186 protein-coding genes, 6 pseudogenes, 2 riboswitches and 4 other annotated features (2 of these 198 running past the window's edge) are annotated in these 230,686 nt (G+C 34.0%); of the genes and pseudogenes, 142 read left to right on the top strand and 50 right to left on the bottom strand.

Features of this window, described 5'->3' with window-relative positions; translation table 11 throughout:
* Together MKX31_RS06680 and MKX31_RS06685 are read left to right on the top strand one after the other, a co-directional pair.
* Window positions 1-1,164: the 3' portion of an MFS transporter gene (locus tag MKX31_RS06680; protein ID WP_340980378.1), read on the top strand. Its footprint begins 105 nt before the window's first position; the window shows 1,164 of its 1,269 coding nt (coding positions 106-1,269); its start codon lies off the left edge, out of view; it ends in the stop codon at window positions 1,162-1,164.
* A 126-nt stretch (window positions 1,165-1,290) separates the two neighbouring features.
* A complete protein-coding gene (locus MKX31_RS06685) occupies window positions 1,291-1,815 on the top strand; it encodes a DUF4398 domain-containing protein (RefSeq protein WP_000736432.1) in 525 nt (174 codons plus the stop codon).
* A 40-nt stretch (window positions 1,816-1,855) separates the two neighbouring features.
* Here the strand turns inward: MKX31_RS06685 and MKX31_RS06690 are convergent, their stop codons facing one another.
* On the bottom strand, window positions 1,856-2,749 hold the full coding sequence (locus MKX31_RS06690; protein WP_340980380.1) for a LysR family transcriptional regulator: 894 nt from the start codon (window positions 2,747-2,749) through the stop codon (window positions 1,856-1,858).
* 162 nt (window positions 2,750-2,911) lie between these two features.
* Here MKX31_RS06690 and MKX31_RS06695 point away from each other — a divergent pair, with 162 nt between their 5' ends.
* Genes MKX31_RS06695 through MKX31_RS06715 form a run of 5 tightly spaced genes read left to right on the top strand, consistent with a single transcriptional unit; the run spans window position 2,912 to window position 8,703 of the window.
* A complete protein-coding gene (locus MKX31_RS06695; protein WP_340980382.1) occupies window positions 2,912-3,904 on the top strand; it encodes an ABC transporter ATP-binding protein in 993 nt (330 codons plus the stop codon).
* Entirely contained in the window at window positions 3,882-4,907 is a 1,026-nt protein-coding gene (locus tag MKX31_RS06700; RefSeq protein WP_340980384.1) for an ABC transporter substrate-binding protein, read from the top strand. The genes MKX31_RS06695 and MKX31_RS06700 overlap by 23 nt, the downstream gene beginning before the upstream one ends.
* Before the next feature lie 12 nt (window positions 4,908-4,919).
* Entirely contained in the window at window positions 4,920-6,590 is a 1,671-nt protein-coding gene (locus MKX31_RS06705; RefSeq protein WP_340980385.1) for an ABC transporter permease, read from the top strand.
* Window positions 6,587-7,849: an MBL fold metallo-hydrolase gene (locus MKX31_RS06710; protein WP_142315092.1), complete on the top strand. Its 1,263-nt coding sequence runs from the start codon at window positions 6,587-6,589 to the stop codon at window positions 7,847-7,849. The genes MKX31_RS06705 and MKX31_RS06710 overlap by 4 nt, the downstream gene beginning before the upstream one ends.
* A 20-nt stretch (window positions 7,850-7,869) precedes the next feature.
* Complete coding sequence (locus MKX31_RS06715; RefSeq protein WP_064476514.1) at window positions 7,870-8,703, top strand: hypothetical protein; 834 nt, start codon at window positions 7,870-7,872, stop codon at window positions 8,701-8,703.
* 51 nt (window positions 8,704-8,754) lie between these two features.
* Here the strand turns inward: MKX31_RS06715 and MKX31_RS06720 are convergent, their stop codons facing one another.
* The gene (locus MKX31_RS06720) at window positions 8,755-9,177 is read right to left on the bottom strand and encodes a YfmQ family protein (protein ID WP_064476513.1); all 423 of its coding nucleotides are present in this window, start codon (window positions 9,175-9,177) and stop codon (window positions 8,755-8,757) included.
* A gap of 131 nt (window positions 9,178-9,308) precedes the next feature.
* Between MKX31_RS06720 and MKX31_RS06725 the strand changes: the two genes are divergently transcribed.
* From MKX31_RS06725 to MKX31_RS06750, 6 genes are all read left to right on the top strand, one after another.
* A complete protein-coding gene (locus MKX31_RS06725) occupies window positions 9,309-9,425 on the top strand; it encodes a hypothetical protein (RefSeq protein WP_002011946.1) in 117 nt (38 codons plus the stop codon).
* A 65-nt stretch (window positions 9,426-9,490) separates the two neighbouring features.
* A complete protein-coding gene (locus tag MKX31_RS06730; protein WP_061680580.1) occupies window positions 9,491-9,652 on the top strand; it encodes a hypothetical protein in 162 nt (53 codons plus the stop codon).
* A 161-nt stretch (window positions 9,653-9,813) separates the two neighbouring features.
* On the top strand, window positions 9,814-10,449 hold the full coding sequence (locus MKX31_RS06735) for a cupin domain-containing protein (protein ID WP_064476512.1): 636 nt from the start codon (window positions 9,814-9,816) through the stop codon (window positions 10,447-10,449).
* A 101-nt stretch (window positions 10,450-10,550) separates the two neighbouring features.
* Window positions 10,551-11,642, top strand: a complete 1,092-nt coding sequence (locus tag MKX31_RS06740; RefSeq protein ID WP_149174133.1) for a serine hydrolase — start codon at window positions 10,551-10,553, stop codon at window positions 11,640-11,642.
* A 121-nt stretch (window positions 11,643-11,763) separates the two neighbouring features.
* A complete protein-coding gene (locus tag MKX31_RS06745) occupies window positions 11,764-12,339 on the top strand; it encodes a histidine phosphatase family protein (RefSeq protein WP_064476510.1) in 576 nt (191 codons plus the stop codon).
* Window positions 12,340-12,428: 89 nt separating this feature from the next.
* Window positions 12,429-12,800: a hypothetical protein gene (locus tag MKX31_RS06750; protein WP_046959012.1), complete on the top strand. Its 372-nt coding sequence runs from the start codon at window positions 12,429-12,431 to the stop codon at window positions 12,798-12,800.
* An 18-nt stretch (window positions 12,801-12,818) separates the two neighbouring features.
* Here the strand turns inward: MKX31_RS06750 and MKX31_RS06755 are convergent, their stop codons facing one another.
* Genes MKX31_RS06755 through MKX31_RS06765 form a run of 3 tightly spaced genes read right to left on the bottom strand, consistent with a single transcriptional unit; the run spans window position 12,819 to window position 14,439 of the window.
* Window positions 12,819-13,679 carry an alpha/beta fold hydrolase gene (locus MKX31_RS06755; RefSeq protein ID WP_149174132.1) on the bottom strand — a complete coding sequence of 287 codons (861 nt, stop codon included), beginning with the start codon at window positions 13,677-13,679 and terminating at the stop codon, window positions 12,819-12,821.
* A 36-nt stretch (window positions 13,680-13,715) separates the two neighbouring features.
* The gene (locus MKX31_RS06760) at window positions 13,716-14,045 is read right to left on the bottom strand and encodes a DUF3147 family protein (protein WP_103655426.1); all 330 of its coding nucleotides are present in this window, start codon (window positions 14,043-14,045) and stop codon (window positions 13,716-13,718) included.
* On the bottom strand, window positions 14,029-14,439 hold the full coding sequence (locus tag MKX31_RS06765; protein WP_064476507.1) for a MarR family winged helix-turn-helix transcriptional regulator: 411 nt from the start codon (window positions 14,437-14,439) through the stop codon (window positions 14,029-14,031). Before MKX31_RS06765 ends, MKX31_RS06760 begins: the two co-directional genes overlap by 17 nt.
* Window positions 14,440-14,563: 124 nt before the next feature.
* On the opposite strand from MKX31_RS06765, the gene MKX31_RS06770 reads away from it, so the two are divergent.
* The gene (locus tag MKX31_RS06770; RefSeq protein ID WP_064476506.1) at window positions 14,564-15,391 is read left to right on the top strand and encodes a protein phosphatase 2C domain-containing protein; all 828 of its coding nucleotides are present in this window, start codon (window positions 14,564-14,566) and stop codon (window positions 15,389-15,391) included.
* 42 nt (window positions 15,392-15,433) lie between these two features.
* Here the strand turns inward: MKX31_RS06770 and asnB are convergent, their stop codons facing one another.
* Window positions 15,434-17,257, bottom strand: a complete 1,824-nt coding sequence (gene asnB / locus MKX31_RS06775; protein ID WP_064476505.1) for an asparagine synthase (glutamine-hydrolyzing) — start codon at window positions 17,255-17,257, stop codon at window positions 15,434-15,436.
* Between the two features lie 263 nt (window positions 17,258-17,520).
* On the opposite strand from asnB, the gene MKX31_RS06780 reads away from it, so the two are divergent.
* Together MKX31_RS06780 and MKX31_RS06785 are read left to right on the top strand one after the other, a co-directional pair.
* Window positions 17,521-18,087 (top strand): sigma-70 family RNA polymerase sigma factor, encoded by a 567-nt coding sequence (locus MKX31_RS06780; protein WP_098103325.1) that lies wholly within the window; start codon window positions 17,521-17,523, stop codon window positions 18,085-18,087.
* On the top strand, window positions 18,084-19,190 hold the full coding sequence (locus MKX31_RS06785; protein ID WP_222660949.1) for a DUF4179 domain-containing protein: 1,107 nt from the start codon (window positions 18,084-18,086) through the stop codon (window positions 19,188-19,190). The genes MKX31_RS06780 and MKX31_RS06785 overlap by 4 nt, the downstream gene beginning before the upstream one ends.
* A gap of 39 nt (window positions 19,191-19,229) precedes the next feature.
* Here the strand turns inward: MKX31_RS06785 and MKX31_RS06790 are convergent, their stop codons facing one another.
* Window positions 19,230-20,303 carry a WD40/YVTN/BNR-like repeat-containing protein gene (locus tag MKX31_RS06790; protein ID WP_064476502.1) on the bottom strand — a complete coding sequence of 358 codons (1,074 nt, stop codon included), beginning with the start codon at window positions 20,301-20,303 and terminating at the stop codon, window positions 19,230-19,232.
* A 212-nt stretch (window positions 20,304-20,515) separates the two neighbouring features.
* On the opposite strand from MKX31_RS06790, the gene MKX31_RS06795 reads away from it, so the two are divergent.
* Both MKX31_RS06795 and fbpA read left to right on the top strand, forming a co-directional pair.
* A complete protein-coding gene (locus MKX31_RS06795; protein ID WP_149174130.1) occupies window positions 20,516-21,415 on the top strand; it encodes a cation diffusion facilitator family transporter in 900 nt (299 codons plus the stop codon).
* Window positions 21,416-21,608: 193 nt separating this feature from the next.
* Window positions 21,609-21,779: a Fur-regulated basic protein FbpA gene (gene fbpA / locus MKX31_RS06800; RefSeq protein ID WP_000098301.1), complete on the top strand. Its 171-nt coding sequence runs from the start codon at window positions 21,609-21,611 to the stop codon at window positions 21,777-21,779.
* A gap of 56 nt (window positions 21,780-21,835) precedes the next feature.
* On the opposite strand, the gene MKX31_RS06805 is transcribed toward fbpA, so the two are convergent.
* From MKX31_RS06805 to MKX31_RS06815, 3 genes are all read right to left on the bottom strand, one after another.
* Window positions 21,836-22,507, bottom strand: coding sequence for a GntR family transcriptional regulator (locus tag MKX31_RS06805; protein WP_064476500.1), 672 nt, complete (start codon window positions 22,505-22,507; stop codon window positions 21,836-21,838).
* Between the two features lie 16 nt (window positions 22,508-22,523).
* Entirely contained in the window at window positions 22,524-23,489 is a 966-nt protein-coding gene (locus tag MKX31_RS06810) for a DMT family transporter (protein WP_340980399.1), read from the bottom strand.
* 186 nt (window positions 23,490-23,675) lie between these two features.
* The gene (locus MKX31_RS06815; protein ID WP_340980401.1) at window positions 23,676-24,863 is read right to left on the bottom strand and encodes a GTP-binding protein; all 1,188 of its coding nucleotides are present in this window, start codon (window positions 24,861-24,863) and stop codon (window positions 23,676-23,678) included.
* Between the two features lie 184 nt (window positions 24,864-25,047).
* On the opposite strand from MKX31_RS06815, the gene MKX31_RS06820 reads away from it, so the two are divergent.
* The 4 genes from MKX31_RS06820 (at window position 25,048) to nhaC (ending at window position 29,422) form a co-directional block, all read left to right on the top strand.
* Window positions 25,048-26,025 carry a permease gene (locus MKX31_RS06820; RefSeq protein ID WP_149174129.1) on the top strand — a complete coding sequence of 326 codons (978 nt, stop codon included), beginning with the start codon at window positions 25,048-25,050 and terminating at the stop codon, window positions 26,023-26,025.
* 13 nt (window positions 26,026-26,038) lie between these two features.
* Entirely contained in the window at window positions 26,039-26,923 is an 885-nt protein-coding gene (locus tag MKX31_RS06825; RefSeq protein WP_340980404.1) for a TIGR03943 family putative permease subunit, read from the top strand.
* 112 nt (window positions 26,924-27,035) lie between these two features.
* Entirely contained in the window at window positions 27,036-27,695 is a 660-nt protein-coding gene (locus MKX31_RS06830; protein WP_064476495.1) for a class I SAM-dependent methyltransferase, read from the top strand.
* Window positions 27,696-28,018: 323 nt separating this feature from the next.
* A complete protein-coding gene (gene nhaC / locus MKX31_RS06835) occupies window positions 28,019-29,422 on the top strand; it encodes a Na+/H+ antiporter NhaC (RefSeq protein WP_064476494.1) in 1,404 nt (467 codons plus the stop codon).
* Between the two features lie 41 nt (window positions 29,423-29,463).
* Here nhaC and MKX31_RS06840 read toward each other — a convergent pair whose 3' ends face one another.
* Window positions 29,464-29,844, bottom strand: coding sequence for a MerR family transcriptional regulator (locus MKX31_RS06840; RefSeq protein WP_088048489.1), 381 nt, complete (start codon window positions 29,842-29,844; stop codon window positions 29,464-29,466).
* 16 nt (window positions 29,845-29,860) lie between these two features.
* Window positions 29,861-30,571 (bottom strand): SDR family NAD(P)-dependent oxidoreductase, encoded by a 711-nt coding sequence (locus tag MKX31_RS06845; RefSeq protein ID WP_064476492.1) that lies wholly within the window; start codon window positions 30,569-30,571, stop codon window positions 29,861-29,863.
* A 189-nt stretch (window positions 30,572-30,760) separates the two neighbouring features.
* Between MKX31_RS06845 and fumC the strand changes: the two genes are divergently transcribed.
* Window positions 30,761-32,149 carry a class II fumarate hydratase gene (gene fumC / locus MKX31_RS06850; protein ID WP_340980407.1) on the top strand — a complete coding sequence of 463 codons (1,389 nt, stop codon included), beginning with the start codon at window positions 30,761-30,763 and terminating at the stop codon, window positions 32,147-32,149.
* Window positions 32,150-32,241: 92 nt separating this feature from the next.
* On the opposite strand, the gene MKX31_RS06855 is transcribed toward fumC, so the two are convergent.
* Complete coding sequence (locus tag MKX31_RS06855) at window positions 32,242-32,664, bottom strand: PH domain-containing protein (RefSeq protein ID WP_064476490.1); 423 nt, start codon at window positions 32,662-32,664, stop codon at window positions 32,242-32,244.
* A 361-nt stretch (window positions 32,665-33,025) separates the two neighbouring features.
* Window positions 33,026-33,811, bottom strand: coding sequence for an MBL fold metallo-hydrolase (locus MKX31_RS06860; protein WP_064476489.1), 786 nt, complete (start codon window positions 33,809-33,811; stop codon window positions 33,026-33,028).
* A 212-nt stretch (window positions 33,812-34,023) separates the two neighbouring features.
* Here MKX31_RS06860 and MKX31_RS06865 point away from each other — a divergent pair, with 212 nt between their 5' ends.
* Window positions 34,024-34,788 carry a DUF2087 domain-containing protein gene (locus MKX31_RS06865; protein ID WP_064476488.1) on the top strand — a complete coding sequence of 255 codons (765 nt, stop codon included), beginning with the start codon at window positions 34,024-34,026 and terminating at the stop codon, window positions 34,786-34,788.
* A gap of 99 nt (window positions 34,789-34,887) precedes the next feature.
* The gene (locus MKX31_RS06870; protein WP_000804150.1) at window positions 34,888-36,297 is read left to right on the top strand and encodes an MATE family efflux transporter; all 1,410 of its coding nucleotides are present in this window, start codon (window positions 34,888-34,890) and stop codon (window positions 36,295-36,297) included.
* A 56-nt stretch (window positions 36,298-36,353) separates the two neighbouring features.
* On the opposite strand, the gene MKX31_RS06875 is transcribed toward MKX31_RS06870, so the two are convergent.
* Window positions 36,354-37,052, bottom strand: coding sequence for a peptidase E (locus MKX31_RS06875; RefSeq protein ID WP_064476487.1), 699 nt, complete (start codon window positions 37,050-37,052; stop codon window positions 36,354-36,356).
* A gap of 489 nt (window positions 37,053-37,541) precedes the next feature.
* Between MKX31_RS06875 and MKX31_RS06880 the strand changes: the two genes are divergently transcribed.
* From MKX31_RS06880 to MKX31_RS06905, 6 genes are all read left to right on the top strand, one after another.
* Complete coding sequence (locus tag MKX31_RS06880) at window positions 37,542-37,940, top strand: DUF3942 family protein (protein WP_064476486.1); 399 nt, start codon at window positions 37,542-37,544, stop codon at window positions 37,938-37,940.
* 107 nt (window positions 37,941-38,047) lie between these two features.
* Window positions 38,048-38,464: a BlaI/MecI/CopY family transcriptional regulator gene (locus tag MKX31_RS06885; RefSeq protein ID WP_064476485.1), complete on the top strand. Its 417-nt coding sequence runs from the start codon at window positions 38,048-38,050 to the stop codon at window positions 38,462-38,464.
* A 1-nt stretch (window position 38,465) separates the two neighbouring features.
* Window positions 38,466-39,278, top strand: a complete 813-nt coding sequence (locus MKX31_RS06890) for a M56 family metallopeptidase (RefSeq protein WP_064476484.1) — start codon at window positions 38,466-38,468, stop codon at window positions 39,276-39,278.
* A 53-nt stretch (window positions 39,279-39,331) separates the two neighbouring features.
* Entirely contained in the window at window positions 39,332-40,045 is a 714-nt protein-coding gene (gene ccdA / locus MKX31_RS06895) for a cytochrome c-type biogenesis protein CcdA (RefSeq protein ID WP_064476483.1), read from the top strand.
* 18 nt (window positions 40,046-40,063) lie between these two features.
* Entirely contained in the window at window positions 40,064-40,618 is a 555-nt protein-coding gene (locus tag MKX31_RS06900; protein WP_064476482.1) for a TlpA family protein disulfide reductase, read from the top strand.
* 18 nt (window positions 40,619-40,636) lie between these two features.
* Window positions 40,637-41,317: a prolipoprotein diacylglyceryl transferase family protein gene (locus MKX31_RS06905; protein ID WP_064476481.1), complete on the top strand. Its 681-nt coding sequence runs from the start codon at window positions 40,637-40,639 to the stop codon at window positions 41,315-41,317.
* A 53-nt stretch (window positions 41,318-41,370) separates the two neighbouring features.
* Here the strand turns inward: MKX31_RS06905 and MKX31_RS06910 are convergent, their stop codons facing one another.
* Window positions 41,371-41,916: a helix-turn-helix domain-containing protein gene (locus MKX31_RS06910; protein ID WP_064476480.1), complete on the bottom strand. Its 546-nt coding sequence runs from the start codon at window positions 41,914-41,916 to the stop codon at window positions 41,371-41,373.
* A gap of 149 nt (window positions 41,917-42,065) precedes the next feature.
* On the opposite strand from MKX31_RS06910, the gene dsdA reads away from it, so the two are divergent.
* Window positions 42,066-43,406 carry a D-serine ammonia-lyase gene (gene dsdA, locus MKX31_RS06915; RefSeq protein WP_064476479.1) on the top strand — a complete coding sequence of 447 codons (1,341 nt, stop codon included), beginning with the start codon at window positions 42,066-42,068 and terminating at the stop codon, window positions 43,404-43,406.
* Window positions 43,407-43,564: 158 nt separating this feature from the next.
* Window positions 43,565-44,812 carry a DUF445 domain-containing protein gene (locus MKX31_RS06920; protein WP_064476478.1) on the top strand — a complete coding sequence of 416 codons (1,248 nt, stop codon included), beginning with the start codon at window positions 43,565-43,567 and terminating at the stop codon, window positions 44,810-44,812.
* A 30-nt stretch (window positions 44,813-44,842) separates the two neighbouring features.
* Here MKX31_RS06920 and exsE read toward each other — a convergent pair whose 3' ends face one another.
* From exsE to MKX31_RS06940, 4 genes are read right to left on the bottom strand one after another with little or no spacing between them, the layout of a single operon-like run.
* Complete coding sequence (gene exsE / locus MKX31_RS06925; protein WP_064476477.1) at window positions 44,843-45,799, bottom strand: exosporium protein ExsE; 957 nt, start codon at window positions 45,797-45,799, stop codon at window positions 44,843-44,845.
* Window positions 45,796-46,866, bottom strand: a complete 1,071-nt coding sequence (locus tag MKX31_RS06930) for a hypothetical protein (protein WP_064476476.1) — start codon at window positions 46,864-46,866, stop codon at window positions 45,796-45,798. The genes exsE and MKX31_RS06930 overlap by 4 nt, the downstream gene beginning before the upstream one ends.
* A complete protein-coding gene (locus tag MKX31_RS06935; RefSeq protein WP_048543328.1) occupies window positions 46,859-47,302 on the bottom strand; it encodes a hypothetical protein in 444 nt (147 codons plus the stop codon). Before MKX31_RS06935 ends, MKX31_RS06930 begins: the two co-directional genes overlap by 8 nt.
* The gene (locus MKX31_RS06940; protein ID WP_154131357.1) at window positions 47,299-47,781 is read right to left on the bottom strand and encodes an RNA polymerase sigma factor; all 483 of its coding nucleotides are present in this window, start codon (window positions 47,779-47,781) and stop codon (window positions 47,299-47,301) included. The genes MKX31_RS06935 and MKX31_RS06940 overlap by 4 nt, the downstream gene beginning before the upstream one ends.
* Before the next feature lie 282 nt (window positions 47,782-48,063).
* Here MKX31_RS06940 and MKX31_RS06945 point away from each other — a divergent pair, with 282 nt between their 5' ends.
* From MKX31_RS06945 to cls, 6 genes are all read left to right on the top strand, one after another.
* Window positions 48,064-48,702 (top strand): response regulator transcription factor, encoded by a 639-nt coding sequence (locus tag MKX31_RS06945; protein ID WP_000694104.1) that lies wholly within the window; start codon window positions 48,064-48,066, stop codon window positions 48,700-48,702.
* Between the two features lie 4 nt (window positions 48,703-48,706).
* Entirely contained in the window at window positions 48,707-49,807 is a 1,101-nt protein-coding gene (locus tag MKX31_RS06950; RefSeq protein ID WP_064476475.1) for a sensor histidine kinase, read from the top strand.
* A 136-nt stretch (window positions 49,808-49,943) separates the two neighbouring features.
* Window positions 49,944-50,882 carry an ABC transporter ATP-binding protein gene (locus MKX31_RS06955; protein ID WP_001093809.1) on the top strand — a complete coding sequence of 313 codons (939 nt, stop codon included), beginning with the start codon at window positions 49,944-49,946 and terminating at the stop codon, window positions 50,880-50,882.
* A 37-nt stretch (window positions 50,883-50,919) separates the two neighbouring features.
* A complete protein-coding gene (locus MKX31_RS06960) occupies window positions 50,920-52,029 on the top strand; it encodes an ABC transporter permease (RefSeq protein WP_064476474.1) in 1,110 nt (369 codons plus the stop codon).
* A 1-nt stretch (window position 52,030) separates the two neighbouring features.
* Window positions 52,031-53,176 (top strand): ABC transporter permease, encoded by a 1,146-nt coding sequence (locus tag MKX31_RS06965; protein WP_000651861.1) that lies wholly within the window; start codon window positions 52,031-52,033, stop codon window positions 53,174-53,176.
* 110 nt (window positions 53,177-53,286) lie between these two features.
* Window positions 53,287-54,498, top strand: a complete 1,212-nt coding sequence (gene cls / locus MKX31_RS06970; protein WP_064476473.1) for a cardiolipin synthase — start codon at window positions 53,287-53,289, stop codon at window positions 54,496-54,498.
* 52 nt (window positions 54,499-54,550) lie between these two features.
* On the opposite strand, the gene pyrH is transcribed toward cls, so the two are convergent.
* Complete coding sequence (gene pyrH, locus MKX31_RS06975; protein WP_064476472.1) at window positions 54,551-55,294, bottom strand: UMP kinase; 744 nt, start codon at window positions 55,292-55,294, stop codon at window positions 54,551-54,553.
* A gap of 377 nt (window positions 55,295-55,671) precedes the next feature.
* Between pyrH and MKX31_RS06980 the strand changes: the two genes are divergently transcribed.
* The 6 genes from MKX31_RS06980 (at window position 55,672) to MKX31_RS07005 (ending at window position 65,805) form a co-directional block, all read left to right on the top strand.
* Window positions 55,672-56,943, top strand: a complete 1,272-nt coding sequence (locus MKX31_RS06980) for a cation:dicarboxylate symporter family transporter (RefSeq protein WP_000713278.1) — start codon at window positions 55,672-55,674, stop codon at window positions 56,941-56,943.
* 24 nt (window positions 56,944-56,967) lie between these two features.
* Window positions 56,968-58,407, top strand: a complete 1,440-nt coding sequence (aspA, locus tag MKX31_RS06985; RefSeq protein WP_000224183.1) for an aspartate ammonia-lyase — start codon at window positions 56,968-56,970, stop codon at window positions 58,405-58,407.
* A 75-nt stretch (window positions 58,408-58,482) separates the two neighbouring features.
* Complete coding sequence (gene malS / locus MKX31_RS06990; RefSeq protein WP_142289438.1) at window positions 58,483-60,195, top strand: oxaloacetate-decarboxylating malate dehydrogenase; 1,713 nt, start codon at window positions 58,483-58,485, stop codon at window positions 60,193-60,195.
* Window positions 60,196-60,258: 63 nt separating this feature from the next.
* Window positions 60,259-61,557 carry a sensor histidine kinase gene (locus MKX31_RS06995; protein WP_081257374.1) on the top strand — a complete coding sequence of 433 codons (1,299 nt, stop codon included), beginning with the start codon at window positions 60,259-60,261 and terminating at the stop codon, window positions 61,555-61,557.
* A 2-nt stretch (window positions 61,558-61,559) separates the two neighbouring features.
* Window positions 61,560-62,492 carry a response regulator gene (locus tag MKX31_RS07000; RefSeq protein ID WP_064476470.1) on the top strand — a complete coding sequence of 311 codons (933 nt, stop codon included), beginning with the start codon at window positions 61,560-61,562 and terminating at the stop codon, window positions 62,490-62,492.
* Window positions 62,493-62,610: 118 nt separating this feature from the next.
* Window positions 62,611-65,805 carry a DEAD/DEAH box helicase gene (locus MKX31_RS07005; protein WP_222654992.1) on the top strand — a complete coding sequence of 1,065 codons (3,195 nt, stop codon included), beginning with the start codon at window positions 62,611-62,613 and terminating at the stop codon, window positions 65,803-65,805.
* Between the two features lie 100 nt (window positions 65,806-65,905).
* Here the strand turns inward: MKX31_RS07005 and MKX31_RS07010 are convergent, their stop codons facing one another.
* Entirely contained in the window at window positions 65,906-66,040 is a 135-nt protein-coding gene (locus MKX31_RS07010) for a DUF3934 domain-containing protein (protein WP_000047588.1), read from the bottom strand.
* A gap of 405 nt (window positions 66,041-66,445) precedes the next feature.
* Window positions 66,446-66,704: a binding site (T-box leader), on the top strand.
* A 70-nt stretch (window positions 66,705-66,774) separates the two neighbouring features.
* Here MKX31_RS07010 and asnA point away from each other — a divergent pair.
* Window positions 66,775-67,758: an aspartate--ammonia ligase gene (gene asnA, locus MKX31_RS07015; protein WP_061676615.1), complete on the top strand. Its 984-nt coding sequence runs from the start codon at window positions 66,775-66,777 to the stop codon at window positions 67,756-67,758.
* Between the two features lie 136 nt (window positions 67,759-67,894).
* A complete protein-coding gene (locus MKX31_RS07020) occupies window positions 67,895-68,332 on the top strand; it encodes a helix-turn-helix domain-containing protein (RefSeq protein ID WP_064476468.1) in 438 nt (145 codons plus the stop codon).
* 207 nt (window positions 68,333-68,539) lie between these two features.
* On the opposite strand, the gene MKX31_RS07025 is transcribed toward MKX31_RS07020, so the two are convergent.
* On the bottom strand, window positions 68,540-68,992 hold the full coding sequence (locus MKX31_RS07025; protein ID WP_064476467.1) for a VOC family protein: 453 nt from the start codon (window positions 68,990-68,992) through the stop codon (window positions 68,540-68,542).
* Window positions 68,993-69,349: 357 nt separating this feature from the next.
* Window positions 69,350-70,579, bottom strand: coding sequence for an aspartate kinase (locus tag MKX31_RS07030; RefSeq protein WP_064476466.1), 1,230 nt, complete (start codon window positions 70,577-70,579; stop codon window positions 69,350-69,352).
* Between the two features lie 199 nt (window positions 70,580-70,778).
* Window positions 70,779-70,965: riboswitch (Lysine riboswitch) on the bottom strand.
* A gap of 191 nt (window positions 70,966-71,156) precedes the next feature.
* Between MKX31_RS07030 and MKX31_RS07035 the strand changes: the two genes are divergently transcribed.
* Genes MKX31_RS07035 through MKX31_RS07045 form a run of 3 tightly spaced genes read left to right on the top strand, consistent with a single transcriptional unit; the run spans window position 71,157 to window position 74,311 of the window.
* Window positions 71,157-72,065 carry a DoxX-like family protein gene (locus MKX31_RS07035; protein ID WP_064476465.1) on the top strand — a complete coding sequence of 303 codons (909 nt, stop codon included), beginning with the start codon at window positions 71,157-71,159 and terminating at the stop codon, window positions 72,063-72,065.
* 3 nt (window positions 72,066-72,068) lie between these two features.
* Window positions 72,069-72,680, top strand: a complete 612-nt coding sequence (locus MKX31_RS07040) for a DUF4166 domain-containing protein (RefSeq protein ID WP_340980422.1) — start codon at window positions 72,069-72,071, stop codon at window positions 72,678-72,680.
* A gap of 5 nt (window positions 72,681-72,685) precedes the next feature.
* Entirely contained in the window at window positions 72,686-74,311 is a 1,626-nt protein-coding gene (locus MKX31_RS07045; RefSeq protein WP_103655435.1) for a YndJ family protein, read from the top strand.
* Between the two features lie 28 nt (window positions 74,312-74,339).
* Here the strand turns inward: MKX31_RS07045 and MKX31_RS07050 are convergent, their stop codons facing one another.
* A complete protein-coding gene (locus tag MKX31_RS07050; protein WP_098091023.1) occupies window positions 74,340-74,825 on the bottom strand; it encodes an 8-oxo-dGTP diphosphatase in 486 nt (161 codons plus the stop codon).
* Between the two features lie 175 nt (window positions 74,826-75,000).
* Here MKX31_RS07050 and MKX31_RS07055 point away from each other — a divergent pair, with 175 nt between their 5' ends.
* The 4 genes and pseudogenes from MKX31_RS07055 to MKX31_RS07070 all read left to right on the top strand — a co-directional run bounded on the left by MKX31_RS07055 (window position 75,001) and on the right by MKX31_RS07070 (window position 78,609).
* Window positions 75,001-76,245, top strand: a complete 1,245-nt coding sequence (locus MKX31_RS07055; RefSeq protein ID WP_098111224.1) for an N-acetylmuramoyl-L-alanine amidase — start codon at window positions 75,001-75,003, stop codon at window positions 76,243-76,245.
* 255 nt (window positions 76,246-76,500) lie between these two features.
* Window positions 76,501-77,913, top strand: coding sequence for an S-layer homology domain-containing protein (locus MKX31_RS07060; RefSeq protein WP_103655436.1), 1,413 nt, complete (start codon window positions 76,501-76,503; stop codon window positions 77,911-77,913).
* Between the two features lie 145 nt (window positions 77,914-78,058).
* Window positions 78,059-78,196 (top strand): annotated as a pseudogene (locus tag MKX31_RS07065) (MFS transporter); the annotation flags it as partial.
* A 134-nt stretch (window positions 78,197-78,330) separates the two neighbouring features.
* The gene (locus MKX31_RS07070; RefSeq protein ID WP_098111222.1) at window positions 78,331-78,609 is read left to right on the top strand and encodes a hypothetical protein; all 279 of its coding nucleotides are present in this window, start codon (window positions 78,331-78,333) and stop codon (window positions 78,607-78,609) included.
* Between the two features lie 19 nt (window positions 78,610-78,628).
* On the opposite strand, the gene MKX31_RS07075 is transcribed toward MKX31_RS07070, so the two are convergent.
* Window positions 78,629-79,093 (bottom strand): hypothetical protein, encoded by a 465-nt coding sequence (locus MKX31_RS07075; RefSeq protein WP_064476458.1) that lies wholly within the window; start codon window positions 79,091-79,093, stop codon window positions 78,629-78,631.
* A 111-nt stretch (window positions 79,094-79,204) separates the two neighbouring features.
* On the opposite strand from MKX31_RS07075, the pseudogene MKX31_RS07080 reads away from it, so the two are divergent.
* From MKX31_RS07080 to MKX31_RS07105, 6 genes and pseudogenes are all read left to right on the top strand, one after another.
* A pseudogene (locus MKX31_RS07080) lies at window positions 79,205-79,507 on the top strand (carbon starvation CstA family protein); the annotation flags it as partial.
* Window positions 79,508-79,596: 89 nt separating this feature from the next.
* Window positions 79,597-80,409 (top strand): polyphosphate kinase 2 family protein, encoded by an 813-nt coding sequence (locus MKX31_RS07085; protein WP_064476456.1) that lies wholly within the window; start codon window positions 79,597-79,599, stop codon window positions 80,407-80,409.
* 177 nt (window positions 80,410-80,586) lie between these two features.
* Window positions 80,587-81,126: a PadR family transcriptional regulator gene (locus tag MKX31_RS07090; RefSeq protein WP_098103673.1), complete on the top strand. Its 540-nt coding sequence runs from the start codon at window positions 80,587-80,589 to the stop codon at window positions 81,124-81,126.
* A 36-nt stretch (window positions 81,127-81,162) separates the two neighbouring features.
* Complete coding sequence (locus tag MKX31_RS07095) at window positions 81,163-82,911, top strand: MFS transporter (protein ID WP_340980426.1); 1,749 nt, start codon at window positions 81,163-81,165, stop codon at window positions 82,909-82,911.
* 299 nt (window positions 82,912-83,210) lie between these two features.
* Complete coding sequence (locus tag MKX31_RS07100) at window positions 83,211-83,546, top strand: YrdB family protein (RefSeq protein WP_064476453.1); 336 nt, start codon at window positions 83,211-83,213, stop codon at window positions 83,544-83,546.
* A gap of 218 nt (window positions 83,547-83,764) precedes the next feature.
* Window positions 83,765-85,033, top strand: coding sequence for an MFS transporter (locus MKX31_RS07105; RefSeq protein WP_340980428.1), 1,269 nt, complete (start codon window positions 83,765-83,767; stop codon window positions 85,031-85,033).
* Window positions 85,034-85,120: 87 nt separating this feature from the next.
* Here MKX31_RS07105 and MKX31_RS07110 read toward each other — a convergent pair whose 3' ends face one another.
* The gene (locus tag MKX31_RS07110) at window positions 85,121-86,104 is read right to left on the bottom strand and encodes a ketoacyl-ACP synthase III (RefSeq protein WP_064476451.1); all 984 of its coding nucleotides are present in this window, start codon (window positions 86,102-86,104) and stop codon (window positions 85,121-85,123) included.
* 182 nt (window positions 86,105-86,286) lie between these two features.
* Here MKX31_RS07110 and MKX31_RS07115 point away from each other — a divergent pair, with 182 nt between their 5' ends.
* Window positions 86,287-86,841, top strand: coding sequence for a hypothetical protein (locus MKX31_RS07115; RefSeq protein ID WP_064476450.1), 555 nt, complete (start codon window positions 86,287-86,289; stop codon window positions 86,839-86,841).
* 484 nt (window positions 86,842-87,325) lie between these two features.
* Entirely contained in the window at window positions 87,326-88,585 is a 1,260-nt protein-coding gene (gene hflX / locus MKX31_RS07120; protein ID WP_061673188.1) for a GTPase HflX, read from the top strand.
* Between the two features lie 41 nt (window positions 88,586-88,626).
* Here hflX and MKX31_RS07125 read toward each other — a convergent pair whose 3' ends face one another.
* On the bottom strand, window positions 88,627-90,267 hold the full coding sequence (locus MKX31_RS07125; RefSeq protein WP_064476449.1) for a peptide ABC transporter substrate-binding protein: 1,641 nt from the start codon (window positions 90,265-90,267) through the stop codon (window positions 88,627-88,629).
* A 245-nt stretch (window positions 90,268-90,512) separates the two neighbouring features.
* Between MKX31_RS07125 and MKX31_RS07130 the strand changes: the two genes are divergently transcribed.
* The 4 genes from MKX31_RS07130 (at window position 90,513) to MKX31_RS07145 (ending at window position 94,166) form a co-directional block, all read left to right on the top strand.
* Window positions 90,513-91,724 carry an MFS transporter gene (locus MKX31_RS07130; RefSeq protein ID WP_064476448.1) on the top strand — a complete coding sequence of 404 codons (1,212 nt, stop codon included), beginning with the start codon at window positions 90,513-90,515 and terminating at the stop codon, window positions 91,722-91,724.
* 10 nt (window positions 91,725-91,734) lie between these two features.
* Window positions 91,735-92,652, top strand: a complete 918-nt coding sequence (gene cysK, locus MKX31_RS07135; RefSeq protein ID WP_064476447.1) for a cysteine synthase A — start codon at window positions 91,735-91,737, stop codon at window positions 92,650-92,652.
* Window positions 92,653-92,729: 77 nt separating this feature from the next.
* Window positions 92,730-93,242 (top strand): GNAT family N-acetyltransferase, encoded by a 513-nt coding sequence (locus MKX31_RS07140; RefSeq protein ID WP_098103296.1) that lies wholly within the window; start codon window positions 92,730-92,732, stop codon window positions 93,240-93,242.
* A 99-nt stretch (window positions 93,243-93,341) separates the two neighbouring features.
* The gene (locus tag MKX31_RS07145) at window positions 93,342-94,166 is read left to right on the top strand and encodes a DUF4037 domain-containing protein (protein WP_064476446.1); all 825 of its coding nucleotides are present in this window, start codon (window positions 93,342-93,344) and stop codon (window positions 94,164-94,166) included.
* A 38-nt stretch (window positions 94,167-94,204) separates the two neighbouring features.
* Here MKX31_RS07145 and MKX31_RS07150 read toward each other — a convergent pair whose 3' ends face one another.
* On the bottom strand, window positions 94,205-95,839 hold the full coding sequence (locus MKX31_RS07150) for a putative polysaccharide biosynthesis protein (RefSeq protein WP_064476445.1): 1,635 nt from the start codon (window positions 95,837-95,839) through the stop codon (window positions 94,205-94,207).
* A 221-nt stretch (window positions 95,840-96,060) separates the two neighbouring features.
* Window positions 96,061-96,283 (top strand) — a binding site (T-box leader).
* Between the two features lie 302 nt (window positions 96,284-96,585).
* Here MKX31_RS07150 and MKX31_RS07155 point away from each other — a divergent pair.
* Window positions 96,586-97,923, top strand: a complete 1,338-nt coding sequence (locus MKX31_RS07155; RefSeq protein WP_064476444.1) for a sodium-dependent transporter — start codon at window positions 96,586-96,588, stop codon at window positions 97,921-97,923.
* Between the two features lie 150 nt (window positions 97,924-98,073).
* Here MKX31_RS07155 and MKX31_RS07160 read toward each other — a convergent pair whose 3' ends face one another.
* Complete coding sequence (locus MKX31_RS07160; RefSeq protein ID WP_098111633.1) at window positions 98,074-98,778, bottom strand: polysaccharide deacetylase family protein; 705 nt, start codon at window positions 98,776-98,778, stop codon at window positions 98,074-98,076.
* Between the two features lie 328 nt (window positions 98,779-99,106).
* On the opposite strand from MKX31_RS07160, the gene MKX31_RS07165 reads away from it, so the two are divergent.
* The 5 genes from MKX31_RS07165 to MKX31_RS07185 all read left to right on the top strand — a co-directional run bounded on the left by MKX31_RS07165 (window position 99,107) and on the right by MKX31_RS07185 (window position 102,434).
* Window positions 99,107-99,370: a CD3324 family protein gene (locus MKX31_RS07165; RefSeq protein WP_064476442.1), complete on the top strand. Its 264-nt coding sequence runs from the start codon at window positions 99,107-99,109 to the stop codon at window positions 99,368-99,370.
* 179 nt (window positions 99,371-99,549) lie between these two features.
* The gene (locus MKX31_RS07170) at window positions 99,550-100,236 is read left to right on the top strand and encodes a DUF421 domain-containing protein (protein WP_064476441.1); all 687 of its coding nucleotides are present in this window, start codon (window positions 99,550-99,552) and stop codon (window positions 100,234-100,236) included.
* A 110-nt stretch (window positions 100,237-100,346) separates the two neighbouring features.
* Window positions 100,347-100,988 carry a FusB/FusC family EF-G-binding protein gene (locus MKX31_RS07175; protein WP_000387068.1) on the top strand — a complete coding sequence of 214 codons (642 nt, stop codon included), beginning with the start codon at window positions 100,347-100,349 and terminating at the stop codon, window positions 100,986-100,988.
* A gap of 164 nt (window positions 100,989-101,152) precedes the next feature.
* On the top strand, window positions 101,153-102,037 hold the full coding sequence (locus MKX31_RS07180; RefSeq protein ID WP_064476440.1) for an RCC1 domain-containing protein: 885 nt from the start codon (window positions 101,153-101,155) through the stop codon (window positions 102,035-102,037).
* 196 nt (window positions 102,038-102,233) lie between these two features.
* Entirely contained in the window at window positions 102,234-102,434 is a 201-nt protein-coding gene (locus tag MKX31_RS07185; RefSeq protein ID WP_000913390.1) for a hypothetical protein, read from the top strand.
* Between the two features lie 163 nt (window positions 102,435-102,597).
* Here the strand turns inward: MKX31_RS07185 and msrA are convergent, their stop codons facing one another.
* On the bottom strand, window positions 102,598-103,134 hold the full coding sequence (msrA, locus tag MKX31_RS07190) for a peptide-methionine (S)-S-oxide reductase MsrA (protein WP_064476439.1): 537 nt from the start codon (window positions 103,132-103,134) through the stop codon (window positions 102,598-102,600).
* A gap of 247 nt (window positions 103,135-103,381) precedes the next feature.
* Here msrA and MKX31_RS07195 point away from each other — a divergent pair, with 247 nt between their 5' ends.
* The 4 genes from MKX31_RS07195 to MKX31_RS07210 are packed head-to-tail and all read left to right on the top strand — an operon-like array spanning window position 103,382 to window position 108,494.
* Window positions 103,382-105,010, top strand: a complete 1,629-nt coding sequence (locus MKX31_RS07195) for a multicopper oxidase family protein (RefSeq protein WP_340980439.1) — start codon at window positions 103,382-103,384, stop codon at window positions 105,008-105,010.
* A 16-nt stretch (window positions 105,011-105,026) separates the two neighbouring features.
* Entirely contained in the window at window positions 105,027-106,271 is a 1,245-nt protein-coding gene (locus MKX31_RS07200) for a copper resistance CopC/CopD family protein (RefSeq protein WP_222660984.1), read from the top strand.
* A gap of 27 nt (window positions 106,272-106,298) precedes the next feature.
* Window positions 106,299-107,789: a sensor histidine kinase gene (locus MKX31_RS07205; RefSeq protein ID WP_064476436.1), complete on the top strand. Its 1,491-nt coding sequence runs from the start codon at window positions 106,299-106,301 to the stop codon at window positions 107,787-107,789.
* Window positions 107,790-107,804: 15 nt separating this feature from the next.
* The gene (locus MKX31_RS07210) at window positions 107,805-108,494 is read left to right on the top strand and encodes a response regulator transcription factor (protein ID WP_064476435.1); all 690 of its coding nucleotides are present in this window, start codon (window positions 107,805-107,807) and stop codon (window positions 108,492-108,494) included.
* Between the two features lie 50 nt (window positions 108,495-108,544).
* On the opposite strand, the gene MKX31_RS07215 is transcribed toward MKX31_RS07210, so the two are convergent.
* Window positions 108,545-109,303: an SDR family oxidoreductase gene (locus MKX31_RS07215; protein ID WP_064476434.1), complete on the bottom strand. Its 759-nt coding sequence runs from the start codon at window positions 109,301-109,303 to the stop codon at window positions 108,545-108,547.
* 260 nt (window positions 109,304-109,563) lie between these two features.
* Window positions 109,564-109,809, top strand: a binding site (T-box leader).
* A gap of 67 nt (window positions 109,810-109,876) precedes the next feature.
* Window positions 109,877-110,115: a binding site (T-box leader), on the top strand.
* Window positions 110,116-110,267: 152 nt separating this feature from the next.
* On the opposite strand from MKX31_RS07215, the gene ilvE reads away from it, so the two are divergent.
* From ilvE to ilvA, 6 genes are read left to right on the top strand one after another with little or no spacing between them, the layout of a single operon-like run.
* A complete protein-coding gene (gene ilvE / locus MKX31_RS07220) occupies window positions 110,268-111,167 on the top strand; it encodes a branched-chain-amino-acid transaminase (protein ID WP_088048511.1) in 900 nt (299 codons plus the stop codon).
* Window positions 111,168-111,189: 22 nt separating this feature from the next.
* Window positions 111,190-112,902 carry an acetolactate synthase large subunit gene (gene ilvB / locus MKX31_RS07225; protein WP_064476432.1) on the top strand — a complete coding sequence of 571 codons (1,713 nt, stop codon included), beginning with the start codon at window positions 111,190-111,192 and terminating at the stop codon, window positions 112,900-112,902.
* Window positions 112,899-113,129: an ACT domain-containing protein gene (locus MKX31_RS07230; RefSeq protein WP_064476431.1), complete on the top strand. Its 231-nt coding sequence runs from the start codon at window positions 112,899-112,901 to the stop codon at window positions 113,127-113,129. The genes ilvB and MKX31_RS07230 overlap by 4 nt, the downstream gene beginning before the upstream one ends.
* A 14-nt stretch (window positions 113,130-113,143) precedes the next feature.
* A complete protein-coding gene (gene ilvC / locus MKX31_RS07235) occupies window positions 113,144-114,151 on the top strand; it encodes a ketol-acid reductoisomerase (RefSeq protein ID WP_064476430.1) in 1,008 nt (335 codons plus the stop codon).
* Between the two features lie 46 nt (window positions 114,152-114,197).
* Window positions 114,198-115,871 (top strand): dihydroxy-acid dehydratase, encoded by a 1,674-nt coding sequence (gene ilvD, locus MKX31_RS07240; protein ID WP_064476429.1) that lies wholly within the window; start codon window positions 114,198-114,200, stop codon window positions 115,869-115,871.
* Window positions 115,872-115,902: 31 nt separating this feature from the next.
* A complete protein-coding gene (gene ilvA / locus MKX31_RS07245) occupies window positions 115,903-117,165 on the top strand; it encodes a threonine ammonia-lyase IlvA (RefSeq protein WP_064476428.1) in 1,263 nt (420 codons plus the stop codon).
* A gap of 80 nt (window positions 117,166-117,245) precedes the next feature.
* Here the strand turns inward: ilvA and MKX31_RS07250 are convergent, their stop codons facing one another.
* Together MKX31_RS07250 and MKX31_RS07255 are read right to left on the bottom strand one after the other, a co-directional pair.
* Window positions 117,246-117,473: a hypothetical protein gene (locus tag MKX31_RS07250; protein ID WP_340981543.1), complete on the bottom strand. Its 228-nt coding sequence runs from the start codon at window positions 117,471-117,473 to the stop codon at window positions 117,246-117,248.
* Between the two features lie 52 nt (window positions 117,474-117,525).
* Window positions 117,526-118,629, bottom strand: coding sequence for a CapA family protein (locus MKX31_RS07255; protein WP_088048513.1), 1,104 nt, complete (start codon window positions 118,627-118,629; stop codon window positions 117,526-117,528).
* Between the two features lie 216 nt (window positions 118,630-118,845).
* On the opposite strand from MKX31_RS07255, the gene MKX31_RS07260 reads away from it, so the two are divergent.
* The 3 genes from MKX31_RS07260 to MKX31_RS07270 all read left to right on the top strand — a co-directional run bounded on the left by MKX31_RS07260 (window position 118,846) and on the right by MKX31_RS07270 (window position 121,814).
* A complete protein-coding gene (locus MKX31_RS07260) occupies window positions 118,846-119,562 on the top strand; it encodes a DUF554 domain-containing protein (RefSeq protein WP_064476426.1) in 717 nt (238 codons plus the stop codon).
* 18 nt (window positions 119,563-119,580) lie between these two features.
* The gene (locus tag MKX31_RS07265) at window positions 119,581-120,432 is read left to right on the top strand and encodes a GNAT family N-acetyltransferase (protein WP_142289440.1); all 852 of its coding nucleotides are present in this window, start codon (window positions 119,581-119,583) and stop codon (window positions 120,430-120,432) included.
* Window positions 120,433-120,599: 167 nt separating this feature from the next.
* Window positions 120,600-121,814 carry a multidrug efflux MFS transporter gene (locus MKX31_RS07270; protein ID WP_000179291.1) on the top strand — a complete coding sequence of 405 codons (1,215 nt, stop codon included), beginning with the start codon at window positions 120,600-120,602 and terminating at the stop codon, window positions 121,812-121,814.
* Between the two features lie 53 nt (window positions 121,815-121,867).
* Here MKX31_RS07270 and MKX31_RS07275 read toward each other — a convergent pair whose 3' ends face one another.
* Window positions 121,868-122,629, bottom strand: coding sequence for a DODA-type extradiol aromatic ring-opening family dioxygenase (locus tag MKX31_RS07275; RefSeq protein ID WP_000982936.1), 762 nt, complete (start codon window positions 122,627-122,629; stop codon window positions 121,868-121,870).
* 204 nt (window positions 122,630-122,833) lie between these two features.
* On the opposite strand from MKX31_RS07275, the gene MKX31_RS07280 reads away from it, so the two are divergent.
* The 12 genes and pseudogenes from MKX31_RS07280 to MKX31_RS07335 form a co-directional block, all read left to right on the top strand.
* The gene (locus MKX31_RS07280) at window positions 122,834-123,757 is read left to right on the top strand and encodes an alpha/beta hydrolase (RefSeq protein ID WP_001102603.1); all 924 of its coding nucleotides are present in this window, start codon (window positions 122,834-122,836) and stop codon (window positions 123,755-123,757) included.
* Window positions 123,758-123,812: 55 nt separating this feature from the next.
* On the top strand, window positions 123,813-124,418 hold the full coding sequence (locus MKX31_RS07285; protein WP_048561151.1) for a pentapeptide repeat-containing protein: 606 nt from the start codon (window positions 123,813-123,815) through the stop codon (window positions 124,416-124,418).
* A gap of 81 nt (window positions 124,419-124,499) precedes the next feature.
* Window positions 124,500-125,144 (top strand): LytTR family DNA-binding domain-containing protein, encoded by a 645-nt coding sequence (locus MKX31_RS07290; protein ID WP_000389704.1) that lies wholly within the window; start codon window positions 124,500-124,502, stop codon window positions 125,142-125,144.
* 127 nt (window positions 125,145-125,271) lie between these two features.
* Window positions 125,272-126,786, top strand: coding sequence for an acetyl-CoA hydrolase/transferase family protein (locus MKX31_RS07295; protein ID WP_064476424.1), 1,515 nt, complete (start codon window positions 125,272-125,274; stop codon window positions 126,784-126,786).
* A gap of 230 nt (window positions 126,787-127,016) precedes the next feature.
* Window positions 127,017-127,460 carry a GNAT family N-acetyltransferase gene (locus MKX31_RS07300; RefSeq protein ID WP_064476423.1) on the top strand — a complete coding sequence of 148 codons (444 nt, stop codon included), beginning with the start codon at window positions 127,017-127,019 and terminating at the stop codon, window positions 127,458-127,460.
* 27 nt (window positions 127,461-127,487) lie between these two features.
* The gene (locus MKX31_RS07305) at window positions 127,488-127,847 is read left to right on the top strand and encodes a YunG family protein (protein ID WP_340980449.1); all 360 of its coding nucleotides are present in this window, start codon (window positions 127,488-127,490) and stop codon (window positions 127,845-127,847) included.
* A gap of 53 nt (window positions 127,848-127,900) precedes the next feature.
* Window positions 127,901-129,226, top strand: a complete 1,326-nt coding sequence (locus MKX31_RS07310; RefSeq protein ID WP_142289441.1) for a bifunctional S-methyl-5'-thioadenosine deaminase/S-adenosylhomocysteine deaminase — start codon at window positions 127,901-127,903, stop codon at window positions 129,224-129,226.
* 154 nt (window positions 129,227-129,380) lie between these two features.
* Window positions 129,381-131,009 carry a peptide ABC transporter substrate-binding protein gene (locus tag MKX31_RS07315; protein ID WP_064476420.1) on the top strand — a complete coding sequence of 543 codons (1,629 nt, stop codon included), beginning with the start codon at window positions 129,381-129,383 and terminating at the stop codon, window positions 131,007-131,009.
* 441 nt (window positions 131,010-131,450) lie between these two features.
* Window positions 131,451-131,660 carry a hypothetical protein gene (locus MKX31_RS07320; RefSeq protein ID WP_000726954.1) on the top strand — a complete coding sequence of 70 codons (210 nt, stop codon included), beginning with the start codon at window positions 131,451-131,453 and terminating at the stop codon, window positions 131,658-131,660.
* A gap of 59 nt (window positions 131,661-131,719) precedes the next feature.
* On the top strand, window positions 131,720-132,100 hold the full coding sequence (locus MKX31_RS07325) for a BA_1872 family lipoprotein (protein ID WP_000771817.1): 381 nt from the start codon (window positions 131,720-131,722) through the stop codon (window positions 132,098-132,100).
* A gap of 327 nt (window positions 132,101-132,427) precedes the next feature.
* Window positions 132,428-134,473: a class I SAM-dependent methyltransferase gene (locus MKX31_RS07330; RefSeq protein ID WP_064476417.1), complete on the top strand. Its 2,046-nt coding sequence runs from the start codon at window positions 132,428-132,430 to the stop codon at window positions 134,471-134,473.
* Between the two features lie 27 nt (window positions 134,474-134,500).
* Window positions 134,501-134,644: pseudogene (locus MKX31_RS07335) on the top strand (radical SAM/SPASM domain-containing protein); the annotation flags it as partial.
* A 170-nt stretch (window positions 134,645-134,814) separates the two neighbouring features.
* On the opposite strand, the gene MKX31_RS07340 reads toward MKX31_RS07335, so the two are convergent.
* Window positions 134,815-135,339 (bottom strand): GNAT family N-acetyltransferase, encoded by a 525-nt coding sequence (locus MKX31_RS07340; protein ID WP_064476416.1) that lies wholly within the window; start codon window positions 135,337-135,339, stop codon window positions 134,815-134,817.
* Window positions 135,340-135,481: 142 nt separating this feature from the next.
* Between MKX31_RS07340 and MKX31_RS07345 the strand changes: the two genes are divergently transcribed.
* From MKX31_RS07345 to MKX31_RS07355, 3 genes and pseudogenes are all read left to right on the top strand, one after another.
* Entirely contained in the window at window positions 135,482-136,180 is a 699-nt protein-coding gene (locus MKX31_RS07345; protein WP_064476415.1) for a response regulator transcription factor, read from the top strand.
* A pseudogene (locus tag MKX31_RS07350) lies at window positions 136,170-137,236 on the top strand (sensor histidine kinase). The gene MKX31_RS07345 and the pseudogene MKX31_RS07350 overlap by 11 nt, the downstream one beginning before the upstream one ends.
* A gap of 82 nt (window positions 137,237-137,318) precedes the next feature.
* Window positions 137,319-138,227 carry a M23 family metallopeptidase gene (locus MKX31_RS07355; RefSeq protein WP_098111536.1) on the top strand — a complete coding sequence of 303 codons (909 nt, stop codon included), beginning with the start codon at window positions 137,319-137,321 and terminating at the stop codon, window positions 138,225-138,227.
* Here the strand turns inward: MKX31_RS07355 and MKX31_RS07360 are convergent.
* Window positions 138,217-139,512 (bottom strand): Nramp family divalent metal transporter, encoded by a 1,296-nt coding sequence (locus MKX31_RS07360; RefSeq protein WP_262787091.1) that lies wholly within the window; start codon window positions 139,510-139,512, stop codon window positions 138,217-138,219. The genes MKX31_RS07355 and MKX31_RS07360 overlap by 11 nt on opposite strands.
* A gap of 492 nt (window positions 139,513-140,004) precedes the next feature.
* Between MKX31_RS07360 and trhO the strand changes: the two genes are divergently transcribed.
* Window positions 140,005-140,964, top strand: coding sequence for an oxygen-dependent tRNA uridine(34) hydroxylase TrhO (trhO, locus tag MKX31_RS07365; RefSeq protein WP_000246220.1), 960 nt, complete (start codon window positions 140,005-140,007; stop codon window positions 140,962-140,964).
* 173 nt (window positions 140,965-141,137) lie between these two features.
* On the opposite strand, the gene MKX31_RS07370 is transcribed toward trhO, so the two are convergent.
* Complete coding sequence (locus MKX31_RS07370; RefSeq protein WP_064476412.1) at window positions 141,138-142,613, bottom strand: hypothetical protein; 1,476 nt, start codon at window positions 142,611-142,613, stop codon at window positions 141,138-141,140.
* Between the two features lie 174 nt (window positions 142,614-142,787).
* On the opposite strand from MKX31_RS07370, the gene panE reads away from it, so the two are divergent.
* Entirely contained in the window at window positions 142,788-143,732 is a 945-nt protein-coding gene (gene panE, locus MKX31_RS07375) for a 2-dehydropantoate 2-reductase (protein WP_262787090.1), read from the top strand.
* A 55-nt stretch (window positions 143,733-143,787) separates the two neighbouring features.
* Here panE and MKX31_RS07380 read toward each other — a convergent pair whose 3' ends face one another.
* Complete coding sequence (locus MKX31_RS07380) at window positions 143,788-143,916, bottom strand: hypothetical protein (protein WP_000031869.1); 129 nt, start codon at window positions 143,914-143,916, stop codon at window positions 143,788-143,790.
* 138 nt (window positions 143,917-144,054) lie between these two features.
* A riboswitch (cyclic di-AMP (ydaO/yuaA leader) is annotated at window positions 144,055-144,201 on the top strand.
* Window positions 144,202-144,344: 143 nt separating this feature from the next.
* Between MKX31_RS07380 and MKX31_RS07385 the strand changes: the two genes are divergently transcribed.
* The 12 genes from MKX31_RS07385 (at window position 144,345) to MKX31_RS07440 (ending at window position 157,599) form a co-directional block, all read left to right on the top strand.
* Entirely contained in the window at window positions 144,345-146,171 is a 1,827-nt protein-coding gene (locus tag MKX31_RS07385; RefSeq protein ID WP_000254869.1) for an APC family permease, read from the top strand.
* A gap of 593 nt (window positions 146,172-146,764) precedes the next feature.
* A complete protein-coding gene (nheA, locus tag MKX31_RS07390) occupies window positions 146,765-147,925 on the top strand; it encodes a non-hemolytic enterotoxin NHE subunit A (RefSeq protein ID WP_046959101.1) in 1,161 nt (386 codons plus the stop codon).
* A gap of 37 nt (window positions 147,926-147,962) precedes the next feature.
* Entirely contained in the window at window positions 147,963-149,171 is a 1,209-nt protein-coding gene (gene nheB, locus MKX31_RS07395; protein WP_064476410.1) for a non-hemolytic enterotoxin NHE subunit B, read from the top strand.
* A 107-nt stretch (window positions 149,172-149,278) separates the two neighbouring features.
* The gene (gene nheC, locus MKX31_RS07400) at window positions 149,279-150,358 is read left to right on the top strand and encodes a non-hemolytic enterotoxin NHE subunit C (protein WP_340980456.1); all 1,080 of its coding nucleotides are present in this window, start codon (window positions 149,279-149,281) and stop codon (window positions 150,356-150,358) included.
* Window positions 150,359-150,591: 233 nt separating this feature from the next.
* Complete coding sequence (locus tag MKX31_RS07405) at window positions 150,592-151,218, top strand: LysE family translocator (RefSeq protein ID WP_064476408.1); 627 nt, start codon at window positions 150,592-150,594, stop codon at window positions 151,216-151,218.
* A gap of 368 nt (window positions 151,219-151,586) precedes the next feature.
* Window positions 151,587-152,534 carry a sugar-binding transcriptional regulator gene (locus MKX31_RS07410; RefSeq protein WP_064476407.1) on the top strand — a complete coding sequence of 316 codons (948 nt, stop codon included), beginning with the start codon at window positions 151,587-151,589 and terminating at the stop codon, window positions 152,532-152,534.
* 305 nt (window positions 152,535-152,839) lie between these two features.
* Window positions 152,840-153,511: a deoxyribose-phosphate aldolase gene (gene deoC / locus MKX31_RS07415; RefSeq protein ID WP_064476406.1), complete on the top strand. Its 672-nt coding sequence runs from the start codon at window positions 152,840-152,842 to the stop codon at window positions 153,509-153,511.
* A gap of 102 nt (window positions 153,512-153,613) precedes the next feature.
* Complete coding sequence (locus MKX31_RS07420) at window positions 153,614-154,795, top strand: NupC/NupG family nucleoside CNT transporter (RefSeq protein ID WP_064476405.1); 1,182 nt, start codon at window positions 153,614-153,616, stop codon at window positions 154,793-154,795.
* Window positions 154,796-154,831: 36 nt separating this feature from the next.
* Complete coding sequence (locus tag MKX31_RS07425) at window positions 154,832-156,133, top strand: pyrimidine-nucleoside phosphorylase (RefSeq protein ID WP_064476404.1); 1,302 nt, start codon at window positions 154,832-154,834, stop codon at window positions 156,131-156,133.
* 33 nt (window positions 156,134-156,166) lie between these two features.
* Complete coding sequence (locus tag MKX31_RS07430; RefSeq protein WP_064476403.1) at window positions 156,167-156,562, top strand: cytidine deaminase; 396 nt, start codon at window positions 156,167-156,169, stop codon at window positions 156,560-156,562.
* A gap of 146 nt (window positions 156,563-156,708) precedes the next feature.
* Entirely contained in the window at window positions 156,709-157,104 is a 396-nt protein-coding gene (locus MKX31_RS07435) for a DUF2871 domain-containing protein (protein ID WP_064476402.1), read from the top strand.
* A 15-nt stretch (window positions 157,105-157,119) separates the two neighbouring features.
* Entirely contained in the window at window positions 157,120-157,599 is a 480-nt protein-coding gene (locus tag MKX31_RS07440) for a CcdC family protein (RefSeq protein WP_064476401.1), read from the top strand.
* Between the two features lie 50 nt (window positions 157,600-157,649).
* On the opposite strand, the gene MKX31_RS07445 is transcribed toward MKX31_RS07440, so the two are convergent.
* Together MKX31_RS07445 and MKX31_RS07450 are read right to left on the bottom strand one after the other, a co-directional pair.
* Entirely contained in the window at window positions 157,650-157,880 is a 231-nt protein-coding gene (locus tag MKX31_RS07445; RefSeq protein ID WP_064476400.1) for a DUF896 domain-containing protein, read from the bottom strand.
* Between the two features lie 146 nt (window positions 157,881-158,026).
* Window positions 158,027-158,734: an alpha/beta fold hydrolase gene (locus tag MKX31_RS07450; RefSeq protein ID WP_258125867.1), complete on the bottom strand. Its 708-nt coding sequence runs from the start codon at window positions 158,732-158,734 to the stop codon at window positions 158,027-158,029.
* 143 nt (window positions 158,735-158,877) lie between these two features.
* On the opposite strand from MKX31_RS07450, the gene MKX31_RS07455 reads away from it, so the two are divergent.
* Window positions 158,878-159,750, top strand: coding sequence for a LysR family transcriptional regulator (locus MKX31_RS07455; protein WP_064476398.1), 873 nt, complete (start codon window positions 158,878-158,880; stop codon window positions 159,748-159,750).
* A 45-nt stretch (window positions 159,751-159,795) separates the two neighbouring features.
* Here MKX31_RS07455 and MKX31_RS07460 read toward each other — a convergent pair whose 3' ends face one another.
* A complete protein-coding gene (locus MKX31_RS07460; RefSeq protein WP_222654983.1) occupies window positions 159,796-160,512 on the bottom strand; it encodes an urease accessory protein UreH domain-containing protein in 717 nt (238 codons plus the stop codon).
* Window positions 160,513-160,527: 15 nt separating this feature from the next.
* The gene (locus MKX31_RS07465) at window positions 160,528-161,511 is read right to left on the bottom strand and encodes a F510_1955 family glycosylhydrolase (protein ID WP_222661002.1); all 984 of its coding nucleotides are present in this window, start codon (window positions 161,509-161,511) and stop codon (window positions 160,528-160,530) included.
* A gap of 221 nt (window positions 161,512-161,732) precedes the next feature.
* Between MKX31_RS07465 and MKX31_RS07470 the strand changes: the two genes are divergently transcribed.
* On the top strand, window positions 161,733-163,016 hold the full coding sequence (locus MKX31_RS07470; protein WP_222661004.1) for an aminopeptidase P family protein: 1,284 nt from the start codon (window positions 161,733-161,735) through the stop codon (window positions 163,014-163,016).
* Window positions 163,017-163,113: 97 nt separating this feature from the next.
* Here the strand turns inward: MKX31_RS07470 and MKX31_RS07475 are convergent, their stop codons facing one another.
* On the bottom strand, window positions 163,114-163,662 hold the full coding sequence (locus MKX31_RS07475; RefSeq protein ID WP_340980462.1) for a hypothetical protein: 549 nt from the start codon (window positions 163,660-163,662) through the stop codon (window positions 163,114-163,116).
* Window positions 163,663-163,994: 332 nt separating this feature from the next.
* On the opposite strand from MKX31_RS07475, the gene topB reads away from it, so the two are divergent.
* From topB to MKX31_RS07530, 10 genes are all read left to right on the top strand, one after another.
* The gene (topB, locus tag MKX31_RS07480) at window positions 163,995-166,139 is read left to right on the top strand and encodes a DNA topoisomerase III (protein ID WP_064476394.1); all 2,145 of its coding nucleotides are present in this window, start codon (window positions 163,995-163,997) and stop codon (window positions 166,137-166,139) included.
* Between the two features lie 302 nt (window positions 166,140-166,441).
* On the top strand, window positions 166,442-168,535 hold the full coding sequence (locus MKX31_RS07485; RefSeq protein ID WP_340980463.1) for an ATP-dependent nuclease: 2,094 nt from the start codon (window positions 166,442-166,444) through the stop codon (window positions 168,533-168,535).
* Window positions 168,532-170,475, top strand: a complete 1,944-nt coding sequence (locus MKX31_RS07490; RefSeq protein ID WP_340980464.1) for a UvrD-helicase domain-containing protein — start codon at window positions 168,532-168,534, stop codon at window positions 170,473-170,475. The genes MKX31_RS07485 and MKX31_RS07490 overlap by 4 nt, the downstream gene beginning before the upstream one ends.
* 308 nt (window positions 170,476-170,783) lie before the next feature.
* Complete coding sequence (locus MKX31_RS07500) at window positions 170,784-171,620, top strand: TnsA endonuclease N-terminal domain-containing protein (protein ID WP_340980465.1); 837 nt, start codon at window positions 170,784-170,786, stop codon at window positions 171,618-171,620.
* 1 nt (window position 171,621) lies between these two features.
* Entirely contained in the window at window positions 171,622-173,787 is a 2,166-nt protein-coding gene (locus tag MKX31_RS07505) for a Mu transposase C-terminal domain-containing protein (protein ID WP_340980466.1), read from the top strand.
* Window positions 173,768-175,318, top strand: coding sequence for an ATP-binding protein (locus MKX31_RS07510; RefSeq protein WP_340980467.1), 1,551 nt, complete (start codon window positions 173,768-173,770; stop codon window positions 175,316-175,318). The genes MKX31_RS07505 and MKX31_RS07510 overlap by 20 nt, the downstream gene beginning before the upstream one ends.
* A gap of 73 nt (window positions 175,319-175,391) precedes the next feature.
* The gene (locus tag MKX31_RS07515; protein ID WP_340980470.1) at window positions 175,392-177,311 is read left to right on the top strand and encodes a TnsD family Tn7-like transposition protein; all 1,920 of its coding nucleotides are present in this window, start codon (window positions 175,392-175,394) and stop codon (window positions 177,309-177,311) included.
* Between the two features lie 447 nt (window positions 177,312-177,758).
* Complete coding sequence (locus MKX31_RS07520) at window positions 177,759-180,119, top strand: P-loop ATPase, Sll1717 family (RefSeq protein WP_340980471.1); 2,361 nt, start codon at window positions 177,759-177,761, stop codon at window positions 180,117-180,119.
* Window positions 180,120-180,286: 167 nt separating this feature from the next.
* Entirely contained in the window at window positions 180,287-180,475 is a 189-nt protein-coding gene (locus MKX31_RS07525; RefSeq protein ID WP_340980472.1) for a hypothetical protein, read from the top strand.
* A gap of 486 nt (window positions 180,476-180,961) precedes the next feature.
* On the top strand, window positions 180,962-181,828 hold the full coding sequence (locus MKX31_RS07530; RefSeq protein WP_340980473.1) for a hypothetical protein: 867 nt from the start codon (window positions 180,962-180,964) through the stop codon (window positions 181,826-181,828).
* 982 nt (window positions 181,829-182,810) lie between these two features.
* Here MKX31_RS07530 and alr read toward each other — a convergent pair.
* Entirely contained in the window at window positions 182,811-183,926 is a 1,116-nt protein-coding gene (gene alr, locus MKX31_RS07540) for an alanine racemase (protein WP_064476393.1), read from the bottom strand.
* A 1,321-nt stretch (window positions 183,927-185,247) separates the two neighbouring features.
* Here alr and MKX31_RS07545 point away from each other — a divergent pair.
* Window positions 185,248-186,495, top strand: a complete 1,248-nt coding sequence (locus MKX31_RS07545; RefSeq protein WP_064476392.1) for a DUF4153 domain-containing protein — start codon at window positions 185,248-185,250, stop codon at window positions 186,493-186,495.
* Window positions 186,496-186,622: 127 nt separating this feature from the next.
* Here MKX31_RS07545 and MKX31_RS07550 read toward each other — a convergent pair whose 3' ends face one another.
* Window positions 186,623-187,588 carry an arsenic resistance protein gene (locus MKX31_RS07550; RefSeq protein WP_064476391.1) on the bottom strand — a complete coding sequence of 322 codons (966 nt, stop codon included), beginning with the start codon at window positions 187,586-187,588 and terminating at the stop codon, window positions 186,623-186,625.
* A 294-nt stretch (window positions 187,589-187,882) separates the two neighbouring features.
* On the opposite strand from MKX31_RS07550, the gene MKX31_RS07555 reads away from it, so the two are divergent.
* The 5 genes and pseudogenes from MKX31_RS07555 to MKX31_RS07570 form a co-directional block, all read left to right on the top strand.
* Window positions 187,883-188,575 (top strand): FMN-dependent NADH-azoreductase, encoded by a 693-nt coding sequence (locus MKX31_RS07555; RefSeq protein ID WP_340980474.1) that lies wholly within the window; start codon window positions 187,883-187,885, stop codon window positions 188,573-188,575.
* A gap of 235 nt (window positions 188,576-188,810) precedes the next feature.
* Window positions 188,811-190,166 (top strand): branched-chain amino acid transport system II carrier protein, encoded by a 1,356-nt coding sequence (gene brnQ, locus MKX31_RS07560; RefSeq protein WP_064476390.1) that lies wholly within the window; start codon window positions 188,811-188,813, stop codon window positions 190,164-190,166.
* A gap of 85 nt (window positions 190,167-190,251) precedes the next feature.
* On the top strand, window positions 190,252-190,671 hold the full coding sequence (locus MKX31_RS07565; protein WP_064476389.1) for a VOC family protein: 420 nt from the start codon (window positions 190,252-190,254) through the stop codon (window positions 190,669-190,671).
* 215 nt (window positions 190,672-190,886) lie between these two features.
* Window positions 190,887-190,988 (top strand): annotated as a pseudogene (locus tag MKX31_RS29225) (copper resistance CopC family protein); the annotation flags it as partial.
* A gap of 35 nt (window positions 190,989-191,023) precedes the next feature.
* A pseudogene (locus MKX31_RS07570) lies at window positions 191,024-191,230 on the top strand (branched-chain amino acid transporter); the annotation flags it as partial.
* A gap of 171 nt (window positions 191,231-191,401) precedes the next feature.
* Here MKX31_RS07570 and MKX31_RS07575 read toward each other — a convergent pair.
* Window positions 191,402-192,241 carry a dimethylarginine dimethylaminohydrolase family protein gene (locus MKX31_RS07575; RefSeq protein ID WP_064476387.1) on the bottom strand — a complete coding sequence of 280 codons (840 nt, stop codon included), beginning with the start codon at window positions 192,239-192,241 and terminating at the stop codon, window positions 191,402-191,404.
* A 216-nt stretch (window positions 192,242-192,457) separates the two neighbouring features.
* A complete protein-coding gene (locus MKX31_RS07580; protein ID WP_064476386.1) occupies window positions 192,458-193,177 on the bottom strand; it encodes a 4'-phosphopantetheinyl transferase family protein in 720 nt (239 codons plus the stop codon).
* A 323-nt stretch (window positions 193,178-193,500) separates the two neighbouring features.
* Here MKX31_RS07580 and MKX31_RS07585 point away from each other — a divergent pair, with 323 nt between their 5' ends.
* The 10 genes from MKX31_RS07585 to MKX31_RS07630 all read left to right on the top strand — a co-directional run bounded on the left by MKX31_RS07585 (window position 193,501) and on the right by MKX31_RS07630 (window position 229,436).
* The gene (locus MKX31_RS07585; protein ID WP_064476385.1) at window positions 193,501-194,532 is read left to right on the top strand and encodes a serine hydrolase domain-containing protein; all 1,032 of its coding nucleotides are present in this window, start codon (window positions 193,501-193,503) and stop codon (window positions 194,530-194,532) included.
* A 220-nt stretch (window positions 194,533-194,752) separates the two neighbouring features.
* Window positions 194,753-195,763, top strand: coding sequence for a fatty acid desaturase family protein (locus MKX31_RS07590; RefSeq protein ID WP_002189230.1), 1,011 nt, complete (start codon window positions 194,753-194,755; stop codon window positions 195,761-195,763).
* A 194-nt stretch (window positions 195,764-195,957) separates the two neighbouring features.
* Window positions 195,958-196,677: a thioesterase II family protein gene (locus MKX31_RS07595; RefSeq protein WP_064476384.1), complete on the top strand. Its 720-nt coding sequence runs from the start codon at window positions 195,958-195,960 to the stop codon at window positions 196,675-196,677.
* Window positions 196,667-202,435, top strand: coding sequence for an amino acid adenylation domain-containing protein (locus MKX31_RS07600; protein WP_340980476.1), 5,769 nt, complete (start codon window positions 196,667-196,669; stop codon window positions 202,433-202,435). The genes MKX31_RS07595 and MKX31_RS07600 overlap by 11 nt, the downstream gene beginning before the upstream one ends.
* Window positions 202,428-206,654 carry a type I polyketide synthase gene (locus tag MKX31_RS07605; protein WP_064476382.1) on the top strand — a complete coding sequence of 1,409 codons (4,227 nt, stop codon included), beginning with the start codon at window positions 202,428-202,430 and terminating at the stop codon, window positions 206,652-206,654. Before MKX31_RS07600 ends, MKX31_RS07605 begins: the two co-directional genes overlap by 8 nt.
* A gap of 18 nt (window positions 206,655-206,672) precedes the next feature.
* Window positions 206,673-211,157 carry a non-ribosomal peptide synthetase gene (locus MKX31_RS07610; protein WP_081257370.1) on the top strand — a complete coding sequence of 1,495 codons (4,485 nt, stop codon included), beginning with the start codon at window positions 206,673-206,675 and terminating at the stop codon, window positions 211,155-211,157.
* 23 nt (window positions 211,158-211,180) lie between these two features.
* Entirely contained in the window at window positions 211,181-214,348 is a 3,168-nt protein-coding gene (locus tag MKX31_RS07615; RefSeq protein ID WP_340980477.1) for a cyclic peptide export ABC transporter, read from the top strand.
* Window positions 214,332-226,571 carry an amino acid adenylation domain-containing protein gene (locus MKX31_RS07620; RefSeq protein WP_340981544.1) on the top strand — a complete coding sequence of 4,080 codons (12,240 nt, stop codon included), beginning with the start codon at window positions 214,332-214,334 and terminating at the stop codon, window positions 226,569-226,571. The genes MKX31_RS07615 and MKX31_RS07620 overlap by 17 nt, the downstream gene beginning before the upstream one ends.
* A 560-nt stretch (window positions 226,572-227,131) precedes the next feature.
* Window positions 227,132-228,781 carry a copper resistance CopC/CopD family protein gene (locus MKX31_RS07625; protein WP_098102313.1) on the top strand — a complete coding sequence of 550 codons (1,650 nt, stop codon included), beginning with the start codon at window positions 227,132-227,134 and terminating at the stop codon, window positions 228,779-228,781.
* Between the two features lie 34 nt (window positions 228,782-228,815).
* Entirely contained in the window at window positions 228,816-229,436 is a 621-nt protein-coding gene (locus MKX31_RS07630) for a YcnI family copper-binding membrane protein (protein WP_064476378.1), read from the top strand.
* A 123-nt stretch (window positions 229,437-229,559) separates the two neighbouring features.
* On the opposite strand, the gene MKX31_RS07635 is transcribed toward MKX31_RS07630, so the two are convergent.
* Both MKX31_RS07635 and MKX31_RS07640 read right to left on the bottom strand, forming a co-directional pair.
* Complete coding sequence (locus MKX31_RS07635) at window positions 229,560-230,336, bottom strand: alpha/beta fold hydrolase (protein WP_222661015.1); 777 nt, start codon at window positions 230,334-230,336, stop codon at window positions 229,560-229,562.
* A gap of 122 nt (window positions 230,337-230,458) precedes the next feature.
* On the bottom strand, window positions 230,459-230,686 hold the final stretch of the coding sequence (locus tag MKX31_RS07640) for a DMT family transporter (protein ID WP_064476376.1). The gene runs 678 nt beyond the window's last position; 228 of the gene's 906 nt are visible here — the last part of the coding sequence; its start codon lies beyond the right edge, outside the window — the gene reads right to left on this strand; it ends in the stop codon at window positions 230,459-230,461.

Raw genomic sequence — 230,686 nt, forward strand, 5'->3', positions numbered from 1 at the left:
ATTTATACATTCGCAATGGGGTTATACGTATTAAAGACAACTGGTTCAGGGATGGGGTTTGCTATTACGCTCGTTTGCGGATCACTACCAAGGATGATCTGTGGTCCGATTGCAGGTGCTGTAGCTGATCGTGTGAATCGAAAATGGCTTGTCATTGGCACGGATTTATTAAGTAGTGTAACGATGCTTATTATGTTTATTCTTACTACTATATTTGGACCTTCACTTCTTTTTATCTATATTTCAGCAGCATTATTATCAATTTGTGCAAGTTTTTATTCTGTTGCATTAACTTCGTCTATTCCTAATTTAGTAGATGCGGGGCGTATTCAAAAAGCGAGTGCTTTAAATCAAACGGCAGCTTCTTTATCAAATATTTTAGGGCCAATTATTGGTGGAGTTGTATTTGGTTTCTTTTCAATTAAGTCGTTTTTTTTGTTAAATAGTGTTACGTTCTTTTTAGCAGTTATTTTGCAATTATTTATTGTATTTGATTTATATAAAAAAGAAGTGGCTGAGAGTAAAGAGGATTTCTTGACGAGTATAAAAGAAGGGTTTTCATATGTAAAACGACAGCATGAAATATATGGTTTAATGAAAATAGCATTGTGGGTAAACTTTTTTGCGTGTGGGCTAACCGTTGCACTTCCATACATTATCGTCCATACATTGCATTTATCTTCAAAGCAACTCGGTATCGTAGAGGGAATGTTAGCAGTCGGGATGCTAATGGGTGCGATTGCTTTATCGGTGCGTAAAGAAGTGAATAATCCGTTTCGTTCTATTTATACTGGGCTGTTTTTGTTTGCGGGTTTAAGTTTATGTACAGTCTTCCCATTGGTAGTGACCATTTCAAAAGGGGCAAGTTTTATTTACTATATTGCTTTTATGATGTTAACGGGTATAGCAATTATGATTGTAAATATTCCGATGCAAGTACATATGCAAAAAACGACAGATCCGAGCTACTTAGGGCGTGTGTTTGGCCTACTTGAAACAATTGCTACTGCAATCGCACCACTCGGTATGATTGTATATGGATTATTATTAGATATGTTGCCAACTAGCATTGTTATGATGACGATAGGCGGAGGTTTATTGTTAGTTGTATTAGTTGGAGTAAAGCAACATATAAGGAAAAAACAAGTAGGTGTGTCGGCTTAAAAATAAGAAAATAATAAAAATTCGACTTATCATTATAAAAATGACCAAATTAGTATTTTAGTTTTTGAAACTCTTTTTCATGTATGTTACAGTATAGTGAGCAGGCAAAGAAAAGGAGAAAACATCATGAAAAAATTAAGTTTTGTTATGCTTTTTCTGTTAGTCGTAATGGCTGGATGTAGTAATTATGACACATATATAGAAACAGGTATGCAATCGTTGAAAGATGAAAAATATAGTGATGCAACGATGTGGTTTGAAAAAGCGGAAAAAGAAAAGTCAGGAAATGAAGCAAAATCATATAAAGAAATGGCCGAGAAAATGGATCACGGAGCAACAGCATTAAAAGATGGTAAGTATTTAGAAGCAAAAGACATTGCAAATGAAGTGTTGCAAATGAAAAAAGACGATGCACTTGAAACAGCTGTAACATCAAATGCAGAGAATATGCTTCAAAAAGCAAAAGATGTGGAAAAGAAAGTAAATGAAAGAGTGGCAAAGCGGAGAAAGGTAGAAGAAGAGGGAATTGATAAACTGATTAAAGCGGTCGATAGTATAGATGACGTGAAAGAAAAAGAGAAGAAAGTTTCAGAAGCATTAGATAAGGCTGAAGAGGCGCAAGCAAAAATTGAAGCGAAGAAAAATAAATAGAGTTATAGTTTGAAAGGCTGTCGTGTATAACGACAGCCTTTTAATTTTTTGCGGCATAAGAAGTGATGCTATGTAGTAAAAAAGAAATAATTTTAGAATTCCATCTGTCCTCATGATGAATCGTATAAATGTTACGTTGAAATTCAAATCCAGGGATGGGTATGTAGCGTAGTTCATTTCGTTGTATTTCTTGTTCGATAGCGAGTTTAGAAATAAAAGCAATGCCATTACCATATTTTAAAATTTGTTTCATCGTTTCTAATGAATCTAATTCAATTTCAGATTGGAACGTAATGTTATGAGCTAACGTCCATTTTGTAAGTAAATCTCTCGTTGTAGATGGATTACGATGCAATAATATACGTTCCTTTTCGATATCTTGTAGTGATACATTATCTTTTTTTGAAAAATGATGTTCTTTGGAGAAAGCAAGAACAAGTGTATCAGGCATTACATTTGTCTGTTTTAAAAGGGATTCATCAAACGGTGCTGCAGAAATTACCCCGAGGTCAATTTCATGATTTTGTAGCATCGTTCGAATTTCAGGAGCTGTTTTTACCATGAGTGTTATTTTTATATTTGGAAATTCGCATTGAAATTGGTGAATAATTTCTGGTAAAAGATAAGTCGCTGGTACATAACTAGCGCCAATTGTTATAGCGCCTTTATGAAAATCTTTAAACTCTTGCGTGACCCGCCTAGCTTCTTTCATAAGTGCATCTATTTTACAAGCATAATGATGCAATGCCTCACCAGCCTCCGTTAAGAAATATCTCCCGGATCGTAATTCAAATAAAGGTACACCGAGTTCCTCTTCTAAGCTTTTTATATGGAATGTAATAGTAGGTTGTTTAACACCAAGTTTTTCTGCAACAAGTGTAAGTTTTTTATATTTCTTAATAAGCACTACAATTTCTAATTTTAAGAGATTCATTATGAGTTGCCGCCTTTTTTATTTTAACTATAGAAAAAATCTATAGAAATAAATAGTTTATTAGAAGTTTTTTAATTTAATCTTTACAGTACATTAACATTCAGTATAAATCTTCCAGATAGAATGAAAGCAGGTTAAGAGTGAGGGGAAAGAGGTGAAACGATGGATATTAAAATTCATGGATTAGAAAAGAAGTTTGGAAAAACGCAGGCGTTAAAACCGTTACAAATTGTCATGAAACAAGGTGAATTCACCACACTTTTAGGACCTTCGGGATGCGGGAAAACGACTTTACTTAGAATGATTGCAGGACTTGAAGAGCCAGATAAAGGTGAAATATATTTTGGAGATAAGTGCATGTATTCTGGTGCGAAAAAAATAAAAACATCTCCTCATGAACGTAATATCGGTATGGTATTTCAAGATTTTGCTTTATGGCCGCATATGACTGTATTTGAAAATGTTGCATTTGGATTAAGGGCTACAAAGCAAACGAATCACTTACGAGAAAAGGTAGAAGATGCGATAAAGCGAGTTCGTCTGCAAGGTATGGAGAAAAGATATCCACACGAACTTTCTGGTGGACAGCAGCAACGTGTTGCATTTGCTAGAGCGATTGTAACAAAACCTCATTTTATTTTGTTTGATGAACCGCTTAGTGCACTCGATGCAATTTTGCGTGAAGAAATGCGCTTAGAGCTTATGGATATCGTTCATTCTATTGGTTTAACGGCATTGTATGTCACTCACGATCAGACGGAAGCTATGTCAATGTCAGATCAAATTATTGTCATGAAACAAGGAGAAGTATTACAAAAAGGAACGCCAGAAGATATTTATGTGAAGCCGTCTCATGAATTTGTTGCAAAATTTGTTGGTAAAGCAAATTGGCTTGTAGAGGGTAAACAAATGATTCGTCCAGAGCATGTGAGCTGGACGAAAAATGAAGTGTGCGAAATGTATACAGGTGAAATTCAGCACGGTACATATGTAGGAGAACGGTATGAAATGAAAGTAAACATGGGTGCACTTGGAATATGGACAGTTTATCACAATAGTAAATTAAGCATCGGTAAACCAGTATCGTTATATGTGCCAAAAAAATGTATTCATCATATAGGGGGAGAATCGTATGAAGAAATTCAGTTCGCTTAAGTCTTTATTTGTATGTACTTTATTATTTTCGGCTGTAGTAACAGGGTGTAGTTCAAAGACAGGCAATGTAGATGCAAAAAGTAAAACTACGAATGAAAAGAAAATTGTTGTATATAGTGCAGGACCAAAAGGATTAGCAGAAAAGATTCAAAAGGATTTTGAAAAGAAAACAGGTATAAAAGTAGAAATGTTTCAAGGAACAACAGGTAAGATTTTAGCGAGAATGGAAGCTGAAAAGAAAAATCCAGTCGTTGATGTAGTCGTACTTGCATCATTACCAGCGATGGAAGGATTAAAAAAGGATGGACAAACGTTAGCTTATAAAGAAGCGAAACAAGCTGATAAGCTTCGTTCTGAATGGTCGGATGATAAAGGATATTATTTTGGATATAGCGCTTCAGCATTAGGAATTGTGTATAACACAAAAAATGTGAAGACAGCGCCTGAAGATTGGAGCGATATAACAAAAGGGGAATGGAAAGGAAAAGTGAATCTTCCGGATCCAGCACTATCAGGTTCAGCTTTAGACTTTGTAACAGGTTATGTGAAAAAGAATAGAAAAGATGGATGGAATTTATTTGAACAGCTTAAGAAAAATGAAGTTACAGTATCGGGGGCAAATCAAGAAGCGTTAGATCCAGTAGTAACAGGTGCGAAAGACATGGTCATTGCTGGTGTTGATTATATGACGTACAGTGCAAAAGCAAAGGGTGAACCGATTGATATTGTTTATCCAAAAAGCGGAACAGTTATTAGCCCACGTGCAGCAGGGATTATGAAGGATAGTAAAAATGTAGAAGGTGCAAAAGAGTTTATTGATTATTTATTATCAGATGATGTGCAAAAACAAGTTGCTAAAGCGTACTTATTACCAGGCAGAACAGATATAAAAGCTGAAAATAGACCGAATGTAGAAGAGATTCCGGTATTAAATATTGATTGGAAAACAGTTGAGAAAGAACAAGATGAAATCGGAAAACAATTTAAGAAAGTATTTCAATAAGATGGTGATTACATGGTAAATCGATTCGTATCAGTAAGACAAGTTGGAATGATGGTAGCGTTGTTGCTTGTGGCGATGTTAATCGTCATTCCGCTTTTCCTCATTTTATTTTCTAGTGTATACGAAAATAGTAGTTGGAATTTTTTAAAGCCTTTTGAAGTGATGCAGAGTGGTGGATTAGCGGGGATTTTTCTAAACTCGATGCTTTTAGGTGTACTCGTAGTAATAGGAGCAACCATATTTGCATTTCCATTAGCGTTTATTATGAGTAAAACAGATGTTGGAAAGTATAGTAAGTTGGATATTATTTTTATGATTCCATTTATGACACCGCCGTATATTGGATCGATGGGCTGGATTTTGTTCATGCAACCGAACGGCTATTTCGAACAGTTTTTTCCGATGCTAAAGACGATTTCATCTTCGTTTTTTAGTTTAGGCGGCATGGTTTTAATTATGAGTCTGCATTTATTCCCATTCCTTTACTTCATGTTGAAAAATACGTTACTTCAAATTGGGAGTAGTAAAGAAGAAGCTGCAGCAGTTCATGGTGGAGGCTTTTTCTACCGTTTAAGAAAAATAATATTGCCATTATTAGTTTCAAGTTATGTAATGGGTGCTTTACTCATTTTCGTAAAGACGATTGCTGAATTTGGAACACCGGCTACATTCGGACGAAGAATAGGATTTCATGTGTTAACATCAGAGATTCATAAATTTATCTCGAGTTGGCCGATTGATTTTAGTAGTGCAACAGCATTATCTTCTTTATTACTTAGTGCATGTATGCTCATTTGGTATATGCAAAATGTATTGAATCGAAAGTACTCATATGCAATGGTTAGTGGAAAAGGTGTGAAATCTAAAAGGTATACATTGTCTATATTTACGCGCATTGTAGCATGGGTTTATGTAATTAGTTTATTAATCGTATCAATTGGAATCCCGTATTTTTCTATACTGATTGCTTCATTATCGAAATTAAGAGGCGACGGCTTACAGGTAAATAACTTTACAACGAGCCATTATGAAGCATTATTTACAATTGGCTCTCCAGGATTAGAAGCTTTATGGAACAGTTTTCTTTTTTCACTTATAACAGCGATTATTGCTGCTATGATTGGAGTATTTTTGGCACTTATGATCCGAAAGGGCGAAAAGTCTTCTGAAAAATGGCTTGATATGTGCGGTATGTTACCGAATATGGTACCAGGAATCGTGATGGTTGTAGGGCTTATTTTATTCTGGAATTCACCCTATATGCCCCTGTCAATTTACAATACACCAGTCATGGTTATCGTAACGTACGTCGTTCTTTTTTTACCTTATACGGTGCAGTATGTAAAAGCATCGCTTGGGCAAATTGATGATTCTCTTGTACAGGCAGGAAGTATTTTTTCTGGAAATTATATTTATATTTTTAGAAAAATAATATTACCTCTTATTATCCCGGGAATTCTTGCTGGATGGGCGATGACATTTACAATCTCGATAAGAGAATTAGTAGCATCGCTTCTCGTATTACCTCCATCAGTAGAAACGTCAGCAACATTTATTTTTGCTCAGTTTGAACAAGGAGAAGTATCTATTGGCATGGCAATGGCTGTCGTTTCCGTTGGACTTACAACAATATGTTTATTACTTCTGCAACATATGGAGCAAAAACGAAAAGGGGTAGCATGATGAGGATAGAAGTATGGGGAGGAGCGGGAGAATACGGTCGTTCCTGCTACTTCGTAAAAAATAAAGAGACGAAAATAGTATTTGATTGTGGTATTAATCGATCATATGAGGATAGTTATCCAAAAATAGATAGGGAAGTTGTACCGTTTTTAGATGCAGTATTTTTATCACATATTCATGAAGATCATACGATGGGCTTACCTTTATTAGCGAAGTATGGATATAAGAAAAAAATTTGGACGACTCGTTATACGAAGGAGCAACTTCCCGCTTATTATGAAAAATGGAGAAACTATAATTTGACGCAAGGATGGAATGTACCTTATAACGACCAAAATGTTAAAGATTTAAATTATGTATATATTGATGAGATTAGTAATCCGAATGAATGGATACAGATTACACCTACATTGCGTTTTCAATGGGGGTATAGTGGGCATGTATTGGGGGCTGTTTGGTTTTTAGTGGACATGAGTCATACATATGTATTTTATTCTGGCGATTATTCAGCAGAGTCTAACATACTACGAGCTAATTTACCTGAGAAGTTGCGCGGCGATATAAAAGTCGCAATCGTAGATGCCGCTTATCATACTGATGATGTTTCGCAACATGAACGAATAAATGAACTGTGTACAGAAATTGAACGAGTTGCGCAAAAGAAAGGAATAGCATTATTGCCATTGCCACCGCTTGGTAGAGCGCAAGATATCGTATTGTATTTATATGAAAAGTATAAAGAACTTCCCATTATAGTAGATCAAGAAATTTTGGATGGATTCCAAGAAATGTTCGTATATAAAGATTGGCTCAAAAATAATGAAGAACTTGAACGGATCCTGGAGAGTTTAAAAAGAAACATAATCGTTATGGATCATGACATCGGTACGCAAAATAGTTATGGAATAGTTATAATGAGTGATGCGAATATGCAAACGAAACGAGCGCAGTTATATTATGAACAACTGCGATATGAAGAACGACATTCCATTATATTTACTGGACATATTGCTAAAGGGAGTTTTGCAGACAAAGTTTTGAAAGAACGTGTAGGTAAAGAATGTAGGGTGAAGCGAGTTCCATATAAAGTTCACCAAAGTATAAGAGATGTGAAAGAGATGTTAAATACATTATTACCAGAACATACGGTGTTAGTACATGCTTTAAAAGGGGATACGGATCGATTACAGAAAAAGCTTAGCACGGCAGGGTATGAAAATGTGTATTCACTTACTATGGAACGTATAGAAGTCATTTAAAATGCAAAGGAGATAGGTATATGAAAAAAGTATTTGTATTCGTAAGCATTTTATTTTGTTGTTTCCTTTATAACGTTAAGGAAGGGTTTGCTGCCAGTCCAATGACACCTAGTTTTGAAGTGAAGTTATTATTAAAGCCAGAACAAGTATTAGGTTACAACAAAGAAATGAACCAAGAGATATTAGAACATTTTCAGGCTGGTACAAATTATGAAAGAATACAAGTGCAATTTTTAGATACAGCAAATAAAAATTTAAATAATGAAGGGTGGTTTGCGAGAATTCGAAAGAAAGAATTTAGTAAAGATTTTGAGCTAACATATAAAAAAAGATATCCTATTCAAAATGGTGTAATTCAAGATGCACTAGAAGTGGCTAAAAAGGATGGATTTGATAGTAAAACCGATAACTATGAGGCGGAAATAGATTGGGGATTTGAGAAGAAAACGTTAAGTATTTCAAATAAGAAAACCTACAGTGCTAAAGGGTATGGAGTACTTGATTTACCGAACGAACGAGCCGCTCAAAACATGTTAATAGAAAAGTTGCCAGGGAAAATGAACAAATGGTCGTATACGAATTGGGGAGAAGAAATGCTCAAGAACTCTCGTATTTACGGTCCTGTATTAATGAAAAGGTATACAGGGGAGTTTGAAAATATAAAAACGAATATTGAAGTTTGGCCACTAAGTAATACAGGGAAAATAGAAGATGATTTCGTAATAGAAGTGTCGTTTAAAACAAATGAGGAAAGTATTGCAACAAAACAAAGAGAATTATTAATGAAGAGATTAGAACAAAAAGGATGGTTGTTACCGAAAGATAGTTTGAAGACAGAGCTTATTTTTCAGTGAATAGTAAAAAGGAATCCGTATATATGGATTCCTTTTTCTAATATATGAGTATTAAGCTAAATCAGCTGACACGAACATATCATTATTTTGAAGGTTTTTAGAGCGTAAACTATAAGCAACTACCTTCTTTTTATGTTGCTTTACAACATCAACATGCTCTTCATGACTATAAATGTAAAAGATAAAATCTTTTTTACCACGTTTTTCATTGATAATTAAAGGCGTGCCCTCATTGTGTGGTGGTGCGTAATAGCGATCTAAAAATAAACCTTCGTTAAAATCATGAATAATTTTGGATTTTTGTTCGCCTTCTAAGTTATTTCCATTAATTGTAACAGTCACATTCTCTTCTTCAAGTTGTGGATGTGTCTCGTACTTGCTAATAATGGATTCAATAACAGAGTTGGGAAGGCTAGAAACGATAATTTTAAATGCCCCAAATACAATTAACATTACAATAAACCAAGTCGTCATAGTATATCATCCCCTTTATCCCACAGTAACGGTCCGTAAAAGCCCGGTTGGTGCGGGCTAATAATCAGTGTGGGATAGATCCCCCATACTGACTAAAATTTCACTTTATCCTATTTAACAATATAACTCATATGGTAATAGTACATATGGTGAAGTTTTGTATAATTTGTGAAAAATATGCCATTTTTACGAACGAAATATTAGAAAAATCAATTTTGTTACAAAAAGTTGAAATCGAAGTATTTTAAAAGAAAAAGGTTTATAATAAAAATATAACTACTAACAACATTACTAATTATAAGGAAGTGTAACTATGAGTACTGTAACAATCGTATATGGTATTATTCTTTCTACAATTATTGGTTTATTTATTGTCGGGGTTTCACGTTATATTCATAAATGGAAAGAAGGCGTTGCGAAATTAAATCACATTGAAGAAGAACTTAGTGATTTAATGTTACATCATGGCAAGTAAAAAGTTTATTTTTTAACTAAACAATGTGAAGAATATCACAAAACATGCTCTCATCATGAAGGCATGTTTTTTTGTTATGTGAATGATAGGCACATTCATACATTTTTTCCATAGGATACAGTGTGAAAGTAGAAATGTTCGGAGTGGAAAAGAGGGATAAAATGAGTAGTTCAGGTTATGTTCCAGATAATAAAAATTTAAAGAAAAGTTCAGGAACTCCAAACCTTTTCTTTGATTCGAGAAAAAATGTCTTTTTTAAAAGGGATGATAAAAACGTTGCATATGAAGTTACGTCAACACAGTTACCAGCGATGATAGGAGGAGCGTTTGTTGATTTATTTATGACAAAAGGGCATATGCGGGAACCGCATTGGCATCCGAATGCGTGGGAATTAGATGTTGTTGTATCAGGAGAAGCAGTTACATCCATTTTAAATCCCGAAACGAATCAATTGCAAAATTATCATATAAAGGCGGGGCAAACTGTCTTTATTCCAATGGGATGGTGGCATTGGATTACAGCGATAACAGAAGAAGTACAATTACATTTGTTTTTCAATAACGATCAGTTTGAAACAGCAGAAGGATCAGACATACTTAGATTAACACCGCCAGAAGTATTTCAAGCTGCATATGGTGTAAGTGCAGAAAAATTAGGAAAGGATCTTTCGCCAATTAAGGAGTCAGTTGTAATTGGTCCTCCTAACTCAAATCGACTAAATAGCGTTAAAGAAAGTGACGACTCAAATATAGTTGTTACGTTAAATGGACAAATAACATCATGTGAAATAGAGTAACTCTTTCATTTTTTAGGAAGAGTTACTCTATTTTGTATAATTTTGTATTTTGATTCGCTATAATATATTATATAGAAGGGGATTTATAGAGGGGGCATATTGTGAACATATTAAAGATTATAGGAATTGTTGCAGGAGTCATTATAGTAGCGGTTATAGCTTTCTTTGTTATTATGAAGTACTATTTGTCAAAAGAAGATCCTGATTACGTATTAAAGTACATAAAAGAACATAAAGATGATAAAACATGTTCATTACTAATTAGAAAAAATGGGGAAATATTAACATCTATAAATGAAAATGTAAAATTGCCATTAGCGAGTACGGCAAAAATCGTAATAGCAGTTGAATTTGCTAAGCAAGTGTCAGAAGGAAAGATAAGCCGTGATGAACAAATTTCATTGCAGGAGTTAGAAAAATATTACGTTAAAAACACTGATGGTGGAGCGCATCCTGACTGGTTAGAAGATGCGAAAGCGAGAGAATTAGTGAAAAATGGACAGATTACTTTAGAAGAAGTCGCTAAAGGGATGATTCATTATAGTTCTAATGCGAATACAACATATTTGTTAGATAAGCTTGGAATAGAGAGAGTAAATGAAAGTATAAAAGAGTTAGAGCTTACTAGTCATGACAAGTTCTCTTCGTATACTGCCGCACTATATATGAGAGGGTATGTAGAAAAAGAGCTTCATAAGCCAGAAAATCAATCGTTAGAAATGATACGTAACATGTCAAGTGATGAGTATAATAAACATGTGTTACAAATTCATGAATGGATGAAAGATGAAGAAGAATGGAAAAAACGGGATATCCCATTAAAAGTAGATATGGAATTTCAGCGAATTTGGTCAGATCGATTAGTGGGTGCAAACGCTAAAGATTATATGAGTATAATGGAAAAGATAAATAGTAGAAAGTATTTTCCAAAATCAATGCAAGAAGAAATCGAGAATATTTTCAAAGGAACAGTTGATAATAGTAAGTTAGAATTTGCTGGTCAAAAAGGTGGATCTACCGCATTCGTATTGACAAAAAGTTTGTATAGTACAGATAAGAAGGGGAATAAGGTAGAAGTTGTAATTATGTTTAATGGTATAGAAGATCAAGTTGCATATCAAAAGCTAAGAAATAATATAGATTATTTTATTCAAGATGCTATAACAGATGAAGAGTTTAGAAGGAAATTATAATGGAATAATTTTATTATGTAAACAAGGACGCTTTTTAGAAAGTATCCTTTTCTTTTTATAATACAGGATTTCTTATTTGTTTCATTGAATATAGATTGAAAATAAGAAAGGAAGTTGAAAAATGACGACAATATATTTCGTTCGCCATGCCCACTCTACATATACAAAACAAGAACGGGAACGGCCGTTATCTGAAAAAGGGCATTGTGATGCAGAGAATGTAACACGCTTGTTAAAAGGTAAACATATCGATGTTGTGATCTCTAGCCCGTACAAAAGAGCAATTCAAACTGTGCAAGGAATCGCGAATACATATAATATATCGATACAAATAGAAGAAGATTTACGTGAAAGGTTATTAAGTACAGAGCCGGTACAGGATTTTGATGATGCTATGGAGAAAGTGTGGGGAGATTGGAATTATGCATACGAAGGCGGAGAATCAAATGATGTAGCACAAAGACGCGCTATAATATGTATGCAAAGTATATTAAAAAAATATAAAGGTAAGAATATTGTAATAGGTACTCATGGGAATATTATGGTATTACTAATGAATTATTTTGATTCGAAATATGATTTTCAGTTTTGGAAAATCCTTCATATGCCTGACGTGTATAAATTAACTTTTGATAATAATTGTTTCAGTTCTGCTGAAAGAATACAGTCTACAGATTATCAGATAAATAATTTGTAAAAGTTTATCAAAAAAAGAGGAAAGGGAGAAGTTATTGTAGAAGTATGACTTTGTAACATAAAAAATTTGTGTTAAAGGAGGCTGTTTACATGTTTGAGAAAGAGAAAGAAGGGCTTATTGAAGTTCAGAACGTATTTGAAATTGTACCAGCAGATGGAGCAATTATTGGTATGGCAACGGAAGAAGAAATGGAAATTGCTGCTGAACTAGAGCTGCAGTACTATGCCCATTCTCGTTTGTTAGAAGCAAATATTCAGTTAGACGGTTCCTCCTACAAAGAGTTACTTCAGGAGTTCCAGGAGTACGAAAGAAAATCAATGAGCTTTTGGCGAGCGATACATAAGCGTTTAGCTGTGCCGTGGGCATGGGTATTACGTATTGACGTTGCGAATGGCCCTATATATGTAAGTAATGGGAATTCGTATTATGAAGAAATCGATGATGAAGAAGATTATGAATAGATAAGTAAGGAAGCAGCGTTAGTTGCTTCCTTTTTTTATTTGCAAGGGGTGAATTGCTTCAATAATAATATCTGGTCGATCATTTTCTATTCCGTGACCAGCATGTTCGGCAAGTATATATTGACTATTTATTGAGAGTTGTAGTTGTTCATGAATCAGTTCTTGCCACATTGCTTCTAGTTGTGTGGCTTCCTCTTTTGGCATGCCATCCTCAGTCAACTGAGTAATAGAATATTGAGGGTCTCTACCGATAACGATTAAAGGTGTTTCTAATGTTTTATATAACTCTTTTATTAAGCGAGCACAATTTTTCCACGCACATAGTTCAGAAGCTGTCGCTTTATATAATAGAGGAGAGGTAGAAAATTCAATGTACTGTCTTGGTTGATCAACGAGTATAGGTTTTAGTTCATTATAAAGCATATCTATATCCATTTTGGAGTATGTAATATATTTTTGAAACCACATATTATCCGAATCCGTTTGGTCAGAAATTGGTAAATGAAGTTCATCTAATCGGTGTAAGTTCATAGAAGTAGAATCAACTAAAATAAGTGCTTGCAGCTTATCTTCATGTAACATCGCAAAATGTTGTGCACATAAGCCTCCATAGGAATGACCGATTAGAATGATAGGTTCCTGAATAGCAAGTTTATGTAGTAACATATGAAGTTCGTTTGTCGCTTGTCTTGTAGTACGCGAATAATCTCCTAGTTCACTTTTTCCGTAACCTGGGCGATGGTATGAAATGACTGTAAAATGTTGTGAAAGTTTTTCTATAATAGGGAGCCAATCATAAAATGAGCAACACATTCCGGTCTGAATAACTACCGTTTGTTTACTACTTCCTTTTATATATACTTCTATAGTTTGCCCCAGTACCTCTACAAATTTATAAATAGTAAACCCTCCTAACTAAGCTTGAAATAATTTTTGACAAGCAAAAACGATACACCAAACCCCAATTCCGAGTAGGACAGATGCACTAAGTGAAAACGAATTTTTCAACCCAATATAGACGATAAATAATAGTAGTGCGGATGCAGGAAATCCGTATAATACGCCTATAGCAAATTGACTTAATTCTTGTTTGTTCCCACCTTCGAAAGAAATCCAAAATAGGCTTAGTAAACTAACGAGTGGAAGGGCAGCAATAAAGCCGCCTACCGTACTATAATGTTTGGCGACTTCAGTAATCACACCGATAATAAGTGCCGAAACGATTACTTTAACGAGGAAATGCATATTGTGCCTCCTTCGCTAATAACGAAAAGGCTTTTTCAATTAATTGTTGTTCTTCTTTTGATAACTGTGATTCTAATATTTTTATCTTTTCTTTATCTAGTAAAGTATGCTTTTCTAATACTTCAATGCCGTCTTTCGTTAAAGTAAGGTTTACGACCCTTTCATCTTGTTTATTTCTTTCTTTCATGATAAATCCTTTTTGAATAAGGCGCTTTACGTGTTCAGACGCTGTGTTATGAGAGAGACTAAGCTCAGTAGCCACTTTTCCAATTGTTATATCTTTCTCACGAGAAACGATTTGTAAAATACGAATGGCTTGGTGGGAAAGGTTGTCTTCATATTCATATCGTAAGTGATAATAAATACTTTCCCAATGTTGATTGATGTCTTTCATAATGATAAATCCCCCTATTTTTATATCGCATAGTAAGATATATTCGTGAGAATAGAAATAAAATCCTTTTATTTGGATGGAAAATGTTGAAAAAGTTTATTTTTATTGAAATATAAGGTAATCTATGTGTAAAGGTATACATTTAGCAGGAGAGAGGATGATAGCTGTGAATACATTCAAATGGATGAGTCATGAACAGATGTATGTAGATGAAATACATGTTGAAAAATGTGGTCCTCTTTCAGTCGGCGTATATGGGGGAAATCAAGAAAGTGATGCATATGAAAGAGGAGATGCGGTGCTTGCTTGGTGGGATCCTGAATTACAATTTGAATTTGTTATGATTTTTGATACACACCACAAAACAAAAAATATAAATTATATAATAGAAGCGATTTCAGAAAGAAAAGAGAAACTAAAAGAGCTATTCTCATACCCAATACATTTAGCTTTTCATCATACACATATGTACTTATTAGCGTTATTTACAGATGAGCTGTTTATTGAAAAATGTGATCAAGATGATGAGGAACTTGCATGCTTAATTTGTTTACGAAAAGGTGAATTTTTATATTGGCTATCAGTTGGTGATTGCTTCGCATATTTATTCCATTCTGAGAAAACGAAGAATAGTAAAGGGCGGTTAAATAAACGGAAGAATTACGAATATATCGGTAGGAAAAATATTTTCGCAGCAAATACACCTTGTTTTACGTCAGGTGTAAGGGGATTAGAAAAAGGAATGAATCACATCGTCATGGCAACGGACGGTATTTTAGAGTGTGATAAACGAAAATTTGATGATGATCAATCTTTAGTAGAAATATTGCACGACGGAAGTTGCTTACAGATTGAGCCAGTATTAACAAATGTACTGCAGTGGAAAGGTAGAGATTGTGCCACAATTATTGGGTGGTCTATTGATACTGAAAATAAACAATGTGCTAATTAATATAAAAGGAGTTCAAGGTTTTTATCCTTGAACTCCTTTTTGTTAAGCAATATGAATATGATACGTTTTCAACCATTCATTTACTTGTAGCATATATTCCATAGCACTTCTTGCTTCAAAATTGTTAATTTCTTTATTACTTTCATCGGCAATGGCAAGTAATGTGGAATGATTAATAAGTGAGAAAATAGGATTGTTTTTATTACTGCACAAGTCGAGTGATAAATGACGGATTGTTTGTAAATAATGTGGATCTTGTGAAGTTGGATAAGCACTTTTTCTTCTATTGCGTACATCGTCAGGTAAAGCAGGTTGCAGTGCTCTACGTAAAATACCTTTTTCAATATTATCAATGCTTTTTATGTTGAAAGGAACGTTCCATAAATATTCAACTAATCTATAGTCGCAAAACGGTACACGAACTTCAAATCCTACAGCCATACTCATACGGTCTTTACGGTCAAGTAAAAACGGGAGAAATCTCGTTAAAAATAAATAAAACATTTGACGTTGTTTCGCGGATTTTTTATTTTCGCCTTCAAGAGTAGGTACTTCAAGTATCGCTTCTTGGAATCGTGTATCAATATAGTTTTCTAATTTGCATTGGTTACTTACTTCATTTAGTAGAAGAGGGGAAGTGTTTTTCCAATTTGTTAGCCAAGGAAATTTATCGACAAATAGTAAATCCTCTTGATGAAACCAAGGGTACCCACCAAATACTTCATCAGCAGATTCTCCGGATAAAGCTACAGTTGCATCTTTTTTCATTTCGCAAAATAGTAAATATAGTGAAGTTTCCATTTCGCCAGCACTCGGTAAATCTTTTGCACGGAGAGGAACGAATAAGTGATTTGCTAATTCTTCAGCATTCACAATAATGTCATGATGCGATGTCCCTACATGTTCAGAAACGCGTTTTACCCAAGGGGCGTCTAAACCAGTGCGAGCAAATGTCAGCTCGAAATCTTTGGCGCTATTTACAAAGTCAACGGAATACGTATGAAGTGTTTTATTTTCAGCGGCAAATTCTTTCCCCGCTAGTGCAGTAATACCGCTAGAATCTAACCCGCCCGATAACATGCAGACAAGAGGAACATCGGCAATTAATTGTCTTTTTACTGTATCTTGTAAAATAGATAAAATATGTGATGATGTATCTTCAGTACAGTCTGTATGAACTTTACTTTCTAAATTCCAATACTTCTTAACTACTTTTTTATCACGTGTAAACGTTATAGAATGTCCAGCACGCACTTCTTGAATATGTTTAAAGACGCCACATCCTGGAGTTCGAAATAAGCCTAATCCAAATATTTCGCTTATGCCATTTGCATCAATTTCAGCAGGAACAGATGGATGAGCTAATAATGCTTTAATTTCAGATCCGAAAATAATGCTGTCATTTCTTTCAGTGTAAAAGAGTGGCTTTACGCCTAAATGATCACGTGCTAAAAACAACTGTTGCTTCTGATCATCCCATAAGGCGAAAGCGAAAATTCCGTTTAAATGTTGTACGCAATCTTCTTTCCATTCTAAATAAGCATGTAGTAACACTTCTGTATCTGAATGCGTTTCAAATGCATGACCACATTTTCGAAGTTGCTCTCTCAGTTCACGGAAATTATAAATTTCTCCATTATAAGTAAGAGCATACGTATAATCACCAGCACGAAATGTCTTCGGCTGTGTCCCGCCTTCTGGATCAATAACAATTAAACGCCGGTGTGCAAAAGCCGCACGTGGTGAAAACCAAAATCCTTCAGCATCAGGACCACGATGCTGAATACTATTTGCCATCTCTTCTAAAATAACATGTTGTTTTGAAAGATCTTCCTTCCAATCGACCCAACCTGTAATTCCACACATACACATCTCATCTCCTAATTTAAAATAGTAGATTAATGAAATAAAATGTACATCAAGTTAAAAAGTCACTACATAAATAGTGTACTACATGAATTAAAGGGCAGACTTGAGAAAATTTTCTTGTAATACATAGTTATGTGAGACAATGGCTTAGGGAAAGTATTCCATAACATACAAAAAATAAAAAAAGATGAGAGAAAATATTTTGTAAGACGTTATATAGGGTGTAAAAGCTTTTACAAAAAAATAAGGGGAATCGCTACATGAAATCAAATGAGAAAAATTTTATAAAAAGATTACAACGGCAAAAAGAAGATGCACTAGAATTCGTTGTCGATACATACTTACCACTCATAAAAGGAATAACGCACAAAGTTCTTATTCCAGTTCAAAATGATGGACTCATAGAGGAATGTGTAAACGATATATTTCTTTCCATTTGGAATAACGCAAATAAATTTCATGGAGAGCCGAGTGACTTTAAAAAATGGATTGCGGCGATTGCGAAATTTAAGGCGATTGATTATTATCGGAAAGCGACTAGGAAAGTAGAAATTATTTCAGATGAGTTTCATATTAGTACGGAAAAGTCAGCGGAAGATGAATTAATCGTTATGGAAGATAGGGAAGAGTTATTGAAGCTTATTAATCAATTAGAACCGTTAGATCAAAAGGTGTTCATTATGAAATATCTTCTCGGTATGAAGACAGAAGAAATAGGAGATAAGTTAGGGTTAACTCGGGCAGCGATCGATAATCGTGTGTACCGTGGAAAAAAGAAACTACAACAAAATGCTACGAATATTAGTTTTGGAGGTAGTGCAATATGAAAGACATTTATGAACTATTAAATGACATTGATATAGATGAAAAAGAACTTGAGGAAATTGAGGCTTCTGAAATTGAAAAAGAAAAAGCGAAGCGCAATGTAAAACAATCGATACGTACGAAGAAAAAGATGAAAAGTTGGAAAAAAAGTGTCGCTGCTGCATCTATTTTAGTAGGGTTATCAGTTGCAACGCTTGGTATCGGGTTTCCTACATATGCCGGGGGATTGCCAATTGTAGGTGACATATTCCGATTTTTAGATAATGGTAGAACAGGGTTATATGAAAATTATAAAGAATTTTCGACTGAATTGAATATGATGAGAGAGAGTAATGGGGTTAAGGTTACAATTAATGATGCTGTGTTCGATGGTAGAACAATTACAATCACATATTCTATTGAAAGCGAAAAAGATTTAGGAGAGAAACCGTTCCCATTTGGAAGTCCGCAAGTGATGGGCTTTGATGGCGGAGGAGGTAGTTCGGACGTTACAAAAGTTGGAGAGGGAAAGTATGTAGGTATGACTACGATGAGTGGTCATGGTAGTGAAAGGTTAGATGTTGCAAATGTTTGGTGGGATATAGAGGCAATTGAGTTGGATTATGAAGGTAATGCAATAAAGGGGAACTGGAATTTCGCGCTTAGTTTAAAAGCAATGGATAGTAAAGAAGTAAAGGTTAATAGGGTTTCTGAAAATGAATTAATAAAAGTAAATATAGACAAAATGGAAGTAACCCCGATGTCCTTTATCGTTTTTTATAATCAAGAAGAAACTAAGGCATTACGAAGTATATGGGATAGTGCGGATGTTGAGTTAGAAATAAAAGATGATTTAGGAAATCATTATGCTGGTGAAGGAAATGGCGGAAGTAGTACAGTAGCAGAACCCCATAAAAGTAGTTGGAGTGCTACATTCCAAAAGTTAAACGAAAATGCCACAAAGCTTATCGTTACACCTCGTGTGCACTTGCGAGTTCATACACCTGAAAATCATGGTGGAGTGGAGTATGTGAATGGAAAAGAGAAGAAAATTGAAGTGCCGAAAAAAGAAGCGAAGAGTAAAGATATTGTTCTAGATGATATCGTAATTGATTTAAAGAAATAGAAGAGAGACTGCCTAAAACCGTTAGGCAGTCTTTTTTCGTTAAGAACTAGCTACAAGTAACGCATGCGGATGCTGCGTTTTATACTCATCTTTCCAAGGAATGTTTAGTTGTTCCCACGATTCGCCGCTATCATTGGATTGAAAGATGCCATTGTTATTTAAAGTGTAAAACGTATGTGGTTCTGCTGGATTTGTTGCAAACATTGAAATGACTGTACCAATTGCAGATGGTAGACCTTGCTGCACTTGCTGGAAAGGAGAATCTTTCGTTTTACGATAAATATAAGATTCATAAGGAATACGATGATGAGCGAGGTCAGCACTCGGTGCGGCAGAAACGAGGATTGTATCACAATCAGCCGGATCGATAGCCATGCTATATAGATAATGATGTTCAAGTCCTTCACTGCATGAAATCCAGCTGTTTCCACTGTTATAACTTTCAAGATATGCACGATCAGGTCCGCCCATAAATCCGTCACCACATGATGCATAAAGGCGATTTGGAGCGTCAGGGTGCATAAGCAATTGATGAGCATCGATAGGAGCACCAAATTTTTTATCAATCCAAGTATGCCCTCTATCATTACTTTGAATAACAGCACCAGCTTCAATTGAAACATGGATTGTATTTGGGGTGTTTGGATCAACTGTAATCCAGCGTACGTGATGGGTGAAAGGTCTAGGCGGAAAAGCCCACGTATAAGAAGATAATAATGATTTCATATTTTTAAGTTCAGTCCACGTTTCACCACCATTTTCAGAACGGAATAAAGCGCTCGGTTCTGTGCCGACATAAACGACGCCATAGCCGTTAACTTGCTCATTTGAGCTTATCGTTATAGAAGTAATCGAAGAATGTAAAATACCATCTTCTTTAGGGAAATCAAAGTAACGATATGAATCTCCAATCGGTCTCCATGAATCCCCACCATCGTCACTTAACCATAAACCTCGTCCAAATGTGCCGCAATATACACGGTTCTTTTGAAATGGATCAACAGCAATACAGGTAGGTTGCATATTTTGTAAGTGATACGCTGTTTCAAAGTGACCATATTGTTCTTTCACTACAACAAGTTCACGCTCCATACAGAGAAATAAACGTTTCATTTTAGTAACCTCCTTAGAAATTTTTTCATTAGTAAACAATATGAAGCTGAAAAGGAAGTAGTCTTATTTTTTGTTGAGAAAAAGGACTTGTTTGAAAAATAGCGAAATGTGTAGATAGAGGAAGCGGGCGTTTATGGGCAGTTAATGGGGGATAAAGATAGGGAATGTGTTTCATACTAACATACAGATATTGCACTTAAAGGAGTATTCGTATGGGACATTCACATGATCACGGTCATTCAAAAAATAAAAAAGCGTTATTAATTGCTTTCTTATTAACGACAAGCTTTATGATTGCTGAAGTTATTGGGGGATTTGTAACGAATAGCTTAGCACTATTATCTGACGCGGGGCATATGCTAAGTGATGCAGTATCCTTAGCGCTAAGTTTACTTGCATTCAAGCTTGGAGAAAAAACAGCAACAACTGCGAAAACATATGGGTATAAGCGAGTCGAAATGTTAGCGGCATTATGTAACGGTGTCGTTCTTATTGTCATTTCAGTATACATTTTTATTGAAGCAATTCGCCGTTTTAAAGAGCCAGTTGAGATTGCTAGTAATGGGATGCTCATTATTGCTGTACTTGGTCTGCTTATTAATATTTTATCAGCTTGGATATTAATGAGAGGCGGAGATGTGAAGGGGAATTTGAATTTAAGAAGCGCGTTCCTACACGTATTAGGCGATCTATTAGGATCAGTCGGAGCGATTATTGCTGCGCTATTTATTAAATTTTTCGGATGGACTGTTGCTGATGCGATTGCTAGTATTCTTGTGTCTATTTTAGTCATTATTAGCGGATGGCGTGTAACACGTGATACCGTTCATATATTAATGGAAGGTGCACCCCAACACATAAATGTTGAAGAGGTAAAAATTACATTATTAAATATTACGGTTGTAAAAGAAGTTCATGATTTGCACATATGGTCTGTCACATCTGATTTTCAAGTATTAACTTGCCATTTGATTATTAAAGGTGATGAAACGCAAAATGTATTAAAAGAGGCTACGGATGTATTAAAGGAGAAGTTTCATGTAGAACATGTCACCATTCAAGTAGAAATAGATGGTGAATTTAATCATAGTGAGACAACTTGCAAAGTATGAAAGAAAAAGGATAAGAAAATGTGTCATAACATTTTTCGCACGGCATACATATATATAATGTGGCCACAAATACTTTGTAAGGTAAATATTTCATGAAATTACTTTACTTATAAAGAGTCATCTTTTATAATCAAAAGTGGTAATTGATAAAGATTATCATTTTCAATGATTGTGGAAAGGAGTTTTTTAAAAGATGAGTAGTCAACTCCGTTTTGCTGTTGAAAATCGTAAGAGGCATTTAATTGATGAGTTAATTGGAGCAGGTGTGTTTAAAATTCGCGACCGACAATTATACGAGCTGTCTTTAGAAGAATTGGAAAAAGAGTACGAAGATATGGAAGATTATGCAGATATTCAGGCATAGCTATATAGATTAGTAAAAGGTGAGCTGGTTACGATTTTGTGTAACCAGCTTTATTATTATTTCGTAGAAATTATTTTTGATATTTCTTTCATTGGACGGAGCCAGTTTTGAGACATCATTTGTTCCATTTGTTTTTCGTCCTGCTTTTGCAATGCTTGAATGATAGAGTGATGTTCTTCAATAGATTGACTTGCTGGAACAAAGTTTTGGAAAAATAAATATTCAAGGCGTAGAACATGAAGTTGCATATTTTCTAGAAAGGGTTCAATATATTGGTTTTTAGCAATAGAAGAAATTGTATTGTGAAATTGTATATCTAGTTTTAAAGCTTGTTTTGCGTTTTTCTTCTCTATAGAGCGCTGAAAATCAGCATTTATTTCAGAAAGTAGTTTCAGATCAGCGTCTGTAATTTTTTGAAGTGCTTGCTTTCCTATAATAGAGTGAAGACCAGCCATCGTTTCATAAATGATAGGAATGTCGTCTAACTTAATAGGAGCAATTTTTGTTTTTTGCCCAGGTACCATTTCCACTAATCCAGAAAGCTCTAATATTTGAAGTGCTTCTCTTACAGGTGTTCTGCTTACTCCTAGTGCTTCAGCCAATTCCCCATCATTAATTTTTTCATCAGGCTGTAAAACACCTTCAATAATCCAATCTTGTAATTGATTTAAAACGAGTGATTTTGCCGAAACTCTTCCTTGTTTTTTATAATTTTGAGGGATGGGCATAGTGAATTCAATCCTTTCATTGTATATTTTCTTTTTTCTCATGAACAAACTTTAATTTCTGTTTCCCTTCATCCGGTTTTTGACTTAAGATGAGCACCATTACAATGACACAAAAAGCCCCTAATAACTGAAAAGATTGAAAGGGTACGTGCAATATAAGTACAGAAGAAATAATAGCCGCGAGTGGTTCAGTACAACCGAATAATGTTGTTTCTTTCGGAGTCAGGTATCGTATGCTGTCTAAGTATAAATAAAATGCAATCAGTGTCCCGAAAATGACGACAAATGTTATGAGCGGTAGGGTACTTAGTTTTACATATTTCATAGTCGATAATAAAATGAATTCGTTTGTAGAAATAAAGTGTAGAATCGTAACGCCAATACCCCCAATAATCATGCCCCATCCAACGATAACAGAGGAAGACCACCTTTCTAGTAATCCCTTTGAATATAAACTATAAAAAGCAAGAGATAATCCAGATAAAATACCCCAAATAATAGCTGGTGTAGAAACAGCCAAGTTATGAACAGACCCGTTTGTTAGTAAGAGAAAAGTGCCTACTAATGAAAGGGTAATGGAAATGAAATCAATTTTTGATGGTCGAACGTTCCATTTGAAAAGTAAGTATACAGTGATGAATATGGGAGCTAAATATTGCAATAATGTTGCGACAGCGGCATTTCCCTCTTTAATAGAAGCGAAGTACGTGTACTGTACAGCAAGCATACCGAATAGGCCAAACAATATCATTTTAGTAGCATCAGATCTTTGTTTCCATATGCCGAATATTTCTTTTTTTCTCGTTCCGAATGATGAAATAAGGAGCAAGATAAAGCCTGATATAAGCAAACGAATTGTAACTAACCATTCAGTAGAAACATTTTCATATTGAAAAAGTTGTTGTGCAGCTGTCCCGGACAAGCCCCATAAACAAGCACCAATTACAACCATAATGATTCCTTTTAAACGATTTGGATCCATACTGTATATAGTCCTCCTTTTAAAAATATATATCGGATACAATATGCAATATATCACAGAAAGAAACATTAATAAATTGAAATTTCTTTCTTAATGTAAAGTGTTATTCAAATTAAAGAAAATTTGTTAAATAAGAGAACGATAAAATAAAAAGGCTTCTGTTTACGGAAGCCTTTTTATTTTAGATTATGAAGTGTAAGTAAAAGCCGGAATAGGATCAACAAATGTATTCCACTTTTGTTCCATTTCCTTGTCTGTTAATAGACAATCATCTAATGATTGTTCAATCACAGAATGATTCATATCAATACCGATAAATACGAGCTCAGTTATTCGATCTCCATATCGCTCGTCCCAGTTTTTCAATACTTCGGGTTCTTCTTTAATAATTTGATTTCTTTCAGTTTCAGGTAATGCGGCTATCCATTCACCTGCTCCTTGAATTGTAATAGAGGAACCTGCTTGAGATAGAAGCCCTATCATATTATTACGAGATGCGAGCCAGAAAAAGCCTTTCGCTCTTACAACATCTACAGGCCATTTTTCTAGCCAATTCATAAGGCGTTCAGGATGAAAAGGGGATTTACGACGGTATACAAAGGAATTGATACCATATTCTTCAGTTTCGGGTGTATGATGTTCACTATTTAGTTCTTGCATCCAGCCCGCCGATTGACTCGCTTCCTCATAATTAAATAAATTTGTATTTAAAATTTCTTGCAATGGTACATTGCTAAATGAAGCTTCAATAATTTTTGCACCGGGATTTAATTTTTGTAGTAAATGATGAAGTTCTACCCTATCTTCTTTTTCTAGTAAATCAATTTTATTAAGAATAATGACATTCGCAAATTCAATTTGGTCTATTAGTAAATCAATAACTTCTCGAGTATCATTTTCATCGATAGCCTGTTTACGGTCTAATAAACTTTCACCATCTGCAAAATCATCCCAAAATTTATTTGCATCTACAACTGTAACCATCGTATCGAGGCGATAATTTCTCGTTAAATCGATATTAAGTACTTCGTCAGTATAAGTAAATGTTTGGGCAACTGGAATCGGCTCACTTATACCTGAAGCTTCAATAACTATATAGTCAATATCACCGTTTTCAACAAGCCGACTCACTTCTATCATTAAATCTTCTCGTAGTGTACAGCAGATACAACCATTTTGAATTTCTACTAATTTCTCTTCCGTACGTGAAAACCCACCTTTTTTTATAAGCGATGCATCAATGTTTATTTCACTCATATCGTTAACGATAACAGCCACTTTTAAGTTGCTCTTATTAGCCAAAATATGATGTAGTAGAGTAGTTTTTCCAGCTCCTAGAAACCCACTTAATACAGTGATAGGTACTTTTTTCATAAAATGATCTCTCCTTTAAATCGTAATGATTACGTTTTATATTAAGTGATAGAAAAGAAAAAATCAATAATAAATCATAATGATTACGATTTAAGAATAGGAATAGACTATAAAATTTGTGCTGTAGTAGTGTAGGGCATTTGGACAAGTATACAATTTAATATGAATAAAGTGGGGGATAATGTTGGTCTTTAATAGAGTTTCAAAAGAATTAATAGGAATAGCCCTTATTTCTATTTTTCTTTTTTTATTATTTTTTGTAGATTTTACAAGTCTAGCAAATTTGCACAAAAGTATGCCACAAGAATGGTTGAATGTGAATACCGTGTTTTTAAGTATTATATTCGAAGCAATACCTTTTATTTTATTAGGGGTAATTGTTTCTTCACTCATTCAAGTGTTTGTGACGGAAGATATGATTCAAAAAGTAATGCCGAAATCAAAGATTGTTGCAATGATTCCAGCGGTATTTGTCGGAATCATTTTTCCGATGTGTGAATGTGTCATTATACCAATTGTAAGAAGACTTATTCAAAAAGGACTCCCTCTTCATGTAGGAATTGTAATTTTATTGAGTGCACCTATTATGAATCCGATTGTTCTTTTATCTACCGTATATGCATTTCAAAAAAATGATGTAATTGTATATGCACGCTTTGGGTTAACGATTTGTGCGGCGCTATTAGTTGGGCTAATTGTGTATTATTTCTATCGCGGGAACAATATTTTAAAAGATATAGAGGATCCGATTCAGAAAAAAGAAAAAAAGGGCTGGGGGAATGTTGTGAATCACACTGTAGATGAGTTTTTTGATACGGGTAAATATTTATTGATTGGTGCTTTTTTTGCGAGCGTATTTCAAACGTTTTTTGATCGAAATGTACTTGATGCAGTGGCCCATAATGAAGTAATTTCCCCAATTATTATGATGGGATTTGGTTATGTTTTATCCATTTGCTCAGCAGCTGATGCATTTATAGCGGCATCTTTTGGACATGTCTTCTCTGTAAAAGCACTTCTCGCATTTCTTGTGTTTGGACCTATGCTTGATATGAAAAATACATTAATGCTATTTGCTTATTTTCAAAAGAGATTTGTATTCTTTTTGATTGGAATTATTATTTTATCGGTGTACACAATCGTGCAAATTACAACGTTATAGGAGGTGGGAAACAGTGGAGGAACAGGAACAGAAGGCCTATCATCGCTATATTCGTGGCATTATTTTAATTGGTTTAGCGATGCTCTTATTTAAACTACTTGTAACAGGCAATATTTATAATTTTATCGCTCCAAAAATGATTAAATTTACGTATATAGCTTTTGTAGTGATTTTACTTCTTGGTTCTTTACAAGTTTGGAGAGATGGGGGAGAAAAATGGGATGATTGTAATTGTTGTAAGCATCATACAGCATTAAAATCAGGGATGAAAAGTTTCTTTGTATATGTTTTATTTGTTGTTCCGATTATTAGTGCTTTTCTATTTGGAAGTGTAACAATTGACGGAAGTTTAGCGGGAAAAAGAGGTATGAATCAAAGTGTACAGGCGAGAAGTATGGAAAAGAACGAAAAAGGGGGAATACAGGCAAATTCTGTTTGGAAAGAAAGATTAGTTGATCAAGATGAAACCTCGAATTTAAAAGTGATTAATCAAGTGGAAGAACAATTAGAAAAAAGTATGTTAGGACAACGAAAAATACAAGTAGAGGATAAGGATTATGTTCAAACAATGAGTATAATTGGCCAAGATGTAAAAGGGTTTAAAGGGAAAGAAATTACATTCTCAGGGTTTATATATAATGATAAGGATGTGACGGGTGATAAAGCGGTAGTGGCGCGATACGGCATAACTTGTTGTATTGCGGATGCATCAGTCTGGGGGATGATTGTTGCAGGGGAAAACGTAAAAAAGCTCCCACAGGAAACATGGGTGAAAATAACAGGTTTGTTGGACGAAACGACATATAAAGGAACACTATTTCCACTTGTAAAAGTAAGTAAAGTAGAGAAAATTAATACGCCTGCAGATCCGTATGTATACGATGCTTTACCGCAATAAGAAAGGAATAATAATTCATATTTTTATGAAATAAAATCATAATTACAATGATAAAAAAATAAAGATAAGAGTAATTTGGTTTGTTAAAAATATGTGTAGAAGGAGAAATGTGATGAGCTGGGTTACTCATAAACCAACATTTGAATTTGATCAATATAGTCCATATATTCGAATGAACTCTGCGTGGGTGGGACATTTAAACTTCGCTTATGATTTAGTAAGATTTGAAAAACCAGAAATATTAGTTGAGTTAGGTACACATTTAGGAGCTTCTTTTTTTAGTTTTTGCCAAGGGGTAAAAGATGGAGGAGTATCTACAAAATGCTTTGCTGTAGATACTTGGGCAGGAGATGAGCACACAGGTCCATATGGAGAAGGTGTTTTTCAAATAGTGAGTAAATTCGTGAGCACGAGTTATCCTCAAATAGGGAATTTAATTCGGTCTACTTTTGATGAGGCTGTGGATCAGTTTCAAGATGGAACGATAAATTTGTTGCATATTGATGGCTATCATACGTATGAAGCAGTTTCTCATGATTATAAAACATGGTTACCGAAACTTGCGAATAACGGTATCGTGTTATTTCACGATATTGAGGTGAAAGATCGAAATTTCGGCGTGTATAAATTTTGGGATGAGGTCAAAGCGAAGTACCCTCATTTTCAGTTTGAGCATTCATATGGGCTCGGAGTGTTATTTCCGAAAGGTTGTAGTGATAAGTTTGTGGAAATACTTAAAAATAAAGAAGAAATACAAAATATGTATAAATAAAAGTTGAGCATGCATCATTTTAATGATGTGTGCTTTTTTGTGGGGAAAAATGGTAGTCCTTAAAAGGTGAGGATAATAGTAAAAAATTTGTTATGGCAAATATTAAAAAAGTTATTTATGGATTGTTCTATATAAAAATGTAACATTTTTTATATTTTCCATTGCGAAAAGTAACATCTACTTTTACAATAGAAAAGGTGTTATATTATACTGGAAAAATAAATCGAAATAATATGAAAATTTTGTTTTGTCTTCGCTAATTGTATATTACATACATGTAAGACGACACACGTCATGTTATCGACTTGTAAGGAGAGAAAAAAATGAAAAGTGTAAGATTACCATCGATGCTAGAAATCATAGTTCTTTTATTACTATTTCTTGCTGTTGTCTTTTCCTTCCAAACGATTTTTGATCTCCCAATTCAATTAGCGCTATTTATTTCATGGTTTTTAGTAATTGCGCTTGGATTAAGATTAGGATTTCGTTATCAAGAATTGCAAGATGCAATTACGAAAGGAATTTCTAACGGATTAGAAGCAATACTGATTTTAGTTGCAGTAGGTGCTTTAATTGGAACGTGGATTGCTGGTGGCGTAGTACCAACATTAATCTATTATGGATTAGAATTTATTCACCCTAGCATATTCCTATTAGCAACATTAATCATATGTTCGATTACTTCTATCGCAACAGGAACATCATGGGGAACAGTAGGAACAGCGGGTATTGCTATGATGGCGATTGGTGAGGGACTTGGATTACCACTTCCGCTTGTTGCGGGTGCAGTTCTTTCAGGAGCTTATTTCGGCGACAAATTATCACCACTTTCTGATAGTACAGTTCTTGCAGCTTCTATGGCGAAAGTAGACGTTATTGCTCACGTTCGAGCTATGCTCGTATTAGATGTTCCGGCTTATATTATTACTAGCATTATGTTTACTGTAGCTGGTTGGATGTATGGCGGCGATAATGTAGATTTGAATCGAGTAGAGTTTTTAAAAGAAGCTTTATTAAAGCAATTTGATATTAAAATATGGATGCTTGTTCCGGCGGTCATTGTTATTGTTCTATTAGCGATGAAGAAACCGTCTATGCCGACAATTGCAATGGGAGCTTTAATTGGTGCAATTTGGGCAGCTCTTTTCCAAGGAATGAACTTTGGAGAGGCGATTGGAACAGCGTATAACGGATTTTCAATTCAATCTGGTGTTGAGTTTGTTGACAAGTTATTAAACCGTGGTGGAATTAACGGTATGCTTGGATCAGTAGCCGTTATTATTTTCGGTTTAGGATTTGGTGGATTACTTGAAAAACTAGGTGTTTTAAAAGTAATCGTATCAAAATTTGAGAAGAAATTAAATTCTGCAGGCAATGTAACATTGTCTACATTAATCGTGGCATTCTTAGCAAATATATTTGGTTGTGCGATGTACGTATCACTAATTTTAACACCGAAAATTATGGAAGATAGCTATGATAAATTAAAAATAGACCGACGTGTATTAGCACGTAACTCAGAAGTAGGTGGAACGTTAACTTCAGGTATGGTTCCATGGTCTGATAATGGTATTTTTATGGCTGGTATTTTAGGTGTAGCAACATTCTCATACGTTCCATTTATGTGGTTAAGCTTCGTATCATTAATTTTAGCAGTTATTTACGGATATACAGGCAAATTTATTTGGTATGTAGATGATGCCGATAAAGGAAAGCAAGCATCATAAAATAAAAAATCACCTTCTACAATATGTAGAAGGTGATTTTTTTATTTTGTAATAGGAGTTGAAGAAGTTATCTCGACCTCATATTTAGCAATTTTTTGTTGTATCTTTTTTAAGTTTTTTTCAGTGTCTTGAATGAGTTGTAAGACATTGGTCTCCTGTTGTTGCATTAATTCCAACCGTCGAAGGATTGTAGATTCTCCCTCCATAGACCAGTCGATAAATTGTTTTATTTTTTGAATGGGCATACCGGTGTTTTTTAAGCATAAAATCATCTCTAAATATTTCAGTGCTTCTTCATCAAAAACTCGATCTCCTTTTTCATTTCTTTTAAGAAAAGGGAACAGTCCTTGTTTATCGTAATAACGTATTTGAGAAATAGTTAAGAGGTGCATTTTGGCGACTTGTCCAATTGTATAATACATATCGTTCATCCCTTTATTACCAAGGTATAATGCCATCTTTATTTAGTATTTTACCATTATAGTTTGTTTCACTTAATGCATATTTAATAATAATTTTAGCACTTTCATTAGTCGTATGGCCACCTGGGGAATTTCCATTTAGGTCAGTAGTTGTAAAACCAGGAGTTACTCCGAAAATTTCTGGACCGTTAGTGCCAAATTCTTTGCTAAAAGCTAATGTTAAAGCATTAATAGCTGTTTTTGAAGAATTATATCCTAATGTATTAATCGGGTGTGTTTCACCACTAGCAAACATTGTTAGTGAGGCCATGTCAGTTGTTACATTAATAATTTTACTGTTACTTGATTTCTTTAATAATGGTAAAAAGGCTTGCACCATTTGGAATGTTCCAAAAAAGTTAACCTCAAATCCTTGGCGTAAAGTTTCAATATTTAATTCACTAGGTATCGTATGGAAGTCGAGTGCTATGCCTGCATTATTGATTAATAAATCTAAGTGGTCAGTCGTTTCATGGATTTTTTTGATTGCTTCTTGAATGGATTGAGCACTAGAAATGTCTACTTGAATATAGGAAACGTTTGAAACATGTAAAGATTTTACCGCTTGTTGTCCAAGTTGTTTATTACGAGCACCTAAAAATACGTGATAGTCTTTTTCTGCTAATTGACGAACCAGTTCATATCCGATCCCTTTATTCGCACCTGTTATGAAAGCATATTTTTTCATTTTAAATTCCTCCAGTAGTGTTATAGTAGGTTACAATGGTAAGGATACAGCCTAAACTTAAGTTTAGGTCAAGAGGAATTTTAAAAAAAACATTGAATATTTGTATATATAAGTGAGAATTCTTATCATTTGATTGAAAGTCTGTTAATATAAGAAATGTAGGTATTATATTTTCAAGGGGATGAAAAAATGGAGTACAGAATTGAAAGAGATACAATAGGAGAAATAAAAGTTCCAGCTGATAAATTATGGGCAGCACAAACGCAACGTAGTAAAGAAAACTTCCCGATTGGAACAGAGCAAATGCCGCTTGAAATTGTAAAAGCATTTGCCACATTAAAGAAGAGTGCAGCACTTAGTAATCAAAAATTAGGAAAGCTATCAGAAGAAAAAGCAGAAGCAATTGTGGCAGCAGCTGACGAAGTGATTGCAGGGAAATGGAATGAACATTTTCCACTTGTCGTATGGCAAACGGGTAGTGGTACACAGTCAAACATGAATGTGAATGAAGTAATTGCAAATCGAGGGAATCAAATTTTGAAAGAGAAGGGATCTGACGTACATATTCATCCGAATGATGATGTGAACATGTCTCAAAGTTCAAATGATACATTTCCAACAGCACTTCATGTAGCATGTGTAATCGCAGTAGAAAATCACGTATTACCAGCAATTACGAAATTAAAAGAAACGCTAGCAGAAAAAGTAACTGCATTTGAACATATTATAAAAATTGGTCGTACACACTTACAAGATGCAACACCGTTAACATTAGGACAAGAAATTAGCGGATGGCACCGTATGCTTGAAAAAACAGAGCGTATGATTGCTGAGAGCAATACATATATGAAAGAGCTTGCGATTGGTGGTACTGCAGTTGGAACAGGTATTAATGCTCATCCAAAATTCGGTGAGATGGTGTCAGAGGAAATTAGCCAATTTACAGGTAAGCAATTTATTTCTGCACCAAATAAATTCCACGCATTAACGAGCCATGATGAAGCTGTATATACGCATGGTGCATTAAAAGCATTAGCAGCTGATTTAATGAAGATTGCTAACGATGTGCGTTGGTTGGCAAGTGGTCCACGTAGTGGTCTAGGAGAAATTATTATTCCGGCAAATGAGCCAGGAAGCTCTATTATGCCAGGTAAAGTAAATCCAACGCAAAGTGAAGCGTTAACGATGGTTGTAGCGCAAGTGATGGGAAATGACGCAACAATTGGATTTGCTGCGAGTCAAGGTAATTTTGAGTTAAACGTATTTAAACCTGTTATTGCATATAACTTCTTACAATCCGCTCACTTATTAGCAGATGCAATTGTTTCATTTAATGATAATTGTGCAGTTGGTATTGAAGCAGATGAAGAAGTAATTAAAGAGAATGTAAATCGTTCATTAATGCTTGTTACAGCATTAAACCCGCATATCGGATATGAAAATGCAGCGAAAATTGCGAAGCATGCTCATAAAGAGGGCTTAACGTTAAAAGAGGCAGCACTGCAATCTGGATTACTAACAGAAGAACAATTTGATGAAATTGTCGATCCGAAAAAAATGATTGCTCCGAAAGAGTAATAAAAAAGCCAAGATTCTATGTTTAGAATCTTGGCTTTTTTGATATTTATTTGTAGGTCTTCCATTTGTATTACTGCAAGTACCAAAATATATTATTTGTTAGCAGGCATATTCAATACTTTCATCTGTGGACAGTTTTCTTTTAAGAGTGAAAGGAAGTTTTCTTCTTCTTGAGGTACGAAAGTTGTCACAGAGTCAAATAAATTGTAATGGATTTCTAATTGCTGTCTAGTCCATTGTTTTGAATGAAGTTTTTTACCAGAGTATGTAACGTGACGAATTTCTTCAAATGGAATTTCAGTACGCAATATGAAACCATGTTTTACAACAAGAGAGGATTCCGTTACGTTGTAGTGAGAGAAATAGAATGAAGAAAGATTGACGATATTTAATAGCATCATGAGAGTGAAAAAAATAGAATTTTCATTTTGGAAGAATAGCGAAACGAAAAAAATAATGATAAATAATGTAATAAAAATGACGTGAAATGGATTCTTTTTCGCTTTGAATTTCAAGTTAGTCACCTCAGTTTACGTGTACTCTAACTAAATTAAATCACAACATCTTAATAAAACGTGTGAATATGCATAATTGCATATTCACACGTTTTATTATTCATGTAAAATTTTCTGATGGGATAAATTTAAATGGAATTTTGCAATAGTGGAGAGGTATAAAGTGACTTGCAAAAATAGAAAGTTAGCATTAGTCATAATTAGTTGTATGATGATTATGGGTAGTTGTGCTAATAAATTTGTTGAGGATGGAAACCGAAAGCATATATTCGTACAGGTAAGTAGAGCTTTAGTCGAGGTTGTAAATAGAATATATAATGGATAAAAGGTATTTCTGTATATGGAAATACCTTTTTTGTAGTTAAAATTGAATACTGAAGTTTTCGAATGAGTGAGTACCAGTTCCGTGTTGAATGAGGTTGTTATCACTCAAATATTGAATAGCGTATTTTACTTCTTTCAGTATAGTAGGCGGGAGACCAAGAGTATGATGTGAACCGTAAATTTGATTAATAGGTGAGAAATTTGTAATTTTGTGTAGAGACTGGACGAAGTCTACAGGATTAGTCGTTGGATAAAACGCAAAAATTGTGCCTTCATAAAGTAAATCTCCTGTGAATAAAAACGCAGTTTCATAATCGTATAGGCAAATATGTCCTGGTGAGTGACCTGGGGTATGTATAATTTGAATTTTCCTATTTCCAATATCAATCATATCTCCATCTTGTAGTAATTTTGTTGGTGTCCCTTGGAATGGCTCGAATGTTTCAGGTTGAAATGTTTTAGGTGTATGTAAAGTAATGTCACGAGCGATGTCGTGCCTAATTTGAGTAATAGGGAGTCCTTTTATGCCGTTAATGAGCCGATCTTCTTCTAAAGCATGTACATAGATTTCTTCATATTGTGCGTGGCTACCGATATGATCCCAATGGACGTGTGTTGTGACAACTGTAATGGGTAAGTTTGTTAGTTGGTCCGTTATACGTTTCATATTATCGATACCTAGTCCTGTATCGATAAGAATTGCAGCAGTATCGCCTATAAGTAAGAAGGAATGTACTTTCTCCCAATGTCCATATTCACTAATTGCATATGTATTTTGTGCAATCTGCATTACAGTAAACCAAGGGTCTTGAGGAATAGTCATGTTCTATTTCACATCCTATTGAATGAATTTATATAAATACATTCGCTTTTCGTTGTACCAAACCCTTTTAATAGATGTTTTTATAAAAGTTTACAAAATGGGTAAACGAAGCGTTGAAGTGTTTGTTTGTTTTATGTTAAGATGATGAAGAGATAGTAAACGTTATTGGAAAATGTCTGTTTTTAGATAAACATTTTAAAGGAGTGTTTAGTGTGAATGATATTTCAGAGAAGTTTTGGGATGCTTCGGTAGAAGAATTGAAGAAAGGGTATGTATTTGAAGCGGAAGCAGAGGAGTATATTTGTTTAGCTTGTGGAGAAGCGTTTATTAAGGGGGTTATTTATCAAGATAATCAAGTTTTGTATGAAGCAGAGAAGTTTGTACAATTGCATGTGCAAAATGAACATACGTCTATGTTTGATTATTTATTAAACCTTGATAAGAAGTATACTGGTTTAACTGATTTGCAAAAGAAAATGGTTCAGTTTTTCCATATGGGGCTGAATGATAAAGAGATTGTAAACGAGATGGATGGCGGAAGTACTTCGACCATTCGAAATCATCGATTTACACTTCGAGAGAAAATGAAGCAAGCGAAAGTGTTTTTAGCGTTAATGGAACTATCAGAAGAAAAATCAAAAGTACAAACGAAATTTGTACCCATTCATAGAACAGCAACGATGGTAGATGATCGCTACAATATTACGGAAGAAGAAAATGATGAAGTATTAAAAGCACACTTTACAGAAGGATTAGATGGACCACTTTCTAAATTTCCGAAAAAGCAAAAGCGTAAATTAATTATATTACGCCATTTAGTGACGAAGTTTGATAGTAATAAAAAGTACACTGAAAAAGAAGTAAATACTGTCATAGAAAGTGTATATCCGGATTTTGTAACTTTAAGAAGATATTTAATCGAATATGGGTTTTTAGATAGAACAGCAGATGGAAGTCAATATTGGGTGAAGTTATAATAATAGGGAAAAGAATATGCATAGAAGCACATTATTATAACAAATATACAAAGAGATAGAAGTTGAAAAACAGATTTTTAATAAAAGGAGAAATGAAATTTGAAACCACCTACAGATAACAATAAAGAAGGTGCGGAGTCACATAAGTTAGAAAGTGAGAGTAAACCGATTTGGAAGTCGATGTCCATGTTTTTAGTACCGTTACTATTAAGTAATGTACTACAATCGATTGGACAATTATTCGGTATGGTAGTAGTAGGAAGATGGCTTGGAGTGAATGATTTAGCAGCCATCTCAGCATTCTTCCCGCTATTTTTCTTACTCGTTTCATTTGTAATTGGTATTGGTTCAGGTAGTTCGATTTTAATTGGTCAGGCATTTGGTGCTAAAAACGAAGATCGTTTAAAAGCGATCGTTGGTACGACACTGACATTTACCTTTATTATTGGAGTTGTGTTGGCGATAATAGGTAGTATTTTTGCGATGGATATTATGCGCCTTATGGGAACGCCAGAAAATATTATTGATATAAGTGTTCATTATGCGCGTATTTTATTTATATCGATGCCAGTCTTATTTTTATACTTCGCATACACAACATTTATGAGGGGTACAGGAGATTCTAAAACGCCATTTTACTTTTTAATTGTAAGTACAGCGCTAAATATGATCTTATTACCGATTCTTATTTTCGGATGGTTAGGAGCTCCGAAATTAGATGTGTATGGAGCAGCCTATGCTTCTGTTATATCTACAGTTATTACGTTTATTGTCATGTTAGTGTATTTAAAGAAGAAAAATCACCCACTACAATTAGATAGTACGGTAAGGAAATATCTTCGCATGGATGGGGAGTTATTAAAGCTATTGCTACGACTCGGAATTCCAGCGAGTATTAATATGATATTAGTTTCATTATCTGAAATTGCGGTAATCGCGTTTGTAAATCGTTACGGTTCGGATGCAACAGCGGCATATGGCGTCGTGAATCAGGTTGCAAGTTATGTACAAATGCCAGCAGTTAGCCTTGGTATTACAGTTTCTATTTTTGCAGCGCAATCAATTGGTGCAAATCAATTCGATCGACTGCAGAAAGTTGTGAAGGCCGGGATTATTATGAACTACGTCATTGGTGGTGTGCTAATATCTCTTATTTATTTGTTCTCAAGAGACATTCTATCACTATTTTTAACGAGTCAAACTACAATTGAAATTGCTCATAGCCTCGTTATGATTACGTTATGGAGTTATTTAATTTTCGGGCATGCGCAAATTATTAGTGCGACAATGCGAGCGAGTGGTACAGTATTATGGCCAACTGTTATCGGTGTTGTATCAATTTGGCTTGTTGAAGTACCTGTAGCGTATTACCTTTCTTACCATACAAGTCTTGGCATAGAAGGGATATGGATTGGGTACCCAGCAGCATTTATTGTCAGCTTAATATTACAGTATGCATATTATAAGCTTTCATGGCAGAAGAAACGAATTACACGACTAGTGAGTTAAATCATGCAAATGTCCCTAAGCTATTATACTTAGGGACATTTTTTGTAAGTGTAGGTTTACAAATAGCTTTTTAAAGTGATATCAAAATGTTGTCTAATGAGCTTGTTATCACTCATATAAAACTCCCACGCTTTTTCAGGTTCACCGATAATTTCAAAAGATTCTTCTGTAATATATAAAGCGCAATTATCCTCTAGTGCAATTCCTTCTATATTACCTTGATGATTTTGTAAAAAGGAATGGAAGGCGTTCATTCTATTTAATTGATTATAATGTGGACAAAACCTTTTGTTAACAATCCCCCAACCGTTACACTCTATATAACCAGAACCTTCATAATCGGATCGGATACTAGATGTGAACCAGCACATAGCACCGGCGCTATACCCCGCAATGAGCGTTCCTTGTTGCAAAGCAAATAATAATTTTTCATCTAGTTTATGTTCTTTCCATTGTGTAAGCATGTGAATATAGTTCCCGCCACCGAGATAAATTAAATCAGCAGACTGAATCATTTCGTCTATTTCATATTTAGAAGGTGTATCAGCTATAGTACGTAAAATTTGTACTTCACAGTGTAATTGTGTTTCGAATGTGTCCAAAAATAGCTTTATATAGCTTTCATCATCATGACTAGCTGTAGGAATGAATAATACTTTTGGATACTGTTTATTTGTTAATTCTATAAGTCGCTCATTAATAGGCGAGTGATTTGAATCTTGTAAATCACCGCCACCAATGACAGCTAATTTCATAGTAAAGCACCACCTAATCATTTTTGTTATATAAAAATTCGATAGAAGAGAGTAACATTCCTTCTCTCATGTAATGAATAAGTAGAAAATATAGTTTAAGTATATCGGAATAGTAAAGGTAGTGAGAACTTTATAGAAAAATGAATTTGAAACAATTTACCCCGATATTTGTGGGCTGCCCGTAAAAACCTGATTGGTGAGGGCTGATAATCAGTGGGGATGAACAAAACCCTCATTGATTAAAGTTTCACTTTATCGATATATAATACTTCATACTATTGTTTCAAAATATGGAAACAATATGTTTAAATGGATATAACGAAGCATTAATTCAAATTGAATTAGTGTTTATACTTTAAAAAGGAGTCGGAAATAATAGAGATTTCACAAATCGTTTTTTACTTTTAATAGGAAGTTGTATTACAATATGGTAAAATTATTCCAATATATTTATTTAATATAAAAATACAAAAAGGGAGCGTGAAAAAGGTGGATTTTCGATTTGAGTTTGCAGCGAAGGTGAAAGAATACTTAGATGATGAGAAGGATGAAAAAATAATAAAAGATGGACATAGAGATATAATTTTTCACTATTTATATGCGTTAGAGGCTGAAATTGGCGTTGTTAAAAATCCTAATTTTACTTTTTTTACATCAGGAAGACGTTCACATATCTTATTAGAAAATATTGAATTTAAAACAGAGGTAAATGTAAAAAGTAACATCATAGAAATTACAAAAATAGTGGATAATGTCGTTATTCCTTTAGATACTATCGTAGCAAAGGATCGGGAATTATTTGCACTTGGGCGCAATGAGAAGTTTAATGTACAAATATTAGAGCAGTATCTCTTTGAGACATTTGGAGAGAAATTAGGTTTAAAATGAATGGAATGGCCTACGTATTTATAGGTAGTGAATTTTAGTGTATATCATTTTTGTTTGACCTTTCATTTAATTTATACTACAATTCGTAGTGTGAAAGGAGCCACATTATGTTTACTCAAAACTACAAGTTAAATGAGCAAGGATTAAATCACTTTTTTGGACCACTTGAAGCGAGAATTATGGAGATCGTTTGGTCCACCGAGGGTATTACGATTAAAGAAGTGCAGCAGAAATTAAGTGAAGAATCACCTGTGAATTTTAATACGGTCATGACAGTTATGAACAGGTTAGTAGAGAAATTCCACTTAGAAAAACAGACTGTGAAAAGAAGTGGCATATATCGTACTGTACAAACAAAAGAAGAATTCTTATCCAATCAAACGAAGAAGATGACACAGGAATTGATGGGGGAATTTGGAGATTTAGTTGTAAATCATATGCTAGATGAGTTAGAGCAGGCTAATCCGACTTTAATAAAAAAATTAGAAGACAAATTGAGTCAGTTAAAAAAAGAGGATCAATGAAATGAAATGGCAAATGCGTAAAATCGTATTGTTAGCAGTAATTGTTAGTACCCTCTTTTTCAGTATGTTAGTGTATTACGTTACATATCCATTTCTGTTTCAAAATAAGGCGTTCTTTCTTTCAAATTTTTGCTTGTTTCAATTAGAACAACATATGAAGGAATTATCGCTCATTCGTATTATAATTGCTGGATTACTATTACTTACAGTACTCATAGTATGCAAAAGAATTTGGCGACAATTTTTCTATAGTCAAAAATTACAAAAAGTACTTATCCCTTTCATTCGAAAAGGAAAACAAATATATATATTGCCGACCGCGGAAGTTGCGGCATTTACAATTGGGTTATTTCGTCCGAAAGTTGTCATGTCAGAAGGCATGCTTCAAACATTTTCAGATGAAGAAATGGATGCGATTATTTTCCATGAAGAATATCATCAAACTAATCGAGATCCATTAAAATTATTTTGTTTTACGTTATTAGCAGAAGGAATGGTGTACATCCCGATATTAAAAGGGTTATTGCAGCGCTATCATGTGTATCAGGAGCTAGCAGCAGATAAATATGCAATGCAAAAGATGAAATCTTCATTCGAATTAGGTAGTGCATTATTAAAATTAATTAAAATAAAGACAATGGAAAATCGATGTGTGACAGCTTCATTTGCAAAAACAGCAATAAATTTACGAATCGAGCAAGTGTTAAATGAAAAAGTTGTTAAGCTCAATATTCCGTTGCATACGAATTCGGTATATGTAACATTAGGTTTATTCTGTATGTCGATTGTACTTATTGTCGGAGAGTGCATATAGCCTCTTTTTTTAAGAATTAACACTACTCATTGTAGTGCTATAGGGGGAATAAAATGAATGCAGCAGATTTAACAATTTGGCTTGTAGCTGGGGCAGGGGTATTGTCATTTATATCACCATGTTCTTTACCGCTATATCCATCTTATTTATCATATATTACAGGTGTGTCTATTCAAGATTTAAAAGAGAATCGTGGAATTATGCAAAAATCAGCGATTATACATACCGTATTTTTTATGATCGGATTTTCGGTTATATTTTATGCGTTAGGTTTATCGGTAAGTTGGATTGGAATAACATTTTCATCTAACCAAAAATTGATTCAACAAATTGGTGGGATTTTTATTGTTTTGATGGGACTGTTTATGACAGGTTTGTTTCAACCTAAGTGGCTTATGGCAGAGAAAAAGGTACAATACAGAAGTAAATCGACTGGATATATTCGCTCGATTTTAGTCGGTATGACATATGCAGCGGGTTGGACGCCATGTGTTGGACCGATATTTTCAGCTGTACTCATGCTTGGTGCGACAAATCCTGAAGGGGCACTTCTTTATATTACTGCGTATACTCTTGGGTTTGCGGTTCCGTTTTTCGTGATGGCATTCTTTATTGGGAAGGTAAAATGGATTGTTACATATGCCAACGTCATGATGAAAATTGGCGGTGGAATGATGATTGTAACAGGGGTTTTATTGTATACAAATCAAATGACGAAAATTACCGCATTCTTTATTCGTCTATTCGGTGGATTTAAAGGCTTTTAAAAATGAGGAGGAAGAAAAGTGAAGAAGCTAATTGCGATTATAATGGCCGGGGCATTGATTTGGGCCGGAGTTAATTTTTATAATACAAAAAAAGAAGAAAAAGAAAGAAAAGCAAAACAAGCGGAGTTACAAGAAACAGAAGTATTACCACAAGTAGGATTTAAAGCGCCAAACATAACGTTAAAAGGGTTAGACGGGAAGTTGTATTCGTTAAATGATGCAAAAGGAAAGCCATATCTTATTAATTTTTGGGCATCATGGTGTGGCCCATGTGAAATGGAGGCACCTGACTTAGTTCGTATGTATGATAAATATAAAAAGGATGTTGAAATTTTTGCGGTAAATGCGACAATTGGAGATCCAGTACAAGAAGCGAGTGCATTTGCAGATCGTCACGGATTTAAGTTTCCTGTTTTACTAGATATGGACGGAGTAGCTGGATTAGATTATAAAGTATTTTCGTTACCAACAACATTTTTTGTTAATAAAGATGGAATTATCGTAGAGCAAGTACGAGGCGTATTACCTCCAGATCAATTAGAAGAGAAATTTAAGAAATTAATTGAGAGTTAAAGAGGGGATTTCATAGTGATGGAGTGGATCGTGAGGTTACAATCCGTATCTCTTATAATTGGAAGTCTATTTGGGTTTATGTTGATGAAACGAAAGATGAAGAACGAAAGTGTACCATATGAAAAAATGATGGATGCAGTAACAAATGCTTTTCTTATCATCGTATTTGTATGGAAATTTGCACCGGCAATTTTAAATCCAGTATGGGCTTTTAGGTCGCCAGTGCAGGCACTATTAGCTGTAGGAAGTATGCAGCATATTATAGCAGGATGTGTAATTGCGAGTGTATACATTGTTTGGAAAAGTAAAAAAGGACAATTTTCGCTTCGTATTTTACTTGATGCATTACCTATCGGACTATGTATGAGTATTATTTTTTATTTTCTATTCAACCACAAAATAGGTGTACAAACGACATTGCCTTGGGGTGTGAAAATATATGAATCTAAATTTTTATATCACCCTATTTTCGTATACGAGATCATTCTCGCCCTTTGTATAATCGGCTTGTTATGGATGAAAAATGAAAGGCTCGGAAATGGAAAGAATATAAGTGTTTTTCTAATTGTTGAGGGGTTTGCTCATATCATTATTTCACTTGTTAGTGAACAAAATTCGGTTCTATTTGGTTTATCAGCACAGCAAATAATGAGCTTTTTTGTTATTAGTTTAGGAATTTTGTTGATACCGAAAAAATAAAAAGGTAGCCACGTATGGAGTGTGTCCGTACGTGGCTACCTTTTTATTATATATTAAAAAATTGGAGGAGTAACAGAAAATAAAACAATGGCATTTTTCTCGAATTGATTTATCCATTTATGTTTTAAATAAGCGGGTATTTTTACGCTATCACCCGTTTCTAATATGTATTTTTCTTCATTTAAATGTAATGTGATTTTCCCGTCTAATACGTATGCTAACTCTTCACCTTTATGTTCTAGTACATTTTCTGATGAAGCTGTATTCGGTGGAACAGTCATAATTGCTGTTGCTAAATTTCCTGTGAAATCAGGTGATAGCATTTCATATGATAAATTATCGATAATCATTTTTTTTCGTTTATGAGAACGTACAATTAAATCGTCTGTATTTGTATCTTCCAGTAAAAAGCTAAATGTTGGAACATCTAACGCTTTAGCGAGTACTTTTAATGTTTGAATAGAAGGGTTAGCAGACCCACGCTCAATTTGACTTAACATAGATGGTGTTATACCTGCCATCGTTGCTAGTTCTTTACTCGTTAAACCTTTTTCTTTTCTTTGTTTTTCAATTTTTTTACCGATATCTATATTTTCCATGATAAAAGCTCCTTACTAATTATTAAATTATATTTAAAAAAATTAAATTAAAATTAACTTAAGCGAATAATTTATGTTAAACTATATTTAAATTAATTTAATTATAATTTATTGAATCGTAAGCTACAAGGTTATGAGGAGGAAGAGAAATGAAGGGAATAGAGAAATTAAACGAGGAATATCCACTATTAAATAAATTAATCGCAACAGAAGAAGTGTTTTGGGTAAATCCGAACATGGAAAAGTATGAAACGGCAATAAAAGATTCCCCATTGAATGAAGAGAATGTAAAAGATGCGGAAGAGAGGTTAAAGCGTTTTGCACCGTACATTGCGAAAGTTTTTCCGGAAACGAAAGAAACGGGCGGCATTATAGAATCACCTTTAGTGAAGATACCTACTATGAAACAGTCTTTAGAGAAAAATTACGGGAAACCTATATTAGGTGAATTACTATTAAAATGTGATAGCGGGCTTCCGATATCAGGATCCATTAAAGCTAGAGGTGGCATTTATGAAGTGCTGAAGCATGCGGAGAAATTAGCTTTGCAGCATGGAATGTTAACAGAAGAACATGATTATTCCATTTTAGACAGTGATACATGTAGAGAGTTTTTTGCGAAATACTCAATTGCGGTAGGTTCTACAGGTAATTTAGGACTAAGCATTGGGATTATGAGTGCAAAACTAGGTTTTAACGTAACTGTTCATATGTCAGCAGACGCAAAAGAATGGAAAAAAGATTTATTAAGAAGTAAAGGTGTAGAAGTTATTGAATATGAAGCTGATTATAGTAAAGCAGTAGAAGAGGGGCGTCAGCAAGCAGATGCAGATCCTAGCTGTTATTTTGTAGATGATGAAAACTCACATGATTTATTTTTAGGATACGCAGTAGCAGCATCGCGTTTACAAAAGCAATTAAAAGAGTTAGAGATTGTAGTAGATGAAGAGCACCCTTTATTTGTTTACCTTCCGTGCGGAGTAGGGGGCGGACCTGGCGGAGTCGCATTTGGTTTAAAGCTATTGTATAAAGACAACGTGCACTGTTTCTTTGCGGAGCCTACGCACTCTCCATGTATGTTACTCGGTTTAATGACAGGACTTCATGATAAAATTGCCGTTCAAGATATAGGGATTGATAATGTAACAGACGCGGACGGACTAGCGGTAGGAAGACCGTCTGGATTTGTCGGTAAAACGATGGAACCATTTTTGAGTGGAAATTACACAGTAAGTGATGAAGAGTTATATAGATTGCTAAAAGAACTAGCTGATACGGAAAATATTTATTTAGAGCCCTCTGCGCTAGCGGGAATGATAGGGCCAGTGAAAGTGTGTAAAGAAGATGAGTATTTACAAAAGAAACAGTTAATGGAGAAGATGAAGAAAGGTACTCATATTGTGTGGGGAACTGGCGGTAGTATGGTTCCAGAAGATGTGATGAATGGGTATTATAAAACAGGTGAGTCATTAACAATATTAGAAAAATGAGGCTAATTGTGGCCTCATTTTTTATTTATATGACATATGTATTATTATAAATTCTTTGTTATTTTCGCATTAGTTCATTATAGTATAGATATAAAGAACGAATAGCAAATAAATATAACAAAAAGCATTATTTTACATAATAAGAGGATGTGTATACGATGTCATTACAGACTAAATATATAGCGGGTATTTCGCTTGGGGTTATGGGAGTAGGTTTTGCGGCTTCTATCCCGTTTCAAGGAACGGTAGCAGGTGAGATTATACAAGGGGGATTTGAAGCTGGATTGGTTGGCGGACTTGCGGATTGGTTCGCAGTTACAGCATTATTCCGTCATCCGATGGGAATTCCAATTCCACATACAGCGTTATTACCTAAAAACCGTAAACGAGTAACGAAAGGGCTCATTCATACGTTAGAAAATGAATGGCTGACGAAAGAAAGTATTACGAATAAAGTAAAAGAAATGCAGTTAGCACAAATAGTATTGCAAATTGCTGAAAGAGAAATGCAGTCTGACGCTGTGAAAAAAGGAATTGTAACGATTGCGGAGAAAGCGATTGTTACGATAGATACGGAAAAATTAGCGGTTATTATTGAAAAAGAATTAAAAACATATTTGCATACCATTAATACAAGTAACATATTACAAGTGCTTGTTGATCAATTAGTTGTGCAAGAATATGATGAAAAGACACTTGATTACATTTTAGTAAAAGTGAAAGATTGGACAGCGCAAGATGAAGCGCGTTATCAGCTCGGAAGCTTAGGTATGAAGGCGATGGAAAACATAAAAGTAGATGGATTTTTACAGTTTACTTTGAAATCATTTATGAATATTGTAGATGAAGATAAAATTGGTGGCATTTTGCAGAAGTTTATTATTAGCAATATTAACAGCTTACAAGATGCAGATAATAGCACAAGACAACTTATATTAGCGAAAATTCGTCAAGAAATTATAAATGTAAAAGAAAATGAAGCGTTACTACAAGAATTAGAAAATTGGAAAGAAAAATGGATTGCCAATTGGGATGCTACTGACAAAATTAAAGAGATGCTGGAGCAAGTACAACAAAGGGCAATTACTTTTGTGAAAAATGAAGAATTTACGGATAAATATGTTATGCCATTTTTACAAAAACAAATGAATAAAATAAAAGAAGATGAACAGATTGTTCAAAAAATAGAAGAGTGGTTACAAAAACAAGTTGTCACACTGGTTGAAAAGAATCATTCGAAAATCGGAAAACTTGTACAAGAAAATCTTGATAAGTTAGATGATAAAATGTTAATTGAAATGATTGAAAATAACGTCGGTAAAGATTTGCAATGGATCCGAGTAAACGGAGCGGTTTGCGGATTTATGATTGGATTAGTATTAGAAGGAATTAAAGCGATTATATGAGAAAAACCTTCCACAATTGTGGAAGGTTTTTTATTTTTCAATAATACTCATATTTATATTATAAGCTTTCTCAATATTTAATTTGTACGTCCCATTTCCTGTTTTAATCGAATTTTTATACCAATGTTCTTGCTCGTTGAATTCTGGATTTTCTTCTGAAGAATTATTTTCTTTTTTCGTTAAATCTTCAACTTGTTCCCAAGGTGTGTTTCCATGTGCTTCTTTTTTGTTTGTTACGGCGATTAAAGATACATCGCTTTCTTTCGTTAAATGAACAGATACATTTGAACTTTCTTGTACAAACCAATTATTTTGTAATTGACCTGGATAAAGGGATAGCTCGTTATTTGAAGCACGAACTTCTACATTTTTATTTTGCGGAAGAACGAGTGTCGGTTTGACCTGTGGTGCTGAATTCCATAACGTATGTTGAACTGGTAATGATTTTAAAGTGATATACATCGTTTCCCCAGCTGTTTGAACTGAAAGAAAATCTTCTTGTTTTAAATTGAGTTTTTCATTAGCTTTCGTCGACATTTCATATGTTCCAAGAAGGTGAATTTGATTTGTATTATTTCCCTCTATTGTTAGAGGATAATGCCCTGCATCCACTACGATTTTTTTGATAGATTCAGGTATATCAAGTTGTTCACTTGGAATATTACTCGTTTGGCGAGTTGTATGAATAGAATGACGAACTTCATCTAGTAATCCAGTGGATAATAAACAGTAAAAAGCAATTCCGACGCTTCCTAAAACGCCGATAAAGAAAATACTAAAAATATCATATTTAATAAAGGATTGTTCCTTCTTAGAAAATAGAAGGTATAGTAAAATTTCCACGCCAAGTATGACAAGTAAAACAGGCCACCAAGCTGTTAAGGAATCTAATACCTCAGTACCTTTTATAACTGAAAATAGTAAGAAGCAACCTAATGAAATAATAGAAAGCCCCATTGAAAATGTTCCAACGCGCCATGTTCTCATTCTTGTGTACCACCTTTGTTTTCTTTATTTCCAACTAACAATTTAAAGCCGCCACCAATTAAGAGGAGTGCAACGATAGATGTTTGGAAATAGCGATAATACAGTTCGCTAAGATGAATGTTAAATATAGTTGCAAAGTAATCATTCAAAATAGGAAGGACTGTTTGATCTAATAAATAATAACCACCAAGTGTAATTAACCCAATACCGATCCATCTTTGATGATTGATAAAATAATCAATGATAGGTTCGTCATGTACACGTTCTTTTCCATACTTTGCAGTTTGTTGTAAAGCGTCAAAAAAGCTATAGAACCAAATGATTGGAACTAAAAATAAAAACGCTGAAAGTCTTAATAAGTCGAGTAAATATATAGAAAGTAAAAAGGCTGCCATAAGCTGAAGGCCCCGGCGTTGTAAGCCTAAATACATATGTCCTGCTCCGGGGAACATCGCTAAAATAGAAGCGAATGTTTTATTCTTCTTTCCTTGTTCACGATGCTCTTCAAACTCTTCGAAAATAGTACGATCATCTAGTTGCTCGCCACGTTCTTTTTTCTGGAGTTGCTGAACAACATCAAAGAAATTGTAAATCCATAAAACAGGTAATGTAATAAGGAAGATAAGGAAACTTTCTTGCGATGTTAAAAGTGCAACGAAAATAATCATACTTCCGATTCCTGTGCAAGCTACTAAAAATGTAAGTCCACGTTGCATAAGTCCTAATTGAAAATGTCCAAGTCCAGGGATGATGGATAGGAGAATGATATAAAATCGTTCGCTTTCTTTAGAGGACTCTGTAAATTCTCCTGCAGCTTGTTTTTTCGATTGGTTAATAATAGTGATAACTAAATCTAATAAATTGATCGCCCATAAGACAACTAGTAAAAATAGAGAAAGAAAAGCAATATCACGCGCACCTAATGCTATTGTACAAAATGCTGCAAAGATAAATAGAAATACAGCCCCTCCGCTATATAAAATAAACCGTCCAAATTTCTTTAAATATAAATGTCCAAGCCCGGGAATTAGCCCTAATACAAGTGCTAAAAAGGGATTTTTATTCATGCTTTGAACCTCCGTCCTTTTTTGATGTGTCTACCGATTTGTTTACAATTTGTTGTGAGATAGAAGACTCGTTATGTTTTGAAGATTTCTCGAAATTTGATGTCGCTGTGAAAATATATTGGAATAAACCACTTACCATAAAAATAATTGTAGCCGCAGTCGCAATTATGTAGTGAATAATGGTGCGCTTTAGTGAGTTTGTTTTTATATTTTCATTAGGTTGTAGCGTTTCAAAATTAATTTGCGTCATAACTTCGTTCGTAAATGAATCATCATTTATCATTGGAAGGTTTTCATGTTGTTCATCGATACTTTCCATATAAAGTGCTAAACAATGATCACATTCATAAAGGTGTTCTTCCATAGATTCACGTCCATTGCTTTCTATAAAATCTAAAGTATAATTGCGCCAATCCTCTTTTGAATAATGCATCATAGAAACTCTTCCTCCTTCCAATGTTTTTTAATCCATTTTCTTGCCCGGTACAGTTTCATTTCGACTGTTTTCACTTCGATGTTTTCCTGTAAAGAAATTTCTTGATAACTTTTTTCTTCTAAGTAATGTGCGAGAACGACGTCACGGTAATTTTCGGGAAGTTCTCTCAGTTTTTGAGCAATGAGTAATTTTTGCTCTTTCGTCAATAATAAAGCCTCAATATTATGAGAGGATTTTATATTTTCCCCAGTTTCTTTACATAAGGAGAGTTCTTCGTTTTCTCTAGCTTTCTTCCTTTTATAATCAATAGCGTGATTGGTGGCAATACGTGCCATCCACGTTTTTAATCCGCGAAATTGATAATTTGGGAGAGAGGCGTGAATTTTTAAGAATACTTCTTGTGTAACATCTTTCGCATCTTCTTCATGTCTTAAAATAGAAAAGATAACTTGAAAAATATAATGACGATATGTTTGCACAAGGATACGAAAAGCATGTTCGCTTCCTTGCTGTGCTTTTTCAATTAATTGTTTTTCCTCAATGGGTCTCTCCCTCCTTTTTGACGCATTCTATTATATAGACGTAAGAAACGATTGGACACCCTACACATGTTGTAAAAAAAGAATAATATATTTTTAGGAAGGAAGCTATATGAAAAAGGTGTGAAAAAATGGTAAAAAGAAGTATATAATGAGCAAGTGGGAAATGTTACGTGAAGAAAGGATGTGAATGTTAGTAGGGGAAGGTCCATACTAACAAACATGAAAATTAAAATATTAATAGCGGATGATAATTCTTTTATTAGAGAAGGCATGAAAATTATTTTAAATACATATGAAGAGTTCGAAGTAGTAGATACTGTGAATGATGGGAAGGAAGCGGTGGAATATTGCAAAAAGAACGACGTTGATATCGCTCTTTTAGATGTCCGTATGCCAAATATGAACGGGGTAGAGGCAACGAAATTTATTTGTGAAGAAACGGAAACGAAACCACTAATTTTAACGACGTTCGATGATGATGAATATATTTTGGACGCAGTGAAGAACGGGGCGAAAGGTTATTTATTAAAAAATAATGATCCAGAGCGTATTCGTGATGCAATAAAAGGAGTATATAACGGTCAAACTGTTATGCAAGATGTAGTGCTTGATAAAATTAAGAGCAATTTAATGGAGAGCAAAGAGGATGAATGTAAAATAGATACAAGTCTTTTTACAGAAAGAGAACTTAGTATTATCGCATTAATTGCGAAAGGTTTCTCGAATAAAGAAATTTCAAAGCAACTTTTCATATCAGAAGGAACGATTGCTAATTATATTACATCAGTTTTAGGGAAAACTGGACTTGAACATCGTACACAAATTGCGATTTATTATTTAACAGGGAAAGTAGATTAAAGATATGGAATTTTGGTTAATTGTAAGTAAATTAATTGTCTTTATATATATTGTGTTTAGTTACATTTATTTAAATGTTGCGAACTTACCATGGATTATACTTGCTTTGCTTTTATATCTTTCTGTAAACGTGCTAATCTCTATATTTAAAAAAGGTACGCACAAAAACATATTAACTTCTCTGTCAATTGGAATAGTTATATTATTCGCATGGAAGATTCATCCGTTTTTTATTTTGTTTTTACCATTGAACTTATATGAAATTATATTTCGTTATATAGAGAATAAATGGCTGATCTTTATCATTATGATGATTCCTATTATCTTTACCGATGAAAGTATTCGAATGACATATGGATTAATTGTTGCATTTTCTTTCATTGTACTAACTATGGCAGAACGGTATATATCGCGTGTATTAAAGCTTGAATCACAAAATGATAAGATGCGAAAAGATATGCAGCGGTTGACGAAAAGTTTACATGAAAATAAAGAGTACATAAAGCAATCAGAGTATACATTTAAGTTAGAAGAGAGAAATCGGTTGTCACAAGAAATTCATGATAAAATTGGCCACTCGATGACAGGGGCGCTAATTCAAATGGAAGCAGCAAAGAGATTAATGGGGATAGATAAAGAAAAATCTGCCGAGTTATTACAAAATGCAATTCATATTTCAAAAGATGGAATTGAAAGTATTCGAGTTACATTAAAAAATATGAAGCCACCAACTGAGCAAATTGGCATTCATCGTATGAAATTATTCATAGAGGAATTTGCCGGTAAGCATGAAATAAATATTCCTTTCGTATATAAAGGGAATTTAGATATGATTTCACCGATTCAGTGGAAGATTATCGGTGAAAATGTTACGGAGGCATTAACTAATGCGATGAAATATGCTGATGCGACAGTCATTTCAATCGATATTCATGTACTTAATAAGATGGTGAAAGTACAAGTGAAGGATAATGGAAAAGGTGCAGCTCTCGTTAAGAAAGGTCTCGGGATTATGGGGATGGAGGAGCGAACAGCATCAGTAAACGGAAAAATTATTGTAGACGGAAGAAGTGGTTTTTCAGTAACGATGTTGTTGCCCATATAGGAAATTATGACGAGGATGAATCATCTCATATGAAAAAAGTGAATAATCTCATGTGAAAAGAATGAACTTCTGCACTGAGCAGGTTCATTTTTTTTGTTTATACTAAAAGCAGAGAAACCGAAATAGGGGTGAAATGATGAATACATTAGAAATTAAAAATTTAACGAAAAAATTTGGTGATTTCATCGCGGTAGATAATATGTCTTTATCTATTAAAGAAGGAGAGATATTTGGCTTTTTAGGATCAAATGGTGCTGGTAAAAGTACAACGATAAATATGATTGCTGGGTTGTTAAGAAGTAATGAAGGTGAAATTAGCATATTAGGAAAAAATATAAAGAAACATAATCGATTTGCGAAGATGAATATCGGTATCGTTCCGCAAGATATTGCGATTTATGAAGAGTTAACTGCCTATGAAAATGTGAAATTCTTTGCTGGACTGTACGGGTTAAGAGGAGCTGAGCTAAAAGCGAGAGTAGAGGAAGCACTTCAATTTGTAGGGCTTAGTGATAAACATAAAAGTTACCCGAAAAACTTTTCTGGCGGGATGAAACGAAGACTGAATATCGCTTGTGCGATCGCTCATAGACCGAAGTTAATTATTATGGATGAGCCGACAGTTGGAATTGATCCACAGTCAAGAAACTATATCCTTCAGTCTGTTCGGAAATTAAATGAAATGGGAAGTACTATTATTTATACGAGTCACTACATGGAAGAAGTAGAAGAGATTTGTTCTAAAATAGCAATTGTAGATCACGGTAAAGTGATTGCAGAAGGAACGAAAGAACAGTTAAAAGCGATTATTACTGATACGAAAGACATTTGGGTTGAAGTGAAGTCAGTAGAAAATTTAGATGTAGAAAAGTTAAAAGAGATAAACGGTGTGAAAGCTGTTCAAGTTGAAGAGAACGTAATCAAGGTAAACTCGGATGCAGGAGTAAATAATTTAAATAAAATTATTCAGCATTTCATTAATCATGACATTGAAATTCGTTCGTTAGAGGAGCAGGCCCCGAACTTAGAAACAGTATTCCTTACGTTGACTGGAAGAAACTTACGAGATAAATAAAAGGTAAATGAAGAAAAGGTAAAGGGAGGTTCATCAATTGAACATCTTCAATATTGCAGTTATGCATATTAAAAGAGATTTCAGGGACGTAAGAACTTTAGTTTTTATGTTAGCATTTCCGATTGTACTAATGCTTGTGTTAGGAACAGCGTTAACGAATGCATTTGATAGCGATAGTCAAGCGATTAAAGATATACAAGTGCTCTACAAAGATGAAACGAGTAGCACATTTTCTCAAACGTTCGAAGCATTTACGAAAGAAGTCGATAAATCGGGTATTCATTTTAAAAAAGCTTCCGGCAGTATAGATGGGAAAGAAGAAGTGAAGCAAAATAAATATGCTGCTTATGTAGAATTAAATAAAGATGGTGCGAAATTTTACGGAAGTGACAAAAGTAGTATTGAGGGAAGTATTGTGGAAGGCATGCTTACAACATTTATTGATAAGTACAATGTAGCGGCCGAAGTTGCAAAAGTTGATCCTAGTAAGGTGGGCACGGTTATTTCAAGCGGAAATCATAATGATTATATAAAAGAAACATCTTTACAAGCTGCACAAAAGCCAGGTTCTATGGATTACTACGCGGTTGTAATGACAACGATGATTGCACTATATGCTGCGATGGGAGCGAGTTCTTTAATTCGAGGAGAACGAATACGTAAAACAGGAGATCGTCTCATTGCTGCACCTATAAGTAAGGCTGAAATATTCATTGGAAAAGTACTTGGTAGCCTAGTAGCAAATGCTCTGTGCATATTACTCGTCATGTTATTTAGTAAATTTGTTTTTCAAGCGAATTGGGGCGACCATCTTGGAATCATATTTCTTATTTTATTAACACAAATTTTTCTAGCAATTAGCTTCGGTTTAGGAATTGGATATATTACAAAAACACCGGAATCATCTAGAGCGATTATTATGGTTATTGTGCAATTAGCCTCTATTTTTGGTGGTGCATATTTCGTAATAGAAGAAAATTTCGTTACGAATTTATCACCATTAACGTGGGCAAACACAGCTGTTATGAAAATTATTTATGCAAATGATGTAGGAGCAGCACTACCGGTAATATGTTTAAACCTTGGCATTTCAGCACTCTTTTTATTAATTGCAATTATTGCATTACGTAGACGGGAGGGGCTATAGTATGAAAGATATTTTATGGCTCATACAAAAAACGTTATCTGTCCTTTTGAAAAATAAAAAAGGGTTATTCATTATTATTAGTTTGCCGATAATCGGAACACTAATCTCCTTCTCGATGTATGGGAATATGGGGCAAGGGACGTTAAATATCGGGGTTATTAATAAAGAAAATCAATCTATAGCAAATGATACGGTGAAATTTTTAGAAGGATTAAATCATGTAAAGGTAAGTAAAATTAAAGAATCTGAAGTAGAAGATAAACTCACTTCCAAAAAACTTGATGGAGTTATTACATTAGATTCTGGTTTTTCAAAAAGTGTTCGAGAAGGGAAACCAAATCATATTGAAATTTCATCGATTAAAGGTGATCAAGTAACAGGATTTATAAAATCATATTTATACAATTATATTGATAATGTAGCAGCTATTAGTAAAGTAGCAGGAACAGATCAAAGTGCATTTGATACTATGTACGCAGGATATCAAAAAGGTTCATTTAAAATGAAAACTGAGACGCTAGAAGATACTTCGAAAAATAAAGATATGACAAACCAAACGATGGGTTACCTTATTATGTTTATGCTATTTTCAGCAGCGAACTTATCAGGTTATATTTTAAAAGAAAAAGAAAATAGAACGTATTTTAGACTCTTATCAACGCCGATAGATGGGAAGAAATTCATATTATCTAATGTCGGGGTAAATATGCTGCTATTAACAGTACAAATTCTGATTACAATCTTATTCCTAACGAATATTTTTCATATAAATATCAATATGCCTTTCATAGTGATGATTGGTGTACTCATGCTATTTGCTTTAATAGCGATTGGAATATCGTTAGTCCTTGTCGCTTTTTCGAAAAACTCAGCATCAGCAAATGCACTGCAAAATATGATCATTGTACCGACATGTTTACTGGCTGGATGTTATTTTCCATATGACATTATGCCGAAAGCAGTGCAAAAAGTAGCTGATTTTCTTCCACAGAGATGGCTATTAGACACAGTATCAAAACTACAACAAGGAATTCCGATTTCAGATTTGTATTTAAATATTTTAATCTTATTTGCCTTTGCGGTAGCATTCTTCTTAATTGCTATTTATAAGTTTGGAAGAAATAATGATGCGAGAAACTTTGTTTAATATGAAAAGGGTGTGACGTTAAGTCGCATCCTTTTTTGTATGAAGCATGAAATCTAAATTTGAATGACAAAATAGAAAGGTGGAAAGAAAATGAGCGGAAGGAAATCAAAATGATTAAAAAAATATTGCGAGTTACTTCTATTGTAATTACTATTTTCGTTTTTGTTTTAATTTGGATGCATATTGACGTTACGCTCGGAAGAAAAATGGAAGTCGGGAAAAATATGCCGACAGAGTACGCTCCTCATTATAGTGATTTTCAATTATATGTAGAAGGAAAGTCATTTTATAAACAGTTATTTACTGATATAAGAGAGGCGAAGCAATCTATTTACACGTACTTTTTTATTTTGTCGGATGATAAAAGTAGCCATACTTTTTTAAACTTATTAAAAGAGAAGGCAAAAGAAGGAGTAAACGTCTATTTATCAGTTGATCGCATTAATGATTTATCATTTGAAAGAAAGATGAAAAATGAATTGCGGGAAAGTGGTGTGCATTTTACATATAGTAGAAAACCTGAATTGCCATTCGGATTTTATTCACTTCACCATCGTAATCATCGCCGTATTACGACCATTGATGGCGAGATTGGCTATACCGGTGGTTTTAATATGGGAGATGAGTACTTAGGAAAAGATAAACGATTTGGATATTGGCGTGATTATCATGTGCGGCTTAGAGGAGAAGGAGCGAAAGATTTAGAAGAGCAATTCGCTTTAGATTGGAAACGAGATACGAAAGAACATATAAAAAGAAGTACGAATAAAGCTAGTAAAGGGAACACATTACATACGATGACTAACTATAATGGACATTACGTCGCTGAAAAGTATATCGAATTAATAAAACAAGCGAAGCATTCAATTGTCATTACAACACCTTATTTTATAGCGAAAAATAAAGAATTTATGAATGCTTTAATGGAAGCGCAAAAACGTGGTGTCACAGTGAAAATACTTTGGTCATATAAACCAGATATTCCTCTCATTAAAGAGGCAGCGTATCCTTATATTCGTCAAGCTGTTAATAATGGGATTAAAGTATATGGTTATAAAAAAGGAATGTTTCATGGAAAGTTAATGCTGATTGATAATGAACTAACTGTTATCGGTACAACGAACATAACGGCACGTAGCTTTTATATTAATGATGAGATGAACTTGTATATTCACGGTGGGACTATCGTATCAGAAGTGAATGAGGCGTTAACAAAAGATTTTCGTGATTCAAAAGAGATGACGAAAGAGTTTTTTGAGACGTTATCGTTTTGGGAGCGGTGTAAGGAGAAATTAGCAGGATTGGTGGATTTTTATTTATAAAGGTTAATGGAAAAGGGTGTCTTTTATAGACACCCTTTTTAATGAGAAATCATTAGTTTTCATGCATAAGCAATGAAGCATCATCATTAATCAATGTCCCCACATGCTCACCTAAGCAAATTCTTTTCATAACTCCAGGCTCATCAAAGTTAAAGACGTGTGCTGGCAAATTATAATCACGGGCAAGTAATAAAGCGGCTTGATCCATTACTTGTATGTTTTGCCTAACGATGTCGTTATAGTTTAGTTTTCTGTACATTTTTGCTGATTTATTATGTTTTGGATCACTAGTAAAGACGCCATCTACTCCTTGTTTTGCGACTAATATAGCGTCACTATTCATTTCAATGGCTCTTTGGACACTTGGATAATCTGTCGTAACAAATGGTTGCCCGTTACCACCTCCAAAGATAATGATATAACCGTTATCTAAATGATGTACTGCGCGTAGGCGGATATATGGTTCAGCTACAGCATTAAACGGGATGGAAGTCATAACGCGTACTTCTTTATTTGTTTTACTTGTTAAAACGCCGCGTAGCATTAGACTGTTGATAATTGTACCTAACGTACCGATATTATCAGCTTCTACACGATCAATTCCCCATTCTTCAGCTAAATGGCCTCTGAAAATGTTACCGCCTCCGATGACAATAGATACCTCGATACCTAAATCAACAATGGATAAAATCTCGTTTGCGATATGTTCTAATCTTTTGGAGTTAAAGCTATTTCCGGTTTGATCGGCAAGTGCACCGCCGCTTAATTTAATTAAGACACGTTTATATGGCCTCATAACAATTCCCCCTATATAGATCGCAATAAAAAAGGAACAAAGGCAAATGCCTTTGTTCCTTTTTTAGAAAATGAAAAAGAAAAGAAGAAGATAAGACGAATTTTTGTACATAATTTTTCATATCATCCACTCCTTTTCATTTCGATTTGTTGTAAGTGTATATCTTTTTGATTATACGAAACAATCTGATTACTTATCAAGTATATTTTATTTCTTTTTAATGAAAAGGTGTCAATGAAAAAGAAAAGAAAAATTTTCGAATTTTTCGTGACGAACTTGTAGGTTTTTGTATGATTTTGTAGGTTCGCCTATAAGATGTGTGAGTAAGCTTTTATAAATACGAAATGAAAGCGTTCGCATGAAGGGGATGAACATAAATGAAAAAATTCGGATTGGCAACACAAATTTTTGTCGCGCTTGTTTTAGGGATTGTAGTAGGGGCAATCTTTTATGGCAATAAAACGGCGATTTCTTATATCACACCAATTGGGGATATATTTATTCACTTAATTAAAATGATTGTAGTACCAATTGTTATTTCAGCATTAATTGTTGCGGTAGCTGGTGTAGGAGATATGAAGAAGCTTGGGAAACTGGGCGGTAAGACAATTCTTTATTTCGAAATTATTACGACGATTGCTATTTTAATGGGATTACTTGCGGCGAATATATTCCAACCAGGTACTGGCGTTGATATGAGTAACTTACAGCAAAGTGATATTTCTTCTTATAAACAAACAGCAGATGCTACAGAGAAGAAAGGTTTTGCTGAGACAATTGTTCATATTGTACCGAAAAACGTATTTGAATCGATTGCACAAGGTGACTTATTACCGATTATTTTCTTCTCAGTATTATTCGGTTTAGGAGTTGCGGCAATTGGAGACAAAGGAAAGCCCGTCTTTAACTTCTTTGAAGGTGTACTCGAAGCGATGTTTTGGGTTACAAATCAAGTTATGAAATTTGCACCATTTGGTGTATTCGCATTAATTGCAGTTACGGTTGCAAAATTTGGTGTAGCAACACTACTTCCTTTAGGAAAACTAGTGCTAGCTGTATACGTAACTGTTATACTATTCGTTGTGATTGTATTAGGTATTAATGCACGAATGGTTGGCGTAAACATTTTTACATTAATGAAAATTTTAAAAGAAGAACTTATTCTTTCATTTACGACAGCAAGTTCAGAAGCTGTTTTACCTAATATAATGAGAAAAATGGAAGAGTTCGGTTGTCCAAAGGCAGTTGCCTCTTTCGTTATTCCGACAGGTTATACATTCAACTTGACTGGATCGGCTATTTATCAAGCGTTAGCGGCATTGTTTGTTGCACAAATGTACGGTGTGCACATGTCACTGACAGAGCAAATTACGTTATTATTCGTTCTCATGTTAACATCCAAGGGTATGGCGGGAGTTCCAGGTGCATCGTTCGTTGTTGTATTAGCAACGTTAGGTTCAATGGGATTACCACTAGAAGGTATCGCGTTAATTGCGGGAATTGACCGCATTTTAGATATGATTCGCTCATCTGTCAATGTATTAGGAAATGCATTAGCCGCCATTGTTATGTCGAAGTGGGAAGGCGAATTCGATAATGAGAAAGCAAAACAATATGTAGAAACAGTCAAAGAAACAAAAGCAGCATAAGAAATCGTTAAGGAGTGAATAATCATGGCAACATTAACTGAAGTTAAAAATGGTGTTCGAATTGAAAAAGATTTTTTAGGTGAAAAAGAAGTGCCAAACTATGCGTACTACGGCGTACAAACAATGCGTGCAGTAGAAAACTTCCCAATTACAGGATACAAAATCCATGAAGGCTTAATTAAAGCATTCGCAATTGTAAAAAAGGCTGCAGCGCTTGCTAATACAGATGTAGGAAGATTGGAATTGAACAAGGGCGGCGCGATCGCAGAAGCCGCTCAAGAAATTCTTGATGGAAAATGGCATGATCATTTCATCGTAGATCCAATCCAAGGCGGAGCAGGTACTTCAATGAATATGAATGCAAATGAAGTCATGGCCAATCGTGCTCTTGAATTATTAGGAATGGAAAAGGGAGACTATCATTATATTAGTCCAAATAGTCATGTAAACATGGCGCAATCAACAAACGATGCATTCCCAACGGCGATTCATATTGCAACATTAAATGCATTAGAAGGCTTATTACAAACGATGGGTTATATGCACGATGTATTTGAATTAAAAGCAGAGCAGTTCGATCATGTTATTAAAATGGGTCGTACACATTTACAAGACGCTGTGCCAATTCGTCTTGGACAAGAATTTAAAGCGTATTCTCGCGTACTTGAACGTGATATGAAACGTATCAAGCAATCACGTCAACATCTATATGAAGTAAATATGGGAGCAACTGCAGTTGGTACAGGCTTAAATGCAGATCCAGAATATATTGAAGCAGTTGTAAAACATTTAGCTACAATTAGTGAACTGCCACTTGTTGGTGCAGAAGACTTAGTAGATGCAACGCAAAATACGGATGCATACACAGAAGTATCAGCAGCACTAAAAGTATGTATGATGAATATGTCTAAAATTGCGAATGACCTTCGCTTAATGGCATCAGGTCCACGTGTTGGCTTAGCGGAAATTATGTTGCCTGCTCGTCAACCAGGTTCATCTATTATGCCAGGGAAAGTAAACCCTGTTATGCCAGAAGTAATTAATCAAATTGCGTTCCAAGTAATTGGTAACGACCATACAATTTGCCTTGCTTCAGAAGCAGGACAATTAGAATTAAACGTTATGGAACCAGTACTTGTTTTCAACTTACTTCAATCTATTAGCATTATGAATAACGGTTTCCGTGCCTTTACAGATAATTGCTTAAAAGGAATTGAAGCGAATGAAGATCGCTTAAAAGAGTATGTTGAGAAGAGTGTAGGAATTATTACAGCCGTGAACCCTCATATCGGTTATGAAGCAGCAGCTCGCGTTGCGAAAGAAGCAATTGCAACAGGTCAATCCGTTCGAGAACTTTGTGTGAAAAACGGTGTACTGTCACAAGAAGACTTAGAGTTAATTCTAGATCCATTCGAAATGACGCACCCAGGGATTGCAGGAGCAACTCTTTTAAAGAAAAATTAAAAGAAGAGGGGGGACAATCCCCTCTTTTTTGTTTACAATATAGAAATGCTATATATGAATAGAGGTAGGGATGTTATGAGTAAGTTTACAGTAGCTTCTAATGGTTCATTAGAAACGACATTAAGAGGAGTAGAAGTATTATCGACACCACTTTTAAATAAAGGGGTCGCTTTCACGCAAGAAGAGAGAGAAGAATTAGGTTTAAAAGGGTTATTACCGCCAGCAGTTTTAACATTAGAAGAACAAGCACGCCGAGCGTATGAACAATTTTGTTCTCAGCCGGATGATTTATTAAAGAACGTATATTTAACAGCGTTACATGATCGAAATGAAGTATTATTTTATCGTATATTAACAAATCACTTACGTGAAATGTTACCAATTGTATATACACCAACAGTCGGTGTAGCAATTCAAAGGTATAGTCATGAATACCGTAAACCGCGTGGTGTGTATTTATCAATTAACGATCCGTCGGGTATCGAAGAAGCATTCGCCAATATCGGTGCAACAGCTGAAAACATTGATTTAGTCGTTGTAACAGATGGAGAAGGCATACTTGGAATTGGTGACTGGGGTGTTGGTGGTATAAACATCGCAATCGGGAAATTAGCTGTTTATACGGCCGCAGTTGGTATCGATCCTAGCCGTGTATTACCGGTAATTTTAGATGTGGGTACAAATCGTGAGGAACTATTAAACAATCCATTTTATATTGGAAATCGTCACCCTCGTATAACTGGTGAAGCTTACGATGAATTTATTGATACATTTGTACAAGCAGTGAATAAACAATTCCCGAAAGCACTTTTACATTGGGAAGACTTTAGCTCTCGAAATGCACGAAAAATTTTAGATAAATATCGTCATGATATTTGTACATTTAATGATGATATTCAAGGTACAGGTGCAGTTTCACTTGCTGCTGTGTTATCGGCAGTGAAAGTTTCGGGTGTACCACTAAGTGAACACCGCGTTGTTGTGTTTGGTGCTGGTACGGCTGGAATCGGTATCGCAGATCAAGTTAGAGATGCAATGGTCCGCGTTGGCGTATCAGAAGAAGAATCATATAAGCGTTTCTGGTGTATTGATCGTAACGGGTTAGTTACAGATAATATGGAAGATCTTCTTGATTTCCAAATTCCATATGCAAGAAAAGAAGCGGAAGTAAGTGAGTGGAAGAAAAATGATATGATCGGACTTGCTGAAGTTGTGAAACATGTAAAACCGACAATTTTAATCGGTACATCAACTGTTGCAGGTGCATTTAAAGAAGAGATTATTAAAGAAATGGCTTCTCACGTAGAAAGACCAATCATTTTACCAATGTCGAATCCGACGCCACTTGCTGAAGCAAAACCAGCTGATTTAATCGAGTGGACAGAAGGAAGAGCATTAGTTGCAACAGGAAGTCCATTTGAACCAGTTACATACAACGGTGTAACGTATGTGATTGGACAATCAAATAATGCACTTATTTTCCCGGGACTTGGTCTTGGAACAATTGTCGTACGTGCAAGCGTCATGACGGATGGAATGTTTGCAGCAGCTGCTGAAGCAGTTGCAAGCATGGTAGATACAAGTCAGCCAGGAGCACCTATCTTACCAGAAGTTGAAGAGTTACGTAATATCTCGGAAATGGTTGCAATTGAAGTAGCGAAAGTTGCCGTTGCAGAAGGTGTTGCTAGAGAGAACTTAAGTGATAACGATATCAAGATTGCAGTGAAAGAAGCAATATGGGAGCCGGAGTACCGCCAAATAAAAGCGGTAGAAAAGGTTAGAATATAGAAATAAAGCCCGTTTATTATAATAAGCGGGCTTTCACTTTTATTGTCGAAAAAAGTATAGGAAGTGGCACCTTTGAATTGGAATCAATTATGGAAGAAAGATATATCCCTTTTAATTATATTAATGGTTGTTGTTCCGATTGCTGGAGAGCTTAATTTTCATCCTTTTAACGATACGTTTCGCGTTAGCTTTGGGACACCGCTTTTCTTCTTTTTATTACTATTTTTAAGAAGAATACCAGCAGCGGCTGCAGGTATTCTTGTCGGTATATGTGTCGTTTTATTCCGTGTATGCCTTGATTGGATCATGCAAGGTTCATTTCATATGACAGAATCATTTTATTTGCGCTATGCTGTGTTCTTTTATTATTTTATTTATGGAAGTCTTTTTTCACTTTTTAGGGTGAATAAGTTTCATCAGAAACCAATTGTTATTGGGTGCCTTGGAATTACAATTGAAATTATCGCAAGTATGTCAGAACTTGCGATTTATCATATGGTAGTGCTCGGTACAACAATAACAGTTTCTGAAGTGAATAAATTAATTATTATTGCTATTTTCCGTAGTTTCTTTGCACTTGGCTTTTTAAATATGATGATTTTATATGAAACGAAATTAAAAGAGTCACAAGTCCGAAAAGAAAATGAAAAAATGTTAATGCACCTTTCAAATTTATATGTAGAATCTGTTCACTTGAAAAAAACGTTACAAAATGCAGAGTTGATTACACAAGAAGCATATCAACTATATCGGAATTTACAGACAAGCGATGATTCTAGCAGTAAAATAGCATTGAAAATAGCGGGAGAAGTACATGAAATAAAAAAGGATAATCAAAGAATTTTTGCAGGGTTATCTAAACTGTTATTAGATAAAAATGTGGCTGAGTATGTAGAAGGTCATGAGCTTACAGAAATGATCGTAAGAATAAATGAGAAATATGCTGAAATGCTAGGGAAAGATATACGTTTTTCTAAACATATAGAAGGTGAACACGCTGCATATCACGTGTATACAGTGCTATCAATCTTTAATAACTTAGTTGCAAATGCAGTGGAAGCAATTGAAGATAGAGGTCTCATTCGTATTAAGTTATATAAACGAGATCAACATGTAATCTTTGAAGTAATTGACGATGGCCCTGGTATTGCACAAAAGTATAAGAAATTAGTATTTAAGCCAGGGTTTACTTCCAAGTATGATCAAACAGGAACACCGTCAACAGGTATTGGACTTTCTTACATACACGAAATGGTTACAGAGCTCGGCGGAGAAGTAAGGTTAGAAGACAATGAAACTGAAAAAGGGTGTAAGTTTATCGTTTGTTTACCGGAGTGCAGTTTAAAGCGGGAAGGGGAATAGGTTTGTTTTATTATATCGTAGATGATGATGAAGTTTTCCGTTCGATGCTTTCGCAAATTATTGAGGATGGCGATCTTGGGGAAGTAATTGGAGAATCGGAAGATGGAGCGTTTATTGAAGCAGAACAGCTAAATTATAAAAAAGTAGATATTTTATTTATTGATTTACTAATGCCGATGAGAGATGGCATTGAAACAGTTCGCCATATAGCATCTTCGTTTTCTGGGAAAATTATTATGATTTCCCAAGTTGAATCGAAACAGCTCATTGGTGAGGCGTATACACTTGGTGTGGAATATTATATTACGAAACCACTAAACAAAATAGAAGTAGTATCTGTTGTACGAAAAGTGATAGAGCGTATTCGTTTGGAACGTTCTATATATGACATTCAAAAATCATTAAATAATGTGTTTCAGTGGGAAAAGCCGCAAATGCGTAGTGAAACAGTGCAAGAAGGAAAAAAGATATCAGATTCAGGACGCTTCTTACTAGCAGAACTCGGTATTGCGGGAGAGAACGGAAGTAAAGATTTACTTAGTATGCTGGAATATTTATATGGACAAGAAAAGGCGCAAACATTTGAATTTGGATTTCCTGCTTTAAAAGATATCTTTCACCAAATAACATTAAAAAAATTAGATCATATAACTTCGGATGCAGATATAGATAAGGAGAGAAAAGCATCTGAACAACGTGTAAGAAGAGCAATTTATCAATCCTTGAATCATTTAGCTTCCCTTGGACTGACAGACTTTTCAAATCCGAAATTTGAAAGTTATGCTCCGAAGTTTTTTGATTTCACTGTAGTTAGAAAGCGGATGACAGAAATGACAAAGGATGAAGTAGCAACTTCTGGCCATATACGAATTAATACGAAGAAATTTATTCAGGTGCTGTATTTTGAAGCGAAACGGTTGATGGAGATAGAGTGAAGAAGGTGCTTATAAATAAGTACCTTTTTTTGTTAAATCTATATTTTATATTTTCTCGTTGAGCATGTAAAATGTTAAGTAAGAGAAAATGGTTTTACATTAAGGAAGTGTCAAAACAATGAGCTTTACATTAAATAAATCGATTATAAAAGAAGTATGCGGAGAGACCTCATATAAAAGAGGCGAAGCTTATTATAAAGCAAATAAAGTAATTGTGAATCATTATGATGAAACGAAAGAAATTTGTGAGGCGACGGTAAAAGGGAATGAAGATTTTCATGTTACAGTAGAAAAAGCTAAAAAAGGTGATGTAGTTGCGAGATGCAGTTGTCCTTCATTAGCGTCTTTTCAAACGTACTGTCAACATGTTGCAGCCGTACTAATACAAATAAATTATAATCAGCAAACGGGTGGCATGGGCTCTGTTAGTAGCAGAAGTGATCAATTAACAAACGGGATGTTTCAGTTGTTTGCAGAAAAACCACTGAGGCCCAAAAGTAAACAACACCGTTTTGATACACGTGAAATATTAGATGTGGCGTTTATCTGTTCACCAGTAGCAACGAAAAGCGGTGGGGCCCTTCTTGGAATTCAGTTAAAACTTGCGAAAACATATTTTATAAATCAGATTAGAGAATTTCTTTCTAAAGTGGAGAAAAGAGAGACTTTTCATTGTTCCAATGAATTTACATACACGCCAGATGTACATAGTTTTAAACAAGAAACGGACGCGATTATACAACAACTCATTAAAATATATCATAACGAAAAAATGTATGAAGATGCACTAGAAGTACATGCGAAACAAGATGAAAGTATGATATTCATACCGCCAGCTTCGTGGAAAGATATGCTCTCTTCACTTTCTAAAGTTGAGTATGTACAACTGAAACAAAATGAACAACAGTTTCAGGGCTTACAAATTTCAAACGGTTTATTGCCATTACATTTTGAGTTTACGAAAGGAAATAATGGTGGATTCACACTTCATATAGACGGCCTAAATCGTGTTCAAGTTATGGAAATGTATAACAACGCTCTTTACGATGGGAAATTATATCATTTACCTATGGAAGATTGTATGCGACTTATTGAATTGCAAAAGATGATGAATCGCTCAAATAGCAATCAGTTTTATATTCCTGAAAGTAAGATGGAACATTTTGTAGCGAAAGTTGTGCCAGGATTAATGAAACTTGGAACGGTACGAATTGATAAAGTAATATCAGATCGTGTTGAAACGCCGTCGCTAAAAGCAAAACTGTATTTAGATCGTGTGAAAAATCGTTTGTTAGCAGGTCTTGAATTTCATTATGGAAACGTCATGATCAATCCGTTAGAAGAAGACGGACAGCCGTCTGTTTTTAATCGTGATGAGAAAAAGGAAAAAGAGATTTTAGACGTTATGAGTGAAAGTGCCTTTGCGAAAACAGAAGGCGGTTACTTTATGCATAATGAAGAGGCGGAGTATAACTTTTTATATCACGTCGTTCCGTCGTTAAAAGGATTAGTTGATATTTATGCGACGACAGCAATTAAATTACGTATTCATAAAGGGGATACAGCACCACTTATTAGAGTGAGAAGAAAAGAAAGAATTGATTGGTTATCATTTCGTTTTGATATAAAAGGAATACCGGAAGCAGAAATTAAAGGTGTATTAGTCGCTCTTGAAGAGAAACGCAAATATTACCGATTAGCGAATGGTTCTTTATTATCACTAGAGAGCAAAGAGTTTAATGAAATTAATCAGTTTGTAAAAGAATCGGGTATTCGAAAAGAATTTTTACACGGGGAAGAAGTGAATGTTCCGCTTATTCGGAGTGTGAAATGGATGAGTGGACTTCACGAAGGTAATGTTTTAAGTTTAGATGAATCTGTGCAAGATTTAGTTGAAAGTATTCAAAATCCGAAAAAATTAAAGTTTACAGTGCCGCAAACTTTACATGCTGTAATGAGAGAGTATCAAGTATACGGATTCGAGTGGATGAAAACACTTGCCCATTACCGTTTTGGTGGTATTTTAGCAGACGATATGGGGCTTGGAAAAACGCTGCAAAGTATTGCTTTTATAGATTCTGTTTTGCCTGAAATTAGAGAGAAGAAGCTGCCTATATTAGTCGTTTCTCCGTCATCTCTTGTTTATAATTGGTTAAGTGAATTGAAAAAATTCGCTCCGCATATTAGAGCAGTGATTGCAGATGGAAATCAAACAGAGCGGCGAAAAATCTTAAAAGATATAGCGGAATTTGATGTCGTAATTACGTCATATCCATTACTGAGAAGAGATATAAGATCGTATGCAAGGCCATTTCATACACTGTTTCTTGATGAAGCACAGGCGTTTAAAAATCCTACAACGCAAACTGCAAGAGCGGTAAAAACGATTCAAGCTGAGTATCGTTTCGGACTAACGGGAACGCCTGTCGAAAATTCATTAGAAGAGTTATGGTCTATCTTCCATGTCGTATTTCCGGAATTATTACCAGGAAGAAAAGAATTCGGTGATTTAAGGCGCGAAGATATAGCGAAGCGCATTAAACCTTTCGTATTAAGACGATTAAAAGAAGACGTATTACAGGAGCTTCCAGATAAAATAGAGCACTTACAGTCATCGGAGTTATTACCAGATCAAAAGAGGCTTTATGCTGCTTATTTAGCGAAGTTAAGAGAAGAAACGTTAAAACATTTAGATAAAGATACGTTACGTAAAAATAAAATTAGAATTTTAGCTGGTTTAACGAGACTGCGACAAATTTGTAATCATCCGGCTTTATTCGTTGATGATTATAAGGGGAGTTCAGCTAAATTTGAACAACTGTTAGAGATACTAGAGGAATGTAGAAGTACTGGTAAGAGAATTTTAATCTTTTCTCAATTTACGAAGATGCTGTCTATTATTGGTCGTGAGTTAAATCGTCAAGCGATTCCATACTTTTATTTAGACGGGAGTACACCATCACAAGAACGTGTAGAGCTATGTAATCGATTTAACGAGGGGGAAGGGGATCTATTTCTCATTTCTTTAAAAGCTGGTGGTACGGGTCTTAACTTAACGGGTGCCGATACGGTTATATTATACGATTTATGGTGGAATCCAGCTGTTGAACAACAAGCAGCAGATAGAGCATATCGAATGGGACAAAAAAATACAGTACAAGTTATAAAATTAGTAGCCCACGGAACAATTGAGGAAAAAATGCATGAACTGCAAGAGAGTAAGAAAAATTTAATCGCTCAAGTGATTGAGCCGGGAGAAGAGAAATTATCATCAATCACGGAGGAAGAAATTCGAGATATTTTAATGATTTAATATAAAAAGCTATGCCTTCAAATGTATGAGTGCATAGCTTTTTTGTTGTAATAATTATATTTTGTTTTGTACAAAGTAAAGAAATCAAATGTTATTTAAATTACTTCTTTGTACCTTTACTTTTGTATGGCTTTGCAGCTGCCTTTTTCTTTGCACTTGATTGCCAACGATTCCATCCTTTACTTCCTGTACCTTGCCCTACACCTTTTTTCGGTTTTGCTTTCGTTTTACTCATATGATCACTCCGTTATATAAAAATCTTATTTGATAATAGTCAATGATTTAGAAAATACTCTTTATAAATGACTATGATTACTTTAAGTGAAAATAAACTGCTTGAATGCTATAGTATAACATGAATTTGCAAGTAAACTGAAAGGAATTACAAAGAAAGTGAAAATAATACGAAATACTGCGGATTCTATATTTCGAACGATTACATTACTTGTTGTGTATATGTTAGTCTCGGTTAGTGAAACGTTTTTTGGATTGACAAGGCAAAAGAAGTGAAGATGTTATATTGAAAACAATCAATAAAGCCGTAAAATAAAGAATTGAAAAATATTTTTAAATTTTTGTTGACTTTCTTTATTTTTTGTATAGAATAATCATTAATAAAATGTTTCAGAGATGTGACAACAAAACGACTATGAAAGGACGAGTAGTAGTAGGATGTAGTCTAAGCGAGTCAGGGGTGGTGTGAGCCTGATACGAAGCCTATTATGAAGAACCTCCTGGAGTTGCTAACCGAAATCCTTTACAGGAAAGTAGACTTAGCCGGGAACTTCGCCGTTACAAGAAGAACAGTATCGAGATATTTCATCTCCGTATTGTATAAGTGAGCAACCTCTGTTGCTAATTTGGGTGGTACCGCGGAACCAAAGTCTTTCGTCCCAGTTTTTTGGGAAAGAAGGGCTTTTTTTGTTGGCTTCTTTTCACAACATCCAAACATTTTAGGAGGAAACCACCATGTATCAATCATTAATGACAGTAAGAGAGACTCAAATCGCAATTAAGGAAGTTAAAACATTTTTCGAGGATCAATTAGCAAAACGCCTTGAACTATTCCGCGTATCTGCACCATTATTCGTAACGAAAAAATCAGGATTAAACGATCACTTAAACGGTGTAGAACGCCCAATTGAATTTGATATGTTACATTCAGGAGAAGAATTAGAAATTGTTCACTCACTAGCGAAGTGGAAAAGATTCGCATTACATGAATACGGATATGAAGCTGGTGAAGGTTTATATACAAACATGAACGCGATTCGTCGTGATGAAGAACTTGATGCAACACATTCCATTTACGTTGACCAATGGGATTGGGAAAAAATCGTTCAAAAAGAATGGCGTACTGTAGACTACTTACAAAAAACAGTACAAACAATTTATGGAATATTCAAAGATTTAGAAGACCACTTATTTGAAAAGTATCCGTTCCTTGGAAAGTATTTACCAGAAGAAATTGTTTTCATCACTTCCCAAGAACTAGAAGATAAATATCCAGAATTAACACCGAAAGATCGTGAACATGCAATTGCGAAAGAGCATGGTGCAGTATTCATTATCGGAATTGGTGATGCACTTCGTTCAGGTGAAAAGCATGATGGACGCGCAGCTGATTATGATGATTGGAAATTAAACGGTGACATTTTATTCTGGCACCCAGTATTACAATCTTCATTCGAATTATCATCAATGGGAATTCGTGTTGATAGTAAATCACTTGATGAGCAGTTAACGAAAACAGGTGAAGACTTCAAACGTGAGTATGATTTCCATAAAGGTATTTTAGAAGACGTACTACCATTAACAATTGGCGGTGGTATTGGACAATCTAGAATGTGCATGTACTTCTTACGAAAAGCACATATCGGTGAAGTTCAATCTTCTGTATGGCCTGACGATTTACGTGAAGCTTGCAAGAAGGAAAACATTCATCTGTTTTAATAGAAGAGAGAGGATAACTCAAAGAGTTATTCTCTCTTTTTTATTGTGTAAACGAATGGTTTACAGTGAATTTTACCAATAGTTTCTTTCTTTTTTATCTCCTATTATGTAATAATTTGTTAAAGGAGGGGACGTTATGAGCTTAGGACAACAACTTAAAAAATTAAGAGAATCAAAAGGATTTTCACAAGAAGATGTTGCTAAAAAAATTGGTGTGACAAGGCAAGCTGTGTATAAATGGGAACATGATAAAAGCTGTCCGGATATTGATAATTTAATTTTGCTTAGCGAAATGTATAATGTTACGCTCGATGAGTTAATAAAAGGGAACCGAAATTTAAAAGAGAAAATACATATTGATGAAGATGAGTATTTTGAGAAAGAGAATGAGTTTGGTTTTTATATTGGGTTTGGTTTGCTAATTGTGAGTGCTTTCGTTGATTATGAAGGAATGCAAGAGATCTTATTAGGAATAGCACTATTCATGATGGTTTTTTACTCTGACGTGAAGAAAGTTATTTTGAATGAGTTCAGATCGTTTTTTAAAAGAAAAGATATATATGATAAAAAGTGAGAAGAGCTAGTTATATTTCTTAGGAAAGAGTATAACAAGTAATTGAATTGTTTTATAATGATTTCGGGATGTTGATAGTATGTTAAAAAGCTCAAACAAGTATAACCCCGTTTTAAAGCTAGGACGGGGTTGAAAATCTAAGTTTTATTAATCAAGAAGTTCTTTTAAATATTTTTATTTCAGTAAAGACTTCTTATAAAACATTACTTACTTGTTACCGAGTTGTTCCGCTAAACCGATTAAAATTCCTTCGGTTCCACGAATGTAGCAGAGTCGATATGAGTTCTCGTACTGAACTACTTCGCCAACGAGTTGAGCACCATGCTTAATCAGTCTCGATACCATTTCGTCAATGTCTTCGACAGTGAACATGACGCGCAAATAACCGAGGGTGTTTACAGGAGCTGTCCGGTGATCTGCTATAGTAGATGGTGTGAGAAATCGAGAAAGTTCAATTCGGCTATGGCCATCTGGGGTCACCATCATAGCAATCTCCACGCACTGAGAACCGAGTCCGGTTACGCGACCAGCCCATTCACCTTCGACAGTAGCTCGCCCTTCGAGTTTTAATCCAATCTCTTCGAAGAAAGATATTGCGTTATCAAGGGATTCTACAACGATGCTGACATTGTCCATTCTTAGTAATCTGTTGTTTGCCATAGTCTTTATCTCCTTATATGTATAAATTTATTATTTAATTCTCCCCATAATTATACTAAAATCTCTTCTAAATAAAAAACACCTTGTCACAGTGTAGGGAAATGTGACAAGGTGTTTTCAGGTATAGTATATAACATCTTGTTAACGAACAACACTTCGAAAACCTTCTACTACTGAGATACGCATGAACTTTATTTCGTGAATGCTATTATGTTCAAGTAGTTTCAAGAATTTGATACTGTAATTGCTATTCGATAGAATAACTTCGACTTTCCCACAAAACAGTCCTACCCTGTTTCTATTTATATAGGAAGAAAATAGATTCATATAATTTGTTTTAAGTGTTACTAGTGGAAATTAACTCATCTGCACTAAAGGCTCAATTTTTGCCATAAATGATTGATGCAGCGCCTCAACACCTGTTACTAAATGAAGGCGGTCAATAACGACAGATACTTTAATTTCTGATGTACTTACCATTTTAATATGAATATCTTCTTCTTTTAAAGTAGTGAACATATTCGCAGCAACTCCTGGATTAGAGACCATACCAGATCCTACAATGGATACTTTTGCTAAATGATTTTCATATTCTACAGATTCATAGTGAAGTGTTTCTTGATTTTGTTCCAATACCTCTAATGTTTCTTTTAAATCATTAGAATGGATTGAGAAGGAGAGGTGAACAGTTCCTTCATTTGTAATACTTTGAATGATGATATCTACATTAATATGTGCTGTTGCCAATGTAGAGAAAACTGTTGAAAGTGCACCTTGTTCCAATCCTTTCATTGTGACGCGTGTAATATTATCTTCAAATGCAATACCTTTAACGATTGATTGTTGTTCCATGTTACATTCTCCTTTTACAATTGTTCCGTTTTCTTGTTCCATACTTGAGCGAACTTCTAACATGACATTATGATTTTTAGCAAACTCAACAGCACGCGGGTGTAATACACCAGCACCGAGGTTTGCTAGTTCTAGCATTTCGTCATAAGAAATTTCATCTAATTTATAAGCATCTTTTACAACTCGTGGGTCCGTCGTATATACACCGGTCACATCCGTGTAAATATCACATTTTTTTGCTTTCAGTGCAGCAGCTAATGCAACAGCAGTTGTATCAGAACCACCGCGGCCAAGCGTTGTAATTTCATGGTTTTCGCTGATTCCTTGGAAGCCAGCTACAATAACAATCGTGCCTTCAGTAAGATAAGACTGAATTCGATCTGTATGAATTTCAGTAATCCGTGCACTACTATGTACAGATTCTGTCGTAATACCAGCTTGCCATCCAGTTAATGAAATTGCGTTATAGCCTTTTGCTTGTAGTGCCATCGTTAATAATGAAATAGTCACTTGCTCTCCTGTTGATAGAAGCATATCCATTTCGCGTTTACTCGGATTTTCTGAAATCGCGTTAGCAAGTGCTACGAGTTCATCTGTGCTTTTTCCCATTGCTGAAACGACAGAGACGATGCTATGTCCTCGTTCATATTCTTCAATAATTAAATTTGCTACATGTTGAATGCGCTCAACGCTTCCAACAGAAGTGCCACCAAATTTTTGTACAATCGTTTCCATTACGAATTCCTTCTTTCATCCATTTTTAAGAATAGATTAGGACATATATAGATCCCAATATTCCTGTAGTTACCAGAGAAAAACAAAAAACACCATCTCAAATAAGTGAGGATGGTGCTGTTACAGGAAAAGGGAAACAGAAAACGGAGCTAATAAAAAAACCGCCAAAAAAGGAATACCATAAAAATGATATCTCTTTTTTGTAGATAGCTCTTCATACATACACTTCTGTACATATGACAGTTCTGTTTCTATTCGAAAACAGCCCCAATCGATAAATGCAGAGAAAATTATCGATTTCGGCAATACTTCCTTTCATCTAATTTCATAGACATCTCTGTGTCTCCATTAGAATAATCATAAGTATCGCAACCTCTATCTCACGTTTTAGGCGAGAGTGTTTGATTTATGAAGTTGTTGGTAACATTTGTTTTATAATAATTTAAATTTTTCGGGGAATCAAGTGTTTTGTATAAATTTTAAAAATTCTTTCTTTTCTTGAAGGAGTTTGTGAAAACTGTAGCAAAATAAATTCATAGCATGTACATTAAATTTATAGTGCATAGGAGGTGGAAGAATGAAGGGGAAAAAGCCTATTTATGTTTCGGCAGAAATGAACACAACAATGGAAAAAATATGGGGATATACACAGGAACCAGATATACATACAGAATGGGATGCTCGCTTTACTGAAATTTCGTATTTAGAGAAAAAAGAAGGAGAACCGCAGAAGTTTTTATATAAAACTAAAATTGGATTTGGACTCGAAATAGCTGGTGAAGGGGAATCGATAGGTGAAATAAGAAAAGAAACGGGTGAAAGAATTTCTTCTTTAAAATTTTGGACAGATAATAAATTATCACTTATTCAAATAGGGCGTGGTTATTGGAAGTATACACCGCGTGAAGAATACATTCATTTTGAGACGCAATATGATTACGATACGAGGTTTGGTCGTATAGGAAATGTAATAGATTTCTATATGTTTCGTCCGTTATTAGGCTGGGCGACTGCTTGGAGTTTTGATGCGTTAAAATTATGGATAGAAAAGGGACTTCATCCGAGATTACTAATTAGAAGAACGATGACATATTGGCTCGTATGTTTTTTATTTGCTTTTGTATGGATGTATCAAGGAATAGTGCCGAAACTATTGTTTACTCATTCAGAAGAAGTAAAAATGCTATCTGTGATGATTGGTTCAACTGAACATAGTATTTTTGTACTTAAAATAATTGGATTACTAGAACTTATTTTTGGTGTCATATGGTTGTTGCCATTTCAAAAACGAAAAGTATTTATCGTACATATTTTTATGTTAATAGCCTTAACGATAGCGGCGGGTTTTACGAATATCGTAAGCTTTACAGAGCCGTTTAATCCAATTACATTAAACGTTCTACTAATGGGGTTATCAATTGTCGGTTATATAAATAGCACGAATTTGCCAAGCGCAAAAAATTGCAAGAGGAAGAGAAAGGGATAATGTATGGCTAATATGTATGAAAGACTATTAGGGGATTCTTATAAAAAGCTTCATCCAAAATTACAGAAACGCTATGAAATTACAGAAGAAAATAGCTTTACTGGAGAAGGAAATATGGATGAAATTTACGGAGGTTCTTTTTTCGTGAAATTGATATTAAAAATTGCATCGAAGTTTAGAATGTTTTTCTCTGAGCGGGGGAAGGAAGTGCCATTTACAATACATAATACCGCTGAGCGAGATGAACATGGAAATGAACTTGTGCGGTGGAATCGTACTTTTTATTTTCATAATAAAAAAAGATATTTTAACGCCGTTATGCAGTTGGATGAAGAGAATAATGAAATTGTAGATTATTTTGGTGAACCGCACATACTTGTTTCTACGTTGGATTTTCATATTGATGAGGTGGGGGCAATACATATTTCTTCAAAGAAACAATGGTTCTACATGTTTGGAAGAAAATTCCTGTTACCTAGATTTTTATACGGAGAGGCCAAAATTGTGGAAAGTTATGATGAAACACTACAATGTTTTCGAATTCATGTACAAGTACGCAATCCGTTAATTGGTTCATTATTTTCATATAAGGGAACATTTGTGGAGAGGAAATAAATGTTATGAAAAATATAATAGTTGGGCTTGCTTGTTATATTATTTTTCTAATATGTGAGTGGTCAAATATAAACCCAGTGGAAGCAATTATATTATTATCTATTTTGTTATTTATACCGATGTCATTTTGTATCATTGATAAGAAAACAAGAAATGGATCGTATGTATCTTTTTATAAATTTGTATCGCTGTTATATCCAATCGCAGCAATTAGTGCAACGTTAGCTTTCGTAACAAATCACTATTTCTTTGCGATACTTTGGTTTGTATATACAGGAATTATTGCGTTATTTGGTGTAAGTAGAGTGCTAGAAAGAGGATGGAAACAGTTAGAAGAGACAGCTATTGATAGTGCGTTTATTTATTTGTTTCTAGGTGGTTTTTGGTTTTTTGCTTCAGTAGCAAAGCTTTCCATTATGCACTTTAGTTCTGACATTGTTTTGCTTACCGCTGCACACTTTCATTATTCGGCATTTCTATTGCCGTTATCAGCTGGTTTAATTGGGAGAAAAAGAGAAAAAAGAAGTAAAGTATATGATGCTATTATGTTTGTCATCGTCATTTCACCTATGACAGTTGCAATAGGGATTACGTACTCAAGAGTATTTGAATTTTTTGCAGTGTTCCTATATTTATGTGCTATTTATGGTTATGGGATTTATGTTTGGCGCACGAAATTTAATGCTATCAGTGCAAAGATTCTCCTGATCATATCGTCTAGTACACTCATGGTAACAATTATGTTTTCACTTATATATTCGTATGGGAATTTGAAACATGTACTGATGATTACAATTGCTCAAATGGTTTGGATTCACGGTGTTGTCAATGGAATTGGAGTAGCGTTACCAGCATTTGTCGGCTGGATGATTGAAAATAGTGCCCCGAATTATAAATATTACGGGAAACCAATGAGCGGGTTAAGAGGAAATGCGACAGTTGGTGAAGCATTTTTACATAACAGAAATTTAATAGATAGCAAGGAATACAAAGGTTTAGTTGATAAAATGAATGATTTTCATAGTGAGGCATTTGACGTGACGAAGATTCCTTTAAGTATTACTCGTTTTTATGAAAATACAAAAGAGTATGAGTTACAATCGCATATTAAGTGGGCTCGTTGGTTTCGTCCGGTTGCATTTTGCTATGAGAAAATGAGTAAGCGTGTAGGACAAATACATTTAGGAATGGGCGGTAAGTGGGAAACGATGCATGGCTCTATCGTTGGGATAATAGATGAGAAAGATGGAAGGGAGAATGTAAGGGCTTGGCTAAGAAAAAATGAAGCAGGAGAATCTATTTTTGTAGCTCTTTACTCAAAGCACACATATAAGAGCGAGACATATATGAATATTGCATTACCTTTACCATATTCGAATATGACGGGGGTTTTAAAATTATGTAATAAGAGTAATGATTTCATTATTACTAGTAAGTTGAGAAAAAATGGTAAGGGGGATGAGGGGATTTATTTACATACTCGTTTCTTTACAATACGTTTACCGTTAGCAGAGACTTTTATTATGAAAGAGTGCACGGATCAACTACTAGAAGCAAATCATAGAATGTGGATATTTGGAGTTAAGTTTTTAGAAATTGATTATGAGATTAAGAAAATAGAGAAGAAGTAAAAAAACTTGGAGAGATTCCAAGCTTTTTTTATGTATGCGTAATTGTCATAGTAACTTGTTTATCTAAGTCTCGGTCCCAAACGCGTTGAATTTCAAACGTACCTTTTTCAAAAAATAATGGGAATCTTTCTTTAAACCAATCTTGCATAGGAAGATTTAATGCTGTTTCGATTGGTACCCATAATAATTCGCCTTCAGGAGGATTCAAAAGGAGTTCACCTTCAAATGAATCTGTCCAATAGTTAAATACCATATATCGAACATTTTCTTTCGGATTTACGTATTCATCTAATCCCTTAAAAGTTAAATTTGAAACAAGTAATCCAGTTTCTTCTTTTACTTCTCGTTTAGCAGCTTGGACGATACTTTCTGGAAAATCTACTTTACCGCCAGGAGCGATATAACCAGGGAATCCTAGATGATCGGGGCGCTGTATTAGCAATACTTTGTTATTACGCTGAATCATACACATTGTATACATACGGTGTTCTATATCTTTCCAATCCTTGCTCATGGGAACCTCTCCTCTTATAAAATAAGAATCTTATAGTTTTTAACTATAGTTATATATGACAAAAAATACAATAATAATACAAATTTATACAAATTTCAATTGACTATTACTAATTTTCAGAACTATAATTAGTCTGTTATATAAATACATTGTACTTGAGAGGGGAATATATTCTATGAAAAATAGAATAATTGCAGCAGGATTAATTGCAGCTAGTATATTAACTTATTCATCTAGTAGTTTCGCACAAACAAAAAAATTTCCAGATGTCGTAGCTAAACATTGGGCAGAAGATTCTATTTACTATTTAGTAGATAAAGGTGCAGTTACAGGTAACGATAAAGGAATGTTCGAGCCTGGAAAAGAAATCACTCGTGCAGAAGCAGCTACAATGATGGCTAAAATCTTAAACTTACCAATCGATAAAAATGCTAAACCATCTTTCGGTGATTCTCAAAACGATTGGTACACTCCATTCATCGCAGCTGTAGAAAAAGCTGGTGTTGTTAAAGGGAAAGGCCCAGGCGTCTTTGACCCAACTGGGAAAATTGACCGAGTTTCAATGGCATCTCTTCTTGTAGAAGCTTACAAATTAGAGTCTAAAGTAAACGGTACTCCAGCAACTAAATTCAAAGATTTAGAAACATTAAACTGGGGTAAAGAAAAAGCTAACATCCTAGTTGAATTAGGCATCTCTCTTGGTACTGGTGAGAAGTGGGAGCCTAAGAAAACTGTAACGAAAGCAGAAGCAGCACAGTTTATTGCAAAGGCTGACTCACTTAAAGTAGGTAATCCTTTAGTAGAACAGATGATTATTATTGATCCAGGTCATGGAGGAACAGATCCTGGGAAAGCAACACAAGGATTACATGAGAGTGATATTGTATTAGATACATCTAAAAGATTACAAAGTTTAATAGAGAAACATACTCCATTCCGTGTGATGTTAACACGTGAAACAGATATTCGTCTTGGTGAAAAACAAGGAGAAGACCTTAAAAATCGTGTGGATTTCGCGAAAGAACATAATGGAGATATTTTTGTAAGTATCCATGCAAATGCTTCTCAAAAACATGATGGACATGGAACAGAAACTTTTTATTATAAAGGATCTGAAAAGAAAGAATTAACTGAGCGTGAAAAAGATAGTTATATGTTAGCTGATAAAATACAAAAGCGATTAGTTAAAGCTCTAGATACAAGAGATCGTGGTGTGAAACCAGAAGACTTTTATGTACTAAGAGAAAATGAGATGCCAGCAGTACTAACGGAGCTAGCATTTTTAGATAACAGCGCGGATTATGAGAAGTTAGCTTCAGAATCTGGAAGACAAATAGCTGCTGAGGCAATTTATGCGGGTATTTTAGATTATTATGAGTGGAAAGGTTTTGATGTTTCAAAATCTCGTTTAACGAAATAACAATGTTGATTGTTAAGTCCATCGTCTATATAGAGGTGGGCTTTTTATGTAAGTTTTTGTGATTTTATATCGGAATAAAAAGATATATCGTATTATGCTGATTATGAATAAAATAAAGGTAGATTAGTTTATTTTTATCACGTATACTTTTACTGTTGACTAATTAAGAGTTTGTTAGTTTAATAGGGAAAATTATACGATAAAGGGAGGCAAGTTAACACGGTACAAGCATATAGAAAACGTGTTAAACAATTTATGAAAAAAGTTATTTCTAATGTGTTAGCAGTGACAGTCGCACTTCAAGTAGTGCTGGCTCCAGCAACTTCGTTTGCATCTACAAAAGAGTTTCCAGACGTTCCGAAAAATCATTGGGCACTTGAAGCGATTACTGATTTAACGTCAAAAGGGGTTATTGCAGGTTACGATAATGGTAAATTTGGCTTTGGAGACGTTGTAACTCGTGAGCAAGTAGCAGCATTAATGTATCGCGCATTAAAACCAGAATTAAAAAGCGATTATAAAAATCCATACTCTGATATTAGCGCAGGAACGACGATGTTCCCAAAAGAAATTTTGGCATTAACAGATATGGGGATTTTCGTAGGTGATGGTAAAGGGACGTTTAGACCGAAAGAATCATTAACTCGTGCTGAAATGTCTGTTATTTTGCAAAGAGCATTTAAATTAGAAGTAAAAGCACCACATACATTTAATGATATAGATGCAACACACTGGTGGGCAAAAGAAGCAATTAGTGCATTGCAATCCAATGGTGTATCGGTAGGGAATGGGCTTGGAGGATTTGATCCATCGGGTGTATTAACACGTGAAAGCTATGCACAATTATTATATAAAGCGATGCAAATTAAAAATGATGTTCCTGTTGAACAGCCATCGTATATTAATTTAGACGTAACTTTGCCATCTAACGTAACGGCACTAGAGATTGATAATTTCATTAAAAAATCGCATTCGGATAGTCCACTTATTGGAACTGGTAAAGATTTTATTCAAGCACAAAATGAGTACGGTGTGAGCGCACTATATTTAGCTGCACATGCAATCTTAGAATCTGCGTACGGTAAATCAGAAATTGCATATCGTAAACATAATTTATTTGGTTTAAGAGCATATGATCGTGACCCATTTGCATATGCAAAATATTTACCGTCATATAAGGAAAGTATTTCTTACAATGCTGATTATGTAAGGAAGAACTACTTAGAAGAAGGTGCAAATTATTTCAGCGGTTACACATTACCTGATATGAATGAAAAGTATGCAACAGATAAAGAATGGGCTGGCAAAATCGCTAATATTATGGAGCGTATTAAACCGTTTAACAAGAAAGATTATGAAAATGTAAAACGATTACCGAAAAATCCTAATACATTAAATGTAGAGGCATTAGGAAAAGACATTCCATATAAAGATTATGCAAAAGATGCAACAGGTACTGTTCAATTAGTAGGCTCTTACTATCAAGTGCCATATCCATTTGGCTATACAATTAAGAGTGTACCGAATGTTACACAAAATGAAGTTGGAAAATTAGAAAATGGTAAGAAAGTAAATGTATATCGTGAAGATCCAAACGGTTGGGTAGAATTTTCATTTGAAAATGCTCAAGAAAAGTATTGGACATTGAAGAAGAACTTAAAATTATAAATAAAAAAGGTGTTTTCATTTATGAAAACACCTTTTTTATATTTTTACCAATAATTTAACAGTTTCATATATAATTAAAATTATTGAAGATTGAATTTTCTGTTTTATAATCGATATTAACTTAATTTGAAAAGAGGAGAGAGGTATGCAAGGAGAAATACGAACAGAGAAAAATGTAAGTTATATTGGTAAATTGTTATTGCCGGTCAAAGTGTCACCATATATTAATATTTTATGGATTGGGCAATTATTTTCGACTTTAGGTAGTTCGATAACGATGGTTAGCTATTGTCATAAGTGGCGAGATAACGATTATAACACTAGTTATATTAGTACTTGTAACAATGGGAGTAGCATTATGTGTACCAAGTATTCGACGAGTTGATTGATGATATAAGGGAAAGGAGAATAACTTATATGATTATAGAAAACTTGAACGATATAGTAGCAAAGGAATTGGTCAGCCAATACACTTTGCAGGAAAAGGTCTTTGAAGCAAAAAATTTCACAATCTATATCGCCACCCATAGAGAAAATAAGCTAACATATAATCAACTAGTATTAGTAAAACATCTTTGTAACGAAAAGCCTTCCGTACATATTTGGGACAAGAAAATTAGTACGGAAGCAACAGAACTAGAAATCACAAAAGAAGTAACAGAAGCGATTCAATCTGGTTTTGTAAATGAAGAATAAGCCCTAATCAAATTAGGGCTTATTCTTCATTAAACACAAATGTTTGTTTCATTTGTTCCCCCTCATTTACCGGATGACCGTTGTATGAGAAATTTTTTTCTTCCCAAGTAATGACGACTTTAAAATTATGGCTATTAAAGTCTAAAGGGAATACGATGTAGTCAGAGCTTGTTTGACTTTTAGAAACGTTGCTATTTAACGTAGTAGGATTAAAAGTAGCTTTAGAGGTAGGAGTGTTATCAAGTATTTCCACTGATACATTTGATACATCATTACCGATGTTTTTTACGAGTAAACTATATGTATCATATACACCCTGTTTTGGCTGCACTGCTTGCTTGTTTGCGTTATGAGATTTGTCAATTTCGATATACCACTGTTTAGACTTTGATTCAATTGGTAGTGAGTGAAATGTGTATGCACTAGCTTGTATTGGTAGTGCGAAACAGATTAGTGCAAAGAGAGAAAATATTTTTCGTTTCATCTTTAAAGTACTCCCATTCTGTAACGGATTTATTTGTTATTATCTTCTTTTTTTGAGAGGGTATACCATAATTCAATTGTAAAAAAATATAGTCTCTCTTTGTGAATAAGATGGAGATATTTCTCTTGGGCTAACCAATCGACTGCAGCAATTGCGTGATGGATTGGAACGATGTATTTATTCATAAAAGGGAAACCGTATGTTGTTTCCTTAATTCCCGCGAAAGTCATGCAACTCATGACTTTCATTTACATTTTAAATGCAAAAATTGGTTTTAATATTCCGTTAAACACATCTTATATGGTAGGTGCGGTTATTACCGTTATGTTAACTGCTGTATTCTTTATAAAAGCTGTGAAAAATAAAAATGAGAATATTGAAGTAGATGTGCAATTAGAGAAGGAAGCTGTGTAGAGATTTTTCTACACAGTTTTTTCTAATGTGAAAAAATTTCCAATAATATGTTAAAATAACATTGTCATACAACAAGGGGGATTTGTTTTATGGAAAATGGATATCTTGCTAAAGTAGATGTAACGAAAAGAATTGAATCGAAATCTAAGTACAATAAGAGACTAGAAAAATATCAAAGGCGCTTATTAGCATTGCAGCAAATTGTAAAAGAAGAAAAAATTGCGGTTATGCTCGTTATGGAAGGCTGGGATGCGGCTGGAAAAGGCGGAGCGATTAAGCGAGTGACGGAACATCTTGATCCGCGCGGGTTTCAAGTAAATCCAATTGGAGCACCAGCACCTCATGAAAAACGGTACCATTACTTGCAACGTTTCTGGCGAAAACTTCCTCAGTACGGGCAAATTACTATTTTTGATCGCTCATGGTACGGACGTGTGTTAGTGGAGCGTGTTGAAGGGTTTGCTACAAAGGAAGAGTGGACGAGAGGGTATGATGAGATTAATGATTTTGAAAAACTATTAACAGATGATCATTATATAATCGGGAAGTTTTTCTATCATATTAGTAAAGATGAACAATTAAAGAGGTTTAAAGATAGAGAGAACAATCCTTTGAAAAGATGGAAAATTACAGACGAAGATTGGCGTAACCGTGAAAAGTGGGACGAGTATGTTGAAGCAATGGAAGACATGTTTGAAAAAACAAATAAGCCAAATGCGAAATGGGAAATTATCGAAAGTAATGATAAATTGTATGCTCGTGTGAAAACGTTAAAAATCATTATTGCATTAATTGAGGATTATTTCTTAGAGCATGGTATAGAATTACCTTCGTATTATTATGAAATGAAAGAGGGTAAGACAGAAGGTTTTGAAGCTAATCAAGATGAAGTTGTAAAATAGTACAAAGTTTGTATATGAAATATAAAGTAGAGCTACCCTGTAATTTTGAACAATAAAATTACAGGGTGTTCTTTTATTTAGAAACATTTTACAATTAATAGAATAGGGTATATAATCAATAATCATATTAATATTGTTAATATGATTATTGATTATATACTATGTGGGGGTCTTATTTTGAAGGGAAGAGATGTTGTTTTAGGTTTATTGATGGAAAAAGAATTGTCTGGTTATGATATTAAAATTGTGTTCGAAGACGTATTTACTCATTTTTTTGATGGGAGTTTTGGAATGATCTATCCAACGTTACGACAGTTGGAAAAAGAGGGGAAAATAAAGAAAGAGGTTATTATGCAAGAAGGGAAACCGAATAAGAAAATGTACTTTATTACAGATGAAGGGCGTGAAGAGTTTTATCAATACATGCAAACAGATGTAGAGAAAGATGTTTTACGTTCAGATTTTTTAATGAGGATGTATTTTGGTAATTATAGCGATGACAAGGCGATAAAAAAATGGATTGAGGACGAAATTGAAAGGAAAGAGGTATACATTGCGGATCTTCGTTTGAAATATGAAAAGTGGAGAGAAGGTATTACTTTTGTTGAGGAAATTTCACTCGATTTAGGTATTGCATCATATAGTGCTCAAGTAGAGACATTGAAAAGAAAACTAGAGCAACTAGAAGTAAAAAAACACAATAAAACAGAAGAATGAAAAACACGTTCATAATAAATAAAGGGGTAGATGAACATGGAGCAATCAAAGGGTATTAAGATTGTCTTTTTAATGTGCTTAGGTATATTTCTTTGTATGATTGATACGACAATTATGAATATAGCTTTACCGGCCATACAAACGAGTGTAAATACTTCATTAGAAAAGATGTCTTGGATATTAAATGTTTATACGATGACGATTGCAGTACTAGCCATTCCACTAGGACGGATAGCTGATATTTTTGGGAAAGCAAAGATGTATATTCTTGGTTTGATAATTTTTGGTGGTGGATCAGTGCTTTGTGCTTTTGCTAATACGGGCGATTTTCTCATCTTTTCTCGTTTTATACAAAGTATTGGTGCAGCAATTTTATTTCCGACAAGTATGGTAATCGGCGTTTCAGCAATGCCATTAGCAAAGAGACATGTTGCACTTGCAATTTTAGGGGTAACACAAGGACTATCAGCTGCAATGGGACCAGTAATAGGTGGAATTATTACACAAAATTTCGGTTGGAGATGGGTGTTCTTCATAAATGTTCCTATTTGTATTCTTGGAATCATTTTATGCTGTATTATGCTGCAAATAAAAAATGAAGAACGTATTATCTCAAAAATAGATTGGGTAGGACTACTATTAAGTAGCACAGCAATTTTTTCTTTTACTCTCATATTAGTAAAAGGCAATACATGGGGATGGCAAAGTAATATTGCTTTGTCTTGTTATGCAATTAGCACTATTTCTCTTATTCTATTTGTTTTAGTAGAACGAAAGATTCATAATCCAATGGTGAATTTAAAGTTATTTCAAGATCGAATGTTTGTCGGAGCGTCTATCGTTGTCATATTAAGTAATTTATTTTTAATTGGAGTTACTGTATTGCTTCCGACGTTCTTGACGAAAATACAAGGCCGAACGGAAATTGAAGCAGCTTTTTTAGTGACACCTATTTCAGCAATGATATTTTTTGTCTCACCAGTTGCAGCAACTTTAATTAAAAAACTCGGAAAAGTAACTATTATTTTGTCAGGCTTTCTTGTTATGGGTTTCTCTTATTATTGGTTGCAAATGATTGATGTTAATTCAACGAATATTGAAATTATTATTCCATGTATGATATTAGGTGTTGGGTATGGTTTAGTAGTAGGTCCAATTACAGTTTTAAGTGCTTCTTCGTTTGAAGGGGAATTATTAACCGCTTCTCAAAGTGTTGTCTCGATGTTGCGGCAAGTAGGAATTGTATTAGCAGTTGCAATATTTGTATCTAACTTAACGCACAATTTAGCTGTAAATAAAGAGAATGTATATCGTTATGCAGAAGAAAAATTGCATAATATTCATGTGAGTAGTGCCCAGCAGGCTGAGATATTAGAAATAACAAAAGGAAAAATAGAGAACCAAAGTATAGAAACAAATGTAGAAAAACATCAAAATGAAACATTTGTAGGGTTAAATAAAGAGAAACAAGATGCATTAATTCACCAAAAAGTGGATGAAGTATTAAGAGAAATTCCAGTAGAATATAGAGATGTAAAAAGAGAAGAAGTTATGAATCAAGTGACAAAAGAAGTTGAAAAACAAGAGGAAAGTATAAAGAAAGAAGTACTCGCATTTTCGGATGATGTGAATCACTATGCTCAAAATCAGATGGCAATGAGTTTTACAGATTTATATAAAGCAAGTGTGCCGATTATCTTAGTTTTTGCTTTAGTAAGTTTGTTATTTTGGGAAGGAAAGGCTTTGAGTAAAAGAAGGGAAAAAAGGATAGTAGGGGGATTGTAAGGGAAATAGGCTAAATATGAATTTCACCCTAATTATTGAAAGTTGGTTATTAACAAAGGAAAGAACTCCATGGACGAAACGTGAATGGCGAAGTTCTTCCCTTTGTGCTTATAGGCATATGTGTCACTATCATTTAAGTATTTACTCTCATTCATTATCAGCCAAAATCAAAGATGAACTGAATAGTATGAATAAGTATTTTTACATACAATGAATAGGTACGTATCAAGTTCAAATATAGGATGCATAATATTATTTTTATAGGATTCTACATAAGTTTTCAAGGGGGGCTTTATAATATGTCTATAAAACATATAAATCTGGTGACAAGATTTTTTATAGAATTATTTGCTCTTGCATCACTATGTTATTGGGGCTTTCAATTTTTTGGGGATGTATATGGGAAATATGTTTTTGGTATTGGTTCACCACTACTTTTTGCGATAATATGGGGGCGGTTCATTGCACCTAAAGCATCATTAAAATTGACAGAACCATATAGGTTTATGTTAGAAATCATATTGTTTGGAGTTAGCTCTGTTGCTCTATATACTGTTGATCAAATAACCTTTGCTATTATTCTTGCAGTGTTATTTATAATAAATCGCACTTTAATCATTGTTTGGAAACAATAAATTTACTACGGTATCTATATAAAATCATATGTTATGTAGTTTTTTTATTATATTATTTAACTTTAATAATACAGAAGAGTAGTGTTAAAACTTAGGGGATTATTATTTGAAGTGGAGGAGCAATAAAATATGAATAAATTTAAGAGTTATAAATTGGGGATTTTGCTGTTCTATAGTACATTAACAAGGGGGATTAGTTTTATAGAGAGGGTGAGGAAATGATAGATACAGCAGATGCTTCAATAAGTAATCATATATATACAGAAGAAGAACAACAAAAATTATACAAAAGAACATTACTAATCGTAAGTATTTCACAAATGTTCGGTGGAGCAGGGTTAGCTGCCGGAATTACAGTAGGTGCACTTCTTGCGCAGCAAATGCTTGGGACAGATGCATATGCAGGGTTACCAGCTGCTATGTTTACAATGGGATCTGCGGTAGCGGCTTTCTTTGTTGGGAAGTTATCACAAAAACATGGTCGTCGCATAGGGCTTGCAGGAGGTTTTATAGTAGGTGGAATAGGGGCTATTGGAGTTGTGGTGGCAGCTTTAACAAATAGTATTATTCTTTTACTAGTTTCTTTACTTATATATGGCGCGGGCACAGCTACGAATTTACAAGCACGTTATGCTGGAACCGATTTAGCGAATAAGAAGCAAAGAGCAACTGCTATTAGTATTACGATGGTAATGACGACCTTTGGTGCAGTCGCAGGTCCAAATTTAGTAGGTGTAATGGGAAGGTTTGCTCATTCAATTGGAATTCCTGAACTTGCTGGTCCGTTCATATTATCGGCAGCAGCATTTATACTAGCTGGTCTTATTCTATTTGTTATGCTTCGTCCAGATCCGTTACTTATTGCTAATATGATAGAAACATATAAACAAGAGCATACATATAAAGGGCAACCAGTAATAGAAGAAGCAACAGAAAATAAACGAGGTATTACAGTTGGAGCTATCGTAATGATACTTACGCAAATCGTGATGGTTGCGATTATGACGATGACGCCAGTTCATATGGGACACCACGGTCATGCTTTAAGTGCAGTAGGTCTTGTAATTGGTTTTCATGTAGGTGCAATGTATCTTCCGTCTCTCGTTACGGGAATGTTAATTGATAAAATTGGCAGAACTACGATGAGTATAGCTGGTGGAGTGATTTTACTAGCAGCAGGTGTCATAGCGGCGATAGCGCCAAGTGATTCTTTAATACTATTAATTGTTGCTTTGTCTTTACTTGGATTAGGATGGAACCTCGGTTTAATCAATGGTACGGCTCAAATTGTTGATGCAACTATACCTTCCACACGTGCAAAAACACAAGGGAAAATAGATGTGTTTATTGCGCTAGCTGGAGCTTCAGGTGGAGCGATGTCAGGAATGGTAGTGGCAAATTCAAGTTATGCGGCATTGTCATTAGCTGGAGGAGTTTTAGCTTTCATGCTTATTCCTGTTGTGATATGGACTCGGACAGGTAAATAAAATTAAGATAGTAGAAGCAGCGTTCAAAGGGAGGTAATCAATCTTTGAATGCTGCTTTTTTGTAGTTAGTTGTATAAAAGAAAAATGTTAGTTTAAATCCCACTCCACAATAAGCCCTAAATGAGTAAGACCACCACCAAACCCGTATAGTAAAAGTGTGTCTCCGTTATTTAATTTCCCTTCTTTTCTAGCTAAATCTAGAGCGAGTGGAATAGAAGCTGAAGATGTATTCCCCATGTATTTTACACTCGTTAAAGTATTTTGAATTGGAATTTCTGTTTTCTCACAAATAGATTCAATCATTCGTAAGTTAACACTGTGTGGTATGAACCAGTCTATATCATCTATTTGCATATTGGCGGTATGTAATAGTTCTTTTATACCTGCTGGTACCGTACGTGTTGCCCATTTATATACTTCTCTCCCATTCTGAACGATTTTTTCATTTGTTTGTAGTGGTGTACCATTCATAGTAGTAGATAAGTTTGTTCTGTATAGATGAATGCCACCAGCACCATTTGTTCCCATATGAGCAGCGATAAAGCTTGGTTTGTTTTCATCTCTTTCTAATAAAATAGCTCCAGCACCATCACCGAATAAAATACAGGTCGTTCTATCGGTGTAATCGGTAACTTTTGATAATGTCTCTGTCGCTACGACAGGTACTTTTTCATGTGATCCAGAAGTGATTAAGCTATTAGCTACGTGTAGTCCATATGTGAAACCGGCGCAAGTTGCATTTAAATCAAAAGCTAGTGTATGGGGGATGTTGAAGTGTTGTTGTATTTGACATGCGACACTAGGAAAAACATAGTCAGCAGTTGTTGTAGCGACGATGATACAGTCGATATCTTCTAAGTTCTTTTTAAATGTTGTACATAAATTTTCAATTGCGTTAATGGCTAAGTGTGAGGAGTATTCGCCTTCGCTAGTAATCCTTCTTTCCTTTATTCCTGTTCTTTGTACAATCCATTCATCAATCGTATCGATCATTTTTTCTAAATCATTATTAGATAATATTTGATTTGGAACATGAGTACCAATTGCAGTAATACGGGATTTAGAATGCATGGGAACATCTCCTAACTTTTATTTTTATAACCGGATACTAATATCAGGTTATAAAAATGTCAATAAAGACTTTTGTTGTATTGAAACGATAATGCTTAACTTACTATGAAGGAATTTGGTGAGTGTTGTAAAAATAATATACGAGAAGTTTCAAAAATTGATAATGGGGGGAGTTGAGCTCCTTGAAAAGGATTTTATACATGGTTTCTGTTGTCATTATTTATAGCTTTATTCTTATTATTTTTCCAGAGAAATCTCATGCTTGTGATTGTGTTAACGTATCAGCAAAAGATGCATTTCAAAAAAACGATGTAGTGTTTGAGGGGAAGGTAATTGAGGTTGGAAGGAAAGAAGGGGGTGGAATTGAAGTATTATTTGAAGTGAAGGGAATTTGGAAAGGGACAACATCTTCGCAAATTATTGTATATACAAATGGTGGTGATTGTGTGTTTCACTTTGTAGAGGGAGGAGAGTACTTAGTATATTCTTCTCAAAGAGGATCAGACAAACAATTATACACACATAGTTGCAGTAGAACGAAGAGATTAGATGAGGCAGGGGCGGACAAAGTGGCTTTAAGTCAAATTGCAAAAGAGTCTGTTCCGACGAAGAAAGTGGATTTGAAAGGAGAAATGGTGAGTGATTTAAGTTGGTGGCAAGTTGTTACTCTTTCTATAGGTCTGTTACTGATAGTAGCTCTTGTGATTTTTATTGTAAGAAGAATGCGCAAAAAATGACGATTAAAGTAAAAATACAAAGATTTTCTTTCTGTTTCTATAGGTGGTTTAATCTTGTGAAAGCGAATTACTTATGCTACACTTTATGTAACTTAAAATGAACGGAGGGGCTTCCTTTGATCTTAATCAGATTACGTCTCAATACTTTGTGCCAATAATTGAATAGCGCTCAAAGGCTCTGTCTGTGTACAGAGTGAACGGGATTGGTCTGCCTATTTTAAAGGAACCCTTTATTAAGCTTATATGTGAAAAAGAGGGAGGGACGAATACGCCCTCTTTTTGTTTTGCCTTTATAAATAGAATGAGATCGTATAGGTGAACACTTATTGTGGATGCGTTATATGATCATGGGACTTTTTGACTATGAGATAGGATGAAAGTATAACTTTCTTCTATTTCTTTGGTGAACCCTTATCCGTTTACGAAAACACAGGCAGTAACCTGTGTTTTTTATTTTACGTAATCGAAATGGAGGAATAAATATATGGAAGAATTATTACAAAGAGCAGTTTTAGTTGGAGTGAATTTAGGTAATGAAGATGATTTTGCATATTCAATGGAAGAGCTAACAAACCTTGCAGAAGCTTGTGATGTAGAGGTAATTGGGCAAGTGACGCAAAATTTACAACGAGTAAATCCTTCCCATTATATTGGAAAAGGAAAGATTGAAGAAGTAGCAGCGTATGTAAATGAAGTAGATGCGAATATGGTAATCTTTAACGACGAATTATCTCCTTCACAAATTCGAAATTTAGAAGCGGATTTAGATTGTAAAGTAATTGACCGTACCATATTAATTTTAGATATTTTTGCGCAACGTGCGAAAACGAAAGAAGCACAGTTGCAAGTAGAGGTAGCGCACCTTCAGTATATGATGCCTCGTTTAATCGGTCTTCGTGAATCGTTAGGAAGACAGAGCGGCGGAGTTGGTACGAAAAATAAAGGTGTCGGTGAGAAGAAATTAGAGTTAGATCGTCGTAAAATTGAAGAACAAATTTCAGTTTTAAATAAAGATCTAGAAGCACTTGTTGCCCAGCGTCAAACGCAGCGAAAGCAACGTAAGAAAAATGAAGTACCAGTTGTAGCATTAGTAGGCTATACGAACGCCGGAAAGTCAACGACGATGAATGCAATGCTTGAAATTTACAATGGTACTGAAGAAAAACAAGTATTTGAAAAAGATATGTTATTCGCGACGTTAGAAACATCTGTACGAAATATTGATTTGCCAGATAACAAATCATTCTTATTAACAGATACAGTTGGATTTGTAAGCAAATTACCGCATCACCTTGTAAAAGCTTTCCGTTCAACATTGGAAGAGGTAGCTGAAGCAGACCTACTTATTCACGTTGTAGATTACGCAAATCCAAATTACGAACAATTAATTGATATTACAAATGAAACGTTAAAGAAAATTGGAGTAGAAAATATTCCAACCATTTATGCTTATAATAAATCAGATATGGTAGACGTTGAAATTCCGAAAGTACAAGAAGACCGGGTTTATTTATCAGCGAAGAAACATGTTGGGATAGAAGAGCTTGTCGAAATGATTCGTTCACACATTTATAAAGAGTATACGAAGTGTGAAATGTTAATTCCGTATGATCAAGGACAGGTAGTTTCTTATTTCAATAATCATGCGCACGTTTTATCTACAAGTTATGAAAACGAAGGTACGAAACTAGAAGTAGAATGTAAGACGAGTGATTACGAAAAGTATAAGCGTTTTGCGATTTAATAAAAAAGGCGATCCTAATATATGTTAGGATCGCCTTTTTCTTATTCTGTAATAGAAGCCCACTTATAAGAATAAATTCCTGCAAATGGACGAATAACAACATCTTTTACTGTTGGACGTTCTAAATATACAAGTCCTGATTGGAAGATTGGAGCGATAGCTGCATCATCTTCCAGTAATATTTTCTCAGCATCTTGGAACGCTTTCCAACGTGCTGGTAAATCAGTTGCTAAAGTAGAGCTCGTTTTCTCAATTAATTCGTCGTATTGTTTGTTTGAATAGCTCATTTTATTAAATGGTCCATCTGTGACGAACATATTTAAAAATGTTGTAGGATCAGGATAATCTGGTCCCCATGTAGAAAGTGAAATTTCAAAATCACCATTTCCTTCACGATCTAAAAATGCTTTTACTGGAAGTGGCTGTAATGTGATTTTTAATCCAGGTAAGTTTTTCTCCAATTCACCTTTTAAAAACTCGCTAATTTTTTTATCGTTAGACTCATCAGTTGTTATGATTGAAAGAGAAGCGTTTTGTAAATTTGTTTCTTTTTTCGCCGTTTCCCATAGTGTTTTAGCTTCTTTCACATTTGTTTCTACTTTTACATTACTTGTACTGCGAAAATCTTTGTTATCAGGTCCTTTTACGAATCCTTTCGGAACGAATGCATTCGCAGGTATAGAACCATTATTTAAAATCGTTGTTGCGATTCCTTGTTTATCAAAAGCGAGCGAAATAGCTTTTCGAGCATTTTTGTTTGCTAATAAAGGATTCTTTTGGCTAAATCGGAAAAACGTCATAGAAGGACGTTCCATTTTCTTTAAGCTCGGATCTTTTTGATATTTATCAACAAACTCTGAATTAATCGTAATTCGGTCTACTTGTTTGCTTTCAAATAAATTAACGGCTGTGGAAGTATCTTTTACGATATTTACATTAATTTCATTTAACTTCACATTTTTATTATCCCAGTAGTTCGGGTTTTTTGTCATTTTATAACTTGTATCATGTTTCCATTCACTTAATTGGAACGGCCCGTTATAAACTACATTTGCAGCTTCAAGTCCGTAATTTTTCCCTTGTGCTACTACAACTTTTTGGTTTTGAGGATAAAATGTTGCAAATCCCATTAATCCTAAAAAGTATGGAACAGGGTGTTCTAACTGTACTTCAAGCGTTTTATTATCAATCGCTTTTACACCAAATGAATCAATTGGTAATTCTTTTTTATTTATTTTTTCTGCATTTTTAATATCGAACATAATATGTGCGTATTCAGAAGCAGTTTCTGGATTTATGGCACGTTTCCATGCATATTCAAAATCATGAGCAGTCACTGGATCACCATTTGACCATTTGGAGTCGTGTAATGTAAATGTATATGTTTTTCCATCTTCGCTCAGTTTGTATGATTCAGCTGCTGCAGGAACAGGTTTATTGTCAGGACCAGGCATATATAATCCTTCCATTACGTTGTTTAATGCAGCGTAAGAAAACCCATCAGTTGCGATAGATGAATCAAGTGTAGAAATTTCCCCAGCTTCTACAATGTTTAATACTTGTTTTGAAGATTCTTTTTTCTTTTCTCCGGTAGTTGTTGCCTCTTGTTTTTGACCACATGCTGTTAAAAGTATAGATAATGTGATTGAGAGTGCAACGATTCCTTTAGATTTTTTCTTCATAGTTGTCATCCCTTCCTTCATCTCTGTCCTAGTATAAAAGAAAATATAGAAAATTTCTATAAATAAATCCGATAAAACTTATAGAAAAAATATATTATTTCTATAAGTGATATTTCTGGAAAAAGAAATGAAACCAGTATAGAATATAAATGTTTCAAAAGTCAGAATTTATTGAGGTTAAAGTTTTACTTTATTACACTTGCTGTAATAAATATATATATTGTACAGGAAGGAGAAATACACGTATGCAGGCAGTTTCGCAAAAAAACACTGTTGAAACACCGACGATATATCGAATACTATTTGCAATTAGTTTCGGTCATTTTTTAAATGACTCGATGCAAGCAGTTGTGCCGGCATTGTTTCCTATTTTGGAAAAAACGATGAATTTATCCTATATGCAAGTAGGGTGGATTGCGTTTGCATTAAATATGACGTCATCGATTATGCAGCCGTTTTTTGGTATGTATTCGGATAAGAAGCCGTCACCATTTTTATTACCACTCGGTATGTTTTCGAGTATGCTTGGGATGATTGGACTTGGGTTTGCACCGAACTTTATTATTGTTATTATTTCTGTTTTATTTATCGGATTAGGTTCCGCAGTCTTTCATCCAGAAGGTGCTCGTGTTGCTTATATGGCAGCTGGTGCAAAACGGGGTTTAGCGCAAGCGATTTATCAAGTGGGAGGAAATACAGGGAATTCCCTAGCTCCTATTTTTACAGCGTTAATTTTCGTTCCGCTCGGCCAAATTGGTTCTTTAGGTTTTACAGCATTTGCAGCGGTAGGAATTGTATTATTAATTTTCGTATCAAATTGGTATAGGAATGAATTAGCAACTGGCGCTGTGAGAAGAAAAAAGAGGGCTGCGCTTGAGGCGGAAAATGCGATTGTAAGTACACATATTAAATTTGTTATTCTACTTCTTGTTTTTCTTACCTTTGTACGTTCTTGGTACGGTGCTGGTATCGGGAATTTTTATCAATTTTACTTAATTGAGCATTACGGTTTATCTATAAAAAATGCCCAGTATTTCGTATTCGCATTTATGATTGCCGGTGTATTAGGAACTTTCTTTGGTGGACCGTTAGCAGATCGATTTGGAAAGAAAACAATTATTGTATTTTCAATGCTAGGTTCGGCACCACTCGCCCTTTTATTACCTCACGTTTCGCTAGTGTGGGTTGTACCGCTATTTTTATGTATCGGTTTTATTAGTTCAAGTAGTTTTAGTGTAATTGTTGTTTATGCGCAAGAGCTTGTTCCTGGAAAAGTAGGGATGGTATCTGGATTAATTGTAGGGCTTGCGTTTGGACTAGGAGCTTTAGGATCTGTAGTACTTGGGAAATTGGCTGACATATATAGTCTACAATTCATTATGTTACTATGTAGTTGTCTGCCATTAATTGGACTTACTTCTTGGTTATTACCAAATGATAAGAAAACGATAGAATAGGGGATGCACTATGAAATTATGTGAAAATGTTACAGAATTAATAGGAGATACACCTGTCGTCCGATTATCTAAATTTATTCCAGAAGACGCAGCAGATGTGTATGTGAAACTAGAAATGTTTAATCCATCACGCAGTGTGAAGGACCGCGCTGCCTATAATTTACTGCACGTTGCAGAAGAGCATGGTCTCATCAAACCAGGAGATACAATTATTGAACCGACAAGCGGAAATACAGGAATAGGCTTAGCAATGAATGCAGCTGCGAAAGGGTATAAAGCGATTTTAATTATGCCAGACAATATGTCAAAAGAGCGTATAAATTTATTGAAAGCATACGGAGCAGAAGTAGTTTTAACACCGGCAGAACAAAGAATGCCAGGAGCAATTGCGAAGGCGTTAGAACTGCAAAAGCAAATACCAAATAGTTTTATTCCGCAACAATTTGAAAATCCAGCAAACCCGAATATTCATCGTTATACGACTGCACTTGAAATTTATGAACAAATGGATGGCGAGCTTGATGCATTCGTAGCAACGGCAGGAACTGGTGGAACTATTACAGGTACTGGGGAAACGTTAAAAGAGAAACTACCAAACTTATATATTGCAGTAGTAGAACCGAAAGGATCTCCCGTTTTATCAGGCGGTGTTCCAGGTCCTCATAAACTAGTAGGAACAAGTCCAGGGTTTATCCCGAAAAATTTAAATACAGAAGTGTATAACGAAATTATTCAAATTGCAGACGAAGAGGCTTTAACGACAATGAGAAACTTAGCAAGACAAGAGGGGTTATTAGTTGGACCATCTTCTGGAGCTTCTGTTTATGCAGCGATTATGATAGCAAAACGATTAGGCGCTGGTAAAAAAGTTTTATGTATTGCACCTGATACGGGAGAACGGTATTTAAGTATGGGATTATTTGAATAAAAATGATAGAAACCCCTTAATGGTGAAATAGCGCTATTAAGGGGTTTGTTGTAGGTAGTTAAGAGAGGGGAGGTACAATGAAACTATTAAAACCAACAAATGAACATAGTGAACAAATTATGGAGTATCGGGAAGCGTTTTTATATGCTGACGAACAACCACACGGCAGTAGTTCTTTACATAATTTTGATTCTCTCCATGAATGGTTTGAAAAAGTGAGTAAACAGGAACTGGGAGAAAACTTACTAGGTAATCGAGTACCATCTAGTCAATTTTTAAGTGTTGAAAAAGGGGAACTTATAGGTTTTGTGAATATTAGACAACGATTAAACGAAGAATTATTGCGGGAAAGTGGTCATATTGGATATAGTGTTCATCCGAATAAACGTCGCCAAGGTTACGCGACAAAACAATTGAAACTCGCATTATATGAAGCACGAAAGTTAGGGTTGCAGAAAGTGTTAATAACTTGCGATAAAACTAATATTGCTTCGGCTAAAACGATTCAAAAGGTTGGCGGTGTGTTAGAAAATGAAGTAGTTTCTTCTCATAGTGGGGAAATTGTTCAGCGTTATTGGATAGAAATATGATTTAGTGGAACAGTGAAAAGGAAATATAATGCGTCATATCGAAGTAGATAAATGAAAAAGTAAGAGTAAGAGTGTACTGCAATTTTAGGGGGAAATGAAGTGGTATTAAAAGAGAAAGCAATAGAAATGTCGGAGATTTATAGGAGAAATCCGAAGATTGAAGCTGTTATTTTAGCGGGTTCAGTAGCTAGAAAGTTAGAAGATGAACATTCAGATATAGAATTACATATTTTATGGTCAGCACCACCAGAGGACGAGGATCGTAAAGGGCCTATTAATCATATTGGTGGAACAATATTGTCATATCATCCTTACGAGGAAGAAGAATGGTCGGAAACATATTTGACAAAAGAGGGAATTAAATTAGAGATTAGTAACTTTTTAACTGAAACAGTAGAGAAAGTGATTTTAGGTGTGGTGGATCAATATGATATAAGTTATGAAAAACAATGTATTGTCTCATCCGTTCATGATGGTGTTAGTTTGTATGGAGAAGAGAAAGTACAGGAATTAAAAGATAAAGTGGTATCATATCCAGAAGACCTAGCGAAACGGATGATTTCAGAAAATCTTTGGTTAAGCAATCGCTGGCATAATCGCGAGGCTCTTTTAAAACGAAAAGATTGGCTTATGCTTTATGATGTTATTTGTGAAGTGCAAAGAAATATATTTGGGGTCTTATTTGGTCTAAACCGAATGTATGTGCATCATCCTGCATTTAAATGGATGCCGAATAATGTGGAACGAATGAGTATTAAGCCTGAAAATTTATATGAGCGTATGGAGAATACGTTAATAGGGAAACCGGAGTATAGTGTACAGGAGTTAGAGGTGTTAATCGAAGAGCTATTACATTTAGTAGAACAACATGCTCCAGAATTACATATTGTTGAACAACAAAAACATATTCAATATGCGAAGTAGAAAAGAAGGGATGTAACAATGCGTTACATCCCTTCTTTTTATTTGATTAATTTACCTAGTACGGGTAATCGCTGAATCCTATCACCGAGAATATGTGAAGCAAGTCCGCTTGTTAATACGAATAAAAGGTAAACAAGTCCTCCTGCGACGCCACAAATACATACAATAAGCAGTGATTCGATATAAGATTGTCCAGGAATTAACCATTTTAAAATTGCTTTTAATGCGATTACAACAGCAGACATTGCTGCGGAATAAATCGTAATAAGAAATACTGTTTTTGCTGTTTCGCCAATTTTAAATTTCGCAAACTTAACGATGCAGTACAACATAATAACATTGGAAACGAGGTATCCAAGAATTGTTCCCATTACAGCACCGTGTCCGCCAAATAAATGTAAGAGCGGTGTATTTACTAAAACTTTAACGAGAATACCGGCTGAGAATGCAATCATTGTTTTTCTTTGATAATCGATTCCTTGTAAAATAGCTGCTGAAACTGTGAAAATCGCACTTAATATAGCAGAAGGTGCAAATGAAATTAAATATTGTGATCCACCAAGTGCAATTTCAGGATTTACATAAACCATACGGAATGCATCGTGAGCGATGCTAGCAAGACCGAATGCAGCTGGGATAGTGAAGAATAACAAGACTTGAAATATCTTTGAAATTTGTTCTTGTAATTCTTCTAGTTTCCCGCTTGTATAAGATTTCGTTATAGCTGGAATAATCGTTAACGAGAATCCAGTTGCAAGTGAAGCTGGAATCATAATTAACTTTTGGGCATAGTTCGTTATATAAGCGAACACTGCATTCGCTGTTTCTAAAGGCTCGCCCATCGCTCTAAGGACATCAGCTACAGTATATTGATCTACTAACGTATAGAGCGGGATTGCAATACCGACAAATACAATTGGGATTGCATATCGAAGTAATTCCATATAAATATTTTTTAATGGAATATTTGATGCCCTTGACTTTAATTCTCCTTCGGGAGGCTTTAATCTATTATATTTTTTCCAGTACAACGTTAAAATTGAAACGCTGGCAATCGCTCCGATAACAGCGCCAAACGTAGCAACTGCAACAGAAGAAGCTACGGAACCCCCTAATAGTTTTGAGACGATAAAACTACCAACTAAAATGAAAACAACGCGTGCAATTTGTTCTACGACTTGAGAAACGGCACTTGGTTTCATATGTTGAAAACCTTGGAAATAGCCACGTGTAACACTCATAGCTGGTACGATAATAAGTGCGAAACTTAATGCTCGCATCGTAAGTGTTACATCGGCGATAAATTGTGGATCTGGCGTTTTCGAGCGAATAATAAATTGTGATATGTATGGTGCCCCAATAAATAAAATTAAAAATCCTAAAAAGCCCATAAACAGCATTAATTTTACACTAGAGTTGTATAATTTTTTGCTTGTACTATAATCACCGAGCGCATTATGCTTTGCAACAAATTTGGAAACGGCAATAGGAATACCAGCTGTTGAGAAGCTTAATAAAATACCGTACCAAGAGTATGCATATCCATATAAAGCGACCCCTTGTGTTCCGACTAATAGTTGAAAAGGGAAGAAGTATATAAAACCTAATATACGTGAAATCATTGTTGCACCACTTAATAAAGCAGTACCTTTTAAAACTTTTGAAGTAGACAAAATTCTTTCCTCCTACTCGTGCTGTCTTGCATTTATCGTATACTACTATAAACCTGTTAGAGAAGTTAATATAGTATGGAACATAAATATTCTAATATTATTCATTTAAAAGTCATATTTTACATTTTTTAAATAGAATGTAATACATAAAAATTCAAAATATAAGTTGACACTATTTTTAATGTGTGATAAAAATGATAGTAATCAATTCGGAAAATAATATTTGGGCAATGAAAGGGTATAGTAGTGAATATCTCCCTATTTCAGAGAGCTGATGGTTGGTGTGAATCAGTATATAGATTATTCATGAAGTTCGTCCTGGAGCATCTTTCATAAATCTCATATTTTGAGGAAATGAAAGACGGTAGTTTATACCGTTATCAAATAAAGTGGTGAAGATTGTTTCACAACTAGGGTGGTACCGCGATATTTATCGTCCCTACGTATTTACGTAGGGACGTTTTTTATTTAGGTCCTAACTTTGTTGTGGCTTCATAACTAGGGTGGTACCGCGATAATTTATCGTCCCTACGTATTTGCGTAGGGGCGTTTTTTATTTAGGTCCTAACTTTGTTGTATCTTCATAACTAGGGTGGTACCGCGATATTTTTGTCGTCCCTACGTATTTACGTAGGGGCGTTTTTTTATGATTAGGGAGGAAGTGAACGTATTAGAAAAGAGTATTGATAGAACAATATAAATACTGAACTGAAACAAAGAAAAAGAGACAGAGAGGAGATTAACAAATGAATTCACAGCAATGGACATCAAAATTAGGTTTCGTATTAGCTGCAGCAGGTTCAGCAATTGGTCTAGGGGCGATTTGGAAATTCCCATATATGGCCGGCATCGGAGGAGGCGGGGCGTTCTTCCTTATTTTCATCGGTTTCACATTATTAATTGGTTTACCGCTATTATTAGCTGAATTCGTTATCGGAAGAAGTACACAAAAAGAGGCTGTTGATGCGTATAGAGAAATTGCACCAAAAACACGATGGCCGTGGTTAGGGAAATTAGGGATTGTAACTTGTTTCATATTACTTTCTTTCTACAGTGTTGTAGGAGGCTGGATTTTATTATACTTATGGAATGCAATTACAGGTAGACTATGGGAAGGGAATGGGGCATACGAAGCTACGTTTGGTGAAATCATTTCCAATCCGTATTTAGCAGTTGGATCACAGCTATTATTCATCCTTATTACTATTTTCATCGTAAGTAAAGGTGTACAAAATGGTGTTGAAAAAGTAAATAAATATTTCATGCCAGCATTATTCGTTTTATTCTTTGTATTAATCGTTCGTGCCCTTACATTAGACGGCGCAGGAGAAGGCGTTCGTTTCTTCTTACAACCTGATTTCTCACATGTAACATCAGAAGTTATTTTATATGCGATGGGTCAATCATTCTTCTCATTATCGGTCGGTGTAGCAGTAATGGTAACATATAGTTCATACTTACCGAAGGAAGAAAGTTTACCGCGTTCAGCATTTTCTATCGTAGCTTTAACATTAGTAATTACATTACTTGCAGGACTTGCAATTTTCCCAGTAGTGTTCGCATTTGGTATGGAACCATCTCAAGGACCGGGGCTATTATTTATCGTATTACCAGCTATTTTCAGTAAAATGGCATTCGGAAAATTATTCTTCATCGTTTTCTTATTACTATTCTTCTTTGCTACTATTACATCAGCAATTTCAATGTTAGAAATTAGCGTTGCATCTTTAACTGCAAAAGGTAAAGGGAAACGTGAAAAAATGGCTTTAATTGTAGGATTATTAATCTTCATTGTTGGAGTACCATCAGCATTATCATTTGGTATATTAAGTGATCTGAAGATTTTCGGAAAGACAATCTTTGATTTAGCGGACTATGCAGTGAGTAACGTACTAATGCCACTTGGTGTTTTATTAGTTTCCATCTTTGTTCCTTTAAAAATGAAGAAAGATGTATTAATGAAAGAGCTTGGTGTAAGTAAAAATAAAGGCTATAAACTGTTCGTATTATGGTTATTCTTACTTCGCTTTATCGCACCAATTGCGATTATTATCGTATTCTTAAATGTACTTGGCATTATTTAAAAAGAAAGGTAGCGTATCGCTCTATGATACGCTACCTTTTTATCCCGTATTAACGGGAAGTAAGACCCCCGCCTCAAAACTCAGCGAAAGTGAAGAATTTAGGTGGAGGATCAACTGCCCGTAAAAGCCCCCACTGATTAAAGTTTTACTTTATTTTGCTCTTTTTTGCAGTTCGTTTACTGTTACGAACTGATAGCCCTTCTTAGATAAAGAGTCTAAAATACCTTCAATGGTCTGTAAATTTTCATTAGCCCCATCATACATAGAGTGTAATAAAATGATAGAACCTGGTTTTACATTTTTATTAATATATTCAATTTTATCGGACGCAGATTTATAAAAAGTATCAGGTTCAAGGTCCCATATGATTGTTTCGATATTATTTTTATTTAAATAATAGGGCAGACCAATTAGCTTTTTACCGTTAGGTGGTCTAAAATCAATTTCGCCTGTATATCCTGTTTGGCGGATTAATGCATTCGTTTTTTCTATTTCTTCTTTAATAAAAGAAGGTGTTTTAAAAACCATTCTGTTATGAGAGTATGTATGGTTTCCAATTTGGTGTCCAGATTGTACGATATTTTCTCCTAACGATAAGTTTTTCTCTAGTTCATTTCCGATTAAAAAGAAAGTAGCTTTTGCATTGTATGTATCTAGTAGCGGTAATATTTGTTTTACATTGTTCGTAGGGCCATCATCAAAAGTTAAAGCAATCACTTTTTCATTTGTTTCTACTCGGTTTGTTAAATCTCCAAACAATTGAAAACTTCTTGCGTTCATCAATTTGTATGTTCCGAACAATGCTACAGTAATAATGAATAATGTAACGATTGTAATGATTATTTTCTTTTTCATAAAGTAACCTCACTATATTTTTGGATTGGACTAAAAAGTATTATATCAAACTAAGTAATTTCATGCTTTAAAAAGGATGTGGATGCAAGGGGAAGGGATTTATCATATAATAAAATGCAAAAGGTATATTAGGAGGTGTTTATATGGCGATTACAATTCAATTGCCGGACACTGCAGCGTCTCATGCAAAGCCAAGTATGGAAATGGCGATACTTTGCGTGAGGTAGAAAAGTAATATACAATCGCCTAAAATGAGCTCGTATCATTTTTTTATATTTGGCTTTGCACCTTATTGAAATGAACCATAAAAAATAAGGGGCGAGCAGAAATGAAATACGTTAAAGCTGCGACGGTTTTACCAGAAAGTTTAATTACTGAAATTCAAAAGTATATACAAGGTGAAACAATTTACATTCCAAAACAAGAAACGAAACATTATAAATGGGGTACACGATCTGGAGGAAGAAAACAATTAGATGAAAGAAATAAAACAATTAAAGAAGCGTTTAAAAGTGGAGTTTCCATTCATCAACTTGCAGAGGAGCATTTTCTTTCCGGAGAAACGATTAAAAAGATTGTGTATTCTAAATGAAAATAAAAGAGTCTAGTTCAATTATAAAATTGAACTAGACTCTTTTTTTCTTTGTATATATTGGATATATTGGTTTTAAATAGGAATGATAATAGTAAAAGTGAATCGTGATTGTACGGCATAGAAATGTGAATAGGAATAAAAATGTTATATTTCATATGACAGAAAGGTGACTACATATGAATCATTTAGGACAAATAACGATAGAACTGTTTGTTGGTTTTTTTGTTCTATTGGTTGCGACTAAAATATTAGGGAAAACACAAATATCTCAGTTAACGCCATTTGATTTTATTTCTGCCATTGTTCTTGGGGAATTAGTCGGAAATACGATATATGACCCTGAAGTGAGAGTATGGTCTATTTTATATGCGGTACTTGTATGGACAGTGTTAATTTACGCAATAGAAGTGATAACACAAAAATTTAGGGGGACAAGAAGGTTTTTTGAAGGATACCCTTCTATTATCATTCGAAATGGACGTATTGACAGAGAGCAATTAAAATCGAATCATTTGGATATTAACCAATTACAACAAATGCTAAGACAACAAAAAGATATATTTTCAATCCGAGAAGTTGAGTATATGATTTTGGAACCAAATGGAAACATAAGTGTATTGAAAAAAAGTAAATATGAATCTCCCACTATAAATGATTTAAGTTTAAAACATAAGCCTGTTTACTTACCTATTTCATTAATTAGTGATGGGAAAGTAGTGAAAGATAATTTGAGGGAAGCAGGTTTTGATGAAGGATGGCTTTATAAACAAATAAAGCAAAAAGGGATTACTAAATTTGAAGATGTATTATATGCAGAATGGAAAACAGATGATGGCTTCTTTTGTCAAGAAATGAAGCAGTAGAACATAATTGATGTATGTAATATTCGTTTCTAAGTTATCTTTTACATATCAAAAAGCTGAATCTATGTATACAATAACACTAGATCAACAATTTGTATGGAGTGATAAAGATGGAAGCTTTTATTAGAAGTGATCAATACAATTTTATAAAGTCACAAGCTTATATTTTAGCAAACGGGCATGCAACGGCAAATGATAGAGGTGTAATTCAAGCGTTAAAATCACTAGCGATTGAAAAGATAATACATGTATTTGAGAATTTAACGGATGAACAAAAAGAGTTAATTGATACGGTATTAACAGTTCAAAATAGAGAAGATGCAGAATCGTTTTTAATGAAAATAAATCCGTATGTAATTCCATTTCAGGAAGTTACAGCGCAAACATTAAAAAAATTATTTCCTAAAGCGAAAAAATTAAAACTTCCTGATATGGAAGAACTGGACATGAAAGAATTATCTTATTTAAGCTGGATTGATAAAGGGTCAAGCAGGAAATTTATTATAGCGAAAAATGATAAAAATAAGTTTGTTGGTCTGCAAGGAACGTTCCAAAGTTTAAATAAAAAGAGTATTTGTTCATTATGTCATGGACATGAAGAAGTAGGGATGTTTTTAGTTGAAATTAAAGGTGATGTACAAGGAACTTTCGTTAAAAAGGGAAACTATATTTGTAAAGATGGTGTAGCTTGTAATCAGAATATGAAATCTCTTGATAAATTGAACGATTTTATCGAACGATTGAAGAAATAAAGAAAAAACCTCTAGTATTTAAACTGGAGGTTTTTATTTTTTGAAGAAGTAGTAATAGGCTTCTTTTATAGCTGTAAATTTATAAAAAAAGTCGGGTCATTTATAATGAAATTAGATAAAAATATCTATTTGGATACAGTTGCTTATATGCAAGGAGGTAAAACATGAATTACGAAGAGATATTAAAAGTGAAACGGTGGCCTAAAGGTACGATAGCGGCAGGTCGTGGTCATACAGTTGCTCTTAAATCGGATGGCACAGTTGTGGCAGTGGGGCGAAATAAAGAAGGAGAATGCAATGTAAGCCGTTGGTGTGATATTGAAGCAGTCGCAGCGGGCAATGTTCATATGGCGACGAACACGGGTAATGCTCATACAATCGCTCTGAAAAGTGATAATACTGTGGAAGCGGTGGGGTGGAATAAGCATGATCAATGTGATGTAAACGAATGGCATAATATTGTATCGGTTGCGGCGGGATGGCGTCGTACCATTGGACTTAAACCGGATGGCACGGTAATAGCGGTGGGGCGAAATAAAGAAGGAGAATGTAATATAAGTAGCTGGAGAAATATTGTGGCGGTCACGGCGGGTGATTGGCATACAGTCGGTCTTAAATTGGACGGCGCAGTGACGGCAGTGGGGAATAATCGATATGGCCAATGCAATGTAAGTGAATGGCGTGGAATGGTGGAGTTGGCGGCAGGTTACCTTCATACTGTTGGTTTGAAAACGGATGGAAAAGTGATGGCGGTGGGTAATAATAAACTTGGTCAATGCGATGTAGGCAGCTGGAGAGATATTATGGTAATAGCAGCTGGTACGAATCATACAATCGGACTTAAATCAGACGGTACCGTGGTGGCAGTAGGCTGGAATGAGTATGGTCAATGTAATGTAAGTGATTGGCGCGATATTGTAGCGGTAGCAGCTGGTTGTGCGCATACGGTCGGTCTTAAATTAGATGGCACGGTGGTAGCAGTAGGTGATAATACATACGGTCAATGCGATGTAGGTAGTTGGCGCAACATTCGATTGCCTGGCAAATAGTTAATGTACAACAAATCATTAGTAATATTATTCTATTTTAGGAGTAATTATGGAATAGAACATGTACATAAGAGTCCCTTTTCAAAAGGGGGTCTTATTCTTTTCCGTAAAATGAAGGTCTAAATGGAGTTTTTAAACAAATCTTATTTCAAAGCTACAGTAGAAGAGATAAATAAGACATAGGAGAGCTGAAGAAATGCTTAAAAAGTTTTTGCTTTCTTTACCGGATGTTTTACTTGTATGCGTTGTTCTCTACATAACATACACAACTACTTTTAGTTTTGGACAGACATTAGTAATTTCAATTGCAATCGGAATCATTGGTGGTCTTGTTATAAGAATTTGTACGGATGTATTCACGTATATAAGATGGACAATTAAACAGAGGAAATCTTGAATATGTTGTATTGCTATTAGGAGGGAATGAAATGACTAAGAAGAAGAGTAGAGTGAAAAATGAAATCGCACTTTGGACATTGACAGCGGTTGTTCTCATCATTGCATGGTACTTTTTTCAAAGATAAAAATGCATCGTACTTAAAAGGTACGATGCATTTTTATTATTTTTTTTGCCAATTTTCTTTTATAAAGTCTTCACGGCCAGATTCTTTTTGCTCAGTAGCATATTTTTCTGGGTTCTTTTTATAGAAATGTTGATGGTATTCTTCAGCCTCATAAAAAGGTGCAGCCGGGCGAATTTCAGTTATGATTGGCTCTTTAAACATACCGCTTTCTGCAAGAGCTTGTTTTGATTTTTCAGCAAGCTCTTTTTGCGTTTCATTATGATAAAAAATAGCAGTGCGATAAGAGGGACCACGGTCAAAGAATTGTCCGCCATCATCAGTTGGATCGATTTGTGGCCAATATAAATCTAGTAATTTTTCATATGGAAAAATAGAAGGATCGAATGTAATTTGTACAACTTCTAAATGACCAGATGTACCAGCTTTTACTTGTTCATATGTTGGGTTTTCTACATGACCACCTGCATAGCCAGAAAGTACTTTATGAATACCAGGAAGTTCATCAAATGGCTTTACCATGCACCAAAAGCAACCGCCTGCGAAGGTTGCGAGTTCGTATGTTTTTTCGGACATTGTTGTAATCCTCCTAAATATATATGTTTTATATAGTATTATACAATCTTTTTTATTACGCAATAAAAAAGATTTAGAAGTAAAGAAAAATTGAAATATATTTCTTTATAAAGTCTTTAAAATTCCTTCAAAGTTTCTTTTTTTCTGAGTGTTATGATGTAAATCGAAGTGAATATGTGAGGTGATAGGCAATGAATCCACGTATGAAAATTAATAGTTTACAACAAAAAATGAAAGAGAGACTAATATGAAAAAGGAATTTATACAAAGCGATTTAAGAAATATATTGATTGCGGCATGCTTACTATTAGGGTTAGTTATTTTTGGATATTTTTTAATAAATAATTACCCAGGTACAAATGAAAAAAAGAAGTTAACAGATGCAACATCTACTTCAGAATCAATTACATCTATTGCTAATTCAGATGCCAAAAAAAGGGTTACAAAAACTTTTAATATTACGGCGAAAGTAGCAAGTTTAGATTTGGGAGATGGGAAAAAGGTAGATGCATGGACCTTTGATGGAACATCACCGGGTACTCAAATTCGAGTTAAACAAGGTGAACGTATTGTTGTAAATTTGAAAAATGAATTGCCAGAACCGGTTACAATCCATTGGCATGGATTAGATGTTCCTGCGGCGGTAGACGGTGTTCCAGGTGTTACGCAAAATGCTATAAAACCAGGTGAAACATATACATACGCATTTAATGCTAATCAGGTAGGGACATATTGGTATCATTCACATCAAAAAAGTGCAATACAAACGGAACGGGGACTATTTGGAACCATTGTTATTGAACCGAATAAACCAGCTGTAAAATATGAAAAGGATTATACAGTGGCGATCCATGAATGGAAAACAGGAGCCATAAAAACCGGTAAGCATAATGGCGAACAAGATAAAGATTGGGATAGCTATCCTAGCAATCATATTCGAAATGAAAAGGCGCAAACTTTAGAAGGACCGTTAATGATGCCAAGTAATGATCAACTCAAAGATTTATCTGATGGAGATGATTACGATGTATTTACATTAAATGATACAAGTGAGGGACTACGATTGGATGCAAAACCAGGTGAAACAGTACGCCTTCGCTTAATTAATGCTGGGAATAATACGCATTTAATGACATTAGTTGGGGCGCCATTTCAAATTATCGCATTAGATGGTCGTGATATAAAAGGTGGGGACGAGCTAGATAAAGCAATTCTTCCGATGGGAGTTGCACAACGTTATGACCTTGTTTTTAAAATGCCGGAAACAACGAGTGTAAAACTTATTAATGTGGATCCATCTAAGAAAATGAATCGAATGTTAACGGCGACTATTGGGAACGGTTCTTTGCCGAAAAAACCTATTGATATAAAGAGTTATCCATGGTTTGACTTTACGAAATATGGAGAAAAAGAAGTTGGCAAGTTTACGATAGATTCAAAGTTTACAAAGGTCTATGATATGGATTTGGCAGAAGGTGTGAAAGATGTAAATGGACAAGAAAAATGGGTGTATACGATTAATGGAAAGACATCACCTGATATTCCACCCATTAAAGTAGAGAAAGGAGATAAAGTTAAGATTCGCTTTAAAAATAAGGGAGAAGAAATTCATCCAATGCATTTGCATGGACATACATTCCAGGTTATTTCTAAAAATGGTAAACCAATGGAGGGAAGTCCGATTTACTTAGATACAGTTAATGTTTTTCCGGGAGAAGAATATGAAATTGCTTTAGAGGCAAATAATAGTGGACTATGGATGGTTCATTGTCATCATCTCGTTCATGCGGAAAAAGGAATGCATACGATGATGAATTATGAGGGGGTAACTACTCCATTTTCTACCGGAGATCACTCAGGTAATCATCCAGAATAATAATAAGGAGGTTTTCATGCTTTATAGAATGATAGTATTTATTTTAACAAGTGTAAGTATATTTTTATTTTCTCATAGTAGTGTATTTGCTCATACAAGTGTTGTAGGAGCCACCCCTAAAGAGGGGGAGGTTCTTACAGTACAACCGGAACAGATTATTCTTGAATTTAGTGAACCAGTTACAGGAAATGTAGTCAATATTGAACTGCTAGATCCAAGTGCAAAGAGAGTGCAAGTATCAAAGGTTGAAATATTAGATAACCCCAAAAAAATAAAAGTGAAATTACCAAACTTAAATAATGGTACTTACACAGTAAGGTGGTCTATGATTTCTGCAGACGGACATCCGAGTGAGGGAGGCTATCCCTTTTCAATTGGAGAAGAATTACAAACTAATGTAGTGGTAGAGGGAAATGCGAGTGGGAGTGGCTCAGTATTTTCAGATGTTATGATAGTAACACTACGCTATATTGTAGAGGGAATGATTTTAATTGGAGCAGGAGTAAAGTGGATCGATATGTTTGTAAAACGTTATAGATTACCTTCCATATTGCAAAGAATGAAGAATATGAAAAAGATTTTCTTCTCTATACTTGTAGTAGGATTAATAGCCGAATTAATAGTATATAAGTCAGTTATTCCGAAGGGAAGTTTACTTATTCATTCGCCATTTTCAGTTATTATTATGATTCAACTGCTATTATTAGTTCTTATGTCTTTACAGCATATGGGGAACGAATGGTATGCGCTAGTTTGGGGATTTCTTGTTGCGAGTTTTTCTTTCACAGGTCATGTATGGATTACGAATCCAAATTGGGCAGCAGTTATAATTAGAATGGTCCACGTTATGAGTATTGCAGTGTGGCTAGGAGCACTTATTTATTTAGCTCTTGTTATAGCGTGGACAACATTATACAAAATTACATTTGATCAAAAGCGTTTCCGTAAACATTTTAGTATTATTGCTGGTATTTCATTTATTCTAGCATTTCTTTCTGGGGAATTAATTGTGTTTTTACAGACGAGGAATTGGGTACTTTTTAATTTTAATTCAATATGGACGAACCTTTTAAATATAAAGATTCTTACTGTATGTATAATTACAATTGTAGCATGGAGACAAACGAAAACATGGGGTAACGATATTGGAACAGTTAATCGCCGTTTATTGCTCTTAGAAATTGTTCTAGCTATACTCGTATTATTAGCTGGTATTTGGATGAGTCAAGTTTCGTTTCCGGTGAATTCTGTAACAAGCTAAAATTATAATGTTCATAGGAGTTCTGTAATGTCAATCCGTATTAGATTGCTGTTGTCGTATGTTGCGATGGTAATTATTCCAATCGTTTTTTGCGGTATAGCAGTTATTTTAATTAGTGTTACTTTATTTGGTGATATTCGTATTGCAAAAGCAATCATTGGTCTTAATCAAAATAGTCATTCTCTCATTGATAAAGAGCAGGAGGGAGCTATTCGTACAAAAGAAGATGAAGATGATATTTTTAGTAGGTTGAAAATTCTTTCATCGTATGCTCCAGATAAATTGGAGGATATAAATTTTTTAAAGGAAACTGATAAAGAATTAAACGATAATCAAGCAGGATTACTAATTCGAAAAAATGATGAGCTTACATATTCATCCCCATATTTTAAAATCTCTTCGTTTGATAAATACCTACCCGCATTTGAAACGGAAGGACAAAGAAAGGGAATGGATGTGAAAATAGAGGGTAATTCTTTTTACTATAAGCAATTTGATTACTACGATGAAGAGAAGGATAAGGTTAGTATTTTTGTATTTGAGTATGTAAATCCTTTAGAAGAAATGATTAGAGAATTTTTCCCGTATTTCGTATTCTCTTTAATACTTGGGTTAATTATTACGAATGGAATATTAACATATTTTATATCACGGAGTATTATTAAACCATTGCATTCATTAAAGCAGGCAACGGAAAGAATTCAAAAGGGCGATTTAGATTTTCAAGTAAAGCCACTTGCGAAAGATGAAATAGGTGAATTAAGTTTATCGTTTGAAGAGATGCGTGGCAGGTTGAAGGAATCGGTCGAGTTGCAAATGCAATATGAAAAAAATCGTAAAGAGTTGCTTTCAAATATTTCTCATGATTTACGGACGCCAATTACGGCTATTAAAGGTTATGTACAAGGAATTAAAGAGGGTATCGCTCGAACTCCAGAACAATTAGATAAATATTTAACGATTATTTATCATAAAGTGTTTGATATGGATCAATTAATTGACGAGCTTTTTCTCTTTTCAAAACTTGATTTAAAAGAGGAACCGTTTCAATTTGAAGAGGTTGAAATTAATCAATACTTATCTGATTGTATAGAAGAACTACAGCTTGAATTACAAGATAAGGGAATTGCAGTGAGATGGGATGCTCAAAAGGATACTTCTATTTTGGTAAAAGGTGATCGTGAAAAATTACGACGCGTTATTACAAATATCATTTGGAATAGTGTGAAGTATATGGATAAAGAAGAGGGCTATATAGGAATTCGCATGACTGAATCTATTGATTATGTAACGATTTACATAAAAGATAATGGGGTAGGAATAGAAGAGAAGGCGTTGCCTCATATATTTGAAAGGTTTTATCGTGCAGATTATTCTAGAAATTCTAAAACAGGTGGAAGCGGACTTGGTTTGTCAATTGCACATCAGATTATCACACAACATGGTGGTGATATTTGGGTAGAAAGCAAAAAAGGTAAAGGAACGACGCTGGCATTTACATTACAAAAAATCAATTAGAAAAAGGAGAGCATCTTGAAAAGAATTTTAATTATTGAAGATGAAGCAATTATAGCAGAGTTAGAAAAGGATTATTTAGAGGTTGCTGGGTATACAGTAGATATTGATTACTCTGGCGAAAAAGGTTTACAAAGAGTTCTTCTGGAGGATTATGACTTGTTAATTTTAGACATAATGTTACCGGGAATAGATGGATATGAAATTTGTAAACAAGTTCGATTGAAAAAGGACATCCCAATACTTATGGTATCCGCAAAACAAGAGGAAATCGATAAAATTAAAGGGTTAGGTTTTGGAGCAGATGATTATATTATAAAACCGTTTAGCCCGAGTGAAATGGTGGCACGTGTAAATGCTCATCTAGCTCGTTATGATCGTTTAACAGGAAAACGAGAACAAATAAAAGATGAAATTCGTATTCGAGGATTGCTTATTGATAAATCGGCCCGACGTGTATTTGTAAATGGAACTGAGGTCATGCTAACAGGAAAAGAATTTGATTTATTAACTTGTATGGCAGAACATCCAAATCAAGTATTTAGTAAAGATCGTCTCTTTGAAACTGTATGGGGGATGGATGTAATTGGTGATGCAGCAACGGTTGCTGTACATGTGAAAAATATTCGTCACAAAATTGAACTCGATCCATTCGATAAATCATATATCGAGACAATTTGGGGAGTAGGGTATCGTTTTACACAATGAAAAAGGCCAGCAAAAGTGCTGGCCTTTTTTTGCGTAAGTAGATTAAGAAATTACAAACAAGATCCTCCGCTCACATCAATTAATTGTCCAGTAACCCAGCGGCTGTCTGGAGAAGCGAGAAATGCCGCGGTATCGGCAATATCTTCTACTTCACCTAAGCGATTAAAAGCGGAAATGGTAGTAGCGTACTGTTTCATCATTGGGTCGCTCAAGAGTTCCGCATTCATATCTGTTTTAATAAATCCAGGAAGTATTGCATTCACTGTTATTCCTCGTGCTCCGAGCTGTTTTGCTAGTGTGAAAGTCATCGTATTAATAGCGCCTTTCGTCATACTATATGCAACGAAATCAGGTAAAGAAATACGAGTGGCAGCGGATGAAATATTAATAATTCGGCTATTGTCACGTAAACGAGATAGAGCTTGTTGGATGATAAAGAATGGTGCTTTTGCATTTACTGAAACCATTCTATCAAAAAATTGTTCAGTCGTTTCTTCAATAAAAGCACCAGGACCAATTCCAGCGTTGTTTATTAAAATATCGAATTTAGTACTACCAGTTCTTTTTTGTAATTCGTTATCTAAAGAACTATAAAGGGTTTCTACACCATGTAAAGATTCAAGGTTTGCACCGATAGAAAAAGCAGATCCGCCATTTGATTGAATTTCATAAACAGTTTCTTCAGCATCTTCTTTTCGATTTCCGTAATGAATAGCAACTAATGCACCGTCGTTTGCTAAACGTTTTGCAATAGCACGTCCAATTCCTCGGCTTGCTCCTGTAACTAATGCCACTTTTCCTTTTAACATAGTTTTCTCATCTCCTCAAAAAATTTTATATGTTATTAAGTTGTTTTTCTTTATGTAGTAATGCGAACATACTTAAGTAATATATGAGTATGTGTAAGAAGTTCATTCCGATTTTGTTTTGAGAAAAAATAAATAAACTTCTCTTGAATTGATTGAATTTTATTTTTTTTCGGAAAAACATGTTGACAATGAAAAGAACAACGTCCTATAATACGTTTAACAAATAAAAGTTAATTAAGAATTTTCCAACTTCATATGTTACATATGCAAAGAAGAGGAAAGTAGATGGTTATGATCGTTTCAGAGAGCTGCTCCTAGGCTGTGAGAGTAGTAACAATCGAATCATTGAAGATCACCTCGGAGCATCGCTTGCGAAAGGGAAACTGAGTAGAGGGCGACGGCATCGTCTCCGATAAAAGGACGGGGGTCTAATTGGACCTACAAAGCTTATATTTCGCGAGAAGTATAAGGAAGCTGAGTGGTACCGCGAAACTCTCGCCTCAGCAATCAAAGCTACTAAATTGTAGTAGTTGATTGCTGAGGCGAGAGTTTTTATTTTAAAAAATCGAATAAGAGAATGCGTAGAAGAGGAGAGTAAATGATAAAAATTGTTTCAGAGAGCCGCCTAGAAGCTGTGAGGGCGGTAACAATTTCATCATTGAAGATCACCTCGGAGCACTACTTTTGAAACTAGTAAAAAGTAGCGGAGTTGTTTCCGATAGAAAAACAAAAGTCTAATTGGACTTGCAGAGCTTATATTTCGTGAGAAGTGTAAGGAAGCTGAGTGGTACCACGATTCCCTCGTCTCAGCAATGGATTGCTACAAGTATGTATGTAATCGATTGTTGAGACGAGTATATTTTTAAGGTTTATATACTGAATATTCTGTTAAAAATACTCATCTCAGCAATCGATATAGAAATAGATTGCAAAAATAGAGAGAAAAAAAGAGGAGCGATGTGAGATGGGAAACCAGTACATTTATATGAATGGGGAATTTGTAGAAAAGGAAAAGGCAGTTGTTTCAGTATATGATCACGGTTTTTTATACGGAGACGGTGTATTTGAAGGAATTCGTAGTTACGGTGGAAATGTATTTTGTTTAAAAGAACATGTAAAACGATTATATGAATCGGCAAAATCTATTTTACTTACAATCCCATTGACGGTTGAAGAAATGGAAGAAGCGGTTTTACAAACGTTGCAAAAAAATGAGTATGCGGATGCTTACATTCGTTTAATTGTTTCACGAGGAAAAGGTGACTTAGGGCTCGACCCTAGAAGTTGTGTGAAACCGAGCGTTATTATCATTGCAGAACAATTAAAGTTATTCCCTCAGGAATTTTACGATAATGGATTAAGCGTTGTATCTGTTGCATCAAGACGTAATACGCCAGATGCACTAGATCCACGCATTAAGTCAATGAACTACTTAAATAACGTACTTGTAAAAATTGAAGCGGCGCAAGCAGGAGTGCTAGAGGCACTTATGTTAAATCAACAAGGATATGTTTGTGAAGGATCTGGAGATAATGTTTTCGTTGTGAAAGATGGAAAAGTGTTAACACCTCCTTCTTATTTAGGAGCGCTAGAAGGTATTACGAGAAATAGTGTTATCGAGCTATGTGAGCGACTTAATATTCGGTGTGAGGAAAGACCGTTTACTCGTCATGACGTATATGTAGCTGATGAAGTGTTTTTAACAGGAACGGCAGCAGAATTAATTCCGGTTGTAAAAGTTGATTCAAGAGAAATAGGAGATGGGAGACCGGGAAGTGTAACGAAACAATTGACAGAGGAATTTAAAAAGTTAACGAGAGAAAGAGGGGTACGTGTTCCAGGACTGGCGGAGAGCTTACTGTAGATAGGGAGAGGAGTTAATTAAAATGGAGCAGCATACAACATGTGAGAAATTACAGTGTGAAAATGTGACAGGTGCCGGACACGTTATTCAATGTTTGAAAAATTTAGGTGTAACGACTGTTTTCGGTTATCCGGGCGGAGCGATTTTGCCAGTATACGATGCGTTATACGGAAGTGGTTTGAAGCACGTTTTAACTCGTCATGAACAAGCTGCCATTCATGCGGCAGAAGGGTATGCGAGAGCTTCTGGAAATGTCGGGGTGGTCTTTGCTACCTCTGGACCAGGGGCGACAAATTTAGTTACGGGTTTAGCAGATGCTTATATGGATTCGATTCCTTTAGTTGTTATTACAGGGCAAGTTGCAAAACCTCTCATCGGAAAAGACGGATTTCAAGAAGCAGATGTTATCGGGATTACAGTACCTGTTACGAAGCATAATTACCAAGTTCGTGATGTGAATCATTTATCACGTATTGTACAAGAAGCTTTTTATATCGCCGAAAGCGGGCGACCGGGACCAGTATTAATTGATATTCCAAAAGATGTTCAAAATGAAAATGTAACAAATTTTTATAATGAAGTAATTGAGATTCCAGGATACAAAATAGAGCCTATGCCAGACAGTAGGAAGCTTAGAGAGGTGGCTAAAGAAATTTCAAAAGCAAAACGCCCACTTCTTTATATCGGCGGAGGTGTCATTCATGCAGGTGGATCAGATGAACTCATCCAGTTTGCGAGGGAGAATCGTATTCCTGTCGTTTCCACTTTAATGGGAATAGGTGCATATCCGCCGGGAGATTCGTTATTTTTAGGAATGCTCGGCATGCATGGAACGTACGCTGCAAATATGGCAGTAACAGAATGTGATTTATTACTTGCGTTAGGTGTTCGCTTCGATGATCGTGTAACAGGAAAATTAGAACTCTTTTCTCCGCATTCGAAAAAGGTACATATTGATATAGATCCTGCGGAGTTCCATAAAAATGTAACTGTGGAATATCCGATTGTTGGAGATGTGAAAAAAGCGTTACACATGTTGTTACATATGCCGATTAATACACAAACAAAAGAATGGCTTACGAAAATCGAGGAGTGGAAAGAGGAATATCCTCTTTCTTACAATCAAAAAGAATGTGAGTTGAAACCACAGCATGTTATTAGCCTAGTAAGTGAATTAACGAACGGTGAAGCGATTGTTACGACAGAAGTAGGACAACATCAAATGTGGGCTGCGCATTTTTATAAAGCGAAAAACCCACGGACTTTTCTAACATCTGGCGGACTAGGAACGATGGGGTTTGGTTTCCCGGCGGCAATTGGTGCTCAGCTTGCAAAAGAAGAAGAACTCGTCATTTGTATTGCAGGCGATGCTTCTTTTCAAATGAACATTCAAGAACTACAAACAATTGCTGAAAATAATATTCCTGTAAAAGTATTTATTATAAATAACAAATTTTTAGGGATGGTAAGGCAATGGCAAGAAATGTTTTATGAAAATCGTTTATCAGAGTCAAAAATCGGATCGCCAGATTTTGTGAAAGTGGCAGAAGCTTATGGAGTGAAGGGATTAAGAGCGACGAATTCAACCGAGGCGAAACAAGTGATGTTAGAAGCAATTGCTCATGAAGGTCCTGTCGTAGTTGATTTTTGTGTAGAAGAAGGTGAAAACGTATTTCCAATGGTTCCGCCAAACAAAGGGAATAACGAAATGATTATGAAGAGGTGGGAAGAATGAGCCATACTTTTTCACTCATTATTCATAACGAGCCAAGCGTCTTATTACGTATAAGTGGGATTTTTGCTCGGCGTGGTTATTATATTTCTTCTTTACATTTAAACGAAAGAGATACTAGTGGTGTTTCTGAAATGAAACTCACAGCAGTTTGTACTGAAAATGAAGCGACATTACTTGTTGATCAGTTGAAAAAATTAATTGATGTACTGCAAGTAAATAAATTATAGGGAGTGTATGGAATATGAAAACGTATTATGAGAAAGATGCAAATTTAGAGTTATTACAAGGGAAAACAATTGCGGTAATTGGTTATGGATCTCAAGGTCATGCGCAGGCACAAAATTTACGTAATTCTGGTGTGGAAGTTGTAGTTGGTGTTCGGCCTGGTAAGTCTTTTGAAGTAGCAAAAGCAGATGGATTTGAAGTAATGTCTGTTTCAGAAGCTGTTCGAACCGCGCAAGTTGTACAAATGCTATTGCCAGATGAACAGCAAGCACATGTGTATAAAGTAGAAGTAGAAGAGAATCTCCGTGAAGGACAAATGTTACTTTTCTCACATGGATTTAATATTCACTTCGGACAAATTAACCCGCCAAGTTACGTAGATGTAGCGATGGTCGCGCCAAAAAGTCCAGGTCATCTCGTTCGGCGTGTATTTCAAGAAGGAAATGGTGTTCCGGCATTAGTAGCAGTACATCAAGATGCAACAGGAACAGCATTAAGTTTAGCTCTTGCGTATGCAAAAGGTGTAGGCTGTACACGTGCAGGCGTAATTGAAACGACATTCCAAGAAGAAACAGAGACGGATTTATTCGGTGAGCAAGCAGTGCTTTGCGGCGGGGTAACGGCACTTGTGAAAGCTGGTTTTGAAACATTAACAGAAGGCGGATATCGTCCTGAAATTGCATACTTTGAATGTTTACATGAATTAAAGTTAATTGTTGATTTAATGTACGAAGGTGGTTTAACGAACATGCGCCATTCTATTTCCGATACGGCAGAGTTCGGAGATTATGTAACAGGGTCGAGAATTGTTACAGATGAAACGAAGAAAGAAATGAAACGAGTACTTACAGAAATTCAGCAAGGTGAATTCGCGAAGAAGTGGATTTTAGAAAATCAAGCTGGGCGACCAACGTATAATGCGATGAAAAAAGCAGAACAAAATCATCAGTTAGAAAAAGTAGGAGCAGAGCTTCGTGAAATGATGAGCTGGATTCACGCACCGAAAGAATTAGTAAAGAAATAGAATAAGAGATTATAAGTGAAAAATACGTAAGAGGGGATTTGACAAGATGAGAAGTGACATGATTAAAAAAGGTTTTGATAAAGCGCCGCACCGTAGTTTATTAAAAGCAACTGGTTTGAAAGATGAAGATTTTGATAAACCGTTTATAGCTATCTGTAATTCTTTTATTGAAATTATTCCAGGTCATAAGCACTTAAATGAGTTTGGGAAACTTGTTAAAGAAGCAGTGCGTGCAGCAGGTATGGTTCCATTTGAATTTAATACAATTGGAGTAGATGACGGTATTGCGATGGGGCATATCGGTATGCGTTATTCGCTTCCGAGTCGTGAAATCATAGCAGATTCAGTAGAAACGGTTGTAAATGCACATTGGTTTGATGGTATGATTTGTATTCCAAACTGTGACAAAATCACACCCGGTATGATGATGGCTGCACTTCGTATTAACATTCCAACTGTATTCGTTTCAGGTGGTCCGATGGCGGCTGGAAAAACATCTAAAGGAGAAGTTGTCGATTTAAGTTCTGTTTTTGAAGGAGTAGGAGCTTATCAATCTGGTAAAATTTCAGAAGAAGAATTAAAGGATATTGAAGATCATGGCTGTCCATCTTGTGGTTCTTGTTCCGGTATGTTTACAGCGAACTCTATGAACTGTTTATGTGAAGTATTAGGTTTAGCTCTTCCGGGTAACGGAAGTATTTTAGCCATCGATCCAAGACGCGAAGAATTAATTAAACAAGCAGCAGAGAAATTAAAGATTTTAATTGAAAGAGATATTAAACCGCGAGACATTGTAACGGAAGAAGCAATTGATGATGCGTTCGCACTTGATATGGCGATGGGCGGTTCAACAAATACAGTGTTGCACACATTGGCGCTCGCGCAAGAGGCTGGATTAGATTACGATATGAACCGCATTGATGCCGTTTCAAGACGTGTACCACATTTATGTAAAGTAAGCCCTGCTTCCAATTGGCATATGGAAGATATTGATCGAGCGGGCGGGATTAGTGCAATTTTGAAAGAGATGAGCCGAAAAGAAGGGGTACTTCATCTAGACCGAATAACGGCTACTGGGCAGACGTTAAGAGAAAACATTGCTCATGCAGAGATTAAAGATAAGGAAGTTATTCATTCTCTCGAAAACCCTCATAGTGAAGAAGGGGGATTACGTATATTAAAAGGAAACCTTGCGAAAGATGGGGCAGTTATTAAAAGTGGGGCAACAGAAGTAAAACGATTTGAAGGACCTTGCGTTATTTTTAATTCACAAGATGAGGCGCTTGCGGGCATTATGCTTGGAAAGGTTAAGAAAGGCGATGTAGTTGTTATTCGCTATGAAGGACCAAGAGGCGGCCCTGGTATGCCGGAAATGTTAGCACCAACATCAGCGATTGCTGGTATGGGATTAGGTGCAGATGTTGCGCTATTAACGGATGGTCGTTTTTCTGGAGCTTCACGTGGTATTTCGGTAGGGCATATTTCGCCAGAAGCAGCTGCGGGCGGAACGATTGCACTTCTCAAGCAAGGGGATATCGTTTGTATCGATGTTGAGGAAAGATTGTTAGAAGTAAGAGTTAGTGATGAAGAATTAGATAAGCGTAAAAAAGAATGGAAACGACCAGAACCGAAAGTGAAAACTGGCTGGCTTGGACGTTATGCACAGATGGTAACATCGGCGAATACAGGTGCAGTTCTAAAAATCCCGAATTTTGATTGAGCCAATTTAAAAGAGATAAGGATGATATGAAATGGTGCAGAAGGTAAAGGAGAGAGTGAAAATTGAAGATATCTTAATGGCTCATAATTGCATGAAAGATATCGTTATTAAAACACCGTTACAACGTGATACAGTTTTATCTGAGAAATATGATTGTGACGTTTATGTAAAAAGAGAAGACTTACAATTAATTCGCTCTTTCAAAATCCGTGGTGCGTACAATTTAATTCAAAGTTTATCGAAAGAACAATTACAAAACGGTGTTGTTTGTGCAAGTGCAGGTAATCATGCACAAGGAGTTGCTTATACGTGCAATTTATTGAAGATTCCGTCAAAAATCTTCATGCCAACAACGACACCTAAACAAAAAGTATCGCAAGTACAATTTTTCGGTGGTGATTTTGCAGAAATTGTATTAGTTGGTGATACATTTGATAGCTCTTTCCAAGAAGCGCAGCGCTATTGTGAGGATAATAGAATGACGTTTGTTCATCCGTTCGATGATTCGTATGTTATTGCTGGTCAAGGAACAGTGGCAGTTGAAATTATGCATGATATGGAGAAACCAGTTGATTATATCTTTACAGCAATCGGCGGTGGTGGATTAGCATCAGGTGTTGGTACATATGTTAAAGGTGTTAGTCCTGCTACAAAGATCATTGGTGTAGAGCCAATGGGAGCTGCATCTATGAAAGAGGCTTTTCTTCAAAATGAAAATGTCGCATTGGAGAAAATAGATAGTTTTGTTGATGGGGCAGCTGTTAAAAAGGTAGGGAAGTTAACATTTGAAACTTGTAAAGATGTAATTGATGATATTGTTTTAGTACCAGAAGGAAAGGTTTGTACGACGATTTTAGAACTGTATAAGAAAAATGCAATTGTAGCTGAACCGGCTGGTGCACTATCTATTGCAGCGCTTGATTTATATAGAGATGAAATAAAAGGTAAAACAGTTGTATGTACGCTAAGTGGTGGAAATAATGATATTGATAGAATGCAAGAAATGAAAGAACGTTCGCTCATTTACGAAGGGTTAAAGCATTATTTTATCATTGAATTCCCGCAGCGTTCAGGTGCGCTAAGAGAATTTCTTGATAAAGGGTTAGGGCCAGAAGATGATATTACGCGCTTTGAGTATATTAAGAAGCATAATAAAGAAAATGGCCCAGCACTAGTCGGAGTAGAGTTAAAACATAAAGAGGATTATGAGCAATTAATTACTCGTTTTAAAGAAAATAATATTCAATTTATGGAGCTTAATAAAAATCCTGTTTTGTTTGATTTACTTATTTAATAGAAGGAAAGAGTTAGCACCCAAATAAAAAAGATAGATACAAGCGGGGAAATATAATGCTTGTTCTATCTTTTTTAAAGTTAAACTAGATACTCATTAAATTCAAGAAGAATAAAGCTAGCTAACCAAAAAAATATCGCAATGCGAATAATTACATACATTGTAAATTCAAAGGGAGTAAGATTTCGCTCTCGCTTTATTTTTTTAAATAGTCTCACAGAATAAAAGGAACTTAAAAGTAGGATTGCTATAGACATTTTATAGATGTTTTCTAAGAGGTTTATATTTTCTAATAAGTCTTTTAGCATATTCATCACCTATCCTCTAATGTATGTTACAGAGAAATTTATCTTGCGCTGTCTAGTTGCGTTTATTTTTTATTTCCCCTGCTTCATCAATTTCTACGTCAGTTGAAATCGTTTGTAAATATTGTAGAGCTTTTTTCTTTTCTTCCTCATTTACAGGGGAAACTTGGTTGTTGCGAATGATGTAAGGATTGAATGACATTTGGACATCCTTTCCTTTAAAAGTTAAAGTTAATACGCCAGTTTCGGCGCTTTTCCCGCTCACATAACTTGGGAATAAAAAGTTTCCTAATGAGTAAGCGATAGGAACTTTATTATAATACTCAAATCCTTGTAACCAATGCGGGTGACTCCCGACAATCGCGTCAGCTCCTGCTTCAACCATTTTAGGTACATATTGTTTTTGGTATTCTACCGGACGATTTGATTTTTCAACGCCCCAATGCATATAGACGATTAAATAGTCTGCATCTTTCTTTTGCTCTTTAATTGTTTTTGTTACAAGATTTAAATCATATCCGTTTGCAACACCAGGTTTATTGTCACGAGCTACCCAATTCGTATCAGGCATAAATCGAACGAAGGAAAGAAATTTGAACTTTTTCCCTTTTACAGTCATTTCTCGTGCGGTATAGGCATCCTTTTCATTCTTTCCGGCTCCAATGTATGGGAACTTTAATTTTTCTACGTGAGAAATCGTGTCTAATAATCCATCTTGCCCATAATCAAGTGTATGGTTATTCCCGATATTTACGATGTCATATCCAGTGTTTTTTATAGCTTGTAGTGTGGATGGATCACTTTTAATCCAAAATAGTTGCCCAGGTGCTTTTTTTTCTCTCGTTGTAAATGCTGACTCTAAATTAACGAAAGAAATATCAGCTTTTGTTATTTCTTCTTTTACATGTTGGAATGGATAATCAGCGCCGTTTTTTTCGATTACAGGACGTAATTGCCAATCGAACATAGTATCACCAGAGAAGGTGAGTGTAATTTCCTGATCTTCTATTTTCTTTTCACTTGTTGAAGCGGTTTTACTAGATTTGTTTTGCAAATCGGGTTTGTCTTTCGCTTTTGAAGTAAAAGAGTAGTTAATTAATAAAACAATTGGTGTAATGCAAAAGGCTATTAACAGAAATCGTTTTAGTAAAGTTTTCATAAATACCGTCCCTTTTGAGTTTATACCGCAATTTGTGGGCAGTAAAACTCGCGCTAGTTAAAGTTTCACTTTATGTATAACTACAAAAAATTGCGGTTTATGTAGTGAAAAACATTTGTTAATATTCTCAATATTAAGTTAACATATAGATAACCTGTAAATCAATGTATAAACCAAAATATAGAAATAAAGAATTCGAAGGGTGAAGAATGAGAAATGGTTATATTAGGAGCAGTTGTAAATGGGGTTTGTATTATATTTGGTACTTTACTAGGTAAATTATTTAGTAGAATTCCAGAAAGTATGAAGGGAACAATTATGCATGCAATCGGTTTAGCGGTTACTGTGCTTGGACTTCAAATGGCATTGAAAAGTGAAAATTTTCTTGTTGTCATACTAAGTTTAGTTATTGGTACCGTCATCGGGGAATGGCTACAATTAGAGGGGAAATTAAAACAGTTAGGAGATTGGCTAGAAAATAAAGTTGGATCGAAAGGGAAAGGGAGCATATCAGAAGGTTTTGTAACAGCTACTTTAATTTTTGCAATTGGTGCGATGGGGATACTTGGTGCACTCGACAGCGGGATTCGCGGCAATCATGATATTTTATTTACAAAGGCGATTATCGATGGATTTATTTCTATTATATTAACGACAACTTTAGGAATTGGTGTAGTATTTTCGGCGATTCCAGTTATTTTATACGAAGGAGGGATTGCGGTTTTTGCAACACAGATTAATAGTTTGGTCCCGAAAGAATTAATGAATCAATTTATAGTGGAAATGACAGCTACAGGTGGTATTATGATAGCCGCTATTGGATTGAACTTACTTGGTATTATTAAAATTAAAGTGGCAAATTTACTGCCAGGTATATTGGTAGTTGGAATAATTGTTTCACTTATTTATGGTTACGGTTTAATAGTAAAGTAATAGGGGGTGGAGATACATATGGAGGAGTATAAATTTACAAAACGTGTTCATAACATATTGAAGATTGCAGCAGAAGAGGCAGAAAGTAATATCATTCAACCAGCTCATCTGCTTATAGGCATGTGTAAAGAAGGTGCTGGAGTTTGCAGCGAGTTGTATATGTATTTGTTTCGTAACGTGGGTACGGATTTTTTAGAAAAACTTTCATTACGAAAACAATACGATTTAACGGATCAAGAGTATAAAAAAATAGGACAATATAAGGTATCTTATAAGGTGCTAGAAATTTTACAAATAGCGAAGAAACGTATGGAACGTTTTCAGCAAGTAATAATGAATGAAGGGCATGTTATATATGCACTATTTCGTGTAAATACGTTTATTGAAAATGCACAAATACAAAGAGATATATTACGTATTATAGCTGAGCCAAGAGATTTAGCGGTTGATCTAAAATGTTTTGTTCCTACTTATAATGATTTAACTTGTACTGTTAGAAAGGCTAGCTCTTCTGATTTCGAAAAATTAGCAAGTTTTGTTGAGGCGGAATTTGGTGAACGTTGGCTGCATTCGATAGCGTATGGATTTCGTACATATAAAGATAATTTACCTATTTATATAGCAGAACAAGAAGAAGCGATAGTAGGCTTCGCTTGTTATGATGTAGTGAGAGGAAAGAAGGGATTGTTTGGTCCAATGGGCACAGCGAAACAAAATCGAGTGAAAGGTGTAGGGAAGCAATTGTTACATCGTTGTTTACATAGTATGAAGCAAGAAGGATATGAATACGTAATTATTGGACAAGCAGGTCCGATTGAGTTTTATGAGCGAAATTGTGATGCGCGTTTAATACCGTTAGAGAATAAGTAACCAACTCCATATAGGGGAGTTGGTTTTTTTATGAAAATAATGTAAAGATGTAGTGGTTTTTACTAGAAAATAGCGGGTTTTGTAGTAAATCTTACAAATAAAGCAAATTACTAAACTTTTTACAAGAAAGGGTGTAGAATGGGTATCTAAAGAAAGAAGGTGTGAAAATGGCCAGCTGGAAACGAAATTTAATGATTTGTTGGCTAGGTTGTTTTACCACTGCAGCCGGTATGAGTTTAGTAATTCCTTTTTTATCTTTTTATATTGAGGAATTAGGAGTAACTGGCACTTCTAGTATTGCACAGTGGTCGGGACTTGCATTTGGTATAACATTTTTAATGGGTGCGATCGTATCACCAATATGGGGAAAGCTGGGTGATATACATGGACGGAAATTGATGCTTATTCGTGCGAGCCTAGGTATGGCGATTATTATGACGCTTATGGGATTTGTAACGGATGTGTATCAATTAGTAGCACTAAGATTTTTAATGGGAGCAGTATCTGGTTTCCTTTCAACGGCGATGACATTTATTGCAGCAGAAACTCCGAAAGAACATTCAGGTTGGGCAATCTCCACAATTTCAACAGGTGGCGTGAGCGGTTCTTTACTTGGCCCATTACTTGGTGGTTATTTGTCTGAGTTAATTGGAATGCGCCATGTTTTTCTTGTTACAGGAGCTTTTTTATTCCTTTCTTTTCTCATCGTTTTTTTCTTCCTACATGAAGAGAATCACTCCGCTCAAGCAAAAAAAGTACAACAGAAAAAAGTATGGACGATGGTTCCAGCAAAGCATTTAATTATTAGTTTATTTGTAACAACATTTATTATTCAACTTGCGAACATGTCAATTCAACCTATTATTACATTGTATGTAAAGAATTTAGAAGGCCCAGGAACAGCTCATATTGAAATGATTGCAGGCGCAGTCATGTCTGCGACAGGTTTAGCGATTATTATGGCAGCTCCTAAGTTAGGTAGATTATCAGATCATATCGGTCCTCAAAAAACGTTAGTTGTAGCGTTGTTTGCTGCAGGAATTATTTTTATTCCGCAAGCATTTGTAACCTCAGCTTGGCAACTATTAATTCTTCGCTTTTTATTAGGTATTGCACAAGCAGGACTATTACCTTCCGTACAAACTCTACTAAAACAACATACACCAACCCATGTAACGGGAAGAATATTTGGGTATAATCAATCGTTTCAGTTTTTAGGAAATATGATTGGACCAGTACTTGGTGGACAAATTGCAGCACATGCGGGCTTCCAATATGTTTTCTTTTCTACTTCATCACTATTATTTATTGCGTGCATTTGGGTTTATTTTCACAATAAGAACGAAGAGGTATCAGAGAAACGACATTTGGAAGTTAGTTAACTAAGTGAATGAAAAAGAAAAAGGATGAAGCAACGATTGCTTCATCCTTTTCTTTAAAATTGGAGACAAAGATAGCTTAATGTACCAAGCTCGTAACTACGGTGAATGACTTCACCGTTATTATCGCCACTTCCCATAGCGATAAATAAAGGAACAAAATGCTCTGCTCTTGGTACTGCTAGTTGTGCATGAGGGGCATTTTTCTCCCAATTAAATAATGCATCTTTATCAGTAGTCTGCATATGTTTAATAATCCAATCATCAAACTCAATTGCCCATTGTTCGGGTGTCGTTTGATTCCATTTTAAAGCTCGTAAATTATGAACGGTAACACCGCTCCCGATTACTAAAATATCTTCTTGCCCAAGTCCTTTTAGTGCTTCTCCAATTTCAAATTGTTCTTTTGCAGGAAGGAATGGATTGACTGATATTTGGACGACAGGAATATTTGCTTCTGGATACATGCGGTGCAAGAGTGTCCATGAGCCATGATCTAAACCTCTCGTCATATTATGATGGACTGGAATACCTTTGTTTTTAAATTTTGTTTCTAACATAGATGCAATGTTAGAAGAGCCTTTCGCACGATATTTAATTTCATATAACTCAGGAGGAAAACCTCCAAAATCATAAATTGTTTCATATTCGTTATCTGATGAGGAAATCGTTAATACTTCACTTTCCCAGTGAGCAGTAAAAATAACAATTGCTTTCGGTTTATATGTTTCTCCAAGTGTTTTTAAAAAACTTGTATATTCTGTATCTTGAATAGCAAGCATCGGTGATCCGTGTGCTAAAAATAATGATGGCATCATAATAGAAACCTCCCAAAAATATAATAATTACTTTATGTAAGTTACTATATAATTTTATTTTAAATTCGTCAACATAATAGTTATAGAGCTAATTGGAAAAGTGCAGTATTTGTCATAATGAAAGCAATTGCATATAATACATAATAAGAATAATGAATGGATATTCATTTTTTGATATACATAATAGAGTTGGGGGCTGACGAAATGAACGTACAGGAAAGTTTCGTTACGGCATTGGATGGATCGGAAATTTATTTACGTAAGTGGCTACCAGAAAGAGATCCGCGAGGGATTATTCAAATTGCACATGGTATGACAGAACATGCAGGTGTTTATACAGACTTTATTGCTGCTTTATTAGAAGCAGGGTATGGTGTTTATGCGCATGATCATAAAGGTCATGGGAAAACAGTGAAAAGAGAAGAAGATTATGGTCATTTTGAACCAAATGTAGGTTGGAATGAGGCTGTGTCTGATGTTATTTTTGTATCAGAAACGATAAGAAAAGAGCAGACATGCCCGTTGTTTTTACTTGGACATAGTATGGGTTCTTTTTTATCAAGACGTGCTGTACAACTTAAAGGTGGATTATATGATGGATTCCTTATTTCAGGAACTGGTGGGAACCCGGGATTCTTAGGAGTCATTGGTCATAAAGTAGCGACAATCGAGATGAAACTACGCGGGGCAAAAACGAAAAGTCCGATGCTAAACTTTTTATCTTTCGGAAATTTCAATTCGCACTTTAAACCAAATCGTACGAAATTTGATTGGTTATCTTCAGATAATAATCAAGTTGATAAATATATTGCGGATCCTTTATGTGGATTTATTTGTACAACAAGTTTTTATCGTGAATTATTTTCTGGGGTATTAGAAGTAAATAAACTAGAAGAGTTTAAGAAAACACCGAAAAACCTTCCAATACATATTTTTTCAGGAAATCGTGATCCTGTTGGGGATATGGGGAAAGGTGTAAAAGAAGTATATGAAAATTATAAAAAATGTGGCGTGAAAGATGTAACATTGCGTCTATATGAAAATGGAAGACATGAAATGTTCCATGAAGTAAATCGAGATGAAGTATTTCAAGATTTGATTTCTTGGTTAGATGGACATATTGTATGAGAAGAAACCTCACTTTTTTCAAGTGAGGTTTCTTTAAGGAGACGGAGGAATAGTTATGAGTGAATTTGTAAATAAAGAGTATATAGAAATAGATTTTCAAGATGTTTTGATTAAAGAAGAGGAATTGAAAAATTGTACTTTCATAAAATGCCGTTTTAGAGGGATAGATGCATCGGAAGTTTCTACTGAAAATTGTAATTTTATAGAATGTGATTTTACCGGTGCTCTATTTAACGCTTCTATCCATCAAGGAACTACATTTGCGAATTGTAAGTTTGTTGGTGTGAATTTATTCGTATCGAAGTTTGAAGAATGTAAAATGACTGGCTCTGATTTTGAAGAAGCGAATTTAGATGGAATAACTATAATATCGGGCGATTGGTCATATACGAATTTAAGGTTCGCGAACTTAAGTAAACAAATGTTAAAGGGTATACGTTTAATTGAAGCTGACCTATATGAATGTAATTTAGAAAAAGCAGATTTACGTGAAGCAGATTTAACAGGTGCACAATTAGGTAAGGCGAAACTTAGTGGTGCAGATTTAAAAGGGGCGGTAGTTGATAGAATTGATTTTACAAGTTTTGATTTAAAAAATGTGAAATTAGATATAGCGCAGGCAGTTGCAGTAGCAAGATGTTATGGGGCTAAGGTGAACTAAATAATCTGTAAAACCGTTCAAATTGCTGAACGGTTTTATAAATCATAATAGTAGTATAATAGTAAATGAGGTGTTAATAATATGGAAGATAAAACATTAGGTATACTACTAGATGTTGTTGGGGAATTATTTTCAGATGAAATATCAATCGCCGTTTCAAATACGAAAGAATATATTTACTATCGACCAAGCAAACGAATTGATTTAAAGATTAGCACCGGAGATCCTATTAAGGAAGGGACGATTGCTCATAAAGCAATGATAACGAAGCAAAAAGCCTCTGAGTTTATTAACCGAGATGTTTTCGGTATTCCTTATCATGGAATGGCCGTACCTTTTTCAAATAATGGCAAGATTGAAGGTTGCGTGACGGCAATTTATCCCGCTTTAACGGATGGTAAGTCGGTCGTTACTTTAAAAACAACAGACGGCTGGGTTCCAGTTCCTTTCTCAAAGGTCATGTATTTAGAAGCTAAAGATAAAAAGACGTATGTGAATTCAGAAGAGTTAACAGGAACACATAAGTACTCGCTACAAGAATTCGAATACTTGCTGCCGAAAGATTCTTTTATTAGATGTCACCGTTCTTTTATTGTAAATGTTAATCATATTAAAGCGATTTACCCTGATACGCATTCTACTTTTTTACTTTCTATGGATAACGGAGAGAGGGTACCAGTGAGTCAATCATATGCTAGCTATTTTCGTAAGCTTCTAGGATTCTAAATGTTTCTGCTTTAGAACCTAGATTCGCTGTTTTATCTGAATTTTCGGCATTGTGTAAGAAAATTCCTATTTTGATACTGTTAATGTGTAAAATAATTATGAATATTCATTAAGAGAGGGATTACATATGGAGAATAATTTAGATAGAATTAGGGATCAACGTTTAAAAGATCGAGTAGTTACACCTGAAGAAGCAGCTTCATGGATTGAAAGTGGAATGACTTTAGGTTTAAGTGGATTTACACGCGCTGGGGATGTAAAAGCAGTCCCATTTGCACTTGTAAACCGAGTGAAGAATGATAAATCTTTTAAAGTGAATGTTTATACAGGGGCTTCCTTAGGTTCGGATGTAGATAAATTATTTGCTGAGGCAGGAATTTTAGGGAAAAGATTGCCCTTCCAAGCTGATGCGACTATGCGAAAAGGAATTAATAACGGAGACTTTTTATTTGTGGATCAGCACTTATCTCATACAGCAGAGTTACTCCGTGCTGACGTTATGGATATAGATGTCGCTATTTTGGAAGCGGTTGCGATTACTGAAGATGGCATGATTATTCCAACCACTTCAATTGGAAATTCCTTAGCATTCTCCTTACATGCTAAGTCCATTATTATTGAAATGAATATGGCTCAATCTACGCAACTAGAGGGGCTACATGATTTATATGAACCAGGTAAACAAGGGGAAAGACTCCCAATTCCGCTCGTAAAAACGGATGATCGAATTGGAACAATCGGTATTCCGATTGATGCTGAAAAAGTGAAGGGAATTGTGTTTACGAATCAACTGGATTCGCCATCGACAATTGTTCCTCCAGATGAAGAAACTGTCATTATGGCACAGCATTTAATAGAGTTCCTTCGAGAAGAGGTTAAAGTAGGTCGATTAACAAATCGTTTAGCGCCGTTACAATCTGGAATTGGTTCAGTTGCTAATGCAGTATTGCACGGTATGCTAGATTCGGAGTTTGAAAATTTAGAAGTGTATTCTGAAGTTTTACAGGATGCGGTCTTTGATCTAATGGATGCTGGGAAAGTCAATTTTGCTTCCTGCTGCTCCATCACGCTTTCTGAAGAGAAAATGCAACAAGTATTTTCTAACTTTGAAAAATATCGTGATAAATTAATGATGCGCCCGCAAGAGATTTCTAATCATCCTGAAATCATTCGTCGCCTTGGATTAATCTCGATTAATACTGCTTTAGAATTAGATATATACGGAAATGTTAATTCTACTCACGTTTTAGGTACAAAAATGATGAACGGTATTGGTGGTTCTGGCGATTTTGCAAGAAATGCGCGTTTAGCTATCTTTGTTACTAAATCGATTGCAAAAGGCGGCAACATTTCAAGTATCGTTCCTTTCGTTTCGCATGTAGACCATACGGAACACGATGTAGATGTTATCGTCACTGAACAAGGGTATGCGGACTTAAGAGGACTAGCGCCAAGAGAAAGAGTGGAACTAATTATTGAGAATTGCGTACATCCAATGTATCGTGACCAGCTAAGAGCTTATTTCGAAGAAGCACAAACAAGAGGTGGACAAACCCCTCATGTTTTAGAAAAAGCTTTTTCTTGGCATACGAATTATGCTAAAAATGGAACAATGCTTGAAGCAGTAGTAGAAAATATATAGTTATGTAGTATAAAAATAGTAAAACAAATGACTCTCAATATAATATGCCATAAAGGTTAAAAGAAAAAGAACGTCAATTTTCAGGAATGGCGTTCTTTTTCTTTTCAAAAATTGTTACCTATAATAAAGATTTATAAAAGTAATCTCTTATTTACGGAAATAAGAGGTTTTTTAAATTACTTTTCGAATCATTTTAAGAGTTTATATATTGAATGTGAGGAGAAAGAATCATGAAGATAAGAAAAGCGTTATTAAGTGAAGTAAATGAATTAAGTGAACTCGCACTACATTCAAAAGCAACGTGGAACTATAGCGAAGAATTCATACTTGCTTGTAAGGAAGATTTAACAATTACCGATGAGTACATAAAAAATAATTTTGTATATGTTTTAGAAAACGATAATACGATGATTGGATTTTTTTCATTTTTACGTAATGAAAATGCTCTCGATTTCCTATACATTCATCCTCGTTACAAAGGGAAAGGGTACGGGAAAATACTTTGGGAGTATGTAATAGAAAAAGCAAATGAACTAGGAATAAAAAGTTTTACAATTGATAGTGATCCGAATGCAAAAGGGTTTTACTTGAAGATGGGAGCAAAGTTAATCGGGGAAACACCATCAACGGTTTTTAAGGAACGATTACTGCCTCTTTTGAAATATGATGTGTAAAACAATTAATAGTAGGAGAAGCTGAAAATGGATCATATAAAGAGAAAAAGAATATATGAAGCACTAATAAAATCGTGGTCGATTGAAACGAGTTCAAAGTGGACAAGTGAAAATTCAGCAAAGGGACAGTGTGGTGTAACGGCTTTAGTCATTCAAGATATATGCGGAGGGCAAATCAAGAAGACAAAAATAGGAGAGGTGTGGCACTTTTATAACTGTATAGATGGGAAGAGGCTTGATTTTACAGGGGCTCAATTCAATAGAGAAATGGATTATATGGATGAGAAATCAAATCGGGAAGAAGCATTTGCGGATACAAATGAAAAACAATATAGCATTTTGAAGGAAAAGATAATGAAAGAATTCAAATTATCTTTTGACTCTTAATCTTTAATAAGTTACTATAATGGTGGTAACTTATTAAAGGGAACTTCATAGAGTTGAAAGGGGAAATACTTTTGAAAACAACTTATGTAAACGCTACAATCGTAACGATGAATGAACAAAACGAAGTGATAGAAAATGGATATATCATTGTAGAAAATGATCAAATTATAGATGTAAAGAGCGGAGAATTCGCTAATGATTTTGAAGTAGATGAAGTAATTGATATGAAAGGAAAGTGGGTTTTACCAGGGCTTGTAAATACACATACACACGTTGTAATGAGTCTCTTAAGAGGTATTGGCGATGATATGTTATTACAACCATGGCTGGAGACGAGAATTTGGCCACTTGAAGGTCAGTTTACGCCAGAGCTTGCGGTTGCTAGTACGGAATTAGGATTACTTGAAATGGTGAAAAGTGGTACAACATCATTCTCTGATATGTTTAATCCAATTGGAGTAGATCAAGATGCAATTATGGAAACGGTATCAAAGAGTGGGATGCGAGCTGCTGTTTCAAGAACTTTATTTAGCTTCGGAAAGAAGGACGATGAGAAGAAAGCGATTGAAGAAGCTGAAAAATATGTGAAGCGTTACTATAACGAAAGTGGTATGTTAACTACGATGGTTGCGCCGCATAGTCCATATACATGTTCTACAGAACTGTTAGAAGAGTGTGCTCGTATTGCAGTAGAAAATCAAACGATGGTTCATATTCATCTTTCGGAAACAGAGCGTGAAGTACGTGATATTGAAACACAGTACGGAAAACGTCCAGTAGAATATGCAGCAAGTTGCGGTTTATTTAAACGCCCAACAGTTATTGCACACGGTGTAGTATTAAATGAAAATGAGCGTGCATTTTTAGCAGAACATGATGTTCGAGTAGCTCATAACCCGAATAGTAATTTAAAACTAGGTTCTGGTATAGCGAATGTAAAAGCGATGCTAGAAGCAGGAGTGAAAGTAGGAATTGCAACAGATAGTGTGGCATCTAATAACAATTTAGATATGTTTGAAGAAATGCGTATAGCGACTTTACTACAAAAAGGTATTCATCAAGATGCAACAGCATTACCAGTTGAAACGGCTCTTACACTTGCGACTAAAGGAGCTGCTGAAGTAATCGGCATGAAACAAACAGGATCACTTGAGGTTGGAAAGTGTGCCGATTTTATTACGATTGATCCGTCTAATAAGCCGCATTTACAACCAGCAGATGAAGTGTTATCACACCTTGTATATGCCGCTAGTGGAAAAGATATAAGCGATGTAATTATTAACGGAAAACGTGTCGTTTGGAATGGTGAATGTAAAACGTTAGATGAAGAGCGTATTATATTTGAAGCGAGTCGTTATAAACGAGGTTTACAAAGATAGGTAATTATATGTAGTTGAAAAAGCTATCCTTTTTTAAAAGGATAGCTTTTTTCTTGAACGAATAAATATTCAAAAGAATGTCGCATCTTTCTGTTCATATTTCTGCTATAATATATAACGCTTTATAATATTTTATACTTAAGGAGAACAATTCATGAAGCAAAAAAAGAGCCATTTAATGGTAATGGCACTTGTTACAACTTTATTATTAACAGCTTGTAATAATAAAGCGAATAAAAGTGATGCAGAAGCTAAAAAACAAGTGTTAAATGTAACAGTATCAGAAGAAATTCCTTCTCTTGATACTGCGAAAACGATGGATGGTACATCAGCGCACGTTATGCAAAACATATTTGAAGGTTTGTATGTATTAGATGATCAAGATCAGCCTATTCCAGCGGTAGCAAAATCGTTTAAAAGAAGTAAAGATGGTAAAAAATATACATTTGATTTGCGTAAAGATGCAAAATGGTCAAATGGAGACAGTGTGACAGCAAATGATTTTATGTTTGCGTGGAAACGTGCAATTAAACCTGAAACAGCATCTCAATATGCGTACATGCTCTTTCATGTGAAAAATGCGAAAGAAATTAATAAAGGAACAATGCCTCTTGATACACTTGGGGTTAAAGCAATAAATGATTATACGTTAGAAGTGGAACTCGAACAGCCAATTCCGTATTTTTTACAGTTGTTAGCACTGCCGATTTACTTACCACAGCATGAATCATTTTTGAAAGAACAAGGAAAGAATTATGCATTGGAACCTAGTAATCTCATATATAACGGGCCATTTGTATTAGAGAAGTGGAAGCATGAACAAGAGTTTCAATTAAAGAAGAATGCTACATATTGGGATCAAAAGAAAGTGAAATTAGACGAAATAAACTTTCAAATTGTAAAAGATACAATGACGGTTGTTAATTTATACGAAGCTGGTGATTTGGATCGAGTGCCTATTAATTCTCAATTTGTAGACAAGTATAAGGGAAGTAAGGACTTACATATGTCGAGCGATTCAGGAATTGCTATGCTACGTTTTAATGAAAAAAATAGTGCGTTAGCAAATAAAAAGGTGCGTCAATCTATTTCATTCGCGTTAAATAAAGAAGATTTCGTTGCTCACTTTATTAATAACGGGGCAAAACCTGCAAGCGAACTTGTACCGGCTGGTCATATAAATGAAGAGACTGGCAAAGATTTTAGAAAAGAAAACGGAGATCTTTCTTCATATGATTTGCAAAATGCGAAAAAGATTTGGGAAGAATCGAAAAAAGAGCTTGGAGTAGAACAAGTAAACCTAGAGTTTTTAACGTTTGAACAAGATAATGCAAAACGTATAGCAGAATATATAAAAGGTGACTTAGAAAAGAATTTGCAAGGATTAACGATACAAATTAAACAACAGCCATTTAAGCAAAAATTACAGTTAGAACAAACAGGAGATTACGATATATCTATGGCAAATTGGGGACCGGATTATAAAGACCCAATTAGTTATTTAGAACTCTTTACGACGGATAATCAGAATAACAAAATGAATTATTCTAACCTTCACTACGATGAATTAATAAAGAAAGCGAAAAGCGATTTTGTACTAGATCAAAAGAAAAGATGGGAAGCATTGCAAGAGGCCGAGCGTATTCTGCTAGAGGATGCTGCAGTTGCACCGCTTTATCAAATGGGATCAGCCTACGTACAAAAGGATTATGTAAAAGGAATTGAGAAGCATCAATTTGGTGGTGTTTATACGTATAAGAATGCTTATATCGCTAATGAATAAATACAAAAAACCTTACTTTTTAAAAAGTAAGGTTTTTTTAAAGAGTACATGGAATAAGGGAATACAGTACAAATCAGCATAAAAACAATCTCTTGTTGTAACTATGTTTGTTTTTAATTATATAAAAAATATTAAATTATATATTTTGTCATTGATATACTTAAAAGGTAAATGAGGTATTAAGATGAATCGATAGCGATGTTTGTGTATAATTATTTGAGTATTATAAAAATAAGGGAGCTTAAGTATTTGAATTGAACGGGCTTTTTCTATATGAATTAATTGGTATGTATAATACTTGGGGATATTAATTTGGGAATCTAGGGGGATCCTTTGAAGCTAGAAAAAGCAGAGTCAAATTCCATGTACCATTAGGTCCTGATGTAGGTTTATGGGATTTGGTTTAGAAGTTAATGTTAAGGAATAAAGGGGATAATTAGTATGAAAAAGAAAATAAAAAGATTTAAATATTTTATGGTTGTATTAGCCTGTATTGCAATTTTGGGTACAATTTTACCTAATGCATTAGATCCAAATGAAACATTAGCAGGTAACATCTCAGTTGCAGTTTTTGGTACAATGGGTACTTGTTTATTATTTTCTATTACTTATTTTATTATAAAAACAGTTATTTTAAGAGGTGGGAAATAAGATGGTACAAAATTTAGAGTTAGAAATTTAATTCATATACATAAAAAAGGAGAATTTCTATGAAATTACTACGTTTATTTATGATTCTCACTCTTGTTGTATTGTTAAGCGCATGCAATACAGCAACACAAGTCACAAAGGTTCAAAAAAATGGCGAAACGACTTTAAAAATTGGTTCGTTGCAAGGGTATTACGATGTGCAAACGATTAAAGCTGAAAAAGGAAATGTGGAAATTCCTTATGAAGCAGCCGTTGAAGAAGGTACGATTTTATTGCAAGTTACAAAAGGTGATAAGGTTATTTATGAAGAAGAAGTCACTTCTCAACAAGAAGGTCTGCTTTCTTTTGAAGCGCCAAAATCCGGATCATATGATTTAATTGTACGAGTGAAGGGTGAAAAAGAGAAAGCAAAAGAAATTCAAATACATACTAAGCTATGAAAAAATGGCAAGTGGAGTGCACCCGCTTGCCGTTTCTATTTTCGGTTGATTCTATCACAACAAATGTTTATTAATGTAAGAAATGCTTCGCTGCGCCCTGCTGTTTATTCCGCCGAAATTCCTGATGAAGTTAAAATAAGAGATGAACAAAAGAATGTGTTACAAACTTGGCATGTTAGAAACGAAATTGATAACTCTCTTTTACATGATAAAAAGACTCGGTTTGATGCATTTGTATTTGAAAGAGATATAGATGGTAAAGGGGGCATAAGGTGATAATCTTTTTAGAGAAGATATCCCAGACCATACTACTGAAATTGATTATATATGGGGGTAAATAAGGTGAAAAATATTGAGATTCTAAATAAATACATTGAAGGGTTTTCTAATATTCTCCCTACGTGGTTAAAGTATCTAATCGAGGCAGAGGAGATACATCAAAACTATGAGAATGTACAAGTACTTGGTGAATTAAAAACAGATGCGGTGTTGTACTATGTACACCGTACGCTGCAAGTGTTAGATGGATTGTCTTTAGATGAAGAAGCGTATCGCATTATTGAAAAAGTACTAACGTATAGTGAGCTTGCAAAGGTAGGCTCTTTAAAACAGCGAGAGAAATGGAAGAAGAACGGAATCAATCTATTGGTACATAACGAGGGTTCTGCTGATATCTTTAGTGATATTCAGTTTATCGAACATATAGAGACAAACTTAAACTCTACTGAGTATTTGTTTGTTCGAGATTTAATTAGAACACATGGATTAATCGGGCAGTATATCCGCGGAGAGGCTCGTTTGAACTCTCATATTGATTTAATTGACACATATAAAGAAGAATACGGAGACGTTAGGTTAAAGGAGATTCTATACTATCTTAATCAATGTATTATTGAAGGTGTATCAAAATCTTTGTGGAGCGAAGTAAAGAACGATGTGAAGATTACAATTGATGGGCTATTTGATGGTTATGTGGAGCCATTTACTTCTCGTGTACATAGACTCACGCCAAAACATAAGGAGTCAGTATTTGAAAAAGATATAATTATGGGGAGCGAGAAGAGAAACGTTCAAACATTTTTATCTGATAAGGATTTGTGGTATGTAGAACCGTCTATGCATGCCCTTAGCTTCGAGGATATTTGGACAGTTTTTGTTATGTTAAAGAACGAGATAGGAACTAGAAAGGTTCAACATATCCATTTCGAGAAATTGATGCAGCAGTTGCACTATGATTTCAAAGGTGAGAAGAAGGACAATGTGTATCGTAAGCGGGTTATTGAGAAGTATCTACGGGAGTACCGTGAGAACGAGAAGCCGGATACAACACATGTTTCTTTTGAGATTAAAGTCGATGAAGATATGAAGACTGCGTATGTGTCGTTTCAGTTTTCTGCTGTAGGTGAGGCGTTAATCATCTTCTGTGTAGAGGCAGAAAAGATAGATATGATGCATGCTCGAGCAAATGTACTGCTCTTTGATTTCTTCGGGTTACGAAAGGACGCATATGATAGATTCCATAACGAAGAAGTGTATTTGGAACATATGAATAGTTCGGCTGATGATAAACGAATTATTCTTGATTATATAAAGGGAGATACGGTTGTAGATGTTGGAGCTGGTGGTGGTGTTATGCTAGACATGATTGAAGAAGAGACCGAAAATAAACGAATCTACGGTATCGATATTTCCGAAAACGTGATTGATACGTTGAAAAAGAAGAAACAGGACGAAGGTCGTTCTTGGGACGTCATTAAAGGGGATGCAATCAACTTAGGTAGTTCGTTTGATAAAGAATCGGTTGATACGATTGTATATTCTTCTATCCTTCATGAACTGTTCTCTTATATCGAGTATGAAGGGAAGAAATTCAATCATGAAGTAATTAAAAAGGGGTTACAGAGTGCTTACGAGGTGATAAAGCCAGGAGGTCGTATTATCATTCGTGATGGCATCATGACTGAAGATAAAATGTTAATGCGTGTGATTCATTTTAAAGATGCAGGTGGAATGAAGTTCTTAGAGCAGTATGTCCGTGAATTTAAGGGGCGTATAATCCAGTATGAGGTACTTGCAGACAATACAGTCAAAATGCCTGTTAACGATGCGATGGAGTTCTTATATACGTATACATGGGGTGAGGATTCCTTTGTTCACGAGGTGCAAGAGCAGTTTGGAATCTTTACGCCAAACGACTATAAGGATTTCGTAAAGGGTATCTTTGGAGATAAAGTAAACATCGTTCAAGCTATGAACTATTTACAGGATGGATATACACAACATCTTAGCGAGAAAATCGATTTTAAAGATGAGTCTGGGAATGCGGTTGTGCTACCGGATAGTACGTTCTTTATGGTTTTAGAAAAGAGGTAATGATATTGAAAACTTATAAAAAGTTTAGTTTGTGGGTTTCGATATGTTTGTGGAGGATCTCGTTCTAAATCATATGCAATGACGGGAGATTACATGGAAAGCGAACCTTTCTGTGTATACATTCCAAAAGCATTGCGAAAACAGAAAAAGAACGTAAACAAAGGGACATGAGTAAGAATATGCTCATGCCCTTTGTTTAGATTATATAATTTATTGTACTTCGCATCAGTCGTATGATGATCTAAGAAATGAAAAACGCTCGGTTTCCCATCTTTCGTTAAAAATCCACTATCTTGATTCATTATGCTGAAACGAGTTTTTACGTATAATTTCTATTAAACTCATTTTAATAAAGAATAATAATTTGTATCATATGGGATATCATCTTGATACATATAATTTTTTAGAACGCCTTCTTTTTCAAATCCTAATTTTAATAGCACTTTATTGGAAGCCTCATTTTCAAGAAAGACAATTGCCCCAATCCGCTTTAAGTGAAGTGTGTGGAAACCGTATGATATAACGTCAGAAACAGCTTCCGTCGCATATCCTTTTCCCCAGTGTTCAGGGAGAAAGGCATAACTTATATTAGCTCGTTTATGCTCAGAAGACCAATCGTGAAAACCAATGGTACCAATGAGTTCTTTCTTGCCTTTTAATTCAATTCCCCACTTTATACCACTTCTTGCATTGTAACTCAGCTTAAAGTTATGAATGACTTGTTTCACATGATCAACATTTTGTAATGGTTTTTGGCCATAATAGCGCAGTACGTCAGTATTAGAAAAGCATTGTAGTATACTCGGTGCATCTTCTTCGGTAAGTTCTCGTAAAATGAGTCGGTCGGTTTTTAATATAGGAAACATACTTTCACTCCATTTCTTCTGAAACTAGAATGTGTTGTTATTATATAATTTAGTCTGAAAATAAAGATTATTCAAGAGGGAAGTATGGTTTTAATTTGTGATAAAATTGATTGTGGAATATATTTCAAAAAGAGGTTTGTATATGGAGAAAAACTCAATTTTAATTGTAGATGATGATCAAGATATTGTTCGATTTGTTAACGCGAATTTAATGCAAGAAGGTTTTAAAGTTTTTAGTGCTCATAACGGAGAAGAGGCTTTAAAAATAATAAATAATAACAGTATTCAACTTGCTATTTTGGATATTATGATGCCACATATGGATGGGATAGAATTGTGTAGAAGGATTAGAGAGAAACATAGTTTACCAATTATGTTTTTAAGCGCGAAATCATCGGATGTAGATAAAGTAATTGGGTTTAGTACTGGGGCAGATGATTATATTGTGAAGCCGTTCAGTACAATTGAATTTATAGCGAGAGTGAAAGCTCAATTAAGAAGGTATACATATTTCAATCAAAATGCTGCCCAAGTAATAGAAATGAAAATAAACATTAGAGGGTTAGAAATCGATGAAGTGTCGAGAACAGTAATGTTATATGGAGAAACAATCAATCTTACGAAAACTGAATATGATATTTTGTACTTAATGGCCGCTGCAAAGAATCGTGTGTTCACTATTGAAGAAATATATGAGAGCGTTTGGAAAGAAAGAGCCTATGAAAGTAATAATACAGTAATGGTTCATATTGCAAGATTAAGAAATAAAATTGAAGCGAATCCAAAAGAGCCGAAGTTTATTCAAAATGTTTGGGGAGTCGGATATAAAATTGAAGATTAAATCATTACAAGGCATTAGAGCTAAGTTTTTTATCGCATTCATATGTAGCATTTTGTTAGCAACTGTAAGTATAATAGCGTTTCAAATTGTAGTTGGAAATATATATAGTCATATTACTGGATTAGAGGAAAAATATTCATTGTTATATTTAATAGCTTTTTTAACTTTTACTACAATATACTTTGCATTCATGACAAAAACAATGATGAAAAGGTTATCTGAAATAAATAAGAACGTGAAAGAAATAAGTAATGGTAATTTGGAAATACATATACCTATTTCAAAAAATGACGAGATTGGTGAATTAGCAGCGAATGTTAATAGAATGGCTAAAAGTTTAAAAGAGTCTATCGAAAATGAAAAAAATCGCAGGAAATGAAAACTGAAATGATTAGTAATATTTCTCATGACTTACGAACACCTGTAACATCTATAATCGGTTACGCGGACCTGTTAGGAAATCAGCTTCATTCAAATGGAGAAGAATGTGAACAGTATGTAAGTATATTAAAGCGAAAAAGTTATGAATTGAAAAATCAAGTAGATGATTTATTAGAATATTGTCAAATAAATTATAGGGAGATTGAATTAAATAAAAGTGTAGTAAATATGAAAGCGTTCATTGAACAAATCATGATTGATTTTGTACCATTACTAGATGATGCCGATATGAGCTTTTATATTAACGGTGATAAGGAGTTACATGTGGAAGTGGATGTAGCGCTTATGGTGAGGCTGTTCGAAAATGTAATTAATAATAGTATTATGTACGGGAAAGAGGGAAAACAGATTTTGATTCAAATTTCTAAAAGAAACATGAATGTTGAAATAGAAATTGAAAATTTTGGACAATGCATTCCGAATGAGAACCTTCCTTACGTTTTTGAGAAGTTTTATCGTGGTGAAAAATCACGTAGCTCTCATACGGGTGGAAAAGGAATGGGACTTGCAATTGCGAGAAGTATAGGGGAACTTCATAAAGGAGATATTACTGTACGTAGTAACGATAAAGAAACGGTTTTCACTATCGTTTTACCGCAGTATAAAGAAATGTAAGAAAGTCGTAAGTATTTCTTTTGTATGTCGTAATTTTCACTTCGTATCATGTAGAACAAAGATATGAGAGTGGGGATACAACATGTGGAAGAAATATGTATTAGTAATTTTAGTTGCGTTTTTAATTATAAGTTGGAGTGTAGTTTATTTAGCTAATGGTGTTATAATAGTCATTTTTTGGTGGATTATACAAGCATTTAGTTTAGTATCAATCTTTATTTTGATAGGTTCAGTATTACTATTTGTGTGGAAAGGCATTTTCAGAAAGCGAATAGATAGAACGCTACTCTTCATCGTTCTTTTCTCTATAATTGGAGCTTGGCCTTTAGGGTGGTTTGCTAACATAGGCGGACTTGCTTACCCAGCAGATGTACATTCTATGAGCCCTAAAATAGTCGTTCGTTTTCCTTTAAATGAACGAGCACTAGTGGGCTGGGGCGGCGATCGGTTAGAAACGAACTATCACGTTATCAAACCAAATGAACGATGGGCGTATGATATTCTTATTCCGCCTGCTGAAGTGAAAAGTAGTATGTTAGAGGATTATGGAATATATGGGGCGGAAGTAATGGCACCAGCTAATGGAACAGTTGTATCAATCAATAATGATGAAAAAGATATAGTTCCGGGATCGGATGATTTCCAGTCAATGGCGGGGAATCATGTTTATTTACGACTAGACGAATCAGGGACATTTATGGTTCTGGCGCATTTAAAGAAAGACTCAATTAAAGTGAGGGAAGGACAACATGTAAATGAGGGAGAGGTTCTTGCTCAAGTCGGTAACTCAGGAAGTTCAAGTGAGCCGCATTTACATATACATCACCAAAGGCAGGATCCATCCAAGGTGAGTATATTTTTCTCGGAAGGATTACCACTTTACTTTCGAACTGAAAAAGGTGCGATAATGCCAGAAAGAGGTACATACATAAGTGGTAATGAAAAAAGGTATTCCAGTTTTATTGGAATACCTTTTTTCATTATCCTATAAATGTTTGATACAGTAAGAAAATATTTAAAATGATAACAAGTGCAGCAATAATCCAAGCGATAAAGGTTGTTATGCGGTGGTTAACGAGTGCACCCATAATTTTTTTACTGCTTGTAAACATAATAAGTGGTACTAATGCAAAAGCAATACCGAATGATAAGACGACTTGGCTCATGACTAGAGCGTAAGTTGGATTTACTCCTAAAGCGATAATAACTAAGGGTGGAATCATTGTAATAAAGCGGCGTAAATATAACGGAATATGCATTCGAATGAATCCTTGCATAATAATGTCACCTGACATTGTACCGACAGAAGAGCTAGATAGTCCTGCTGATAAGAGCCCAATTCCAAATAAAGCAGCCGATACTGGACCGACTAAAGTACTGAACTGGTTAAAAGCAACATCAAGATCTTCAACATGCAAGCCATTTTTAAAGAATAGTGCAGCAGCAACAATTAACATACTCGCATTAATTGCTCCAGCGATAACCATTGCAATAATGATATCAATAAATTCGAAACGGAAAATCTTTTTCTTTTGTTCGTCAGTTGTTCCAACCACGCGGCGTTGTGTCAATGCAGAATGTAAATAGATTGCATGTGGCATTACTGTCGCACCTAATATCCCTGCTGCAAGTAATATACTGTCTACACCTTGGAATTTCGGAATAAATAGTCCGGAAAGAAGGGGACTTAATTCTGGTTTTGCATAAAAAACTTGGATTCCAAATGCTATTACTACAATAAAAATCATCCCTGTAATAATAGCTTCTAGTGGGCGAAATCCTCTGCGTTGAAACTCAAGAATAATAAATGATCCGACTGCTGTAATTAAAGCAGCTGGTAACATAGGAATTCCAAATAATAAATACAATCCGAGTGCTGCCCCGATAAATTCAGCTAAATCTGTAGCCATAATAACGAGTTCACCTTGTATCCATAAGCCGATAGACACAGGTTTTGGAAAGTGCTCGCGAGCTATTTCAGGTAAATTATTTCCCGTAGCAATTCCTAATTTAGCTGATAAAGTTTGAATTAATACTGCCATTAAGTTAGAAGCGAATATAACCCATAATAGTAAATATCCGTATTGTGAACCAGCTGCGATATTTGTAGCAAAGTTACCAGGGTCAATATAAGCTACGGATGCGATAAAAGCGGGTCCTAAAAACGGTAACAGTCGTTTCCAGCCTTTCGTTTCGCCACTTAAAGCTAAGTGTGCGGATTGAACAGTTGTACTTTGAGAAGAGACTTGTTCATCTTTTGATATATCTTTATTCATAGTAGTTTTCCCCTTTGAAATGTTAACTTGATGAAATTATTGTAAGTATTCTTATTGTTTATTTCAATACATTTAGATGTATTAGATGATATTTTTATTTGAACACAAATGTTTCCTTAGTGCAAATTATATGCCTTGCTGCAATAGATGGTGTCGTGTTATAAAAAATTGGGAGTTTATGGTGTGATGACGTGGGGAAACATAATGAATTAAAGGGCTATTTTTGAAATTTATGTGAACATAAAGCCTATAATACAGCATATTAATTGATGGAATTGCATTTGTATGATATATAATATATTGGGATTACAACTTAACCATAGTGTTTTGATGTGTAATCTTGTTTTTTATTTTTGTTAACTTATAGAAAATAGTATAAAGAGAAGAAAATGGGATGCATAAAACTTTGGATACATTTTCTTATTATATATGTTTTGATATGAACGTTAACTTATACATGATTTTAAAAATTAGATAGGTGGTAGAAATACATTGGCAACTACAAAACCATACAGAGTATTACTATATTACATGTATACAACAATTGAAAACCCTGAAGAATTCGCTGCAGAGCATTTAGCATTTTGTAATTCACTTGAATTAAAAGGAAGAATCCTTGTAGCTAAAGAAGGAATTAACGGAACTTGTTCTGGAACTGTAGAACAAACAGAGAAATACATGGAAGCAATGAACAACGATCCACGCTTTGACGGTATCGTATTTAAAATAGATGAAGAAGAAGGGCACGCATTCAAGAAAATGCACGTACGTCCTCGTCCAGAGTTAGTGACACTTCGTCTAGAAGATGACATTAACCCACACGAAATAACTGGAAAGTATTTAGAGCCAAAAGATTTTTATGAAGCAATGAAACAAGAAGATACAGTTATTATTGATGCACGAAATGATTATGAGTTTGATTTAGGACACTTCAAGGGTGCAATTAAACCAGATATCGAATCATTCCGTGAATTACCAGATTGGATTAGAGAAAACAAAGAAACACTTGAAGGTAAAAAGATTTTAACATACTGTACAGGCGGAATTCGTTGTGAGAAGTTTTCTGGTTGGTTAGTTCGTGAAGGTTACGAAGATGTAGGTCAGCTTCACGGCGGTATTGTAACGTACGGCAAAGACCCAGAAGTACAAGGTGAGCTTTGGGATGGACAATGTTACGTGTTCGATGAGCGTATCTCTGTACCAGTAAACCAAAAAGAGCATGTTATCGTTGGTAAAGACCACTTTACAGGTGAACCTTGTGAGCGCTATGTAAACTGTGCAAATCCAGAATGTAATAAGAAAATTTTATGTTCTGAAGAAAACGAAGCAAAACATTTACGTGCATGTTCTCATGAATGTCGTGTACACCCACGTAATCGTTATATCGTGCAACACGAATTAACTGAAGAGCAAGTAGCTGCTGCATTAGAGAAAATCGAAGCAGGAAAGTAAGATAAATTAGTGTAATAAAAAAGTACTCCAAATTTTATTTTGGAGTACTTTTTTTACTATGCGGTACTTTTTTTGTCAGTTTTTGTCGGTAAGTCGATAGAATTTAAAAATCGCTAATAAAAATTTCATTTACTGAAGCGTACCACGTATTTGTAATTTGAAAATAACCTTCTTTACTTCTTATCATCTTTCTCTTTCACAGCAGAAAGTACAGTTTGTTTTACCCATGATTTTCTTCGTTTATGTTGTAGACTCCATTGGTATAAACTTTGCGCGCCTAAAATAAATGAAATGACTATGCCGCTGATTGCTATTAAAAGTGCGAAAAATTCAAGTGGCGACGAGATTTTGTTTGAATCGGTGTTTCTTAAAAGATCAATCATAGTAAACCCTAACATTTGGCCTACTACAGAGTAGAGCGTTAAAATTAATAGTAAAAGGCTATCTTTTTTAGAAGCGACATTTTCTTGATATTTAAACAAACTATCGAGATTTTGTTTTGCATTCGAGTAAAGTACTTCAATATTAAATAGTTTTCTTAAGCGGAAAAAAATATCTTCACTCTGTGATTGGGATACTAACTCTAAAGAAAAGTAATTCGCTGTAAATGAATTGATTGAATAAATTAATTTCTCTATTTCATTTGTATCTTGATCAATGTTTAGTTCAGCATAAGCGTTTGCCATCTTTAATAAAACAACTTTATGAAATAGATTTAATAACAAAGCGTAATAAAACTCTCCGTACATTTGACTAGCAAGTTTAGCGAATTCGTGTTCATCCTCGTTTGTTATACATGTGAAAATATGTTCTTCCATAATAAAGTAGCGATTAGGAGCCCATCTTTGATAAGAATGTTTTGTTAAATAATCTTGAATATAAGGAACATTATTTGCGCTAATATAGGGCTTGCCATTGTCTGTTAATCCGGAAAGACTGGAAGCTCGGTATACATCGATTACATGAAGGTCTGACTTTTTGTTTATGGATAATAAAGTTTGTACATACATTCGTTGATCTTCAAAGAAGGGGAATGTTTGAAAGTAAGAACTCCGCAATCTCTTTTTCTCAAAGAAGTCTGTTAAGCCATGAAATAAATCGCCGAATATGAGCTTCTCTACTTGTGAATATTGTTTTCCGTTACATTCAATACAGATAGTTTCAGTTGTATCATTTTTAGTTTCAAGGACACGGAAGCGGGCGGCAAATTCGATTGCTTCTGACAATGTCATGTTTGGAGCGGTTTCTACTTCTGTCCGAATTGTTAAGAAGCCAAGCTCATAAGGACAAAGTGTTACGTCAATAGAATGAATTTTGAATGGAACGGAAATCAAATTTGTTGTTAAATGTCCAGTTAAGTTAAGGTCTTTAGAATAGCGCTGCAATCCTTTTTGGTGCTCTGAGTGAGGAAATAGAATTTTATTTGTAAATGAAAGATAGTATGCTTCCATATTTTGATGTGAAACTTGAAACTTTCCGTAGTATGTATTTTCATTTTCAAGATGATCGAGTCGAAAAGGGCGAAAATCATTTTTCTGTAAGAAAGGGAACATATTTTGTTCATATCCGGTTTTAAAAGAAAACGGGAATATAAATTGAAATATAGCTGTTGCTACATCTTTTTCCTCGATTGTCTGTATTGCCTCCATTTACATTGTTTCCTTTCATATATGCTATAAAAACAACATGCCCAAATTTATTTGAAAATAACCACTGTTTTATACTTGATTAAGAATGAAAATTCAGCTTATTTAGTAGAGGACATGTATAATGTTATGTATACTACATGTTATAAAATTGTATTTTGAAAAGGGGGATGTTGTATGCGTATTTTAGTATTAGGAGCTGGTGGCGTCGGAGGATTTTTTGGTGGCCGATTAGTCGAAAAAGGGGAAGATGTTACGTTTCTTGTTCGTAGTAAAAGAAAACAGCAATTAGAGGAAAAGGGACTTGTTATTCGTAGTGTGAATGGGGATTTTTCCTTCCAACCGAAATTAATAACGAAAGAAGATCGAACTTCTCCATTTGATGTCATTTTATTTTCAACAAAAGCGTATCACTTAAACGGGGCGATTCAAGATTTGAAGCCGTTTGTAGGTGAAAATACTGTCATCATTCCATTGTTAAATGGTATTGCTCATGTATCACTATTACAAAAAGAATTTGGTGAAGAGAAAGTGATTGGCGGTCTATGTTTTATCGAGACGACGTTAAACGATCAAGGAGAAATTGTACAAACTAGCGCTGCCAACAGACTTCTGTTTGGAGAAATGAAGTTTCAAGATTCAGAGAGAATACAGCATATTGCTAAAGCATTTGCAGGTACGAAATCTAGTTTTGTTTTAAGTGAAAATATTACGCAAGATATGTGGCATAAATATTTATTTATTACTGTAATGTCAGGTGTGACAACATTAATGCGTGCACCAATAGGACCGATTCGTGAAAGCGAAGGTGGACGTGATTTTATTCAAAACTTATTTGAAGAATGTGTGCAAATCATGAGATATATAGGGGCACCAATTAAGGAAGATATTGCCCAGGAACATATGAAAACAATTGATAAAATTTCGTATGATATGAAGTCATCGATGCAGCGTGATATGGAAAAAGGTTCGTCCATTGAAGGGAAGCACATACAAGGATACTTACTAGATGTAGCAGAACAGTTTTCTATGGAAGCACCATTATTGGGTGCGGTATATCAAAATTTAAAAGTGTATGAAGAAATGATCTTTAACAAATCAGCAATAGAATTGGATGTATGAAAAAATAAAAAAGAAAGCAATATATAAGTGTATTGCTTTCTTTTTTTATGACAACTTATTTATTTCTTTTCGTTCTATCTGTCAAATTTATTTCCTGTTCACGTTTACCGTATAATTGATTAATTTCATTTGCTAATGCATCTAAATAGGAATCGGAAAAAATAGGCTTCTTTTCTTTAGACATATGGGTCTCCTTTATCGTTTTTTAGTATTCATTATGTATATTTACCAGCGGATTATGCGCAATCATTTTATTTTTTTCTTTTTCAAAATTTTTGTTTACATTTTGAAAATAAAGGAGTATTATAATCCACAGTTTCAATTTTCTAAATCGCTGAAACCGCATGGTGCGGGGGACCCGTTCTTATGGATTAGTACTTAATCCAATGGGGTGAATCCTTGAAAAAGGTAGGGCTACTCATAGGCCCGAATCCGACAGCTAACCTCGTAAGCGTTATATTGAGAAGGAAGGTGGAGCTTGTGCGACAAAAAATATAATGTCTACAAGTCTATTTCGTTATGGCTTGTAGACATTTTTGTTTTCTGAAGAAATTGTTTATCCGCTGTAACTAGCAGAATCGTTCGTACAAAATTATTGGAGAGTGGACAGCATTGGTTTCATCTATTAAAAGGTTTTTAATTGGAAGACCGTTAAAATCAACTGAGTTAGGAGAGCAAAAGCTTAATAAAACGAAGGCGTTAGCCATTTTATCTTCTGACGCATTGTCATCGGTTGCATACGGACCAGAGCAAATTTTAATTGCTTTAGCAGGTCTTGGAGCGATTGCTTATTGGTATTCAATTCCAATCGCTGTTGGGGTATTAGTGTTATTGACAGCCCTTATTTTATCTTATCGTCAAATTATTTTTGCTTATCCTCATGGCGGAGGCGCGTATGTTGTATCAAAAGAAAATTTAGGGATGAATCCAGGGTTAATAGCTGGAGGATCTTTATTAGTCGATTATATTTTAACTGTTGCAGTAAGTGTGTCCGCAGGTACAGATGCGCTCACATCAGCTTTTCCAAGTTTACATGCACATAATGTAATCATTGCGATTATATTTGTTATATTGATTACTATTTTAAATTTAAGAGGGGTAACGGAATCAGCTTCCGTTTTAGCATATCCGGTTTATTTATTCGTTCTAGCACTATTTATATTAATTGGGGTAGGGATATACAATATTTTAACTGGTCACGTTTCACCGACTTTACACACGCCGATTGGAACGCCGGTTGCGGGAATTAGTTTGTTCTTACTGCTACGAGCATTTGCATCGGGTAGTTCGGCTTTAACAGGTGTTGAGGCAATCTCTAACGCAATTCCAAACTTTAAGGATCCTGCACCTAACAATGCAGCGAAAACATTGCTTGCAATGGGTGCATTACTTGCCGTTTTATTTTCAGGAATTGTCTTTTTAGCTTATTATTACGGAATTAATCCAAGTAAGGAAGTAACAGTTGTTTCACAAATTGCTGAACAAACTTTTGGACGTAATTTCATGTACTATTTCATACAAGGTACAACTGCTTTAATATTAATTCTTGCTGCTAATACAGGTTATTCTGCATTTCCACTATTAGCAGTTAACCTTGCAAAAGACAAATTTATACCGAGAATGTTTACGATTAGAGGAGACCGCCTAGGTTACTCAAACGGTATTATTATACTTGGGATAGCTTCGATTATTTTAATTGTAGCTTTCCAAGGGCAAACAGAACATTTAATCCCGTTATATGCAGTAGGTGTATTTATTCCATTTACACTTTCTCAAACGGGTATGGTATTAAAATGGCTTCGTGAAAAACCTGAAGGATGGGCTTTGAGATTAACAGTTAATTTAATTGGTGCAGTTATTAGTTTTATCGTAATGAGCATGTTCTTTTTAACTAAATTTGCACAAGTTTGGTCAATCCTTATTTTCTTACCTGCCATCATCTTCTTGTTCCATAGAATTAAGAAGCATTACGATGCAGTGGGCGATCAATTGAGTTTAAAAACTTGTGAACCACTTGTTCCAATTGAGGGAAATGTAATTGTCGTTCCTGTAGCGGGCATGACTCATGTGGTGGAAAATTCATTGAACTATGCGAAGGCTCTTTCTGCAGATCAAGTTATCGCTGTATATGTTGCTTTTGACAGAGAAGAGGAAAAGAAATTTGAAGAGAAATGGAAGAAGTGGCAACCTGAAGTAAGACTTGTTACCTTACATTCTCACTATAGAAGTATTATTCAACCGCTAACAAAGTTTATTGATACAGTGCAATATAAAGCGAGTGAATCAAATTACCGAGTTACTGTCGTTATACCACAGTTCATTCCGAAAAAAGGTTGGCATAACATTCTTCATAATCAGTCTAGTTTACTCATTCGTGCGTATTTACTCTATAAAAGAAATGTTGTTATTACAACAGTTCCATATCATTTGAAAAAGTAAGAAGATTTTTTAAGGATAGCTTTACGAAAGTGAAGCTATCCTTTTTGTGTATACGCTATGCATAATTGCATATGAACCTAAAAGATATATTGATATAATTTTTATATCTATAAGTAAGTAGGAGTTTTTGTTGTGATATATGGATATTTCAATTGAAAAAGTGAAGTGGATTATATTTTGAAATAAGGACAGGAAAGCTTGAAAATAAAGGGAATGAAAATACTTCTTTACGATAGATAAATAGCTGTGTTTAAATGACCTTACAGTACAAAACTTACATGAAAACAAAACGAAATTTCATATTTGCGTACGTTATTTAGCTTAAAATGAATAATATTTTTATGTAATATATTCACTGTGTGAATGTGGAAATGGCTATGAAATAGAAATTTTATACAATGTTATTCATACTAATCACATATGAAATGTTTTAGAACGATAAGTGAGTACTGTAGCAATAAAAGTTGGGAGAGATGGTTCGTATATGAATCAAGGTAAGAACGTTCTCTATTTTAACCATCTCAAATTACGTGCAAGAAAATAGAATAATAAAATGCGATAGTAATAGTTGCTAATACATAGGAGGAGTTAAAGTGAAAAAGACTTTAATTACAGGGTTATTGGTTACAGCAGTATCTACGAGTTGTTTTATTCCTGTAAGCGCTTACGCTAAGGAGGGGCAAACAGAAGTGAAAACAGTATATGCACAAAATGTAATTGCTCCAAATACATTATCCAATTCAATTAGGATGTTAGGATCACAGTCACCACTTATACAAGCATACGGATTAGTTATTTTACAACAGCCAGACATTAAGGTAAATGCTATGAGTAGCTTAACAAATCATCAAAAGTTTGCAAAGGCAAATGTACGAGAGTGGATTGATGAATATAATCCGAAGCTAATCGACTTAAATCAAGAGATGATGAGATATAGTACTAGATTTAATAGTTATTATAGTAAGCTCTATGAACTAGCAGGAAACGTAAATGAAGATGAACAAGCAAAAGCAGATTTTACAAATGCATATGGAAAATTACAATTGCAAGTACAAAGCATCCAAGAGAGTATGGAGCAAGACTTATTAGAATTAAATCGATTTAAAACGGTATTAGACAAAGATAGTAGCAACTTATCACTTAAAGCTGATGAAGCAATAAAAACACTACAAGGATCAAGTGGAGATATTGTGAAGTTAAGAGAAGATATTAAAAGAATTCAAGGGGAAATTCAAGCGGAATTAACGACTATTTTGAATAGACCTCAAGAAATTATTAAAGGTTCTATTAATATCGGTAAACAAGTATTTACAATTACAAATCAAACTGCGCAAACGAAAACAATTGATTTCGTTTCTATCGGTACTTTAAGTAATGAAATTGTAAATGCTGCAGATAGCCAAACGAGAGAAGCGGCTCTTCGCATTCAGCAAAAGCAAAAAGAGCTATTACCACTTATTCAAAAGTTATCACAAACTGAAGCAGAGGCAACACAAATTACATTCGTTGAAGATCAAGTAAGTAGCTTTACAGAACTAATCGATCGTCAAATTACAACTCTAGAAACGTTATTAACGGATTGGAAAGTTTTAAACAATAATATGATCCAAATTCAAAAGAATGTTGAAGAAGGCACATATACAGACAGTAGTTTACTTCAAAAACATTTCAACCAAATTAAAAAAGTAAGTGATGAAATGAATAAACAAACGAATCAATTTGAAGATTACGTTACAAACGTTGAAGTACATTAAGCAGAAAAATAATTAGCGATATAGGGAGAGAAGAAAAATGACAAAAAAACCTTATAAAGTAATGGCTCTATCAGCACTTATGGCAGTATTTGCAGCAGGGAACATTATGCCGGCGCATACGTATGCAGCTGAAAGTACAGTGAAACAAGCTCCAATTCATGCGGTAGCAAAAGCTTATAATGACTATGAAGAATATTCATTAGGACCAGAAGGCTTAAAAGATGCAATGGAAAGAACGGGTTCAAACGCTTTAGTAATGGATCTGTACGCTTTAACAATTATTAAACAAGGGAATGTTAACTTTGGTAATGTATCGTCTGTTGATGCGGCTTTAAAAGGGAAAGTAATTCAGCACCAAGATACAGCTAGAGGAAATGCGAAGCAATGGTTAGATGTATTAAAGCCACAGCTTATTTCAACGAATCAAAATATCATTAACTACAATACGAAATTCCAAAACTATTATGATACTTTAGTCGCTGCGGTAGATGCGAAGGATAAAGCGACTCTTACGAAAGGGTTAACTAGATTATCAAGTAGTATTAATGAAAATAAAGCGCAAGTAGATCAGTTAGTAGAAGACTTAAAAAAATTCCGAAACAAAATGACGTCCGATACGCAAAACTTCAAAGGTGATGCAAATCAAATTACATCTATTTTAGCTAGTCAAGATGCTGGAATTCCGCTTCTGCAAAATCAAATTACAACGTACAATGAAGCAATTAGTAAATATAATGCAATTATTATCGGTTCATCTGTTGCAACAGCACTAGGCCCAATTGCAATTATCGGTGGTGCAGTAGTTATTGCTACAGGTGCAGGAACGCCGCTAGGAGTCGCATTAATTGCAGGTGGTGCAGCAGCTGTAGGTGGTGGTACAGCTGGAATCGTATTAGCGAAGAAAGAGCTTGATAATGCACAAGCTGAAATTCAAAAAATAACAGGACAAGTTACAACTGCTCAATTAGAAGTAGCTGGGTTAACGAACATTAAAACACAAACGGAGTATTTAACAAATACAATTGATACTGCAATTACAGCGTTGCAAAACATTTCAAACCAATGGTACACAATGGGATCAAAATACAATTCTTTACTTCAAAATGTAGATTCAATTAGTCCGAATGACCTTGTTTTCATTAAAGAAGATTTAAACATTGCGAAAGATAGCTGGAAAAACATTAAAGACTATGCAGAAAAGATTTATGCTGAAGATATTAAAGTAGTAGATACGAAAAAATCTTAATCAAATACGAAGCGTTAGAGCGTTACGTATTGATGAAGGGTTTGAAGCTCCTGTTCAGTTGTGAGCAGGAGCTTTTTATCCCCTTATAAAGAAAATAGGTGAAAAGAATGCAGAAAAGATTTTATAAAAAATGTCTTTTAACGTTAATGATTGCTGGGGTGGCAACGAGTAACGCATTCCCTTTACATCCTTTTGCAGCAGAACCAAATGCAAAGGTGCTACAAGAAAATGCGAAAAACTATTCTCTCGGACCAGCTGGATTCCAAGATGTTATGGCGCAAACGACATCGAGCATATTTGCAATGGATTCATATGCAAAATTAATTCAAAATCAGCAAGAGACTGATTTGAGTAAAATAAGTTCCATTAATAGTGAGTTTAAAGGAAATATGATTCAGCACCAAAGAGATGCAAAAATTAACGCGGCGTATTGGTTAAATTATATGAAGCCTCAAATTATGAAAACAGATCAAAATGTTATTAATTACAATAATACTTTTCAAGCGTATTATAATAGCATGCTAATAGCGATTGATCAAAAGGATAGCGTAAAGTTAAAAGCGGATTTAGAAAAGTTGTATGCGGATATTGTAAAGAATCAAAATGAGGTAGATGTATTATTAAGGGATTTGAAAGCTTTTCGCGATGGAATGGCGAAAGACACAAATAGTTTTAAAGAGGATACAAATCAATTAACAGCGATATTAGCAAGTACGAATGCTGGTATCCCAGCTCTAGAGCAACAAATCAATACATATAACGATTCAATCAAAAAGAGTAATGATATGGTCATTGCTGGTGGCGTACTTTGCGTAGCACTAATTACATGTCTTGCAGGTGGACCGATGATTGCGATTGCGAAAAAAGATATCGCAAATGCAGAAAGAGAAATAGCCAATTTAAAGGATAGAATTTCTGGCGCACAAGCAGAAGTCGCAATTTTGACAGATGTAAAAAATAAAACAACAAACATGACTGAAACAATTGATGCAGCAATTACAGCACTGCAAAATATATCAAATCAATGGTATACAGTAGGGGCAAAATATAATAATTTACTGCAAAATGTTAAAGAAATCAGCCCTGAAGAATTTACCTTCATAAAAGAAGACTTATATACAGCAAAAGATAGCTGGAAAGACGTAAAAGATTATACAGAAAAATTACATGAAGGTGTGGCGAAGTAAACAGTGGACTAGTTCCGCTGTTTATTTTTTATCCTGTTTTTTGTGAGAGTTGGACTTGTAATTTGATATTTAAATTTGTCATGTTTTTTATTCATATAGTTTTAGGGTAATGTTTAATCAAATCGATACTAATACCCTAGATAAACTTCTGATCAAGCTTTTTATATGTAATGTTTTAATGAAAAAAGTTATACTGTAAGCAAAACTAAAAATTGGAAAGGAAATACTAGAACATGGAAAATTATTTGTTATTTATCCTTACAGCACTGTTAATCATAATAATGCCTGGTCCTGGTTTTGCACTAGTTACAAAAAACACTATCTCGCATGGTAAAAATGGTGGGATAAAGACTGTTTTAGGAACGATATCTGGAATGATGATTCATACAATAATGGCCACGCTAGGACTCTCTGCCATCCTAATGAAATTTGCTATGTTATTTACATTTATAAAATATGCTGGGGCTTTTTATTTAATTTACTTAGCTGTAAAGTCAATTAAAAGTGCCTTATATAAAAAAGAAGCTATGTCAGGTTCAGTAGAAATGGACTCTAAGGATATTGGAGCAATTAAAAGCTTTAGACAAGGATTTACTACGGCAATTTTAAACCCAAAAACTGCTGTGTTTTTCCTTAGTTTTTTACCCCAATTTATTGTGAGTAATCAAAATCATTTCCTTCAATTTCTTTTATTAGGAGTCACATTTACGACTTTGACAGCAATATGGTATTTACTTTATATCTCACTCATACGTCAATTAAGAACTTTTCTAAGAAAAGAAAGAGTGAACCGTACAATAGAGGGTATTACGGGCGCAGTATTATTAGTATTTGGAGTGAGGTTGTTTTTCCAAAAATAAATATGTATATGAAAAGAGAAATAATCAATAGTGGTTATTTCTCTTATTTACTTATTCTAAAACTACCATTTTACAATTGATTTCATACCTTCATACAAATTTTACACACGTATCTAATTTGAACTTAAAAAATAAGTTCCTCAATAACCTGACCGGTTTGCTTTATAAGAAAAAATCTTACATTATGAGGGTCGGGCTGATAATCGGTAGGGGGATGGACAAAAAACCATTGATTAAAGTGTCATTGCATACATTAAGTGAAGTAGCAGTATAGGCGGATAAAATTCGGTAGTCGAAATTTCTTGCATAAAGCTGTATAATGCTTGTAACGAAAAGGAAATACAGGAAAGGATATGTAACGAGTTGCTATGGATAAAGATAAACAACAATTAAGCGTTGAAGTTGCAAGGTTATATTATCAGTCAGATTATAGTCAGCAAGAAATTGCTAACAAATTAAATATTTCAAGGCCGACTATCTCTAGACTATTAAAGTACGCGAAAGAAAAAGGATTTGTTCAAATTAGTATAGCCGATCCATTTGCTGATTTAGATAACGTTGGGAATTTACTAAAAGAAAAGTACAACTTGTTAGAGGCACATGTCGTATTTTCTCCAGTGCCAGAATATGCAACGATTACAGAGTATATTAGTAAATATGCAGCTGAGTATATGGGAAAGACGGTTAAAAATGGTGATATCGTTGGTGTAAGCTGGGGAATGACGATGTATGAAATCGCTAGAAAAATTGTACCACAACATGTAAAAGGTGTAGAAGTTGTTCAGTTAAAAGGTGGTATTAGTCATTCAAGTGTAAATACATATGCGAATGAGACTATTGCTTTATTTGCAGATGCTTTTCAAACGACGCCAAGAAATCTACCCCTTCCAGTTATATTTGATAATGCAGTGACAAAAGAATTAGTAGAGCAGGATCGACATATTCATCACATTATCGAAATGGGAAAACAAGCGAATATTGCTATTTTCACTGTAGGAACAGTGAGAGACGAAGCACTATTATTCCGATTAGGTTATTTCGATAAGGATGAAACGAGTTTACTCAAAAAACAATCGGTCGGTGACATTTGTTCACGATTCTTTGATGGGGACGGAAATATTAGTAGTGAAGAAATTAATCAGCGGACCATTGGAATTGAGCTAGAAGAACTGAAATTAAAGAAACGCTCTATTTTAGTTGCTGGTGGTAATAGAAAAATAAAAGCAATTGATGGTGCGTTACGTGGCGGGTATGCAAATGTATTAATTATAGATCAGCATACAGCGAAGGAATTGTTACATTATCAAAAAGATTAGAAATAAAAGGCTTTCTCAAGATTTTAATTTTGAGAAAGCCTTTTATTTTACTATGTATGAATTATGGGAGTGTTTTTGAATACAAATTGCCTTTTTAAAAATAATTATGGATATTGAGATACATACTACCATTGTTAATATAAAAGTTTTCATTTTATATATGAAGTGTTTCTTAGTTAGAATGCGCTTTATTTACTACAAGAGATTCCTTCTAAAAAAGAATGAACAAAATTTCAAAAGTATATTTACATTTGTTCAACTAAGAGTTAGAATGAAGTTGTTAAAAGATATGAGGAGTGAAGATAATGAATATTGCAAAGTTAATTGACCATACAATTTTAAAAGCTAATACTACAAAAGAAGATGTTATGAAAGTAATCGAAGAAGCAAAGGAATATAAATTCGCTTCTGTTTGTATTAATCCTACATGGGTAAAGCTAGCTGCTGAAGAATTAGCTGGACATGGTGTAGATGTTTGTACTGTAATCGGTTTCCCATTAGGAGCAAGCACGACTGAAACAAAAGCTTTCGAAACAAAAGATGCTATCGCAAAAGGTGCAACTGAAGTTGACATGGTAATCAACGTAGGCGCTTTAAAAGACGGTGACAATGAGTTCGTTGAAAAAGATATTTATGAAGTAGTACAAGCAGCAAAAGGAAAAGCTCTTGTAAAAGTAATCATTGAAACTTGCCTATTAACAGATGAAGAGAAAGTACGCGCTTGTGAATTATCAGTAAAAGCTGGTGCTGACTTCGTAAAAACTTCAACTGGATTCTCAACTGGCGGAGCAACTGCTGAAGATATCGCATTAATGCGTAAAACAGTAGGACCAAACGTTGGTGTAAAAGCATCTGGTGGCGTTCGTACACGTGAAGATGCAGACAAAATGGTAGCTGCTGGAGCTTCTCGCGTTGGAGCAAGTGCTAGTGTTGCAATCGTATTAAATGATGCAAAAGGTGCTACAGATAACTACTAATCATTAATGAAGTCAAAAGCAATAGATACACAAAATAAAGTGTATCTATTGCTCTAACAATTGAAAAGAATGTAAGCGGATACGAATGGGAGGAGACGGCTTATGAAATACTTAATTGGTATTTTTGGCCTCGTATTGATTTTAGGTATCGCTTGGCTTGCTAGTAATAATAGAAAGAAAGTCAAATATCGCCCAATCATAACGATGGTTATATTACAATTCATTTTGGGGTTTTTATTATTAAATACAAGTGTAGGGAATGTATTAATTAGCGGAATAGCAGATGGTTTTGGAGAGCTATTAAAATATGCCGCTGACGGTGTGAATTTTGTATTTGGTGGATTAGTAAATCAAAAAGAGTTTTCGTTCTTTTTAAGTGTATTAATGCCGATCGTATTTATATCAGCTTTAATAGGTATTTTGCAACATATTAAAGTATTACCTATTATTGTGAAATCTATCGGTCTAGCATTAAGTAAAGTAAATGGAATGGGGAAATTAGAATCATATAACGCTGTTGCTTCTGCAATTTTAGGACAATCTGAAGTGTTTATTTCAGTTAAGAAACAATTAGGCTTATTGCCAGAGAAAAGAATGTATACATTATGTGCATCTGCAATGTCTACCGTTTCAATGTCTATCGTTGGATCGTATATGGTGTTATTAAAACCACAATATGTTGTAACCGCTTTAGTGCTTAACTTATTCGGTGGTTTTATTATCGCTTCTATCATTAATCCGTATGAAGTTACTGAAGAAGAAGATATGTTAGAAGTACAAGAAGAAGAGAAAAAGACTTTCTTTGAAGTATTAGGAGAATATATTATAGACGGATTTAAAGTTGCGATTACAGTAGCAGCTATGTTAGTCGGTTTCGTTGCACTTATCGCATTCATTAATGCAGTATTTAAAGGTGTAATCGGTATTTCATTCCAAGAAATTCTTGGTTATGTATTTGCACCATTTGCATTTATTATGGGTGTACCTTGGCATGAAGCAGTTAATGCCGGAAATATTATGGCAACAAAATTAGTATCAAATGAATTTGTCGCTATGACAGATTTAGCACAAGGCAACTTTAATTTCTCAGATAGAACGACAGCGATTATATCTGTATTCTTAGTTTCATTTGCAAACTTCTCTTCAATTGGAATTATTGCAGGGGCAGTTAAGAGCTTAAATGAAAAGCAAGGGAATGTAGTCGCAAGATTTGGTTTGAAATTACTTTTCGGTGCAACATTAGTAAGTTTCTTATCAGCAACAATCGTTGGCTTATTATTTTAATAGATTCATATCATATAAAAAGGAATGGTGATTGTAATGAGAATGGTAGATATTATTGCAAAAAAACGTGATGGCAAAGAATTAACGACTGAAGAAATCAAATTCTTTATTAATGGATATACAGACGGAAGTATTCCTGATTATCAAGTGAGTGCACTTGCAATGGCAATCTTCTTTAAAGATATGACAGATCGTGAACGTGCAGATTTAACGATGGCAATGGTGGAGTCTGGAGAAACAATCGACTTATCAGCAATTGAAGGAATTAAAGTAGACAAACATTCAACTGGCGGTGTTGGTGATACAACAACATTAGTATTAGGACCATTAGTAGCTGCTTTAGATGTACCGGTAGCAAAAATGTCTGGTCGTGGTTTAGGACATACGGGCGGAACAATTGATAAATTAGAAGCGGTAGAAGGATTCCACGTTGAAATTACGAAAGAGCAGTTCATTGATATTGTAAACCGTGACAAAGTTGCTGTTATTGGACAAACAGGAAACTTAACACCTGCAGATAAAAAAATCTATGCACTTCGTGATGTAACAGGAACAGTAAACTCGATTCCTTTAATCGCAAGTTCAATTATGAGTAAAAAAATAGCAGCTGGTGCTGATGCGATCGTACTTGATGTAAAAACAGGTGCTGGCGCATTTATGAAAACAGAAGAAGATGCAAAAGAATTAGCACATGCAATGGTACGTATCGGAAATAACGTAGGACGTCAAACGATGGCTGTTATTTCAGATATGTCACAACCTCTTGGCTTTGCGATTGGTAACGCTCTAGAAGTGAAAGAAGCGATTGATACTTTAAAAGGTGAAGGTCCAGAAGATTTAACAGAATTAGTACTCGTATTAGGTAGCCAAATGGTTGTACTTGCGAAAAAAGCAAGTACATTAGAAGAAGCTCGTGAAATGTTAATTGAAGTTATGAAAAATGGAAAAGCAACTGAGAAATTTAAAGAGTTCTTAAGCAACCAAGGCGGAGACAGCTCGATTGTAGACAATCCAGAAAAAATGCCACAAGCTAAGTATGTAATTGATGTACCTGCAAAAACTTCAGGTGTTATTTCTAACATTGTTGCAGATGAAATCGGTATCGCTGCTATGTTACTTGGTGCTGGTCGTGCAACAAAAGAAGATGAAATCGATTTAGCGGTAGGATTAATGTTACGTAAAAAAGTGGGCGATGCAGTAAAAGAAGGCGAGCCGTTCGTAACGATTTATGCAAATCGCGAAAATGTAGAAGATGTAAAAGCTAAAATTTATGAAAACATTTCTATCGCTGAAACAGCAGTGGCTCCTAAATTAGTTCATACAGTTATTACTGATTAATCATCATTACATTTACTTTGAGGAGGAAATAATATGGATAAGAAAAAATATATCGAAGAAGCAAATAAGATGTTAGCAAAAGCATATATTCCGTATTCGAAATTTCCTGTTGGTGCAGCATTAGTTACGAAAGAAGGTAAAATCTATACTGGTTGTAATATAGAAAATGCTTCTTACGGTTTATGTAACTGTGCAGAAAGAACAGCGATCTTTAAAGCAGTATCAGAAGGGGAGCGCGATTTTAGTTACTTAGTTATTACAGGCGAAACGGACGGACCAATTTCACCATGTGGTGCTTGTAGACAAGTAATTGCTGAGTTCTGTGAACCGACAATGCCTGTATTACTAACGAATGTAAAAGGTGATGAAAAAGAAGTAACTGTTGAGCAATTACTTCCAGGTGCTTTCTCAATAGAAGATTTAAAATAAGTTGAAAAGCCATTCCGCAATTATTAATTGTGGAATGGCTTTTTTATTTTCAAAAATTGAATGTAATATTTTGTTCATATTCCATTCATAAACTTTGCGTAAAATGATTGCAGTGAATATAGAAAGTTTACAGCAGGAGGAATAAAATGAAGAGATTATATAATGCAGCATTCATTTACTTAATTATCGGTTTATTATCAGGAGTATTTGCAAGAGAGTATACGAAAGCACAAGGAATTAAAGGATCCACAATGTTGCAATTGGTGCATACACATGTATTAGTGCTCGGTTTCGTATTCTTTTTAATTGCTTTAGCTTTATGTAAAGTGTTTCATGTACAAGAAACAAAGAGCTTTCGTGCATGGTTTGTTGTTTATAATGTAGGATTAATTTTTACTATTGCTACAATGCTATGGAGAGGTCTACTACAAGTAAATGGAACTGACTTTAACGGTTTAAGCCATATGGCTGGATTAGGTCATGTTATTATAAGTATCGGGTTCGTTTGGTTTATGATTTTGCTCAAAAAGTCATTTAAATAGATAGGAGTGGAGAATATGATAGCACTTTTATCAAGTATTATAGCGGTTTGTATGGCTGTTGGAGTAATGTTTCTTCGCTTTAAAGCAGCGAAAAAACCGGTAACGAAAAAGAAAATTATATTACCGCCAATTTTTATGAGTACCGGCGCAATGATGTACTTCTTGCCGGAGTTTCGATTAACATCGTTAGAAATAGTAGAGGCGATTAGTATAGGACTTATTTTCTCTATATTTCTTATTAAAACAACTAAGTTTGAAATAAGAAGCGAACATATATATATGAAACCGTCAAAAGCATTCATATTTATTTTAGTCGGGTTATTGGCTGTACGAGTAGCGTTAAAATCATATTTAAGTCAATCAATTGATTTAGCAGAGTTAAGCGGAATGTTTTTCTTGCTCGCATTTGCGATGATTGTATCGTGGAGAATTGCGATGTATCGTTTATATGTTAAATTAGAAAAAACAATAAAAAGAGCTGGAATTTCTAAATAGGAATTCCGGCTCTTTTTATGTTTTATACGATTGTTTGTTTAGCTTTGATTTCATTTGCTTAATTTTAAACGTATTTGAGCATCTTGTAATGCGGCTGGTGTAACGTTAAGACCATGTTGATCAACAATTTTTGTGTTTAATAAAATGGAATCTAAGCTTCCACGAAATGTTTTTGTATAGTTTTGACGCAATATTTGTTGTTCTTGTTTTTCATCAACTGTTAATCCAGATGCTTTTTCTTTTTTTGATAATTCGTTAATACGGAATAAAATGTTTTTCATTTCTTTCACCTCTAATTTTAAATTAAATTAGTTACTTACTAATTTATAGTTATTTTAACTTTTTTATATGAATATGTCAAGAAGGGTAAAAGAAAAGTAGACACCCGTATTACAGTAAGTGGGTGTCTACAAGGAAAATATAAAGCTTAGCTTAATTCATGTAAGTGACTAACAAGTTTTGATGTTTTAGAGAAGAACGGTGAATGATCAGCTTCTAAAGTAATAACCTTCGCGCAAGGAGTTTCTGTATTCATTCGGCGCTGAAAATCAATTGGAATCGCTCTATCTAGAGTTGTTTCAATATAAATGCGATCTATAGTTCCGAAGTTTTCTTCAGAAATTTTTAGCTCTTGTTGAAACGGTCCTAGTGGCTGAGGACGCATTTGTTTGAAAGAAGATTCTTTAATAGCTGCATTTTTTGTAGCATTTGAAAATGTTTGTTCAGTCAACTCTGGTATAAGTTCTGCAGTCATGTCATTCTCATTAATTGAGAATTGTGGACCAGCTTCACCATCTAATTTACTACCAAGACTTTCTCCGTTTTGTGGTAAGAATGCGCAAAGATATACTAATTTATCGATTTTATTTGGTATAAGTTCAGCTGTTTGCGTGATTACAATTCCACCCATACTATGTCCAACAAGAATAACTTTTTCATTTTGTTGATTTATAGTAGCTGTTACTGCATTAACATAAGAATCTAGCGTTATATTTTGTGATGGAGTCATATCTTTTCCACTTCCAGGTAAGTCTAGTGTAACAACTGTATGTCCGAAAGCCTTTAGTTGAGGTTTTACTAATTCCCATGCCCATTCACCTTGCCATGCTCCATGTATTAAAATGTAAGTACTCATTTAATCAACACTCCTCTAATGTTTATATGCTTTATTTTTTCGTAATATTGATGGTGTATAATTAGTGTATCTGAAGTGGTTTGATAAATATAATGAAGGATATTTATAGATGATATAAATATCTTTTATATAAGGAGAACAGAATGAACGTTTTTGATTTTAAAGTTTTTAAAAATGTGGCTCGGTTGAACAGCATTAGTTTAGCAGCGAAAGAATTACATATGACACAGCCCGCTATAACTCATATCATAAACAAATTAGAGAAACGATATGCTTTAACTTTATTTGATCGCTCTAGACAAGGAACGATGTTAACTGAAAATGGAAAGGAATTTTTAGTTTGTGTAGATCGACTTCTAATGGAGTATGAAAACCTTGAAGAAACAGTTTTACAATTAAAAAATAGAAGCTTGTATAAGATTGTACTAGCTACGTATCCTTCCGTTACTGTATATTGTTTGGCGGAGTGTATCCAACTAGGTAATATTGATCAAAGTCAGTACGTGCTTGCAGTTCGAGAAGGAAGCTATCAAGAAGTATTAGATTGGCTGTCTTCTGGAAGTGCTGATTTTTCTATTTCTATAAAAGAAAATTTAATACCAGGATTTCATTATGAAGTTATTGGTGAAGATCCTTATGTTATGGTTTCTTCAAAGACTATTCCACCTAACCTTACTATTAAAGAGTTGAAAAATTATCCTTTTATTATGCCGCTTTCTGGTTGTAAAGAAGTACTTGAACCATATTTGATGAAAAATGAAATAACAGTTAATAAAGTGATGGAGTCAGAGTCAATTAGCTCGGCATTAGCACTTACTTTACAAGTTAACGGTATAACAATCGTTCCGTTATCAGGACTGCATAAACAAATCATTCATGACTTTATCGTGCAACCGATAGAAATTAAAATTCCACGACAACTTATTATGCAATGGTCACCTAAAAAAGAGAATGATCCGCTGTTCTTAGAATTTGTTAAGAATTTACTAAATCAACTACAACAAAAGAAAAAATGATACAAAAGGTAAGCTCATTTCACTGAAGCTTACCTTTTGTATATATTACCAATAAAGAGTAGTATCATAAAGTCCGATGAATATCAGAAGAACACCGGTTATAAGCTGAATAATTTTCCCTATTTTTCGGCTCTTTTTCAATAATGCTCCGTTTAATCCGAGGTAGAAGATGATGAACATAAGGACAACGATTGGTAGAGCAGTTCCTATTGAAAAGAATGTCGGAAACAAGTACCCATAATTAGATGATAAAGATAAAGGGATTAACGTTCCGAAAAATAGAACGAACATAGTTGGACAGAAAGCTAACGAAAAGAAAAATCCAAGTAAAAATGAGCTGACTTCACTTTGTTTTCGTATAAATTTGATCGAGAAGAAATTTCTGCTCTTTATAATACCTGCCAACATTAACCCCATTAAAATTAATAAAGGTCCAATTATTTTTCGCAACCACGGGAAGTACAAAGTTAATATTTGCTGAAACTCTTTTCCTAAGAACCATACGAATAGTCCAAGCGTTGTAAAAGCTATTATTTTTCCTGAAATGAATAACAATATATGTTTCCATGCATGTCCCTTTTGTAAAGATTGATTGCCATAAAGTGTAATAGCGCTTATGTTTCCTGTTAATTGGCAAGGAGCAAGGGTACCTACTACGCCAAATAAAAATGCAAATAAAAGAGGTACTGATTTCGTAGCATTCGCGACATCCATTAAAGGAGACATGAGTTGGTAGCTCCATTCACTAATTGTTGAAAACACGTTATATTCACCTTTCTAATTAAATTGGAATGCTCCCTCTTTCGTAATCTGCTTCCACATTTTACCCTCATCTGTAGAAATGAACACATTTGCTTTCATTGTAGCAAATACTATTTCAGCTGAATTTTGAGGGTTTTGTGATATGTACATAATTGTATCTTTAGAATCTAAAGATGGAGTTTGTAGGTTTGTTTCTTCATTTGTAGCAATTGATTTCTTCGTTATCATTTGCTTATTGATAGGGGCGTAAAAAACATCTTCATTACTTAATGTAACTGCTGTCGATTCAAGTGATGTAGACAATAGTTCAAATGTATTTCCGTAATCTGTAGATAAGTAAACACCATCTTTAGCACTTACCGCGACTACACTAGATTGATCAGGGTGTACGGAAAAGGAATGAATTGTACTTGAAAGACCTTTTAACTTACTATTTTTCCAATCTTGTCCGTTGTTCGTACTGAAATAAAAACCTTGTTGTAATTTAGAATTTGGACGCTCATTGTATAAATAAATTGCTTCCGTATTATATCCAACAGCAAGGTTGTGAAAATCAGATTCTCCATAAAACGCTAGCTTCTCGAGGGTATTACCGCCATCAGAACTTTTCATTAATCCTAAAGGATTTTTTAAATTTGCACCTGGTTCAGGATGGCCGCTGGCAAAGAATCCGTTCTTCGTTGCCTGAAACCCCATATAATCATGTAGCTCAGTCTTAGTTTCAAGCCATTTTCCATTTTGATAAACTTTTATCCCGCTATGAGTGGCGATAGAAACCCCAGGCATATTTCCTGCATAGCCAATTCCGTGAATGTGCTCGATTTTTCCAAATGTAGTTTCCTTATAGAAGTTTTGCGGAATTGTATTTGCTGTTTCTGTATGTTTTGGCTGAGATTGCACCGTGTCTTTCTTCACTGGTGCTGTTTCGGCGTTGCTAGAACATCCTGTAATGAACAATAAAGAAGTAATTGCTAGTCTTGTTGCTACATAATGTTTCAAAGTAGTAGCTCCTTTCCTATATATGAGATTTTAAGTATATGGAATAAATGTCAAGAAATTGTGGAGTGGTATGCATAATTTCGATTGTAAGTGGCCCTAGTAATGAAAAATTTCCTTTCACTATGAGTACTATTAATTGACGAAAAATTATAACAATAATAGAATGAATTGTATTGGGTAATTAGATTTACCAGTATACATAGAACGCTAGGGGGAATATTATGAAATCAACATTTTTTGCTCAAAATAGAGAACGATTAGTAAACACATTACCAGATGAATCTATTACTATTTTATTTGCTGGACAAGCACCTCATATGTCAGCGGATGCACATTATAAATTTGTGCCGAATCGAAATTTTTACTATGTAACAGGAATCGAGGAACCAAATGTTATTTTCATGTTGAAGAAGTTTGGAAATAGTGTTGAAGAAACACTGTTCATTGAAAAATCGGATCCAGTCATGGAAAAATGGGTCGGTAAAACAGTTTCTAACAAAGAAGCAGAGAAAATTTCAGGTATAAAGAAAGTTGTATATTTAGATAGCTTTGAAAAGACAATTTCAAATATACTTTTTACAGAAAATGTGAAGCATCTATATTTAGATTTAGAGCGTCGTGAGTGGAATGGTACGGAGACCAAAACGCATGCTTTTGCTAAACATGTAAGAGAACAGTATCCACACGTTTTAATTGGTAATGTATATCCGAATATTTGTGAATTACGAGTGTTTAAAACAGAAGAAGAAGTTGAAATTATTAAAGAAGCAATTTCTGTAACGAAAGAGGGCATTTACAACGTACTTAAGCATGCAAAAGCTGACATGATGGAGTATGAATTAGAAGCTCAGTTTGATTTCACACTGAAATCATCTGGCATTAAGCATCATGCATTCAATACAATTTTGGCAAGTGGAAAAAATGCTACAGTTCTTCATTATGAAGACAATGATGCACAAATTCAAAATGGTGATTTAGTACTGCTAGATTTAGGCGCTCAAAAAGACTACTATAACGCTGATATTAGTTATACATTCCCGGCAAATGGAACATTCTCTAGTCGCCAAAAACAAATGTATAATATTGTATTAAAAGCATTGAAAGAAACAACGGAACTCATTAAGCCAGGAGTAAAGTTTGCTGCATTAAATGAGCATACAAAAAAGGTACTAGCAGAAGAGTGTAAAGAAATTGGCTTAATTCAAGAAGACGAAGAGTTATCAAAATACTATTATCATGGTGTTAGCCATTTCCTTGGTTTAGATACGCATGATGTAGGAACATATAAAGATAGAGTGTTAGAAGAAGGTATGGTAATAACAATTGAACCTGGTCTTTATATTGAAGAAGAATCAATTGGAATTCGTATTGAAGATGATATTCTTGTAACGAAAGACGGACATGAAAACTTGTCAAAAGATATTATTAGAGAAGTGGAAGAGATTGAAGCGTTTATGAGAGAAAATAATGTGAATGTAAAAGAAGATGAAGTTGTTACGAAATAATGATCGGGAAAGACGCTCAAGTTTGAGCGTCTTTTTATTTTGTTCATTTTAAACCGCGATATTTCCTCGAAAAGCATCTTCAATTATATTCCAAATGTCAATGTATTATATGTTGATCATGCCCGGACGAAGGTGGGGGAGTATGATCTGGGAATGTCACGAATACGGCAACGATAATTACCACACTAATTGATAGTAATAACAAAAAACGCCGTTGAATAAAAGTAGAAAAAGTTTCTGATAAAAGTTGAATCATACATGACATAGTTATTGTTATCGTAAGTAAAAGACTAATAAACAGTATACTATGAGCTTGTTGAGCGTTTAACATTTCTGTAATCATTGCTCCCATCATACTTGCCATTAATCCAGAGAACATTCCTTCTAAAGCAGTAAATAGGTGAAACCGTAGACCGACTAAAAAACCGATACAACTACTAATTAAAATCGCAAGCAAAGTAGAATATAGTAATTCACCTTTAAAAAGAATACCTAAATAAAAACCGATACTTAAACCCGTACTCATACTAAAAGACATAATAAATACCATATACTCCATTAGGGTACCCTTGAGTTTAGATATATATGATGTAATAAAAATCGAGATACAACAAAGTGTTAAGGCGGTTAATGTGTAAGCGAACATTATGATACCTCCCTGTCCTATCATTCATTTCATCATATGTTCATATGGAGAGTACTTATGCTTATTTATATCTGCATATTATCTGCACAATTTCATAAATGTAAGCAAGAAGGCTTCTGATTTTTTGGGACGTCTTTTTAATTATGAGCATGTGAATGTAAGAGTTAAATGAAGAGTTTCTATTGTGAAGCCATAAAGAATAAGCGTATAATATTATAGGTCTCCCATTTGCGAGACAAACCGCGAATGATAAATAAGATTGTTGTTTTATCATCGCCTCTAAACAGATAGACAATGAAAGTAACACTGGAATACAGATAGGGAGTTATAAAATGAAATTAATTATTGCCGAGAAACCAGATCAAGGTTTGGCTCTTGTTTCACAATTTAAATATCGCCGGAAAGATGGATATTTAGAAGTAGAAGCGAATGAGTTATTTCCAAATGGAGCGTACTGTACATGGGCAATTGGTCATTTGACGCAGTTATGTAATCCAGAGCATTATCACGCAGAGTGGAAAAAATGGTCACTTAATACGTTACCGATGATTCCAGAGCGTTTTCAATTTGAAGTAACAAAGTCGAAGTATAAACAGTTTAACGTTGTGAAACAGCTGTTACATAATCCGGGGGTAACAGAAATTATTCATGCGGGCGATGCTGGGCGTGAAGGGGAATTAATCGTACGAAACATTATTAATCTTTGCAACGTGCAAAAGCCGATGAAGCGTCTTTGGATTTCATCTTTAACGAAGCAAGCTATTTACCAAGGGTTTAAAAACTTGCTTGATGAATCAGATACAATTAATACGTACTATGAGGCGTATACAAGGTCATGTGCGGATTGGGTCGTTGGTATGAATGCATCGCGTGTCTTTAGTATTTTGCTAAAGAAAAAAGGAATGAACGATGTATTTTCAGCTGGTCGTGTACAAACACCGACACTTGCATTAATTGTAAAGCGTGAAAAAGAAATAGAGAACTTTAAGTCAGAGCCATTTTGGGAAGTGTTTGCAACCTTTAATATAGAAGGAAAGAAGTATGAGGGGAAATGGGAGAAAGACAATGAATCTCGCTTACAAGACCCTGATATGGCAAATAAAATTGCAGCATTTTGCCAAGGGAAACCGGCCGTAGTAAAAGAAATGAAAACGGAGCGTAAAGAGTTTCAGCCGCCGTTTTTATTTAATTTATCAGCACTGCAAGCGACAGCTAATAAAGCTTTTAAATTTTCACCGAAAAAGACGCTTGATATAACACAAGCACTATATCAAAAAGGGATAGTTTCTTATCCGCGTTCGGATTCTAACTATGTTACACAAGGAGAAGCAGCGACGTTCCCTGATATTTTACAGAAGTTAAGTCAATTTGATGAATATAAAGGGTTATTACCAGCTCCAGTTGAATCGATTATGAATAATAAGCGTTATGTGAATGAAAAAAAAGTTACAGATCACTACGCTATTATTCCGACAGAGCAAGTTACAAATCCAAGTAAACTATCAGGTGATGAAAAGAAAATTTACGATATGATCGTAAGAAGACTGATTGCGGCGCATTATGAAGTAGCAATCTTTGACTACACAACGATTACAACTCTTGTAGACGAACGTGCTGAATTCATTTCAAAAGGAAAACAGCAAATTCAAGAAGGTTGGCGTAAAGTTATTTTCCAAGACGATAAAGATGACGAAACAATTCTTCCAATTGTCGCAGAAGGTGAACAAGGAAAAGTTGTAAAGGTGAAAGTGAAAGAAGGAAAAACACAGCCGCCGAAGCGTTATACAGAAGGACAACTTATTACGTTAATGAAAACGGCCGGTAAGTATTTAGAGAATGAAGAGCTGGAGAAAGTATTAAAGAAAACAGAAGGTTTAGGTACAGAGGCAACGCGTGCAGGTATTATTACGATGCTGAAAGACCGTAAATATATAGATGTGCAGAAGAACCAAGTGTATGCAACCGATAAAGGGAAAGTATTAATTACCGCAATAGGAGACAAAATATTAGCTTCACCAGAAATGACAGCGAAATGGGAGCAGCGCCTTGCGGAAATTGGTGAAGGCACAGCTTCACCAGCTACATTTATGGAACAAACGAAAAAGCTATCAGCTAAAATTATTGAAGATGCGGTAGAAATGTCGGAGAAATGGGATTTCACTGGATTACATGTTGAATCAATTGAACGAAAAGGATCGAAATTTACAACAGGTAAAAAGGTAGGTAGCTGTAAAAAATGTGATGGCGATGTGATTGATAAGTCAACGTTTTACGGTTGTTCTAACTACAATACGACGCAATGTGATTTTACCATCTCAAAGAAAATATTAAGCAAAACAATTTCGCAAAAAAATATGACAAAGCTCTTAAAAGGTGAAAAGACCGATTTAATTAAAGGCTTTAAAAAGGGCGAGAAAACATTTGATGCGAAGTTAGAGTGGAAAGATAATAAGATGAATTTTGTATTTGAGAATTAAGTTGTCAATAAATAAAAAAGTTCTTTACTGAATAAAAAAGTTCTTTACTGAATAAAAAAGTTCTTTACCAATTTTGGAATGTAGAAGGACTGATATTGAAAAAAGAATAGATTTAAACCCTAGGATTAGGACAAGAGCATGATAATTTAATTTCATGCTTTTTATTTTATAATAAAGCGGAAGCTCTGGGAGAATAAGGTTAGATAGTGTATAGATGAGATTAAAAAGATTGTAAATCACTTATATAAAATTTAAAATTATATATAAGGATTAAGGAATGATCAAAGATAGGGGGATTAGTAATGTTTTTAAAAGAAATTAAAATTTGGAATTTCAGGAAATTTGGAGAAGGTGAAGCAAATAGCCCAGGTCTTCAATTGAAATTTCATAAGAATTTTAACCTACTGATTGGAGAAAATGATTCAGGAAAAAGTGCAATTATTGATGCTATTCACTTTACTTTAGGGACAGTAAGCTCTGAAAATTTGAAGATAACAGAAGGAGATTTCTATGTTGATGAACAAGGAAACTCTAGTAGTGAGATGAAAATAGAATGCATTTTCGCTGATCTCACTGAAACAGAAGCGGGAATATTTTTAGAATGGCTATCATTTAACGAAGTAAATGAGTATGAATTAATTATTCGACTTACAGCGAAAAAGATTAAAAATGAAATAGTTGGAGAAAAAATCGAAAAATTTGTAAAGGCAGGTCCTGCAAATGCGGATGTTAGATTAGAAGGTTCTGCTAGAGAATTAATAAAAGCAACCTATTTAAAGCCTTTAAGAGACGCTAAAAATGAATTAAGACCTGGCTTTAAATCTAGACTTGCTCAAATTTTAAAGAGTTATTCTGCTTTTAAAATTCCTTCAGAAGGTAGCCATGAATTAGAAAACATTGTTGGAGAAACCAATCAACAAATTGAGGGGTATTTTACAAAGCCTATGGACGATAAAACGATTATTGGAGAGATTTCCAATTATTTAGATGAATTTTTTAATCTACCAACAACAGGAAAAGAAACATATAAACCAAAGTTTGAAGTAGCTCCTGCTAAATTAAGTGATATTCTAAGAAAATTAAGTTTAGACTTAGATGATCAAGTATCTGGATTGGGTAGCCTAAACTTGCTATTTATTGCGGCAGAGTTACTTTTATTAAATGATGGAATAGAAATGGGATCAAATTTAACTTTAATAGAAGAAATAGAGGCACATTTACATCCTCAAGCACAGCTTAGGTTAATAAAATACTTACAAAAAAGTTTAGAAGGTAGCTCTGAATATAAAGGACAATTTATTTTATCAACTCATAGTACAACTCTAACTGCTTCTACATCCTTGGAACATATAATACTAATTCATGATAATAAAGCATATCCAATGGGACCTAGTAACACTAGTCTAGAAGAGGAAGATTACGAATTTTTACAGCGCTTTCTAGATGCAACTAAGGCTAACTTGTTTTTTGCAAAAGGAGTCATTTTTGTAGAAGGAGATGCAGAGAACTTATTGCTTCCTGCCTTGGCGGAATTAATAGATAGACCATTACATAGATATGGAGTTTCTATTGTAAATATCGGGAATACTGCTTTTAAACGATATGCAAAAATATTTTCAAGATCTAAGAAATGGATTAATGATGGTTATTCAACATTAAAAATGCCTGTTTCTATTATTACAGATGTTGATGTAAGGCCTGTAGAATTTTACAAAGATAAGGAAAAGAGCAAAAACGTAAAAAGTGATAAAAAGGTTCTGATTATTGTAGATGAGTTTGATTTAAGGAAAATAGTGGGGGAGAAAATTGAGAGTAATGATTTTAATGAATTAATAGGTCAAACATTCACGTCAATGACTAAATTTAAAGGTGAAATGGAGAGGTATTCTATAACGTTGGACAAGGCACAAGAATCCATGTTAAAAGAATCTCTTTCAAAAGATATTAATCAAGATATAGTAATGAAACTAAGAGAAAATAAAAAATCGCATATTGAGTCGGACTTTGAAGAACTAGAAGCTAATGTAAGTGTTTTTGTTGCTCCTCATTGGACGCTCGAATATGAGTTGGCTCTAAGTTCTTTAGGTGTAACACTTGCGGAAGTAATTCATTCAATTCGCTATAAACAACCAAATAGTGAAGCAAATCAACAAAAATTAAATGAAATTATTACTGAAATAAAAAATGAGGATACGAGAGAAGAAGCTGCTTATAAGGTATATAAACCTTTGAATGATAAATATATTTCTAAAGCCATAGTAGCTCAACAATTAGCAAAAAGAATAGAAGAAAATAAAAAAGTACTTAAAGGGAAAGTGTTAGAAGATCCATATTTAGATTACTTAATAAAAGCAATTTATCATGTTACAGAACCACCAAAAGGGGGAGAAGTATGATGACGCTATTAGATGTGGAACACTTGGAGACAGAATTGTTAGAAGAAAATTTAATAAAAGAGTTAAGAAATATTGAAAAAATCATACTCCCTGTCAATTGTGAATTTTCAAGTGAACAGAAATCAGTAATCTTGGCAGAGAAGAATGCAAATATTATTGCGGGACCAGGTAGTGGAAAAACAACAGTTTTAATAGCTAAAATTGCATTAGTTATTAAACGAATAAAAGATAGTAAGGAAGAAAAAGGAATATGTATTATTACACATACAAATGTAGCTGTAGATGAAATTAAAAACCAGTTAAGAAAAATTGGAATATCAGATCTTGAATATCCGAATTTTATAGGTACTATACACGATTTTTTTAATTACTTTTTTGCTCATAAAGCTTATCAAGAGCTTTATCCAAATAAAAAGGGAATAGTGTACGATGAAGATATGTATAAAAAGCGATTTATAGAGGTTTTTGAAGAATATAAACCTTTTACTTATACATATGCTCCGCCAACAAGTAGGATAAAAGAAACTTATTTAGAATTTTACGATAAAGATAAAATTAATATATTAGGTTATTGTGGTGATGGTTATAAGGATGCATTAATTGATACATTTAAAAACATGTTAGAAAAGGGGATTTTTAGGCATAATGATATATTATCTTTTTCAAGGTGGTATATAAAAAAGTATGAAAAACAAGTGAAAAATGCATTTGCAAACCGATTTTCATGGGCATTTATTGATGAAGCACAAGATACGAGTAATATTCAATATGATTTGTTAAAAAGAATATTTAACAACGAATCAACAATATTGCAGAAGTTTGGAGATCCTTATCAATCACTTTATACAATGTTTAGTAATAAAAAAGATGCTTGGATACCATCACAAGAAAAAGAAGTGGATCCAATTGAGTTATCCTATAGTACAAGATTTGGGAATAGTATTTCAAATGTGCTGAAAACAGCATGTATAGAAGAATATACTGCTTTAAAAGGTAATCCCAATGTAAAATCTTTCAAACCGTATTTATTGTTGTATAAATCGAAGGGAAATGTAATAGATGAATTTCTAAATATAGTAAATAGTTTGTCAGAAAAGCAAGTAGAATTTAGAGATAGTAATAAAAAAATAGGGGTAGTCGGTTTATACCACGATGAAGTTAAAAGTTATCATAAAAAATATAAAAAAAATAGCGATGTGAAACCTAAAACTGAAACAATAATTAAAAGCTTTTATGAATTAATGATAAAAGGGATGTTAATGTATATAAAGGAGCAGGCACCCAAAGAAAAAGCAGCGTATTCGAGTAAATATTTTTATGATGTATTAAGAAAACCAGAGTACTTAAGTATAAAAGCTCATATGGCAGTATATATAAAAGAGGTTTATTTAAATAAAGGAAAAGTAAGCGAGAGTATAAAAGAGAAAATTATTGAAATGTATAAAGAAATTGTTCAATTGGAAGGAATAATATTTAAGAGAGATGATTTGTTAAACAGAGCCATTAACTATGTCTGTGACCATACTGAAAGAATTTATATTAGCTATCAAAGGAACCAAGAGAAATCTATATCTGAGCAGATTGAACAAATAGAGCAAGAAATCTATTTTGGAACAGTCCATGCAGTGAAAGGGGAAACACATAAAGCGACTCTTCTTTTAGAGTCCGAAGTACCAAAAGGGGATTATAATAATCCTGAATTATTCTATGATTGTACTGAAATTTTCGAGTTTTTAATTGGTGAGTATTGGGATTATACAAAGTGTGATCGATTATTATATGAAGTAATCAGAGATGGATTAAAAACGGCTTATGTTGCCTTAAGTAGACCGACACATCTGGCGGCAGTAGCTATTAACAAGCAGAACTTTGGAAAGAGTTTAGATGAAAAAAAACAATTAGCTATGCAAGCTGGATGGGAAGTTATAGAGTTGAACTAAAATTACTACATACTGCTGTTTTCTAATGTAGAAGATGCAGAACAACAAGTAAAGGCGGTTCGCTCAATTATTGCAATAAAACCAGAGTTAAAACAAGTATTAATAAACCTATATCAATAATAAAAATAGAAGGCATTTGTATGTTTAAACATACGAATGCCTTCTATTTTTTTAATTAAATGGATAAAAAATTCACATGATTTATTAAGTAATAGATTTTCTTGATAGAGTTTTTGGTTTAAATGTTTGAATATTTAGCATATTGTTAACCCTAATAAAAGCTGTTACTACGAGAGGACGGTTTAATCATGAAGAGTGGAAGAATGTGGACGTGGAAAAAGATGAAAAAATGGATTGATGAAGGCAGAGGATTAGGAGAAGGTTTAGAATACCTGCCTTGGATAACAGTAAATGACTTTCCATCAAACGGTATTGTATCTAGGGAGTTAGGTCTTAAAACAAAAAGAATGCACCATTTTTTATCTCGTCTTGAGTATAACTATTTTTTATTGTTAGATTACTCAAAGCATGTTATCGATATTCGGGAGCAATATCCACTACTAGATTTAGAATTAGCAATGGAGATTGCTAAGGAAAAGAAGATTAAATATCCAACAGATAGTAAAAGTAATACACCTTATGTCATGAGTACAGATTTTATAATCACGATAAATGAAAATCATTGTGAAAAAATAATTGCAAGGACAGTTAAACCCTCAAATGAATTAGGAAAAAAGCGTGTCCAGGAGAAATTTGAAATTGAACGTTGTTATTGGGAACAAAAAAATATAGATTGGGGAATTATAACCGAACAAGATATACCTCTTCCACTTGTTAATAATTTAAAAAGAATTAGAAATGCAAATATAGTTATAAGTTATCCGACGTTAACCAAAGAAATGATTGATTTACTAGAGAAGTTTGTAGTGTATATAAATAAATCTACGGTATGTCTTGAACATTCTTTAGAAGTCTTTACAAGAGAAAATAGTTTAAGGAATGGAACGGTATTAACATTTTTTAACTTTTTGGTTTTTCACCATGTTATAAAAATTAACTTACAACAAGATTTTAAAATGCATATGTTAGAAAGGGATGATTTTCATGTAGATGAGGAGGCTTTTTATGAACGTTTTATACCATAGTATGGTTTTAGAAGAAGATACAGATGAAGATAAAATCTACTATAGGGTTTTATGGATAGATTCTAAACAAGAAGTCATGTACATTTTCATCTTAAATGATAGTAATGCTCTTCCTATCAAGGTAAATGTACTTGATATTATAACTGATATTCAAAATGACATGATTAGAGTAAGTCTATCAGATCCTTATTATAAGTTACATATGGAAGAGGAATTAAATGCCTCGCAAAGGGAACGTATAGAGAAGAATTGGCACTTAATTCAACGGTTATTATCAAAAGAGAATATTCCGGCTATATTTGAAAGCAAGGCAAGAGGAGAAATTTTAAAGGCGTATATTCAGCAAGGATACACGAAGCCAACTCTATATAAGTTGTTAAGAATGTATTGGAAAAATGGTCAAAATAAAGGAGCGATAGTTGATAATTATAAAAATTGTGGTGGAAAAGGAAAAGAAAAAATTCTTGGACAAAAAAAAGTTGGTAGACAAAAAAAAGATAAAAATATCCATGGCGAAGGAACAAATGTAACACAACAAGTAAAAAAACTTATCGTTAATGCGTTTCAAAAATACTATATGAACCAAAAAGAAAACTCCCTACGTTACACATATGAAAGGTTTTTAGCGGGAAATTTTATGGATAAGTTGAACCTCGGTGGCGAGACCGTATTAAAGTTTAAAAAAGATGCAAAGCCACCTTCGTATGCTCAATTTGTTTATTGGGCCAAAAAACTAACCAGTTCACATAAGGTATCAATAAAACGTTTAGGGGAAAAAGAACATAATTTAACTCAAAGAGCTATCCTAGGGAAATCAAACGATTATGTTTATGGACCAGGTAGTTTATATCAAATTGATTCTACAATTGCAGACGTCTATGTTGTATCTTCGAATAATTATAACGCAATCATAGGCCGACCAACTTTATATCTTGTAGTTGATGTATTTAGCAGAATGATAGTTGGTTTTCATGTAGATACTAGGGCTGCGTCACTAGAGATGGCAAGATTAGCACTTTATTGTGCCGTTAGTGATAAAGAAGAATATTGCAAAAATCTGGGGGTCTCAATTGAAACGGGTGAATGGATAGCATCTAATTTGCCAGCAGCACTATTGGCTGATCGAGGAGAATTGATGGGAAAAGAAGCTCAAAAGCTAGCGGATAGAATTAATATTCGTCTTGAAAATACCCCTCCATATAGAGCTGATTTGAAAGGAATTGTAGAGCGTGCATTGGGGATTCTCCAACAGAATGCTAAACCATTATTACCAGGATACGTTGAAAAAAACTTTGGGAAACGAGGGGCGCCAGATTACCGTCTAAAGGCAGTTCTTACAATTCAAGATATTCGCAAAATCATTATTGAATATATAAGAATGCATAATCAGAAAATCCTTGAACACTATGAATTAAGTGAAGAGATGTTAAGAGATCAAGTGGTACCAACTCCAAATAATATTTGGAACTGGGGAGTTGAAAAATGTTCAGGTATCTTAAGGACATTTCCAAAAGAAGAATTAAAGTTTGCTTTCATGTCTGTAGATGTGGGAAGGGTTTCTGCTGAAGGAATTAAATATAAAAACATGAGATATACGTGTGCAAAAGCAATACAAGAACATTGGTTTGAAAAAGCTAGAAATAAAGGGTGGAAAATCAGGGTACTCTTTGATCCAAGAAATATGACGTTTATTTATATTAAAGATGAAAGCAAAGAGAGTTATATTGCTTGTGAAATGGATAAGACGAGTGTCTATTATGGTAAAAGCTTAAGTGAGATAGAACATTTACAAAAAACAGAGAGAGAATTAAAGAAAATTAAGGCAAAAGAGAGCTTAGAAAGAAAATTAACTTATCAATCCAGAGTGGAAGAAGTTGTTGTTGATGCAGAGCAACGAACAGAAAGTATTATCCCGATATTTGTAGAAAGTAACACATCAAAAATAAAAAATATTAGGGAGAGAAGAACAGAAGATAATTTTGAACGTCAGCCACAAGAGGCATTTTTAATTGAAAATAAAGAAGAGGACGAGAAGTCGCATAAAAGAACATTATCCTTAGGACGTGAGCAAGAAGAAGCGGAATTAAATGAATATGAGTTAGAACAACTAAAACTATATGAAAAGTTAATGGAAGAGGAAGGGAACTATGGGGAAGAAAATGGTTAATCATATTTATAGAGAAGAAAATCACTTTCATCCAAAGGCTGTATACTTACCTCAGCAAGTAAAGGAATATGAAGGAAATCCATTCTTAGAGACTTTGCCTCCTATATTGAGTATGGAAAGTCTTTATAACTCTTTAGCGGTCTATCCGCATTTTAACGAAGAGGAGAGATTACATTCAAAAGAGTTACGTTCTCATTATGTAATGCGTTTAAATAGTTTTTTTCAGCCATATGGTAGGCAAATTTCTTTGTATAATCTTTTTGATAGAGCTCTTAGACAAGGGTATTTATGCAGAAATCCTATGAATAGAGAAGAAAAGTTATTGCTCAGGGAAATCTACGATAATTTACAAAAAGGTAAGGTACCTGTGATAAATAGTGATGGAGTGCCTGGAGAAGGGTTTATGATAATAGGAACTTCAGGTGTTGGGAAATCAAGAAGTTTAAGCAGATTGCTCTCTACTTATCCTCAAGTAATTCAACATACAGAATATAAAGGTCGACCATTTATTAGAAAACAAGTTCTGTATTTAAAAATAGATTGTCCTCATGATGGTACATTAAAAGGTTTAATTGGTGCATTTTTCAAAAAACTAGACAGTGTGTTAGGAACGCAATATACAGAACAAATATATAAGTCGCGTGTGACTGTTTCTAGACTTATTGTAGCTATGCAAACTCATATAGTGCAGCATGGCATTGGAGTATTGATTGTGGATGAAATTCAACATCTAAGTATAGCAAAAAGTCAAGGAGAAGAAGTGATGTTGAACTTCTTTGTAACTTTAAATAATATATGCAAAATCCCAATCATATTTATTGGGACACCTAAAACAGAAGTGCTATATAAAAAGGCATTAAGACAAATTCGGAGAATGTGTGGGCAAGGGGATTTAATTTGGATGCATCATAGAGAAACAGATAGAGAATGGGAGTTGCTATTAAAAGGGTTATGGCGCTATCAATGGAATCGAGAGTATACGGAATTGACTCCTGAGTTAAGTAAAGCAATGTTTGAGTATAGCCAAGGAATTATTGCAATTGCGGTAAAATTATTTATGCTTGTACAGATGGAAACAATGAAAAAGAAAAAGGAAAATATAACATCGACCATTATTAAGCGAGTTTCCGAAAATTATTTAAAGTCACTCCAACCTGTTCTTAAAGCGATGAAGACGGGGAAAAAATCTAATATGACAAGATATGAAGACATAGTATTGAGTACATTAGACAATACATTAGATTCAGGGTTAAACGAGATAACCAATGTAGTCAATGTAGACTATTTTTTAGAGAAACAGGAAAAAATGTGTAATGAAAATTTTATAGGAGATTTAGATATAAAAATCATTCGAAAGTTGCAAATTATGGGGATAGATTATGAAGTTGCTAAAGTTTCAGCAGAAAAGATAATAGAGGAATATGGAGAAAAGAAAAGTTTTAAATTTTTATTGCAGCAATCAGCATCGCTTGCTTTAATGGACGGGTTAGAAGAAGAAATACAGAATGAAATAAATAAAAGTGAAAAATGAATAGAATTTACAAATTATTGAGTATAGGACATAAATATACATAGTTTTAAGTTTCTATAAGGATGGGTTTATTATGATTAGTTATTTTCCGACTCCATATGAAAACGAGTTGTTTTATAGCATTATAGCTCGCTACCATTATCACTCTGGACATAAAACTAAACATGAAACGCTATTAAGTTTATTAGGGAGTTATGAAAAAAATTTTTATGTTGATGTTCCTAGTGGGGTTAATTTAATTGCAGAAAAACTAAAAGGTATGTCCAAGAATCTAACCACAGAATACTTTGTTGAGAAACATTCTATATTACCCCTTTTTCGTCAATTTATGGATCCGAACAAATATCAAAAAGTATTACTTAAGGTTAATGGACAAGATAGAAGTTCAAATCCAACACGTATAATACCAGAACGATTTGATGATGTAAAAAGAAAACAACACTTATATTATTGTAGAGAATGTTTAAAAAATCAAATTGAAACGTATGGAGAAGGCTTCTGGAATAGGTTTCATCAAATTTCGGGAGTGCTAGTTTGTACGAAGCATAAAATTTGTTTAACTAAGTTATCCAGCAAAAATCATAATATGAATCTTAATAAATTTATTATACCTAATATTGATGATAAGAAATCAGATGTAGAAGAAATACAGGTAAGTGAGAAATCATTTAAGATTTTACTCGATATAGCAAAGGATATTGAGTATTTATTTACTGAGAAATTAACGGTTTATCCACATACGTATTATTATAATAAGTATATGGAACTCTTAAAAATTCATGGAATTGGTTATCCAATGATTAAGAGGAGATATTTGTTGGCAGAAAAGATATTAGATGTTTATCCTAAAGAAATTTTGGATTTATTTAATTCATATTTAAGTCCAGAAGATCCTTTATGCTGGGTAAGGTGTGTTACTGAGGAGCATAGGATCAGATATCTACATCCAGTAAGGCATATATTGATAATGCGTTTATTATGTGGTAGTGTAAGGCGATTTTATGAGAATAATCAAACTTATCAACCGTTTGGTTCAGGGCCGTGGATTTGTATGAATCCATTAGCCGATCATTATTTAGAAAAATGTGTAGAAACTTTAGATATTAGTCCTCACATGAAATATAGAAGGGTACAAGGTGACTTTACTTGTAATTGTGGATTTAAATATAGATTGATTTTACCTGAACAATCTCCTTTAGAAGTTAATAATTTTTCCCAGCGTATTATTGAGAGAGGAGATTTATGGAGTAAGGAATTTCAAAAACTATTAGCTCAAAAAATGTCAGTTGTGGAAATTAGTCATATCACAAACTTGAGTTGTCCTACAGTTAGGAGAATAAGTAAACAAATAATGAATGGGAAACAGAATATAACTACTCGTGGGACAGGAAGACGTAAAAAATTTACTGATGAAGAAAGAACTCAATTATATAAAAAACAGTGGGGGGAAATTTTTAGGGGAAATCCGCAACTGAAACGTACGCAATTGAAACGTTTGAATCCCGCAGTGTTTTCTTGGATACAAAGTCATGATAAGGTGTGGTTAGAAAAGCATTTGCCACCTAAGAGATGTAGAATTAAAAATAGTGATAAGTATTATAAAAAAATGGACAAAAAATTATTGCAAGCTGCTCAAAAAGCATTTGCAAATTGGACGTTATTTGAAAAAGAAAAGGGATTGCTGCAAAAAGTTACAAGAACGGGCCTGTTGAAATATATGGGTTTAAATCCAAATATGTTGATAAAGAATGGCGATAAGTATCCGTTGTTTCAAGAGTTTATAAATTCTGTTATAGAAAACAGGAATGATTTTCAGAAGAGAAGAATTAGAAATTTATTAGATAATAAATGTAGAAATCAAGTAGTTACTATTTGTAAAATGAAAACGCTAGCAAATCTTTATGTGGAACTTGATTTGGAAATTGAACATTATATGAAAGAGCAAGTCGAATCTCATAATAAACTAGTTGAAATGAAAGAGATTAATTTATAAAAATCGAGTTTATGTAAGGTATTCAACTTATATAATGTGATGGGGTAGATTTAAAATATTTGAAATAAGCTAGCGTAAAAAAGTTCCTTACTGTATAAAAGGTTCTGTAACAAGTTAGGGTTAAAAACTTATTATTGAAAGCAATGTGAAGAAGCATGACGATCAAATGTTGTGCTTTTTTATTTTATAATTTCAAAGCGAGAAAGGCTATTAAGAGGTTTTGAAGGATTAATGATGGTCTAAGTTGTTATTTTAATTTTTATATTTCAATAAAGAGAAAAACGAATATAGGTTTAAGGGCGGATGTTTTTTATTTAGAATAGATGAATTCTTCTGATAATGTGGTAATCTAGAAATAGAACTTACAATAATTAGTTATTTTTGTAAAACCTAATATATTTAAGAGGACATTTTTTATAGAACTAGGATAAAGGGGATTTGATTATTTTGAGGATAAAAAAAGCATTTTATGCCTATTCATGCTATAAGGAAGACTTATTGGAAGATATTAGATTAGCAGTAAAACAAATTAATGAATCGAAAAATATCGAGATAACAACGTGGGAAGATCTAGCGATTGGTGGAAAATATATTATTAAAGGTATACTAGATGCAATTGATAGATGTGATTTATTTATATGTGACCTTACTTATTTGAATTTTAATGTACTTTATGAACTGGGTTATGCTATCTCAAAACAAAAAAAAATTTGGATTACGCTTAATGCATCTCATGCTAACGCAGTTTCCAATTATAAGAGTCTAAGCGCGCTTACAACCATTGGCTATGCGGGATATGAAAACTCTCAAGAACTTACAAAAAATTTTTTTTCAGATATGCCTCATGAGTTTGCTGACACAATAGATATTACAAGTAGTCAAGTTGATTTTTCTAAAAATTTAATTTATTTGAAATGTGCGGCGAATACAAGTGCTTCTAATGTCATTAACACGATACTTAACAAATCTCAAGTTCCCCAAAAAGTAGATGATCCATATGAAGGGACTCAACCACTAAGTTGGTATCTAAATCTATTACCTAATTCGTTAGGAGTAATTATACATTTTCATACAAATGATAGCGGAAAAGAAAATCTTATAGTCGCTGCCAGAAAAGCGTTAGTAGCTGGTTTATCAAATGGTCTGGGGATAAAGACACTATTGCTAGCTCATAAACCGTATATAACTCCTTTAGACTATCATGATATTTTAAAGATACACTCTGATGCTGCACAATGCGAAACTTATTTTAAAGAATTTATTGATCCAATCATAGAGGATTTTAGAAATTCTGCCGAGGATTATAGAGGGTTTAGAGCAGAACAAAAAGCATTAGGACAACTTTCAAATCTTATAATTGGTGATTACGTAGCTGAAAATGAAAACCAAGACTTAATGGATTATTTTCTTGAAACTGCTGAATATAAAGAAGCTTTAACGTCACAACAGGTTTTATTTGTAGGTAGAAAGGGTACGGGGAAAACAGCTAATTTAATAAAATTAAAAAATGAACTATCATCAGATAAAAGAAATTTCATTATTACTATACAACCTCAAGGACATGAGTTTGAAGGGGTTTTAAGTATACTTACTAAGTTAATTAGTAGTTCGGAACAGGGACACTTAATTGAGAGTATATGGAAATATCTTATCTATACTGAATTAGCAAAGCAATACTTTGACCACTTAGAAGATCAACCATTGCATCATCAAATTACAGAAGATGAACAAAATTTTATTACGTTTGTAAAACAAAATGAACGGTTTATAAATGCAGATTTTACATTAAGGTTAGAGAATATCGTTCTTAGTCTTAGCTCTTTAAAAGAATCAGAATCGATGGAGCAACAACGTTTAAAAGTTAGTGAATTTTTACATGATACAATGATTAGGCATTTAAGAGATCATTTAGGAAATATTCTACACAAGAGAAAAAAAGTTAGTATTCTTATAGATAATTTGGATAAAAGTTGGAATGATAATGCAGAATTAGAGCATTTGAGCAACCTTCTATTCGGATTGCTAAATGTGATTCACAAAATTACTGAAGAATTTCAAAGATCGACTTATAAGCATGTAAGTGTAAATTTATCATTAATAGTATTTTTAAGAAGTGATATATTTTCTAGAATTATGAGTTATGCCTCTGAAAGAGATAAAATTCCAATGAAACATTTAACTTGGTCAGAACCACGGTTGTTATTCAGAATCATTGAGAATAGAATTGATTATAGTAGCAATGGTGTATCAAGTCCTGATGAGTTATGGGAAAAGTATTTCTGTAAAACAGTAGATGAAACTCCATTAAAGCAGTTTATTGAAAAATTAATTTTACCACGACCACGGGATATAATATTCTTATTTAAAGCAGCGCTTCAAGAAGCTGTTAATAAGGGGCATAGTAGAGTAGAGGAAGAGGACTTTAAAGCAGCCGAATATTCTTATTCAGAATATGCTCTGCAGTCATTGTTCCCTGAAAATGGTAATAGAATAAAGAATTTAGAATCAATACTTTATGAATTTGCAGGTGAAAAATCAATTGTTACTCAAGAAGAACTAGAAGAGTGTATAAAGAAAAATAGTTCACAGGATATTAACCAGTTAATTAGTATTCTCTGCGACATGACTTTTCTCGGACAAGAAATTCAAGAAGGGAAGTTTGAATTTTATAGCGAAAAAAGGTCTAAACAAATTACAGATAAACTTGCCCAACGATTATCAGAACGAAAATCTCAATCTAAAAGGTATCAAATACATCCTGCATTTCATGAATACCTTGTAATTGAAAAATTACAGAGCGTTCATTAGAAAAAAGCACTCTCTTTATGGAGTGCTTTTTTCGTATATCTTGCATTAAGTTTAAAAAGATAAAATAGCTCTTTACTAGTTCGTTTGCCAGTGTTTATATTGACTGATATGAATTGGTTTGATAGGATATTATAAAAGACAACAACATATTGGTGGAAGGGTGTTAAATGTATAACATTTCTATCTTTATGGGGTATGTCACTTGCCCTAACGGGGCGGGTGATAAAATGATTAAATTTGGATTTAAAAAAAGTGAAGATAACTTAGAAATAAATTTTTCATGTGATTTTGAAAAGATTATTTCTTTAATTATTGGTACAACTACATTAGTAGAAACAATTTTATATTCACTTTAAGTAAAAAAACTGCAACAGTTGTTGCAGTTTTTTTACTTAAAGTGAATTTCACCTGAAATATAATGAATAAGCAGTTTACATAAGTCAACGTAAAAAAGTCTTTATTTTACTTAAGGTACATTTTAACTTGAATTTTTACTAAATGCTAAAAGATAAAAAAGTTTTTTACTATGATAGTAAAGTCATACGAAATTTTAATTTTAAAGATAAAAATCGCTATATAAAAAGAAGTAAAAAAATTCTTTACTCATTCGAAAATGCGATGATTAAGTAGTTTGTTAGTAAAGAACTTTTTATGCAAAGACAATAAGTGTCAACAAATAAAAAAGTCCTTTCCTGCGTAAAAGGTTCTGTAACAGGTTAGGGGGTACCTTTGTAAAAACGTTTGATTATTTATAAAAAAGTCCGATAATTAATAATAAAGAGTGATAAAATATTTAATTCAAATAAGGGTAGAAACCTACGAGTGTGTTTAGGAGGAAGGAAATGCTGTATTTAGGTGTGGTCAATGAAGAAAGAAAACTAACAAGAGTGAGTGAATTGAATAATGAAGTTTATTCTGAATATGCATTACATTTAGCAAAAGTAAATCGATTCGAAAATGATCTAAGTCTATACATGACTGTAGAGCTGAACTATCAAGAAATACATTCAACTATACAAAAGTACAGTGAGCAATATAAAAAGAATTCTCAAATGAGCTGGATTTTGATAAGGAGAATAATACTAGATATAAACCGACGAGTTTTAAATTACTTATCTACTTTTCGAACATACTTAGATCATGCAGAATATCTATTGAAAAAGGAATATGGTAAGGATAGTGAGCAGGTAAAGAAATTTAAAGAAGTCTGTTCAAAAGAATATGATAATTATTTTGCTTATAGATTTCTGTATAAACTTAGGAACTACTCGCAACATTGTGGCATGCCAGTAGGTAATGTTAGTCTTGGACAACGAGCAAATGATGATAATGGAATAGATTATTCTCTTATTGTTACATTTGATAGAGATGAATTACTAAGAAGTTATGATTCATGGGGGAATCCCGTTAAGGGCGAATTAGAAAAATTACCACTCAGCATTGTAGTTAATGGATATTTGGAAGAACTACAAGAATGTATAAAACGCATACAATCTTGTTTAATGGAATTTAGAATAGATGAATTAAAGAAAAGTGTGGATTATATTCGAAATTTAATTAACCCCTTAGAAAAATATAAGGGGACACCTTGTATTATGGATTTTAGTGAAATGAAACAGAATGATGGAAATATAAATCTAAGATGGTTCCCAATGCACATTATACAAATGTTTGATGATATATTAAACAGCAAGATGGAATTCAATTAATAAAATAAATTGAGGATATATTCTTAATAAGCTGTATTCTAAAATAGTCATAATTTGTTATAAAATTGAACAAAAAGTATTAAGAAAAGCTATTGTTTTGATTATACTTTATTCAAAACGATAGCTTTTTCTATGTGATGAAATTAGGGTTTATATATAGCCTTTAATCAAGTAATATAGACATCGTCCGAAGAATTGAGTCGGGAAAAAAAGTTCTTTACTTGAGGAAGTTTCGAAACTGACTGTAGCTATATAAATAAAAGATAAAAAAGTTCTTTACTATATAGGGGAAATCCTATTAAGGCTTAAATTAGAAGATGAAATTGGCCATATATCAAGAAATAAAAAAGTTCTTTACTCATTCGAAAATACAATGATTTAAAGGTTTTCTAGTAAAGAACTTTTTTATGCAAGGACATAAGTGGTGTCAATAAATAAAAAAGTTCTTTCTTGAGTAAAAGCTTCTGTAACAGACTAGGTTTGAAAAAATATTTATAGAAAAGAAAAAGCATGACAAATTTATGTCATGCTTTTTCTACAATTAGTCAAGCTATATTTATCTGGAACATCTGGGTATGAAGGTGCATTGTATATGGTGGAAACAATTTTCCACCATATTAATTTAATATAGCTTGGTCCAATTGAAGTGTCCAAAAGGAAAAATTAATTAGACTGGGGAACAATTAACTAGGCTAGAGGAAAATCAGAAGGAAATAATTTTCCGTTAATTCTGTTAAAATTCTGATTTGAACATTAAATAAAATCTCATGAATGGAAGGCTTGATTTCAAAATAAATTATATGAATGGGAGTGTTGTAAATTAGGTAGAAGTATAAATATTAACAAAGAACATGTTTTGAATAAAGCTACGTATTTATTCTGGAAAAAGGGTTATGAAGCTACATCCATTTCATATCTTTTCAACATAGTGACCTAATACATAACAATTGAGATAATTATGATAAATACTGTCTTTAGCTGGTTATTTGTAAATTCTAGGAACTCTCTGACCCAAGTTACAAGCAACTTCATACGATATGGTTCCTAACATATTTGCCACTTCATCTAATGATATGAAATAATCCCCTTGACCTCCATAAACTACCACTTCATCACCAATATTTACATCCTTAATATCAGTAACATCAATCATACAAAAATCCATACATATTCTACCAAAAACAGGAGCTATTTGTCCGTGTATAAGGACATAAGCCGTTCCAGATAATCGCCTCGAATACCCATCTGCATAACCAATTGGAATAGTTGCAATAATTGCTTTATCTCTTTCAACGCTAGTTGCTCCATATGATACGCCATCTCCCTTCTCAAGTGTCTGGATATAGATGACTTTGGTTTTTAACTGCATTGCTTGTTTAAGATTAACTTTTGTTTTATTCACCTCTTTAGATGGATAAAGGCCATACATTGAAATACCAATACGAACCATATCGTAGGTCATATCTGGCATTTCTATTGTTGCAGCACTATTGGCAATATGAAATATGGGAATAGAAACTTTTTGTTTCTCCAATTCTTCCAATAACCTTCTCCATCGGTTCTTTTGCTTTTCTGCATACCGTATGTCGGCTTCATCTGCGGTAGCAAAATGCGAGTAGACTCCTTCTAGATAAAGGCCATCCATTTTTGACACGATATGGATAAAATCACTTGCTCCTTCTGCTTGAAGTCCCAATCGTCCCATTCCTGTATCGACTTTGACGTGAACCTTTGCCTGTTTTCCTAAGATTTGCCCAGAATTTGATAAAGCTTCTGCATGTTCCATATCAAAAATTGATTGTGTTAAATCCCAATAAACAACATGATTCGATGCTGATGGAGGTGTGTATCCAAGTATAAGTATAGGTGCCTGAATATCTGATTTTCGTAGTTTAATAGCTTCTTCTAAACTGGCCACCGCTAGATAATCCACTCCACTATTAATCGCTTTTTGGGAAACCTCGACAGCACCGTGCCCATAACCATTCGCTTTTACGGTGGCCATTATTATTGTTGAGTTAGGTATTATTTTTCGAAATTCACTAATATTATGTGAAATATTACTAAGGCTAATTTCAGTCCATATTGGTCTATACATCATTTCCCCCCACTTTAGGTGAATTTTCAATGATCGTTTCAAGTAGCTCATTAAACCGATTGCCCACTGATTGTGAACTTTTTAAGAGCAGACTTTTTTTCGTCTTCCTAGGGAATTAATTAACTTCCAACACATAAGGGAGACTATACAGGACGGCCGTCTGTAAGCTTAAAGGCGTTAAACACTATATTCATACCATTGCTAAAATTTTTACATACCTGCACTAATCCAAAAAGGTCCACACAATAAGTATTTTTACGGTCTTATGGTAGGGTGTGGAACCACTATGATAGATGGTAGCTAGAAAATATGATGGTGGGTCATCCCCCTTTAGATTAATTAAATTCAAATAAATTGTATAAGGAGTTATTCTATTAAATGGCCCAATTGTTAAATAACATGACCAGCATTTTTTAAACAAATTTATTATGTTTTAAAAGAATTTATTGTAAATTAAAATTCTTTTTTATCTCTGGACATTTTCATTTTCTCTTACATTTTGAAACTTTGAGTTTTGTTCTTCATCTTAAATATGTGTTAGAAAATAAATTTAGTAATAAAAGAGCTACTATTGCTAAAATAAAAATGTTAACGAGCCTATATCAAGGGTTGAAACCAGAAGTAGCGAAATACTTAGAAGAAAAAGTCTACTTTCATAATAAACAAATTTCTAATGTGGTAAATAAAATGTGATTATTTTAAAAGATACTGATTCATAAAAGAGTAGTAAAAAGCAAATCGAAGTTGCTGTTATCTTATTTAAAGTGGATGAAAATATATAAAGGAAGATTAGATATTTTAGGATTGCTTAGAGTTTATTTTTGGCTAGGAAACTTATATATTTATCATTACTATTTCGTGAGTCATAAGGTACATTTTACAATTTACAGGTGAAAAAATATTCCTTTATAGGTGAAGGTACTTTTTATGTCAGGTATTTTAATTTTAAAAAACTATGAAGCATAAAAATTCGGAAGAAAAAGTTCTTTACTTTGGGACAAGTGGTTTCAACAAATAAAAAAGTATGCCAATTAAACTGTACCCTATAGAGTAGACACTGAAAAAATCTATTTTATAGGGAACTTCTTTTATATAAAGGGAAAATAAGGAATTAGAAAATGGAAATAAGCAATTAAGAGCACAACCGAAAGTAGCTTACACTAATATTTGTGAAAATATGCAATAAAAATATCGTATGAATTAATAAAAATTTATTGTAAAACGATAAAAATTATATTAAAATCAAAAACATAATAAATAAGTGTGGTGCTTTTTATGGAAAAGGTAACAACTTTATTTTATAATTAGAGGAGGTATAAATATGGACATTAACAATTTGATTATTGAAAATATGGATAATCCTCATGAGTTGGAGAGAATGTATAGAAAAGACCCGAAAGCTTTTAAAAAGTCATTCTCACAAGCATGGGATAAAAATCCTGATTCTCAGGTGCTAGCTGCTTGGTATGAAAGGTTGCATTTCAAGGAGACGGCAGATAAAGAAAAAATATCGCTGTTTCAAAAAGGTTTCTTATTCATGGGCATGTTAGCTATTCTAGCTGGGCTAAGCACTAGAATCATTTTCCACTTTGTCGAGCAGGAAGCAATTGCTCCAATTAACTTGGCTTTTGGTGTAATTCCCTTTATTGCTGCTTATTTTATTTACAATAATACTCCGAAAAAAAGTATTATTTATTTCCTTGCAGCGTTGTTCCTAATTGCCGGGTTGTATCTTAATATGTTGCCATTAAATTATAAAGACAGCAGTATCCTTGCGTATTTACATCTTCCTATATTGTTATGGGTCTTATTGGGACTTGCGTTTACGGGAAATGAATATTCAAAAGGCAGTACAAGATTAGCTTATATTAAATTTAATTTAGAATATTGTCTTCTCTACGCGAGCATGGCAGTGAGCGGAATGATACTAGCAGTATTCACCATGAAGTTATTTAGCTTTGTTGATTTGGATATAGGAGAATTCTATTTTAGTAATGTTGTATTATTTGGAGCTGCCGCTCTCGCTGTAGTGGCTGCATACTTAGTATCATTGAATCTTAAACTTGCTAAAAATATTACACCATACATATCTAAAATTTTTAGTCCTCTCGTCCTGATCACATTGTTTATTTATCTTATAACGGTAATTTGGGTCGCGAAAAATCCATTCTTGGATCGTGATTTCCTAATGGCCTTCAACGTAATACTCCTTGGTGTATTGGCTGTTACTATATTTTCTATCGTTGAGAGTGATTCAGACGAGAAAAAGAGCATTTCAGATTATATAAATTTTGCCTTAATTGTTCTGGCGCTTATTATTGACACTGTCGCATTATCAGCCATCGTATTCAGACTTTCTTCTTACGGGATTACACCTAATAGACTTGCTGTTTTAGGCGTAAACATACTGATTTGGGCAAATCTCATTTGGATTATGTTTTCCTATATGCGTTTTCTACAAAACAAATCAGGACCGACAGCTATTCAAGATGCTGTTACGAAGTATTTGCCAATCTACGGACTTTGGGCAGCTTTCGTAATATTTACTTTTCCTATAATTTTTAATTAGAAAGACATAGTAAATGTAACGACAAGCTAATTTTCTATCACGTATAAAATCCTTAGAGTCGATAATGATCGTTACTTCTATAAGTTCTCTAAAATAAAAAAACGTCCCAAAGTAGGACGTTTTTTTATTATGTATATTGCTTTTTTTTCTTAATAAGTAATAACACTTGTGACACACAAGCAAGTACTGGTAGTTCTATTAATGGTCCAATCACTAATGCAAGTGCAATAAGAGGTTCGTCTGGAAAAGCTGTTACAGCAATAGCGAGTGCAACAGGCGAGTTTCTTGCTAATGTTGTTAAGCTTAGACTAACTGTATCTTTATAAGATAAACGCATCATGCGTCCGATAAATTGTCCAAGTACAAAATTAATGATGAAGAACAATAGAACAGGAATGAGTAATAGTAAAACAACATTCATATTTTGTAGTAAATATTTACCTTGTGATGCAAACATCGCTACAATTGCTAAACTTAAAAATACAATTTGCGCAGAGCTGAAAAACGGAATGAGTTTATTCTCGAGTGTTTCAGTTTGTTTCATTTTATACATAATGAATTTTGTAGCGTGTGCAAGTACAAATGGTAAGACGATTACGATAACAATACTTTCTACTAAAACAGAAACCGCTACAGTCTTCATGACACCAGCAAATAAAAATAAATAAATGGGAAGGAGTAGTACTTGCAAAATTAAATTTACAGGCAAAATGGCAGTAGAAAGTGCTACATTTCCTTTCGCTATTTCAGTAAAGATTAAGTACCAGTCTGTACATGGAGTAACCATTAACATAATAAATCCAACCCAAAGTGCTGGATGGTCGGAAAGAAATAGTGCTCCTAATCCCCAAGCGAGTAAAGGTGTCCATAAAAAATTAATAGTAAGGCTCGTTCCAGCAAATTTTAAATTGCGGAATCCATTTTTTATTTCTTTCAATGGAATGCTGAGGAATAATCCATACAGCATGAAAAATAAGAAGGGGACAATAAATTGCTCTGAATACATATGTATCAAATGAAATTGTCCGAGTACGATGCCGCATGTAACAGCAAAAAGAATAATAAAAGTTTGAATCTTTTCTATAGTGCTCATGAGTAAATCCTTTCTAAATATGAATTGCCCTCTCTACATCCATTATACAAACAATAAAGTTACAATTGGTGTATGAATTGTATTGTGGTCATTATTTTTAATCCGAGATATTATTTTTTATTTAAAGTTACTTGACTAAAGTAAGTTACTGTATTACAATCACTTACATAAGGTAATTAAATAACAAAAAGTTTTTTGTGTTTTTACTTAAGGTATCTATTGGAACTTTTTACTAGAATAAGAATTTTTATGATGATGAATAATGAATATGATAAGAAAGTTTAGGTGAAGAAAGTGGGATTATTTAGCTCATTATTTGGTAAAAAAGAAGAAAATACAAAAGTAGAGGGGAATAAAACAATGTCAAAAGTATTATTTGTAAAAGCAAACGATCGTCCGGCGGAGCAAGCAGTTAGTTCAAGAATGTATGAAACATTTGTAAGTGCTTATAAAGAAGCGAACCCAAATACAGAAATTACGGAGTTAGATTTATTCGCATTAGATCTGCCGTATTACGGAAATATCGCGATTTCAGGTGGATATAAACGTAGTCAAGGAATGGAGTTAACAGCAGAAGAAGAGAAGGCTGTAGCTAAGGTAGATCAATATTTAAATCAGTTTTTAGAAGCTGATAAAGTTGTATTTGCGTTCCCACTATGGAACTTCACAGTGCCAGCACCATTAATCACATATATTTCATACTTATCTCAAGCTGGAAAAACATTTAAATATACAGCAAATGGCCCAGTAGGTTTAGCTGATGATAAGAAAGTCGTTGTATTAGGTGCGCGTGGTTCGGATTATTCTTCAGAACAAATGGCTCCTATGGAAATGGCGGTTAATTATGTAACGAATGTGCTTGGGTTCTGGGGAATTACAAATCCAGAGACTGTTGTAATTGAAGGGCACAATCAATATCCAGATCGTTCACAACAAATTGTTGAAGAAGGTTTAGAGAACGTTAAGAAAGTAGCGGCAAAATTTTAATTGATAGTAAATGTAAAAAACCAACATGGATGACCATGTTGGTTTTTTAGTCTATTTCTATGTTAAAAAATGTATATTTATAAAATAAATGAAAAGTTTGAAAATAGTATTGCAAAATATTATATGACAAACTATAATAAGTTCAAGAATAGTTGATAGTCGAATTGAATATTCAGAAAATTCAATTAGTTAAAAATGGAAAATGAGATAAGGAAATTTGAATGGGGGTTATATTATGGCGAATAAAGTACCGTTTTCGTTCATAGTAGTTATTGGATTAATGTTATTTGCACTATTTTTTGGAGCAGGAAATTTAATATTCCCGGCAATGCTCGGTCAATCGGCAGGAGAGAATGTATGGATTGCTAACGCTGGATTTTTAGTAACGGGTGTTGGATTACCACTACTAGGTGTACTGGCATTTGGTTTTTCGGGTAAAGATGATTTACAGTCATTAGCAAGTCGTGCTCACCCAGTATTCGGGATTGTGTTTACAACAGTTTTATACTTAGCGATTGGCCCGTTATTTGCAATACCAAGAACAGGAAATGTTTCTTATGAAATTGGTCTTAAACCGTTTATGCCAGAAGGATTAGGTTCTACACCTTTAATTCTTTTCACAATTGTATTCTTTAGCATCACTTGTTTTTTTTCGCTAAATCCTGCGAAAATTGTCGATATTGTTGGAAAAATCTTAACGCCAATTAAGTTAACTTTCATTGGTATTTTAGTAATCGTTGCTTTTATACATCCGATTGGAGATATGCAAGCACCAGTGGAAGCTTATACATCACATGCATTCTTTAAAGGATTCCAAGAAGGATACTTAACAATGGACACGCTTGCATCATTCGTATTTGGAATCATCATCATTAATGCAATTAAAGAAAAAGGTGCAAAAACGAAAACACAGATTATGATCGTTTGTGCAAAAGCGACAATCATTGCAGCATCTATTTTAGCAATTATCTATACAGCTCTTTCTTATATGGGTGCTTCAAGTGTTGCGAAGCTTGGACATTTAGAGAACGGTGGAGAAGTATTAGCGAAAGTTTCTAACTACTATTTCGGATCATATGGTGGAGTATTATTAGGATTAATGATTACAGTAGCGTGTTTAACAACTAGTGTGGGACTTGTATCAGCATGTTCTTCATTCTTCCATAAGTTATTCCCAAGTGTTCCTTACAAAGCGATTGCCATCACGCTATGTGTATTTAGTGCAATTGTTGCAAACGTAGGATTAACACAATTAATCGCAGTTTCTGTTCCAGTACTAACAGCAATTTATCCACTAGCAATCGTATTGATTTTCTTAACATTCTTCCATTCATTATTCAAAGGAAGAGCTGAAGTTTATCAAGTGAGCTTAATCGTAACATTTATCATCAGCTTATTCGATGGATTAAGTGCAGCTGGAGTTAACATTGAAGTAGTAAGCCGAGTGTTCACTAAATTCCTTCCGATGCAAGAAGTAGGATTAGGATGGATCTTCCCAGCGATTATCGGTGGATTTATCGGATATGGCATTAGCGTTTTAAAAGCAAAAAATCAAGTTCAACCAGCTAGTGCGAATAAGAAAATAGGTTAAATAAAAAAGTTATAGAACTTGTTTCTATAACTTTTTTTGTTACTATTGATAAGGATAGAAAAAATAAAGTAGTAGGGGAAATAAAATGAAAAAAACAATTGATCATATCGGCATCGCAGTTCGAGATATAAATAGTACGATACGTTTTTATGAAAATGTGTTACTAGGAACTTTAATAGATCGTTACGTAAGTGAAGCTCCTGGTGTGGAAAGCGAAGTAGCCATTCTTGAAGTGGATGGAGATAGAATTGAATTACTTGCACCGACGAATAATACGACATCTCCAATTGCCCGTTTTATTAAACAAAAAGGTAAAGGTGTTCATCACGTTGCGTATCGTGTCGATGATTTAGATGTGGCTCTAGAAGAGTTAAAAGAACAAGGTATTCGGACATTAGAGCATACACTTCGGATTAATAAGCACGGTAGAAGATTAATATATCTTAACCCAGCGGATACAGAGGGAACAATCATTGAGTATTGTGATTATCCGGAAGAGAAGTAGAGGAATTTTATGATTGAAAAAGGGTGTTGCGTAATTGCGTGACGCCTTTTTAATTTGTGTATTTTCTTTAGGTGGAACATCCTGCTATAGAGTTCCTTATATTTAATGAGGTTAAATTCTTAGGATGGGAATATAGTTTAGGAAGTATATGTAAGAAAAGTATAGTGATGAAAAATAAGTGAAGTGTGAAAGTAATAAGAAGGCTAGAGGCATAGTTGCTAATAGAGTGCATTTTCATTATAGGGGTACCAAAAAGTGCCGCTGCTCATGGGTATGTTGTGAAATCGAACCCTACTGAAAATGAAATGTTGAAGAAGCGCTAACTGTTGTGAAAATTAAATGCGGTGAGGCTATAACATTTATCATCAGTTTATGTAATAGATTAATTGCAGCTGGAGTTAACATTGAAGTAGTAAGCCATCTGTTCACGATGCAGGTAGTAGGGTTAGACTGGATTTTCCTCGCGATTATCGGTGGATTTATTGGGGAGGGTATTAATGTTTTAGGAGTGAAAAATCAAGTTCAACCAGCAGCTAGAGAGAATAAGAAAATAGGTTAAGTAAAAAAAGGTTATAGCATTTAATCCTATAACCCTTATATATAGAATACATCATCATGGCAGTTTATATTATAGGTAGTTGTATGATAAATGTAGGATTCATATTAGTAGAGAAAGCCAGTAACTGTAGACTACGCTTTAAATGAGAGCATTTAAAGCGTAGTTTTTTAATCATTCTCTTTGCAGAGGAAGAGTGCAGCAGCGAAAAGATCCACCAGATTTTATAATCTCTCCAAAGTCAATTTCAATAACCTCATAACCTCTACGTCTCAGTTCGTTATTTGTTTTAGTATTACTGGGTAAACTAATAATCTTTTCATTGCCTAAAGATAATACATTGGTTGCTAAAGTAAATTGCTCTTTTTTAGATACCTCTATTAAATTATAACGATCTGATAACATGTTTAGTGTACTATTACTAAATGCATGTGGATATATTAAAGCTTCTTCCTGTGAAATGATATTAAAAACACAATCTAAATGTAAAAAATCTTTGGAAAAAGGAACGGGAATTATTTCATAGTGTGTGAGCAACTGTTGAAGTTTTATTACAGAGTTAAATAACGTTCGATTGCTTACGCCAATATATACAATATCTTGATCGATAATGACGTCGCCGCCTTCTATATGACTATTAATACAATCTATATAAGTAATATCTTTTTCTAATAATATTTTCTTGAAAATTTGCTCTTCTCCTTTACGAACTTCATTTTTCATGTTAGAAATGAAAACAGTTTCCCCTACAGTAAAACCGATATCTCTCGTGAAAACTTGTTCGGGAAAGCGTACTTCAGGAGGTAGCATTAAAGTGTGTATTCTATTTTCTTTAAGTATATCAATAAATTTTGAGTATTGTTCTCTCGCTAGATTTACATTAAAGCCTAAATTGATAAAATATTTTTGGGTCTTGTTTATACCGCTAGAAATATTCATATATAATGGTTCGCATAGTACAACTTTTTTTAACGTACTATATTCACTTGAGCAATATGACTTTAAAATACTCATTCTAATAATCCTCCAATATAGGTGATTTTTAAATTGTTATACGATGATTGAAGCTTAAAATATTTTTGGATACAGAAGATAAAACGTAATAAAATATGAACTTAAAAAAGATTGAGCTTATAATAATTTAAGTGATTATTATAAGTTATAGTTTTCTGTATTTTCAGTTTTTTATAACGCCGGGTGTATCATTGTTCTAGAAAAAACGTAAAATAATTATAGGAACTCAGAATAATCTAGTATCTTTATAGATGAATTGTTTATCTGTTCCCAATCTGTATAACAAACCGCGATAGTGTAATTTTGCTCTAACCGATTTAGGTAGAAATAAAATTGACTAAAAGTGGAATTAGTGTTCCGTAATGTTATTTTATTTTGGGACCAATCGTCCATATTGAAGCCGAAACTATCTAATGGATATAGAAGTCCTTTTCCGATCGCTTTAACAAATGATTCTTTTAAAGTCCAAATATCAAAGAAAAACGATAACTGTCTATCGTGAGGAATATGCTGAAAATAGTCAAGTTCTTCTTGAGTAAAGCATAGTTCGGTTATGGAAAAATCTATAGGTTGAATTTTTTCAATGTCTACACCAATTCTTCCATTTGAAGTAAGTCCACATATAATCCATTCTTCAGAATGAGATAAATTAAAATCCCCCTTCCAACCATGATATTTATTTAAAAAAGGGCGGCCTGCTCGATCTCTGTTTATAGAGATAGCATCTGCAGGTATGAGTAAAATTTTTTCTAAACATTTTCTGATGCATAGATGAGCTAATAATGTTCTTTGTTGATCTTCTAATTTATGAAATCTTAAAATTCTTTCCCTTTCATTTTTAGGTAATTTTGTGAGTTTCAGCTCTATGTCTTTGTAGGGTAGTAAAATTCCTAATTTAACTGCAATAATTTCTAAGTAACTATCAATTTTTTTCATAATGACCTCACTAACAATATAAATAATAGTCTCAAGAGAATTTAAATGTATAATTAATTTTATTATTTATCAACTACCATTACATTATAGAGAGTGATATAAGATTTATTGAGAAATCATGTGAATTATATTAAGTGTTATTGTATAGCTATTTTGAAGAAATGAACAAACTTATGTTTTATTTTTTTTGAAGTCAATTCAATTATTAAAAAAGTTTCTCAAGTTTTGTTATGTATTTTAGATTGCTTTGAAAATTAAATGAAGTTACAATTAATCCTGTTTAATAGTTGGAAAAATCAGAAAAATAAAAGGGGATTGGGTAAGTGATAATTTCTGGAGAAATAAAAGAATTTATAAAGAATTATGATGATAAATTACCATTCTCAGGTGCGATTTTAATTCAAAATAAAAAAAAGATCTTTGAAGATGGATTTGGATATGCGAATAGAAGTGAACAAATTTTTAATACATCACGTACTCGGTTTGGTATGGCTTCTGGGTGTAAAATTTTCACTGCAGTGGCAATATGTCAATTAGTTGAAAAGGGTGTTTTAACTTTTGATACCTGTTTGAAAGAGTGTTTAGAAGACCCATTCCCACATTTTTATGAAGGTATTACAATTCATCATTTATTAACTCATACTTCGGGCATACCAGATTATTTTGATGAAGAAGAAATGGATGATTTTGAAGATTTATGGAAGGATACCCCAATGTATTCTATTAAATCTCCTGCAGATTTTCTGCCTATGTTTCAAAATTATCATATGAAGTTTAATCCTGGAAGTAAATTTTCTTATAGTAATGCAGGTTATATTTTACTTGGTTTGATTGTAGAAAAATTGACAGGGATGAAGTTTGCAGAATATGTAAAAGAGCATATATTTCAAGTTTGCGGCATGTCAGATTCAGGATATTTCCGGATGGATCAACTGCCGGAAAGAACTGCACTTGGATATATAGATAATAAAGATGATAACACTTGGAGAACTAATATCTATTCGGTCCCTATAGTTGGTGGGCCAGATGGAGGGGCTTTTACAACAGTTTTAGATTTAGGAGAATTTTGGAATGGATTATTTAATGGGAAACTCTTAAATAAAGAGTACACTAATCAGTTGTTAACTCCTTATGTGAAAAATAATAGTTTACATTATGGATATGGTGTTTGGATTTCAATGGAAAATGATGAGATTCTCAAATATTTTGTATTTGGATTTGATCCAGGTGTGAGGGTTCATTCATCTGTAAATGCAAAGTCTAAGATGCAACTCCATATTATGTCTAATGTAGAACAAAATGTAGTTCCTATTAAAAATGGGATTGATAAATTAATTTCTGGAAAAAAGATTTAGTTTTTGAGATTCATGGATGTTTTTTGATACCTACAAAATAAAAAAGGATATGAATATTTAACTAAGAGTTAATCTGCTTATAAAAACTGTTGGATTGTTCGCTTTAAAGGATTAATTAGAGTATAAATTTTGAGAGCCTAAGGGTGTTTGTTAAGGATTTAAATGAAGGATTCCTGATATAAATCAACAGCATTAATTTCTATATAAAGGAGTTAATAATATGATTAGAGGAACTACCGATTTAGGGGAAAGTCAAAAGAAAGAGTTAGAGAAGCATCGTTTTTCGAAAGAAATCAACTTGGAAATTCGCGAATTACAAAAAACCAACAATTGGTATAATTTTTTTGCTATAGGGTTGGATTGGGGTATTGTGTCCTTAGTAATTGCATTGAATTATTTTATCCCTACTATGTGGATGTATTTAATTAGTATTGTTATCATTGGTAGCCGTATGCGTGGCCTTGATATTATGATGCATGAGTCAAGTCATCGTATGCTTTTTAAAAATCGTAAATTAAATAAGTGGGTTGCATGTTTCTTTGCTGCTTATCCGATAATGATTTCTTATAAAGCATATTGTAAGAGTCACATGAATCACCACAGGTATTTATGGAGTGAGATAGACCCTGATAAGCAAAGGTATCAAATTGTTGGGTTAGATAAACCGACTAAAAATAAAATGAAATTTTTTATTCAGCATTGCTTAAAGCCTTTGTTCTTAGTACATGTGCCGAATTATTTGATTGGAATGATCAAAGTAACAGCATATGCAAAAGAGGAACCTAGATTTGATCAAATAATCAGGACTCTATATTGGGGCGCTATCATTATTTGTTCAATTGTTTTCGGTTTCTGGCAAGAGTTGATTTTATTTTGGGTAGTTCCGTTTTTAACAACTTTTCAAATGTTAAAATATTGGGCTGAAATGGCCGAACATGCAGGACTAGAATCGGAAAATGAGATATTTGCATCAAGAAATTCTTTTGGGAATTGGTTTGAGCGCTTTCTCATTCATCCTCATAGAAACTCATACCATTTGGTACATCACTTGTTCCCTGCTGTTCCACACTTTAACATAAAGAAAGCTCATCTTATTTTAATGAAAGATGAAGAATATCAAAAAGCGCATCATTGTACAGGGTTCTTTTTTTCCACTGCACCAGGATTCTCCTCTGTAATAGATGATATACAAGGACGGATACCATTTTGGAATAAAGTGAAAGGGAAATAGATCATTATACGTGTTGTGCTACATAGGCTGTATGGAAATTTAATGGTTTACCAAAGATAATTCCTGATTGCACCCTAAAATATAAATGGGAGCTAGATTAATAAAAAAATTGGGAGATGTTAGGTGGCTAATTAAGTTCTATAGAGCCTTTTAAAATTTAGTAAATAATTTTGATTCATAGGAAAGGAGAGTATATGAATAACACGATGCTTTTTTGTTTTCCTTATGCTGGTGGATCCGGTTCGATATATAGTAAGTGGAAAAATTACTTACATCCTAGTATTGAATTGAAACCAATTCAATACGCAGGAAGAGGTAAAAGATTTCAAGAAGATTGTTATGATGATATGAATCACGCGGTTAACGATATATTTGAATATGTATATAGAGTTGTAGGTAATTGCGATTACGCGTTTTTTGGTCACAGTATGGGAGGGCTTATCGCTTATGAACTTTGTAAGGAAATAGAAAGTAGAAATCTTAATGCTCCTGTGCATATTTTTCTATCAGGTGTAAAACCGCCTAATTTTATTAGAGAACAAAAAGTGTCTAACTTACCAGAAAAAGAATTTAAAGATGTGATATTAAATTTAAATGGTACTCCAAAAGAAGTTCTTAATAATCAACAGTTAATGGATATGTTTATACCAATTTTAAGATCTGACTTTAAAGTGATAGAAGAATATAAATTCAGTAATGAATTGTACAAGTTAAATACGTGTATTACTGCAATGTACGGTAAGATGGACGATGTTACTGAGGAATACATGGAAAAATGGTGTGAGTTTACTTCGAGAGATACTGTTGTTTATGGCTACCCAGGAGATCACTTTTTTATTAATGAAAATTACATTGATATTATAAATCTTATTAATTCAACATTGGTTGGGAGAGGAGATTATTATGAGCAATGATGTTTATAATACAGATTTGTTAACTAAAGAGGAGAAATTTTGGTTGGATCAACTATCAACGGATTTAGAAATGAGTAGTTTTTTAAATTTTAATAAAAAAATTGGTGTGAAAAATCAGGGAGAAAAAGTATTTACATATAGATTGTCAGAAAACATATCACATAAAATTAGTGAAATAAGTAATCATTCTGAATATGGAATATTTATCATTTTGATTGCTAGTGTGAAATATTTACTCTCAATATACACGGATAGTAAAGATGTTTCTATTGGAACGCCAGTAATTCAATCAAAATCTGGCACAGCATATTATGATCATCTTTTGATTATAAGAAGTAATATCCATAGTAATATGACATTTAAGGAGCTTCTATTAAAAGTACAACAAAACATTTCAGAGGCAAATAAAAATCAGAAAGTATCGCATAAGCGATTAGCAAAACTTTTAGGAGATGAGAATGCAAATTCTAATAAACTGAATCCTCGTACAGTCATACAGTTTGAAAATATTCAACATAATATTTCTAATCATTATACAAATGCAGATACCGTCTTTAATTTTAAATGGCATGGAGATAAAATAGAGTGTTGTGTCACTTGTAAAGAAAGTGTAGAAGACTTGATTGGAAGAGTTATAGATCAACTGACTCATTTGTTAAAAGTGGTAGTAGCTAATCCTAGTATAAGGCTCTCTGAAATCGACATTTTATCCAATGAGAGAAATCGTATTCTAAATGAGTTTAACAACACAACATCAAGTTTTCCTAAGGATAAATCTGTTGTTGATTTGTTTGAATTTCAAGTAGCTAAAAGTCCACATAAGCTAGCAGTCTTTTATCAAAATCAAAATTTAACTTACGAGGAATTAAATAGAAAAGCAAATCATATAGCACATAAATTAGTTGAATTAGGAGCTAAAAAAGATTCTGTAATAGGAATTATGTTGGATAGATCGCTTGAACTTCCAATTGGTATATTAGGTGTTTTAAAGGCAGGAGCTGCATATTTACCCATTGATCCAAACTATCCAAATGAACGAATTAATTATCTCCTAAGTAATTCTAATGTAGATATCATATTGAAGTACAGCAATAATGAATTTAATTTTATAAATGAAAACACTAGATTTATTGATATAGATACAACTTTAAGAGACGGTACACCTATAGAAATGAGTGGGAATTTAGAATTGAAAATCCCATTAGAGAGCTTAATGTATGTTCTTTATACATCTGGAAGCACTGGTGAACCTAAAGGAGTTATGGTGAAAAGAAATTCATTTATGAATTTGCTCAATTGGTATACCAATGAATTTGATATGAATCCAACCGATAATGTATTATTAATTGCCCCAATTAGTTTCGATACAGCACATAAAAATTTATTTGCTCCATTGATAAAAGGCGGGCGATTGCACCTTTTTGAGTCAGGTATGTATGATTACAATAAAATGTCTGATTATATAAATGTTCATGAAATTACGAGCGTTAATTGTACCCCAAGTGGTTTTTATCCATTGGTTGAGTATAATGAGAGAACTAATTTTAGTAGGTTAATCACGTTGAAGCGTATTTTTTTAGGTGGTGAATCGATAAATTGTAAAAAACTCAAACCTTTAGTTAAATCAATAAATTTCAAGGGCGAAATTATAAATACGTATGGTCCCACGGAATGCACGGATTTAGCCACTTTCTATAGAATTAGTAATCAAGAGATAGAACAATTGAAGGTGATTCCAATCGGAAAGCCTCTTAATAATGTCGAAATATACATTGTGGATCAAGAAATGAATCTTGTACCTATTGGTGTAACGGGAGAACTGTGTATTGCTGGGGTTGGATTGGCACGTGGGTATTATAATGCTCCAGATTTAACGAGAGAAAAATTTGTAGAGTTTCCGAAAATTACCGAAAAAAAAGTTTATAAAACAGGCGATATGGCAAGGTGGATGCCTGATGGGAATATTGAATTTATTGGAAGGAAAGATAATCTTACGAAAATAAGGGGGTTTCGGGTAGAAGTTGGGGAGATAGAGACTTGTCTTATGAAGCATCCAGATGTAGATGAAGTTGTTGTTGTTGCAATCGAAGATACTTTCGGTACGAAAGTATTAAGTGCTTATTTTGTTGCCAATGTGCATATAACAAACTCAGAATTAAGAAATTTCCTTATTAAAAGTTTGCCGAATTTCATGGTGCCAACCTACTTCACTCAACTGAAAAAAATGCCACTCAATCAAAACGGGAAAATTGATCGTAAAGCATTGCCAGTGTCCAACTTGGATCCAGTATCAGACTTCGACTATATTGCACCAGAAGGCGAATTGGAAAAAAAGGTTGCACATATATGGAGAGATGTTCTTAACATTCAAAAGATAGGAGTGTATGATAATTTTTTTGAGTTAGGTGGGCATTCTTTAAATGCTGCTTCAATCATATTGAAAGTTAATCAAGAATTTGACGTGAATATACACTTGAGTGAAATGTTTAAAAAGCCAACTATAAAAGAATTTACAACTCTAATACTGGATGGGGAACAACATAAAAGTTCAATTATATTACCTGTTGAAGTAAGAGAATCCTATCCTGTTTCATCACAGCAAAAAAGGCTATTTATTATGTGGCAACTTAATCGTGATTCAGTAGCTTATAATTTACCGTCTGGGACAATTATAGAGGGTGATCTCGAATATGATATGTTGGTGAGAGCTTTCCAACATCTTGTTGATCGTCATGAATCTTTACGTACATCGTTTTCATTCATCAATGGACAAGTGGTGCAGTATGTACATCCTACATTAAAGGTTATTGTTGATATCGTGGAAGCATCGGAAGAAGAATTAATGGAGTATGTACATGGGTTTGCTACACCTTTTAATCTGGAACAACCGCCTCTATTTAAAGTTAAAGTTATTAAAATCAGAGAAAATAAGCATTTACTGTTAACTGATGCTCATCATATTGTCTTTGATGGTATATCGATGGACATAATTATGGAGGAATTTTATGATAGTTATTTAAATAAAGACTTACCTCCGGTTAAATTACAATATAGAGACTACGCAGTATGGCAGGGAGAATTTTTTCAGACTGATGATTTTAAGAGCAAAGAAAAGTATTGGCTAAACATATTTAAAGATGAACCTCCATTGTTAGAGTTAAATACAGATTATCCACGACACCCGGTGCAACTTTATGATAGTGATTATGTACCAATTATGGCGGGATACGATTTGACAAAGCGTTTGAAAAGGATAGCGAAGGAGAATGGGACAACCCTATATACGGTGCTACTTGCTGCTTTAAATGTATTATTTTTAAAATATACGGGTCAAGAAGATATTACGATTGGTACCCTTACAGCTGGCCGATCTCGTCCAGGTTTGGAACGGATTATTGGTATGTTTGTGAATACGGTAGTAATAAGAAATTTCCCATGTCGCAAAAAGACATTTCTGAATTTTCTGAACGAAGTGAAGGATAATACAATAAAAGCTATCGATCATGAAGAATATCCATTTGAATTGTTAGTAAATGAAGTTGATGTTTATCGAAATACAGGGAGAAATCCAATATTTGATATTATGTTTTCTTTGGATAATGATGAGTATTTCTTTAAGGATACAGGGGGGATCACTTTACGTAAATTCCCATTTGAAAGTAGTATGACTCAATTTGATATGTTCATTCATGTATTGGAAATTAATGAAGATATGCATTTTAAGTGGAAGTATCGTAAGGATATATTTAAGAAGGATACAGTACAAAGATTAGCAGAACATTTTATTTATCTACTTGATGAGATTACCAAAAAGATGGATATACCATTACAAGATATCCAGATGATGTCTGAAGCAGAGATGAAAACCGTTCTTTATAAATTTAATAATACGACGGATGAATATTCGTATCAAATGACGGTGCATGAGATATTTGAGCAGAAAGCGAAAGAAAATCCATCAGAAAATGCCATCGTATATAAAGAGATGACACTAACGTACTCTGAGCTGGATGCAAGGGCAAATCAACTGGCCCGCACTTTAAGAAAAAAGGGAGTGCAAAGAAATAGCGTTGTTGGACTTATTGTAGAGCCTTCCTTAGAAATGGTCATAGGAGTTCTCGGTGTGCTAAAAGCAGGAGGTGCATTTTTGCCGATTGATCCCGCTCTTCCAATAAATAGGATAAAATATTTTTTGGGAGACAGTGATTGTCAGTTGGTTCTGGCCCGAAATAATATGAAGGAACGCTTTACTTTTGAACAGGAAATAATTAGGTTGGATGATGAATTAAACTGTAAAAAAGATGGTTGTCATCTTGAAAGCATAAACCAGCCCGACGATTTGGCATATGTAATTTATACCTCTGGAACAACCGGTAACCCTAAAGGGGTTATGGTCGAACACAAAAATATTGTGAATCAGTTGAAAGGACTCATTCAAAAATTAAAATTTAATCAAGAAATGAATCATTTATTACTGGCGAAAATCACATTCGATGTTTCTGTTCAACAAATTCTTCTCCCGATTCTCTCTGGGGGGAGGTTATATATTCCTGAGGAAGAGCTAATCGCTGAGCCAAGAAATATGTGGAACTTTATTGAGAGAAACAAAATTAATGTCTTGGGAGCTGTACCTACCCATTTGAAAGTGTTGATAGATAATATTGTCACAAGTCAATCTCTTAACTATGTTCTTGTAGCCGGTGAGGTCTTTACAAAGAGTCTTTATAATCAATTAAAGAGTACTGTTAATGCAGAGATGATTATTAATCTGTATGGTCCAACCGAGACGACGATTTTTTCAACATACTATATTTGTCATGAAAATGAAGAGAGTTCGAGCATACCAATAGGTAAGCCTCTAAGTAACTATAGGGCATATATTTTAAATCAAGATTATTATCCTGTACCTATTGGTGTGACTGGGGAGTTATATATCGCTGGAGCAGGTGTAGGAAGGGGATATATCAATAAGTCAGATTTGACAGATGAAAAATTTATGCCTGATCCATTTATTCCAGGTGAGAAAATGTATAAAACGGGAGACCTTACAAGGTGGCTCTCTAATGGGGACATCGAGTATATTGGAAGGGTTGACCATCAGGTAAAGGTTAAGGGAGTCCGAGTAGAGCCAGATGAAATAAAAACCCATATTTTAAATCATAAATCTATTGAGAATGCAATTGTTGTTGCAAAACAAAATCAAAGTAATGAAAGCTATTTGTGTGCGTATCTAATTGCAAACCAAGAGGTTACCAGTACAGAATTAAGGAATTATTTGAGGAATAAGTTACCTGAATATATGATTCCTTCACATTTTGTGCAATTAGAGAGTATGCCTTTAACGAATAACGACAAAGTCGACGTAAGGGCCTTGCAAGAAAGGGATGATGAGAATTATATATCGTTAGGTACTACTTATATAGCACCTAGAACGAATCTAGAAAAAATGATAGCGGAGATCTGGAAACAGGTACTTGGGGTAAATCAGGTCGGTATTTATGATCATTTCTTCGAACTTGGTGGGAATTCACTGAATATTATTCAAGTAAATGAACGGTTGAAAAATGATTTGAACATTGACATAACTGTGATGATGCTATTTAGATTTCCTACAATTTATTCTCTATCCCAGCAATTAAAGATGACCGCTGAGAGCAGGGGACAGGAAGAAGTGAACTCAAATAGAGTTCAGGTAATAAAGGAATCAAAAAATAGGTTGAAACAGAGACGTCAAAGAAAGAGGGATTCGAATGAATGATAGTGCACAAGAACCGATAAGAAATGGTATAGAGATTGCTATTATTGGAATGTCTTGCAGATTTCCTGGTGGAGATACTATAAATGAATTCTGGGAAAATTTGAAGAATGGTGTAGAATCGGTAACTTTCTTCACAGATAAGGAGTTACAGACAGGAGGAATTGATCTAGAAACGATCCAGAGTTCCAATTATATAAAGGCTGGTGGGGCTATTACAGGAACAGAATGGTTCGACAATAAATTATTTAATTACTCACCTAGGGAATTAGAGGTAATGGATCCACAGCTGAAAATTTTGCACGAGTGTGCTTGGGAGGCATTAGAGAGTAGTGCTTACTTTCCGGATACCTTTAATGGTTTAATTGGTACTTATATTGGAGCAGCAACAAACTTATATTGGTTAGAAACGGTATATCATGGAGCGAAAGATTTTATAAAAGAAGCGGAATTTTTAAATGGTTCTCAATTTTTCGGCACCAGATTATCACATAAATTAAATTTGAGAGGTCCTAGTTATACAGTTCAAACTGCATGTTCATCTTCGTTGGTTGCTGTGCACTTGGCATGTCAAGCGCTATTAAGTGGAGATTGTGACATTGCTTTGGCTGGAGGAGTTTCACTTACATTACCTGAGAAAAGAGGATATTTATACAAGGAGGGTATGATTCTTTCACCAGATGGGCACTGTAGACCTTTTGATGCTAATGCTAGAGGAACGGTCAATGGAAATGGAGCGGGAATTGTTGTTTTGAAGCGTATGGAGGATGCGATTGCCGATGGAGATTTCATCCATGCTGTTGTGAAAGGATCCGCAATAAATAATGATGGCGCTGATAAGGTTAGTTTTAATGCGCCAAGTGTAGAGGGACAAGCTGCTGTTATTAGAGCAGCCCATCACATGGCCGAGGTAGAATCTGAAAGTATATCATATGTAGAGGCTCATGGTACGGGAACAATGCTAGGTGACCCGATTGAGGTTGAAGCTTTGAAGTTGGCATTTAATACAGAGAAGAATAATTTTTGTGGTATTGGATCGGTTAAAGGGAATATTGGACATCTTGATAACGCTGCAGGTATAGCAGGTTTGATAAAAACTGTAGTTGCTTTGGAGCATCGCATGATTCCACCAAGCATTAATTACGAGAAAGCAAATGAAAAAATTAATTTTGGTAATAGTCCATTTTATGTACAGGATACATTGGCGGGATGGAAGAACCGAGAGTTTCCTTTAAGAGCGGGAGTAAGTTCATTTGGTATGGGGGGAACAAATGCCCATGTTGTACTTGAGGAACCTCCCCAAAGAGAAGCTTCGGAGCGGAGCAGGAGATATCAATTGCTTTCTTTTTCTGCACAAACGAAAAAATCTCTTGAAGAGCAAACTAAAAGGTTAGCTGAATATTTAACTCACAACAATAATGTGAATTTGGCTGATGTAGCTTATACACTTTTAAATGGAAGGAAAAATTTAAAATATCGAAGAGCATTAGTGGTTTCGGATATAGAGGAAGCGAAGCAAGAATTTTTTAATCAAAATTCTGCTAAGGTTCAAACTAATCTTTGTGATGGCGGTAGTAAGCAAATAATTTTCATGTTCCCCGGGCAGGGTGCGCAATATGTAAATATGGGATTGGATTTATATAAAGAAGAGAAGAGATTTCGAGATGAAGTGAATCTTTGTTGTGAGATTTTAGAAGAGATTAGTGGGGTCGACTGGAAGGAAGTCTTATACCCAAAGGATTTGGACGTTAGAATGAGAGATGATATAAATCAAACCTCTAATACTCAGCCTGCAATATTTATTTTTGAATACTCATTAGCAAAAACACTAATGGAATGGGGCATCTACCCGGACGGCATGATTGGACATAGTATAGGGGAATATGTGGCTGCTTGTTTGGCGGGAGTGTTCTCATTAAAGCAAGCGCTTCAGTTGGTGTATGAGCGGGCGACCTTAATGCAACAATTACCTAAAGGAAGCATGATAAGTGTAATGGCTTCGGAAAATGAAATTTTACCACTAATGAATCAAGATGTATCTATTGCCGCAGTGAATAGTCCAATATCATGCGTAATCTCAGGTTCTGATGAGGCAATCTATACTTTTGAGGGGGAATTGATTAGGGACGGTTTTCAGTTCAAAAAACTTGCAACCTCCCATGCCTTTCATTCATCCATGATGGACTCAATTTTAGATACCTATGGAAAGAAGTTAAAAGAAATTAATTTCCATGACATTAAAATACCATTTATATCCAATTTGACAGGAGAATGGATTACGGAAGAACAAGCAAAAAGTGCAGATTATTGGGTGAATCATCTGCGACATGTAGTGAAATTTTCTGAGGGCGTTAAGCATCTACTATCGGGTACGGAAAATGTTTTTGTAGAAGTTGGACCAGGTAGAACATTAAGCAGTTTTGTTAGACAACATACTCAAGGAAAATCTATATGCCCGATTGTAAATACTGTAAGGCATCCAAAAGAAAAAACTTGTGATGACAAGTACTTGCTTCAAAGTATTGGTAAGTTGCATATTCATGGCGTGAAGATTGAGTGGTCCAAGTATTTTTCGCAAGAAAGAAGATATCGTGTTCCGCTCCCTACGTATCCTTTTGAACGGCAATTCTTTAGCCTGTCTAAAGATATTGAAATGGAAGAGAGTTCCCCTTTATCGCAAAGCGACTATGTAGAAGAGCTAAAGAGGAATATTGTTCCGAAAGATGATAAACAGCGGAAAATTATAGAATCATATAAGAGAGTTACGGGAGTAAAACAAGTTAGTATCCATGATGATTTCTTTGAATTAGGAGGTAGCTCACTAACGGCTATCAATGTTGTTTCGAGCTTGCAGAAGGATTTTGATATTTCTATTAATCATTTATTTGAATACCCTAGAGTTTCTGATCTAGCGCAACATATGACATATAAAAAGGAGAAGACTATTCCAGATGCATTAGCAACTTATCTGATTGCTAGAGGAGAAAGGCATCGGTTGATGGAGGAGAAGGTAAGAGGAGACATAGCGATAAGAAGTTTATATGATGATAGAAACAAAAAGTATTACGAAATCAACCTTTCTTGCCAAGTCAGTTATAAAGAAGTTCTATTGACAGGAAGCACGGGATATTTGGGTGTTTACTTATTACATGATTTATTAACTGAATTAGATTGCAATGTACATTTAATTGTAAGAAGTGACAATTGTATACAAGCAGAAAATCGCATTAAAGAAAAAGTTTGCTCTTATTTTGGAACATCTTTTTATGATAAGTATAAGAAAAGAATTTTTGTATATAGTGGCGATCTGACAAAAAAATATATGGGCTTAGATCTGCCGAACTATCAATATTTGAGTGAAACAATCCAATGTATTATACATTCAGCAGGCAGTGTTAGTCATTATGGGAAATATGAAAAATCCTATGAAGCAAACGTTCTAGCCACGAGAAATGTAATTGATTTTTCGCTTAAGGGAGTAAAGAAAGATGTGAATCATATTTCTACATTAGCTGTAGCTTCTGGTGTGGTAAAGAATAACGAAGACATATTGTATACGGAGTATGATAATGATTTAGGGCAAATTATTGAAAATCCTTATCCAAAGACAAAGTTAGAAGCTGAAAAGATTGTACTGGAAATGAGGGGTAAGGGAATAAATGTAAATATTTTTCGAGTGGGAAACATTGGTTTTGATTCTAAAACAGGAAGGTTTCAAGAAAACATAGAGCAGAATGCATTATACTCAATGATGAAATCATATATAAGAATTGGATTGGTTCCAGAAATGGAAAGAGATATAGATTTTGCATGTGTGGATGATGTTAGTCAGGCAATTATTAAGTTGTTTAATAAAAAAGAATTAATGAATGAGACTCATCACATTTTCAATCCTAACTATGTAAGCTTATCAGCTCTTTTAACAACGTATGGATTAGACATAGATGTAAAAGAAACTTCAATTGATAAATTTATAGATTATATCTTTGATGAAAAGCAATTTAATCAATATGCATCAGATATATATAATTTACAGCTGCATTGTATAGGAGATGAATTGAAAACATTTAATGATGTCGAACAAACATTGTTCCATATAATGGGGGATAAAACGAATATGCTGTTAAGAAAAACGGGTTTTGTATGGAATAATATTACGGATGAAATGACGAAAAAAATGATTAGATATGGTCAAAAAGTGAATTATTTCGAAAAACATTAAATATAAAGTGGTGATAATTTGAAGTATAGAGAATATTTTTCACTAACTCATCCTCAACAAAGGATTTGGTATATGGAGAAAATTAATCCTCATCAGCCATTGCATAATATTGGGGGAACAGTAAAGATACAAGGAGAAGTGGATTTTGTTTGTCTTGAGAAAGCAATTAATTATTTTATAAAAAAAAATGATGGAATCAGGCATCGATTTGTAGAATCGGATGAGAAGGTTCATCAATATGTGGAGGAATATCATAAATATCAAGTTCGATATACTATTTTTAATAGTCAGAACGATTTAGATGCCTGGGTTCAGCAGGAAGCTGCAAAACCTTTCGATATCAATGAACAAGACTTATTTGATTTTGCTTTGTTCAAGTTACAAGATACTAAAGAAGGGGGATATTTCGTTAAGGTCCATCATATTATTTCTGATGGTTGGTCTATGAATCTTTTAACTGAACAGATTTGTAATGCATACACTCAAATTTTGAAAGGTGAAAAAATAACAGATCAGCTTAATAGTACCTATATGTATTGCCTTGAGAAGGAAGAATCCTATTTAACTTCAAAAAGATTTATGAAGGATAAAAATTTTTGGAATGAGAAGTTTAGTAAGCTCCCAATTGTGAAGCGGAAGAACGAAGTAGATTGTGCAAAGGCAAATAGAAAAACATATTCTTTAACAAGTAATCAATCGGATGAAATTAAACAATTTGCTACTGGCATAAATGTTTCTGTGTACGCATTCTTTGTTGCCCTATATTATATTTACTTAAATAAAGTAAATGGGCAGGATGATTTAATTATTGGAATGCCTGTGCTTAATCGAGCGGGGAAAAATGAAAAAAATATTGTGGGGATGTTAACAAGTACTATGCCATTTCGTCATACTGTTGATAGTAAAATGACAGTCTTAGATTTTATAAAAAGCATTAATCGTGAATTGGTTCGCTGTTATTATCATCAAAAATATCCATATGATGTATTGGTGAAAGATTTGGAATTAAAGAAAAAGGGATACGGTGATTTATTTGATACATGTATTAACTATTACAATACAAAACTTCCTACTGAAATTAATGGTACACCAATAGAAAATGAAGAATTTTACAATAGGAATCAGATTTATTCAATTCAATTGATTATTCGAGAATGGTCTAGATTAGGAGGATTTAATCTAGATATAGATTATAAGGATCATATGTATACAGAAAAGCAAATTGAACAAATGTATCTTGGAATCAGTCATTTACTGAATCAGATGTTGGAGTCGCCTAATAAAAAGTTGATGGAATTAGAAATTTTACCAGAAGATATGTGGGATAAGTTGGTATATGAATTTAATGCAACGAATAGGGAGTATCCAAAGGACAAGACAATCCATCAGCTTTTTGAAGAACAAGTAGAAAGGACACCAGATAGAGTTGCGATTTGCCTGGAAGATAAGGAACTTACGTATCGTGAATTGAATGATAGATCTAATCAATTAGCGAGATATATATTAAAGAAAAATGTAACAAAAGGTACAGTAATAGGAATATCAACTACGCATTCTCTAGAAACAATTATTGGAATTTTAGGAATTTTAAAAGCAGGAGCGGTATATTTACCTATTGATCCACAATATCCATCTGAACGGGTCAATTATATGCTGCAAGATTCAGATATCAATATTCTGTTCACTAATTTTGATATTTCGCATCAATGGGATCTTTCTTTGTATGCGGTTGAGGTTATCCATATAAATGCAGCTCATATTTATATGGGAGATACTTCTAATATTAAAAATAGAAGTGAGCCGACTGACCTTGCTTACATCATATATACATCGGGTTCTACGGGAAACCCTAAAGGTACAATGATTGAACAGAAAGGATTGGTTAATTATATTTCTTGGGCAAATCAAGTATATGTAGGCGCAAGTGAAAATGAAGTTTTCCCATTGTATTCATCTCTTGCTTTTGATCTTACTGTTACAACTATATTTACCCCATTAATTAGTGGTAATCAGATTATTATTTATCCTGCTGATGCAAACGAATATGTATTATATAGGATATTTAAAGAAAAAAAAGCAAGTATTATTAAATTAACTCCATCTCACCTTTCTTTATTGAAAGATTCAGACTTTTTCGGGTGTTCAATTAAAAAAATTATTGTTGGTGGAGAAAATTTAACAGTAGACCTTGCCGCAAACATACAGAAAAAGTTAGGTAGAGAAACAAAAATATATAATGAATATGGGCCCACAGAAACAGTTGTAGGATGTATGATTCATCAATTCGATATTGAAAAAGATAAAGGGGTATCTGTCCCTATTGGTGTACCTGCACAAAATATGAAAATATATGTGTTGGACTCCGATCTTCGCCCAGTACCAATGGGAGTTGTTGGAGAAATTTATATTTCTGGGGAAGGTGTTGCAAGAGGATATTTTAACAATCAGGATTTAACAAGAGAGAGATTTATTGTAAATCCATATTCGGCAAAAGAGCAGATGTATAAATCGGGTGATTTAGCTAGATTTATTGAAGGAGATAAGATTGAGTATTTGGGAAGGAAAGATGATCAAGTAAAAGTTCGTGGGTTCCGCATAGAACTAAAAGAAATCGAAATAAACTTGCAAAAATATCCGAGCATTAAGGAAGTGGTAGTGATTGATCAAGAGGATTATGATGGAAACCGCTATCTTTGTGCCTACTATACTGAGAATGCTAAGGTGAAGACATCCGAACTATTTAGATTCTTAAAAGAGATCTTACCAGTTTATATGATTCCTTCGTATTTTATTGTGTTGAAAGAAATACCGTTGACGTTTAACGGAAAGCTGGATAGAGAGGCCTTGCCGAAACCTGAAGTTAAAATAGAGAAAAAAACTGAAGGTGAGATAGAAAGTGATTTAGTAGGTATTATACGTGAAGTATTAAATGTTGAAAAAGTAAGTATAAGAGACAACTTCTATCACCTAGGCGGGGATTCCATTAAAGCAATTCAAATTTCTTCTAAGATACGTGAGAAAGGAATTAAAATAAAAACAAAGGATATTTTGGCTAATCCAGTTATTGAAGATATGATTTTATATTTAGAAATGACTAGCACAAAAGAGCAGAAGAGTAATCAACAATGTGTTGGTAGTATTGAAACGATACCATCTATCTCATGGTTTTTTTCGCAAGATTTGAACAATATAAACCATTATACACAGTCAGTGTTAGTCAAAGTAAAGGATGACGTTGAGGTTGGCATACTTGAATCGGCATTTAACTTATTAGTTTGTCATCACGACGCTTTTCGCTTGAGTTACCGGATGGAAACGAAGGAATTATTTTATAATCAAAATAATTACAATAAAAAAATAAAAATAGAATCATTTGATTTATCTGAATTATCAAAAACAGAGCAAAGTATTCGTATTGCTAGTATTGGAGAAATATTGAAATCGAGCTTTAATATTGAAAATGAAATTCTTCTTAAAGTTTGTATATTTGATTTAGGTGATTTTGGTAAAAGACTATTGATGACAGCTCATCATTTAGCTGTTGATGGTATATCTTGGCGAATTATTTTTGAAGATATAAATCAATTATATAAACAGATAGAAAATAAGCAGAAAACTTCTTTGCCGCCAAAAGATAATTCGGTACAGGATTGGGCAATTGAGTTAAAGAGAATGAGTAAAAAAATTCCAGAATCAGAAAAGCGATACTGGGAGCATGTATATCAATATGAAGAGAATTCATTTCATGATTTTGATTTAGGATTGGATCGTATGGAATTTTGCGAGAAAATGATTAAGAAGTTAACAGAAGAAGAAACTATGCAGCTGTTACAAAAAGCAAATGAAGCTTATCGAACAAAAGGTAATGAACTAATGATTATAGCGCTATCATTGGTAATGGCTAAGTATATTAAAACAAATGATGTGATTATTGAAATTGAAGGGCATGGGCGTGAAGAATTAAATGATGAAATTGATGTATCGCGAACTATTGGATGGTTTACGAGTCTATTTCCAATTCGGTTACAATTTGAGGATGTAGATATATCACAACAAATTAAACAATTAAAAGAGCAATTGCGTAGCGTTCCAAGTAAAGGTCTAAATTATGGAGTTTTAAAGTATATTTCGAAGGAATTAAGTTCCGAATCTCGAAAATATGTTCGTTTTAACTATTTAGGTGATTTTAATGCTACATTTTCCAATGGAATTTTTGAATTTGCGTATGAAAATTCCGGTCAAGATAACAGCAATAAAAATGAGATGGATTGTTTGCTAGATATCGTTGCGTATACAGTAGATAAAAAGTTGAATTTGTCGATTACGTATAGCAAAAACAAATTTAAACAAGAAACAATATCGCAATTTTTCATGGAGTATATGAATCAATTGAGAGATTTGATTCAACATTGTTGTCAGAGAAAACATGCTGAATTCACCCCATCTGATTTTGAAACGGCAAACCTCTCGAGTGAAGATCTTGAAAATATATTTAATATATGATATTAGAGAGGAGTCATTCAATCATGATGAGAGTAAAAATTGTTTTGATTACCCTTGTAATATTATTAAATGTACAGATGCTATTTGGGATTCAAATAGCAAATGCAGAGAATGATAGAATGTTTACGGAAAACGATAAAGAACAACTAGACTCGCTTATAAAAAAACAAATGCAAGAAGCCAAAATTCCTGGAATGTCAGTGATAGTAGTCAAAGGTGATCAAGCTGTATATAAAAAAAGTTTTGGCTATTCAAATCTTGAGACAAAGCAACGTGTAACGGAAAAAACATTATTTGAAATCGGTTCGAACAGTAAGGCGTTTACAGCTCTCGCAATATATCAACTTGTTCAAAAGGGGTTAATTGATTTAAAGGACCCTGTTAGCAAATATTTGCAGTGGTTTCAAATGATATATGAAGGTAATTATAAAGGACAACAACTTAATAAAAATGTTGAAATAACTCTTGAACAGCTTTTATATCATACGAGTGGGATCCCTTTTCATACCATTGGGGACATACCTATCTCAAATGACAATGATGCGTTGGAAAATACAGTTAGAGAAATATTAAATCAAAAATTGGAGACATATCCAGGAGAGCAATTCAATTATGCCAGTATTAACTACGATATTCTAGGATTAGTTATACAAAAAGTTACCAATCAATCTTTTGAACAATACGTTCAGAATAATATATTAAACCAATTTAATATGGGTAATACTTTTTTGTTTAGAAAAGATGTCGCTAAATATGATATGTCAAAGGGATATAAAATAGGTTTTTTAAAGCCTATAGAGTTTAATGCACCTATTTATCGAGGAAATACACCCGCAGGTTATTTTATCTCAAATAATGAAGACATGGAAAAGTGGCTTCGTATGCAGCTTGGGATATATGGACTAAGTGATGATCAGCAAAAGGCAATTTATAGTACACATATACCAAACAGATCAGTTCCACCATCTGAGGATGGCTCTTCTTATGCCGGAGGGTGGCAAGTTTTTCAAAATGGTCCTGGTGAAATATCACATGCAGGAAGTAATCCGAATTTCTCTTCTTTCGTTGTATTTCATCCTCAAGAGAAGTTAGGAGTTGCGGTGATGGCTAACATGAACTCCGATTACACTCAAAATATTGGCCAGGCTATTATGGACACACTTGTGGGGGAGAGTGTGGTGACAAACGGTAAAGATACGTATAAGAGTATTGATGCCTTTTCTGTTACTGTACTTTTGTTTATGGTTCCTTTTTCAATTATTACTCTATACTTCATTTTCATAGTTATGATTCAGGTGTATAAGAAAAAAAGGAAGTTGGAAAAAAATAAATTTAAAAGTATTTGTATTCCCTTTATAACGTTTCTATTTGCGTTCTTAGCTGGGTATGCCCTTTATAAAATTCCATTTGTATTTTTCGGGAGACTTTCTTGGGATTTTGTTAATGTTTGGTTACCTATCAGTATGAGTTTTACGGTATGGGCTACTTTAATTAGTATTGTACTGTTCTGCCTATATTTATCTTTAATAACTGTTTTTCCTTTGCATAATAAGAAAAATTTTTTTCCGATTTTTGTGTTGAGTGTAACCAGTGGTTTTGGAAATGCGATGATTATTTTTATTATTAATGAAGCTTTAACTAGAAGTAATTATTCAAGCAACAATAGTTTGTTTTTATATTTTTTGCTAGGAATTATTACTTATGTATTAGCGCAAAAATTGGTACGGACGCAGTTGATTACCATTACGAATAATCTGATTTATGAAAAAAGAATCCAGTTAATTAACGATATATTAAAAAATCCTTATGAAAAAATTGAAAAAATAGAGTCAGAAAGAATTCAAACCACCTTAAATAATGATACAGAAGCTATCAGTAATTATGCTGCCACCATCATTACTGGTTTGACTGATTCAATTACACTTTTATGTTGTTTGGTTTATTTGGGAGTAATTAATGTTTATGGACTGCTTGTTTCTATTGCAGTTATTTTGGTTGCAGCAGGTATGTATTATGTAGCTGGAAAATCAGCTAATAATCTTTGGGAACAAACAAGAAACATCCAAAACACTTTTTTTAGATATATAAACGATCTCATTGGCGGTTATAAAGAGTTAAGCATAGGAAAGTCAAAACGAGAAGAGTTTGGACAAGGGATGCAAGAGAGCTGTGAGGATTATAAGGATAAGCGGATTCAAGGTGGTCTTAAGTTTGCTAATGTTTTTATTATTGGTGAATTGCTGTTTGTTATGGTAATTGGGGCTGTTACATTTTTATTTCCGCTTTTATTTAAAGGGGTACAGAGTGAGTTTTTAAGAAGCTATGTTTTTGTTTTTCTTTATATGACAGGACCTCTACATAGTATACTCAATACGATCCCTAATGCGATTCAAATGAAAATTAGTTGGAAGAGAATAAATGATTTTTCAAGGTATTTAAAAACCGAAACTAATAAGACAGACGTAAACAGTACTTTGATACCTCAAAGTAAAATAAACATGGAGATTAAAGAGGTAGTATATCAATACGAAAGTGAACATGGAGAAGCTTTTCAAGTTGGGCCAATTAATTTTGAACTTAAATCAGGAGAGGTTGTATTTATAACCGGTGGCAATGGTAGTGGTAAATCAACTCTTGCTAAACTAATTACAGGTTTATATTCTGCAAATAGCGGAAACATATTTGTTAACAATCAAGAAATAAATCAGGAACAGTTAAGAGAGCTATATTCCGCAATATTTAGTGATTTTTATTTGTTTACAAAAGTCTATGGTATTGACTATAGCTCAAAGGAAGAAGAAATAAAAAAATATTTGAAAATATTACGTATCGATGAAAAAGTACAAATTCAAAATGGAGAATTTAGTACAACTAAACTTTCAACAGGACAACGAAAAAGACTAGCACTATTAATTAGCTATTTAGAGGATAAATCTATTTATCTATTTGATGAATGGGCGGCAGATCAAGACCCTGAATTTAGACATTTTTTCTATACAGAACTATTGGCTGAATTAAAGGGAAAAGGAAAAGCTATCATTGCTATTACTCATGATGATAGGTACTTTCATATCGCGGATAAAGTTATCAAGATGGAAAGAGGAGAAATTATAGAAAATATGAAGAAGCATAATTATTTAGATTCATTTGATTGTCTCAAGGAGGAGCTCAATGATGATAAAATTGGATAAACAAAATTTGGAAGATATTCTTGGTTTAACACCGATGCAGGAAGGGTTGTTATTTCACTACTTAAAAAATCCTCAAAGTGATGAGTATTTTGAACAGATATGTTTGGGGATTTTAGGTAGTGTTGATGCAGGATTGTTTACGAAAGCTTGGGACGCGGTTGTCCAAACAAATGAGCAGTTACGTACACTATTTCGTTGGGAAAAAGTGAAAACTCCTGTTCAAATAGTATTGAAAGAACATACCCCTCATATTAAAATAATTGATCTTACACACAAGAGTGAAAGTGAAAAAAATATTTTACTAGAAGAGATAAAAGTTAAAGATCGTGAAAAAAAGTTTGATCTTCGAGAAATACCATTTAGGGTTACTTTGTGCATATTAGCAGAAGAAAGACATGAAATGATTATAAGTAATCATCATATTATATATGATGGCTGGAGTAATGGAATTATTTTAAAAGAATTCCTAAACGCATATCGATGCCTTAGTGAATCAGAAACTTACAATCTGCCTACTAAAAAAAAATATAAAGATTTTATTAAATATATTCAAAAACAGGATAAAGAAAGTCAGAAAGTATTTTGGCAAGAGTATTTAAAAGGATTTAACTCGCAAAATAGTTTGGAAGTAACAAAAAAGAAACATAAATCAATTCGAAAAGATCATCAGTATCGCATTCAATTTTCAAGGGATAAGTTGGAAGGATTTGCGAAGGGAAATGAAGTTACTCTTGCCGCCCTTGTTTATAGTTTATGGGGAATTGTGCTACAAAAGAATCATAATATCGATGACATTATTTTTGGCGCAACTATTTCGGGTAGAGCAGGAACATTTAATGGGATTGAAGAAATGGTAGGCCTATTTATAAATACAGTTCCATTAAGAGTTAAAAAGGATTCTGGCGAAACATCTATAGAACTTATCAAAAAGTTAAATAAGACATTGCAGGATTGGGAATTGTATGGGACATCATCTTTAGTAGATATAAAAAAATATAGTGAATTGGATACGGAAATCGATCTTTTTGATACTATTGTTGTTTTTGAAAACTACCCTTTAGATCAGACGATACTGACAAACAAAAATAGAATCGCTTTGAACTCATATTCCACCTTTGAAATGACTAATTATGGCTTATCTATTAGTATAAGTTTGCACAAAGATATTGAGATATGTTTCAGTTACAACGAACAATTATATGAATCATCTAAAATTGAGCGTTTAGCTCAACATTTTACTAAAATTGCAGAAGCAGTCATAAAAAATCCTCATAAAAAAATAGAAGAGATTGATATCGTATCTATTGAAGAGAAAAAACAAATCCTTTTGGAATTTAATAATACTCGTAAAACATATTCACATCAGTTGACGATTAGTCAGTTGTTTGAGCAACAAGCGATGAAAACCCCGGATAATGTTGCGATTGTATATAAAAATAGGACTATGACTTATGAAGAATTAAATAACATATCCAATAACTTATCAAATGAACTGCTTAGAAAAGGAGTGAAAAAGGGTGAGATTATTGGAATCATGACGGATCCATCAATTGAAATGCTAATAGGGATAATTGCTATTTTAAAAGTCGGAGCTGCATACTTGCCAATTGATCCAGAATATCCAGAGTCAAGGAAAATGTATATGATACAGGATAGTCAAACAAAGTTCATATTGACCAGTAAGGATGTAATTAATAAAAACGACTATGTAATTGGAAAATTCAACAATGAGTGTGTTTTTATATTGGATAATAGTAGAAAATTTTCGGGTGAGACTCTTCTACCGAAAGTAAACCTTAGTCCGAATGATTTATTTACGGTTTTGTATACTTCAGGTACTACAGGAAAACCTAAAGGTGTAATGATAGAAAATCGAAATGTTGTTAATCTTGTTCAGTGGTTTGGAAAAACATTTAATATAACGGAAAAAACAAATCTATTACAACTAACAAATTATGTGTTTGATCCGAGTATTGAGGATTTTTTCGGTACATTACTTTATGGAGCGACATTACATATAGCCGAAAAGAATTTAATTTTAAATAAGAAGCATTTTTGTGATTATGTTGATCAACATGAAATTCATATTATTAATTTCATACCGACTGTATTAAAAGAATTATTATGTCATGATCGCAAATTACAGAGTTTACACACAGTTATTTCAGGGGGAGAAAGACTAGAAGAATCATTAAAAGATGCACTGATTGATAGAGGATATAAATTATATAATAATTATGGTCCAGCAGAAACAACAGTGGATGCTTTAAGTGTTGAATGTTCAGAAAATACCGTCTCTTTAGGGCGGCCGATTTCAAATGTTAGATGTTATATATTAGATAAAGATAAAAATATTAGTCCAATAGGTGTTCCTGGTGAGTTGTATATTGCTGGAGACGGTGTAGGAAGAGGGTATTTGAATCTACCAGAATTTACAAATGAAAAGTTTATGAATGATCCCTTTAATCCAAATGATCGTATGTATAAAACAGGGGACTTAGGAAGATGGCTTCCAAACGGAGAAATCGAGTTTCTTGGAAGAGAGGATCATCAGGTGAAAATCAGAGGGTATCGGATTGAACTTTCAGAAATTCATAATTTAATATTAAAAAGGAACTACATTGAAGATGTTGCTGTAATTGATTGGGAAATTAATAATGGGAAAAAAGTTATCTGTGCATATATCGTTTCCCATGTTCAGGTTAACATGGAGGAACTTAAGGGATTTTTAGCAAAAGAATTACCAGATTATATGCTTCCATCATACTATATTCAGCTAGAGAGTCTGCCCTTAACTTCAATAGGAAAGCTTGATCGAAGGAACTTACCGGCTCCTCAAATTCATACTTATAAAGGTTACGTTGCTCCAAAAAATAAAGTTCAAGAAGAACTAGTAGAGGTATGGTCTGCAGTATTGGGTCTACATCAGGGGGAAATTGGTATACATGATAACTTCTTCGAGTTGGGAGGAGACTCAATTTTAAGTATTCAAATAGTAGGTAAAGCGCTTCAAAAGGGTATAGAGATTACCGTGAGTCAGATGTTTGAGAACCAAACGATAGCAGAACTGGCGGATTGTATTGCAGATATTAAAGAAAGCTATAGTGAAGATCAAATAGAAGAACCTGAGACTGGAGAAGTGCTTCTTACACCGATTCAAAAGTGGTTTTTTGAGCAAGATTTGGAAAATTATCATCATTGGAATCAATCTGTGCTATTGGAAACACGAGCAGGTATAAATCCGAATTTGTTGCATGAAAGTTTTCGTATACTTACAAATTATCATGATAGTTTTAGGCTCCGTTATTATCAAAGGGCTGGAGAATGGATTCAAGTTTATTCAGAGTCCGATGAGAATGTGTTATTTGAATTACATGATTTTAATAATAGTCATATGCATGAAATTTTATCAAAATTGCAGTATGAATTAAATATTACAGATGGTCCATTAATTAAAGTTGCATATTTTGATTCTGGGGATCAGGAAAAAGGAAGGTTGTTTATAACAGTACATCATCTTGTAATAGACGGATATTCATGGAGACTTATGCTGGACACTCTACAGATGATATATGAACAGCTTACAAATAGTGGATCTGTTCAACTTCCAGTGAAAGGCCTCTCTTTTAAAAAATGGTCTGAGCATCTCTATGAATATGCTTATTCCAATCAATTAAAAGATGAACTTGCTTTTTGGAAGAACAATGTCTCTTCTTCTGTAAATACTATACCTATTGACATGGAAGGGGGGAGAAATGATGAAAAATCTGCTCGTACACTTTCTTTTATGTTGACGGAGAAAGAAACAAAGTATTTACTGCATGACACGTATCAATTATTTAAAATGAGAATTGATGATATTCTGCTTTCCGCACTTTCTAGTACATTAGCAAATTGGAGTGGTGAAACACTAGTTGATTTGGAGGGCCATGGTAGGAATCCTTTGTTAAAAGAGTACGACACTTCAAGAACTATAGGATGGTTTACTTGTGTATATCCTATTGTTATGGGCGACATTGAAAAAGAGAAGGGCATAGCAGAAATATTGAAGCAAGTAAAAGAGCGGTATCGTGCTATACCAAATGGTGGAATTGGTTATGAAATTTTATATTACTTAGCAGAGAAAGAGATGCAAGGGCAAATTTCGTCTAGGAAAAGGGCACAAATAAGCTTTAATTATTTAGGACAGTTCGAACAAGCAATTAAAAAACAGCAGTTATTTAATATATCGGATGTGAATACAGGACCAACCCGTGATTTGAATGGAATTAGAAGTCACTTGCTTGAAATTGAATGTATGATCGTTGATAAAAAATTATGTGTAGAATGGAAATATAGTACGAATAGTCATTTAGTTGAAACCATTCAAGGCTTGGCAAAGGACTTCGTCAACAATTTGAAGGATATAATTGACCACTGTCAAACAAAAGAAGGTACATATTTGACGCCTTCAGATTTCCCACTTGTCTCCATAGATCAAAAGAAAATTGATGAATGGCTTGAGGTATATAAAAATATAGAAGATATATACATGCTTTCACCTGTACAACAAAGTATGGTTTTTCATCATATCTATTCACCAAAATCGTCAGTAACTGTGGAGCAAACAATATTTTCAATAAAATCAAAACTAGATATTGAGATATTTGAAAAGGTTTGGCAAAAACTTTTAGATAGACATGAAAGTTTAAGAACATCATATCATTGGGAAGGACTAGAAGAACCTGTACAGATTGTTCATAAAAATCTGAAAATCCCTTTTCAAGTTTTAGATTGGACAAATGTTTCGAAATCTGAAGGATTGCAAAAGTTAGAACAACTTATTGAGGAAGATCGTAAGAAGGGATTCGACCTTTCAAAACCACCACTTATGAGAATTTTGGTCATTAAGCAAGACGAGTATGCCTATGATGTAGTATGGACGCATCATCACCTTCAGTTAGATGGTTGGTGTAATAGCATCCTCTTTAAGGAACTGGGTCAGTGTTATGAAGCGTTATGCGTTGACGAAAAGATAACATTTGGACATGTATATTCATTTAAAGATTATATCGACTGGTTACGTAGGCAAGACAAGAAGAAAGCGGAACAATTTTGGAGAACCGAGTTAGATGGATTTAAAACACCTATACGATTCAATAATATTTTTCCTGCAAAAAATTCAAATCAGTTATCTGCTTTTGGAGATGTAGTATACGAAGTGTCTGAAGACAAACAGCAGATAATTCAAGACTTTACTAGAAAGAATCGGATTACACTAAATACTATGATTCAGGGGGCTTGGGCAATTCTTTTAAATCGCTACTCCCAAGAAACAGATATTATTTTTGGGGTAACTTCATCAGGGCGTCCAGCTGAGTTAGAAGGTTCGGATTCAATAATTGGTTGCTTTATGAATACTCTTCCTTTTAGGGTAAAGATAAATAAAAATGTAAATTTGATTAAATGGCTTAAAGATGTACAACTGAAGCAGGTTGAAATGCGTCAATATGAATATACCTCACTCGTTGATATAAGAAGTTGGATTGATATGCCAAGAAGCTCTGCCTTATATGATTTGTATGAGAGTATTGTAATTGTTGAAAACTATCCATTCGATGTGAAATTGAAAGACGGAATTGGTTCATTACAAGTGAAATCAGTACGTATAGATGAACAAATGGATTATCCTTTGGTTGTTTATTGTAATCTACAACCAAAGCTTCAATTGAAGCTACTATTCAATAGTTCCTTTTTAAATGAAACAGAAGCAAATCAGATACTTTCACATTTAATCAATATTTTGTGGGAAATGCTTGTTAGCGAAGATGGTAAGTTAGAGAATATCTCAATGATTTCTGAGAAAGAACTTACACATATTTTAAGTGATAATAATTCTACTTCATTGGATTATCCTAAGAATCAATGTTTCCAGGATTTATTTACTGATCAAGTAAAATTAAATCTAAACAAACCTGCTGTTATACAGGGGAATGAAAGTGTATCTTACACAGAATTAGATATACTTTCAAACCAGTTAGCGCATAAGCTCATTAAATTAGGAGTAGGGCCTGAAATACCTGTGGGAGTGTATGTTGAACGTTCACCTAAAATGATTGTAGGAATTTTAGCTGTTTTAAAAGCTGGTGGAGCTTTTCTACCTATAGATATGGATTATCCTGGCGAAAGAATAAATTTGATGTTGAAAGATGCCCAAGTACCTATATTACTCACCCAAAATAATTTACAGTCGAAGATTAGAGATTATCAGGGGCATACTGTTTGTCTTGATATAGAATGGGATTCAGTGCTCGAAGAACCAAAAAACCAACCGAGTGTTAGAATTGAACCCCAGAATTTGGCATATATCATCTATACTTCGGGTTCTACTGGTCGACCAAAAGGTGTAATGATGTCTCATGAAGCAGTTGTAAGCCACTCCATTGATATTTGCAAACGTTATGAGCTGACACCGGAGGATCGTGTTCTTCAGTTTTCTTCGATAAGTTTTGATATTTCACTTGAACAGATTTTTACAACACTAGCGGCAGGAAGTTCTCTTGTTTTGCGTGATAAGAATATATGGACTCCTTATCAGTTTTCTCAGAAATGTGTTGAACTTGGACTCTCAGTTGTTAATCTACCTACAAATTATTGGGGCGAAATTGTACAAGAATGGTATACAAGACCAGAAATAATTCCAGATAGTAACCTCAGACTCGTCATAGTTGGTGGGGAACAAATGCCAGCGGAGAAAGTAGGGATGTGGGAACAGTTACCTTTAGAAGATATTATTTTGTTAAATGCATATGGACCTGCTGAAACGGCGATGACAAGTACTTTATATGAAGTGTCTGGAAAAGGAACTAAAAGTGCCGACTTAAAAGTTATTCCCGTGGGAAAACCACTTGCTAACAGGCGCATTTATATCCTTGATGAGAACATGCACCCTTTGCCGATTGGAGTGAAGGGGGAAATATTCATAGGTGGCATACCTTTAGCTAGAGGTTATATTAACAATTCTAAGTTGACGAAGGATAAGTTTATTCGAGATCCGTATTATCATAATTATGGAAAAATGCTTTATAAAACAGGAGATATGGGGAAATTACTTTGCGATGGTAACATTGAGGTTCTGGGGCGGAAGGATGACCAAACAAAAATACGAGGGCATCGAATTGATATAGGAGAGATTGAAGTTGTGTTAAACAAATGTGATAACATAAAAAACTCTATAGTTGTCGTGAAGAATGGAGTAGCAAATGATAAGTATCTTGTTGCATTCTATGATTCCCCCTCGCATGGTACAAATAATCAATGCAGTATAAGGGGGTTTTTGCGGAAGAAACTTCCTGAATATATGATTCCTTCTTATTTTATTCAACTAGGAAGTCTTCCGCTCAGTCCGAATGGAAAAATTGATCGGAAGTCCCTAGAAAATATGGAGATTAAAGTAGAGTTTGATGAAGAGTATCAAAAACCTTATAATACGATACAACAAAAACTTGTAAGTATTTGGAGAAAGATACTGGGGATTGATGGTGTAGGTATTAATCATCATTTCTTTGAAATTGGGGGACAATCATTAAAAGCAATAACACTTGTTTCTGAAATTCATAGGGAATTTGAAGTTGAACTTCCACTTGGAAATATATTTGCATTTCCTACTATTAAGGAATTGGCTGTAATCATTGAAGAAATGATGGGGAAAAAAGAAACATATGAAGCGATTCGTTTAGCACCACCACAGGAGTATTATGAAGTCTCTCCAGCACAAAAAAGTATGTATATTGTTAGTCAATTGAATGATGCATCTACAAACTATAATATTACCGGAGCAGTATTTCTTGAAGGGGAAGTTAATATAGTACAGATAGAAAAGGCATTGCAAGCTTTAATTAATCGCCATGAAAGCTTGCGAACATCATTTAAACAAGTACAAGGGAAAATAGTTCAAAAAATCCATCAAAATCCTGAATGGAATATGCAACACTTGTATGCAGATGAACAAAATTTTGAGAGTGTTGTTGAAACATTTATTAGACCATTTGATTTAGAGAAAGGGCCCTTGTTCAGAGCAGCAATTGTGGAGGTGCTACCATCATCGAAATATTTGCTTGTTTATGATATGCACCATATTATATCCGATGGTTTATCAATGGGAATTTTAATTAGAGAGTTTGCATCTCTTTATCAAAAAAATAATTTGCCAGACGTAAGAATTCAATACAAAGATTTTTCAAACTGGCAAAACAAAATGATAGAATCCGGGAACTGGAAACTAAAAGAACTGTACTGGCTTGAAATATTTTCAAAAGAAATACCATTACTCAATTTACCAACTGATTATCCAAGATTAGATGAGCCAATGTCTGAAGGTGATGTAGTTCAAGTTAATTTGGATGCATATTATACATCTAAATTAAATGAAATCTCAAGCCGAAAAGGAGCTACTCTGTACTCATTATTACTTTCGGCATTCAATATACTATTGTTTAAATATAGCGGACAAGAAGACATTATAATTGGAAGCCCGGTAGCAGGAAGACTGAATTCTGAATTAGAGAATGTGGTAGGTATGTTTGTTAATACACTTGCGCTCAGAAATTATCCTACTTCAGAGAAACGGTTTGAGGATTTTTTGAAAGAAGTTGCAAGCCACACACTTCAAGCTCTCGAACATCAGGAGTATTCATTTGAGATGCTCGTTGATAAGCTACAATTGCAAAAAAATGTGAATCGTCATCCTCTGTTTGATGTGATGTTTGCTTTTGAAAATGTTGATGCAGTAAGGGCGGAAATAGGTGATTTTGAAATTAAACCGTACGAGTATACGAATCGTACATCTAAATTTGATATAGAGCTGAAAGTAACTGAGCAGGATGGACAACTTCGTTTTATATTTGAATATAGTACAGGTTTGTTCCGTAAAGAGACGATTGAACGAATGGCGGAACATTTCGTTAAAATTATTGATACTATCATAGAGGACATTACTATTCCAATTGAGGAAATTGATCTAGTAACCATGAAAGAAAAAAATAGAATAGGTGTTTTTAATAATACTGATACTTTGTATCCAGAAGAAAAAACGATTAAACGTATATTTGAAGAACTGGTGGAAAAACATCCGAATCGTACTGCTGTAGTGTTTGGACAGAGAACGATAACTTATAAGGAATTAAATGATAAAGCAAATCAATTAGCTAAACACTTGATAAAGAAGGGGGCAGGAAGTGATACAGTAATCGCTTTATTAGCTGAGCCTTCTATTGAAATGATCATTGGACTATGGAGTATTATTAAAAGCGGGGCAATTTATTTACCTCTTGATCCGGAGTTTCCATTAGAACGAATAAATAGCATGATTGAAGACAGTGATACAATTCTTCTTTTGACCCAGTCTCACTTAGTAACTTCTAATGATTTTACTTGTGAGGTTATGGAATTGGAAGATAAGAGCTTATTTTTTGAATGTCCTTCAAATATAGAGGAAAGAAGTACAGTTGATAATCCAATATATATTATTTATACATCTGGTACCACTGGGCTCCCAAAAGGGGTACCGATTAAGAATCAAAGCTTGGTAAATTATATTTCATGGTTCACACGAGAAGCAAGTATAACGCATAGGGATAAAACACTACTATTATCTTCCTTCGCATTTGATTTAGGATATACAAGTTTGTATACAGCTTTATTAAATGGGTGTGAGTTACATTTAATTCCAAAAGAACATTATATGCTCCCAGAAACCCTTATCACATATTTGAAAGAGAAAAAGATCAGTTATATAAAACTGACTCCTTCACTATTTAATTATTTAGTTAACCATCGTATGGTTGAAGATTATGAGAATTGCATGGCGCTAAGGTTAATCGTATTGGGCGGTGAAGAAGTGAAGTCAGCTGATATTAGTAAGTTTAATAGGGTGTATCCGCAAACTGTAATTATGAATCACTATGGACCTACAGAAACTACTATTGGCGCTCTATTTCATAAATTTAATGCTACTGATTTTGACCTTGTATCCAAGGGAACGGTTATTGGAAAACCAGTAGATAACACGAAAATATTCATTTTGGATAGAGGTCAAAAACTTGTTCCACTTGGAATGGCTGGTGAAATTTGTATTGGGGGAGTAGGAGTGACAGAAGGTTATTTGAATCAAATTGATTTAAATAGCGAAAAGTTTATTACGGTTTCACCTTTGGGACATGAAAAAATCAAACTCTATAGAACGGGAGACTTAGGGAGGCTCACATGCCATCAAGAAGTAGAATTTCTCGGAAGAATCGACAATCAATTAAAAATTCGAGGATATAGAGTGGAGTTAGAAGAAATAAATTCAGTACTGTTGCAACATGATATGATACTTGATGCAATTGTTGTTCCAAAAAAAGATAAAGAAAATAATAATATACTATGTGCTTATATTGTGTTGAAAGAGAATGAGAATGGGTGGGGAATAAGGGAATACCTTTCAAGTAAGATTCCTTACTACATGATGCCCTCTATCTTTATTAAGTTAGATAGAATTCCTTTGACTCCAAATGGTAAGCTAAATGTTAAAGCACTCCCAGAAATTAAGGATGAATTATTGATAAAAACTAATTATGAACTGCCTGAGGATCCAATTGAAAAAACTGTTGCACAAATGTGGGAAGAAACTCTTAATGTTAAGCAAATTAGTATGAATGACTCGTTTTTTGAAATGGGTGGAAACTCATTGTCGTTAATGCTTTTAATGGCAGAAATTCATAAAAAGTTTAGTGTAGATATATCGTTAAGAGAAGCGTTTAAAGCACCAACAGTAAGAGGTATAAGTAAGCATATAAAGAAAAGATCTGAAAATAAGTATGTGTCATTACAACCTGTGGAAAAGTGCGAATATTACGACCTTTCTTCAGCCCAGAAAAGGATATATACACTACAACAGATGGAGGGGATTGGAACTAGTTACAATATGCCAAGAGCAACCTTACTAGAAGGTGAAATCAATCTGGATAAATTGGAAAAAGCTTTTTGTGAGATTGTAAAGAGACATGAGGCATTTCAAACATCTATTGAAGTAGTAGATGGTGTGCCTAAACAACGAATTCAGGGAGACGTGGATATAGAAATTAGTTATTCTGTTTTAGATGAACATTTATGTTCTAATCTATCAAGGAAGCTGAATGTCGAACTGGAAAATATAATTGATGAATTTATTGAACCTTTTGACTTAAGTAAAGCACCTTTAGTAAGAGTTAAGATCATTCGCTTAAGTAGTCATAAACATGTGCTTTTAACAGATATGCATCATTTGATTTCAGATGGATATTCAGTCAATATTTTACTGCAGGAGTTATCGGAATTATATCAAGGAAAACTGTTACAGGAAAACCCTATTCAATATAAAGAATTCGTTTATTGGCAGAATGAGTTTTTAAAGACAAGTGCTGCAAGTATACAAGAAAAATATTGGTTAGATGTACTTTCAGGGGATCTTCCAGTATTAGATATGCCTACGGATTTTCCTAGACCAATTATACAAAGTTTTGAAGGAAATAGTTTTATTTTTGAAGGAGGAAATGAATTAAAGCAACGTTTAGACAATTTAAGTTTAGAAACAGATACGACATTGTACATGATTTTGTCTGCAGCTTATAGTATTTTGTTATCAAAATGTTCCTCGCAGCACGATATAATTGTAGGAATGCCTATTTTAGGGCGGACACATTCTGATTTGAAAAATATCATTGGTATGTTTGCAAATACTATTGCAATTAGAAGTTTCCCTATTGAGAAAAAAAGCTTTACAGAATTTTTGTCAGAGATTAAAGAACAGTTAATTAAAGCGTATGATAATCAAGATTATCAGTTTGATATGATTATTGATAAGTTAAAAATTAAGAGAGACTTAGGGAGAAACCCTATATTTTCTACAATGTTAGCTTTTCAAGAATCTCAAATCAATGAAAGTATAATGGGGAATTTGAAAATGACGCCTGTTGAATATAGAAATAAAATTTCGAAATTTGATTTAACCTTATTTGTAGAAAAAGGAAAAAAAGAGTTGTTTTTTGAATTTGAATATGCGAGTAGTTTGTATAAAATGGAAACCATTAAAAAATTAGCGGAGAATTTTTTAGGTATCTTAGACGCGATTAGCTCAAATAAGGAAATAAAATTAGAAAATATTAAGATTGAAGGGTTAGTAATCGAGAATACAGAAATTGAAAATGTCAAATTTAATTTTTAAGCTAGATAAGATATTTTTTATTGAGGCTATTCCTAATGCGATACTTTAGGAATAGCTGTTTTATGTAAATGGATTCTTTAAATATATATGAAAAATAAAAGGATATATTGTATAGAAAAGATTGGCTTTTAATTATAATTAAAACGATGATATAGAAGTAGCGATATAAAGGGAGCCCTCTATCATGGAGAGACTTAAAGAAGTGTTTTGGGGATAGCGGTATCGCAGTAGTACTATATGTTTTTACGAAAAGGTGTTACGTAATAACGTAACACCTTTTTATTTATGTATTTCACATTTTCTTCACAAATGATTCACGATAACTTTTCTTCTTCAGGAACTTACATAAATATATTTTATGATATAATAACAATCGACTTTAAAAATGTAAGTTGTATCTATGAAGATAGTTACTATTTTATTAGAAGTTTAGAGGTGAGAGAGAAATAAAGAGTTCTACTGTATAGAAGTTTATATTTAATCAGGTTAATATTTCTTCAAGTAATCGACTTGGGAAGTAGATGTAATGAAAATAGAGCGATGAGGAAGAAAGAAGTGAAATGATTGTGAAAGTAATGAGAAGGTTAGGGGCATGGTTATTAATTGCATGCGTGCTTATCATAGCAATACCGAAAAGTGCATCTGCTCATGCGTACATTGTGAAATCAAACCCTGCTGAAAATGAAACGTTGAAGAAAGCACCAGCTGTTGTGAAAATTGAATTCGATGAGGATATACAAGTTTCACATTTTAATACATTGTTTGTAAGAGATACCTCAGGTACAAGAGTAGATCTAAAAGATGCTTATATCGATAAGAAAAATAAAAAAATATTAGAAGCAGGGTTAAAAGAAAATTTGAAAAACGGACTCTACTCTATTCAGTGGAAAGTGATTTCTGCTGACGGGCATCCTATTCAAGGGGTTATTCCGTTCCGAATTGGATCAGCAGAAGCGGGAGCAGACGATATACAAGTAGAAGAGATGGGGTATGTCCCGCAAATAGATATGATTATGGAACGTGGAATTCTATATACAAGTTTCTCACTATTTATAGGCGTGCTATTCTTTAATCTTATTATGTATAAAGGGAATGCAACCTCGGTTCGGTCAAGAAGTAAAAAAATAATATGGATCTCATTAATTGGCATATTCATTAGCTTACTATTCACTCTACCACTGCAAGCGAAAATAAATGCTGATGTTTCATGGTTAGAAGCATTCCATCCTTTACTATTAAAAGAAACGTTACAACTTTCTGTTTTTAGTTACGTATGGCTCACTCAAATGGCTCTTATTAGTTTGCTTATAATCGTTACGTATTTTGCGATGAAGCGCGAGAAGCTGTCATCGTTTAAAGTATGGAGCATTCCAATAGTATTGTTTATCGGGATACTTGTTATGAAAGCCTTTAATAGCCATGCATATGGTTTGAGGTTTAAAGATATTGCTGTCGTTATGGATTTTTTACATTTATTCGCAGCTTCATTATGGATTGGTGGTCTATCATCCATTATTCTTCTTTTACGTAAAGAGGATGATAAGTGGAATATGTATTGGGATATGATTAAGCGTTTTTCACCGTGGGCAACAGGTGCTGTCATCGTGATTTTAATAACAGGTCTTTTTAACAGTACATTCTTTATTCCAACAATCCATTCGTTATTTGATACGAAGTATGGATTAGCTTTATTAGCAAAGATACTTTTATTCATTTTCATGGGGATATTGGGAATTGTTCATTATGTGAAAGGGAAAATGAGAGCGGAGCAACGATTAGGCGCTACGGTGAAAGTAGAGTTTATCATTGGAATTATCATTTTCGTCATCGTAGCTTTTATGACAAACGTACAAACACCACCGATGCCTCCTACGGGACCTTTTACAGAGAGTAAGCAATTAGATAATGGGTATGAACTTACTTTACATGTAAGTCCTAATAAAGTAGGACAAAATACATTCCATATTACTTTAAAGGATGAGAACGGACAACCTGTTACCGATATGGAGCAACTTATTTTAACTACGCAATCATTGGATATGAACATGGGAAAAGGTTCATTTAAAGTTTCGGCCGTTTCACCAGGAGAATATGAAGCGGAAGGTATGTATATTAATATGATAGGAAACTGGAATATAAAAGTGCACGGATTAACAAAATCTCTTGATAGCTTTGATGCGGATTATAAATTTATAGTAGGCGGCAGGTAAAGAGAAGGTATAGATAAAAAGGAGCGAATAGAAAATGAAACGTATAAAAAAATTTGGCACAACAATGATCGCAACAATAATTGCAATGGGGATTTTTTCGTTACCTGTTAGTGCGCACGTCACTGTGAAACCAGAAGCTTCGGACGTTAATTCTTGGGAGACTTACACGATAAAAGTACCAGTTGAGAAGAATGTAGCAACGACAAAAGTTACATTAAAAATACCGTCTGGAGTAGAGTTCCAACAGTATGAACCAGTGCCAGGATGGAAAGTGGAAGAGCAGAAAGATAATGCCGGAAAAGTTAAAACTGTAGTATGGGAAGCAACAGGAGAAGGGATTTTACCTGGTCAGTTCCAGCGATTTACTTTCGTCGCTAAAAACCCTGATAAAGAACAAAAAATAGCTTGGGATGCATATCAACAATATAAAGATGGAGAAATTGTTGAATGGACAGGCGATGAAAAAGCTGAAAAACCACATTCACTTACTACAATTGCAAAAGGTACGTCATTAACAGGAGAACATGGTGAAGTGTCTAGTGTAGAAAAGAATGAAGGCACTAGTAATATGCAAGTAATAGCGATTGTCTTATCTATTTTGGCGATTGTATCGTCGGTTGGTGCGTGTGTTTTTGTAGTACGTCGTAAAAGGTAAGTAAGATTGAAAGGTCTCATCGTAAATAATGAGACCTTTTTTATTAGGTCTATGGATTAGAAGGAATGAGGATATCGGCACTATTATAGCCACTCTATAATGAAGTTTATCGATGTCTGGAATTTAATTGACGATTATGAAGTCTTCCGGCAGGATATCATGTTCGAGCCAGTTTTCAATTATAGTATTAAATAGTATGGGATTTGCTAAAGAGATTACATGACCAATTTCAGGAATGATAATACCTGTGCAATTCGTATTATTTTCAAGGATTTCAGTCATTGAGTCCTTCATAATTCTTTTTTCTTTGTCTCCAACAGTTACTAATATATTACTATTAGCATCTTTGAAACTTTTTTGTATTGTAAACGACATATTTTCTTCTAATATCCTTACAAATGTATTTTTGTTTATTTGACAACTGTCATGATAATAGTTATCAAGCTGTGTTTCATCTATGTACATTGATTTTGCTTGTATTTTGGAAAATCTCTTACTCTTTATTAAGAAGTAGGTTAAGCTAAGAGAGCTTATTAATGTTTTAGCGAAAGGAATTGGTTTAACTAATGCGCTATTGACCATAGCATATTGAATTAAGTTTGGTTTCATGCTTAGCATAGCAATTAATACTTGAGCGCCTAATGAAAACCCAATTACTATAACAGTCTTCCCTTGTCCTTTTTCTTCAATTAGTTCTATGATTTTTTCAGCACTAAAGTTTATTGAGAAATGATCTTTACTTCTGTTTTTTCCTTGCTCAGGTAAATCAGGAACAAGGCAGTGAAAGTTAGTAAAATGTTTAATTTGCTTGTCCCACATCCATCCACTGACTCCGCCCCCATGAATAAAAACCATAAGTGAAGAGCTTGAATCTCCAAATTCTTTATACTGTAAAACCATATAATTCCCCCTTATGATTAGAATTGTTAGTTCATCCATGTATAGTAGAAGTAATATTTTTATTACTTAAGTATTATCATACAATAAGAAAGAGCCTACAAATAGTAGGCTCTTTCTTATATTTATTTCACTTCAACTTGCTGCCCTACAGTAAGCGTTTTTGGCTTTATATTTACGAAACAAATACTTACCACAATAAATAATAGTCCGATGAATAAGCTAATAGTAATGGCCTCATGTAAGAAAATTGAACTTACAATAATAGCGATTAATGGAATAAGAAATGTATAAGCCCCAACTTTACTTGCTTCACCAGCTCCAACAAGAGTAAAGTATGCAAGCCATCCCAT

Source organism: Bacillus sp. FSL M8-0063 (genome assembly GCF_038005545.1).
Classification (GTDB): Bacteria; Bacillota; Bacilli; order Bacillales; family Bacillaceae_G; genus Bacillus_A; species Bacillus_A wiedmannii.

What these genes read in the sequence shown, in the direction of transcription:
- MKX31_RS07215 (WP_064476434.1), bottom strand. Translation starts at nt 109,303, where the DNA reads ATGTTAAAAGGAAAAGTGGCATTAGTTACAGGAGCAAGCCGAGGAATT.
- deoC (WP_064476406.1), top strand. Translation starts at nt 152,840, where the DNA reads ATGAATATTGCAAAGTTAATTGACCATACAATTTTAAAAGCTAATACT.
- topB (WP_064476394.1), top strand. Translation starts at nt 163,995, where the DNA reads ATGAAATTAATTATTGCCGAGAAACCAGATCAAGGTTTGGCTCTTGTT.
- msrA (WP_064476439.1), bottom strand. Translation starts at nt 103,134, where the DNA reads ATGTCCGAAAAAACATACGAACTCGCAACCTTCGCAGGCGGTTGCTTT.
- MKX31_RS07020 (WP_064476468.1), top strand. Translation starts at nt 67,895, where the DNA reads ATGAGCTTAGGACAACAACTTAAAAAATTAAGAGAATCAAAAGGATTT.
- MKX31_RS06705 (WP_340980385.1), top strand. Translation starts at nt 4,920, where the DNA reads ATGGTAAATCGATTCGTATCAGTAAGACAAGTTGGAATGATGGTAGCG.
- aspA (WP_000224183.1), top strand. Translation starts at nt 56,968, where the DNA reads ATGGCAACATTAACTGAAGTTAAAAATGGTGTTCGAATTGAAAAAGAT.
- MKX31_RS06785 (WP_222660949.1), top strand. Translation starts at nt 18,084, where the DNA reads ATGAAAGACATTTATGAACTATTAAATGACATTGATATAGATGAAAAA.
- MKX31_RS07045 (WP_103655435.1), top strand. Translation starts at nt 72,686, where the DNA reads ATGAAAAATATAATAGTTGGGCTTGCTTGTTATATTATTTTTCTAATA.
- panE (WP_262787090.1), top strand. Translation starts at nt 142,788, where the DNA reads ATGCGTATTTTAGTATTAGGAGCTGGTGGCGTCGGAGGATTTTTTGGT.
- MKX31_RS06860 (WP_064476489.1), bottom strand. Translation starts at nt 33,811, where the DNA reads ATGACTATTCCTCAAGACCCTTGGTTTACTGTAATGCAGATTGCACAA.
- MKX31_RS06750 (WP_046959012.1), top strand. Translation starts at nt 12,429, where the DNA reads ATGTTTGAGAAAGAGAAAGAAGGGCTTATTGAAGTTCAGAACGTATTT.
- MKX31_RS07085 (WP_064476456.1), top strand. Translation starts at nt 79,597, where the DNA reads ATGGAAAATGGATATCTTGCTAAAGTAGATGTAACGAAAAGAATTGAA.
- ilvA (WP_064476428.1), top strand. Translation starts at nt 115,903, where the DNA reads ATGGTGCAGAAGGTAAAGGAGAGAGTGAAAATTGAAGATATCTTAATG.
- MKX31_RS07160 (WP_098111633.1), bottom strand. Translation starts at nt 98,778, where the DNA reads ATGAAAAAGAAAATAATCATTACAATCGTTACATTATTCATTATTACT.
- MKX31_RS07250 (WP_340981543.1), bottom strand. Translation starts at nt 117,473, where the DNA reads ATGCTAAAAGACTTATTAGAAAATATAAACCTCTTAGAAAACATCTAT.
- nhaC (WP_064476494.1), top strand. Translation starts at nt 28,019, where the DNA reads ATGAAAAGTGTAAGATTACCATCGATGCTAGAAATCATAGTTCTTTTA.
- MKX31_RS07620 (WP_340981544.1), top strand. Translation starts at nt 214,332, where the DNA reads ATGATAAAATTGGATAAACAAAATTTGGAAGATATTCTTGGTTTAACA.
- ilvB (WP_064476432.1), top strand. Translation starts at nt 111,190, where the DNA reads ATGGAGCAGCATACAACATGTGAGAAATTACAGTGTGAAAATGTGACA.
- MKX31_RS07005 (WP_222654992.1), top strand. Translation starts at nt 62,611, where the DNA reads ATGAGCTTTACATTAAATAAATCGATTATAAAAGAAGTATGCGGAGAG.
- exsE (WP_064476477.1), bottom strand. Translation starts at nt 45,799, where the DNA reads ATGAGAACATGGCGCGTTGGAACATTTTCAATGGGGCTTTCTATTATT.
- hflX (WP_061673188.1), top strand. Translation starts at nt 87,326, where the DNA reads ATGGAAGAATTATTACAAAGAGCAGTTTTAGTTGGAGTGAATTTAGGT.
- MKX31_RS07440 (WP_064476401.1), top strand. Translation starts at nt 157,120, where the DNA reads ATGATAGCACTTTTATCAAGTATTATAGCGGTTTGTATGGCTGTTGGA.
- MKX31_RS07525 (WP_340980472.1), top strand. Translation starts at nt 180,287, where the DNA reads ATGTATAACATTTCTATCTTTATGGGGTATGTCACTTGCCCTAACGGG.
- MKX31_RS07515 (WP_340980470.1), top strand. Translation starts at nt 175,392, where the DNA reads ATGATTAGTTATTTTCCGACTCCATATGAAAACGAGTTGTTTTATAGC.
- MKX31_RS07300 (WP_064476423.1), top strand. Translation starts at nt 127,017, where the DNA reads ATGAAGATAAGAAAAGCGTTATTAAGTGAAGTAAATGAATTAAGTGAA.
- dsdA (WP_064476479.1), top strand. Translation starts at nt 42,066, where the DNA reads ATGAAGGGAATAGAGAAATTAAACGAGGAATATCCACTATTAAATAAA.
- MKX31_RS06765 (WP_064476507.1), bottom strand. Translation starts at nt 14,439, where the DNA reads ATGAAAGACATCAATCAACATTGGGAAAGTATTTATTATCACTTACGA.
- MKX31_RS06910 (WP_064476480.1), bottom strand. Translation starts at nt 41,916, where the DNA reads ATGGAAAATATAGATATCGGTAAAAAAATTGAAAAACAAAGAAAAGAA.
- MKX31_RS06700 (WP_340980384.1), top strand. Translation starts at nt 3,882, where the DNA reads ATGAAGAAATTCAGTTCGCTTAAGTCTTTATTTGTATGTACTTTATTA.
- MKX31_RS07470 (WP_222661004.1), top strand. Translation starts at nt 161,733, where the DNA reads ATGAAATCAACATTTTTTGCTCAAAATAGAGAACGATTAGTAAACACA.
- MKX31_RS07615 (WP_340980477.1), top strand. Translation starts at nt 211,181, where the DNA reads ATGATGAGAGTAAAAATTGTTTTGATTACCCTTGTAATATTATTAAAT.
- MKX31_RS07285 (WP_048561151.1), top strand. Translation starts at nt 123,813, where the DNA reads ATGAGTGAATTTGTAAATAAAGAGTATATAGAAATAGATTTTCAAGAT.
- MKX31_RS07545 (WP_064476392.1), top strand. Translation starts at nt 185,248, where the DNA reads ATGGACATTAACAATTTGATTATTGAAAATATGGATAATCCTCATGAG.
- MKX31_RS06965 (WP_000651861.1), top strand. Translation starts at nt 52,031, where the DNA reads ATGAAAGATATTTTATGGCTCATACAAAAAACGTTATCTGTCCTTTTG.
- MKX31_RS07360 (WP_262787091.1), bottom strand. Translation starts at nt 139,512, where the DNA reads ATGAATAAAGATATATCAAAAGATGAACAAGTCTCTTCTCAAAGTACA.
- MKX31_RS07175 (WP_000387068.1), top strand. Translation starts at nt 100,347, where the DNA reads ATGGAAGCTTTTATTAGAAGTGATCAATACAATTTTATAAAGTCACAA.
- nheC (WP_340980456.1), top strand. Translation starts at nt 149,279, where the DNA reads ATGCAGAAAAGATTTTATAAAAAATGTCTTTTAACGTTAATGATTGCT.
- MKX31_RS06690 (WP_340980380.1), bottom strand. Translation starts at nt 2,749, where the DNA reads ATGAATCTCTTAAAATTAGAAATTGTAGTGCTTATTAAGAAATATAAA.
- MKX31_RS06920 (WP_064476478.1), top strand. Translation starts at nt 43,565, where the DNA reads ATGTCATTACAGACTAAATATATAGCGGGTATTTCGCTTGGGGTTATG.
- fbpA (WP_000098301.1), top strand. Translation starts at nt 21,609, where the DNA reads ATGAGTAGTCAACTCCGTTTTGCTGTTGAAAATCGTAAGAGGCATTTA.
- MKX31_RS06875 (WP_064476487.1), bottom strand. Translation starts at nt 37,052, where the DNA reads ATGAAATTAGCTGTCATTGGTGGCGGTGATTTACAAGATTCAAATCAC.
- asnB (WP_064476505.1), bottom strand. Translation starts at nt 17,257, where the DNA reads ATGTGTGGAATTACAGGTTGGGTCGATTGGAAGGAAGATCTTTCAAAA.
- MKX31_RS07345 (WP_064476415.1), top strand. Translation starts at nt 135,482, where the DNA reads ATGGAGAAAAACTCAATTTTAATTGTAGATGATGATCAAGATATTGTT.
- MKX31_RS07275 (WP_000982936.1), bottom strand. Translation starts at nt 122,629, where the DNA reads ATGATGCCATCATTATTTTTAGCACACGGATCACCGATGCTTGCTATT.
- MKX31_RS07315 (WP_064476420.1), top strand. Translation starts at nt 129,381, where the DNA reads ATGAAGCAAAAAAAGAGCCATTTAATGGTAATGGCACTTGTTACAACT.
- MKX31_RS06840 (WP_088048489.1), bottom strand. Translation starts at nt 29,844, where the DNA reads ATGTATTATACAATTGGACAAGTCGCCAAAATGCACCTCTTAACTATT.
- MKX31_RS07030 (WP_064476466.1), bottom strand. Translation starts at nt 70,579, where the DNA reads ATGGAAACGATTGTACAAAAATTTGGTGGCACTTCTGTTGGAAGCGTT.
- MKX31_RS06815 (WP_340980401.1), bottom strand. Translation starts at nt 24,863, where the DNA reads ATGAAAAAAGTACCTATCACTGTATTAAGTGGGTTTCTAGGAGCTGGA.
- MKX31_RS07110 (WP_064476451.1), bottom strand. Translation starts at nt 86,104, where the DNA reads ATGCATTCTAAATCCCGTATTACTGCAATTGGTACTCATGTTCCAAAT.
- MKX31_RS06695 (WP_340980382.1), top strand. Translation starts at nt 2,912, where the DNA reads ATGGATATTAAAATTCATGGATTAGAAAAGAAGTTTGGAAAAACGCAG.
- MKX31_RS07095 (WP_340980426.1), top strand. Translation starts at nt 81,163, where the DNA reads ATGGAGCAATCAAAGGGTATTAAGATTGTCTTTTTAATGTGCTTAGGT.
- MKX31_RS07435 (WP_064476402.1), top strand. Translation starts at nt 156,709, where the DNA reads ATGAAGAGATTATATAATGCAGCATTCATTTACTTAATTATCGGTTTA.
- MKX31_RS07140 (WP_098103296.1), top strand. Translation starts at nt 92,730, where the DNA reads ATGAAACTATTAAAACCAACAAATGAACATAGTGAACAAATTATGGAG.
- MKX31_RS07530 (WP_340980473.1), top strand. Translation starts at nt 180,962, where the DNA reads ATGCTGTATTTAGGTGTGGTCAATGAAGAAAGAAAACTAACAAGAGTG.
- ilvE (WP_088048511.1), top strand. Translation starts at nt 110,268, where the DNA reads ATGGGAAACCAGTACATTTATATGAATGGGGAATTTGTAGAAAAGGAA.
- MKX31_RS06780 (WP_098103325.1), top strand. Translation starts at nt 17,521, where the DNA reads ATGAAATCAAATGAGAAAAATTTTATAAAAAGATTACAACGGCAAAAA.
- MKX31_RS07625 (WP_098102313.1), top strand. Translation starts at nt 227,132, where the DNA reads ATGATTGTGAAAGTAATGAGAAGGTTAGGGGCATGGTTATTAATTGCA.
- MKX31_RS07040 (WP_340980422.1), top strand. Translation starts at nt 72,069, where the DNA reads ATGGCTAATATGTATGAAAGACTATTAGGGGATTCTTATAAAAAGCTT.
- MKX31_RS06720 (WP_064476513.1), bottom strand. Translation starts at nt 9,177, where the DNA reads ATGACGACTTGGTTTATTGTAATGTTAATTGTATTTGGGGCATTTAAA.
- MKX31_RS07125 (WP_064476449.1), bottom strand. Translation starts at nt 90,267, where the DNA reads ATGAAGAAAAAATCTAAAGGAATCGTTGCACTCTCAATCACATTATCT.
- MKX31_RS07055 (WP_098111224.1), top strand. Translation starts at nt 75,001, where the DNA reads ATGAAAAATAGAATAATTGCAGCAGGATTAATTGCAGCTAGTATATTA.
- MKX31_RS06725 (WP_002011946.1), top strand. Translation starts at nt 9,309, where the DNA reads ATGGTAATAGTACATATGGTGAAGTTTTGTATAATTTGTGAAAAATAT.
- MKX31_RS07445 (WP_064476400.1), bottom strand. Translation starts at nt 157,880, where the DNA reads ATGAAAAACATTTTATTCCGTATTAACGAATTATCAAAAAAAGAAAAA.
- MKX31_RS07325 (WP_000771817.1), top strand. Translation starts at nt 131,720, where the DNA reads ATGAAATTACTACGTTTATTTATGATTCTCACTCTTGTTGTATTGTTA.
- MKX31_RS07430 (WP_064476403.1), top strand. Translation starts at nt 156,167, where the DNA reads ATGGATAAGAAAAAATATATCGAAGAAGCAAATAAGATGTTAGCAAAA.
- alr (WP_064476393.1), bottom strand. Translation starts at nt 183,926, where the DNA reads ATGTATAGACCAATATGGACTGAAATTAGCCTTAGTAATATTTCACAT.
- pyrH (WP_064476472.1), bottom strand. Translation starts at nt 55,294, where the DNA reads ATGAGGCCATATAAACGTGTCTTAATTAAATTAAGCGGCGGTGCACTT.
- MKX31_RS07255 (WP_088048513.1), bottom strand. Translation starts at nt 118,629, where the DNA reads ATGAAAACTTTACTAAAACGATTTCTGTTAATAGCCTTTTGCATTACA.
- MKX31_RS07505 (WP_340980466.1), top strand. Translation starts at nt 171,622, where the DNA reads ATGGTTTTAGAAGAAGATACAGATGAAGATAAAATCTACTATAGGGTT.
- ccdA (WP_064476483.1), top strand. Translation starts at nt 39,332, where the DNA reads ATGAATGCAGCAGATTTAACAATTTGGCTTGTAGCTGGGGCAGGGGTA.
- MKX31_RS06845 (WP_064476492.1), bottom strand. Translation starts at nt 30,571, where the DNA reads ATGAAAAAATATGCTTTCATAACAGGTGCGAATAAAGGGATCGGATAT.
- MKX31_RS07260 (WP_064476426.1), top strand. Translation starts at nt 118,846, where the DNA reads ATGGTTATATTAGGAGCAGTTGTAAATGGGGTTTGTATTATATTTGGT.
- MKX31_RS07600 (WP_340980476.1), top strand. Translation starts at nt 196,667, where the DNA reads ATGAGCAATGATGTTTATAATACAGATTTGTTAACTAAAGAGGAGAAA.
- MKX31_RS06730 (WP_061680580.1), top strand. Translation starts at nt 9,491, where the DNA reads ATGAGTACTGTAACAATCGTATATGGTATTATTCTTTCTACAATTATT.
- MKX31_RS07025 (WP_064476467.1), bottom strand. Translation starts at nt 68,992, where the DNA reads ATGGCAAACAACAGATTACTAAGAATGGACAATGTCAGCATCGTTGTA.
- MKX31_RS06980 (WP_000713278.1), top strand. Translation starts at nt 55,672, where the DNA reads ATGAAAAAATTCGGATTGGCAACACAAATTTTTGTCGCGCTTGTTTTA.
- MKX31_RS07155 (WP_064476444.1), top strand. Translation starts at nt 96,586, where the DNA reads ATGAATTCACAGCAATGGACATCAAAATTAGGTTTCGTATTAGCTGCA.
- MKX31_RS07590 (WP_002189230.1), top strand. Translation starts at nt 194,753, where the DNA reads ATGATTAGAGGAACTACCGATTTAGGGGAAAGTCAAAAGAAAGAGTTA.
- MKX31_RS07605 (WP_064476382.1), top strand. Translation starts at nt 202,428, where the DNA reads ATGAATGATAGTGCACAAGAACCGATAAGAAATGGTATAGAGATTGCT.
- MKX31_RS06760 (WP_103655426.1), bottom strand. Translation starts at nt 14,045, where the DNA reads ATGCATTTCCTCGTTAAAGTAATCGTTTCGGCACTTATTATCGGTGTG.
- MKX31_RS07500 (WP_340980465.1), top strand. Translation starts at nt 170,784, where the DNA reads ATGAAGAGTGGAAGAATGTGGACGTGGAAAAAGATGAAAAAATGGATT.
- MKX31_RS07180 (WP_064476440.1), top strand. Translation starts at nt 101,153, where the DNA reads ATGAATTACGAAGAGATATTAAAAGTGAAACGGTGGCCTAAAGGTACG.
- MKX31_RS07485 (WP_340980463.1), top strand. Translation starts at nt 166,442, where the DNA reads ATGTTTTTAAAAGAAATTAAAATTTGGAATTTCAGGAAATTTGGAGAA.
- MKX31_RS07100 (WP_064476453.1), top strand. Translation starts at nt 83,211, where the DNA reads ATGTCTATAAAACATATAAATCTGGTGACAAGATTTTTTATAGAATTA.
- MKX31_RS07580 (WP_064476386.1), bottom strand. Translation starts at nt 193,177, where the DNA reads ATGAAAAAAATTGATAGTTACTTAGAAATTATTGCAGTTAAATTAGGA.
- MKX31_RS07510 (WP_340980467.1), top strand. Translation starts at nt 173,768, where the DNA reads ATGGGGAAGAAAATGGTTAATCATATTTATAGAGAAGAAAATCACTTT.
- MKX31_RS06795 (WP_149174130.1), top strand. Translation starts at nt 20,516, where the DNA reads ATGGGACATTCACATGATCACGGTCATTCAAAAAATAAAAAAGCGTTA.
- MKX31_RS07340 (WP_064476416.1), bottom strand. Translation starts at nt 135,339, where the DNA reads ATGTTTCCTATATTAAAAACCGACCGACTCATTTTACGAGAACTTACC.
- ilvC (WP_064476430.1), top strand. Translation starts at nt 113,144, where the DNA reads ATGAAAACGTATTATGAGAAAGATGCAAATTTAGAGTTATTACAAGGG.
- MKX31_RS07305 (WP_340980449.1), top strand. Translation starts at nt 127,488, where the DNA reads ATGGATCATATAAAGAGAAAAAGAATATATGAAGCACTAATAAAATCG.
- nheB (WP_064476410.1), top strand. Translation starts at nt 147,963, where the DNA reads ATGACAAAAAAACCTTATAAAGTAATGGCTCTATCAGCACTTATGGCA.
- MKX31_RS07265 (WP_142289440.1), top strand. Translation starts at nt 119,581, where the DNA reads ATGGAGGAGTATAAATTTACAAAACGTGTTCATAACATATTGAAGATT.
- MKX31_RS06710 (WP_142315092.1), top strand. Translation starts at nt 6,587, where the DNA reads ATGATGAGGATAGAAGTATGGGGAGGAGCGGGAGAATACGGTCGTTCC.
- MKX31_RS07635 (WP_222661015.1), bottom strand. Translation starts at nt 230,336, where the DNA reads ATGGTTTTACAGTATAAAGAATTTGGAGATTCAAGCTCTTCACTTATG.
- MKX31_RS07070 (WP_098111222.1), top strand. Translation starts at nt 78,331, where the DNA reads ATGATTATAGAAAACTTGAACGATATAGTAGCAAAGGAATTGGTCAGC.
- MKX31_RS07185 (WP_000913390.1), top strand. Translation starts at nt 102,234, where the DNA reads ATGCTTAAAAAGTTTTTGCTTTCTTTACCGGATGTTTTACTTGTATGC.
- MKX31_RS07060 (WP_103655436.1), top strand. Translation starts at nt 76,501, where the DNA reads ATGAAAAAAGTTATTTCTAATGTGTTAGCAGTGACAGTCGCACTTCAA.
- MKX31_RS06930 (WP_064476476.1), bottom strand. Translation starts at nt 46,866, where the DNA reads ATGAATAAAAATCCCTTTTTAGCACTTGTATTAGGGCTAATTCCCGGG.
- MKX31_RS07295 (WP_064476424.1), top strand. Translation starts at nt 125,272, where the DNA reads ATGGAGAATAATTTAGATAGAATTAGGGATCAACGTTTAAAAGATCGA.
- MKX31_RS07405 (WP_064476408.1), top strand. Translation starts at nt 150,592, where the DNA reads ATGGAAAATTATTTGTTATTTATCCTTACAGCACTGTTAATCATAATA.
- MKX31_RS06685 (WP_000736432.1), top strand. Translation starts at nt 1,291, where the DNA reads ATGAAAAAATTAAGTTTTGTTATGCTTTTTCTGTTAGTCGTAATGGCT.
- MKX31_RS07270 (WP_000179291.1), top strand. Translation starts at nt 120,600, where the DNA reads ATGGCCAGCTGGAAACGAAATTTAATGATTTGTTGGCTAGGTTGTTTT.
- MKX31_RS07550 (WP_064476391.1), bottom strand. Translation starts at nt 187,588, where the DNA reads ATGAGCACTATAGAAAAGATTCAAACTTTTATTATTCTTTTTGCTGTT.
- MKX31_RS07410 (WP_064476407.1), top strand. Translation starts at nt 151,587, where the DNA reads ATGGATAAAGATAAACAACAATTAAGCGTTGAAGTTGCAAGGTTATAT.
- MKX31_RS07205 (WP_064476436.1), top strand. Translation starts at nt 106,299, where the DNA reads ATGTCAATCCGTATTAGATTGCTGTTGTCGTATGTTGCGATGGTAATT.
- cls (WP_064476473.1), top strand. Translation starts at nt 53,287, where the DNA reads ATGATTAAAAAAATATTGCGAGTTACTTCTATTGTAATTACTATTTTC.
- MKX31_RS07355 (WP_098111536.1), top strand. Translation starts at nt 137,319, where the DNA reads ATGTGGAAGAAATATGTATTAGTAATTTTAGTTGCGTTTTTAATTATA.
- MKX31_RS07370 (WP_064476412.1), bottom strand. Translation starts at nt 142,613, where the DNA reads ATGGAGGCAATACAGACAATCGAGGAAAAAGATGTAGCAACAGCTATA.
- MKX31_RS07425 (WP_064476404.1), top strand. Translation starts at nt 154,832, where the DNA reads ATGAGAATGGTAGATATTATTGCAAAAAAACGTGATGGCAAAGAATTA.
- MKX31_RS06935 (WP_048543328.1), bottom strand. Translation starts at nt 47,302, where the DNA reads ATGATGCATTATTCAAAAGAGGATTGGCGCAATTATACTTTAGATTTT.
- MKX31_RS07035 (WP_064476465.1), top strand. Translation starts at nt 71,157, where the DNA reads ATGAAGGGGAAAAAGCCTATTTATGTTTCGGCAGAAATGAACACAACA.
- MKX31_RS07490 (WP_340980464.1), top strand. Translation starts at nt 168,532, where the DNA reads ATGATGACGCTATTAGATGTGGAACACTTGGAGACAGAATTGTTAGAA.
- MKX31_RS07280 (WP_001102603.1), top strand. Translation starts at nt 122,834, where the DNA reads ATGAACGTACAGGAAAGTTTCGTTACGGCATTGGATGGATCGGAAATT.
- MKX31_RS06790 (WP_064476502.1), bottom strand. Translation starts at nt 20,303, where the DNA reads ATGAAACGTTTATTTCTCTGTATGGAGCGTGAACTTGTTGTAGTGAAA.
- MKX31_RS06950 (WP_064476475.1), top strand. Translation starts at nt 48,707, where the DNA reads ATGGAATTTTGGTTAATTGTAAGTAAATTAATTGTCTTTATATATATT.
- MKX31_RS07420 (WP_064476405.1), top strand. Translation starts at nt 153,614, where the DNA reads ATGAAATACTTAATTGGTATTTTTGGCCTCGTATTGATTTTAGGTATC.
- MKX31_RS07575 (WP_064476387.1), bottom strand. Translation starts at nt 192,241, where the DNA reads ATGAGTATTTTAAAGTCATATTGCTCAAGTGAATATAGTACGTTAAAA.
- MKX31_RS06770 (WP_064476506.1), top strand. Translation starts at nt 14,564, where the DNA reads ATGTGTAAAGGTATACATTTAGCAGGAGAGAGGATGATAGCTGTGAAT.
- MKX31_RS07320 (WP_000726954.1), top strand. Translation starts at nt 131,451, where the DNA reads ATGAAAAAGAAAATAAAAAGATTTAAATATTTTATGGTTGTATTAGCC.
- MKX31_RS07200 (WP_222660984.1), top strand. Translation starts at nt 105,027, where the DNA reads ATGCTTTATAGAATGATAGTATTTATTTTAACAAGTGTAAGTATATTT.
- MKX31_RS06810 (WP_340980399.1), bottom strand. Translation starts at nt 23,489, where the DNA reads ATGGATCCAAATCGTTTAAAAGGAATCATTATGGTTGTAATTGGTGCT.
- MKX31_RS06735 (WP_064476512.1), top strand. Translation starts at nt 9,814, where the DNA reads ATGAGTAGTTCAGGTTATGTTCCAGATAATAAAAATTTAAAGAAAAGT.
- MKX31_RS07450 (WP_258125867.1), bottom strand. Translation starts at nt 158,734, where the DNA reads ATGAGTACTTACATTTTAATACATGGAGCATGGCAAGGTGAATGGGCA.
- MKX31_RS07010 (WP_000047588.1), bottom strand. Translation starts at nt 66,040, where the DNA reads ATGAGTAAAACGAAAGCAAAACCGAAAAAAGGTGTAGGGCAAGGTACA.
- cysK (WP_064476447.1), top strand. Translation starts at nt 91,735, where the DNA reads ATGAAATTATGTGAAAATGTTACAGAATTAATAGGAGATACACCTGTC.
- ilvD (WP_064476429.1), top strand. Translation starts at nt 114,198, where the DNA reads ATGAGAAGTGACATGATTAAAAAAGGTTTTGATAAAGCGCCGCACCGT.
- MKX31_RS07075 (WP_064476458.1), bottom strand. Translation starts at nt 79,093, where the DNA reads ATGAAACGAAAAATATTTTCTCTCTTTGCACTAATCTGTTTCGCACTA.
- MKX31_RS06945 (WP_000694104.1), top strand. Translation starts at nt 48,064, where the DNA reads ATGAAAATTAAAATATTAATAGCGGATGATAATTCTTTTATTAGAGAA.
- MKX31_RS07330 (WP_064476417.1), top strand. Translation starts at nt 132,428, where the DNA reads ATGGGGGTAAATAAGGTGAAAAATATTGAGATTCTAAATAAATACATT.
- MKX31_RS07565 (WP_064476389.1), top strand. Translation starts at nt 190,252, where the DNA reads ATGAAAAAAACAATTGATCATATCGGCATCGCAGTTCGAGATATAAAT.
- MKX31_RS07630 (WP_064476378.1), top strand. Translation starts at nt 228,816, where the DNA reads ATGAAACGTATAAAAAAATTTGGCACAACAATGATCGCAACAATAATT.
- MKX31_RS06885 (WP_064476485.1), top strand. Translation starts at nt 38,048, where the DNA reads ATGTTTACTCAAAACTACAAGTTAAATGAGCAAGGATTAAATCACTTT.
- MKX31_RS06955 (WP_001093809.1), top strand. Translation starts at nt 49,944, where the DNA reads ATGAATACATTAGAAATTAAAAATTTAACGAAAAAATTTGGTGATTTC.
- MKX31_RS06715 (WP_064476514.1), top strand. Translation starts at nt 7,870, where the DNA reads ATGAAAAAAGTATTTGTATTCGTAAGCATTTTATTTTGTTGTTTCCTT.
- MKX31_RS07050 (WP_098091023.1), bottom strand. Translation starts at nt 74,825, where the DNA reads ATGAGCAAGGATTGGAAAGATATAGAACACCGTATGTATACAATGTGT.
- MKX31_RS07380 (WP_000031869.1), bottom strand. Translation starts at nt 143,916, where the DNA reads ATGTCTAAAGAAAAGAAGCCTATTTTTTCCGATTCCTATTTAGATGCA.
- MKX31_RS07195 (WP_340980439.1), top strand. Translation starts at nt 103,382, where the DNA reads ATGAAAAAGGAATTTATACAAAGCGATTTAAGAAATATATTGATTGCG.
- MKX31_RS06890 (WP_064476484.1), top strand. Translation starts at nt 38,466, where the DNA reads ATGAAATGGCAAATGCGTAAAATCGTATTGTTAGCAGTAATTGTTAGT.
- MKX31_RS06905 (WP_064476481.1), top strand. Translation starts at nt 40,637, where the DNA reads ATGGAGTGGATCGTGAGGTTACAATCCGTATCTCTTATAATTGGAAGT.
- MKX31_RS07475 (WP_340980462.1), bottom strand. Translation starts at nt 163,662, where the DNA reads ATGTTCGCTTACACATTAACCGCCTTAACACTTTGTTGTATCTCGATT.
- MKX31_RS06805 (WP_064476500.1), bottom strand. Translation starts at nt 22,507, where the DNA reads ATGCCCATCCCTCAAAATTATAAAAAACAAGGAAGAGTTTCGGCAAAA.
- MKX31_RS07170 (WP_064476441.1), top strand. Translation starts at nt 99,550, where the DNA reads ATGAATCATTTAGGACAAATAACGATAGAACTGTTTGTTGGTTTTTTT.
- MKX31_RS07130 (WP_064476448.1), top strand. Translation starts at nt 90,513, where the DNA reads ATGCAGGCAGTTTCGCAAAAAAACACTGTTGAAACACCGACGATATAT.
- MKX31_RS07290 (WP_000389704.1), top strand. Translation starts at nt 124,500, where the DNA reads ATGGAAGATAAAACATTAGGTATACTACTAGATGTTGTTGGGGAATTA.
- MKX31_RS07165 (WP_064476442.1), top strand. Translation starts at nt 99,107, where the DNA reads ATGAAATACGTTAAAGCTGCGACGGTTTTACCAGAAAGTTTAATTACT.
- MKX31_RS07595 (WP_064476384.1), top strand. Translation starts at nt 195,958, where the DNA reads ATGAATAACACGATGCTTTTTTGTTTTCCTTATGCTGGTGGATCCGGT.
- malS (WP_142289438.1), top strand. Translation starts at nt 58,483, where the DNA reads ATGAGTAAGTTTACAGTAGCTTCTAATGGTTCATTAGAAACGACATTA.
- MKX31_RS07455 (WP_064476398.1), top strand. Translation starts at nt 158,878, where the DNA reads ATGAACGTTTTTGATTTTAAAGTTTTTAAAAATGTGGCTCGGTTGAAC.
- MKX31_RS06830 (WP_064476495.1), top strand. Translation starts at nt 27,036, where the DNA reads ATGAGCTGGGTTACTCATAAACCAACATTTGAATTTGATCAATATAGT.
- asnA (WP_061676615.1), top strand. Translation starts at nt 66,775, where the DNA reads ATGTATCAATCATTAATGACAGTAAGAGAGACTCAAATCGCAATTAAG.
- MKX31_RS07105 (WP_340980428.1), top strand. Translation starts at nt 83,765, where the DNA reads ATGATAGATACAGCAGATGCTTCAATAAGTAATCATATATATACAGAA.
- brnQ (WP_064476390.1), top strand. Translation starts at nt 188,811, where the DNA reads ATGGCGAATAAAGTACCGTTTTCGTTCATAGTAGTTATTGGATTAATG.
- MKX31_RS07230 (WP_064476431.1), top strand. Translation starts at nt 112,899, where the DNA reads ATGAGCCATACTTTTTCACTCATTATTCATAACGAGCCAAGCGTCTTA.
- MKX31_RS06745 (WP_064476510.1), top strand. Translation starts at nt 11,764, where the DNA reads ATGACGACAATATATTTCGTTCGCCATGCCCACTCTACATATACAAAA.
- fumC (WP_340980407.1), top strand. Translation starts at nt 30,761, where the DNA reads ATGGAGTACAGAATTGAAAGAGATACAATAGGAGAAATAAAAGTTCCA.